Below are 230,686 nucleotides of genomic sequence, written 5' to 3' on the forward strand. Positions count from 1 at the left end.
CGTGAACTTCCGCCGAAAACTCTGCGCACACATCCCGCACCACAGGACTCCCGGCTGTCGATACGACGATGATTTCATCTGCCGCAGCTCGTACAGAGGCAAGAGAACGGCGCAGCTCCTCCGCTTCGTCCTTGACAATATAGCATGCAGATACCCTCATGCAGCCCCCCCTCTCTCTGCTTTCATTATAAGCGATAGAAACGTTTTTGGCAAAAAAAGAACCCCTCCCCGAGGGGAGGGATTCCTGAATTCCGTATAAATCGCCGCAGCGAATTAGCGGAGGAGCGAGAGGACAGCAGAGCTGTTCTGGTTCGCCTGTGCGAGCATCGACTGAGCAGCCTGGAGAAGAACGTTGTTCTTCGTGTACTCCGTCATCTCCTTTGCCATATCCGCATCGCGAATCGTGGACTCGGAGTTCTGGACATTCTCGGACGCCGTCGTGAGGTTCGAAGCCGTGTAGCGGAGACGTGTCTGAACAGCACCGATGTTGGCCTGCTCGTCGAGCGCCTTCTGGAGAGCGGAGTCAATCGAGTTGATCGCAGCGTTTGCCTTATCCTGCGTCTGGACGCTGATGACAGAGCCATCTGTGCCCTTCATGCCGAGTGCGAGCGAACGCATATCCGTCATGCTGACCTTGATCGCCTGGTTCGACTTCACACCCGTCTGGAGAACGAGAGCATTGTCCTCGGACTTGTTCTCTGCGCGGATGCGCTCGTTAAAGCTGTCGAGCGCCGTGTTCGCCGTCTTGCGGAGAGCACCCGTGTTGTCCGTGATGCCGATCGTGAACGCCGAGACCTGGAACGTCGTACCGGCACCAGCAGCACTGAGCGAGAGTGCCGTCTTGTTGTCCGCTGTGTAGACGCTGTTGCCGGCCTTGTCGAGACCGATCCACGCGCCATTCGTCGTGCCGCCGACAAGCTCCGACCCCTTCACGGAATCCGTGCCGTTGAACGCCGTCTTGCCGATAATGTCCGCAAGAGTGCTCGAGCCGACTGAGAAGGTCGTCGTGTAGGTCTTGCCCTGACGGACATAGGAGACTGTGACGTTATCCGTCGACTGGATGTTGAGGCTTTCGTTCTGACGGCTCTGGAGTGCCGTCAGCGCAGAACCCCATGCCGCAGCCGTGCTCAGTGCGCTGTTCGTCAGCGTCGTGCAGGTTGCCGTGCCGATGCTGTTGCGCGAGCCATCAACGAGGTACTTGCCATTGTATGTAGCAAGCGCATTGTCGTCGATCTGATCAACCATCTGGTTGATCTCTTTCTGGATCGTGCGGCGATCCTCGTCCGTGTTCGTGTCGTTCGCAGCATTAATGGCCTTTTCCTTCAGGGTCTTGAGGATCTCGACCGTGCTTGCGACAGCGCCCTCGGCCGTCTTCATCATGCTGTTGCCGTTCTGCGTGTTCTGCTTATCCTGATCGAGCGAACGGATCTGGACACGCATACGCTCGGAGATGGCATAGCCCGATGCATCGTCGCCGGCATCGTTGATCTTCATGCCTGAGGAGACCTTCTGCAGGCTCTTCGCAAGAGCCGACTGGTTCTTGTTCAGGATGTTGAGCGTGTTGACCGCCGACATGTTGTTCTTAACTACCATTGCCATGTGAAAATTCCTCCCTGGTGTGTTCCCGGCTATGCCGGAATCTTAACTTTTATGTGCGGACATCCATGCCCGCTGTATAATAAGCAAGTGACGCGTCTATCCTGGATGGCTGCTAGCTGGCCATCCATGGCAGCCGCACCGCTTGCGTATTACCCTGTTACATATAATATATCGTCCAAACGGGGACGTTCTTAAGTGGTTTTCATAAAATAGTTTACTTTTTTTCTGCCGTCTTGTCAAGAGGCAGAAGAAAAGCATTTTATCTTAAGGAATCACGAATAAACGCAGCCCCATCATCTTGACGCATCTTCTTTGCCCGCACTTCGGCAGGAAATCCTCCGCAGAGCATCACGCTGCGTCCGGTTCTCCCCCTTGTTCAGACGAAACATCTGCGCCAATCCAAGGGACTTTTATTGGGCCCCTCTTAATGCCGCCGATTGAGATAGGCACCCACAGGGCTGCCCTCGCCCGTATCGTAGCTGTGCACAGCCGCATTGCGGCGGCGCGAGCGGTTCAGCCACGCGCGCGCCTTGTACTGGATCTGCATCTCGAGCGGACGGAGCTCCGCGTCGAGTGCGGCAAAATCCGTACTGTCCCGATAGGGATCCGACGGGAGCGCCTGCAGCATCTCGATGACCTGCCCGCGCTGATCGACGAGGGCGAGGAAGGTATCGACCTCCTCCTCATCGATGAACTTCATGAGTTCATGTGTCAGCATACGGTACTTTTCCCAGAGGGAACGCGCCTCTTCGTAGACGTTATCCGGCATAGACGCCGCTCCCCTCTGTTCCCTGCCGGCCCTTTTCTTCCCGTGCCTTTTTCATCGCCTGTGCCCACGCATCGCGAAGCTCGGTGATGATGTCCGTTGCCTCCTTGATCGCGTCGAAATTGTCATCGAGATTTCCTTCGACCAGGCGGTCGTACGCATAGTTGTAGAGCGGCATGAGCTGATGCGAGATCTCGTAGTCCATATTGAGGGTGACGCGGAACTCGGAGATGATGTTCTGTGCCTTCTGCAGCGAGGTGTTTGCCGCCTCATAGTTCTTTTCGGCGAGCGCGTCGGCCCCCTCCTTGATGAACTTCAGGCAGCCGTTGTAAAGCATGAGCGTCAGCGCCTCGGGCGTTGCCGTCATGATCTGCTGCTTCTTATAGGCCTCCGCGGCACTGTTGACCATGTGGGAATCCTCCTAGCATCACTGTCTGGAGAAGAAGCCAAACTGCGAGGAGAGCTTCGAGATTGCTTCCTCCATCGCATTGTACTTCTTGTAGAGCTGATTCTCAAAGGAGCTCATGAGCTGCTTGAAATCGCTCATCTGCTTCTCGTAGTTTTCGATGAGCTTGCCGAGCTCACTGCGGTCGGACTTGTCCGCCGTAATGCCCGCATGGCTCTTGAGCGACTCCATGCGCTTGCCGAGGCGCTCGGCAAGGCGTGTAGCGACACCGTTGTCGCCGTAGTTGTCGTCGTCATCCGTATGGGAGAAGATCTGGTTGACCGCATCCGGCTCCGCTGCGATCGCCGTGCGAAGCTTGTTCTCATCGAGTTTCAGATGTCCGCTCTGATCCTTCGACGTGATGCCGATTGCCGCGAGGTGGTTGTAGCGTCCCGGTGCAGAGCCGACACGATTGGTCACGGCATCGCGCATATCGCTGATGATCGAACGGAGGTAGCCGTCGCGGTAGAGCAGCCCCGACTTGGCACGCTCGTTCCACTTGTCGACCTGTTCACGCGACATCCCGGCCTCCTGCTCCTTCGTCAGAACGCCGTAGTCCGGATACTTATTGTTGTTGTAACGTCCGTGGAGATCATCGAGCAGCTTGTTGTAGTCCTCGACGAACTTCTTGACGTTCTCGACGAGTTTGTCCTGATCCTGTGCGATCGTAACCTGTGCGGGCGTCCCTACAGGCGTTGCCTTCTTAAAGGTGTAGGTGACGCCGTTGACCTGCAGCTTATTGTCCTGCAGATTCGTGTAGGTGCGGCCGTCGACCTTGACGCTCGCATTCGCGCCCGCTGCCTCAAGCTTGGCCGTCGTGCCCGAAATCGTAAATGAAAGCGGTGCGCTGATCGCCCCGCCGCTGACCTGCCCGAGCTTCAAGTTGTTGAGCAGTGCCGTCGTGTACGTTGCCGAGGGTGCCCCCGTATCCACGGAAAGGCTGACCTTATTGTCACTGCCCGACTTCGTGTTCACGATGGAAAATGCATCGGATACGGCATCGTAGCTCGCCGTAATGCTGAGCGCTGACTTCTTGCCGTCGCTGCCAATAAAGCGTGCATTGTTGATGCGCTTCGCGAGATCGTTGAGCGTAAGGTTCTTTGTGAATACCTCCTCCGCCGTAAACTTGATCTCCGTCGTGCCCGTCCCGTTTGAAAGTTTAAAGCTGAGCGCCGTATCGGTGCTCGTCATGCCTGCCGGCATTGTGCCGCCCGCAAAGGCAACATCCTTCAGTGCGACGCTCGTGGGAGCTGCCGTGTTCGTACGCGCCACCTTCTGCCCCGAGGCAGTCATCAGATAGGCGTTCGACGCTGCCTGCGTGACCTCCACGGTATGCGACATCACGCCGGCATTTGCATTTGCCGTTGCCGTCACAGCATCTGAGAGGGAGCTCGTCGCCGTCATCGGCTTCGTCCGCGAGCTTAGGCGCATGTCAGACATACTGCTGCGGAATGTATTCACCGCGCTGTAGACATCAGCAAAGGCCTCTTTGCGCCACTCCGTCTCGACTTCCTTCTTATAGATACGGTCATACTTCTTCTGTTCGGACATCATGCCGACCTTGACCAGTGACTCCACATCAATCCCCGAACCCGAAAGTCCGTAAATGCCTCTTGCTCCTGCCATAATTTCCTCCTTATCGCCTTACGCCGTCTTATCCAGGAATGCGCCGAGCCAGTCACGCACCTTGATCATGTGCTCGACCAGAGATTCCGCCGGAATCTCGCGCAAGAGCTCGCCCGTCTTCTTGTCCAGCATGCGTACCGACATAATGTTGATCTCTTTGTGATACTGAAAATTGAGGTTCACGTCGATGCGCCGCATGATCTCGTTGAGCTGCTTCGTAATATACGCCGCCTGCTCCTCGTTGATGGGCTTTTTCTTTTCATGGGCAGCGGCGGCATCGGCTTCCTTCCGTGCCTTCTCTGCAGCCGCTGCAGCTGCATTGGGCGGCGCTGCCGCCTCCGTTTTCCCGTCTCCCGGCAGGGGACTCTGCGCTGCTGCGCCGTCCTGCATGCTGCTGACAGCGACCGCCGCCAACATGTAATCCTGAACACTACCTACGGCCATAAGGCATCCCTCCATGTGCTACGGGGTGCACATCCCGCGCACCCGTCTGTCCTTCCTTGGGACATGTTATTTTTGATATATCTTTATGATGAACGCGTGGGCAGCGCTTCGAGATCAATCATCTGCGGTGCTGCGGCACGCTGGTTCTCCTCCTGAATGGCACGATAAATCTCACCGCGGTAAATTTTGACACTGCGCGGCGCATCAATGGCAATGCGCACATTGTCGCCCTGAACCTCCACAATGTTGATGACGATATTATCGCCGATCATGATCTGCTGTCTGGGTTTCCGTGTGAGTACGAGCATTACTTTTCCTCCTGATCCTGTGGGAAGAGCCGATGCTTCGTCGTATACGGGCTGCGGTCAAGCACGATCTGTTTTCCCTTGCGGGTTCTGGCATTGATGACAATTGGGGCGATGAGATTCGCCGTCAGGTCACGGATGTTGCTGCCCGAAAGCGTCAGCACTGCGTAGATCAACACATCATCCGGCGAGTTGAGTGCAAGCTCGCGCTCCACATCATCGTCAATCGTGACCTCATAGTCTGGGAAGAACGAGTGCGGCATCGCCATCAAGAAGGCAAGATCCGGTGTCTTCACCGACTGAAGAAATGAGTATGGGCTGTCGTCCCCATAGGGAATGATGAGGAACTCGTGCTCCTTTTCAAACGCGGGAATGCCTGCTGCAAAATGGATGACGGCATCCTCAGCGACCTCAATCTCACCGAAACGGCTGGTCATAATCTTCATCGTCAGAGACTCCTGTTACGCAAGTATATCATATTTTCCTTCGCTGACCCACGCGCGGATGCTGCCCTTCTGCTGCAGATAGATCTCGATATTGCCGCGGTTGTACTCGACGCGCGCACGGCTCGTGACATTCCAGTGCGGCGTCGTGCGCCCGACGGCCGGCTCGCCGGCGACCTCGCCGACGGTGAAATGCACCTCAGGATCAGGGATTGCCTGTGCGACAAGCACGCGGTTCTGGTCAGCGATACTCATCATATCGCGGTAAATCTGCTCGATGGCTACCTGACGTCCCGGTTTTGGCCCATCCTCGGCAAGCGACCACGCCATCTGCGTGTGCTTCGAGGTCCCCTCCTGAACCCCTTCAAAGCCCCGCTCCATATTCTCGCGGGCAAAATCCGAATCGCTGGTGTAGCCATAGCTATGCCGGCTCGGATAGCTGTCAATGAAAAGCTTCGGCTGGGTCGAGCCACGATTGGAGCGTGCCGTCTGCGTCTCCTGGTCATACTGCGGCTGCTGAATGCCGGAGTCCAGTGTATTCTTCTGCGACTGTATCCCGATCATCGGGAGTGTATGACGCACATTGAGGTAGAGCATCAAGGGCATCCTTTCCCATCACTGCTTCGGTTCAGCGGCTCTTACCGCAGGTAATCCACAAGCGAAAGCGGCAAAATACGCGCACCCATCGAGAGCGACATGCTCATGATCGTCTGCTGCTGCATCATCTTCATCGCAAGTTCGGCCACATCCGCCGAGGAGACGTTTGTGATGTCACGCGTGATGTTTTCCTTATGATCCGTGAGGACCTCCGTCATGTTCTTGTAGAGCTGTGTGCGTGCCCCCGTCTCCGTATGCGCCTGCAGGGTCACCTGATTTGCCGTGTCCGCCAGCGTGATGCCGTCCGAGCTGAGCCAATGGGGATCGGCGGCATTGGTCTTGGCATAGACCGTCAGCATATTGTTGAGCATTGCCGTCCCCGACGGCTCGTTACCCGAGTTCTTATCATCAAAGAGGTCGCGGCCAAAGACATCCAGCCCCGTCTTGTTGACGGTATCTGCCGTCGGCTCGGTCGAGCCGTTCTGCTTGACCATCGAGATGTAGCGGAAATCGCCGTTGTAGGAAGCGATCTGCTGGCGCACCGTCGAGAACTTCAGCGTCACGCCTGCGACTGCCGTCGTATCTGACCAGTTTGCACCAAGACCGGGGGCAGCGGCAGGATCGTCGATGATCTCCCCCGTATTCTTAAAGTTATTCTTAATGAAGTTCGTGCCTGTGGTGATATTGCCGACACGATCCGCTGCCGACACCGTCGAGCGCCCCTGCGTGATGACGTCCTTGTATCCTTCCTGCACAAACTGTTTCGTGTAGATATCCCCCGTCAGCGTATTGAGGTAGTACGTCTTGCCGTCACTGCCGTCAAGCGAGAGCATCTGGTGCAGGAAATCTGCACTGTTTCCGTTGCTCGCATCATTGAAGAAAGCCGCCTGGCGGTCGTCCAGTGTCTTGGCGAGGCCGCGGCTGAGCGGCTTTTTCTCGTCAGACAGGGAGAACGGCTGACGAAGATCTGCCTGTCCGGAGAATACATAACGGTCACCGAGCTGTGTGTTGCCGAGCGAGACGATCTGTTGAATCTGTGCTTTCATCTCACGGGCAATCGCGGGCCAGTCGCCGCTGTGCTCGTCCTTATCGTCGTTCGCTCCCTGAATGGTCTTTGCCTTGAACGTCTTCTGAATGTCTTCCATCGAACTAAGCGCTGTCTGGGTTGTGTTCATCCATGAGATACCCGCCTTGACACTCTCCTGATAGCGGTCGTTCTCACCCTCGGAAACATTGTAGCGCAGGTAACGGGAGTAGTCCACGGAATTGTCCGAAGGGCGGTGAAGTTTTTTTCCGTCGCCCTGCTCCATGAGCTTTGCTTTCGTGTAGTCCAGCTCATTCAGGTCTTTCTGATAGCGCTGCACACTGTAATTACTGCTGATGCGAATCATCGTCTATCCTCCCTTACCTTCCCACAACGCCCGTGCTGTTGATGAGGCGGTCCAGGATCTCATCCATCGACGTGAGGACACGTGAGCATGCTCCATACCCCGTCTGGAACTTGAGCATATTCGAAAGCTCTTCGTTCCAGTCAACCCCTGCCGTGGACTGACGCCACTGGGTGATCTGCACCATGAGGTCATCCTGCTGCTTCATCTTCTTGTTGAGGTTCTCGGCATCTGCGCCGAGCTTATTCATAACGCCGTTATAATACTGGTTGATGGAGACGGTTCCAACGGCGCGCTCGCACTCATTCGCCGGCAGGCCGATAAGCTTTGCCACATTGATCGTATTTCCCTGATCCATGTTGAAGAACTTGCTCAGCTCAACGGCCATCGTCCCATCTGCCGTGCCGTTCATATTGGCGAATGTATAGGTGTACGTAATGGTGCCGGGAGAGACCGTCGGCAGCGCCTTGCCGATGGGGTTCGTCGGTGAGATCGGGGCCGGGTTCTGAATCTGGCGTGCGGCGACAAGGTTCTGTCCCCCCTGCGCCGTCAGCTCATCGCTGACCTTGAGCGCTTTGATGATCTGCATGGAGCGCATCTCATGGATGTCGGCGGCGTTGCTCGTATCGACTGCCGTCACTGTCGCCCCTGTGGCAGTCGCCGTGCGCGTCACGCCCTGTGCCGTCGCCGTCATCCAGCGGTCACCCGTCGTCGGATCGACGTGCCACACATAACGCTCGCCCGTATAATTGTTCCCCGTTGCATCGCTGTGAAATGCATTGCGTCCGAAGAAATTCGTCCATGTCGTCGCATCGTTATCAATGCCGGCACCGAGCTTATGCACATCATTGAATGTCGTCATGAGTGTCGCCGAGATGTCGGCAAGATTGTCGATGTACTTCTTGTCCTGAACGATCGTATCCTGCAGAGCCTTCAATACGCCGCCCTGCGGAACATACCCCATGCCGCCCGCCTCCTTGATGCGGAGCGTGTAGTCATTGATGCCGTAGCGCTCGTTGTTGATCGGCGGACTCATCTCAATGGTAAGATTGTTGTCGCGCTGCACAAGCGTCATGCCGTTCGAGACGACGGTGTACTGTCCGGTTGCATCCTCATAGACGTTGACATTCGTGATCTCCGAGAGCTTGTCTACGAGAAGATCGCGCTGGTCGCGCAGGTCGTTTGCCTTGCCGCCGTTCGTTTCCGCAAGCATGATGTTTTTGTTGAGGACGGCAATCTTCTCCGTGATGCTGTTTGCCTTATTTACCTGAATCCGCATCTCGTCGTACTGTGCGTTGATCTGATCCTGCAGCTGGCGTGCCCCCGTCTTGATGCGGTCCACGAGGTTGTTGCCCTTCTGCACGACCGCCGTACGGGACGCGGCATCACTCGCATAGTCGGAGAGGTTGACCCATGCGCTGTAGAACTGCTTCATCGCGTCGAGGACGCCGGTCTCCTTGGCATCGTTGAAGACCGCCTCTGCCTTGTCGTAGTTCGTCTTGTAGGTCTTGTAGAGGGTCTGTGTCGAGCTTTCCGACCAGAACTGCTTGTCTGCATAAATATTGCGCGCACGGTTGAGCGCCACAACATCGACGCCGCCGCCGACATAAACGCCGCCATAGAGAGACGGGCGTTCCTGATAGTTGGTTGCCGCCGAGTCAACACGCTGACGCGAGTACCCCTCCGTCGAAGCATTCGTAATGTTGTGTCCGGTCGTATCGAGCGAGAGCTGATTGTTCTGGATGCCCCGCACCATGGTATTAAGACCGGCAAATGTTGACCGCATATTCCCTCACTCTTTCCCTGACACTGTCCTGTTATCCATTTATACATCTGCATCAAACATCGCAATCTCGCGCCGCACGCCGGCACCGGGTCCCGCCACAGGCTGAGAATGCCCGTATGTATCGTCCGCCGCCGTACCGGAGATCACGTTGAGCTGATAGCTGATAAAGTCCGCGCTCTGCCGAAGCAGCCGATCCGCCGAACGCACCCGCTCACGCAGTGCTTCGTGACGCGTCCGAACGGCGTGCAGCGCACGTACAGCAGCAAAACGTTCCCGTGGATTCGGCTCACGTGCAATGACGGCAGAGAGATCCTCCGCCCGCACCGTTTTCAAGTATTCCGTCTGACGCCGTGCAAGTGCACGTACGGCGGAGAGGCTTTTCTCCGCAGCCGCCGTCGGCGCTCCGATCCCCGCGCCGAAGGCGCTGTGCTGGAGCGCGGCGACAAGCGCATCATAGGAGGCGAGTGCCTCCTCCGCGGCAGAAAGCTGCTCCTTTAGGAGCACGAGTGCCGCGCGGGTCTCATTCGTCATTGCCGTTCACGCCTTATAGTCCAGATTCTTGCGCAGATGCCGCACCTGCTCCGTGCCGCCGCTCCCGTACACGGGATCGACCACGGCGCCGCCGATGCGTCCGAGCTGGCGGTTCACTGCCATGAGTGCCCCCTCGATGAGAAGGGCATTCCCATCGCGCAGTTCCTTCGTCTCCGCGACGACTTTGCTCAGCCTGCGACTTGCCGCAAGCACACTGCGATGTACGGCATCGCTCGGAGCGAGGAGCGCCAGCTCCTCCATATTCGTCTCGGCGCTCACGCCCGGCGTCCCCTTTGCAATGTTGGCGAGATGTGCGAGCCGATCCGTTTCAAGCCGCTCCACCGCACGCGCGAGGAAATCCTCCTCGGCGGTCAGTTTTTCGAGTGCCTCCATGTCGAGTGCGACGAGAATCTTGCGTTTCTTTTCCTGCACGGCACGGATCTTCTCATACTGACGCGAGAGCTCCTCGATCGTCGCCGTAAATGCATTCCACATAAGCTGCTCCATCAATAGCGCATGGCGAGCATTTTGGCCGCGATCTCCGCCGAGGCCGGTGCATAGCAGCCGTTCTCGACACGTGCGGAGACCTCCGCAACGCGCTCCTTGCGGACATCGCTCATGCCGCGCAGCTGCTGCAGGATATCGCCAAAGCTCTGTGCCTCACCCGAAAGCTCGAGTGCATCCGGTGCCTGCACGGCTCCCGCCGCATCCACACGGCGCGTTCCCGCTGCCGGTGCACCGGCGTAGAGTCTGCTCACTGCTGCAATTGTCTGATTTCTGATTAACATATCGTTCACCACCTGTGTATCTCCGAACCGATCGCTGCGCGGCCTTCGCGTTCCCGCTGCGAAATGGGTTCAGAATCCTTTCACCTTCTTTATCGAAAAAAAAAGATACGTACTTAAGATTTTTTTCTTAAGTACGTATCGGGGATTCTTACTTCCCGCCGAGGGTCACATAGCCGCGGCGGCCGCTGCCGCCTTCCGATGTGGTGCGCATGCCCGAGGCACTCTGCTTGCTGACAGCTGCCTTCAGCTCATCACGCATCTCCTTCTGGCACTTATCGCAGTACTGCCCCTTCTGGATGGGCGAGCCACATTTTTCACACGGGTAAAAGAGCTCCACATTGCTCGAAAGAAACCGTCCTTCCCGGATCATTCGGCGGATGACAGGCTCCTGTACGCCTGTTGCCTCAACAATCTCTGGGATCTGACTCTTCGGATGGTCACGCACGTAGTCGATGATCTCCTTCTCCCACTTCTCTTCCTTCTCGCGGCAGTCCGCGCAGATGCGGGAGTTATTGATTGAAACGAACACCTTCCCGCAGCTCGAGCAGTTCTTCATCTTTCCTGCCATCGGTCAAACTCTCCTCTCAAAACAGCGGATCGGCATATCGTAGATCCTATCTCATCTTCACATGTCATATTCTACAACAGTATGAGAGAAAAATCAACAAACAAAGATTCGGCTTTCTACTTTGTCATCTTCCGTGCAAACATGCCGCCCTCGGGCGTCAGAATGCGGCAGCTGTTCAGCACCACCGCGAGCGTCGCTGTATTGTGGATCGCGGCCGCCGCGAGCGGGCTGATCGCGCCGAGTGCGCCGAGCAGCATCGCCGACGAGTTGACGAGCAGCGTCGCCTTGAAATTCTGATGCACGAGATGCATCGTCCGCCGTCCGAGGCGCAGCGCCTCCACGAGGCGGATTGGATCCTCTCCGTGAATTGTCACCGCCGAGGACTCGGCCGCAATATCCGTCTGGCGTCCGCCGAGGGAAACGCCGACATCGGCGAAGGCGAGCGCGGGCGCATCGTTAATGCCGTCGCCGACCATCATCACTGTCCCGCGCTGCTTCAGCTCATTCACATAGCGCGACTTGTCCTCGGGCAGAATCTCCGCATGATAGGAGTCCACATCCATATCGCGCGCCACCTCTGCCGCGACCGCCTTAGAATCGCCCGTCAGCATGACGATCTCATCCACACCGCAGCGGCGCAGCTGATTCAGCGTCTTCTTCATCTTTGGACGGATGGGATCCTCAATCCCGATCACGCCGATGAGGCGCGTGTCGCGCGCAACAAAGAGCACATTTTTGCCGGATGTCGACGCGGCGAGATCCTCCGGATCCGTCACGCCGTTCTCCTGCAGGAAACGGCGGCTGCCGACGCGGATCGTTCCGCCCGTAAAGTCCTCAAAATCCGGCACCTCAGCGAGCATTCCGCGCGCCACGATGGTCTTAGAGGAGCGGTGCTGCGGTGCCTGCCACGCCTTTTCCTCCACATACTTCTGGATTGCCACGGCGAGCGGATGCACGGAGTGCTCCTCAGCGGATGCCGCGAGCAGAATCATCTCCTTCTCCGTCACCCCTGACGCCGTACGGATAAACGTGATCTCTGGGATGCCGACCGTCAGCGTGCCCGTCTTGTCGAGCACGACCGTATCCGTGCGTGCCAGCGCCTCGATGTAGTTGCCGCCCTTGACGAGGATCCCGCGCTTGGCCGCCGCCGCAATCGCCGCTGACATCGCCGTCGCCGTCGAGAGCTTCAGCCCGCAGGAGAAGTCGATGAAGAGCAGGTTCAGCACACGTCCCCAGTCGCGCGTCGCCCCGTAGACAATCGCCGCCCCGAGGAAGGACACGGGCACGAGATAGTTCGCCATCTGATCGGCAAAATTCTGCACGGGTGCGCGGCGCGTCTGCGCCTCCTCGACGAGGTGGACGATGTGTGCAAGCGACGTATCGCTGCCCACCTTCTCCACGGCGATCACAAGCTCGCCTGCCTCGACCACGCTGCCCGCGTAGACCGGAGTGCCCTCCTTCTTCATCGCAGGGGCAGACTCGCCCGTCACGGACGCCTGCGTCACCGCCGCATTGCCGCGCAGAACGCGTCCGTCGATGACGATTTTCTCTCCCGCGTGTACGGCGATCGTATCACCGGGGCGTACCTCCTCCACGGGCACCTTGCGTTCCACCTCGCCATTCGGCGTCTGCTCCACGAGCCAGACATCGCGTTGGCCGAGGGACAGGAGCCCTGAGATGTGCGAGCGCGCCTTTTCCGCCGCGTAGCTCGTCAGCATCTCCGCCCCGTTGCTGAGCGCGAGGAGCATGAGGCTCGACTCGGGTTTCCCCGCGAGCACCGAGGCGATCACCGCCGTCGTCGTGAGCGTATCCGCATTCGGCTGCCGATCCTCGATCAGACCGCCGATGCCCGTCTTGATGAAATTGCGCGAAATCGCGAGCACGAGCAGCGAGCGCAATACCTTCACCGAGGCAAAGAGCTCGGGTGCACCGCGCCGCAGCAGCTCCATCGCCGCAAAGCTCGCGAGTGAGATCACTGCATCGCGGCGGAACTCCGCCAGCCGCTCCGTCGGCGTCACTGCCTTCTCTGCCGCCGCGCGCACGGCACGCTCTGCCGCTGTGAGGACGCGCGCCGTCGGGAGCGTCCCCACATGCCAGAGATCCACGCATTTCTCATGGGCGGATACCGCCACCACTGCAGGGAAGCGGCGCAGGCGCGCTGCGAGCTGCTGTGCATCCTCGCGCGGCAATGCCGCCGAGAGACGGATCCGCTTGTGCATCACTCGTGTCATACCTTCCATCCCCTCATCAGCGACAGCGCCCACCAGAGCATCTGCGAGCCCGAGGGCGTATTATTGGAAATCACCAGCTGACGTATGCCGCGCATAATGAAAATCCCGGCGACAAGCGAACTCAGATCGAGGGCTCCGCCCGTATTCCGCTGGATCCATGCACTGAGCGACTCCACCGAGCGGCGCACGCTCTTCGCGAGCGTCGCAGGCGGCTGCACCTTGCCCTCGGCAAAAATCGCGCACAGCCCCTCCGCCAAAACGAGGACATGCGCCTCATCCTCGGGCGCATAGATGAGCAGAATGCTGCCTGACACGGTATTCGTGCGCACGGCACGGATGAACGGCAGGCGCAGGAGGCGATCCTCCAGCACCTGGGCAAAGGCTTCCGTCAGATACGGCGTACGATAGCGGCGCCGTCCCGGCGAGGCGTGGACACAGGAAAAGGCCGCCGTCGGCACCGCGCAGGAAACCGGCATGGCAGACGGCGCCTCCGTGCGCGCCAGCACGTGCGGATGTGTTCCATGTGAGCGCTCCGATGCGGCGAACAGTCCGCCGCCCAGTCCATGCAGGATATTGCCCTCAGCAGGGCGCCCTCCTGTGCCGAGAATCATCTGACGCGCCATATTCGCCAGTGATGCGCCGAGCATCAGTCCGGACAGATACGTCATGATGCCCGCCTCCTCGCATGCGTGCGCATATAGTCCTCCACGCGGCGCAGCTCTGCATTCGCACGCAGACGCTCCGGCTCATACGTGATGAGAATCGATCCTGTTGCAATATTCGTATCCACACACTCGATCTCGGCGAGTGCGTTCAGCCGCTCATGCACCTGCTGTTCGAGTGAAGCATTGTTCACGAGCTGCTTGCTGTAGAGACGCACGCGTCCCGGCATATAGGAAGCGACATCCGTCGAGCGGATGAACATATCCATCGCCGAGTGCGGAATCGCATTCTTGATCGTATCGAAAATACTCATTGAAACCCCCTTCTCTTTATCCATATTTGTCGAAAAAGGGCTGCGCGCAGAGATGCGCAGCAGCCCCCGTGGCGTGGAAAACTTACTTCTCCGATGCAGCCTGTGCCGCGATCAGATCCTCGAGCTCCTCCTTCTGACGCTGGAGCTCAGCGAGCGAGAGATCCGCCGTGCCGGCCTCGAGTGCCGCCAGCTGCTGCGTGCGCTCCTGCATGAAACGATAGCCAAAGATACCGGCAACAGCACCAACTGCAAGGCCAATCCAAAAATCCGTCTTCGAGAACATCGTGTCTCCTCCTTTTCCATATCGCTTTCCCGCGTCTGCTGAGACCTCCTCTGCAGCCCGTCGAAAGCTCCTCTATCCTCCTTGGCGCCTTGTCCCGCCATAGGGCAAGCATCTCACGAATCCATAAGAAATGAATCCGAATAAAGAAAGACCGCCCGCTGGCAGCCTTGACGGATTCCTCCGTGAGACGATGATAATTCCTGCGCCGTGAGGTATGACGAAGTCGCCATCCTCTCTGGAATCATCTTGTTGTTCTCAGTATATGTGAGAATGATGTATCTGTCAATAGGTCTTATATAATCAGGAATAACTATTGAAATCACTTTTTCTTCATGTCATAATATGTGTAAATGCTGTAACAATTCAAAGGAGTTCGTCATGAAACATTATCCTCGCCGTCTGCCCCGCCTCCTCATCGCAGTGCTCTCCCTCGTCCTCCTCTATGCTGTCCTCACCCATCTCCCGGCGGGCGAGGACGGTGACCCGCCGACCTATAAGGCAGAAATCCTCCACGTGGAGAGCGCGGCGGGCGGCACGACCTCCTTTGCCCCCGACAGTGCCGCCTACGAGGTGCGCATCCGACTAGACTCAGGCCCTGCGGCGGGAACGGAGGAGACCATCCTCCATCACACCTTCAACAATCCTGCCTTTGACATCCACCCAGACGAGGGGGAGCGCATCCTCGTCCGCCCAACAGGTGAGAGCTATGCCATCGTCGACTACGACCGCCTCCCCGCCATGCTCCTCCTCCTCGCCCTCTTTGCCGCCCTCCTCATCTGCTTCGGCGGCATAACGGGCGCAAAGGCACTCCTCGTCCTCCTCTTCGCCGTCATTCTCATCGCAAAGGGACTCATTTCCTTTATCCTCTATGCACCCTCGCACATCATCCTCGCAACGCTCCTCATCGGCAGCATCATCACCCTCGCCACCCAGCTCATCATCAGCGGGCGAAACGTCAAGGCGGCAGGCGCCATCATCGGCACCATCGGCGGCATCTTCGTCGCGGGCATCCTCGCCGTCATCGCCATCCACGGCACCTACCTCACAGGCATCGCCGAGGAACAGGCAGGCATGCTCAAGGCACTCTACCTGCAGGCGGTGGACTTCCGCGAGCTGCTCTTTGCGGGCATCGTCCTCGGTGCGCTCGGTGCCGTCATGGACGTCGCCGTCTCCATCGCCTCCGCCCAGTACGAAATGAAGCAGCTCGCCCCCAAGACGAAATTCGACGCTCTTGTCTCCTCGGGCATGAGCGTCGGCCGCGACGTCATGGGCACCATGGCGAACACCCTCGTCCTCGCCTACATTGGCGGTGCGCTCCCGCTCATCCTCCTCATCTCCGCGCAGCCCGATCTCCCGCTCCGCCATGTGCTCAACCTCAACATGATCGCCACCGAGATCGTCCGCTCCCTCGTCGGCAGTATCGGCCTCCTCTGTGCCATCCCCATCACCGCCTACACCACCGCCTTCCTCATCACCATTCGCCCACGGCGCAAAAAAAGAGCAGAGGTATAGCTCCGCCCTCTCGTTTGATACAGCACTACCGCACCGCGTGCACAGCATCCCGTACGACCTGTGCCATATAGTCGATCTTCGCATCCGTCAGCCCGGGGTAGACGCCGAGCCAGAACGTGTCGTTCATAATGCGGTCAGTCGCCGCGAGTGTCCCCGCCACACGGTAGCCCTCGCCCGAGGCGCGCATGGCGTCAAAACAGGGGTGCTTCGTCAGATTCCCCGCGAAGAGCATGCGCGTCTGGATGCCCCGTCCCTCGATGTACGGCACGACCTTGGCGCGGTCCACGCCGTCACGGCAGGTCAGCAAAAAGCCGAACCAGCTGGGATCTGCATGCGCCGTTGCCTCCGGCAGGACAAAGGCATCGCCCAGATCGGCGAGTGCCGCGCGGAGCCGCGCAAAGTTATGCCGGCGACGCGCGACAAAGGACGGCAGTTTTTTCAGCTGGGCGACACCGACGGCCGCCTGCATATCCGTCGCCTTGAGGTTGTAGCCGAAATGCGAGTAGACGTATTTGTGATCGTAGCCGCGCGGCAGCGCGCCGTACTGCCCGTCAAAGCGATGCCCGCAGCGGTTGTCCTGCCCCGACGCACAGACGCAGTCGCGTCCCCAGTCGCGCAGGGATCGTACAATGCGGTGGAGGAGCGGATCATTCGTATAGACCGCGCCGCCCTCGCCCATCGTCATGTGATGCGGCGGATAGAAGCTCGACGTACCGATATCGCCGATCGTGCCCGTATAGCGCGTCTCTCCGTCGATCGTATACTGCGAGCCGAGCGCGTCACAATTGTCCTCAACGAGCCAGAGTCCGTGCTTTTGGCAGAACGCCTTGACCGCCGCCAGATCAAACGGATTGCCAAGCGTATGCGCGATCATGACCGCCTTCGTCCGCGCGGAGAGCGCTCCCTCGAGGAGCGACACATCCACATTGTACGTCGGCAGACTCACATCGACAAAGACGGGCACCGCACCGTACTGGATGATCGGCGCGACCGTCGTCGGAAAGCCCGCCGCCACCGTGATGACCTCATCGCCGCGCCCGACGGCACGCGCTCCGAGGAGCGGCGACGTGAGTGTCATAAAGGCGAGCAGATTCGCCGACGAGCCTGAGTTCACGAGCGAGCAGTGTTTCACCCCGAGATAGGCCGCCAGCCCACGCTCGAACTCCTCCGTATAGTGCCCCGCCGTCAGCCAGAACTCCAGTGCACTCGCGACGAGATTCTCCATCTCCTCATGATCGTAGACGCGCGCCGCGTACGGCAGACGATCCCCCGGATAGAAATCCTCCTTTGGTGCATGATACTTCTCACAGTACGCCCGTACAAGCGCGAGAATCTCCCCGCGCATCTCCTGCTCACTCATTCGATTTCTCTCCCTGCTCTATGATCTCCTGCGAAAATGCCTCGATCTGCGCCTCGGTCATAGCGCGCATATCCGCGCCCGCTTCCCATGCCTTTGCCCATTCCACTGTTTTCTCCACGGCCTCGGCGATATGCCAGCGCGGTTTCCACCCGAGTTCACTCTTTATTTTCGAGCAGTCGAGTTTCAAAAAATGAGCCTCATGTGGGCCGCCATCTGCATGTGCCTCCCACCGTACGCCCGCGCCCCACATCCGGCAAAAGAGATCGGCGAGCGCTCCCGTCGTCACGCAGTCTGCATCGTCGGGACCGACATTCCATGCCCCGACCAGCGCGACATCCTCCGCCTGCCGTGCCGCGAGCATCAGATACACGGAGAGCGGCTCTAAGACATGCTGATAGGGGCGTGTCGAATGCGGATTGCGGATGTCGATCACCTGCCCGCACACAGCGGCACGGATGCAGTCAGGGATGATGCGGTCGGGCGCAAAGTCGCCGCCCCCGATCACGTTGCCCGCGCGCGCCGTCGAAAGCCGCACCCTGCCGTCCGCGAAAAAGCTCTGCCGATAGCTATGGGCGGCAATCTCCGCACAGCTCTTGCTCGCCGAATACGGATCATAGCCCAAGAGCGGCTCATTCTCGCGGTAACCCCACGGCCACTCCTTATTCTCATAGACCTTATCCGTCGTCACAACGAGGGCAGACTGCACCGTAGCGGACGTGCGGATGCACTCAAGCACATGGACCGTCCCCATCACATTCGCCGCGAACGTCTCCACGGGCTGACGGTAGCTCGTCCGCACAATCGGCTGCGCTGCGAGGTGAAAGACGACCTCCGGCCGCGCCGCAGCAAACGCGCGTCCGAGTGCATCGGCATCGCGCACATCGCCGCGCAGATCGCGCAGCTCCTTCAAAGCGCCAAGCCGACGGAGCGCCTCTCGTCCGCCCTCTGTTGGTGCATCGAGTGCAAAGCCCGTCACCTCTGCTCCTGCCCGGAGGAGCAGGAGGGCAAGCCACATGCCCTTAAAGCCCGTATGTCCCGTGAGGAGGACACGCTTTCCCCGATAAAAGTTTAGATTTTTCATATCCTACTCCCACTAGCGTGATTACATGATTATTATAACAAGAATTCACAAAAAAAACACTGCCTATGATCACTCATAGGCAGTATTTTCATTGATCTATGGTATCTCAGCTGCTCAGCTTCTCCAGCCGTGAGAGGTCGACTTCTTCGACGGGCTCCTCGGCAGACGCCTCGGGCTCAGGCGGCTCAGGCACCGGCTGCGGTGCGTGGTCGACGATCTCGAGGTGGCGGTAACGGGTCATGCCCGTACCGGCCGGGATGAGTTTGCCGATGATGACGTTTTCCTTGAGGCCGACGAGCGGGTCGATCTTCCCCTTGATCGCGGCGTCGGTGAGGACGCGCGTGGTCTCCTGGAAGGACGCCGCCGAGAGGAAGGAATCCGTGGCGAGCGATGCCTTCGTGATGCCGAGCAGGATGGGCTTTGCCACAGCGGGCTCGCCGTCCTCCTCGATCGCCTTGGTGTTCGCCGCCTCGAATGCGTTGATCTCGATGTACTCGCCCGGGAGGAAGTCGGTCGTTCCGGCCTCCTCGATCTTGACCTTGTGCAGCATCTGCCGTACCATGACCTCGATGTGCTTGTCGTTGATCTCAACGCCCTGCGATTTGTAGACCTTCTGTACCTCGTAGACGAGGTAGCGCTGGGTCGCCTGCAGGCCGCAGACGCGCAGGATGTCGTGCGGGTTCACGGAGCCCTCGGTAATCTTATCACCGGGCTTCATGACCATGCCGTCACGCGCGGCCATGCGCGCACCGAACGGCACAGAGTACTCGCGCGGCACGCCGCCCTCGGGCGTGATCGTGACTGTGCGCATCCCCTTGCCCGTATCGTCGATGGCGACGACACCTTCGTTCTCTGCGATGATGGCGTTGTGCTTGGGCTTGCGTGCCTCGAAGAGCTCCTCGACGCGCGGAAGACCCTGTGTGATGTCGTCACCTGCGACACCGCCCGAGTGGAAGGTACGCATGGTGAGCTGTGTGCCCGGCTCGCCGATGGACTGTGCGGCAATGATGCCGACCGCCTCGCCGATCTCGACCTCCGCCTGGTTGGCGAGGTCGCGGCCGTAGCACTTCATGCAGACGCCGAACTGCGACTTGCATGTGAGGACGCTGCGGATGGAAACGCGTTTTCGGACGCCCTCGATACGTTTGGCAAGTGCCTCATCGACGGAGTCGTTGATGTGGGCAATGGTTTCACCCGTCGCCTCATCCACGATGTCCTCGGCGAGCACGCGGCCGACGATGCGGTCGGCGAGCGACTCGATGACGCCCGCGCCCTCCATGATGGCCTCGACTTCGATGCCGCGCACATTGTTGTTGCGGATGTGGATCTCGTGGAGCTCGGAGGAGAGGATCGCCTCGACCATTTTGTCAGTGAGGATCACGCCCTCCTCTGCGAGAACGGTGCCGTCGTCGAGGACAGCCTCACGCACGACTTCCTTTCCGCTGAGCTCGCGCACGATGGCAGCGTGTGCCTTCTTGCGCTTTCTCGCATCCGGCTCGCCGAGTGTGATGCTCTCCGTAACCATGGCGTTGCTGACCGCCCCCTCCGCGTTGACGGAGGAACCGCGCACCATGATCTCGCGGATGTCGCGTTCGCCGATGGTCTCGAGGACCTCGTCGTCGAGCGTCGTATCCTGTGGGTAGAGGATCTCCTTCGTCTCGGGGTCGTAGATCGCCGCCGCAAGGAGGCGTCCCATGAGGCTGTCGACGAGGAGTTCGAGTGCGTCAAACGCAGACTCTGCCATGCGCGCACGCACCTGCAGGAGGTTGATCGCAGAGACGTCACAGTCCTCCTCGCGGACGATGACATCCTGTGCCACGTCGACGAGACGGCGCGTGAGGTAGCCCGAGTCCGCTGTACGGAGTGCCGTATCGGCAAGACCCTTGCGCGCACCATGCGAGGAGATGAAGTAGTCGGAAACGGATAGTCCCTCACGGAAGTTCGCCGTGATCGGCAGGTCGATGATCTTACCCGATGGGTCAGCCATCAGTCCGCGCATACCCGCGAGCTGACGCATCTGCTGCTTGTTGCCTCGGGCGCCCGAGTCCGCCATCATAAAGATGGGGTTAAAGGGATCCATGTTGTCCATCATGGCGTCCGCGACGTCGTCCGTCGCCTGTGTCCAGAGCTGGACGACCTTCTTGTAGCGCTCGTCCTCGGTGATGAGACCACGCGAGAACTGACGCTCAACCTTGTTGACCTTCGCCTGCGTGTCCGCGATGATTTCCTTTTTCTTCGGCGGCACGATGACGTCGGAGACGGCGACCGTCATGCCTGCAATGCAGGCGTAGTGGTAGCCGAGGTTCTTCACGTTATCGATGACCTCAGCGGTCTTGGTCGCGCCGAAATGATCGTAGCAGTTCGCGACGAGTTTGCCGAGCTCCTTCTTGTTCATGAGGACGCCGAGGCGCCACTCGCCGGTCTCCGCATCCTGCGCGTAGTGGCGCAGCTCCTCGGGCAGGATCTCGTTGAAGATGAGGCGGCCGAGCGAGCTGCGGACGAGGCCGTAGCCCGCGATCTGCACGCGGATCTCCGCCTGCAGGTCGAGCACCTTTTCCTGATACGCGAGGAGTGCCTCGGCGATGCCGGTGAACACCTTGCCCTCGCCCTTCGCTCCGGGTCTCAGCTTCGTGAGATAGTACGAGCCGAGCACCATGTCCTGCGAGGGGACGATGATGGGCTTGCCGTCCTTCGGCGCGAGGATGTGGTTTGCGGCGAGCATGAGGACGCGTGCCTCCGTCTGCGCCTCCGCCGAGAGCGGCAGATGGATGGCCATCTGGTCGCCGTCAAAGTCCGCGTTGTACGCCGTACACGCGAGCGGATGCAGCTTCAGGGCACGCCCCTCGGTGAGCACCGGCTCAAAGGCCTGGATACCCAGACGGTGCAGTGTCGGTGCACGGTTGAGGAGCACGGGATGCTCCTTGATGACATCCTCGAGCACGTCCCAGACCTCGGGGCGTGCGCGCTCGACCATGCGCTTTGCCGACTTGATGTTGTGGGCAGCGCCGTCCGCCTGCAGTTTTTTCATGACAAAGGGCTTGAAGAGCTCGAGCGCCATCTCCTTCGGCAGGCCGCACTGATGGAGCTTCAGCTCCGGGCCGACGACGATAACGGAGCGTCCCGAGTAGTCGACACGCTTGCCGAGGAGGTTCTGACGGAAGCGCCCTTGCTTGCCCTTGAGCATATCCGAGAGCGACTTCAGCGCACGGTTGCCGGGGCCTGTGACGGGGCGGCCGCGGCGGCCGTTGTCGATGAGCGCGTCCACGGCCTCCTGCAGCATGCGCTTCTCGTTGCGCACGATGATGTCGGGCGCACCGAGGTCGAGCAGACGGCGCAGGCGGTTGTTGCGGTTGATGACGCGGCGGTAGAGGTCGTTGAGATCAGAGGTCGCGAAGCGTCCGCCGTCGAGCTGCACCATGGGGCGCAGGTCAGGCGGAATGACGGGCACGACGTCCATGATCATCCACGAAGGCTGATTGCCGGACTTGCGGAATGCCTCGACCACCTCAAGGCGGCGGATGGCACGCACCTTCTTCTGTCCGGAGGTCGTCCGCACGTCGTTTTTCAGCTGTGCACTCATCTGCTCAAGATCCAGCTCCTCAAGGAGCTCCTTGATCGCCTCCGCGCCCATGCCGACGCGAAAGGTATTGCCGTACTTTTCGAGTGCATCGTGATACTCGCGCTCGGAGAGCAGTTCCTTTTTCTTGAGATCGGTTTCGCCCGCATCGAGGACGATGTAGTAGGCGAAGTAGAGCACCTTCTCAAGCGAGCGCGGGGAGACATCGAGGATGAGTCCCATGCGGCTCGGAATGCCCTTGAAGTACCAGATATGGGAGACGGGTGCGGCGAGCTCGATGTGTCCCATGCGCTCGCGGCGCACCTTTGCGCGCGTCACCTCGACGCCGCAGCGATCGCAGACGACGCCCTTGTAGCGGATGCGCTTGTACTTTCCGCAGTGGCACTCCCAGTCGCGCGTCGGTCCAAAGATGCGCTCGCAGAAGAGGCCGTCACGCTCGGGCTTCAAGGTGCGGTAGTTGATGGTCTCCGGCTTTTTCACCTCGCCGTGCGACCATGCACGAATTTTATCGGGAGAAGCGAGTCCAATCCGCATCGAGTCAAAATTGTTTACATCCAGCAACAGCTGCCACTCCCTTCCTTATAGATCGTCCTCATGAGGATTGTCGATGTCGTCCAGTCCGCCATGGAGAATCGCATCCATGTCGTCCGCCGCGAGATCCTCGTCGGTGCCGAGGTCAGCGATGAGATCCTCATCCGCAGACTCCTCAGCCTCCACGTTCTCCTCGTAGTCATCCGCAGGAGGCGGTGCGGCACCGTTCTCGTCCACGCCCTCCACATCGAGATCGAGAGAACGTGCCTTTTCGTTGATGTCCTCGTCCTCCTCGTCGCGGATCGCGATTTCCTTCGCGTCCTCATTGAGTACCTTGATGTCGAGGCCGATCGCCTGCAGCTCCTTGATGAGCACCTTGAACGACTCGGGTACGCCCGGCTCGGGGATGTTGTCCCCCTTGACGATGGATTCGTATGCCTTGACACGGCCGACCACGTCGTCGGACTTCACCGTCAGGATCTCCTGCAGGGTGTACGCCGCGCCGTATGCCTCGAGTGCCCAGACCTCCATCTCGCCGAAACGCTGTCCGCCGAACTGCGCCTTGCCGCCGAGCGGCTGCTGCGTGACGAGCGAGTACGGCCCCGTGGAGCGCGCATGAATCTTGTCGTCAACCAGATGATGCAGCTTCAGCATGTAGACGCAGCCGACCGTGACGCGGTTCTCGAACGGCTCGCCCGTGCGGCCGTCGTAGAGCACGGTCTTGCCGTCGGAGGGAAGTCTCGCCGCGCGGATCGTGCCGAATACGTCGTCGTCGCCCGCGCCGTCAAAGACCGGGGTCGCGATGTGGATTCCGGCCACGTCGGGCACGGGCATCCCGTTTTTATCGAAATCATAGCCCGCCGCGCGGAGATCGCCCTCCACCGTCGGATCGCCGTCCTTGATGCGCTGTCCGAGGACGCGGCACGCCATGCCGAGATGCGTCTCCAAGACCTGACCGATGTTCATACGCGACGGAACGCCGAGCGGGTTCAGCACGATATCGACCGGCGTGCCGTCCGGCAGGAACGGCATGTCCTCCTGGCGCATGATGCGCGAGACGACACCCTTGTTCCCGTGACGGCCGGACATCTTGTCGCCGACCGAGATCTTGCGCTTCTGTGCAATATAGACGCGCACGAGGCGGTTGACGCCGGGCGGCAGTTCATCGTTGTTCTCACGGGTAAAGATCTTCACGTCGATGATCTTGCCCGCCTCGCCGTGCGGCACGCGCAGCGAGGTATCGCGCACCTCGCGTGCTTTCTCGCCGAAGATCGCGCGCAGCAGGCGCTCCTCTGCCGTCAGCTCCGTCTCGCCCTTGGGGGTGACCTTGCCGACGAGGATATCGCCGGGGCGCACGTCCGCACCAATGGAGATGATGCCGTCCTCGTCGAGATCCTTGAGCGCTTCCTCCGCCACATTCGGGATGTCGCGCGTGATCTCCTCGGGGCCGAGCTTCGTGTCGCGCGCATCGCACTCATACTCCTCGATGTGGATCGAGGTGTAGAGATCGCGCTTGACGAGATTCTCGCTGAGGAGGATGGCGTCCTCGTAGTTGTAGCCCTCCCACGGCATATAGGCAACAATAATATTGTAGCCAAGGGCGAGCTCGCCGTTGTCCGTCGAGGGGCCGTCGGCGATGGGCTGCCCCTCCGTCACGCGGTCGCCCGCGTAGACGAGCGGCTTCTGGTTGATGCAGGTCGCCTGGTTCGAGCGGATGAACTTCTGCAGTTTATAGGTATCAAATGCGCCCTCGTCCGAGCGGACGGTGATCGCATCTGCTGTAACGTCCGTGACCTCGCCGGCGTGCTTTGCGAGCACCATAACGCCCGAGTCGCACGCCGCCTTGTACTCCATGCCCGTACCGACGAGCGGCGCCTGCGTCCGCAGGAGCGGCACCGCCTGACGCTGCATGTTCGCACCCATGAGGGCACGGTTCGCATCGTCGTTTTCGAGGAACGGGATCATCGCCGTTGCGATGGAGAAGACCTGGCGCGGCGACACGTCCATATAGTCCACACGCTCGCGCGGATGCAGTCCCGTCTCCTCGTGGAAACGTGCCGTCACGCGCTCGTTGACAAAGTACTCATTCGCATCGAGCGGCTCATTCGCCTGCGCGATGATGAGATCGTCCTCCTCGTCCGCCGTGAGGTAGCGCACATCCTCCGTCACGCGGTGATGTTCCTTGTCCACGCGGCGATACGGCGTCTCCATAAAGCCGAAACGGTTCACACGCGCATAGTTGGCGAGCGATCCGATGAGACCGATGTTCGGACCTTCCGGCGACTCGACCGGGCACATGCGGCCGTAGTGCGAGTTGTGAACGTCGCGCACCTCGAAGCCCGCGCGCTCGCGCGAGAGACCGCCGGGGCCGAGTGCCGAGAGGCGGCGCTTATGCGTCAGCTCGGAGAGAGGGTTGTGCTGATCCATGAACTGCGAGAGCTGCGAGGAGCCGAAGAACTCCTTTACCGCCGCCACGACGGGGCGGATATTGATGAGCCCCTGCGGCGTGATGCTCTCCGTCTCCTGGATCGACATGCGCTCGCGCACGACGCGCTCCATGCGCGAGAGGCCGATGCGGAACTGGTTCTGCAGCAGCTCGCCCACGGCACGCACGCGGCGGTTGCCGAGATGGTCGATGTCGTCCGTATTGCCAAAGCTGTCCATGAGGCCGAGGAGGTAGCTGATCGCCGCCATGATGTCCTCGCGCGTCACCGTGCGGTACTGATAGTCGCGCGTCGGTGCGCAGAGCATCCGATAGATATCGCCGTCGGGCTTCTGTACCTGAAATGCGATGAGCTCGCCGTCGCCGAAGAGCGCCGTCTCGCGCTCCTCGCTGACCGCATCCACCATCGCAGGCGTGATCGGCTCGCCCTTCGGGAAGACGATCTCGCCCGTCTCCACGTCCACAACGGGCTCGGCGAGCACCTTGCCCAACAGGCGGCGGCGCCAGCCGAGCTTCTTCGTCAGCTTGTAGCGGCCGACCGTCGCGAGGTCGTAGCGGCGCGGGTCAAAGAACAGCGTCTCGAGAAGCTGACGCGCATTGTCCTCGTTCGCGGGCTCACCCGGACGCAGACGGCGGTAGATCTCGATGACCGCGCGGCTGCGCGTCTTGACTTCGTCCGTATCGCGCTCGATCGTTGCGAGCATGCGCGGATCGTCGCCGAAGAGCGCACGAATCTCCGCGTCCGTCTCGTAGCCGAGGGCGCGGATGAGATAGGTCACGGGCATCTTGCGCGTACGATCGATACGCACGGAGACGATGTCGTTTGCATCCGTCTCCAGCTCGATCCACGCGCCGCGATTCGGGATCATCGTCGCGTTGTAGAGCTCCTTGCCCGTCGTATCGATTTCCACACCGTAGTACGTACCGGGCGAGCGGACGAGCTGACTGACGATGACGCGCTCTGCGCCGTTGATGATGAACGTCCCCGTATCCGTCATGAGCGGAAAATCGCCCATGAAGACCTCCTGCTCCTTGATCTCGCCCGTCTCGCGGTTCACGAGGCGCACGTTGACGCGCAGGGGCGCGGCGTACGTCACATCGCGCTCCTTGCACTCGTCGAGATCGTACTTCGGCTCACCGAGCGCAAACGACTCAAAGGAAAGGATGAGATTCCCGGAGAAATCCTGAATGGGCGAGATGTCGCGGAAAATCTCCGCAAGCCCCACCTCGAGAAACCACCGATAGCTCTCGCGCTGGATGTCAAGAAGATGCGGCATCTCCATCACTTCTTTGATCCGCGCGTAGCTGTAGCGGGTTCGACGGCCGACCGACACAGGATTGAACATGAACGCTGTCACCCTTTCGCTGGAATATCCTCTGGCATCTGAGCGCCGCTCTCAGAATTGAACAGACACAAAAAGAACAAGGCAGCCATGTGAGTACCTTGCTCTCTTGTCCTTTCTAACCGCACAGCATACTGCGCGGCGTCCTCCCCTGAAAAAAGGCGCACAAATCCCATACTTACGTCAATAGGTCATTGTATGATACTACATCGGAGATACCGTGTCAAGGGGGGGATTTTTCTATTTTTGCATTTTCCGGTAGGAGCACAGGCAATAGCGTACCGACACGACCTCCATCAAACAGCGAAGTCATTGACAAAGCGGCGCGTCTATGCTACGTTTAATCGGTATCAACGAAGAGAGGCTACAAATGATACAGCTAAAGAATATTGTCAAAACATACGCAGGCGATGTGCACGCTCTGCGCGGTATCGATCTCTCGATTGAGCGCGGCAGCATCTATGGCATCATTGGGCTGTCAGGCGCAGGAAAATCGACGCTCATCCGCTGCATCAATATGCTTGAGCGCCCGACGAGCGGCGCTGTCCTCGTGGACGGACGCGATCTCATGCAGGTCTCGGAGAGCGAACTGCGCGAGGAGCGGCGGCACATCGGCATGATTTTTCAGCACTTTAATCTGCTGTCCTCTGCGACGGTCTACGACAACGTGGCATTCCCGCTGCGGCTCGCAGGGAAGTCTGCCGAGGAGCTCCGCCCCAAGGTGACGGAGCTGCTCACGCTGGTCGGGCTCGGCGACAAGGCAAATGCCTACCCGAGCCATCTCTCGGGTGGGCAGAAGCAGCGCGTCGGCATCGCGCGCGCACTCGCAGGAGATCCGAAGGTACTGCTCTGTGACGAGGCAACCTCGGCACTCGACCCGCAGACAACGAAGTCCATCCTCGCGCTCATCCGCGACATCAACCGCCGTATGGGACTGACCGTCGTCGTCATCACGCATGAAATGCAGGTCATCAAGGATATCTGTGACCGCGTTGCCGTCCTCGACGGCGGCATCATCGCCGAGGAGGGCGATGTGGTGGACGTGTTCACCGCACCGCAGCAGCCGATCACGAAGGAGTTCATCAGCGTGCTCCTATCGAACGAACTGCCGACGGCATTTCGCGGAAATTCCATCGAAGAAGCGCCGAGCGAGGGGAGCTATATGCTCCTGCGCCTTACATTCCTCGGCGAGCGCGCGGACGATCCCGTGCTCGCGGAGATGATCCGCCGCTTCCCAACCATTGAGGTGACGATGCTCTTCGGTACACTCGACCAGATCAAGGAGCTGCCGTTCGGGCGTATGATCATCGGGATGCGCGGCGCACCGGAGGAGATACAGCGCGCCATCGACTATCTCTCGGAACAGCATTTGAAACAGGAGGTGATCGGCTATGTCCGCCGAAATGATTCCCCTGCTGACTAAGGCACTCGGAGAGACCGTCTATATGGTCGCGGTCAGTATGGTCATCTCGAGTGCGCTCGGCATCCCGCTCGGCGTGCTCCTGCACGTGACAGCGCGGGGCGAGATCCTCGATGCGCCGGCGGTGAACCGCTCGATCGGCGCGGTGGTCAACGCGATCCGCTCCATCCCGTTCATCATCCTGATGGTGGCAATCATCCCGCTGACCCGTCTCATCGTCGGCTCGGCGATCGGCACGACGGCGGCGATGGTGCCGCTCGTCATCGCCTCGGTCCCGTTCATCGGACGGCAGGTGGAGACCTCGCTGCGCGAGGTGCCGCACGGTCTCATCGAAGCGGCGCTCTCCATGGGGGCGACGCCGCTGCAGATTGTGACGCGCGTGCTCCTGCCGGAGTCCATGCCCGGCATCGTCAGCCAGCTCACGACGGTCGTCATCGCACTCGTCGGCGAGTCCGCCATGGCCGGTGCGATCGGCGGCGGCGGTCTTGGTGATCTCGCGATCCGCTACGGCTATCAGCGGTTCCGTCCCGACATCATGCTCGCGACCGTCATCATTCTCATCGTTCTCGTCCAGCTCGTACAGTTTGCGGGCAACACCCTCGCTGCGCGGCTGAATAAGAGATAAATTCTTAGAGATAAATTTTTCAAGGAGGTACTTTATGAAAAAACTGCTTGCTCTTGTGCTTGCCGTCACTGCATTTGCCCTCGCCGGCTGCGGCGGCAGCGCAGACAAACCCGCCGACAACGCCAAGGCGGAGAAGGTCGTCAAGGTCGGTGCATCGCCTGTTCCCCACGCGGAGATCCTCGAGGCGATCCGCCCCGAGCTCGAAAAGGAAGGCGTAAAGCTCGAAATCGTCGAGTTCAACGACTATGTTCAGCCGAACATCGCCACGAACGATAAGGAGATCGACGCGAACTTCTTCCAGCACGAGCCATACCTGAAGAATTTTGTTGAGGAACACCCCGAGCTGAAGCTCGTGAACGTTCTCGGTGTCCACATCGAGCCGATGGGCGTCTACTCGCACAAGATCAAGAAGCTCGACGAGCTGAAGGACGGCGCATCCGTCTCCATCCCGAGCGATCCGACGAACGGCGGCCGTGCGCTGCTGCTCCTCGCGCGTGCGAACCTCATCAAGCTGAAGGACGGTGCCGGTACGACGGCGACGGTGCAGGACATCGTCGACAACCCGAAGCACCTCAAGATCCAGGAGATCGAGGCGCCGCAGCTGCCGCGCACGCTGGATGACGTTGATATCTCCGTCATCAACACGAACTGGGCAATGCAGGCGGATCTCGTGCCGACGCGCGACGCCCTCATCATGGAGGACAAAACCTCGCCGTACGTCAACATCCTCGTCGTCCGCCAGGGCGATGAGAACCGCCCCGAGATTCAGGCGCTCGTCAAGGCGCTCCACTCCGAGACGGTCAAGAACTTCATCAACGATAAGTACAAGGGCGCAATTGTCCCCGCGTTCTGACGGCAACGCAAAAGAGCGCTGTACGATACCAAATATCGTACAGCGCTTTTTTCATCCATTTTCACGGTGTCGCAGGCGTCTCCGCACTCACCGCACCGCGGCGAATCATGTCGCCGACACGCAGATCATAGGAGAGCGCCATCTTGTGCAGGGTCTCCGCCCGTGCGAAGTCCTCGGGCGTCCCGCCGTTGAGCCCCTTGACGAAACTCTCATACGCGCCGATGAACGCCTCCGTCGCCGCCTTGCGCTGTGTGGCGAGGTACTGCGCGCCGTTCGGAACGTCCACAGCATCCAGCTCCTTTTGGTACTTTTTGAGGAGGGGGATCATGTCGTCCTGCAGGAGATGGGTCAGTGACTTGCGGTAGACCGTCGTATACGTGCTGCGCTCCGTCTCGGTCAGATTGCGGAACTCCCGCTGTTTCGAGCGGAAAACGCCGTTATAGCGGTCGACAATCGGGCGCGTCGCGTCGATGTAGCGCCCGAGGTTGCTCGCCGCCGCCTTCTGCACTGCCTCGAGATAGGAACGATAGTTCACGATGCGCACGACCTGCCAGCCCGTATCGCCGCGCTCCATGCGCAGCTGCAGGGGGAACTCTAGGTCGGTCCCCTCGTCGCGCACGGTAATGTTCGCCATTGCGGTGCTCCCGTCCCGCACAACGCTGTCGATGTGCAGGAGGGTCGTGTCGCGCAGGTGGCTGCACTCCATGAGATACTCAAAGTCGATGCCGAGCTGGCGTCCCTTCAGCGGGTCTACGCCCTCAGGGGTCGGCCACGTCCCGCTCCCGACCGCCGTCAAAATGCTCTGCGCCATCCCGCCTGCGACGCTGTCCTTGATGCTCTCGTAGAACTTTCCCGATTTATTTCGTTCTTTTTCCTTCAGATGTGTATCGCCCGAAAAGAGGACGTAGGTGAGATCGTCATATCCCGCCGCCGTTACAGCATTGATATTCACGCGCCGCTGAAACGCCTCCGCATCATGCGCGGTGAGCGCTGCCGCCGCCTGCTCGAGAGCGTAGGCGGGACGCTGTATGTAGTAGCCGAGATACCACGCGAGGACGGCGATCGCCAGGACGATCACCCCTGCTGCCGCGCGAAACTTACGCTGACTCGCCCTGCGTCGGCGTGCGAGGCGCACGCGCCACGCAAACTCATCCAGCGGCATTGCCACACCTCCCTTTGCACGAATTCGAATGATGCTATTATAGCATGGAATACGTCCCCCGTTCAATCAGTGAAAATTACTCTCTACGAAAAAGACTGCCGTACGAGGTTCATCGCCCTTCGTACAGCAGTCCGCCATCCTTCTTTATCTCCCCAGCACCTCATCCATCGACTGCTTCATCCGCGTGATCGCCGTGTCAAGATCGTCGCGCCCGATGTTCAGCGGCGGATTGAAGTAAAGTACGTCACCGAGCGGGCGCAGGAGCAGCCCGTGCCGGAGCGCACGGCGATAGATCGCATAGCCAAGGCGCCGCCCTCCGTCAAAGGGCCGTTTCTCCGCGCGGTCCTCGACAAGTTCGAGCGCATGGATCAGCCCGATGTGACGGATCTCACCGACGTTCGGATGCGCACCGAACGTCTCCGTCATGCGCGCAGTCAGCCACGCCGCCGTGTTCTCCGCCCGCTCCAAAATATTCTCCTCATCGAGAATGTCGAGCACGGCGAGCGCTGCACTGCAGCCGAGCGGATTCCCCGCGTACGTATGACTGTGCATGAACGCCTTGCCCTCGCTCCAGTCGGCATAGAATGCCTCGTAGATCTTCTCCTTCACAACGGTGATAGACATGGGCATATAGCCTCCCGTCAGCCCCTTCGAGAGGCACATGAGATCGGGCGTAATCCCCGCACGCTCACACGCAAAGAGCCGTCCCGTGCGTCCGAACCCCGTCGCAATCTCGTCGGCGATGAGGAGAACATCGTATTCGTCACAGAGGGCGCGCAGCTTCCTGAGATATTCCTCGGGATAGATGCGCATCCCCGCACTCCCCTGCAGGAGCGGCTCGACGATCATCGCCGCCGTCTCGTGCCCGTGCGCGGCAAAGGCACGCTCTGCATGCTCAAAGCACGCACAGGAGCAGGTGCCGCGCGTCTCCCCATAGGGACAGCGGTAGCAGTCGGGCGCCTCGATATGGATGTTGTCCATCATCATCGGCTTGTACATCTCGGCAAAGAGATCCATGCTCCCCACCGAGAGCGCGCCGATCGTCTCGCCGTGATAGCTCTCCGAGAGGCACATGAAGCGAATTTTTTTCGTGCGCCCCGTCTGCTGGCAGTATTGGAAGGACATCTTGAGCGCCGCCTCGACCGCAGAGGAACCATTGTCGTTGAAGTGGAACTTCGTCAGTCCCTCGGGCACAAGCGCCGTCAGACGCTCGGCAAGTTCGATCGCGCCGCGGTGTGAGAAATTTGCAAAGATCACGTGCTCGAGGCGGTCGAGCTGCGCCTTGATGTGTGCGTTGATCTTCTCGTTGGAATGCCCCAGGAGATTTGCCCACCAAGAGCTCACAATATCGAGGTAGGACTTGCCGTGTACATCGCAGAGCCATGGCCCCTTTGCGTGGTCAATGACCATCGGCGGCAGCTCCTCATAGTCCTTCATCTGCGCGCACGGATGCCAAATCCGGCGCAGGTCGCGCTCCTCAATTGTCGGCATAAAAATGACCCCTCCTACGAAAGCACTGATACACGCAGTGCTTTCCTAAACACACATTACACACAAAGCACGAAGTTTTTCCTTTCGTGCGGCAGCTTCCTCTACAGAGTTCCTATGCCCCCAGCACCTCATCCATCGACGCCTTCATCCATGCGATGGCAGTGCTGAGGTCATCACGTCCGATGTTCAGCGGCGGATTGAAGTAAAGCACGTCGCCGAGCGGGCGCAGGAGCAGCCCGTACCGGAGGGCATGGCGATAGATCGTGTAGCCAAGGCGGCGACTGGGATCAAAGGGACGCTTTGCCTCGCGATCCTCGACCAGCTCAACCGCATGAATCAGCCCGATGTGGCGGATCTCACCGACGTTCGGATGCGCACCGAACGTCTCCGTCATGCGCGCAGTCAGCCACGATGCTGTCTCCTCCGCCCGCTCCAGAACATTCTCCTCATCGAGAATGTCGAGCACGGCGAGCGCCGCGCTGCAGCCGAGCGGATTGCCCGCATACGTGTGACCTTGCATGAACGCCTTGCCCTCGCTCCAGTCTGCATAGAACGCGTCGTAGATCTTTTCCTTGACGACGGTGATCGCGGTAGGCATATAGCCGCTTGTCAGCCCCTTTGAGAGGCACATGAGATCGGGCGTGATGCCCGCACGCTCACACGCAAAGAGCCGTCCCGTGCACCCGAATCCCGTCGCAATCTCGTCAGCGATGAGGAGGACATCGTATGCGTCGCAGAGGCCGCGCAGCTTTCTGAGATATTCCTCGGGGTAGATGCGCATCCCCGCGCACCCCTGCAGGAGCGGCTCGACGATCATCGCCGCCGTCTCGTGTCCGTGTGCGGCAAAGGCACGCTCCGCATGCTCAAAACACGCGCAGGAGCAGGTATCGCGCGTCTCCCCATAGGGGCAGCGATAGCAGTCGGGTGCCTCGATATGGATAGTGTCCATCATCATCGTCTTGTACATCTCGGCAAAGAGATCCACGCCCCCCACGGAGAGCGCACCGATTGTCCCTCCGTGATACCCTTCAGAAAGGCACATAAACCGCGTCTTTTTCGTACGCCCTGTCTGCTGACAGTACTGAAACGCCATCTTGAGCGCCGCCTCTACAGCGGCCGAGCCGTTATCGTTGAAATTGAACTTCGTCAGTCCCTCGGGCACGAGCATCGCCAGCCGCTCTGCAAGCTCAATCGCGGGACGATGGGAGAAATTCGCAAAGACGACGTGCTCGAGCCGCCTCAGCTGCGCCGTAATCCGCGCATCGATCTTCTCGTTCGTATGTCCGAGGAGATTCGCCCACCACGAACTGATAATATCGAGATAGCCCTTGCCGTGCACATCGTAGAGCCATGCCCCCTTTGCGTGATCGATCACCATCGGCGGCAGCTGCTCATAGTCCTTCATCTGCGCGCACGGGTGCCAGATATGGCGCAGGTCACGCTCCTCAATCGTCGGCATAAAAGCTCTCCTCCTGCGGAATCACGGATAAAACAGCCCCTCGGATTGGCGTAGATTTTCCGCCGAAATGCGGGAAAAAGAGGCGTCAAGAGCCGCAGGCTGAATTGATCAGTGCTTCCCAAAACACACATTACTCATACAGCGCGGCAAGCGCATCCGCCCTCATCGGCAGTTCCGCCGCGCCGTGCGGCACACACGCCAAGACACGCGCTCCCGTGATCTCCTCGACCATCCGCACATTGTCCTCCTGCATCAGACCGCCCTGCCAATTGTTGAAGATAAAGCCCCGCAGGGGAATGCCGCGCGCATAGAGATGCTCTGCCGTCAGCACAGCGGCATTGATCGTTCCGAGCCCTGCATCAGCAACGACGAGGGCAGAGAGCCCCAGCCGCACGGCAAGATCGTCAAGGACGACGTGCTCATCGCCGTCCCAGCGCAGCGGGCAGATAATGCCGCCGCTCCCCTCCACCGTCAGATAGTCCGTGCGCTCCTTTGCGCGGCGGTAGTCCTGCGCCACCTTTGCAAAATCCATCGGGCGGTGCTCGATCTGCGCTGCGAGATGCGGTGAGACCGCATCGCGATAGACATAGGAGACAGTGACATCCGCCGCATCGAGCTCCGCGACACGCGCCACATGGAGCGCATCACCCGGCAGGAGCGTACCGTCCGCGGCGACCTCCGCGCCCGAGAGTGCCGCCTTATAGTAGCCCGCCGCAAATCCCGCGTCACGGAGACACTTCACAATCAGCCCCGTGACATACGTCTTGCCGATGTCCGTCCCCGTTCCCGTGACAAATAACGCCTTACCCACGTATGATGCGCCTCCCGTCAGCCATCCATGCGATTCGCATGCACGGCTGCCCCCTGCACGGCAGCCGTGCTCCGCGTCTGCGTCTCCTGCGTCTCACGAATCCAGAGCCCCGCCTTGTAGAGGCGAATCCCGACGTACGCCGCCGTGACGCAGAGCAGGAAGTCCGGCAGAACCTGCAGCACGCCGCAGTACCAGACCGCCACCCAGAAACCGATCGGCGCGTCGATAATGTAGTTCGATATGAAGTAGAAATACGGGATGCCGAGGGCATAGAGCACCACCATGCCTGCTGCACACGCGGCAAGTGCACGCCGGAACGTTGGCACGCCGCGGCGCGCCAGCGCGCCCGTCACCCAGCCCTGCAGGATGAACCCGACGAGATAGCCGAACGTCGGCTGAAGCACGTAGGCAGGGCCGCCGCCCGAGGCGAACACGGGAATCCCCACGAGCCCCATAAGTACATACGTGCCGATGGCGAGCGCACCGAGCCGCGCACCGAGCATCAGCCCCGCGAGCAGGGTAAAGAGGAACTGCAGCGTGTAGACATCCGTACCCACAGGGATGCGCACGAACGTCCCGACCGTAATAAGCGCGATAAACAGCCCGCATAGGATTACTTCACGTAACTTCATAATCTTCAGATACCTCCGTAAAAACTGATAGACTCATAGACTTGCTTTATCTTACTCGCTATTTTATTCATTGTCAACCTGAATATTGTGCATTGGTTTACTAAGATTGTATATCAATTACAGAGAGAAAGAGGGACTGCTGACGAAGCTGCAAGCTTCGCATAGCAGTCCCTAATGTGCCCCTTCCACCGCTTGCGCGGTCCCCCTTGCTGACCTGTCCAAGAAGCAAGTCCACAGGACGAAGCTGATTGGGTAATAGGTCGTATGGGAAAACGTCCCAAGAACACGAGCGACAGCGATGTGTGATTGGCTGACGTTGACCGCTCCCCGTGATAACGGGGAAGGCTTGGGATAAAAAACGCCATAGCAGCTTCTCCCGTTTACGGAGGGGCGAGCGTAGCGAGCCGACGGGGGGCGTGGAACAGTTCCACGTTGCCCCTTCCACGGAGCGGGCGACTCCCTTACTGTTTCGTCACCTTCACGCGATCCATCTCCGTGCCGTCGGACAGGAAACACGCGATCTCAAGCCGATCATCCCGGACCTCCATCGTGAGATAGTTATCCGTCTCCGGCTGCGGAAGCGTCACCTCGTCAAAGGCATGGTCGATCCAGAGATTTGGATAGCGCACATTCCCCGCAACACCCGTGAGGATGTAGAGTGGTCCCTTCTGCTCCGGCGTTTTGACAAACGCGTAGATATGCCCGCGATTGCGATAGGTATGCAGATGCGCTGTGAAAACAACATCGATGAGCAGCTCGTCAAAGACGGGCATCCACACCCGGCCGATCTGCTCATCAATACCCTCACTGCGCTCAGGGCGTCCCTGAATACGGTACTGCAATACATCCTTATGCATGAGGACGATATTCCACTTCTTGCGGTGTGCCTTCAGATCGCGGCGGATCCACGCGAGCTGCTCCTCGACCAGCCCGCTCTTAAAGCCGTCGATCTCCTTCTGCTGCGTGCAGAGCACAACATAGTGCACGTCTCCGTAGTCAAAGGAATAGTAATACCGCTCAAATTCTTTACTCCCGTTGCGCGGGGTCTGAAAGTAGTTCAGATATGCGGCAGGGAGGCGCGTCTGCCACTGGCGGTCGTAGGTCTCGTGATTCCCCATAACAGGCACCATTGGGATCACATGGGCCATCTCATCTATGCCCTTAAAGAACTCTGTCCACTGAAACCGATCCTCGCCATTGTCAACGAGATCACCAAGGCAGGCAAAAAGTGCCGTATCCGTATTGCGTGCCCACGCGAGATGCGCCATCTGCTGCCAGTCCGCATAGTCACTTGATTGGCTGTCAGGAAAGATCAGCATCTTATACGATGCATCAGCAGCAGGAGTGCAGAGGTCCTGCCAGCCTGTTGCTCCGTCATTTGCCGTAATGCGATAGCTATACTTCGCTCCCGGCATCAGCTTGTCGATCTCCGCCGTATACTGATGTACCATCACATCATCATCGGAAAAGCCCGTATCGTTCACAGGGATGCGCCGTATCTCCTCCGCGTTCTCCGCCCGTATCTCGACCATCTGATCCATCCCGTCTGCATCGGTCTCCCACATGAGGACACGGCTGCCCCCGGGATCCGAGGTGATGATCTGCCGCAGGCGTTCGATATAGAGAATATTGGGAAAGGGATGCAGACCCTTCCTGCGCAGCCACTCCATACCGGCAAGCTTCCAGAGCGCCGCACCGCCTGCAGCGGCTGTCCCCGCCGCTATCGCCGCCTTGATAAACGTACGGCGCGTAAACGTCTTTTTCCTTTCCATCAACTTCTTCCTCTCTCCTATATAAAGGAATCTCTGATACATCTAAGGAATCACACGAGCCTTACCCGCGCTCCGCCTGCATATAGCAGGATGCGCGTTCTCCCGCCGTGAGTGCATGACCGCCCGCTCGCAGGCGCAGATAGTGTGCCGCGTCCACACAGCTGATGCGTCCGCCGGGCAGATACGCGCCCGTGTCGCAGGCGATGATATTGTTCGGCAAAAAGAGCGGCACTGCTGCGCCGCCGCGCCGCAGCATCTGCGTCGGCGTATGTCCGACAACAACCAGCGTGCTGCCGTGATACCCCGCGAAAAACTTCTCACGAATCCAAAGCATATCCTCCCGGCAGTCCTCCGCCGCAGGATTCACACCCGCATGAACGAAGAGAATGTCCTCATCGGCATGCGATGTGCGGAAGGAAATTGGGCGTGACCGAACGAATGCCGTCAGCGATTCCGCCTCCGCCTTTGGCAGAGCGGCAAGCTGCTTTCTCGTGATCCTGCCGCCGTTCGCCAGCCAGAGATCGAAGTGCCCCATGATCGTGCGCCCCAGTCCATACGCATCAATATAGCTGAGCATCATCGCCTCGTGGTTGCCCATGAGTGCGTGGACATTGCGGTACTTCTCCACCTGCCGCTGCACGAACTGCAGGGCACGGACAGGCGCGGCGCCGCGGTCGATATAGTCGCCGAGAAAGACGAGCAGATCCCGCTCATCGTCAAACGCAATCTTCTTCCAGAGACGTTCGAGCCCGTCTGCCTCCCCGTGCACATCGCCGACAGCAAGAATCCGGCGAAACATCCGATCGCCCCCCTCCGCAATAAATATTTCTATTATATCGTAAGAACCCTGAAATCCGCATGAGAATATCCCGTATACAAAACGCTGTCTCCGCATAACATTGACAATCGTCCCATGGAGATATATGATAGTGCAGGATAAATTTGTTTATTTTCAGGCAGGAGGACGCACATGATAGAACGCTATACGCGGCCGGAAATGGGGCATCTCTGGTCGATTCAGAACGAGTGGCAGACCATTCTGAACGTCGAGATCGCTGCGTGTGAGGCAATGGCGGAACTGGGGGAAATCCCCGCCGCCGCCGTGGAGAACATCAAGGCAAAGGCGAAGTTTGACGTCGCGCGCATCAACGAGATCGAAAAGACCACCGACCACGACATCATTGCCTTCCTCACGAACCTCGAAGAGAACATCGGCGAGGACTCGAAATACATCCACAAGGGACTCACCTCGAGCGACGTGAAGGACACGGCATACTGCGTCATGATGCGCGACGCCGCCGCCATCATCCTCGACGATCTGCAGGAATTCCGCACCGTGCTCCGCCGCCGCGCGAACGAGTTCCGTCATACGCCGTGCATCGGACGTACACACGGCATCCACGCGGAGCCGATGACCTTCGGCCTGAAGCTCCTCCTCTGGAGTGCAGAGATCGAGCGCGACATCGAGCGTCTTACGCATGCCAAGAAAATCGTCTCCGTCGGCAAGCTCTCGGGCGCCGTCGGCACCTACTCCAACATCAACCCGCGCATCGAGGAGCTGACGTGCAAAAAACTGGGGCTGACGCCCGTCCGTCTGGCGACACAAGTCATCCAGCGTGACCGCCACGCCGAGTTCGTCACGACACTCGCCATCATTGCGAGCACCTTGGAAAAGATCGCCACCGAGATCCGCAACCTCCAGCGCACGGACATCCGTGAGGCAGAGGAGTTCTTCAAGGCGGGACAGAAGGGCTCGTCGGCGATGCCGCACAAGCGCAATCCGATCAACTGCGAGCGTGTCTCGGGCATGGCACGCCTCGTGCGCGGTAACGCCGTCGCGGCGATGGAGGACATCACCCTCTGGCATGAACGTGACATCTCGCATTCCTCCGTCGAGCGCGTCATCCTGCCCGACAGCACGATCAATGTGGACTACTGTCTGCACAAGCTGACCGGCATCGTGGACAAGCTCCTCGTCTACCCAGACGCCATGCTGCACAACATGAACCGCACGGGCGGTCTCATCTACAGCCAGCGCATCCTCACGGCACTCGTCAACAAGGGCATCCTGCGTCAGACTGCCTACGTCTGGGTGCAGCGCAACGCCATGAAGCGCTGGCTCGACAAGGAGGATTTCCGCACGAACGTCGAGAAGGACGCCGACATCTCCGCCCACCTCACGAAGGAGGAAATCGACGCGTGCTTTGACTACCAGTACTTCCTGCGCAACGTCGACGACATCTTTGCACGATTTGATCTCTAAGGAGAAGAAATAAGGGGGACTCATTATGTCAACCATCGTTATTACGGGAACGCAGTGGGGCGACGAGGGCAAAGGGAAAATCGTCGACTACCTCGCGAGCAAGGCAGACACCGTCGTCCGCTATCAAGGCGGCTGCAATGCGGGACACACCGTCGTCGCGGCAGGCGAAGAGTATAAACTCCGCCTCCTGCCCTCAGGCATCCTCTACAAAGGCACGCACAACATCATCGCGAACGGCGTCGCCTTTGACCCCGAAGTCTGTCTGCAGGAGATGGACGCCATGGCGGCGCGCGGCATCGACACATCGAACATTCGCATCTCCGACCGTGCGCACGTCGTCATGCCCTACCACCGACTGATGGACGGCATCGGCGACGCCCAGCGCGGCGCAGACAAGATCGGCACCACGGGACGCGGCATCGGCCCCTGCTACATGGACCGTGACGACCGCATCGGCATCCGCGTCTGTGACCTCATGGACGGCGCAGAGTTTGCCAAGAAGCTCAAGAAAAACCTCGACAACAAGAACGCAGAGCTCGCCGCTGTCTACCACCACGAGCCCCTTGACTATGACGAGGTGCTGAAGGAGTACCAGGGCTACGCAGAACGTCTGCGTCCGCTCGTCACCGACACCATCCCCCTCATCAACGAGGAGATCGCCGCGGGGCGCAAAATCCTCTTCGAGGGCGCACAGGCGACCATGCTGGACATCGACTACGGCACCTACCCCTACGTCACCGCCTCACACCCCATCTCGGGCGGCGTCACCATCGGCGCGGGGGTTGCGCCGAAGAAGATCGACAAGGTCGTCGGTGTTGTCAAGGCATACTGCACACGCGTCGGCGAGGGTCCCTTCCCCACAGAGCAGCTGAATCCCATCGGAGAGAAACTGCGCGAGGCGGGGCATGAGTTCGGCACCGTCACGGGGCGTCCGCGCCGCACCGGCTGGCTCGACGCCGTCGTCGTCCGCCACGCGGGGATGCTCTCGGGCATCGACTACATGGCGGTCACACGTCTCGACATCCTTGACGGCTTTGACGAGATCAAGATCTGCACGGGCTACAAGTACAGGGGAGAGCTCCTCAAGGGCGTTCCCGCAAGCCTCAACGTCCTCGCCGAGGTCGAGCCGGTCTATGAAGCCTTCCCGGGCTGGAAGACGGACATCTCCGGCATCCGCAGCTACGGCGACCTCCCCGAAAAGGCACGCAAATACCTCGAGCGCATGGCAGAGATCACGGACATTGCCCTCGGCGTCATCTCCGTCGGCCCCTCACGCGAGCAGACCATCATCCTCGCAAACGACTTGTTCTAAGAGAATACAAAAACGGCACGGTATGAATCATCTCATATCGTGCCGTTTGACTTATTCAGATGTCCACTGGAGGATACACACAGATGATAAATACTCAACCATCAGCAGCAGCATCAACTAATGCCAAAGAAATCCCCCCAGAAGAGCGAAATCATCTCACCCGTATGATCGATATCGCAATTACAGAAGCTGAGCAGGAATACCGCATGAACGGAATCCTGATGGATGCATCTCAGACACTTCTCTCCTTGCGAAACAACCATTTTGGATAAGCTATTTTTCTCATCTCTTGACGAGACAGGTACTTCTTTTACTGTGCTGACTCCACCTTATCCAGTTTCAGGGAGTATCCCATGATATCCCCGACTTCCTTTATCGTCCCATACACCGTGACATTCTGCCCCTTTTTCAATGCCAGAACAGCATCTTTTAGTTCCTTATTCTTAGCATCTACATCACAACGAATGTGAATCATCGTGTACTTTGCTGCTGTGCCATCAATGGTAATATACTTCACATCCGAATCAATATTACCGATATGTCCACCAATGATCTTTACTGCCTCTCCCTTATAATTTTGATTCGCAGAGGCAGCATTATCCTTTGCTTCACTGAGCAGCACATTGATATCCGCCTCTGCGTATTCCTTCTGTTTTTCTTGCTGCTGTGTGGTAGTGGTTGAATTCCCCTTATTCGCATGGTCTGACTTATCCTTTCCACCGCCACCGCAAGCACCAATCAAGCTGACGACGACAACAATACCGACCAACCCTAAGAGCGCCTTCTTGAACTTCCCCATAACAAACATCTCCTTTGCAACTTAAAGCATAGTGTTTCTCATCCATATCTATTAATTCCACCCCCCTTCATATTCCTGCTTAATATTAAAATATTTTTGAAGTTTTTCTACAAAAAGACAGGTCAACGGCATGAAACACAGCCGTTGACCTGTCTTTTATTTTTCGTTCTACTCCGCCACCGTAAACCCCGCCGCGCGGAAGAACTGCCGATACGCCTCCGCCTTTTTCTCGAGCTTCATCGGATAGGCACGCGAAGTGGACGGCAGACGCGTGACGAGGAGCTCACGACCGCCGCAGCGTGCGGACACGGTCTCGCCCGTCTTGACATCCTTGCCCTTCTTCTCCGCCGTGAGCAGATCAAAGAGGATCTCCGTCGCCTTGCCGCCCGTCGTGCAGATGCGGCGGCACTGTGGGATCTGCGCCAGAATCTCGGGCAGTTCCACCGTCTCCACGACCTTCAGATAGGCGTCGGACGCATTGCCGTGCGTGCGGATGGCGCGCCGCACGCCGGGACATGAGCCGATGCCGCGCTCCGTGAGAAACGCCTTGATGCGCTCCGCATCAAAAGCCTTCTCCCCCGGCACCTGAAAATGTGCCGCATCACCGAAGAACACGAGCCCATAGACGCGCCACATATCGTTCTGAAAGTTCGGGTAGTGGAATGCCATCGCCCGCTTTTCCTTTGCCGGCGGAAAGCTCCCCATCATCAGCACTGTCGCCTGCGGCGGCAGAAACGGCGGGAACGGCCGCAGCTCGATGTCCTGTTCATCCGCTGCGGTATTTTCTTGATTCGTTGTCTTTTTATTCCCCATTGTCCCCTCTTACAGCAGCCCCAATGCGTGCTGGACGACGAGCGACGTCACCGCCACTGCCGCCCAGCACACCATCCCGAGGGCAAGCGGCCGCGCCCCATTCTTTACGAGCGACGGGAGATCCGTGTTCAGCCCGATCGCACTCATCGCGAGCACAATCGCGAACTTTCCGAGCATCCCCAGCCCATGCGAGAGCTCTGCGGGGAGAATGCCCGTCGTATTGACAATGCACGCGACGATGAAGTAGAGCACGAACATCGGAAAGATGCGCCGAAGAGAGAACCCTGCGCCGCTCTTTTTCGCCCCGCGCATCACGAGCAGCGCGAAGAAGAGGCAGACCGGCACGATCATCAGCGTACGCGTCAGCTTCACAATCGTCGCATACGCGCCCGCATCGTGACTGTACGCGTAGCCCGCCGCGACCACGGACGACGTGTCGTTGATCGCCGTGCCCGCCCACATGCCGAAGCCCTGATCGGACATCCCCATCGTGTGCCCGAGGAACGGAAAGAGAAAGACCGCAATCACGTTAAAGAAGAAAATCGTCGCAATCGAGATCACCACATCCCGATCCTTTGCCCCGATCACAGGGGCAACCGCCGCAATCGCCGAGCCGCCGCAGATCGCCGTCCCCGCACCAACGAGCGCCGTCATGTCGCGATCAAGCCCCATCAAACGTCCCACGACAAGCGCCGCAAGGAACGCTGCCGCGAGCGTAAAGACCATCACATAGAGGGACTGCTCCCCCACCTCCACAACGTGAAAGAGATTCATCTCAAAGCCGAGCAGGATGATCGCATACTGGAGAATCTTCTTGCCCGTAAAGCGGATGCCGCTCTCCGTCTTCTCCGGACGCCGCTTTTTCGCGAACAGCATCCCGAGCAGAATGCCGAACACGGGTCCGCCCACGATGGGGAAATACAGCCCCAGCACGTAGGCCGGCACGGCAAACAGCATCGCATAGAGGATACCGTCCATGTACTCTCGTTTCATCGAAATCCTTCTTTCAAAACGCGCCTGCGGGATCATCCCCTACGCAAACAGCTCCGCCCACTCCGCCTCGCGAAAGCCCACCAAGACACGGTCCTTCGTGATGAGGAGCGGCCGCTTCACGAGCATCCCGTCCGAGGCGAGCGCGGCGTACTGCTGCTCCTCCGACATCTCCGGCAGCGTATCCTTCAGCCCGCGGTCGCGGTAGATCATCCCGCTCGTATTGAAGAACCGCTTCAGCGGCAGTCCGCTCTTCTTGTGCCACGCACGCAGCTCCTCTGCCGTCGGGTTCTGTGTCTTAATGTCGCGCATCGGTGCCGCACAGCCGTGCGCACGCAGGAATTTCTCCGCCTTTTGACACGTCGAACACTTCGGGTAGCCGATAAAAAGAACTTCCGTATCTGCCATATTGTTTCCTCCAGTTCCATTGACGAAATAACATATATCTTTATTCAGGAATCACTGATAAACTCAGCCACGCCATCTTGACGCATCTTTTTGCCTGCACTTCGGCAGAAAATCCTCCACAGAGCCCCTCTCTGCGTCCGGTTTTCCGCCTCGTACGGACAAAAAATCTGCGCCAATCCGAGGGACTTCATTTTATCAGTGGTTCCTTTATTATATCGTTACAAAAAAATTTTTCAATTTTTTCTTTTTGACCTATTGACTTTTTGACTTTTAGCGGTATAATAACAATCGAAAGGTGATTGAAGCACCTTCCCAAGAAAGAAAATGACATGACTGATGCAGATACCAAACAGTGCATCAGCCGACAAAACAATCTAAGGAGTTGATCATCATGTTTGGACTTGTACCTTTTGGCGGACATCGCGGGCTGGCTCGCAGCGAGCAGAACAATCCGTTTGCCCTCTTTGATTCCCTCTTTGACCATGACTTCCCCGCAGCGAACTGGGGCGCGTCCTCGTTCAAGGTAGACGTAAAGGACAGCGGCGACCACTACGAGCTCTCCGCCGACCTGCCAGGCGTGACGAAGGAGGACATCAACCTCCGCTACGAGAACGGCTATCTCACCATCGCCGCCGTGCATAACGAGAGCAAGGACGAGAAGGACGATAACGGCAACTACATCCGCCGCGAGCGTCATACGGGCGAAGTCAGCCGCTCGTTCTACATCGACGGCATCGATGACGTGAACATCCGCGCCGAGTTCAAGGACGGCGTCCTGCAGGTCAGCCTGCCGAAGGCGGCAGATGCGCCCGAGCGCAAGCAGATCGAGATCCACTGATCCCGTGCCTTTCTGTCATAGATAAGCAGAGCCACGCGAAAGAGTTACTTTCGCGTGGCTCTTTTTTTGCCGTTTTCACAATTATGTGTATGGATAGATGGCGAGATTGCCGTCCTTGTATTCGCCAACGTAGACATTCTTTAGTTCGTAGCCCGCATCGCGCAGGGCAGCGTTCAGCCACACGTGGTCTTTTTCGATGAGCTCAAGGATATCCTCATCGACCTGCCCGTCGAGGATGAGCGGATAGCGCGCATTTTCCTCACCATACTGGATGATGGTGAGCTGTCCATTCGGTTCAAGCACGGCACGCTTGACATCCTTGATGTAGTAGACGCCCGCCAGACGCAGTTTCAGTGTGAGATCATGCGCGAGGAGGCCCTGCCGCATGCACTCGTCCATGAGGATTTTGCCGCGCTCGATGAGGATGGCAGGTGTGCCGTCAACGATCTCCTTGACGCGGCGGTTGTTCGCCTTGATAAATTTCAGCAGGAGCACGAGGAGCGTCCACGCGACGAGCACGAGGAGGAAGTCAATCACAGAGATGGCACTGCTGTAGATAACACCGCCGATGATGCCGCCGAGCACGTAGTTCTGCACCTGATCGGTCGCGGACGTGGGGGCGAGGTTGCCCTTGCCGAGGAGGTTGATCTGCACGATGAGACAGAGCAGACCGAGAGCGAGTTTTGCGAGTACCAGTAAGTAGACGATCATCTCAGTCCTCCTTATCTACGATCTGTATATCCCGCCGCAGGAGGTGCGTGCGTTCATACTGAAACGACGTGAAGTCCGCATTGAAATGAATCACGTAGAACGTGCCCTCTACATCGACGAGCATGCCCTGCTTCAGATTGGTCGAGTTCACCTTGATATCACTAACAGGGACATCGAGATCCTTCCCGAGGCTCTGCACGAACTGTGCCATGCGTGAGGTCTGCTCGCGGTCGCTCTTCATGCGGTTGTAGTCGCCGTACTGCATGCCGCCGAGAAAGATCACCGCCAGAAACAGTAGGACGACAAGATCGCGATAGCGCGAGGAGAAGCTGCTGCGCAGATACTTGATGCTCACAACAAGCAGCGCAGCGAGCGCGAGGAACGAAATGACATACCACGCCGTATGGCTCGCCTGTCCAACTTGCTCAATATAGCTGTAGGTATAAAATGGCAACGAAACGCCCCCCTTCCATGTTCGTACAGGCTACTACGCCGAACGCTTTCTGTCAATGGGATTTTTAGCGGTGTATGGATTTGGCACGCAAGAGAAATGACAATCTTGCAAAAAAGACAAAATCCCTATAAAATATAGGTAGATCATTTGATCTGAGGTGATGCGCATGGATATGGAACAAAAGAAAATTCGATACCTTGAGAAGATCAAACAGCTTCGGTTGATGGATGACACGTTCTTTAACAGCTGCTTCGACGGGAATATTCCCTGTATGGAGGTCGTGCTTCGTGCTGTGCTGGGCAATGATCGCCTGCGTGTGACGGAAGTCATCACGCAGCAGAGTGTGCCGAATCTCTACGGACGTGCTGTACGATTTGACGCACTTGCAACCGATGGCGAGACCATTTACGATGTGGAGATACAGCGCAGCGACGAGGGGGCAAATCCCCGTCGAGCGAGGTTCAACAGCAGCATGATTGATTCGCGTGAGGTCAGCAAGGGAACACTCTTCCCCGATCTACCGGAAACCTACGTCATCTTTATCACTGAGCATGACGTTTGGAAACGTGGGAAACCGCTCTACACGGTGAGGCGAACATTCGAGGACACCGATGAGGTATTTAACGACGGCACACATATTCTCTACGTCAACGGAGAATGCCAGAGTGAAAGCCCGCTCGGACGTCTCATGCACGACTTCTTTTGCAGTGATCCGAACGATATGTACAGCGACGTGCTCGCCGAGCGCGTACGCTTTTTCAAAGAAGACGAAAAGGGGGTTGCCGCTATGTGCAATGTGATGAAAGAAATTTACGATGACGGATTTGCGAGCGGAGAGGCACAAGGAGAGGTTCGCGGTGAGGTTCGTGGTGAAATTCGCGGTGCAGAAACAGAACGCATAAAAAGCATCAAAAACCTCATTTCAAGCCTAGGCATCACCGCCGAGGCAGCGATGGACGCGCTGAAGATTGCTAAGACCGATCAGCCAAAGTATCTGGCACTCCTCTAAGGGGAAGTCTGCATCACTTTCAACGTACGCTTCTTCAAAAAGTGATGCACCGTCCGCCGAGCTGTTGTCCCCTCGTCCGCCCTGTCCATGTAAATAACATGGTATGGATAGCCCCATAGACATGGATATTCTGCAAAAATGACACAGGACAAGGGACAAAACTAGCTATTTCGTCCGCTGAGAAGGAGATCACAGACCTCTCGTAAAGACCTCAAAAGTGATGCACAAGGGAAAGCGAGGATGCTGCACGGCATCCTCGTTTTTTATGTCATAATCACCTATTTCTCTTACCTCAAAATCCATGTTCAAAATCTCGTGTGCCCAAAATGTGCCCAAAATCGTATTTTTCACCCAAAAATAGAGACAGAAAAGGCTTCGTGGAAATCTCCACGAAGCCTTATTTTTCAATGGCAGAGAGGGTGGGATTCGAACCCACGGTGGCTCATCACCACACTTGATTTCGAGTCAAGCACCTTCGACCACTCGGACACCTCTCCATGCCGCTGTGCGACAAGTCGCATTATATCATAGGAGCGAATGCATGGCAAGGAATTTTTCTGCATTATATGCCAGTTCGTGGATAACGCAAGAAAAATTGACACCGCCTGTGCATATTCCATACTTCCGCCGTCAGCTTCAACTTGCGCACGCGCCTCGGCAACAAGCTCGCTAAACGTTGTGAGGGCTAGGAGCTGACGATTCGTAAAGAGTTTGTCGAACGTATCCAAACCATAGTTCGTACACCAAATATTGCGGGGAGCATTTGCCAAGGGCTGGACAGGAACATCCGTCGGCTTGTGAACCGTTGCGGCATTTGTCTGCACCTCATCAGCGGGCAGATACGTTCGTCCATTCACCCCCTCGGCAACAATCCCCATCAAATCCGCGCCCATGCGCTCCGCTGTCGCCTCTGTCTTGATATACTCGGGCGTTGCCATCTCCCCACAGCAAAGGCAGCGAAACTTCGCGCCGCGCCCCATCTTCGGCGGCTCTGGTGCGCCCTTTCCCTGCCTTACCTCATAGCGAATATGCGTTCCCTCAATAATCGGCTGAATGTATGCCTCTTTTCCCTTTTTCTTCGACAGCTCAAAGCTGCTCGCGATCGGCATTTCGCAAGCACACGCAGGATTCGGACATTTCACAGTCCTTGTCCAGAGCCATGCGATAACGGTATGCTCCACGCCATCGGCATCCTTGACCTTCGGATAGAGGTGTCCAATCCTTTCAAACGCCCGCTGCTTCATCCACTCACCGTAGTAGCGTACGTCCTCGGCGAGGCCACGCGTGCCCGACCAGTCGTCCTCCGTGAGTTTGTTCCTCTGTGCCGCGGGGTTCACGGGCGGCTGCGCCCTGCAGTCATCATTCCGTTCAAAAAGACGAAAGAGGACGCTGTCGCCGCGCTCAAGAAGTTCTACCAAGGCCGGTGGCTGCTCCCCGATGCATTCAAGGACGCGAACCGCATCAAGGAGATCCAGTCGATGTACGTTCCGTTCTGGCTCTTTGATGCCGATGTCAACGCAAGTGCGACGTTCCGTGCGGAGACCGACTATGTGACGGAGACCTCGGCTGAGACCATCACGGAGACACGCATCTACGCCTGTCACCGCAGCGGCACAATGTCATTTCACGCCGCCCCCGCAGACGGCAGTCATCGTATAGACGACAACTATACGGAGAGTATCGAATCTTTTGACTTCAGCGCGCTCATCCCCTTTTCGCCCGCCTATCTTGCCGGGCATCTCGCGGACAAATATGATGTCGATGCCAAGGCCTCCGCGCCGCGCATTGATCGGCGCGTGTGCACGAGTGCGGTCAGCATCCTCGCGGACACGGTCAAGGGCTATCACCGCCGCAGTCTCGATGGCAATGCGCAGATCGCAAAGCGGGACGGCGCCGAGCGCTATGCAATGGTGCCCGTGTGGATTCTCACGACGTGCTACGAGAACCAGCCCTATACATTCATGATGAACGGGCAGACGGGCAAGGTCGTCGGCTCGCTGCCCATCGACCGTCGCAAGGCACTCCGCTATCCGCTCATCCCTGCGCTGATTGCGCTGCCGCTGCTCTACTACGCCATCAAGTACATCATCGGATAGGAGAGTGTCATAACAAAGCCAATACATCGTATCTCAGTCGCACTTCTCCTGCTCCTCATGGCAATATGTACTCTGCCAATATCGGCAAATGCCGCCCCAGCAGAGGGCAGTGCTCCTCTCCTCTCGGATGAGGCGGGTCTGCTCTCCGCGGATGAGGCGGCATCACTAAGCGCCGCGCTCGAGGAGCTCAGTGCGGCGCACGGGGCACGTATCGCCGTCTATACGCTGAGGGATCTCCACGGCAAAAGTGCGGCGCTGGCGGCAAACGAGATCAATGACCGCCTCGCACCCACGACAGAAAACGGTGCGATCGTCCTTCTCATTGCGCCGAAGGATCGCGACTGGCATATCTCCAGCAGCAGCAAAATGCGCACGCGCATCACCGACGGAAGGTGCATGGATGCACTGACCGAGGCGTTCCTCCCCGCTCTGCGCAAGAACCGCTATGCGGATGCGTTTACCGCCTACGCCAAGACGACGGACATGATGCTCACTCACTATGAGAAGGAGGGCACGCCCTACGGACCCGCGCACGGCGTTCAATGCGACGGCACTCGGTATCGCGGCTCTCCTCGCCCTCGTCATCTTCTGCCTCGTTCGCTGCTTCCTGATCCGCAAGATGAGCAACATCGCCGCGGCAGCAGCAGCGGATGCGTACCTCGATCACAAGAGCTTTCAGCTCACGCAGAGCGACGACAACTACATCACCTCGCGCGTCGTGCGCACGGCGAAGGCAAAAACCTCCTCGTCATCGACCTCCTCGGGCGGCGGCAGCCACGGCGGCACGGGCGGGAAGTACTGAGTGGCTTTATAAATGTGCCTGCTGATCTATCGGTGATGCCTTAACTCACAGACGCCCCCTAGCATGCGTGCCCGTTTTGTTCTATAATAGAACGCATCTCATTCGGCAGGGGGCATTTTGTGTGGCAACAACAAGGGTAAGGACCTATAACTATCTGATCTCGTGCGGGCATCTGTGCTCGGACATCAATCAGGGCGCGCTCGCGGCGGTGCTGCCGTTCCTGATCGCGGCCTATCACTACGACTATGCGACGGCGGCGACGCTCGTGCTGTTCTCAAATCTCGTCGGCTCGGTGGTGCAGCCGATCTTCGGGCAGCTCGCCGATCGACACAATCGTCCGTGGCTGATTCCGCTCGGGCTCCTCCTCGCCGGCGGCGGCATGGCACTCACGGGTGTGGTGACGACGTTCCCCGCTCTGTGCGCAGCAGTCGCGGTGAGCGGGACGGGCGCGGCGATGTTCCACCCGCAGGCGGCGCGGCTCGTGCATCACGCCTCGGCGGAGGGCGAGCGCGCGAAGAATATCAGCATCTTTTCTTTTGGCGGCAATCTTGGCTTTGCCCTCGGTCCTGTGGTCATGACCGCCGCCGTGACAACGTTCGGCCTCGTGGGAACGCTCGTCTTTCTCATCCCCGAGGTCATCATCTGCGCCGTCTTCCGCCATCATCTGCGTGGGCTCTACAAGCTGAACGCTGCACCGCAGGCGGCGGAGGAAAAGGCACGTCCGCAGGGCGTCAATCAGTGGAGCTCGTTCCTGCGTCTGACCGCCATTGTCTTCGGGCGTTCGATCATTTTCTTCGGCATCAATACCTTCCTCGCGCTGTACTGGATTCAGGCGCTCGGACAGACGGAGGCGATAGGCAACGCCGTGCTGAGCGTCTACTATGCAATCGGCGCGGCGTGCACGCTGCTCGGCGGGCGGCTCGCCGACCGCTATGGCTATCACCGCATGATCCGCATCGGAGCGGTGATTCTGCCGCCGTGCATCTTCCTCTTTACGCAGGTACACTCCCTCGTGCTCGCCGCCCTGCTCCTCCTGCCGATTGCGGCGTCACTCAGTCTCATCTACAGCCCGATGGTGGTGCTCGGTCAGCAGTACCTCCCGAACCGCGTGGGGCTCGCCTCAGGCGTGACGCTCGGGCTCGCGGTCAGTGTCGGCGGCGTCTTTACGCCCGTGCTCGGCCATATCGCAGATGGACAGGGACTCACGACGGCACTCCTCACCGTCGCCGCCATCGCCCTCATCCCCGCTGTGTTCGCCTTCCTCCTGCCGCCTGTGAAAAGGGGCGCATCCGCATGACCTACACGACACGCTATTCCTCGCCGCTCGGCAAAATTATCCTCGTGAGCAACGGTACGGCACTGACGGAGCTGGACTTTGCAGAGGATGTCTCCGCCGCATCAGCGACGCGCACGCAAAAAGACCTCCCCGTGTTCGAGGAGGTCTCTCGTTGGCTCGATGTGTACTTTGCGGGGCGTGATCCCGGTGCTCTGCCGCCGCTCGCGCCGCACGGCACGGCATTTCAGCAGGCGGTATGGAAGATCCTGCGCAGGATTCCCTACGGCACGACGACGACATACGGCAGGATTGCCGCGCATATCGCCGCCGCACGCGGCGGGCGGATGTCGGCACAGGCCGTCGGCGGTGCGGTCGGGCGCAACCCGATCTCCATCCTCATTCCCTGTCACCGCGTGATCGGTGCAGATAGCAGCCTCACGGGCTATGCGGGGGGGCTCGACAAGAAGGAAGCACTGCTGCGGCTGGAGGGCGTACAGCTCCCTCCTACAGGTGTAGAAACTCTGCGGGGGTAAGGATGCGGGGCGTCGTCAAACCAGACGCCAAGAAGTCCTTATCCCCTGTCAACAGCACATCTACCTTGGCAGCATAGGCAGCCTGAAGGATTGATCGGTCTGCCGCATCACGAATCTGCTGTTCTGCCGGGATGATCTGTTCCGGCACGGCAACGAGTTCGATTGTCTCTTATGCAAGCTGCAAAAAGTGTTCCATGGCTGGTATCTTCTGCGGAAATTTCCGCGCAAAAATACGCTTCAATTCACTGACATTCTGATCGCAGAGGATCGCTGTATGCGGATATGTGACGGCTTTTACATAGGCACGATACGGTGTCCCATGTCCAAGGATTGCAGAAATTAGGACATTCGTATCAATCAGAATGCGCACGATTCACTCTGCGGCGTTCCTCTTCCACCAGTGCCATGACATCGTCCTCCGTCAGATCTGCTCCCACGCTGCCCATCTCGCGATGTATCGTCTGCATCGCATAGACGGCAGAGTTCACCAGCCGCACGGAGCCCTGCTCCACCACGAAGGTCACATGACTACCGTTTGTGACCCCGAGGATGTTGCGCACATCCTTGGGGATCGTCACTTGCCCCTTTGCCATGACCTTTGCATTGTCAATAAACGTATCTGATGAAACAGCCATTGCCACGGTGAACACCTCCTCAAAGTAGGAAAAGTAGGGATTCTTCCTTCATTATAGCAGAAAGCCCGCACCTCATCAATCAGGTCTTACTCCTCCTCCGCCTCTCTCTGTTCACGTGACGCCTTCGCCTGCTGGGCAATCGCGTCACAGACACAGCCGCCCGTGGGAATAGTGACGCCTCGCTTGCGTGCCTTGTGTGCCTCGTAGCGGCGTTTGCCCTCCTCGAAGGCGGCACGCGCCTCCTCGGTCTTGAGCTCGAGCGGCGGCACGGTCTTCGGGCGTGCGTTGCGGTCAAGCGCAACCATGGTAAAGTACGCTGAGAGCCCGAGCTGCGGATCGCTGCCCTCGTCAAGATCCTCGACGATGACGTTGACGGAGATCTCCATCGAGCTGTGTCCGACGTAGACGATATCTGCCGTCACGACGACGAGGTCGCCGATGCGGATCGGCAGGTGAAACTCGAGCTCATCGACACGTGCCGTGACGACGTTCGAGCGCGCGTAACGGCGCGCCGCCGCGTATGCCGCCGAGTCCATCAGCTTCATGATCTCGCCGCCGTGCACGTTCCCGTTCGGGTTCGCCTGGCTCGGCATCATGACCTCGCTGATGACGATGCGGCTGTCCTTCATTTTGCATTCACTCATATTTTGTTCCATCCCTTCCATAAATTACGTAGATCAGAGTGATTTTACCACACTTTACTGAAAAAAACCGTCGCATTGGAAACAAAAGATGATCGGCAAAAAGAGCCGCCCTTCAGATGAGCTGCACAACGAGCACGCCCCGCGGCACGTGCTGAAAACGATCGGGGAGAGCGCTCGCACGCGCAAAATACGCCTTGACACCCGCGTCTCCATCGGTGGTATAATCACCATAAGAATGGATTGGGAAACAGGAAAAGGGGGATTACGTTGTATCTGGAAAAAATCACGTCGCCTGCTGACATCAAGGGATATACGGCAGAGCAGCGCAGGGCGCTTGCACAGGAGATGCGCGAGGCGCTCCTAAAGCGTGCGAGCATTCACGGCGGCCACTTTGGCCCCGACTTCGGCGCGGTCGAGGCGATCATCGCCCTGCATACGGTGTTTGACTCACCGACGGACAAGATCGTCTACGATGTGTCGCATCAGTCCTACCCGCACAAGATGCTGACGGGGCGCGTCGAGGCGTATCTCGTGGAAAAGGAGTACGACGAAGTCTCGGGCTATACGAATCCCGAGGAGAGTCCGCACGACTTTTTCAACGTCGGGCACACGTCCACCTCGATCAGCCTCGCGACGGGTCTTGCCAAGGCGCGCGACCTCGCGGGACGCAGGGAGAACATCATCGCCTTCATCGGCGACGGCTCGATGTCGGGCGGCGAGGCACTCGAGGGGCTGAACGTCGCGGGCGAGATGCAGACGAACTTCATCATCGTCTTCAACGACAACGACCAGTCCATTGCCGAAAACCACGGCGGCATGTATAAGGAGTTCCGCCGCCTGCGCGAAACGAACGGAAGGGCGGAGAACAACCTCTTCCGCGCGATGGGCCTCGACTACCGCTACGTCGCCGACGGCAACGACTGCGAGGCACTGATTGATACGTTCCGCGAGGTAAAGGACAGCCAAACGCCCGTCGTCGTCCACATCCATACGCAGAAGGGCAAGGGCTACAAGTTCGCCGAGGAGGATCGCGAGACGTGGCACTACCGTATGCCTTTTGACATTGAAACGGGCGCGCTGAAGAACCCGTACACCGATCCCTTCCTTGCAGCGACGGTGGACTTCGTCAAGGCAGAGGCACAGAGGAATCCGAACTTCGTCTTCCTCGCGGCGGGTACGATGGGCGGCATCGGGCTCACGCCCGCCGACCGCGCGGCGCTCGGCACGCAGTACGTCGATGCGGGCATTGCCGAGGAGCAGGCCGTCGCGATGGCGTCGGGGCTCGCACGCGGCGGCGCACGCCCCATCTTCGGTACGTACAGCACGTTCTTCCAGCGCGTCTACGATCAGATGTCGCAGGATGTCGCGGTCAACAACAGCCCTGCCGTCTTCCTCTCGACCTACGCGTCGCTCTATGGGATGAACGATGTGACGCATCTCGGGTTCTTCGACATCCCGCTCTTTGCGAACATCCCGAACCTCGTCTTTCTCGCGCCTGCGGGACTCGAGGAGTACCTGGCGGTACTGCGTTGGGCGGTGACGCAGACGGCACATCCCGTCATGATCCGCGTGCCCGTCATGGGCTATGAGACGTCCCCCTACCCCGTGCGCACGGACTACAGCGCGCTCAACCGCTATCAGACCGTCACGGAGGGCGCGGAGGTCGCCATCATCGGAGCAGGCAGCTTCGCACAGATGGCGAGCGATGCCGCCGCCGAGCTCGCAAAGGAGGGCGTGCACGCGACGGTCATCAACCCGATCTTCCTCTCGGGGCTCGATACGGAGCTGCTCAACGGACTGAAAGCGAAGCACCGCCTCATCCTCACCCTCGAGGACGGTACGCTCGAGGGCGGCTTCGGGCAGAAGATCGCCGCATACTACGGCATGGATGAGCACATCCGCGTGCGCTGCTACGGCCTCTCGAAGGAGTTCCACGACCGCTACAATGCCGAGGAACTGGCGCGGGAACATCATCTCACCGCCGAGCAGATCGTGGCGGATACGCTGCGCACGCTGAAGAAGAAAGAGTAAAGGAGAATCCCATGAAAAATGTTCTGATCGTCTCGGGGCATACCGATTTGCAGGGCGACTCCTGCGTCAATAAAATCATCATGAAGGACATGGGCGAGCTGCTGCCCGATGCGGTGCTCGATGACCTCTCCGCGCTCTACCCCGACTACCGCATCGATGTCGCGGCAGAGCAGGCGAAACTCGTCACGGCGGGCGTCATCGTCCTGCAGTTCCCGATTTTCTGGTACAGCATGCCCTCCCTCCTCGCAAAGTGGATGGAGGATGTCTTTGTCCGCGGCTTCTCGCACGGCTCGACGGGCAAGGCACTCACAGGGAAGAAGCTCATCCTCTCCTTTACGACGGGCGCGCCCGAGACTGCGTACGGTGCAGACTTCCCCCTGGAGATGCTGACGGGACGCTTCCGTCAGACGGCAGGGCTGACGGGCATGATCTGCGAGGGCTATGTATATACGGGCGGTGTCTCCTACGCCGACCGCACGGATCCTGCGCGCGCCGCCGCCATGCAGGAGAAGGCTCACGCACACGCAAAGCGTCTCGCGGAGAAGATTGCAGACGTTTGACCGGACGAAACCGAACAAAAACGACTGCGGTACGAGGTGAAATTACCTTGTACCGCAGTCGTTTTTGTTGTACTGTATATTTTCCCAGTTCGTTTTTAGAATATATACTGCAATAGTGGCAGTGTATTTTAGTTCGCCATCACCTTCAGAAGGATAATGTATTTTCCATCAATACCGGGGATCACAGGCCTTTCACATCGGCCACAACGACCTTGAGTCCATTCATGATACGCAACCGCGAATTCACCCCTTTACCATCAAGCGCGCTGGCGAGTTCATCCTCCTCACCATAAGGCAGCAATACGACCACGCTCAATAAATGTTTTCCCCTGGATGCCCCCACATAAAAGAGTCTTCTTCCCTCGTCGGAGGAAAACGTTTGTGCATCGCCATCAATGAGAATGACGACATCCGATTCAAGGCCCTTAAATTTTCGCGCCGTTGTAAAGGATACGTGCTCCGTAGATATATCCTGCGCAATGACTTCGGACAGATGTGAATCTGCGTACTGGAGCTCTTTTGTCAGGGGAGATTGTTCCATCGTTTTCAACGTCAATATGGTGATTTGATTGGGGCGAAAACCTTGTTTCTCATAGTATCGTATGATTTTTCCAATTCCCGCAACATATGTGCTTTCTTCATTAAAGATAAACAGTTTCGGCTGCTCGCCCTCCAACGCCGAACTCTCGATACGCATTTGTATGGGATCACATGGAATGGGACAGATGGCGGTTTCTGCAATTCTCTTTGTATTTCTGCAATTCTTCGAAAGCTTAAGGCGACATTCAAAATGATGCAGCCAATCTAACTGATCCCTTTTCTGTACGAGTTGATTTTTATCAAAAAAGATATAACAACAACCACGATGCTTTTTGGCCAGCTCATACAACTGTGTATTCCACTCCGCAAAGTCCTGTCCTTCATCGATAATGATATGCCGATAAGGCCATCTGTCTGTCTTGCTTATTGACTCCAAGTACTGTCGTATGTCGCGGTCCGTTATATTACGTCTTAGCGATTGATATACCAGCATGTAAATCGTAACAAACGTCACATTCCGGAGTTCATCTCCATACATCTGCTCAAGATATTCTGACAAATACTTGTTGAAGACAAGGAACAGAACAGGTTCATTCCGTTCGTTCAGACTTCTTGCCTTCTCCACGGCAAGCATCGTCTTTCCTGTTCCCGCAGTCCCCTGAATGACAGCATAATCTACCTCATCCAGATAGTCAATCAGACGCGCTTGTTGCCGCGTCATACGAAAGAATATGCGTTCATTCTCAGCCGCCAATGTAGATGCACTAGGAATGGCATGGAACACTGGTGCCAGCCCCTTTAGAATTATCTCTCCATATGCCTTGCTCGGGGTATGGATGCGCATATTATAATGGGCACAAACATCCCGAAGGGATGCCATGGGATTGCTGAGATTCTCACGCGTCAGGATCATACGTTCATGATAGGTCGGTGGAAATTTACCGTGGATCTGCTCCTTGGTAACTGAGGTAAACCAGACTGCCGGCTGCACGCACACCTCCTTCCCGATCCGTTTTTCCTTGAGCAGAGGGATAATAAGATTGAATTTAGTTTTATTCGCTTGGACCAGCGGGCGCACCTCATGCTGCTCGTGTGACTTTCGGTTTTCTTGGATGATTTTATTGTCCTCGCAATGGATCGCTCCTGCCTTTACTTCGATCACAAGGATGCCATATTGCGGCAAATAGACAATAAAGTCTGCCTCCCCCCAAAGTGTTTGACCAAATGGCTTACTCTGCCAAGCAATGGAGTGAAAGACAAGGCAATCTGAAGGCAACCTCTGCTGCAACGCCTCATATACTTCCTGTTCTCCAACACTGCCATTAAAATCTTCATCCGTCTCAACTTGCGGTATCATGCGTGCCATGTAAATCAACCTTTCAGATTTCTGGTCATCGCCCGAAGATTCTCTTCTCGCAGAAGCTGGACACACCAATGATCCTGCCCGAGGCTCTTGGTGTCTTCATTGGAAATCCGTTCCGGAAAAACCATTGTGCGTGACTGCTCCCACAAGAATAGTCCACCATAGCTGTGCACGCCCACTTCGACCTGAAAATTGACTTTCGTCGGTAGTGGGATTCCCTGTTTCTCATAATTCGAAAGATCGAGCGTGAGTAACTTTCCCAGTTCACGCCAGCCTGTAACGCCCATATCAGCGGGTGTATTTCCTCCTATAATGCTGACCTTGATGGGTGTATTCGTATCCGTGTGTGGCTTTTCGACGGCAGATCCTACAGATGCCACCGCCGTTCCCGCAGGCGATATCAATGCATCGCAAACCCATTCATCTTTTCCCAAAAAATATTGCTCAATAATCGCCCATCGACGCTCTGTTGTGAGTGACTTGGTCATAAATCCATTCATAATCCTAATGGCATTCTCGTGACGCTGATTGATATCCTCCAAAATAGTATTACGATATTTCGTCTCCGGCATAGAGAGCTGCAGTAGTTTCCCTGGATCATTTATGCGCACAAAAATCTGCGGATTTCTGCCTCCCTCAACTTCATAGCTGGCAAGATCAAAGATTTGAAGGACAGAGGCCAAGAACTGGTTATTATTCGGCTTACGCATACGCGGCTTTTCCTGCCCCGTGGACAGAATCGGAATATATACCACAAAGTCCTGCCCGTTAATATTAGGCCGCGCAGTCTGCAGATATCCCTCCAACTTTCTCCCGATAGAAGTTGCCTTCCCACCTGATATCATATAGCCTACTTCATTCCCTGTTTGGCTTTTTCCAGATGTGTCTTTTTTTCGCTTGATAAGAAACTTCCAATCACCTTTGGGCGGATCCCATGCAGAACCTGATTCCGTCTCACCAACGAATAATTCCAATAGCAGCCGTATATACTCATCCGGCTGCCTACGTCCATAATACCGATTAAACACGGTCTTAAATTCCTGGAAGGAGAACATTCGCGCTCCGTACTCTCGTTTTAATTCGCTAAAACTATCTTGCAAGCACTTTGCGATCATCGCCATACTCTCCTGTGCCTTCTCATAGCCATTGGTATAATGAATGACTAGACGGAGATGCGGGCAAAACACGACATCGTGAAATACATCACCAAATAGTTCGCCATTAAAAAATTTATATTTGAACTGAGCAAACGTCATTGTGTCAAACCCCTGTTCCCACAGTCGGTTTAACTCGACTTCATAAATACCTCCTGTCCGTGATACAGCAATGGGATTATTTCTATGAAGCCCCTCGTTCCTCGGATAAACATCGTTTACCCTTTCGCAATAGTTTCCATATTGACGCAGAAAATCTTCCTCTACCTCCGGCGGAATAGAGATGTACTGCATTGTGAGCATCACCCGCGGACGCATAGTAATAACCTTAAAGCGATACTTTCTATACAGGTCTGTACTAAGCAACATAAGCCCTGTTTTAACCGCATTGTCTATATCTTTGCTGTCAAATAGAAAATCGAATTCATCCGCTGCGATGAGCAGGTTTCGTGTTCTCTTTCCCGATGCATTCCTCGACTGTGCGTAAAGCGTATAGAGCTTCTTCATCATGGACTTCAACTGGTACTGTCGAAGGCTTGACATCCCCCAGAGTCTACGAACACTTTTCATATCCCCAACAGCAAAATCAATGCTCGCATGCCCCTGGGGAAGTTTGCGCGCTGCACGGCCAATTTCCTGAACATAATCCGCCAAAGTGCCAGTCGGTGCATAGTGATAAACGTTAAGAATATCAGGTATATTGACACCCATCCCAAACGCCTTCGTAGCAAGCATGACAATGGATTCTCCACAAAGGAACGATTCGTATGCTGCTTGCTTTTCCTTGCTCTCCATACCACCATAGTATCTGGTGGTACGCTTCGACGCAAACTCATGTCGTACAGTCAATTTCTGATAAACTTCATCGATCTGTCTAGTATACGGGAAATAGACAATAGTTTTTTCGCCGCGTGACACAAAGTCTGCAATTCGTTTTGCGACAATATCGGCTTTAGCTTCGCTGTCTGTGTCCTTGGTCAAGCGGCGTATCGAAAAATCGATATTGTCGCGTACAACATAGCCTAGATACATGTGCCTCTGCTCGCAGTTCAAGTTAAGGCTTTCCTGAAGGTCGTCGATAACATCATTATCTCCGCCGTATACAGCAGTCGCCGTCAGGCAAACAACGGGGAATTGCATCTGCGCACTATGCTGCCATTGATTCTGGCGAACCCCGGTAATATAACTGCCGAGGAACCAATAATCCACACGAAAGTCTCTCCCCCACGAGGTAACTAAATGTGCCTCATCCACGATCATAAGGCCAATGTGCCGTTCGCCAAATAAATCCTGAATACTATGTGCAAGGAGAAGTTCGAGGGATAAATAGACAATCGAATATGTACCATCCTTGATGCCACTCAGACGTTTCTGACGCTCCTCGTAGGTAATGTTGGAATTGATAAAGGTTGCATAATAAATCCCTTTTTCTTCCAACTCACGCACCTGATCTGCCATCAGTACGACAAGGGGTGAAATCACAATGGTCACATAGGGTTCACTCTGCTCCGAAAGATAAATTGCCGGAACCTGAAAGAGAACAGACTTCCCTGCCCCCGTTGGTGCGGTCACAATAATATCCGAATATGCCCTTCCAATTTGTGCTTTCTCGCACTGATCCAATATATCAGAAACGATAATTCCCTGCGATACATCCTCAGTCTCTGTATAATTCTCCGGATCTAATGGATCTTTATAAAATTTTATCGATCTAAATGTGCTCCCTGCTCCCCAGTACTTTTGAAACGTCGGTAGATAACGATCCGCCTCTTGGCTGCGCTCACCTTCTGCTTCTCCCACAAAGCAGACATGATAAACGCCCCCTAGCGTATTCATTGCCCGAATGCACTTCAACTGGCCATCTGTCATACCAACAACCCGATACGTCCGATTCTCTAACTCTCCTCTCTGCAGCCGCTCAGCATAATGTGGCAACTCCATTCGTGTAATACGAACGGCATCATCGGGCACATTGCTCGGCTCTAAAGCATTTTTTGTATCCACCATCCCATAAAATCCAACTTCTTTGACATCCTCACGCCCCATATCTGACGTAGAATGGCAATGAATGAAGCTGCACAACGATTCTCTCGTGTCTCCAGGGCAGTCGACATAAAGATGAAATAAAGGGAGTTCTTCTTGGTCGATTTTGTCATCCTGCAAAGCGGAATAATCCCTTTCCCCCAAGGGAAGCGGATATGAATTGTCAAAAACATCATTGTAGACGACAACGATATGATCCGGCACACTAAATTTATGCAGCGTTTGTCGCATAACTATGAGTTCCTCATAGTAGATCCAAACACTTTGCGTCAAAGTAAAGAATGAACGAGTCAGTTCATCAGACTCACTCAAAAATTCTTCAGCACTTGGGTAATGCGCGTGTACACCTCTGATCATATGGGGGAGGAATAGAACTTTTCTTGGGAACTCCAACACAGCCAAATACTCAAAGTTCTGTTTTATTTTATTACATTTTAATATATTAAGTCTACACAAGAAAAATTGCATTTCGATATAGAACCCAGTCCATTTCAGCTCCTTATGCCATCACCATTTTTGTATGCTGCCAGCAGAAAATTATGCCATCGTTACGGCGATAAGAGTTATTGAAAAGCCCCTCCATTTATAGTATAATATCTGTATTATTGGTTCACGTGTGCCTCCACATCGTGCGGCACAGAGGATATGGTCATCTATCTATTCGGATGGGAGAGGTTTTATATGACGCAGGAGACAGTAACCATCGAGAACAAGACGGGCATTCACGCGCGTCCCGCATCGGTTTTCGTTCAGACGGCGACGAAGTTCAAGTCCAAGATCCAGATCGAGGCAAAGGGCAAGAAGGTCGATGCCAAGAGCATTCTCATGCTGATGAGCATGGGGCTCGTGCAGGGCACGCAGATGAATATCATCGCCGAGGGTGAGGATGAGGCAGATGCCGTGAAGGCTCTTGCCGATCTCGTCAACTCGAAGTTCGGCGAGGAGTAAGACCATACGGAGGACGCCCGAGGGTACATATTCCTCGCGGCGTTTTTTCATCAGTCACCACAGAAAAATTTTCACTGTGCAGATTCCCATGGGGAAAGGGGATTGTTATGGCAGAAACCATCCGTGGAAAAGGCGTCATCTCCGGCATCGCTGTCGGACAGGTCCTGCTCGCGGGGCAGAACCTTGACGGCTACCTTGCCGCCTATAAACCAGGTACGGTGGACGAGGAGCAGGCAAAGGCGAATGAGGCAATCTCCGCCGTCACTGAGGTGCTGCTCTCAACCATCGACCGTCTGCGCAAAGAGGAGCAGACGGAGCAGGCCGCCATTCTCGAGGCGCACCGCATGATGGTGCAGGACCCCATGATGGCGGAGAACATCGCCGCCAAGATCGCGGCGACGGGCAGCGCACCGCAGGGCATCCTCGACGCGGCGAACGAGCAGGCACAGCTCTTTGAGCAGATGGAGGACGAGTACTTCGCCGCGCGCGCGGTCGATCTGCGCGACGTGGGCAAGCGCATCGCGAAATACGTCCTCGGCGTCAAGGAGCCGGAGATCGGCTCCAGTCAGGTCATCCTCGTCGGCGAGGAGATCGAGCCGTCCGTCGTCGCAGGCATGCCCACCGAGCAGATCGCGGGCGTCATCCTCGGCTCGGGCAGCGCGACGAGCCACGTCGTCATCATCGCAAAGGCACGCGCCATCCCGACCGTCCTCGGCATCGGCGACAAGATCGACCTCATCCATGACGGCGACGAGGTCATCCTCGACGGCAGCCGCGGCGACATCGTCATCCGCCCGACGGAGGAGGAGCGCTCCCTCTACGAGACGAAGATCGAGGAGCAGAAAAAACTCGCGGCGCACTACGCCGCGCTCAAGGATCTCCCCGCCGTCACAAAGGACGGCGTGCGCGTCGAGCTGACGGCAAACATCGGCACGCACATGGACGTGGACAACGCACTGACCTACGGTGCGGAGGGCGTCGGGCTGTTCCGCTCCGAGTTCATCTTCATGGGCTCGACAACGATCCCGACGGAGGAGGATCAGTTCAAGGCATACCGCGCTGCGGTCGAGAAATGCGGCGGCAACATCTGCGTCATACGCACGATGGACATCGGCGGCGACAAGCCCCTGCCCTATCTCAACATCGACCCGGAGGAGAACCCATTCCTCGGCTATCGCGCCCTGCGCATCAGCCTCGACCGGCACGACCTCTTTCTCCCGCAGATCAAGGCGATCCTGCGCGCCGGCCTCTACGGCAAGGCGGCGATGATGGTGCCGATGGTCATCAGCGTCAGCGAGATCCAGCGCGTGCAGAAGCTCGTCGAGCAGGCCAAGGTTGAGCTCGCCCACGAGGGCAAGGAGTACTCCGACGACGTACAGGTCGGCATCATGGTCGAGACCCCTGCCGCCGCTGTCGTCTCCTCACTCCTCGCACCGTACGTGGACTTCTTCAGCATCGGAACGAATGATCTCATTCAGTACACCCTCGCGGTCGACCGCGGCAACGCGCAGATCGCCCATCTCTACAACCCGTTCAATCCCGCCGTCCTGCGTCTCATCAAGCGCACAATCGAGAGTGCGCGCGAAGCGGGCATCTGGGTGGGCATGTGCGGCGAGATGGCAAGCGACCCGTACGCCGCCGTCCTCCTCCTCGGCATGGGCATCTCGGAGCTCTCCATGAGCGCGCCGTCCATTCCGCGCGTCAAGGAGATGATCCGCTCCGTCACCATGGAACAGGCAAAGCAGCTCCTCGACGATGTGATGAAGATGGAGCACGGCGTCGATATCCGCGCCTACATGCACAAGACGCTCGAGGCATCGGACGCCAGCGCGAAAATCTGAGGAATCGCTGATCCGTGATTCTCTGAAAATCTATGCAGACTAGGGGCTGTTGACGAAGTGACAAACTTCGTATCACAGCCCCTGTTTTGTGCCCCTTCCACCGCTCTCGCGGTCCCCCTTCCCCGTGATAGCGGGAAGGCTTTGGATAACGGCATAGCAGCTTCCCCCGCTTGCGGGGGAAGTGGCGAACGCAGTGAGCCGATGGGGGCAGCCCCATTTTCCATGTGGAGGACATAATGACCCTATCCATCGACAGCACCGCCTGTGTCTCCTGCGGCATGTGCGCGGAGCGGCTGCCCGACCTCTTCGTGATCGATCGCACGCTGCGCTGCGCCCGCCTCCTGCGTCAGCCCGCCCTGATGGAGGAGGACGATGCCCTCGAGGCGGCGGAGGACTGCCCGACGGGGGCGATAGTTTTTTGTACGAAAGCCGTCTCTTTGTGATAAAATAAGAATATCATTTTGTGTCAGGGACAAAGGGGGATATATCATGACAGAGGTAACGAAATCACCGTTCGGCACGATGCCGGATGGGCGCGCGATCGAGCTCTATACACTGCGGAACGCACGCGGGACAACCGTCGCCGTCACGACCTATGGGGCGCGGCTCGTCTCGTTTGCGCGCAAGGTGAACGGCACACCGATCGACATCGTACTCGGCTATCGGAGCGGCGCGGACTACCTGCGCGACACAACGTCGATGGGCGGCGTCGTCGGACGACACGCCAACCGCATCGCGGACGGGCGCGTCACGATCGGCGGGCATACCTACCAGCTCGAGCAGAACTCGGGCTCGCACAAGCAGAACCACATTCACGGCGGAACGCACGGCCTGCACTACCATCTCTGGGCGGCAGAGCCCGTCGCAGATGGCGTGGCCCTCACGGCGATCAGCCCCGAGGGAGAGGGCGGCTACCCCGGCAACCTCGAGGCGACTGTGACCTACCGCCTCACCGACGACGACGCGCTCATCCTCTCCTACCGCGCCGTGAGCGACGCAGACACCGTCTGCAACCTCACGAACCATGCCTACTTTAACCTCGACGGCACAGCCGCCCCCTCCGTCATGGAGCACACGGCGGAAATCTTCGCCGATGAATTTACATGGGCGGACGCCGAGTCCCTGCCCGACGGGCGCATCCTCCCCGTCGCGGACACGCCGATGGACTTCCGTGCGCCGCATCGCATCGGCGAGCGCATCGACGCGGACTACGACGAGCTCCGCATGGCCGGCGGCTACGACCACAACTGGGTGCTGCGCGGCGATCCCGCCCCCGCGCCCTATGCCCACCTCAAAAAGGCGGCGCGCGTCACGAGCGCACAGACGGGGCTCGCCCTCGACTGCTGGACGACCCAGCCGGGGCTGCAGTTCTACACGGCAAACGCCCTCGGCAAGTCGCCCCTCGTCGGCAAGGGCGGTGCTCCCTACACACGGCGCAGTGCGTTCTGCCTTGAGACACAGTTCTTCCCGAACGCATTCGCGCATCCGCATTTCCCACAGCCCATCCTGCGTGAGGGCAAGGTCTGGACGGCGGAGACCGTCTACCGCCTGAGTGAGCTCTGAGCGGGCATATTTCATCGTGAGACTGCTGCGCACCTTCTGCGCAGCAGTTTTTTGTCCACATCATTCCATATCCATAGAAATCCTTTATGCTGTACGAGGTTTTTTCAATCATTTATTTATACAAAATTGCTAGACTTTTGCAGGTGTGGGCGCTAAAATAGGAGCAAGAGTTGTGCTTTCGTCACAAAAGTTAAGGGAGGATTGTAAATGAACATTCACGAGTACCAATCCAAGCAGGTTCTGCGCGAATTCGGCGTCAATGTCCCGAAGGGACTGCCGGCGTTTACCGTTGATGAGGCGGTTGCGAACGCGGAGAAGCTCAGTACCCCCGTCATCGTCGTCAAGGCGCAGATCCACGCAGGTGGACGCGGCAAGGCAGGCGGCGTCAAGATCGCAAAGAACAAGGATGAGGTCCGCGCCTACGCACAGGAGCTCCTCGGCAAGACGCTCGTCACCCACCAGACCGGCCCCGAGGGCAAGGTCGTGAACCGTCTCCTCATCGAGGAAGGCTCGAAGATCAAAAAGGAATACTACCTCTCGTTCGTCGTTGACCGCCAGACGGCGAGCATCGTCATGATGGGCTCCGAGGAGGGAGGCGTGGAGATCGAGAAGGTCGCCGCCGAGTCCCCCGAGAAGATCATCAAGGAGTACATCGACCCCGTCATCGGGCTTGCTCCGTTCCAGGCGACGCGCATGGCGTACGCCATCAACATCCCCGGCCCCGCGGTCCGCAAGGCGGCGGCACTCATGCAGGGACTCTACGCTGCATTCATCGGCAAGGACTGCTCGCAGGTCGAGATCAACCCGCTCGTCGTCACCGAGGACGACGATGTGATCGCGCTCGATGCGAAGCTCAACTTTGACGACAGTGCCCTCTTCCGTCACCCCGACATCGCGGAGCTGCGCGACGAGACCGAGGAGGATCCGAAGGAGCGCGAGGCAGCGGCCGCAGGGCTCAACTACGTCAACCTCGGCGGCGACGTCGCGTGCATGGTCAACGGCGCAGGCCTCGCCATGGCGACCGTCGACATCATCAAGCACTACGGCGGCGAGCCTGCGAACTTCCTCGATGTCGGCGGCGACTCCGAGCCCGAGAAGATCGCCAAGGCATTCAACATCATGCTCGAGGGCGGCCAGGCCAAGGGCATTTTCGTCAACATCTTCGGCGGCATCAACCGCTGTGACAACATCGCCAACGGCATCATCGAGGCGGCCAAGATCATCTCGAAGGACGGGAAATCCCTCCCGGTTCCCGTTGTCGTCCGCCTCGAGGGCACTAAGGTCGAGGAGGGACGCGAGATCCTCAAGAATACGCCGATCGGCAACGTATTCCCCGCACCCACGATGGAGGGCGGTGCAGAGCAGATCGTGAAACTCGTCGCACAGGCGAAGGCGTGAGAGAGGGAGGTATACGATATGTCAGTCATGATCGATAAGGACACCAAAGTCATCGTCCAGGGCATTACGGGCAAAGCGGCCATGTTCCACACCCAGCAGATGCTCGACTACGGCACAAAGATCGTCGCAGGCGTCACCCCCGGCAAGGCAGGCCAGGAGGTGCACGGCGTCCCCGTCTTCAACACCGTCGCCGACGCCGTCAAGGCAACGGGCGCAACGGCATCTGTCATCTACGTCCCCGCGCGCTTTGCGGCGGACTCCATCCTCGAGGCGGTTGACGCAGAGCTCGACCTCGTCGTCTGCATCACCGAGCACATCCCCGTGCTCGACATGGTGAAGGTACGCCGCTACATGCAGGGCAAAAAGACCCGCCTCGTCGGGCCGAACTGCCCCGGCCTCCTCACCTCTCAGCAGTCGAAGCTCGGCATCACGCCGGGCACCGTCAGCAAGCCCGGCCACGTCGGCCTCATCTCGCGCTCCGGCACCCTCACCTACGAGGCGGCGTTCCAGCTCACGAACGCGGGCATCGGCCAGACGACCACCGTCGGCATCGGCGGCGACCCCGTCAAGGGCACGGACTTCATCGACGCACTCCAGCTCTTTAAGGACGACCCCGACACCTACGCCGTCCTCATCATCGGCGAGATCGGCGGCACAGCCGAGGAGGACGCGGCGAAGTGGATCAAGGAGAACATGCCGAACAAGCCTGTCTCCGCCTTTATCGCAGGACGTCAGGCGCCTCCGGGCAAGCGCATGGGCCATGCCGGCGCCATCATCTCCGGCGGCAAGGGCACGGCAGCGGATAAGGTCGCAGCGCTCAACGCGGCAGGCATTCCCGTCGCGGACACCGTCGCCCACATCGGCGAGACCATGGTCAAACTCCTCAAGGAAAAGGGCCTCTACGACAAGTGCCACACCTGCTAAGCAGCAGAAAAGCAGCGAATCCCCCGCACACGATGTGCGGGGGATTTTTGCGTGCAGTCTATGGCATAAACGCACGATCTATATCTCTGCCACCATAGATGACGCGAAGGATGGTAACTTTTTCCTGCGCTGTGTCTACCGTGTAGAATACCTCGAAATGATCCACGGGCATGATGCGGACTTGCGGATATCCCGCAAAGTGTTTCGGGTATGCGCGAAATCGCATCGGCAGCTCTGCAAGACTGAGAATCTGTTTCCTGATCCGCGCAAGCTGTGTATATGCGTTCTCCGGTGCTCGCAAAGTATCCGAAATATATCGAAAGAGATTTCTAAGATCTGCCGCCGCCTGAGATGAAACATCAACCCGATACTGCATGATGTCCCTCCATCATCTCCGCAAACACTTCCTCCGCTGGACGGACTCTGCCTGCCGCAAGGTCTTCTAAGCCCTTTTTCAGTTCGCACTCGAGCTCTGCCTCACTGAGATCGGCACGATGGAGCGGCCGTGTTGCCTCCTGTTCCTTCACAGAGAACGGCAGCCCACGATGGATGAGGCACTGACGCAGGAATACATTGACGGCGGTGGAGAGATCGAGCCCGAGATTCTGGAAGAGTGCCATCGACTGCGCCTTGACGTCAGCATCAATACGGATCTGTGCGGATACGGTTGCCATAGGATCACCTCCTTTTTACATTCGATACACTTATTATATCGTTTTTGCGATACAACGTAAACAATTTTTCAAAAACACATCGTCCATCGTGTGGTGCAGAAAGAACGCACGCGGCTGATGACAGCAAGCGGTCCATGTACCATTGTCGCCCGCCTTCACCACATCGGACGAGGGGTGCAGACACAGCAGCACCGCGCAGCCGCGCCGCAGCAGCCACGTATCTCCTTATCAGTGCTTCCTCTACTATGGAACCGCTGATAAATTCGGCACGACCATCTTGACGCACCTTTTTCGCCCGCACTTCGGCGGAAAATCCTCCACAGAGACCCACTCTGCGTCCGGTTTTCCACCTCGTTCGGACAAAAAATCTACGCCAATCTGGCATACCTCATTTTATCAGCGATTCCTATATCTATTTTGATGGAAAGCACACGAAGGACAATCACAGGACAATGATTTCCTTCGTCAGGGACTTGTTCACGCCTCACATCTCCTCCGCGCGTGCGATGCGCTGCAGGATGGTCTGTGCGTATTCCTTCGCACGGCGAAATTCCTCCGTGGACAGAATGAGCAGCACGTAGTCATCCGTGCCGACGTCCATCCCCGCGAGAAGCGTATCCGTCCACTGCGCGTTTACCTCCTCACACCACGCAGGGACGCCGTATTCTGCGCTGAGTGACGCCGGCAGTGAGAGCTCTCGTCCTGCGGCGAGCTCCTCCAGTGCCGCAGCGAAGTCCTCCTTCGCAGTTCTCGTATCCAGCGCGGCGGCCTGCCCGCAGGAGATCATCTCATCCGAGAGCTCATACCACGCATCATTCCACGCGTCGCTCTCCTCGGTATGCGTCGGCAGCTCCACACGGCGGCAGAACGCCCCCGCGCGTTCTGCCCCGAGCAGCATCTCCGCCAGTGCCGTAAACGCCGCCTTTTGCTCCGCGCTGCTCGCCTCGTGCACCTCCTGATACCGCTCTTTGGGCGGCAGCGTCCCGCGCTGCACAAACGCCCGCATGATCACAGCGGCCTCCTCGTCACGCAGATCAGCGATCCCATAGGTTTCCCCATCGATCGTGAGAGAGAGATTCACCGTACCGTGCACACGCCCGCGCGTCGCCTTCATGCGCGTACATCCCTCAATCGCCTGCGGCGGGTATAACTCCACGTACATATTGACACCGTCCCGCATCGCCGCGAGATGATTTTCGATGGCAACAATATGGAATCCGGATCTGTTGTATATACTGCTCTTCAGCCGCCACGTCTCGTAAGTATGAAAGATTTTTTCCTGCATCCACTGATAAAGTCCCATGGCATATCTCCTGTTGCACCATAATGGATGTTCCTCGGTGCCCCAATCGTAAGTGCACAAATGCACGAAAAGACACGGATAACGCGTCCGTGTCTTTTCGCGTATTCTCATATCAGCCCCGCGCGACTTCCTGTACGATCGCGAGAGTGAGCTCCGCCGCATCATAGAGATCCTGTACGAGGATGCTCTCCTCCTTCGTGTGGCAGTCCGTCATGCCGACGCCAAGAACGGTGGTCGGCACGCCGTAGGCGTTGAAGTTGTTCGCATCCGAGCCGCCGCCCTCCTCCTCGAGCACAACGGGAAAATGGCACTTCTCCGCCGCGCGCCGCAGGTAGCGGATGGGCAGTGCATCGGCGGGCAGCTCATACGGATCATAGTCCTTCTTGATCTCGATCTCGGCGCGGCAGCCCGTCCCCTCAAGCGCGCCGTGGACGGCGTCCACCATGCGCTGTGTGAGGGCGTCGAGCTTCCCCTTGTCGCGGCTGCGCGTCTCGAAATTCAGCGTGCAGAATTCTGCGACGACATTCGTCGCTGTGCCGCCCACGATCTTGCCGACGTTGCAGGTTGTCTCCTCGTCGATGCGCCCCTGCGGGACGGCGGTGAGCACGCGCCCCGCCGCCGTGATCGCGTTTTCCCCCGCCTCGGGGTCGATACCGGCGTGCGCCGCCTTGCCGATGATGCGCACCGCCAGCTGGTTCTTGCCCGGTGCCTTAAACGCCGCTGTCCCCGCGTGCCCGTGGGTATCGAGCGTATAGCCAAAATCCGCGTGGAGCAGCGCCGTATCGAGACAGCGCGACCCGTTGACCCCGCCCTCCTCGGCGACGGTAAAGACGATCTGCAGGTCGCCGTGCGGGAGGTTCTGCTCCTTGAGACAGCGCAGGGTCTCGAGAATGGCAGCGACGCCTGCCTTGTCGTCCGCACCGAGAATGGTCGTGCCGTCGGAGCGGATCACGCCGTCCTCGACGATCGGCTTTATATTGGCACACGGCTCCACACAGTCCATGTGTGCCGTGAGCATCACGGTCGGCGCATCCGTCGCCGTTCCCTTAAAATTCGCGACAATATTGCCGCAGCTGCCGCCGAGGAACTTTCCCGCAGCATCCTCGTGAATCTCCGCCGCGCCGAGCTCACGCAGGCGCGCCGTGAGGAGATCGCCGATCTCGCGCTCATCGAGCGTCGAGCAGCGGATGGAGACGAGATGCAGGAAATCGTCCAAGACTCTTTGTTGATCGATCATGAGATGCCTACTTTCCGAGGAAGAGCACAATCATAAAGGTGATGGTCGCGAGCAGCATCGGGAGCGCGTTGCGCTTTGACAGCTCCATCGGGCTGACCTTTGCAAGGCCTGCGCAGACGAGTGCCGCGCCTGCCACCGGCGACATGGAGCGTCCGATCGAGCCGGCCATCTGGGCGAGCGAGCCGAGATCGATGATCGTCATGCCGAACGTCTCCGCATGCGGGGTAATTGCACCGTTGAACGCGAGTGCCGCCGCGTCGCCCGAGCCGGAGATCACCGCAATGATGAAGGGACCGAACGCCCCCGCGATCTTTGCGACGGACTCAGAGCCCTTCATCGCCTCGATCAGGGCGTCCGTCAGCCCCATGGCGGTCATGCCGGCGGTAAAGACGGCGGCGGAGACGATGAGACCGATCACACCGCCATACGCCTCCCCCATGCCGTCGAAGAACTTCCGCGTGATCTCCTGCGGATTGGCACGCGTGACGACGAGGGCGAGCACCGTGCCGACGATCATGGCCGTCGGCACATCAGTGAGCGGCAGGACGGCGATCTGCTTGCTGCCGAGCACGAGCAGGACGAGCGGTACGAGCGGCACGAGTGCGTAGATCGGATTGACCTTAAAATTCTTGCCACCCTCCTCCCGCTCGAGGCGGAGATGGTATGCTTCGCGGCGCGCGTCGTCGGGGCCCTCCCCGCGCAGAACCGCAATCGCCGTCAGGGTCACGACGGCGACGATGGAGGCGATGATCGCCGCCGGCACCTGCGCCATGATGACCGTCATGAGGTCGGTCTGTGCGAGATCGGCGACGAAGATATTGTGCGCCTGCCCCGGGCTGATTGCACTGCCCCACGTCCCTGCGAGAACTGCGGCCGCCGCCATCGCGGGGTGGACCCCCGCCGCCATGAGCGTTGGGATGAGGATGCTGCCGACCGCCGCCGAGCAGCCCGCCGCGCTCGGGATGGCGATATTGATCCACCACGTGAGCAGGGTCGCGAGCGGGATCAGGATCAACTTGCTCCGCGTGATGACCCCCGAGATGGACTCGACGAGATGTCGGTCACAGGTCGTGATCTTCATGACGAACGAGAACCCCATCACCGTACAGATGACGGGGACGAGCGAGCCGTGCACCATCGTCTTGCTGAACGTCGTCACGGCATTTCCCATAACGCCGCCGATAAAGCACATAAGAAAGCCTGCGGCAAGCAGCACCATGCGCGTCTCGTACTTTTTGATAATGGCGGCAAACGCGAGAATAACGATAATCCCTCCGGCAATAGCCAATAAGAAAACCTCCTTCGATAAGACAGCAAAAAACTACCATAGAAAAATTACTATCTATAAGTAATTTCGCCGAAATAATAGAAAAACCTCTGCTTCCCCTAATTAAATCAAAGTTAAGGAATCGCTATTCCGCGATGCCGGGGCGTGTCATCTGGCGCGGCGAGAGGATGTGTGAGAGCTCCTTCTTCGTGAGAATGCCGCGGTCGAGGATGATCTCACGGATGGGCCTTCCTGTCGTATACGCCTCCTTCGCGAGCTCAGCGGATTTCTCATAGCCGATGTGCGGCAGGAGCGCGGTGACGATGCCGACGCTGTTGTCGAGCCATTTCTGGCACTGCTCGACGTTCGGCTCGAGGCCGATGAGGAGCTTGTCGACAAACGTATTGACGGCACGCGTGATGTAGTTCAGCGAGTTGAACATATTGAACGCCATGACCGGCTCCATCACGTTCAGCTCGAACTGGCCGTTCTCTACACCGAACGTCACGGCGAGATCGCCTGCGATGACCTGATAGCACGCCTGATCGAGAACCTCGGCAATGACGGGGTTGACCTTGCCGGGCATGATCGAGGAGCCGGGCTGGCGCATCGGCAGATGCAGCTCGTTCAGCCCGCAGCGCGGTCCCGATGCCATGAGACGGAAGTCGTTCGCCATCTTGATGAGGACGAGCGCGGCATTCTTGAGCGCCGAGGAGAAATCGGCGAACGCATCTGTGTTGTTTGTCGCATCGATGATATTCTGCGACGTACGGTATGTCTCCCCCGTGATCTCCGATAGACGCTTGGCGACCGCCTTGATGTACGCGGGTTCCGCGTTCAGCCCCGTGCCGACGGCTGTGCCGCCCATGTTGATCGTGTGGATCGCGCGCTTGACAATGCGCGTGCGCTTCATGCAGCGGCGCACAGCGGAGGCATAGGCACCCATCTCCTGACCGAGCGTGATGGGGACAGCGTCCTGCAGATGCGTGCGCCCCATCTTGAGGATACCGCGATAGGCGACAGCCTTCTTTTCCAGTTCGGCCGCAAGACGGTCGAGCGCGGCGAGGAAATCGTCCCCCTTCTTTGAGAGACAAACCTTGATGCCTGTAGGGAAGGAATCGTTTGTCGACTGCGCCATGTTCGCATGGTTGTTCGGCGAGATGATGTCGTAGCATCCCTTCGCCTCACCGCGCAGTTCAAGCGCACGGTTGCAGAGCACCTCGTTCATGTTCATGTTGACCGATGTGCCCGCACCGCCCTGAATCGGGTCAACGGGGAACTGGTCGATCAGTCCGCCTGCGATGATCTCATCTGCCGCCTGCACAAGCACATCGCCGATCTCGTGCGGCAGACGTCCCGTATCCATATTCGCGAGAGCCGCCGCCTTTTTCACCTTCGCAAGAGCAATGATGAAATCGGGGTCGAGCTTCTGCCCCGTGATGTTGAAGTTCTCCACGGCACGCATCGTCTGTACGCCGTAGTAGACCTCGTCCGGTACCTCCAGCTCGCCGAGAAAATCGTGTTCTTTTCGCATCGTGATCTCTCCTTTTTACATCCGTACATAGATTATCAACAATTGTATACAGTATACCATAAAAAAGAAAAATAGATAGAGGTGCAGGAAAATAAAAATATCCTATGCTTTAGGAAGCAATAATCCATTCCATGCCCTGCGGCGCACACGATTTACGCCCCTTCTGCCATGGATAACATCAACCATACAGCAGGAGCGAGACCGTTTATGTCGAATTGTCAAAAAAGACGTAAGGAAGAGCAGCGTTTCCTTTTAGGAGGTTCGATATCATGCCATTTGCGATTGTACGCAACGATATCACAAAGATGCAGGTGGACGCCATTGTCAATTCTGCCAACCCCCGCGCCATTGTGGGCGGCGGTGTGGATCGCGCCATCCATCAGGCGGCGGGAGCGGAACTCCTAGCCGCGCGCAGGAAGATCGGCAATATTGCCGCGGGTACGGCTGCTGTTACGCCTGCGTACCTTCTCCATGCCCGTTATGTCATCCATACGGTGGGGCCGGTCTGGCAGGACGGCAGTCATGGGGAACGCGAACTTCTCAGCCGTGCGTATCAAAACTCCCTTCGGCTGGCGGCAGAACGCGACTGCTCCTCCATTGCTTTCCCTCTCCTGTCCGCGGGCGTGTTCGGCTGTCCTTCTGAGATCGCGATTGCTGCAGCAGTGCAGGCCATTCGTGATTTCCTGCAGGAACATGACATGGACGTCTATCTGGTGGTGTTCGACCGAAAGAGCTTTAAGATCTCAGACACGCTCTTTGACGACGTGCAGAGCTATCTCGACGAAAGATATGTCGCGGAACTGCTGGATGAGGAATATCGCGGCGATGACCGCGACCGTCGGATCACGGTCTGTCACGAGACGGCATATTTGGATGCTGCGGAGGCCTGCGTGAGAGAAGCTGCGCCGACGCCTGCGGCGGAGGATGCTGATGCGGGCGCCGGTTCGTTGGAGAATTTACTGGACGAAATCGACGATACATTCTCTGAGACGCTTCTTCGGCTCATTGACCGCAAGGGGAAGAGTGATCCGGAGATATACAAACGGGCGAATGTGGATCGCAGGCATTTCTCGAAGATCCGCAACAATCCCGCCTACCAGCCCAGCAAGAATACAGCCCTGACCCTCGCTGTGGCGTTGGAACTCGATCTCGAGGAAACGCGTGATTTTATCGGACGCGCGGGATATGCGCTCTCCCGCAGCTCCAAGATGGATGTCATTGTGGAGTATTTTATTGAGCGGAAGGAGTACGATATCTTCACCATCAACGAGACACTCTTTGCGTTTCAACAGCCCTTGCTTGGCTGCTGAGGGATGCTCGGGTAAATTTAGTGTTTCTCTAGATGTCGCCTGACAGGCGACCTTGCGCCTCCGTATCTTTGCTAGAATGTAGTCAGATAAAAGAAGGAGGCGCTTATCATGAAAAAGGGGTTAACGGAGATCGTGTTCATTCTGGATCGGAGCGGTTCGATGGGTGGCTTGGAGGCGGACACCATCGGCGGGTTCAACGGGCTCATCAAAAAGCAGCGCAAGGAGAGCGGGGAGGCTCTTGTCTCCACCGTGCTGTTCGACGATGTGTGCGAGGTGCTCCATGACCGCGTGCCGATGGAGCAGGTGGAGGAAATGACCGCGGACACCTACTTTGTCCGGGGGTGTACGGCGCTCCTTGATGCCGTGGGCGGTGCGATCCATCACATCGGCAACATTCACAAATACGCCCGCGACGAGGACCGGCCAGAGAAGACGCTCTTTATCATCACCACGGACGGCATGGAGAATGCCAGCCACCGTTATACCTATGACAAGGTGAAGCAGATGGTCGAGCGACAAAAGGCAAAATACGGCTGGGAGTTCCTCTTCCTCGGGGCGAACATGGACGCCATCGCGGCGGCGAGCGATATCGGCATCTGCGCGGATCGTGCGGTCACCTACCAAAGTGACCAGCAGGGGACAGCGCTCAACTACGAGGTCTTGCAGGAAGCCATACACCACGTGCGGACCTGTGCCGCGCCGCTGACGGGCACGTGGAAAGACCGCATTGATGCGGACATGCGTCACAGAGAAAAACGCTGGAGCCTTTGAGTGAATGCCTTCGGGCAGAAATAAGGGGCATTGTACGAAGTTCTGGCTTCGTACGACGCCCCGTTTTTCATGTGTATGTGATGATTTCTGGGCCTATCCTGCAGCGGAAAAGTTTGCTGAATAGACTCATGAACGCCTCTGTATTCCTTATCGAGAGTATGTTGATTCTCTAATTTGGCTTTGATACAATATTGTCGATTACATTTTATCAGCCATTCCCTAGAAAATTTCAAATTCAGGAGGTGCTTGTATGGACCAAATAAAACAGTTCATTATGGACAACCATATTCAAATGGTAAAGGATAAGGATCCTTTACTCAAGAATGGATTTTCTCCCTACAAGTGGCCAGCTCCTGTCATCCAACAACCAAACCATTTGAAGGAATACGTTCAGTTGCTCGGCATCTTTGATGCCGTGATACGAGAGGTCGCTGTGGTAGAGTATCCTTGTATGTTTGGCCCCCCTTCGATATGGGAAAACGCATGGTCATTTGAGCTTTGCAATCCGATCGTTCTGATAACCACACACGGAAAGTTCGAAATCGAGTATGCTGAATCAAGTTCTGTTCGCATATCCAAAGACTGCATTCCGGAAAAATTTTACTGCAGCACCGAGGAGTTAGCTCGCTTTCATCTGCAAGACCTATTGTCCCATTTGATTGGCGAAAAAATAACGGGCATCACGGTACATGAGCAGACCTTCAATGCAGCAGACTTTGATTTTACAGGATCCTGCGGGATTGATCTTCCAGACGATTTGCCTTCGTATATCAAGGAAATGCAGCTTCGTCTCGAAAGTGGACGCCTGCTCTCGTTCTCCAGTGATTTTGACTGGGGAATCATCTCCCTGATATAGCAGAGAATGGGCTCTCCTCCTCCCATTCGCCAGCAGGCCCTTTTTCTACGCCTCCACAACCCCCATGAACTTGTCGAAGAACGCCTTGAGCTTCTCAATGACACCCGCCTTCTTTGCGGCGCGTCCGCCGCCAAAACGGCGTACGGGCGGGAGGATAGCGTCGAGGGCGGTGCCTGTGGTCTTGAGCCGTCCGTCGCGGAACGTTCTCGCGACGAATTTCTCCGTCTCGGCGGGTTTCAGGCTCTCCTCCGCCACAATGGAGGCGAGTTCCTTTTCCTTCTCCTCCGCGACGTATTTGCGCCAGTCCTCCATCACCTTGGTATCCGTATTGACGGTCGCGAGGAAGCCGTCGATCAGCTCCTTCTTGCTCCTGAGCTCGGGGCTCGATCCGACGGCGCGGTCAATCGCGCCGATGATGCTCTTATCCGCGCCGTTCGACGCGTGATACTTCTCCACGAGCATGAGGATGTAGTCGATGTTAATATCCACCTGACGAATGAGCTCCAGCTCGAACACGACATCGTCGTTGATGTTCTCCTTCTCCGCATTCCCCTGCCCCGTCAGCAGACGGTGTATATCGAGATAGACGCTCTGGTAGTCCTGCAGATCGCGCGGCGGCAGCAGAGGATCGTCCTCCGCAAAGTCGTCAAACGCCGTGAGGATATTCCGCAGGCGCAGGATGCTGCCGAAGATCCGCACAAAGTCTTTCTGTGCCGCCTCGCCTAATACCTGCTCACCGACGGCGAACTTCGCACGCAGCTCTGCAATCAGCTCCGCATAGCCCTTGTGGTGCTGCCCCTTTTCATCGTCATAGCCATCGTAGTAGTCGCGGAAACCGCGCAGGAGCACGACACTCTCGGCATTCTCATCACCAAAGAGCGAGATCGCATCGTCCGTCGCCTTCGCGAGATTGCGGAACGCGACAATATTGCCGAATGTTTTGACGGAGTTCAGGATCCGATTCGTCCGCGAGAACGCCTGAATCAGCCCGTGGTATTTCAGATTCTTGTCCACCCAGAGCGTATTGAGCGTCGTCGCGTCAAAGCCCGTGAGGAACATATTCACCACGATGAGGAGATCGATCTCGCGCTTCTTCATCCGCTGCGAGAGATCCTTGTAGTAGTTCTGGAACGAATCCCCGTCCGTCGAGAAATTCGTGTGAAAGTGCGCGTTGTAGTCCGCAATCGCATGTTCAAGAAAGTCGCGGCTCGTCGGGTTGAGGCTCGCCGTATCAAAGTCCTCATCGGGCAGCGCATCCTCGGGATCGTCCTCGTTCGCCGCATAGCTAAAGATGGTCGCAATCGTGAGGTCGCGCCCCGCCGCGCTCAGCTGGCGGCGAAACTCCTCATAGTACGCCATGCAGGCGGGAATCGACGCGACGGCAAACATCGAGTTAAAGCCGAGCACACGCTGCCCCTTCAGCGAATACGCCTTGCTCCGCATCGTCTTCTGATCGAAATGCGCGAGGATATACTTCGTCACCTCACGAATGCGCTCAGGCGCAGCGAGCGCCTTTTCCCGATCAATCGCGCGCACCTCCTTGTCATCGACCGCCTCCTTGCTCTTGATCGTATTGATATAGTCGATGCGGAACGGCAGGACATTCCCGTCATTGATCGCATTCACAATCGTATAGGTGTGCAGCTTGTCCCCGAAGAGCTGCGGCGTTGTCCGCGCCGAGGGACGCCCCGCACCTGCCGCATTCGGTGCAAAGATCGGCGTCCCCGTGAAGCCGAAGACGTGATACTTCTTGAACGCCTTGGTGATCGCCGTGTGCATCTCACCGAACTGCGAGCGGTGGCACTCATCGAAAATCAACACCACATGTTTTCCATAGATCGGGTGGGTCCTGTTCTGCCGGATAAAATTCGACAGCTTCTGGATCGTCGTCACCACAATGCGTGCGCCATCGTCCGCCAGCTGGCGCGCGAGCACCGCCGTCGATGTATTGCCGTTCGCCGCCCCCTTCTCGAAGCGGTCGTACTCCTTCATCGTCTGGTAGTCGAGATCCTTGCGGTCGACCACGAAGAGCACCTTCTCGATCTCAGGCATCGCCGCAGCGAGCTGCGCTGTCTTGAACGAGGTCAGCGTCTTGCCCGAGCCCGTCGTGTGCCAGATATAGCCGCCGCCCTCGATGCGCCCCCACGTCTTGTAGTTCGACGAAATCTTGACCCGGGCGAGAATCCGCTCCGTCGCCGCGATCTGATACGGGCGCATGATCATCAGCACTTCTTCCGTCGTGAAAATGCAGTAGCGCGTCAGGAGCGCGAGCAGCGTGTGGCGTGCGAGGAACGTCCGCCCGAAATCCATCAGATCGGTGATGAGACGGTTGCCCGCATCCGCCCAGTAGGACGTAAACTCAAAGCTGTTGCTCGTCTTTTTGCTCGCCTTGCGCCCCGCCGCATCCATCTCACGGATATGGCTCTCGCGCGTCGTATTGGAATAGTACTTCGTATTCGTCCCGTTCGAGATCACAAAAATCTGGACGTATTCATAGAGCCCTGTGCCCGCCCAGAACGAATCCCGCTGATAGCGTTTGATCTGGTTGAACGCCTGACGGATCTCCACGCCGCGCCGTTTCAGCTCCAGATGCACGAGCGGCAGCCCGTTCACGAGGATCGTCACGTCATAGCGATTCGTGTGTGCCGCCGCATGCTCCCCCGCGTCCGCACCGCCCTCCACCGCATACTGATGGATCACCTGCAGACGGTTGTTGTGGATATGTTCCTTGTCAATCAGACGTATATTTTTCGTCGTGCCATCGTCACGTCTCAGGTTCTGTATATAGTCCGTCTGGATACGGCGCGTCTTCGCTGCGATACCGTCACTCGCGGGTGCGATGGACGTTTTGAAGAACCGTTCCCACTCCGCATCTGTAAAGTCATAGCCATTCAGCGCCGCGAGCTGCGTGCGGAGATTGGCGATCAGCTCCGCCTCATCGTGAATAGGGAGATATGCATAGCCCTCCTCCTCCAGCAGACGGATGAGCGCCCGCTCCAGTGCCGCCTCCGACTGGTACGAGCCGTACGGCGCACGCTCCTCCCGCACATACTGCGCGAGTACCGTACTCTCCTCCGCACTCGCGATGAGATTGTAGTACATGATGTTCTCCAATCAGACGAAACTAACACGAACCTCTTTGCCGAGCGCCCGTGCAATCTTATCCAGTGTCATCAGTGACGGTATCGCCTGCCCCTTTTCAATGCGGCTGATATTCGACTGACGGACGCCAGAGCGATCTGCCAGCTCCTTTTGTGTCAAATCCTGTTCCATGCGCGAGCTAATCAAAAGCTCGGTTAATGCGAACTCCAAACGTGTACGCTCATGCTCCGCACGAAATGCAGGATCTTTCATCTGCTCCGCAGTATAACGATCCAGATCATCCATGACGATGCTCCTCCCTCTGCTGATAAAGTGCACGGTACTCCTTCGCCCGTTCAATTTCTCTCGGCGGTGTTTTCTGCGTCTTCTTCACAAATCCATGCGTTAAAATGATTCGGTTTCCTATATAAAAAAAATATAGCACACGCGTGATGTCACTCCCGAACCGCGTGCGAAGCTCAAAGATGCCGTCCCCCAACGGCTTGGAATACGGTTCGCGCAAATAGTGGCCGTGTATCTGCAAATGCTTGAGGTTGTCGAGGACTTTATTCCGCATCTTGACATCAAGAGCATCAAGAAAATCCACGACAGGACGACGACCTGCATCCGTTGAGAAAAATATGATCTCAAACACAATCATCATCTCCTCCAAGTTGATTATATTCCTCCAAAGGAATATAATCAAGCAAACATAGCAGACGATTATCTGAGGTGGTAAATTTCGTCCGAACCACACGCTGATGGACAGAAGAAACCCGATTCTTACTTCCCACGCTGCGGCAGGGGAGGCTATGGAACTACGCCCCCTTGCGCGGGAAGGTGAGGAGCTTGTCGCGATAGTATTCGTACTGCTTTTTGCGGGCGGCGATCTCGGCGGGCAGCCCCTGCGTGAGGTCATGGCAGAGTGCATCGAACCGGTCGAGGATGGAGACGATTTTTGCCTGCGTTTCGAGGGGCGGGATGGGGAAGGAAAAAATCTTTAGTTTCCCAGTTGTAATAATTGGCATTCCGCCGCTCTGATTCGCATTCTTCTTACACCATTCTGCGAATACATGAAAATAATAAAATGCAAATTTTACATCAAGTACATCCTCAAATTCCTTCTTTATTGCAAAATTTGTCATTTGCTGATTGGATAAAGATGGAGTCATAAGTAGAGCATATTCTCCGATTGTCGCGGTCGTTGACATTAAAAGTGATTTTGTTGGGTATAGATTTCCCTTTACGCCAGAAGAATGTATATGTTGGATTGCGTCATAAAGTATTCTCCCCTGTGTACGAATGTCCTCCAATCGATACCAAGGGATTGTCCCATTTTCCCAATAAGTATCTTCTTTTTTTGAAGGAGTATATCCATTTTGAATATGGAATATGTCTCCTACCATATAATGCGGAGTCTCAGCAATAGAAGAAGCTGTATCATCCACATCGTCTCGCGAAAAGTTCAAAAGACTGTCACGATAGAAAGAATACTGCTTTTTTCGCAACTGAAGCTCCGCTGTTAGCTCCGCTGTTAGCTCTGTAAAATTGTCCAACATTTTCACGATTTCATTTTGGATGGCAAGTGGCGGGACGGGGATTGCGTAATTCATCACTGCCTTTTTATCACCACGTGGCATTTTTGCGCCTTTTGCATATTTCATATCGTACATAAAAAACTGTTCCGATGACAATATGTAAAAAAGATACTGTGGCGAGACATACATTTTATCAACAATACGTATCGTCAGTACATCTCCATTCGTTCCTCCATTACAGTCTGCCAACCAAGCCTTTTTTAGGTAGGGTCTTATATTTCCGATAAGAATATCCTCTTGACGAAAGGAAATCACAAAATCAACCTCAGGTAGTGTTACGGACATTTCACGTCCTTCTGTATTTTGTCGCAAATGTTCAACACCGACATAATTGCGGGTGTCAATATCACTGATCTTAATACGGTCTTTTACGTAATGTGCAATCTCTCCCAGTTTCTTATACTCCACCCCATCGGGACATAGTTCCTTGATCATCTCACTCAGTCGGCTCATCCTGCTGTTCCCTCCTCTCCCTCGATCTCGGCGACGATGCGGTCGATCTCCGTGCGCAGGACTGCCTCGCGCGCGACGATCTCACGGAGCTCGGCGTTGAGCTGTGTGATGTCGATGATCTCGCGCGTATCCTCCGGCTCGACGTAGGTGCTGACGGAGAGGTTATAGTCCTCGGCGGCAATGTCCGCGCCCGTGACGACGTGGACGGTATGGGGGACATCTACGCGACCTGTATAGAGCTTTAGGATGTTCTCGATGTTCTCCGGTGTGAGTTTGTTGCTGTTCGTGACCTTGACACATTCCTTCGATGCGTCGACGAAGACGGTCTGCGTATCCGCCTTGGACTTCTTGAGTACCATGATGCAGGTCGCGATCGTCGTCCCGAAGAAGAGGTTTTCCGGCAGCTGGATCACGGCATCGACGTAGTTGCTGTCCACGAGGTACTGACGGATTTTCTTCTCTGCGCCGCTGCGGTACATGATGCCCGGGAAGCAGACAATCGCTGCCGTGCCGCTCGCCGCAAGCCACGCAAGGGAGTGCAGGATAAAGGCGAAGTCCGACTTGCTCGTCGGGGCAAGGACGCCCGCAGGCGCATAGCGCGGGTCATTGATGAGCAGGGGGTTGTCTTTCCCCGCCCATTTCTTTGAGTACGGCGGGTTGGAGACGATCGCCTCGAACGGCTCATCGTCCCAGTGGTGGGGGTTGATGAGTGTGTCCCCGTGCGCAATGTCGAAGTCGTCAAAGTTGATATCGTGCAGGAACATGTTGATGCGGCAGAGGTTGTACGCGGTGATGTTCTCGTCCTGTCCGTAGAATCCGTTGCGGACGTTCTCCCTGCCGATGACCTTGGCGAATTTCAGCAGGAGTGAGCCGCTGCCGCAGGCAGGGTCATAGACTTTGTTCACCTGCGTTTTCCCAATGACGGTGAGGCGCGTGAGGAGCTCGGAGACCTCCTGCGGGGTGTAGTACTCGCCGCCGCTCTTACCCGCGTTCGAGGCATACATCCGCATGAGGTATTCGTACGCGTCGCCAAATGCGTCGATGGTGTTGTCCTGATAGTGTCCGAGGCGCATCGCGCCGACGCCGCTGAGGAGTTTCGTCAGCTTGGCGTTGCGCTCCTTGACGGTCGCGCCGAGCTTGCTGCTGTTCACGTCGAATTCGTCAAAGAGTCCCGTGAGGTCGTCCTGACTGGGCGTGCCCGTCGCCGAGCTCTCGATGTGACGAAAGACCTGCTCGAGTGTCTCGTTGAGGCTTTCATTGGTCTCCGCCCGTGCGAGGACGTTCTGAAAGAGCTCGCTCGGCGGGATGAAGAAGCCGAGGATCTGGACGATGTTGTCCTTCTCTGCCATTGCCTCATCATCGGGCAGGGCGGCATAGTCAAAAGCTGTGTCCCCCGCCTCGCGCTCCTCTGCGTTGAGGTAGTCGGTCAGTTTCTCTGAGATATAGCGGTAGAAGAGCGTGCCGAGGACGTACTGTTTGAAGTCCCAGCCGTCCACACTGCCGCGCAGGTCGTTCGCGATCTGCCAGATGGCGCGGTGCAACTCCGCCCGCTCTACTTCTTTCTTGTTGTCCATGGTCTTTCCTCCGTCGACAGAATCGCGTCGTTATAAGTGAGGGCATCCGCCCGTATCATGATCCATTTTCGCGAAATGCTTTTTTATACAGATCAATGAGCTTCTCAGTTCCGGCATATCATCGGCAATGATCTCCTAAATCAACCGCAGGTTCACGCCCTCGTAGTCGTGGACGATGCGATTTCGCAAGCCGTAGATTTGCGCCCATGCCACCTGCGCGTTCTCCTGCTTGAATGACTGGCCCAGCCTCGCCGTCAATTCTCCGATCTGACCGAGATTGAACACACAGGCCTCAACGAGCATATCGTTCGCGCGAAATTCCTCATAGGACATGCCTTCGCAGTATGCACATATCTTGTCGGTATAACGGAGCATTTTGTCAATGATGATCTTATCGCGCATAAATCTGAATCCCCGTTTGTCGAATTTCCTCAGCGAGGCGAGACTTCGGCTCGATATGAGTGATATCGAACACATCCATGTCCTTATCATCCAGTGCCTCACGCAGATCCTCAACAAGCCCCATGAATTGCAGCCCTCGGAGATTGCTGTCAACGAGCAAGTCCACATCGCTGTTTTTCGTCGCCGTCCCCTTGCCGTAGGAGCCAAAGAGTATCGCCTGCCGAATCTGATGCTCTGCCAGAATCGGCTGCAGGCGTTGTTTTATCTCGTCACACGTAAATATTGTCTCTGACATGTCAAGTCCTCCGATGCCCCAATAGCAACAATATCTTTTTTATCATTCGCCACGGATGAATCGTTGTCCTGCTTTTATGCAGGAACATACGTGGAGTTTGTATTTGGTGTTTCACAGACATCGAGATGTCGCTCATGGCGCCCGCTCCGTCACGCTAACGCATGCCCCTCTCCCGCTGCGGCGGGGGCTTAGCGCAGCGGGAGAAGCGCAAAAAAACTGCCGCACGAGGATGTCTCGTACGGCAGTTTATCTTCGTTGATGGAATTATTTGATCCGATACGCCGCGGCGTACATGACGGGGAGGACGAGGAGGGTCAGGACGGTGGCGACGATGAGGCCGCCCGCGATAGCGACGGCCATCGGCCCCCAGAAGATGCTGCGCATGAGCGGCAGCATGCCGAGGATGGCGGCGGCTGCCGTGAGCATGATGGGGCGGAATCGCAGAACGGCGGAGTCGATGATAGCGTCCATGGGCTTCTCGCCTGCCTCCTCATGTTTCTTGATCTGGTCGATGAGGATGACGGAGTTGCGGATGATCATGCCAAAGAGGGCGAGGACGCCGAGGTAGGCGACGAAGCCCATCGCGGAGTCCGTGAGGAGCATGGCAATGACGACGCCGATGAGGCCGAGCGGTGCGGTGAGGAGGGTGAGTGCCATCTTGCCCATGCTGCCGACTTGGAACATGAGCAGGGTCATGATGATGAAGATCATGGCGGGGACGGGTTTTACGAGGTAGTTCATGGAGTCGTCAGCGTCCGCGAGCGCGCCCGACGGGACGATGGTGGTGCCGGCGGGGAGGTTCTCGCGCAGTTCCTCGGTCGCATCGTAGATGCGCAGGGCGGCGTCGTTGCCCTCGCCCTGTGTGACGTCCGCCTCGACCATGATGGACGGGAGGAGGTTATGCCGCTTGATGAGCCCATCCTCCGCCTCGTAGGAGAGGCGCGCGATCTGGTCGAGCGGGATGCTCCCGCTGCGCGTGGGGATGGGGAGTGCACCGAGCTGTCCGAGGTCTGTGCGGTCTGCCTCGGTGAGCCGCAGGACGATGCCGAGGGTGCGGTCGCCCGTGTAGAACTCCGCTGCCTGTGCGCCTGAGATTTCGGTGTAGAGCATCTGCTTGACATCCTTGGCGCTGAGTCCGTAGCGTTTCAGCTTGTCCTTGTCGAGGTCGACGCGGATTCCCTTTGCCTTTTCGGTCCAGTCGAGATGGACGTTGTCGGTCGCAGGGTCGGCGGCCGCAATGGCGCTGACCTGCTCGGCGACGCGGCGCACCTCGTCGGTGGTCGGTGCCGAGACGCGCAGCATGACGGGGTAGTCCGCCGGCGGGCCGGTCTGGATGTACTGTGTCGCGACGCGCGCGCCCGTCAGCTCGTCGTCGGCGGCGTCACGGATGATGGCAGCGAGTGCCTCGCGCTCCTCCGTGCCCTTTGCTGTGATGACGAACTGGGCGCGGTTCTCCGCGTCCGCCTTCGGGTTGACGGTGAGGACGAAGCGCGGTGTAGACTGTCCGATGTAGGCGACGTAGTTCTCGATTTTGTCGCTGTTTTCGTCCAGTATGGCGGTGAGGCGATCCGCCTCTGCCTGTGTGGACGCGAGCGAGGAGCCCTGCTGGAGGGTGAGGCTGACGAGCAGTTCGGGGCGCAGCGAGGGCGGGAAAAAGGTCTGTTTGATGTGCGGGAAGGCGGCAAGGCTCACGAAGAAGACAAGGGCCGTGCTGACGAGGACGACGGCACGATGTGCGAGGAAGAAGGTGAGCACGCGCCGAAAGAACCGATAGAACGGCGTTGCGTACGGGTCGTGCTCCGCGTTCCCCTCGATGCGAATGAGATGGTAGCCGAAGAGCGGCGCGACCATGATGGAGACGATCCAGCTAAGGAGGAGTGCGATGCCGATGACGGGGAAGAGGGCGGCGCAGAACTCGCTCGCCATGCCCTTGGAGAAGGCGACGGGGATGAAGCCCGCGCAGGTGATGAGGGTGCCTGTGAGCATGGGTTTTGCCGTCTGGGTAAAGGCGTGGCAGGCGGCGTCAAAGCGGCTCTTGCCGCGCTCGAGCTGGACGCTCATCATCTCGACGGCGATGATGGCGTCGTCGACGAGCAGTCCGAGGGCGATGATGAGTGCGCCGAGGGAGACCTTGTGCAGGTCGATGCCGAGGGCGTACATGCAGACGAATGTGCCTGCGAGGACGAGTGGGATGCAGCACGCGACAACGAGCCCGGTGCGCAGTCCGAGCGAGAGGAAGCTGACGGCGAGGACGATGACGATGGCGAGGGCCAGTGTCTCGACAAAGTCGTGGATGGAGTGCTGTACGACGGCGGGCTGGTTCGATACCTCGTGCAGCTCCATGCCGAGCGGGAGGTCCTCTCGGAGCTGCGCGGTGAGTTTTTTGAGGTCCTCGCCGAGCGCGAGGATGTTGCCGCCGTCCTCCATGGAGACGGCGATGCCAACGGCGGGTGCGCCGTTATACTGCATTTTCGGATCGGCGGGGTCAATCGGGCGACGCGAGATGTCCGCAATGTCGCCGAGGCGGAATACGCGTCCGTCCGCCGCGATGGGGAGGGCGCGGATGTCATCGAGGCTGTCAAAGACGCCCGAGACGCGCAGGTTCACACTGCCATCCACGGTCTCAATCGAGCCACCCGGGAGGACGGTGTCCTGTGTGCGCAGGGCCTCCGTGATGGCCGTGGGCGGGATGCCGAGGGAGGCGAGGCGGTCGCGTGCGATCTCGACGTAGACACGCTCGCGCTGGACGCCGACCAGCTCGACTTTCTGTACGCTCGGGACGGAGAGGATGCGGCGGCGCACGTTCTCTGCGGCGGCGCGCAGCTCCTCGTCCGTGTAGTCCTCGCCCGTGACGGCGTAGATGGAGCCGTATACGTCGTCAAAGCGGTCGTTGTAGAATGGACCGATGACGCCGTCCGGCAGCTCACTCTTTACATCCTCGCCGAAGTTGCGCACGTCGCGCCACGTCGGGCGGATGAGCTTTGCGTCGACGTCGTCGCGCAGGTCGACGTAGATGATGGTCTGTCCTGCACGCGTCTCGCTCGTGATCTCCTTTAGTCCCGGGGTGTCTTGGAACCGCCGCTCGAGTTTGTCCGTGACCTGCTCCTGCATATCCTCTGCTGTCGCGCCGGGCCATACGGCGGTGATGACCATCTGGCGGATGATGAAGGAGGGATCCTCCATGCGTCCGAGGGACTCGTAGGCAAGGATGCCGCCGACGGCAAAGACGATGATGAAGTACCAGACGATGGAGCGGTGGCGCAGAGAGAGCTCGGTGAGGTTTCTCATTTCGTGCGCACCTTCTCTCCGTCATGGAGACGGTGGACACCCGCCGTCACGACGACGGCGTTCTGCGGGAGCCCTGTGACGACGACGTCCCGCTCGCGGAATGCGGTCACGGTGACAGAGTGAAGGTGTACGACGCCGTCCTCGACGACGTAGACCTGTGCCTCGTCACCCGTCTGATGGATGGCAGAGAGCGGGAGAACCGCGCCGCTCTCCGCCGGTGTGCCGAGGCGTACGCGTGCCGTCATGCCAAGCGGCAGGTCGGCGGGCGCGTCCGCGAGGGCAATGCGCACGGTGTACGTGCCGCCTGTTCGATCGGCAATGGGCGCGATCTCGCGCACGGTGCCCGTGAGTGCTGTCTGGTTCGCCCAGAGGGAGACGGCGGCGGGCATGCCGAGGGAGACCTCGGCGAGGCGACTCTCGGGGACGGCGATCTCGATCTCGCGCTCACCGTCCTGTGTGAGGGTCATGACGGTCTGCCCTGCGGCGACGACCTGCCCCTCCTCGGCGAGGATGCCCGAGATCACGCCGTCTGCACCCGCGATGAGGTTCGTATAGCCGAGCGCGTTGCTGCTCTGCGCGTTCTGCGCGAGTGCCTGACGGTACGCTGCCTCGGCGGCGTTCTCGTTCGTACGGTACTGGTCGAGCATGGCGGCGGAGACTGCCTGCGCGGCGTAGAGCTCCTCGTAGCGCGCGCGGTTGGCGCGGGCGAGGTCGAGCTGTGCGCGCGCCGAGGCGACGCCTGCGCTCGTCGCATTCACCTGCTGCTGCGCGTCGCGTGCGTTGATGACCATGAGCACGTCGCCCGCATGGACGTGCGCGCCCATGCTCACGTTGCGCGAGAGCACCTGCCCGCTGACCTGAAAGGCGAGCTTGGTCTCGTAGCGTGCGCGCACGGTGCCGCTGTAGTCCGCCGTCGTCGCGCCTGCTGCATCGACGGACATCGTGCGCACGACGGGGGGCGGCGGCTCCTTTGCTGTATCATTTCCGCAGCCCGCGAGCAGGCTGAGTGCCGCCGCAAGCACGAGTGCGGTATATTGTTTCTGCATAACGTTCTCCCTTTCGAATCCCATTCTGCTCAAATTTTACCATTGTAGAGGCATAGAGTAAAGAAAGAAATATGCGCAGAAAAAGAACTGCCGCGCGGGCTTTGCGCCCGTGAGGCAGTCCTATGCGTGCACGTCAACGACGCAGGAGAGCCGTGGGGGGGCGTTCCCCTTTTTGTCCTCCGCAGCAGTGTCGTCGTCGCTTTTTTTCTTCTTTTTTGACTCTTTATCCTCTGACATCTGTTTGATCGTCAGCATGAAACTCCGTCCGCGTGCTGTGCGGATGAGGTCGGAGGCGTTCGCGCAGGACTTCGTATGCAGGACACCGCACGCGATCGCGTCGGCGTCGTCCAGCGCGGCGAACACACCTCCGTCGGGGCGCGGCTTCTGCAAGGGGAACGGAATGCCGTCGTGCAGGAGGATCTGGTGAAAGAACAGATTGATCGCCTCGTCCGTCGAGAGCCCCAGTGCATGGCAGATCTCATCGACCTCCGCCCGGACGGCGGCGTCGACGCGAACCTGCATCAGCTCTGTCTCTGCCATGAACTCCCCCCCTTTTTCAGGAAGCATGGATCACCACTAATAATGTAAAATTGTAACATGATTTTAAGATATGTGCAAGATTGAAAGCGCTGTGCACCTGATAGTTACTTTCATATTCATTGCATTTTTTATCTCATTGCAGTATAATAGGACGCGTAAGGATTTCGATGGGGGCGCAGTCCGGAGGAACATGGAGCCGAATGGATCTGTGCGCGGGCCGTCTGCCCCATGGATACGACAAGGAGGAATCCACGATGAATCAGCAACAGCTCACCCGCATGGAGCACGATAAGGGCTTTATCGCCGCACTCGATCAGAGCGGCGGCTCGACGCCGAAGGCGCTGAAGGCATACGGCATCGACGAGAGTGCCTACCACGGCGACGAGGAGATGTTTACGCGCGTTCACGAGATGCGTACACGCATCATCAAGAGCCCCGCATTCGACAAGAGCAAGATCCTTGCCGCCATTCTCTTTGAGAACACGATGGACCGCAAGATCGACGGGCTCTACACGGCCGACTATCTCTGGGAGAAGAAGGGCATCATCCCCATCCTGAAGGTGGACAAGGGGCTCGCCGAGGAGGCGGACGGCGTTCAGCTCATGAAGCCCATCCCGGGGCTCGGCGCACTCCTCGACCGTGCAAATGAACGTCATATCTTTGGGACGAAGATGCGCTCCGTGATCAAGGAGGCAAATCCCGGCGGCATCCGCGCCATCATCGACCAGCAGTTTGCGTTCGGTGAGGACATCATCGCGAAGGGGCTCGTCCCCATCCTCGAGCCCGAGGTCGATATCCACTGCCCCGATAAGGCAATGGCAGAGGAGATCATGCTCGGCGTCATCAAGGAGCATCTCACCAAGCTCTCCGCTGGCGCAAAGCTCATGTTCAAGTTCACCATCCCGAGCGTCGACGATCTCTACGCCGAGATCATGAAGGATCCGCACGTTGTCCGCATCGTCGCGCTCAGCGGCGGCTACTCGCAGAGCGAGGCGAATGAGAAGCTCGCACGCAATCACGGCCTCATCGCCAGCTTCTCGCGTGCACTCGCGCAGGATCTGCGCGCGAGCCAGAGCGACGCGGAGTTCGACGCTGTACTGGAAAAGGCAGTCGACGGGATTTACGCTGCGTCGATTACCTGAGAGCGCACGATCTACGGCGAAACAAGCGGGACATACGGCATCCATGGGCTTTTCCGTCCAATGGATCCCGTGTGTCCTGTTTTTTTCATCGTATTTTCCCGTAAGCGATATTTTTTCCAACAAGTTATTAGAATATATGATATAATGATAGGAGTGTATTTCATGATCAGGCGTGCGGATGTCGCCGCACGCTCTCTAGGAGGGCTTTCCCCTTGTATCTTGAACAGATCCACAGCCCATCGGACATCAAGGGCTATACCCCCGCGCAGCGGTGTGCGCTCGCAGCGGAGATGCGCGCGGCGCTCATCACACGAGCCAGCAGTGTCGGCGGGCACATTGGGCCGAACCTCGGCGTGATCGAGGTGACCATCGCCCTGCACACGGTGTTTGACGCGCCGACGGACAAGATCATCTACGATGTGTCGCATCAGTGCTATCCGCACAAGATGCTGACGGGACGTGCCGCCGCCTACCTCGATCCCACGCACTACGGCGAGGTGTCGGGCTTTACGAATACGGAGGAGAGCCCGTACGACCACTTTAACATCGGGCACACCTCGACCTCGATCAGTCTCGCAACGGGGCTCGCGAAGGCACGTGATCTCGCGGGACGCAGCGAGAATGTCGTTGCCTTCATCGGCGACGGTGCGCTCTCAGGCGGCGAGGCGCTTGAGGGGCTGAACGTCGCGGGCGAGATGCGGTCGAACCTCATCATCATCCTCAACGACAACGACTGGTCGATCTCAGAGAATCACGGCGGCATGTACGAGATGCTCCGCCGTCTGCGCGAGACGAACGGCACAGCGGCGGACAATCTTTTCCGCGCGATGGGCCTCGACTACCGCTACATCGCGGATGGGAACGATACCGAGGCGCTGATCGCTGCGTTCGCTGCGGTAAAGGACAGCCAAAAGCCCGTCGTCATTCACATCCACACGCAGAAGGGCAAGGGGCTCTCCTTTGCCGAGGATGATCCCGAGGACTGGCATCGTCATGCGCCGTTCCACACGGAGAGCGGCGCGGTCAAACATCCGTCTGCGCCCGATCCGTGTCTTGCTGCAACGGTCGATTTTGTCCTGGCCGAGGCAAAGCGAAATCCGAACTTTGTCTATCTCTCGGCGGGCATCGTCGGCGGCATCGGGCTCACGCCCGCTGAGCGTGCGGAACTCGGTGCGCAGTACGTCGATGTGGGCATCGCCGAGGAGCACGCCGTCGCGATGGCGTCGGGGCTCGCACGCGGCGGGGCGCGCCCCGTCTTTGGCACATACAGCACGTTCTATCAGCGCACGTACGATCAGATGGCGCAGGACGTCTGCATCAACCGCAGCCCTGCGGTCTTTCTCGTGACGGGGGCGTCGCTCTATCGCTCGACCGATGTGACGCATCTCGGGTTCTATGACATCTCGATTTTCTCCCATGTTCCGAACCTTGTCTTTCTCGCACCGACGAGCATTGAGGAGCACCTCGCTGTCCTGCGCTGGGCCATCGCTCAGACGGAGCATCCCGTCATGATCCGCACGCCGCTCGGCGGCTATGCGGAGAGCCCCTATCCCGTCCGCGCGGACTACAGCGCGCTCCATCGCTCCATCGTCGTCACGGAGGGCGCGGAGGTCGCACTCATCGGCGTGGGGAACTTTGCCGCGCTCGCTGCGGCGGCGGCAGAGGAGCTCGCACGCGACGGCATCCATGTCACCGTCGTGAACCCGCTCTATCTCTCGGGGCTGGACGAGGCGCTCCTCACGCGTCTCAAGGAAAAGCACCGCCTCATCGTCACCGTCGAGGACGGTATCCTGGACGGCGGTTTTGGGGAAAAGATCGCGGCGTTCTACGGCGCGGACAGGGATGTCGAGGTGAAGAGCTACGGCCTGCCGAAGGCCTTCTTCAACCGCTACGACCCAGCCGCCCTCGCGCGTGCACATCATCTCACCGCCCCGCAGATCGCGGCGGACGTGCGCGTGAGGCTAAGATCTTGATTCTGCCGCTGTTTGGGTATAATAAGGGTACGCAGAAACGATGTGAGACCATCTGCACAGAAAAAGCCCCCGCAATTGCCGTTGCGGGGGTTCTCTTATTTGACACGAGGAAAGAGTTCAAGAAACCTCAGGCTGATTGCCGTTACTCTCCGTCCAGCCATTTGCAGACATAGTGGGTGACTATGCCCGCCATAACGGAAAGTAGAAACGATGAAAAAAATTCGCTTGCATTTTCCTTCCGCGCGGGTTATAATAGCCCCTGTCAGTCATGGGGACGTAGCTCAGCTGGGAGAGCACCAGGTTCGCAATCTGGGGGTCGAGAGTTCAATCCTCTTCGTCTCCACCATCTTTGATCACAAAAGGCATCCACGCGGATGCCTCATTTTTGTATAAGGAGTAAAAATATGTTCCGTCCGATGCGCCGCAAACGCCAAGAGCTCACAAAGGAAATGACCGAGGAAATCCTGCACCGCAATACAGCGGGCGTTCTCGCCCTCGCGGGTGATGAGGAGTTCCCGTACGCCGTCCCCATCAGCTACGTCTACGACGGCACGCACATCTACTTTCACACGGCGGTGACGGGACACAAGGTCGATGCCCTCCAGCAGAACCCGAACGTCTCCTTCGCCGTCATTGACCGCGACGAGATCATCCCCGAAAAATACACTACGGCATATCGCAGTGTCGTCGTATTCGGACGCATCCGCTTCATCGAGGACGACGCGGAAAAACGGGAGACCGCACGCACACTCGCCCTCAAGTATGCTCCGCACAACACGGAGGAGCAGCATACACGCGAAATCGACGGCGCATGGAAACGATTCCACATGCTCGAAATGACCATCGTCCATATCACAGGCAAGCAGGGCAAAGAACTCGTCGGAAAAGAATAACGAACAGCAAAAAGAGCAGCCGCATGACGACTGCTCTTTTTCTATGAAAAACTTTATCCCTCAACATTCAGCACGATGAGCTTTTCCTCCGTCAGCTCGCGGATGGCATAGGCGGGACCCTCGCGGCCGACGCCGCTGTCCTTGACGCCGCCGTAGGGCATGTTGTCCATGCGGAAGGTCGCGCCGTCACCGATGATGACGCCGCCGACCTCGAGGTTCTCGGCGCAGTAGTTCGCGACGGCGAGCGAGCGCGTAAAGACGCCCGCCTGCAGGCCATAGCGCGTGTCGTTCGCCATGCGTACGGCCTCCTCGATCGTGTCGTAGGGGATGATGCTGAACACGGGGGCAAACGTCTCCTCGGAGACGACCTTCATCGCCGGGGTGACATCGGTGAGCACGGTCGGCGCATAGAACGCACCGCGCCGTGTGCCGCCCGTGAGGATGCGCGCACCTGCCGCCTCTGCCTCGCGCACCCACGCCTCGATGCGCTCCGCCTCGCGCACAGAGATCATCGGGCCGATCTGCGTGTGTACGTCCATGAGGTCGCCGCTGCGGAAATCCTCCGCCGCCGTGACCGCCGCGCGGCAAAACTCCTCGCAGATGCTGCGTGCGACATAGACGCGCTGACAGGAGATACAGACCTGTCCCGCGTTCACAAACGCATGCCGCGCGCAGTGCTCCGCGACCCATGCCACGTCGTCAACATCCTCGTGGACGATGTTCGCCGAGTTCGAGCCAAGCTCGAGCGAGATGCGGCGGAATCCGACGGCCTCGTGGAGGGCCTTGCCGACGGGGACACTCCCCGTAAAGGAAAACATGCGGATGCGTTCGTCCGCCGTGAGGAGATCGCCGATTTTGCCGCCTGCGCCGTAGACGAGGTTGAGACAGCCGGCGGGCAGCCCCGCCTCGACGAATACGTCGCAGAGGAGCGACGCCGTGAGCGGCGTGGCGGAGGCGGGTTTGTAGACGACCGTGTTGCCCGCCGCGAGTGCCGGCCCGATCTTGTGTGCGGCGAGATTGACGGGGAAGTTAAACGGCGTGATGGCACAGACCACGCCGAGCGGGCGGCGGATGGTGAACGCCATCCGATTCCCGCAGCCGGGCGCCCCCGCGAGCGGCACCGTCTGCCCGCGCAGGCGCTTTGCCTCCTCGGCCGAGAGGATGAGCGTCTGATAGGAGCGGTCGATCTCGCCGCGTGCGTCGCGGATGGGCTTGCCCGCCTCTGCCGAGAGCGCCTCGGCGAACGCCTCGCGCCGCTCGCGCATGAGATTTGCCGCACGCATGATGATCTCGTAGCGTTCGTACGGGCTAAGCTCCACCGTGTGGAAGGCGCGCTCCGCCGCGTCCACCGCCGCGCGCACCTCCTTTTCCCCCGCCGTACAGATCTCCGCAATCACCTCGCCGGTCGCCTTGTGATAGACGGGGAGCGTCCCCGCCCCCGTAACACGCGCGCCGTCAATGAGCATCTCGATCGTTTTCATCACTGCATCCTCCTTGTCGTCTTATCTTTCTATCAATTATAAGCGCCCCCTGAGAAAGTCGCAAGTACATTATCAGCGCACCCAATATGTCCGCACAATTTTTCATTGACAGTATGGATAAAATTTTATATTCTAAGGATAAGTTTCATTCTCATTTATTTTGTTATTACTCTAAAAACAAGAAAGGACGTCTCCTTGCGCCCCAAAGATCTGCTTAGCTCCCCATTGACGCTCTCCCTTCTGCTCGCACTCGTCGCTGTCTGCGCCATCTCGGCGGGCAGTGTTGCCGTGCCGCTCCACGATACGATCGACATTATTGTGGCCAAGCTCATGGGGAGCACGCCCGCTGCCGATCCCGCCATGACGGATATTATCTGGACGCTGCGCGTGCCGCGCGTTTTACTGGCGATGACGGCAGGGGCGGGTCTCGCGCTCGCGGGGGTTGTCATGCAGGCGAGTGTTCAAAATCCGCTCGCCGAGCCGTTCATCCTCGGCATTGCCTCGGGTGCGTCCGTCGGGGCGACGCTCGCCATCCTGATCGGCTCAGCGGCGATCCCGTTCGGTGTGCCGGGCTGCGCCTTCCTCGGTGCGATTCTCGCAACGCTCGCCGTGCTCATGCTGGCGGGCATTCATCGACGCGTCTCAACGGTAAAGCTCGTGCTCGCAGGTGCAGCAATCAGTGCGCTCTGCGTGGCGGCGACGAATTTCATCGTCTACATGTCCGCCGATGCGGAGGGCATGCAGTCTGCCGCGTTCTGGACGATGGGCAGTCTCGCGGACGCAAAATGGCATAGTCTCTTCCTGCCCGTCCTCATCGTCACTGCACTCGCGGTCTATTTTCTCTCCCAACTGCGCACGCTCGATGTGCTCCTGCTCGGCGAGGAACTGGCGGTGACGCTCGGCATCGACGCGAGCGCAAAACGGCGTCTTTATATGGGGCTGCTCGCGCTGCTGACGGGCGTTCTCGTCGCGACGTGCGGCATCATCGGCTTTGTCGGGCTTGTCGTCCCGCATCTCGTGCGCTCCTTTACGGGGGCATCCCACCGCCGTCTGCTCCCTGCCGCCCTGCTGTTCGGTGCGATCTTCCTCGTCGTCGCCGATCTGCTTGCGCGCACCCTACTGCCGGCAGGCGACCTGCCCATCGGCATCATTACGGCACTCATCGGCGCCCCTCTCTTTATGAAGCTCCTCTTCGGCAGTGGCGGGAATTTCGGAGGATCACGATGAAAAACATCCACATCGAGCATCTTCATTTCCATATCGGTGAAAAGGCCATCCTGCACGACATCACCGCCGATCTTCCCGCCGACCGCTTCGTCGCTCTCCTCGGCCCAAACGGCTGCGGCAAGTCCACCCTGCTCAAGCATCTCTACCGCGTCCACCGCATACAGGAAGGACAGATCCTGATGGACGGCACGCCCATCGCGGAGATTCCGCTGCGCGCAGCGGCACAGGAGATCGGTGTCATGGGGCAGTTCCACAGTGTTGATTTTGACTTCACGGTCGAAGAGATCGCCCTCATGGGACGTGCCCCCTATAAGGAGAGCTTTGAGGAGGACACGGCGGCAGACCGTGCGCTTGTCCATGCGGCACTTGAGCGCGTCGGCATGGCGGATGCGGCGCAGCGCAGTTTCAACGAGCTCTCGGGCGGTGAACAGCAGCGCGTCATGCTCGCGCGCTGTCTCGTACAGGAGCCCCAGCTGCTCATCCTTGACGAGCCGACGAATCATCTCGACATCAAGTATCAGCTGCATATCCTCGACCTAGTCAAGGGTCTCGGCATCGGCGTCATTGCCGCGCTCCACGATCTCAACCTCGCGGCGATGTATGCCGATCTCCTCGTCGTCATGAAAGCGGGGCGGATTGAGCGCATCGGAGCGCCGAGAGACATCATCACCGAGGAAATGCTCGCGCACATCTACAGCGTGCGCGCAAACATCGGCTATGATGCGGCGGGGCTGCCGCTCGTCGACTACCGCACGGAGCAGACGCTATGAGCGGGCTACAGGCAAGGGGCCGGACGCTCCGCCGCCTCTCTCGTATGCTGCGTCTCCTGCCCCTGATTGCCTGCAGCGTCCTCGTTCTCTCGCTCGCAGCAACCGATGGGCGCGGCACAGGCGCGCGGGAGATCCCCACCGCGCGCGGTATTTCCTGCACCACGACGGACAGCGACGGGCGAACGACGACGTTCCTCCTCCCCCATCCGCCGGAGCGCGTACTCATCTCCTATCCCGGTGCGACAGAGCTGCTCATCGACCTCGGACTGCAGGATCGCATCATCGGCACCATCGCCCCCTATGGTACGGAGCCGCCCGCCTACGCAGCGGCGTATGCGGCGCTGCCGATTCTCGCTGCGCCCTATGTACCGAGCCGTGAGGAGGTCGTAGCGCTCCGCCCCGATCTCCTCATCGGGTGGTCGCATCACTTCACCCCGGAGGCGCTGGGCGACGTATACGCCTATATCGACCGCGGCGTCGGAGCATACATCGTCCCCGCCACGGTGCGCAGGGGACATCCGACGCTGGAGGAGACGGTCTATCCGTTCATCGAAGATATGGGGCATATCTTCGGCGTGGAGGGTCGTGCGGCGGCATATACGAATGGCCTAAAGGAGCGTGTCGCTGCCGTAGAGATGCGGACACAGGCACGCGGGCGGCGATATACCGCCATGATTTTGCAGGCACACGGCAACAGTCTCTACAGCATGTACGGTCCTGCCTACATCATTGATGACATCGCACGCAAAGCAGGCGCCGACAACATCGTCGACCGTCAGATGCGCGCCGTCGGTCCCGAGCGCGTCCTGGGCTTTGCCCCCGATGTGATCATTTATGTCAATCCGAAGAACGTTCCCCCAGAGGAGGCGCGTGTGGAGCTGCGTGCCGATCCGAACCTCCAACACATGAAGGCGGTGCGCGAGAACCGCATCGTCATTGTCAATTTTTCCGATGTCAACAATGGAAACGGGCGCTGCATCACCGCGCTTGAAGATATAGAGGCAGGGCTGGACGCCCTCAGGGATGAATCAGAAAGGATAAAAAGATGAGGAAATCTATACTTAGCGGACTCGTCGCGGGTGCGCTCACTGTCGGCATGAGCTACGCTGCTCCCGTCCACGCTGAGGAGGCGGCAGACGGCGGTACACAGGCCTACCAGACCGAGGCCATCGTCGTCACCGCGGGCCGCAGCGAGACCGCCATCAGCGACGTGCCGGCAGACGTCACGCTGATCTCAAGACAGCAGATCGAGCGCGGCAACTACAAGAGCGTCTCCGATGCGCTGAAGGGTGCGAACATCAACGTCGTGCAGAAGGGCTTTGCCGCCTATCCCGTGATCAACGGGGACTCGCGCGTCCTCGTCATGGTCGACGGCAAGAAGGTCAACTGGGATCATCTCGTTGTCAGTGGGGACACGAACGCCGTCGACGTGGATCAGATCGCCATCGGCGACGTGGACCGCATCGAGATCGTACGCGGGCCGAACTCTTCGCTCTACGGTGAGCGCGCCGTCTCGGGCGTCATCAACATCATTACAAAGCGCCCAACGGCAGGGAAGCCCTCCGGCAGTTTCAACCTGCAGCTTGGCTCGTGGGGCGAAAAGCGCGCGGGGGTGAACGTCAGCGGCGGCGATGGGAAGAACAGCATCAAGGTCGGCATCGCACACGAACGCCGGAACGACTTCCAGTACAAGAATGCCTACGGCGAGAAACGCACCTTCCAGAACAGCGACATCAAGCGCACGGACTACAACGTCGGATTTGACCGCATCATTGGCAATGACCGCCTGCGCCTTGAGTTCAGCCGGCATGAGGCAGACGACGGCTATGGTGTTCTTCTGAGCAACCCACGAACAGGTGCATCCATGTATCGAGGACGCACGAACACCGTCGATACGGGCTATGGTGTCACCTATATGTTCGGCTCGGAGAAAGAGGGCGAGGGCACGTTCCTGCGCTTCTATCGGAACGAGTCAACATCGGATGGCGGATTTAACTCCCAGTACGATCACCACCTGCGCCGTAACTCCTTTGAGGGGCAAAAACTATGGATGCTCGGCGACAAGAACATGCTCATCGGCGGTTTCCTCTGGGCGCAGGAAAAAATCCACGAGATGAGCGGCTACGTCCCGATGGATGCATCTGCTGTCACAAAGGCGCTCTTCCTGGAGGACGATTGGCAGCTCGGACGCGGCTATGCGCTAAAGCTCGGCTCGCGCCTGGAGCATCACAACGACTTCGGCACGGATGTCACCTCGCACATCAGCCTCAACAAGAAGTTTGACCGAAAAACTCATGCCTATATCTCCTTCGGGCAGGCCGTCAACAATCCCTCGCTCAAGATGCGCTATGCAAGAACGCCCTACTGGATTGGGAATCCCGACCTCAAGCAGGAGCGCTCGCATACCTTTACCATCGGTGCGGATAGTCAGATCACGCGCAAGTGGAGCGTCTCGGGCAGCATCTACTGGAGCAAGGTAAAGGACGCACTCCGCTGGGTGCCAAATCCGATTCCCAGCAATCCCGGCCGCTACGTGAATATCCAGACCGAGGATCGCCGCGGGCTCGAACTCAGCACGCGTTACCGCGCTGACGACCGTTGGACCGTCCGTGCAGCATACAGCTATGCACATGTCGACTCCACCGATCCCGCCAAGGACTTTCTTCGGACGAATACACGCCCGAATGGCTACAACCTTGGGCTCTCCTACACGCAGGGCAAATGGGATGCGGATCTTGACCTCAACTATGTGACGGGGCGCAGCACGGTGCACTATACTGACTCTCGCTATCTGACGCTCGACCTCGGCGTGAACTATCATGTAACGAAGGATTTCAAGGTCTACTTGAAGGGTGTCAACCTCACCGATGAATCGTATGAATCCATGGGTGCAACACCGTCTATTTGGTCGCCTTTGGGCGGTTATGCGGCACCGAGTCGCCACTTCATCCTCGGCGGAACGTACAACTTCTGATTTGGGATCACACACAAAAACGGAGCAGGCAATCGTCTGCTCCGTTTTTGCTTCCCTATAACGAATCTATGTGCTATAATGAATCCAGCGACTGGTGAATGTCGGTTTACTCCCTTTGTGGGGATGATGTGCGTGACGCTTTTTGAAAGGCTGTCACTTTTGATTGCGGCAATAACGCTCGTAGGAACGGCGTGTCTCATCATGGAGATGCGCCGTTTTTGATTCTGCTGCATGAGCGCATTGCATTTCGCCCCTGCTTTCGGTAGAATGTGAACGAGGGAGGATCTATCATGCTGAAAAAATTATTCTTGCCGAGCCTCGTGCTCGTGCCGCTCCTGTTCCTACACCCGTACGGACAAGTTCAGGCAGAACAGCCCCTTCCCAAAACGACGTCAGTCCAGCCGGTTCCCGAGGATGCGGTCGGCCGCTCAAGATTTTCATCGGCGACAGAATACCTGAGATTCCGTGACCAGGGCTCCGCCCTCACGATGTCAGTACCGCTCATTAATGGTCCGTTTTATATCTATAGGCTCAAAGGCGGCATTACCCTATTTGTCAACGACAACTTTTTAAATGGCGATGTGCCGCTGCGCCTTACAGCGCTGCTCACGCATATGCCTGCTCCTGCAGGAAAGGCACAGACGACAGCCGAACCTTTCAAAGACGACGCTGACCGCACCATCCTCTCTTACCAGACATCGCCCCTCATGCGCAATGTCAAGATCCTCAGCAACGAAGCACTGAAACAGAATGGCTCTCCCGCACGGCGCCTGACGATGAGCGTATTCACACACGAGAGAGATACCATTGTCGAAATCCTGTGGATTGGCGATTCATCGGGAGCATGGCTCGTTCAATTTGACTGCAACGCTGATGATACGAATACGGTCGATCTCCTTCCTCGCCTCCTCTCCTCTGTGAGCGTCGGCGAAGATACAGAAAAATAACCCCCATCTATGGATACTGGATATCGAGAGGAGAACAATGATGGACTCCATCGAAAAACTTCGCACCATCCTCAGTGCCAGCCGCCGCGCGGTCTTCTTCGGCGGGGCGGGCATGTCCACGGAGTCGGGGATCCCCGACTTTCGCAGCGCAGGCGGGATATACAGCGAGACACTGCATCAGGAGTTCAGTCCCGAGCAGATGGCGTCGCACAGTTTCCTCATGGCGCATCCCGCTGAGTTCTTTGACTTCTATCGGCGGCGCTTTGTCTACCTCGCAGCGGAGCCGAATCCGGGGCACTATGCACTCGCAGAGCTCGAGCGACGCGGACATCTCGCGGCGGTGGTGACACAGAACATCGACGGGCTCCATCAGGCTGCTGGCTCCAAGATCGTCTACGAGCTGCACGGCTCGATCCGCCGTGCGCACTGCATGGACTGCGGATCACACTACACGCTCGACTACATCCTCCACCATCGCCCCATCCCGCACTGCAGCTGCGGGGGCATGGTTCGTCCCGATGTGGTCTTATACGAGGAGAGTCTCGACAATGACACCATCGAGGGCGCGGTCACTGTGATCCGCACGGCGGACACGCTCATCATCGGCGGCACGTCGCTCATTGTCTATCCCGCAGCGGGGCTGATCGACTACTTCCGCGGCGAACATCTCGTCCTCATCAACAAGAGCGAGACACGTGCAGACCGCCGTGCCGAGCTCGTCATCCGCGCGCCAATCGGCGAAGCGCTCCATGCGGCACTGCCCGAACCGCGCTGATCCGCCCCTGCACACAGCAATACAGACACAGAACGAGGTGCACCCATGTCCATCAAAACAATCTATGCACTGACCATCTGCGCCGTACTCCTGTTCATGCCGACCGTCTCGGCACAGACGGAAAACGTTGGCGATGAGGTGCTCTTTTTTACGGGCGAGGGCACAGAAGACGTTCCCCCGTCATGGGGACTGCGCGACAATGTGCTCAAGGATCGGGGGCATGCACTGTACATCAGCCTGCCGTTTGATGTAAGAAGACCTTTTCGCAGGTATAGAGATTCCGATGAATATTTTCTCACCAGCAAGAATGAACACATCGCTTTTGCCCTCTTCCACCGCCTCTACGAGCCTCCTTCGTCAAATGACGCCCCCCTCTCCCGCCCATCCCAAGAGGAGATCATCGAAAAAGCACTGGATCGCCTCACCGAAAATGATACAGCAAATTGGACCGTTTTGCGCCGTGAATCATTACGACTGGGCAGCACTCCTGTCAAACGTGTTTCCGTCATGTATCCCTATCTGTTTCAAAGCGGGGAGTGGCATATTTTTAAGATGGAATATCTCTTCGTTTGTACCGACACAGAGGATTGGGTTGTCATGTTTGAATACAGAGCCGATGACCGCGAGATCACTGATGATATGCTCGACGCCATGTTCTCATCCGTTCGTTGGCGCATGATCGATACAAAGTAAGCCTCGTCTACCCACGCCCCCGCCGCACATTCTGGAGCAATATCCCGCCCATGATGAGCACGAGGGCGAGGAGCGCCGCCCCCGTCATGCGCTCGCCGAGGGTAAGGGCGGAGACAACGAGTGAGAGCAGCGGCACGGCGTAGGCGAGATTCGCGACGGCGGCGGAGTTCGCTGCCTGCTGGAGCGCCATCGCCCACCAGAGATAGCCCACGGCATCGATGAAGATCCCGAGCCAGAGAAGCCCGCCCCACTGCATCCACGAGAGCGTGACCCACTCCTCCATGATGAGCGTCACGGGCAGCGAGCACAGCGCCGTCACGCCCCACGCCACGACCATCATCACGGTCTGATCGATGTTCCGCCGCTTGTTCAGCACGCAGAAAAGGCCATAGCAGACCGCCGCGAGGATACAGGCGATCATCCCCATGACAGCGTTGCCCTCCGCGTGCCCCTCGCTGCCGAGCGTGAGCGCCACGACCCCCGAGAACGAGAGGAAGAGGGCGGCGGCAGTGCGAACGGTGATCCGCTCCCCGAGGAGGAACGCCGCAAAGAGGACGATCATCATCGGCCAGAGGAAATTGAGGATGCACGCCTCCTGCGAGGTGAGCTGCGAAAGCCCGTAGTAGTAGAGCCCCGAGTAGAGGAAGATCCCGAGAAAGCCCAGCCCCGCCATCGCCGCATAACCGCGCACATCGTAGGCGCGGAACACGCGTCCGCCGTCACGCACGAGCTGCATGACGATGAGAAAGAGACTGCCCGCGAGGCTGCTCACAAAGAGTGCCTCATACGTCGGGATCGCCGTGAGGAGGCTCTTCACCAGTGCCGCCGTCGTCGACCACATGAGGACTGCGCTGACGGCATAGAAATAGACACGCCCCTGCATCATCACTGCTCCTTTACGTACGCAATCTGTGCTTTCCTACTTCTCCCTCTGCCCCTTTCATCCCTTCTTCTATTATGACAAAATATGTGAACTTCTCACAGGAAAGAAAAAAGGCTTCCGATCTCTCGGAAGCCTCTGCGTTTCAAATGGAGCTGATTATAGGACTTGAACCTACGACCTGCTCATTACGAATGAGCTGCTCTACCAACTGAGCTAAATCAGCATACCGCCTCACAGGCGATAGTGGAATTATACCCGAGCCGCGCGCTCCTGTCAACCCCGCAGCAAATATTTTTTCACAGTGGGAATCATCTGCGGCTAATCCCCGTTTCACTTCACTTTAAGGATTATTTGGAACAATACGAGGTAGTTTATGGACAGCATCTCGGGGCATCTCATGCCCATCAAGGAGTGAACTGCATGATCGGACATATTCTGCGCGCCCTCTGCTGCGCGCTGTTTCTCCTCACCGCTGCGAGTACGGCACTCGCCGCCCCGCAGACCATCGAGGCGGAGGGCGTCTACACCGTCGGTGACAACGACTCGCCAAAGATTGCCCGTGACGCTGCACGGCAGGAGGCGATGCGCTCTGCGACAGAGCAGGCGGGCGTCTACGTCGAGAGCTATACGGAGACGCAGAACCTCACCCTCACGAAGGATGAGGTGCGCATGGTCGCAGGCACGGTGCTGCGCGTCCTGCACGAGGACGTAACCCCCGAACTGCTCGGCGACGTATGGCGTTACCGCGTGCATCTCGTCTGCGAGGTCGACACGTCCAAGGTCGATCTCGCCGCCCTCGCCCAGAACAAGGCGGAGCTGGCACGCCTCCAGAAGGAACGCGACGAGCTGAAGCGGCAGAACGACGAGCTCCTCGCACGCTACGAGCAGGCACGCGGCACAGAAAAGGCGGAGATCGGCGCACAGCTCGAGGAGAGCTACAAGCTTGGCCGCATCTTTGACGACGCGGCATCCATGATCCAGCGCGGTGACGAGCAGCACGCCATCGCCGACCTCTCCCTCCTCATCGAGGATCCCGCCGTCACAGGGAATGCGCGTGCGTATGCGTTCTACCTGCGCGGGCGCGCCTACTACGAGCTCCGCAGCGACCGTCTCGCACTCAGTGACTTCGACGCGGCCGACCGCACACCGCACACGAACACGCCCTATCCCATCTGGCAGCTGCACCGCTACCGCGGACAGATCTACTTTGACATGGGACGCTACGACGATGCGGCCGCAGAGCTGCGCACTGCGTGGGACGCCTCCGACAAGACAGACGACGAGCTCTGGATGAAACTGCGCCGTGCCGAGCACAAGGCGGAGCAGGAGGCACGCCACGCCAAGCGCGGTGACGGCGGCGCGCGGGGCGGCATCGACTGGACGCGCGTCATCACCGAGGTCATCCGCGGCGCAATGCAGCAGGAACGTACAACAGAGTAACAGTGCACCGTAATCTTTCTTGACAGAGACTTTCATCTATCATATACTTTTTATAATGAAGGTTTTATGTAAAGGAGGATTCCCATGCTGCACCCATTTTTGCGGCGCGTATGCGCTGCCCTCACCCTCTGCACCCTGCTCACGGCGCCTGCCGTGCTTCTCATGGGCTGCGGCGAACACAAGGCGGAATCCCCCGCAGCTGCACAGCAGACACCTGCGCACAGCATAGACGAACGCAGGGCGGCACTCACCCCATACATGGAGGCGACGACCTCCTACAACAGCACGATGCTTACCCTGAGCCTTGCTGTCTCGACCACCATCAAAGATCTGCGGCAGGGAAAGCACCTGACGAGGATCACGCTCCCGCCGCTCTCAAAACTCCGCCGTGAGCTCGACGCGGCGCACGCTGCGCCCGGCGGCACGGGCGTCTATCCCGACGTCGATGCGGCGACAGAGGAACTGCGCAGCACGCTGGAGGAGCTCGCCCCGCTCGCCGACCAAATGGAGAACTACTACGCCGCCGGGGCGTACACGACGGACGGCTACGCGCAGGCAGACGAAATGACGGCACAGTTTCTCCCGCTCTATGACCGATTCATCTCAGCCTACGACCGGCTGGATGCCATCGTCACCGACCACTACAAGGAGATGCGGCTCGCCCAGATCGACGCGATGCACAGCGACGGCAGAGAGAACGCCGCCACCTTCCTCGAGCTGCGCACGAAGGCACGCGAGCTCGTGCGCATGCTGCGCAGCGGCGGACACGATCCGGAAGCCACCGAGGAAAAAATCCGTGAGATCAACACCCTCATCGAGAAACTCCCCGCCGGCACTGGCTACCTCGTGACCTACAAGAACGGCATCAACAGCCTCGTCACGGCCGTCCGTGCGTATAATGCGGGTCCTCCCGACCCGAACAAACTCAGCAACGTTGTCGAAGAGTTCAACCGTCTCGCCGCCACGGGCAACAACGTCGATGTGAATGCGCTCGACGCGAAAAAGAAATAGCGCACAACATAAATCTGCCCCTCCCAGTTCACGGCAGGAGGTTTTTGCGTGCCGATCAACATAATCTCGTCCCATACACGATTCCCCCATGACACACAACGAAGATCCACGGATGAAAGGCACGTAATGTTTGACAGAAATTATCACCTGGGTTATACTTGTTGTGACTATTTATCTTATATTCAGATATTTTCAAGAAGGAGGCTCCTCATGATCTGTTCCACGATCCGACGTACCCTCTCCATCCTCACCGCGTGCAGCCTGCTCGCCGCCCCTGCCGTACTATTCACGGGCTGCGGCAGCAGCAACGACAGCGCCGCATCACAGCAGACCACAGCAAGCAACGCACAGTCGCGCGAGACGGCACTCAACCCCTACCTCGAGGCAACGAACGACTACAACCACAACATCGTCACATTTAACTTTTCCATCGCCCCGTCCCTCGACAGTCTCCGCAAAGGAGAGCACAAGGAGCACATCTCCCTGCCGAATTTTGAAAATCTGAAAACCGCCCTTGAGGCGGCACGTTCCGACCCGAAAGTCGCAGGTGTCTACCCCGACATCGATGCAGCGGCAGATGACCTGCTCGCCGTCCTGAAGGATCTCGAGCCGCTCGCCGCAAAGCTGAAGGGCTACTACTCCGCCAAGACCTATATGACCGACAACTACGCGCAGTCGGACGAGATGGTCGCACAGTTCTTCCCGCTCTATGACAAATTCGACGCTGCCTACGACAAATTCGACGCCGTCGTCACCGACCGCTACAAGGAACTCCGCCTCGCCCAGATCGATGCTCTGCGCAGCGAGGGCAAGGAGAACGCAGCCGCCTTCCTCGAGCTGAACGGCAAGACACGAGAGCTCGTCGAGATGATCAGCGGCGAGCAGGTCGACAAGAACGCCGCCGAGGCGAAGATCGGCGAGATCAGTGCCCTCCTCGAAAAACTCCCCTCCGGCACTGGCTTTCTCTCCTCCTACAAGAACAAGGTCAACAGCTTCATCGGTCAGGTGCGTGAGTACACCGCCGGAAGCCCCGACCCGAAGAAGTTCAACAACGTCATCGAGGAGTTTAACAGCCTCTCCTCCACCAGCAGCAACGTCGACATCAACGAACTCGACGGAAAGAAGAAATAAAGGAAATACTTCCGAAACACGAATCCCCCGCAGACACTCTGCGGGGGATTTTCAGCAGGAACGAGGAACGCCACCATGACAAGAGCAGCAGGCCAAGAGTACATAACAACCGCCATCGGTATAAAGTACCGCGTGGAGAAATCATCGGACTTTGAGTACGCAGCAACCGCCATCGGCGAGGAATGCTTCCTCTTCGGCGTGGACGTATTTGCTCACGAATGGACGGACACACGCAAATGCATCCGTGTCCATGACCCGCTCTACGGGCAGCCCTACACCATGAACATATACGAAATCACCGTGGACGGCAGCGTTCACCGCTTCGCCGCCGGCGAATTCTCCAACAACGTGTGGGGCTTCTGGCTGCCAAAGGACCGCGCCCGCCCGGACGGACACGACAGCGCACGCATCCCGCCGGATGAGAGCAACGCGTCGCACACAAAGGGGCAAGAGGAAAGATCGTCATGAGATAAACACGATATGCGCCCCAGCAAATACGAACCAGCAAAAAAGCACCTACCATAACAGTAGGTGCCGACATTCAGTTTTGTGATGGGTCGCCCTGTCCCCTCATTTCAAGACGGGGACAAGGGCACGCATACGCAGACATACAAGGCCTCCACAATGAATGCCTCCCATCACGCGCACGAGCGCATCAAAGAAAACGGTCGTCCGCACAACTCGCGAGAGACTCCACTATTGTTGGCGGCACAGCCATTATGCATCACTGCAAAAACGAGCAGGGAAAGTGGAGCTGACCCTTGCTCATCCATTCTTTGACATGCTCAGAATAACATAATTCGCACATCCGAGCAACAACATTCGTCCCCTAGCATGGACGGATGCGACTACCAAGGAAATATTTGCAATGAGTAATTATGAAGATTGTTTTTCCTTCTGTGTGGAAAATGGACAGCGACTCCTTGAATTGAAAATCGTCTGTTCTCAGCGGCCCCCTGCAATTTGCGCCCAAGTATATCAGATGGGCAATAATGACTACAGGATATACTGGAACGTAGGGCTGACCTCTATCGACTACTTTCACAAAATAGTGGATTACTACTCCCCAAGAATGGGAGATGCTCTATCCAAAATGAAAATAAACAAAGCTGTCACAATGGCAGAACATGATAACGGTTTTATTCGCTACGTGAAGCAGTTTACTCCGGTAAACGAGAAGGTACTGAAAGAACACGATATGTCACTTATCAACGCCGTCATAAACGCAGATTGGGAATCACCTTTCGTTGATCGTATTATTGGGCTGGATGGGCATAGATACTATCTAAAAATTGATGGTCGTGTGCCCAGAGAATACGAGGTGAGCCCTATTATCCCTCCCAATATGTCAGAAATATTCCCTTTGATCAAATTTATTGTTGACGAAGTCGTCCAAATCAAAGAAAAAGACCGGATATTCTATATGCCAAGCGGAACGGTGCAATCCTCCATCACAGGAGAGAATCTGCAGCCACTGGATGTCCCGCCATGGATGAATAACGATAACTAAAAGGAACTCATCTCCTTTAGAGAAGAACGTTTCGCACATCCGAGCAACAGCATTTCTCTCCTAGCATGGACGGATGCGACGCACCTTCCCCGCGTCGAATTGCACAATCAAGTACCACGATGGGGGGCTTCACGCCATCCATCTTCCCGCTGATTCCTGCACCTATACGCCAATCCCCCCCTTGTATCACATCTGTATTTGATATATACTAAACATATCGATTGTGGGAAATCCCACCAATAGAGATGGAGGAAAAACATGCAAGCTGTAATCAAAGGTCGCTATCAGGCACATCTGGATGCAAAGAAGCGCCTGACATTGCGTGGTGCAAAATATGACTATTATGAAGTTCAGGAATACGATAACGGCATCATTCTTTTAGAGCCGCGTGAATTGATACGCCCAGCTGAAATATCGAAACGAACGCTTCAGATGATGGATGAATCGATTCGCAGTCTGAATGCAGGAAAAGTCTCTGAACCGATTGATCTCTCCGAGATTTGAGTATGGATTTTTCGATTCATATGGGCGTCCCTGAAATGCTTGACCTCTGGATGCGTCTGCACCAAGAGAGCAGCGATGGGCGTATTTCAAAAGCTGATGCCAACCTCTATAAAAAATGGGGCAAAGCCTTAAAACTTCTTTCTGGTGATCCGTTCTATCCGAGTCTCCATACACATGAAATTCCGGATTTAACCAGACGATACGGGCGAAAGGTCTGGCAGTCTTATCTGGAGAATCGAACCCGTCGCGCCATGCGAATGTATTGGGTATATGGGCCTGGGCAGAAAGATATCACCATCATCGGATTGGAGCCCCATCCAGAGGATAAGAAAAACGGTGCGTACGACAAGATCGCACTGTCAAGACTGGAACCACTCGAATAAAGAGTGATTCGCAGCAATATATGACTTTGAGCAGTTCAAAAAACGCCGGCTGTTTCTGAAATCCGTCGTTGACATATATGTGGTTGTGGCAGGTCTTGAAAACAAAATAGTGAATGAGTGCCGTGCGAATCAGTGAATCGAGTGGGTCCTCTGCGTTCATATACGTCTCAAGCGCAGACATCGCCGCATTCATATCCTGCACGCGTGTTCATACCGCTCCCCTCCCATACAAACGGAAATTTCTATGCCCATTATACCTTTTATATTTCCGTTGTTCAACAGAAACAGAAACACCGCTCCGATGGAGCGCTATATTTCGGCATCCAGCAGATCATTTTGTGTGGAACTCGCTCTCTCGATATGCTATCATAAAAGAAACGAATAAAAGGAGGTGAGCCGTATGGCGGGAGTTACTGTACCGGTTCATGCGCCTGTGATCGACTGGATTGTACAAAACATCCATGAAGATCAGGTCGCCCCTGATGTGCTCGACCAACTGAATGCATGGAAAACCGGAGAAAAGCAGCCCACGCTGAAACAGTTGGAAGCGATGAGCAAAAAAACACGCATTCCATTCGGCTACTTCCTTTTGCAAACGCCGCCAGAGGAGGATATTGCACTTGCCGAATATCGCACGGTTGGGGGAAAAAAACGTCAAAAGCCAAGCCGTGAGCTCATTGATATTCTGGATCAAATGACAGCAATTCAGGACTGGATGCGGGATGACCTCAAACGGGAACAAGTGGATGTTCTTCCCTTTGTCGGGAGTTGCAGCCTCCACGATTCCGTAACCGAGATTGCACAACGAATACGAGATGCCCTTGCACTCAGAACGAACTGGTACAGAAAAGGATCTTCCGCAGAGGCCAATTTCAATCGTATCCGAAATATGCTCACGCAGCACGGTGTTCTTGTATTTACAGGCGGCAAGATCGGAGCGAATACACATAGAACGCTTGATATAAGAGAGTTTCGTGCCTTTACGCTTGTCGATGCGTACGCACCGCTCATCTTTATAAACACAACAGACACAGCAAACGGGCGTCTCTTCTCTCTCCTGCACGAAACGGTTCATGTATGGCTCGGCGAAAACAGCCTGTTCAATAATTCCGAATGGACGGATGAGCGCGTGAGCCTACTCGAGCAAAAGTGCAATGCTGTTGCGGCAGAGCTTCTTGTCCCCGCAGCAGAATTTCCTAATGTATGGGAGTCGTCCATTCCTGTTGAAGATATGATAGAGCGGGTCGCGCGTCATTTCCGATGCAGCGAAGCCGTGATCCTGCGGCGCGCCTATGAGATGAAAAGAATACCACGGGATGTATATGTGCGTATGCTTGCATTGCAAAAAGAACAATGGGAGCAAATAAAAGCGCACAAGAAAAAGACCGGCGGCGGTGATTTTTACAAAACATTGCTCTCGAACCTCGATCACCGTTTTCTCGCCGCCCTTGAACGGAGCGTGATTCAGGGGAACACACAGGATACGGATGCCTACCGACTGACAGCGACCAATCGTAGAACCTACAGCGGCGCACTTGAGCGGATGGGAGGCGGTTGAGTTGAGCGAAAAATACCTCATCGATGCCAATAGTCTGATACGTCCTGCCCGCGCATACTATCCGTTTGATTTTGCCCCATCTTTTTGGCAGCAGCTGCGTCCAAAAATTTCACTGGATAAAATAGCCGTTCTGGATAAGGTACGGGATGAGCTTCTAAAGGGAACGGACGAACTCTCTGCGTGGATAAGAGACCTTCCAAACGAGTGTATTTTGTCGACGCAAGATACGCAGATCCTTCAAAAATACAGAGATGTTCTGAGCTTTATTCAGCAAAGCGATAAATATAGTGAGGCAGCGCTTCGTCGTTGGTCACAGTTGGATATTGCCGATCCGTGGCTGATTGCCGCCGCCAAAGTATATGGCTATACGCTCCTGAGTTTCGAGCAGTCGGCTGGGACAATACCGGAAGGAAGCCGTTCAAAGAATCCAAAACTTCCCGATGTTGCACGTCATTTCCAAGTACCATACACATCCTTATTTGATATGATGCGACAAGAACACTTTCGCCTATGACAATACCCCTGCACCGTTTCAGTGCAGGGGTATTTTGTGTCAATTTATGGTCAATAGCTTGGATACAGCCCGTCCCAGACGACGCGGCGGTAGTTCGTGCGGTCGGTGTCGCCCTCGGTGGAGATACAGAGGATGCGGGAGTCCTTCGTGAGGCCGATGGCGTCGCGCAGGTAGTCAAGGCTGCGGTTCTGCATGAGCTCGGCGACGAGTCCCGTGGTGACGGCGCCGCTCTCGCCCGAGACGACGCGCAGGTCGTCATCCAGCGGGTTGCCGAGAATGCGCATGCCCTTCGCCGCGACCCACTCGGGGACGGAGACGAAGTGATCGGCGTAGTCCCGCAGGATGTCCCATGCGAGGGGATTCGGCTCGCCGCACGAGAGCCCCGCCATGATGGAGTTGATCTCCCCCGTCACGATGTGCGATTCCCCGTCGTTCGCCGCCGCCGTCCGATAGATGCAGTCGGCGCGGTTCGGCTCGACGATGGTGATGACGGGACGCTCCGCCCCATAGTGCGCGGCAAAGTATCCCGTGATCGCCCCCGGCAGTGACCCGACACCTGCCTGCAAAAAGATATGCGTTGGCATCTCAGCGTACTGCTCCATTGCCTCATGGGCAAGCGTCGAATAGCCCTGCATGATCCACTGCGGCCGCTCCGTGTAGCCGCCGAACGCCGTGTCCTGCATGAGCACCCAACCCTTTTCCTGCGCCATCTGCGAGGCATAGCGCACGGTGTCGTCATAGTTGTAGGTGGTGAACGACGCCTCTGCGCCGAGTCCGCGTATGTTTGCCAGACGCTCGGGCGAGCCGCCCTTCGGCATAAAGACATGCGCAAAAATCCCGAACAGCTTCGCCGCCCACGCAATACCGCGCCCGTGGTTGCCGTCCGTCGCCGTGACGAGGGTGACGCCGCGCAGCCGCTCGCGGTTCTCCGGTGCGCGCAGGCGCTCATAGGTCATCTCCTCCTCAGGGATGCCCAGATACTGCGCGAGATAGCGCGCGACGGCGTAGCTCGTACCGAGCCCCTTGAACGCGTTCAGCCCGAACCGCTTGCTCTCATCCTTCACGGCGACACGCGCCAGTCCGAGCGACCGTGCGAGATGCCTGAGGTCGGCGAGCGGCGTCGGCTCGTACGTCGGCAGCGTCCGATGAAATGCCTCCACACGCGCCGCTGCCTCTGCGCTGTAGGGCGTGATATCTGCCTGCGGCGCTGCATCATGCGTGAGATGTGCCGCCTTGATTGATTCATTCATACGATTTTCTCCTCCGTCCGTTGAAGTAGTTCTGTATTTTCCTTATTATAACATATTTTTCCGCGCTGATGATACGAATCATGTTCGCCATATTTATTCTCTGTATTTAGAATATTATGCTTGACGTCTCATCTTAGTATCATATATAATGAGAAAGGTTCTTATTATTTATGCAAATTGATGCAGCAAACGTCACGGACACCATCCACGATGGGAAACATAGACGGGCGGTGCCGATTCGCATGATCCGAAAAGGAGGATTTTCCGATGAAGAAAACTCTGGTGTCCGCACTCGCAGCGGCTCTCGTCGTGGGAGCGGCAGGAACGACGTTCGCGGCGGCGAATCCGTTCAGTGATGTGCCGCGCGACCACTGGGCGTACGATGCCGTAACGCAGCTCGCCAATGACGGCGTGGTTGAGGGCTACGGCGACGGGACGTTCCGCGGCGACCGCAACATCACGCGCTACGAGATGGCACAGATGGTCGCCAAGGCGATGGCAAAGGGCGACCTATCCGCCTCCGACCGCGCACTCGTTGATCGCCTCGCCGCCGAGTTCGCCGACGAGCTGAACAATCTCGGCGTGCGCGTATCGAACCTCGAGCGCAACGCCGACATGGTGAAGTGGAACGGCAAAGTTGAGTATACCTACACGAGCGACCGCACGGAAGTATCGCGTACGCCCTCAGGAGCGACAAAAGTCAACGACAACAACCTGCTGTTCCGTCTTGAGCCGTCTGCCGAGATCAACAGCCACTGGCACGTCAATGCACGCCTCGATGCCTCGATAAAGGTGAACAAGGACGCGGGCGAAGAGGACAACGACAAGGTAACGCTCCAGCGTGCATGGGCAGAGGGCGTCTATGACAATTTCAACGTCAAGCTCGGTAAGCTGGAGCTGCTCTCGGCAGAGGCGTATGCCAAGCCGGGTGCGATCATCCTCGACCGTGAGTTCTCGGGCGCGGAGGTAAACTTTGGCAAGGATCTGCGTGTCAAGCTGCAGGCAGGACGCGTGGGCAGTGACGAGTTCCAGTATGACAAGGCGGCAAACTATCAGGGCGTGGAGCTCCAGTACAACGGACGCCTGACGGCAGGGCTCGGCTACTACCGCTTCAATGCGGAAGATTTCCAAGCGATGCTCAAGAACAACAAGAAGACGATGCAGATTTTCGGGGTGAACCTCGCCTATCGCTTCGACAAGAACAATTTCCTCTCGGGCGCCTACGCATACAGCAAGGATTTCATGATGGGGAATATGCCCGACAAATCCTATCAGATCGCATACGAGTATAAGGGTGCAGAGCCCGAGGATCGCGGCTCGTGGGGCGCATACGTCGCCTATCGCCAGATCGCAGGTGCCTCCTATGAACCGACGACGGATGGCGCGATGGAAGGGGTAAGAGGTGTCGAGATCGGTGCCGACTACACGCTGCTGCCGAACGTCGTGCTCTCCGCGAAGTACTTCCGCGGCAAGGATCTCTATGCACGCTATCTTGGCTCGGATAAGGACAGGGCATCGAAGCTCTTCGGCCGCGTCGAGTTCTTCTTCTGATTCCCCTATTTTCACACACAGATACCGCAGATTTCGGTCTGCGGTATTTTTGTACACATACATATTGTTGACGCACGCAAAAGCGTACGGTATAATGAACGCATGGAAAGGAGGAGCGTATATGACTGCGATCAACGCCACTGCGGCACGTCGGAATCTCTATCAGCTCATTTCTGAGGTAAACGAGAACCGCAGCCCTGTCATCATCACAAACACACGCGGTAAGAACGCGGTTCTGCTCTCCGAGGAGGACTGGAACGCTGTACAGGAAACGCTCTATCTGAACGCCATCCCCGGCATGACCGCGAGCATTCTCGCCGCTGACCACGAGCCGCTCGATGCCTGTGCGACGTATGACCCAGACGAGGCGTGGTGATGTACCTCATTAAGTTCAGCAAACAGGCGGAAAAGGATAAGCCGCGCCTCAAAGCTGCAGGACTTGAGACAAAGGCAAAGGCCCTGCTGAATCTCATGCAGGACAACCCATTCCAGAACCCGCCGCCCTACGAAAAACTCGTCGGCAATCTGAGCAGGAATCTTTCGCGGCGCATCAACATCCAACATCGACTGGTATATGCTGTGCTGGAAAACATCGAGGGCTATGCTGCGCCGACAGGAGAGCTCTACGATGGCATCATTCTCGTCAAACGGATGTGGACGCATTACGAATAGACAAAGGAGGAATCACCATGCAGATCACATACGAAGTCGAACGCAGCCGCAGCGCGGCGTATGACGGAGCCTCCTGCATCGGCTATGCCGTCATCGAGGAGAGGGGCGGCCGCTGGGTCATCCCGCACACGGAGGTCGATCCCGCCTATGGGGGGCAGGGCATCGCCCGCCGTCTGATCGAGGAGATCATCGCGGCGGCACGCCGTGAAGGCAGGAAGATCGTCCCCGTCTGCTCCTACGCCGCGAAGATGATGCTGCAGAGAAAGGACGCCTATCGGGACGTCCTAGAGTAGCACTGATAAATTCAGCACTACCATCTTGACACATCTTTTTTGTCCGCACTTCGGCGAAAAATCTACGCCAATTTGACGAACTTCATTTTATCAGCAACTCCCTAGAAAGTGATGTACCACATGAATAAAAAAGATCTTGTCGCGCAGATTTCTGCCGCGATGGAGGAGTTTCTCCGCGCACATCCCCGGGAGAGATTTTACGCGCTGGCGTTTGACTGCAATACAGAGTATGCGGAGTTTCTTGTCGGGATGAACACAGAGGAGGCGTTCCAAAAGACGCTGAGGGAATACCAAGAGGGTGGCGCGAGCGATCGCACGGATGCGTCTGCCGCCGCGAATCTGCGCTATAACCCCGGCGACTGGACGTATACGGATATCGCAGAGGCAGAACTGTTCGACGAGGATGAACTCATCGCGCGCTATCAGGACAACATGGAGAAGCAATGCGCCGATATGCGCCGACTGTGCGAGGAGATTTTAGCGGATTTCCGCCAAACAGATACGTTCCAAAACATACCGAAAACAGAGGATTTTGTCTCATACTGCATCGACCACGATGAGAATCCTGCCGATGCGTTGGCTCGCCCCCGCTGAATTGACGGACACTGTCCGCATCCGTACGCAAACATCTCTCCAGAATACTGGGACAGTTATCTCTTGACAACAATTATATAATGAGTGTAACAGTTCTCAATAGGAAGGGGATCGAATGCGAAAGGAACGTTTCAATATCACAGGCATGACCTGTTCGGCGTGCTCGGCGCGGGTCGAGCGCACGGTGGCGAAAATGGCAGGAACGGCGGATGTTTCCGTCAATCTCCTCACAAATAGTATGAGTCTCGCCTATGACGAGAATGTCACGAGCCCCGCCGCCATCATTGCGGCGGTGGAGGAGGCGGGCTACGGTGCGAGCGTCAAGGGCGGATCCGCTGCGCAGACGGCGCAGGCGGCGCAGACCGCTGCTGCACAGGCAGGAAACGCGCAGGACGATGCGGCGGGCAAGGCCATCCGTGCGATGCGCACGCGTCTCCTCATCTCCATCCTCTTTCTCGTGCCGACGGTCGCCATCTCGATGAGCCATACATTCGCGGCATGGGGGATCCCCTACGCGCCCGCTTTTATTGATATCTTCTGGGGCGCGGAGAATGCGCTGACCTTTGCACTCGTACAATTCCTGCTTATTTTACCGATCATGTATGTCAATCGTACATACTATGTCAACGGTTTTCGCAATCTCCTGCACGGGGCGCCGAACATGGACAGCCTCGTCGGCATCGGCTCGATGGCGTCCGCTCTCTTCGGCGCATTTGCGATGCTGCGCATGAGCTACGGTCTGGGGCACGGCGACCTCGCCCTCACCGCGGAGTATGGTACGAATCTCTACTTTGAGTCGGCGGGCATGATCGTCACCCTCATCACGGTCGGGAAATATCTGGAGGCGCGCGCCAAGGGGCAGACGACGGACGCTCTGCGCGCACTGATGAAGCTCGCACCGCAGGAGGCGACCGTTCTCCTCGACGGGGTGGAGCTGACCGTTCCCGTCAGTGCCCTCGCCGCGGGCGATACCATCGTCGTGCGTCCCGGCGCACGCATTCCCGTCGACGGCACGGTCACAGAGGGCACGACGAGCGTCGATGAGTCCGCCGTCACGGGGGAGTCGATGCCCGTCAGCAAGGCGGCAGGGGATACGGTTACCTCGGGCACACAGAACATCGAGGGGACAATTCGATTCACCGCGACGCGCGTCGGCGAGGATACGACCATCCGCCAGCTCATCCGTCTCGTGGACGAGGCGGGCGGGTCAAAGGCGCCGATCGCACGTCTGGCGGATCGCGTTGCCGGGGTATTCGTCCCCGTGGTCATCGCCATCGCGCTCCTCGCAGGCGGCATCTGGCTGATGATGGGTGCGAGCCTTGAGTTCGCGTTCTCCATCACGATCTCCATCCTCGTCATCTCCTGCCCGTGTGCGCTCGGGCTCGCGACCCCCGTCGCGATCATGGTCGGCACGGGGCGCGGGGCGGCGCACGGCATCCTTATCAAGTCGGGCACGGCACTTGAGACGGCGGGCGGCATCGACACCGTCCTCATGGACAAGACGGGGACGCTCACCGAGGGGCGTCCGCAGCTCACGAGCATCCGCCCCGTCGGCGTCACCGCGGACGAGCTGACGGCACTCGCCGCCGCCCTTGAGGCGGGCAGCGAGCACCCCATCGCGGCGGCGATCACGGCGTACGCGGCGGCGCAGGGGCAGAGCATCCCTGCCGCGGCGGATTTTCACGCCGTATTCGGAAAGGGCGTGCGCGCCCGCGTGGACGGTGCGGACTGCGCGGCGGGCAATGCGGCGCTCCTCACGGAGCTCGGCATCGCCCTGCCGCCCGCCATTGAAACGGTGCGTGCCGAGATGGCGTGGCGCGGTGAGACGGCACTCATCGTCGTCCGTGCGGGACAGATCGTTGGGCTCCTCGGTGTCCGCGACGCGGAAAAGCCGACGAGCGCGGCGGCGATCGCCCAGATGAAGGCGATGGGGCTCACCCCCGTCATGCTCACGGGCGACGACGCACGCACAGCGCGCACGATTGCCAATCAGCTCGGCATCACAGAGGTGATCGCCGGTGTCCTGCCAAAGGATAAGCAGGAGCACGTCAAGAGACTGCAGTCTGAGGGGCACCGTGTCGCCATGATCGGCGACGGTGTGAATGATGCGCCTGCCCTCGTGCAGGCAGATCTCGGCATCGCCATCGGCGCGGGCACGGATGTCGCCATCGAGAGTGCGGACGCCGTCCTCGTGCGGAGCGACCTCCTCGACGCGGTCAGTGCGATCCGCCTGTCGCGCAGTGTCATGCGCAACATCAAGGAGAACCTCTTCTGGGCGTTCTTCTACAACGTCATCGGCATCCCGCTCGCGGCGGGTGTGCTCTACCCCGCGTTCGGCATCAAGCTCTCGCCCATGATCGGGGCGGCGGCGATGAGCCTGTCGAGCATCTGCGTCGTGCTGAACGCCCTGCGCCTGCGCTTTTTCTCCATCACGAAGGAGACGGCAGAGCGCACGGAGAGCGCCCCCAGTGCACCGAGTATCGCCCCCATCGACAGCGACGGCATGCCGGACGCACCGTCCCCATCCATCACCAAAGCCGCGGCAGAACCTGCCGCTGACAGAAAGGAAGCAAGCATCATGGAAAAGACCATTCACGTCAAGGGCATGACCTGCCCGCACTGCGTCAAGCACGTCACGAAGGCACTCAGCGGCATGGACGGCGTCACGGACGTTGTCGTCAGCCTCGAGGCGGGCACGGCGAGCTTTAAGACGAGCCGCGACATCCCCGACAGCGAGTACGCCGCCGTCCTCGACGACGCGGGCTACGAACTGGGCTGATCGCATAGGACATACACAAGAAAATAAACGGTCATGCGGGAGTATCTCCTGCATGACCGTTTATTTTATGATGTTTTTTATATCCCTGCCTGCAAAAAAATACGAATAATCGTAACGATACCACCAGTTTCATCAATACGATAAAAGATACAATAATGATCCACCGGCATCTGACGTATTCCCCGTGATGCCCACGGCTCCCAGGCCACAGCTCGATAGCGCTGTGGAAACGTGTCGAGTGCACGGATCGCATATCGAATCCGCTCCGTCTGTGCCCGTGCAGTTTCTTCCACCATCAGCTCAAATGCAATATAGCGATAGATGGCACGTAAATCATCATAAGCGGCAGGAGAATACTGTACCCGATAGTGGCTCATGCGCCAAATTCCTGCCTCAATGCGGCATCTACTTCATCTGGCGACATTCCCCGCCCCGTCTCCAGTGACGCCATGCCCTTTGCAAGTGCCGCATCCAGAGCAGCACGGCTCATGCTGCCCATGGCAACGGGACGATGCGCCGACGTTCCCCATTGTTCCATCGATTCTGCCGGCGGATTCAACGCCATCGCATGTGACATCGCCTACACATCCTTTCCTAACGGAGCAAGGATCCATTTTGCACCGCCATATTCGTGTCTCTTTTCGCACCTCAACGAAAAAAATATATCCCTCCGAGGGACGATTCGATCAAGTTTCCCTTATTTCCTCCATTGTACCAGTTCTCTCTCCTCTTGACAATCATTTGTCTTGGCGCCCCGACATTTACAAATGGCGTGATTTATCTTACAATAAGAGAATCAAATGACAGTAATGGGCAAGGTGATAGGATTCATGGAGCAGGGTATCGGCGCGTCAAGGCGCGCAGTTTTTCTCGCGGGAGTGCATGACGGTGTACCGATTGCGCTCGGCTATTTCGTCGTGGCGTTTACGCTCGGGATTCTCGCCAAGACGGCGGGTCTGACGCCGTGGCAGGGCTTTCTCACGAGTTTTGTCAATCTCGCGTCAGCGGGCGAGTATGCGGGCTTTACGGTGATCGCGGCACAGGCGCCCTATCTAGAGATCGCGGTGCTGACCCTCGTCGCGAATGCGCGCTACTTCCTCATGTCCGCAGCGCTCACGCAGCGGTTTGCCCCCGATACCTCCCTCCTCCACCGCCTCGCCGTGAGTTTCGGTGTGTCCGATGAGATCTTCGGCATCACGGTGGCGCGCGGCGGCATGGTCAATCCCTACTACAACTATGGTGCCATGGCGATCGCCGTCCCCGCATGGGCGATCGGTACGTCGGCGGGCATCCTCGCAGGCGGTATTCTGCCCGCGGCGGCACTCTCCGCGCTCTCAGTCGCGCTCTATGGGATGTTCGTCTGGGTGATCCTCCCGCCCGCAAAGAAGAGCCGTCCCATCGCGGGGATGGTCGGTGTGAGCTTCGCGCTCTCGCTCGCGGCAACGTACGCCCCCATCACGTGTGAGCTCTCGGGCGGCACGCGCACGATCATTCTGACGCTGCTCATCGCGGGCGTCGGTGCGTGGCTGTTTCCCATCACGGAGCAGAAGGAGGATGCCGATGCGTGACGTATGGATCTACATCGCGGTCATGAGCATCGTGACCCTCGCCATCCGCCTCATCCCGCCGCTCGTCCTGCGCAGTGAGATCAAAAGCCGTTTCGTTCGCTCGTTCCTGTTCTACGTCCCCTACGTGACGCTCGCCGTCATGACCTTCCCCGCCATCGTGCTCGCGACGCGCACCCCTCTGGCGGGCGGCGCGGCGTTCGTCTTTGCCCTCTTTCTCGCGTGGAACGGCGCAAGTCTCTTTCGCTGTGCGGCGGGGGCGAGCATCATGGTCTTTGTGGTCGAGGGGGTTGTGATTGGATTTTAGAGATGCACGGCGCCCTTTGATGAAGAAATTTTATAAAATTTTATTTATTTTAAGAAATCATTGATAAAATGTTAGGGAAGCTGTATCAGGAGAAAGGAGGCGAGGGATGTCCATCGAGTTTGACTGCTGGTCCGGCATCATCATCGGCGGTGTACGCTACATCATCGTGGAAAAGATCTGCTACCGCGAGCAGAATGGGAGCGACACATGGACGGAGTACGGGCTCACCCTAGAGGAGGACAAGGACAGTGAGGCGCGCATGTGGCTGAGTATCAGCGAGGACGGCGCGGAGTGCACGCTCTCCACCCCCGTCGCGCGCGTCGTGCCGGCAAAATCCTACCGTCTGATCGACGCGGGGATCGAGGTCGTCACGAGCGCACTCGGTGATACGGAGGCCTCGTACGGCGATTGTGCGGCCTACGAGCAGTACGAGATTGACGACAATCAATACTTCTTCCTTGAGGACTGGGACGGGTCAAAATACGGATCGCGCGGGGTGAGAATCGATGCACATCTGATTCAAACCTTTGACCCAGGCCCCCAAAAGCGCCGTGGGTACCTGACCAAGAAACAAAAGGCCATCATAACGAAGGTACTCTCCAGCAGTGCCGTATGGGGTGTGACCATATTTCTCGTCGTCATCATGCTGGATGTTGACCTGGACATCAACTCCATCCACGACATACGCCGCACGTTCGGGTTCCCGTATGCACTTCATGAGCGCCTCTCGGACGCGCCATACTACACGGAGGAGCCGGCAGAGGGGGATGCTCAGGTCTACCGTGCCAGTATCGACAAGAACGCCGCTGCCCTCGATCTCATCGAGGGGCTGGGCGGGCATGTGGATGAGATCGCCGAAAGTGACACGGATGCGCCGCAGCAGCTGATTTTCCTCCGCGCGGAGACAGAGACGCTGCAGATCTCCGATGATGGCGAGGGGAAGGCGCGCATTGTCGTCTCACACGCGCCGCTGCCCGCGGATCGCGTGGCGTCGGTGACCGCCCGCACGCTCGGCCACTATGCCGAGACGGTGCGTGGATGGAGCGAGACCGGCCGCCGCGGTGTTGTCGAGCCCGGCCCGGAGGGGGGAACCCTGCCGCTCCCACGATCCATCTATGCACCGCCGCCGAAAAAGCCGCCTGCCGCCCCCGCCGCCCCTGCGTCCACAGCTGCGCCCTCTGATGCGGCAGCGGCACAGGACAAGTCATCTATCATGACACGCGCCGAATGGGTTGAGAAAATGCAGGCGGCGTCCGATGGGAGAGCGGTAAAGCCATCCCTGCATCTCGCACACTAGAGAATCGCTGATAATATGCAGTCCACTGACGATAGGAGAACCGCTATGATTGATCTGTCCACCCTCTTGCTCACCGCGTTCTATGCGCTCTTTGGCATCCTGCTGATGATCGTCTCCAATACGATCATGGATTTCTTCGTCCCCGGCGATTTCGCCGCTGAGATCAAGCGCGGCAACTGTGCCGTCGCATGGCTCTCCGCCGGCTCCTTCATCGGCATCGGGCAGATCCTGCGCGCCGTGATCCTCTCCCCCTCCTACGATGCTGTCCCGCCCGACTTCGTGCAGGGCGTCTTGCTCAGCATCGTCTACGCGGCGGTCGGCATCGTGTTCTTCGTTCTCGGCTTCTTCATCATCAAGATGTGGCATCGAAAGTACGCGCTCGCCGAGCAGATCATGCGCGGCAACACGGCAGCGGGCATCTTCCTCTTTGGCGTATTCGTCGGGCTCTCCCTCGTCATCAGCGGAGCAGTGCACTAAGGAGCGGACGCATGGAAAATATGGGACGCAAGGCTGCCATCCTCGCTGCTGCCGTCGCGGCCGTTGGCGCTCTTGGGGCAGGGTATTACTATCGTAATGACATTATATATAAAATATGTGACATCGTGCATCCCGAATGGAATGAGGGCGAGGCACGGCTCACGGATGATCTCGACCGCCGCTGCAGCCTCCTCAACAACGGCGACGGCACGGAGACCGTGCTCTACGACAACGATACGGCGGTGACTTTCCGACGCGACGAGGGCGGCGACCTCGTCTGGCTGTACGGCACAGCGAGCATGATCGCCCCTCTGGCGGCAAACTACTTCGCCTTTCACGGATTCTCCTACCCCGGCGGTCACATGGAGCTCGCACAGATGACCTACCGCATCGACGGGGCGCTCACACCGCTGCCCGAGGCCATCCCCGTACGGTCGGGCCGGCATCATCACACGACGGTCATCAATAGCGGCGGCGGTCGCGGAGGAAACAGCGACAACGACAACTATGAGCGGAACAAGAGCCGCCGCATCAAGGACATCAGCAAGCAGTCCGGCTTTGGACGGGCAGGCATCCGCTCCTCCTCGGGAGCATCATGATGCATTCAGCCACCTATATTGATCAGCTCGACCCTGCGATTTTCCCTTTTATTCAATACGCCGACTATCCAGATCGCTACCCCACGCATACAGTGCAGGCGTTCCCGGCATCATTCTATGAGGAGATGCGCATGGCATCGGCAGGGCTGTTCCGCGTCTTCTGCAAGGCCGCCGAGGTGCTCCAGCGTGCACCGAACGACTTCGCACGCGCGATGGATATCCCGCGCGAGATCCTTCCCTATCTGCACACGGTGAACGCCTTTCACCTGCCGACGTGGCTCTCGCGGTTCGACTTCGTCCTCGATGAGGCGCAGCAGCTGCACATGGTGGAGATCAACGCCGATACCCCGTGCTTCGTCATCGAGTCCTTCTACGCGAACGGTGTCGCCGCCGCATACGACGGACGGCGCGACCCGAACGAGGGGGCGGAGGCGCAGCTGCGCGGCTTTCTCACGGAGGTGCACAACCGTCTCTCCTCCCCCCTCGCCGATCTCGGACGGCGCGCGCTCACACGGAGGCCGTTCGTCTTCTCTGCGTTCGACGACTACCCCGAGGATCTCGGGACGACGCTCTACCTCATGCGGCTCATGCAGGAGGGTGTCCCCCACGGCGACATCCGCTTCCTCTCGTTCTATGATCTCGCGATCGACGCGCGCGGCATTCCACTGGACGACAACGCATACGCATCAGCGCTCTATCGTCTGCACCCGATGGAGATTCTCGTGGACGAGCGCACGGAGGACGATGCACCGCTCGGGACAATGTTCCTCGATCTCTACCGCGCAGGCAGTTTTGCCATGATGAATCCGCCCGAGGCGATTCTCCTGCAGAACAAGTCCTTTATGGCGCTCGTCTACGCGCTCGCACGCACGGGGCAGCTCTTGACGCCCGAGGAATGTGCACTGGTGGAGCGTTACCTCACGCCGTCCTATTTCGAGGACGATTTCGATGCGCTGCGGGACGGCACATACATCCGCAAGGAGATCTGGGGACGCGAGGGGAAGAACGTCCGCCTCGTCGAGAAGCGCGGCGGGCGCGAGGAGATGGTCTACGAGCGGCAGCCCGACAGCCCCGAGGAGATCATCTGCCGCGCGAGCAAGAAGGCAATGTATCAGGACTTCGTCCGTCAGCCGCGCTTTACGCATACAGTCGACTCGGGCAGCCTCACGGGCTGTCTGACGCTCTCGTGCTTCATGCTCTTCGGCACGCCGTCCGCCGTGGGCGCACGGTTCTCCCCCGAGGAGATCGCGGGGACGGAGGCTTTCTTCGTCCCATTGGTCATTGCATAGCAAAAGGGGAATAGGCAAATCGCCTATTCCCCTTTTCGATCATCTGTGCTATCATATAGATAACGGCTGATGAGGGTCGGTCTCCCGCAAGGGAGGTGATGTGCGTGACGCTTTACGAAAAGCTATCGCTTGTGCTCGCAGCGGCAACGCTGGTTAGCAGCATCATTTCTATTCTGCTCAATCTTTAGTTGACAGAAAAAAGAACCGCCCGCGGTTCGCAGCGGCTCCTTCTTCAAGTTGAAAAAACACTAGAGGAGAGACCGGCGCAACCACTCATCAGCCGCTCCTTTATGTCTCTATTATAGGTTTCGGCAAAGAAAAAGTCAACCGAGACCTTTTTCTAACGGAACATCTGTATTATATTGATAATAAGTGACTGACGCCCGTAGGTTTTCTCCTGCGAGGGAGGTGATGTGCATGAGTCTGTAGGAAGTACTTTCACTCGTGCTAGCGGCGGCAACGCTCGCAGTCAACATCATTATTCTTGCTTGTAAAATAGACAAGAAAAAAGAACCTTACGTAAGGTAACGAAGGCTCCTTCTTCAAGTACTGAAGATATAGGGAGAGACCGACGTTCCGACGCGTCAGCCACTCTTTTTCTATTTCTATTATATTCTCCCCACAAAATCCTGTCAAGTGCGCTCGCTGTGCCGTCCCACATAGCTCCCCGCGAGAAAGAGGATGAGAGAGGCGGTGATGCCGACAGAGATCGGATGCAGGCCGAGCGGTTTGATCCCGAGTGCCATCGCACCGCAGTAGATGACCGTGCCGCCCGCCATCGCAGCGAGTGCACCCGTGCGGTTGGCCCAGCGCGTAAAGAGCCCGAAGACGAGCACCCAGAAGAACGCCGTCTCAAGGCCCCCGAACGCGAACATATTGATGAGCCAGATGAGCGACGGCGGCGATACCGCCAGGAAAAAGACGATCACACCGAGCACGGCAGTGACCCCCATGGAGAGACGGCGCAGCCGCTCCTCGGGAACGTCCCTGCCGTGCTTCTGTGCGTGGTGGAGGTAGACGTCCTTCACCACGGCGGAGGACGCAACGATGAGTACGCCCGAGATGGTCGAGATGGAGGCGGCGAGCGGCCCGATGATCGCAAAGCCGAGCAGCTCCGGCGGCATGACGTGCGCCATGAGCTGCGGAATCACGCTGTCGACGCCCCCGAGCGCCTTTGCCTCCACGCCGAGCACGCCGCGCCCGAGCACGCCGACGAGGTTGACGGCGATATTCATAAAGGCGATGACCACCGTCCCGATGATCATGGCGCGGTGCATATCACGGCTGCTGCGATAGCTGATGCCGCGCACGACGGACTGCGGCAGGGCGATGGTGAGCGCCCCCACGAGCAGCCACTGCGAGACATAGAGCGAGATGGGCATGCGTCCCTCCGCCGTCGGGGTCAGCATCGCGGGATGCGCCGTGCGCAGATGTTCCAGAATCGCTGCGAACCCGCCGCCCGCCGCGAGGACGTAGTAGAACAGCAGGACGATGCCGAGCATCATCACGATCGCACAGCAGGTGTCGGTGAGGGCAACCGCGCGGAACCCGCCGATCGAGGTGTAGATGACTACCACGATACCAAAGAGCACGAGCCCCAGCTCGTAGGAGTAGCCCGTCACTGCGGCAAAGAGCTGCGCCCCGCCCACGAACTGTGCGACCATCGAGGCGGCGAAAAAGAGCACGATCACGAACGCCGCGACTGCCGCGAGCGCATCCGACCGATAGCGGTGACGGATGATGTCCACGATGGTGACCGCGTGAATCCGCCGGGCAAGCCGCGCGACGCGCGTCCCGAAGATACCGAGCACGAGGAATATCGTCATGGTCTGAATGACCGCCATGTAGATCCAGCCGAAGCCGATCTCATACGCCATGCCGGGACCGCCGACGAAGGAACTGACCGAGCTGTAGGTCGCAACCATCGTCATCGCGAGCACGAAGCCGCCAAGCGACTGCCCGCCGACGAAGTAGTTTGAGAGGAAGCCGCCCGCCGCACTCTGCCGCCGCACATAGAAGCCGAGCGCGAGCATCCCCGCCATAAAGCCGAGGAGCGGGAGAAGTACGAGGAGACTGCTGCTCATCGTCCCACCTCCTCTGTGCGCTCATCGAGGGGCATATCCTCCGCCGTGCGCGCGAGGTACACGGCGAGCACCGTCCCCACAAGCAGCACGCCGATGGACGAGGTGACTGCCCAGAGAGGGAAGCCCGCAACCTGCACATCGACCTCCGCGAGTCCAAATCCCAGCGCCGTCCAGAGTACGCCAAAGAGAATCCCTGCCGCAGCGGTACGCCTCGCCTCACGGGTGATGGCGTCCGCCGCTTTTTTTTCATCCTGCATGATGAACCTCCTATGAAATTCCTGCCGTCAAAGGCGCAGCGCTCTTTGCGGCCAAAACACCGCCTATCCTACCATATCCCGCGCCGCAATGCAACGGGGAGAATCATGGGCAAATCCGCTCGCTATTCCTATTATTTGTCATTATTTTCCGGCTTACTAGAAAAATATGATAAGCTCCTTGCTTTTCACCGCGCTGTGGTATAAAATTTTAATATCTATCAATATATCTCTTAGAAAGGAAGGAGTACGTTGGGAATCAAACAAAAGCTGCTTCTCATGGGAACGCTGATGGCGCTCCTCGTTGTGGCGATCTGCGGGATCGGCTACTACAAGGCGCAGACGGCACTGATGACGAGCATATCCGGCGAGATCGAGGCAAACCTCTCGCAGCAGGCGGCAAAGGTGGACGGCTGGCTCGCGCGGCGCGGGCAGATCGCCGAGAGCACGTGCAGCCTGCTCTCCATGTATGCGGATCGCCCCGAACTCTACGAGCAGAGCATGCTGAGTCTCGCCGCCAGTGACAAGGACGTGCTTGACGTATGCAACGGCACGGAGGACGGACGCTTCATCCGTTGGGCAGAGGGCGATGTCAGTGCGCTCGTCAACCCGCACAAGCGGCAGTGGTACAACGATGCCAAGGCAAAGGGAACACTCTTTTTCACCGAGGCGTATGAGGACATCTCCAATCACCAGATGGTCGTCTCCGCCGCTGCCCCATACAAGGGGGCAGACGGTGCGATCCGCGGCGCAGTCTGCGTCGACATCTCGCTCGCAACCCTTGACACACGCGTCAAGAATCTGAAGTACCACGGCGAGGGGCAGGGCATCATCGTCGAGCCGTCGGGGCTTATCATCGCCTCCAGTGAGGGGATGGCGATGCACAAGGTGGACGAGAATCCCGTCCTGAAGGAGAACTTCCCCGCAATGCTGCAGAACAAAGAGGGGTATTTTGCCACGGAAAAGGACGGCGAGGAGCAGATCATCGCCTATACGACCGTGCCCTCCTCCGGCTGGATCGTCGCCATCGCTGTTCCGGAGAGCGTCGCCTTCGCGCAGCTCACGAGCCTCAAGACGACATACGCCGTACTGAGCCTGCTCGGCATCCTGCTCGTTGCGGGGCTGATCTTCGCCCTCATGCGCTTTTCTGCGACCATCACGGGTGCGACCGCGCGTCTCAAGCACCATGTTGACGCGCTTGCGCAGGGCGACCTGCACCTTTCCGATCTGCCGGTCACCTCACAGGACGAGCTGGGACAGCTCGCGGCGAACTTCAACGCGATGATGAAGAGCATCCGTGATGTCATACGGCAGGTCGCGGGGACGGCAGAGCAGCTTGCCGCCGCCTCCGAGCAGCTGACGGCGGGGGCGCACCAGATGGCAGAGTCCGCCACGGAGATCGCGGGCACCGTTGCCAATGTCGCCGAGGGCACAGACGCGCAGCTGGAAAGCCTCGCGGGTGCCAAAAAGAACATCGGTATCGTCTCGGGCGACATCGAGCGCGTCACGGGGAAGGCAGAACGCGTCGCCGAAAACTCCGCCGAGACGTCGGATGCCGCACAGCGCGGCGAATCCCTTATGAACGAGGCAATGACGAAGATGACGGGCATTGAGCAGAGTGTCCTGCGCTCCGCCGAGGTCGTCGAGAAGCTTGGCGAGAGCTCCAAGCAGATCGGCGAAATCGTCGAGACCATCTCCGCCATCGCCGAGCAGACGAACCTCCTCGCCCTCAACGCCGCCATTGAGGCGGCACGCGCGGGCGAGACGGGACGCGGCTTTGCCGTTGTCGCCGAGGAGGTTCGCAAGCTCGCCGAGCAGTCGCGTGAGGCAGCCGACCAGATCAAGGAGCGCATCGAGAGCGTACAGACCGACACCGCACACGCAGTCGCCGCCATGCAGAGCGGCACGAGCGAGGTGCAGGCAGGGACGGATGCCATTCGCGCGGTCGGCACGCAGTTCGAGAGCATCATGCGCATGGTCGACGAGATCAAGGAGCAGATGGCGGACATCAATAAATCCATGCAGACCGTTGCGCGCGGCACGGAGCTGATCGTGCAGTCCGCGACCACCGTCAACGAGATCACGGAGAAGACGGCAGACCACATGCAGAGCATCTCCTCCGCGTCGCAGTCGCAGTCCGCGTCGAGCGAGGAGATCGCCTCGGCGTCGCAGTCGCTTGCCATGCTCGCGACCGATCTGCAGAACACCACGAACAAGTTCAAACTCTGACCGCCGCCGGCGAACACAGACAGGGGCTTCCGCATGAAGATGGAAACGTCTTCGTATGGAAGCCCCTTTTTATTACCGTTGAAATCCAGCAGAAGGCTTGCTTAAATTTAGAAAATACTATATGATACGACTTGTATCTATGCACGGCTGCATACATGGTATGCGCGCAAAAGTAGCGGGGAGGAAACCAAATTGGGTATCAAACAGAAGCTCATGCTGATGGGCATACTGATGGCGGCACTCGTCGTTGCCATCTGTGGCATTGGCTACTACAAGGCACAGGATGCGCTCACGGAGAGCACCTCGGGTGAGATCGAGGCGATTCTCGACGCAGAGGCAAAGGATCTCAACACATGGCTTGCACAGAAGGAGCAGCAGGCGGTGAGCACCGCGAACCTCCTTGCAGCGTACGACGGCAATCCCGTCGCGATGGATCGCGAGATGGTGAGCCTTGCCTCCAACGATCATGACGTTCTCGACCTCGCCTATGGTGCGGAGGACGGACGCTTCATCAGTTGGAACGACGGGGATATCTCCGCTACCGATCCGCGTGGGCGTGACTGGTACAAAGACGCGAAGGCGGCGGGCAAGCCGATCTTCACCGAGGTCTATCAGGATGCCATCTCGAAGAAGATGGTTGTCTCCGTCGGCGTTCCCTATAACGGCAAAAACGGTGCGTTCGCGGGCGCGGTCTGCTCCGACATCACACTCGACACACTGGGGGAGCGTGTCAAGGAGCTGAAGTATCACGGCGAGGGCGAGGGCATCATCATTGACCCGAGCGGGCTCATCATCGCGTCCAGTGAGGGGATGGCGATGCACAAGGCGGACGAGAACCCCGTCCTCAAGGAAAATCTGTCCAAGATGCGCGAGAAAAAGAATGGCTACTTTGCCACGGAGAAGGACGGTGAGGAGCAGATCATCGCCTACGCGACCATTCCCTCCTCCGGTTGGATCGTCGCCATCGCCGTGCCCGAGCGCGTCGCGTTTGTACAGCTTTCGAGCCTCAAGACGACCTACGCCGTCCTGAGCGTCCTCGGGATCCTCCTCGTCGTGGGGATCATCCTTGCGCTCCTGCGCTTTGCCGTAACGATCACGGGCGCGACCGAGCGTCTCATGCACCATGTCAGTGCGCTCGCCAAGGGCGACCTCACGCAGTCCGATCTGCCGGTCACCTCACAGGACGAGCTTGGACAGCTTGCGGCGAACTTCAACGCGATGATGAAGAACATCCGCGATGTCATACGGCAGGTCGCGGGAACGGCGGAGCAGCTTGCCGCCGCCTCCGAGCAGCTGACGGCGGGGGCGCACCAGATGGCAGAGTCCGCCACGGAGATCGCAGGTACCGTTGCCAATGTCGCCGAGGGCACGGACGCGCAGCTGGAAAGCCTCGCGGGAGCGAAGAAGAACATCGGCATCGTTTCGGGCGATATCGAGCAGGTTACGGGGAAGGCGGCGCACATCGCCGAAAGCTCCGCCGAGACGGCGGATGCCGCACAGCGCGGCGAATCCCTCATGAATGAGGCAATGACGAAGATGACGGGCATCGAGCAGAGCGTCCTGCGCTCCTCCGAGGTCGTCGAGAAGCTCGGCGAGAGCTCCAAGCAGATCGGCGAGATCGTCGAGACCATCTCCGCCATCGCCGAGCAGACGAACCTCCTCGCCCTCAACGCCGCCATTGAGGCGGCACGCGCGGGCGAGACAGGACGCGGCTTTGCCGTCGTCGCCGAGGAGGTTCGAAAGCTCGCCGAGCAGTCGCGCGAGGCGACCGACGAGATCAAGGAGCGCATCGCCAGTGTCCAGCATGACACGGCACAGGCGGTCAGTGCCATGCAGAGCGGTACCGGTGAGGTACAGGCAGGCGCGGCAGCCATTCACGAGGTCGGTGCGCAGTTCAAGGACATCCTGCGCATGGTCGACGAGATCAAGGAGCAGATGGCGGACATCAACAAATCCATGCAGACCGTCAAGAGCGGCACGGAGCTGATCGTGCAGTCCGCGACCATGGTCAACGAGATCACGGAGAAGACGGCGGATCACATGCAGAACATCTCCTCCGCGTCGCAGTCGCAGTCCGCGTCGAGCGAGGAGATCGCCTCGGCATCGCAGTCCCTCGCGACACTCGCCACCGACCTCCAGAATACGACGCAGAAGTTTAGATTCTAAATCCCACATGAAACAGGGGCTGTTGCACGAAGCTGCAAACTTCGTGCAACAGCCCTCTTTTCGTAAGAAACAATTGCTTTTCACTGGATTCACGGTATAATAACCACAGAACGACACCAGACAAACGGCGGTGTCTTTCCCCCGAAAGGGGGTGAGCAATAATGAGCGAGATTGGCGCGATCTTATTTCTTGTCGTGGCAACAGGCTACATTCTTGCGATAAACAAAAAGAAATAACCGCCCCTGCTTTGACCGGTGGAGCGGTTAGAAAAAGATAACCTATGATACTGGAAAAACACCGCCTGGGGCGTTCTTTCTATTGTTATTATAACAGACCCCGCACCTGCACGCAAGACAAATCTCACCGCAGAAAGGAAGCCCTATGACGGATATCATCGACCTGCACACCCACACCGTCGCGAGCATGCACGCATACAGCACCATCCGCGAGATGGCTGCAGCAGCAAAGGAGAAGGGGCTCGCCCTCCTCGGCATCTCCGATCACGCCCCCGCCATGCCCGGGACGTTCCATGAGATCTACTTTCACAACTTCAAGGTGATCGGTCACGCCTCGTACGGCGTCGAGATCATGATGGGCGCAGAGCTGAACGTCATGGATGAGACGGGGCGCGTCGATCTCCCCGAAAAGGTATTGAAAAAGCTTCACTACGGCATTGCGAGCCTGCATGATCTCGTGATCGCCCCTGGCAGCACGGCAGAGAATACGGCGGCGCTCGTCGGCGCAATGAAAAATCCCTACGTCAACATCATCGGTCACCCCGATAATCCCGCCTACCCTGTTGACTTTGACGCATTGGCGCGTGCTGCCGCAGCGGAGCACGTCCTCATCGAGATGAACAATTCCTCCCACGACCCGCATGGCAGCCGCCCCGGCAGTGACCGCCTCGCACGCGATCTGCTTGCCGCCTGTCGCCGTCACGGTGCACATATCCTCCTCGGGAGTGATGCGCACATCGACGCAGACGTCGGGGAGCACGGCTATACACACGCCATTCTCGATGAGATCGGATTCCCCACAGAGCTTGCGCTCAACGATGATCCCGCACGGCTGAAGGCATGGCTGATGGAGCGCCGTGCAAAAAATGGCGTGCAGGGCTTAAATTATTTTTCTTAATTGTTTCGATTTTATTGTAATTTATTTGTATTTATCGTTATTTATTGTTTTCATGGATAATGCACGCTTCCGCAGCAAAAAGCACCGACCAAGAATCTCTTGATCGGTGCTTTTTCGTCGCCTCTTACTCCTCGCTCTCCCCCCACGAGGTATCCGTGAAGAGATTGAGCGACTCTCCGGGCAGGGCGCGCTGCGCGGAAATCTCGAACGGAATCTTCTGCGTGCGCACGCACGCAATAGCGAACATATTGATCGCTGTCGACATATTCATCCCGACCGCACCGCAGAACTGCTCAAAGCTCTTTTTGAGCTCGGCATCCATGCGGATACTAATGCTGGTCTGTGCCATGTATGCCATCCCCTTTACAAGTTCACACTTTCTTCTAAGAATATCATATTTCGTGCGCCGTTGCAATAGGGAGAGCCGCACAGGCACGCAGTTTTCGCAGGAGATTTGCCTTGCTCTTGGAGAGTGCGCCCGCGCTCGTGCCAAGGAGCACCGCGATACGGCGCAGGGTGAGGTCGCGAAAGTAGTGGAGATCGAGCACCTCCTTCTCTCGCGCCGTGAGGCGGTGCATCGCGCGCGTGAGGATATCCTCGGCGAGGAGCCGCTCCTCCGCCCGCTCCATCGGACGGTCGGCGGCACACCCCCGCCACAGTTCCTGACCGTCCGCTTCCTCCGGCGGTGCACAGGTGCGCGCCCGCCGCCGCAGCTCACGGCGGAACTCCGCGATGAGCGCATGGTGGACGCGCGCCTTGACAAAGCCCGCAAACGGGACCCCCTGCTGTGCGTCGTAGTCATGTAGCGCCTCGAGAAAGGCGAGCGCCGCGACGTTCTCCGCCTCTGCCGCGAGTGATGTCCCGCGCAGATACGGCGCATACGCCTCCGCAACGATCAGCCCGCGGTAGCGCGCCGTCATCTCCGCCATGGCGCCCGCCTCACCGCGCACGGCGCGCATGATGACAGCGTCTTCCTCCGCCTTCGTTAGGGGCGCGTACCTTTGTTTTCCATCGAATACCATTTGATACTCCTCCTTCAAACATTTGTTTCGTTATCTGGAGTATATCAGCTCGATGAACGCCCTGCAAAAGCATCATCCCTGTGATGGCAGAAAAAAACCGCAGATTTCTCTGCGGCAGATATTTTTTCGATGGGTTTTTTCGCCCATGCAGCATACGCAAAATTTTCTTACGGCAGTTCAGGCGCCGCGAGCGACGCAAGGGATGCACTGATGACGTTCTCGTCGACCTGCTGGATGCAGGAGATGATGTAGTCACGGTTCTCCATGTGGAACGGGATGAGGTGGTGCAGCCGCAGGACGCGCGTGCCATCGGGCAGGCGCTTGTGCAGGAGGATCGTACTCTCCGCATCCGCGTGGAGGAGGAGGCTCTGCAGATGCGCTGTGCTGTAAAAGCGCTGATAGAGCGGCAGCTCGGCGGGGAGCACCATCGCCTTGCCGTAGCGGTCGAGCAACTCCTCAAATGGATCAAATTTGTTGAGATAGCTCGGCTCGGTGACGGAGCAGTACACCTGCGTAAGCCGACGCCGATTGAGGTCGAGAAGGTCGACGCGGTCGTAGAGCTCGATGATCTGGTTCATCGCCTCCTGTGTGGAGCCTGCCTCGGCACTGAAGCGCGAGATATTCACAGTCGCCATAAGGAAGACGGCGCGCGTGTCGTCCGCGTCGCGTGCGATGAGCCGCAGGCGGACACTGTTAAAGGAGTTGCGCGTGACGAAATCCGTATAGACCTCGCGCTCCGTGCGGTCCGCCTCCTCGATCATGCGCGCGATCATGCGCCGGTTCTGCTCGAGGCGGCGCTCGTAGTGCGGTGTGTCGACACTCCCATCGTCGAGCTCGATGCTCTTCATGAACAGGCGGAACATGTGGTTCTGATAGAGGTACTTGAACGAGCCGTCGCAGTCCTCGAGAATGGCGAGCGCGAGCGAGTCGCCGATCTCAGGAGAGCCACGCCGCTCAAGCGGTGTGTTCGAGAGCACGTTGATTGCGCCGACGCGTGCGTAGTAGCTGCCGAGACGGAACGGCTCCACCTTGACCCGCGCCGTGGGTCCATGGCAGTAGGCAATCGCCTCCGCAAACGGAATCGGCGGGCTGAAGAGATAGCCCTGCACCTTTTCGCAGCCGATTTCCCGTAGGAACTCGAACTGCGCCTCGGTCTCGACGCCCTCGGCGAGCGTGTGCATCCCGAGCTCCTTTGCCATGTTGACGATGGAGCGGATGACAATCGCCGACTTCGGATTGGTCTCGAAGGAGCGCAGGAAGTTCATGTCGATCTTGAGCACGTCAAAGACATAGTCCTTGATGTTGTTCAATGAGGAGTAGCCGCTGCCGAAGTCATCCATCCAGACCTCGTAGCCCAGCGCACGGAAGCGCGCAATCTCGCCCTGCAGGAACGTCTCATCGTCGCCCTGCACGCCCTCCGTGACCTCGATGTTGAGCATCTGCCGTGCCACGCCATGGCGCAGGCGGACATCCTCGACCGCCTGCACCATATCCATCAGGCGAAAATCCGCCCGAGAGAGGTTCACCGAGACACGCAGAAGACTCCAATCCGGTATATCACGCTGAATCTGTACGATGGACGCACAGACCTGATCAATGATGCAGAGGTCAAGCTGCGGCGAGAGATGCGCGTCCTCCAGCACAGGGACGAACACGCCCGGCGAGATGACACCGTAGACGGGATCATGCCAGCGCGCGAGTGCCTCGAATCCGCAGATCTCACGCGTCATCGTACGGATCTCGGGCTGGTAGTAGACCATGATGTGCCCGCCCATAATTGCCTTGGAAAAATTGCGGACGATGTAGCTGCGGAAGTTGAGCTCCTCCTCCATCGAGGGGTCGAACACCGCCCACACGAGATCATAGGTGTTCTTGATGGTGTTGCAGGCGATCTTGGCGCGATCCACGATGCGCGCGACATCCGTCACATCTGCATCGGGGCGGTAGATGCCCGCCTTTAGCTCGAGCGGAAGATGCGTATCGTAGATGCGGACGTGATCGTGGATGAACTGCACCTGTCGATCCGGCTGCTCGATCGGCGTCGCCACGACGAAGTGATCGTCATTGAACCGTGAGAGCAGATCCCCCGGAAACGTCTCCCGCAGGAGATCCGCGATATAGCGCAGGAAACGGTTGCCCTGCTGAAAGCTGTAGCGCTGGTTAAAGCTCTTAAAATTTTCAATATCAAAATAAATGAACGTAAGCGGCCGCGTCATCGGATCCTGCAGATGGAGCGATGCGTGTCGCATGAACTGCATCATATTGAGAAGGCCGGTCACAGGGCAGGCCTCTTTTTTACTATAGTTTTCCAGTAATGTTGTCCCCATACTCCCCTCACCTACCCCTCTAAGGAATCACGGTCACCCCCACGTCGTCTTTCCCCATTTTCTGTGCAGCAGTCGCTGCCCGGCTGCGGCGATATTCCCGGTATGATGCCACAGCCGAACGGGAAAGTCTGGATCTGTGATTTCTCAGAGCGAGATACGCGCGAATTCCTCGAGCATGTCACGCAGGCTCATGCCGCTCGTGCCGCTGAGCACGCCCGAGCGCTCCCCCGGAGCCTGCTTCATCTTGGCGACGATGGCGTCAAAGAGATCGTCCTCGATCGAGCCCGGCACCAGCTGCTCCCAGTTTGCGGCATCGTACGGGCGCTCCTTGACAGCGTTCTCGGGGCGACCCGTCACCTCGAGCTCTGAGATGAACATGATCTCGCGCCGCTCGGGGCTGATGTAGTAGTGCTCCAAAAAATACTTGTTCGGGCGCACCTTGCCATCCTCGGCAACGGGGCCGCCCGTCGTGTTTTCCACGAGACGCACCCACGCCTCGATCATGCGCTCCCTGCCGCTGTTCGGACGCAGCACCCAACGTGAGTTTTTGGAGTCCAGATAGTAGGTAAAGCCGTTGTCCACAAAAAGGGTCTTGTATCGCGCCTTCTTCTCGCGTTTTTCCTCTTCTTTCTTCGCGTCACGCGCCGCCTTCTGCGCCGCCTTGGCGTCCGCTGCGGAGCGCTTCGCCGCGAGGCGCGCAGACAGCCCCATCGGCGCATTCGCCGTCTCTGCCGTCGCCGTGCCCTGCGCCTGCGCCGCCACAGCCTGTGCCTCCTCTGGCGCGGCGGCACTCACGCCGCTGCCGACGGCAAACGCCATCAGCGTCCCGAGCGCGATTCCCTTCCAATATTTCGTCATTCGTCGTCCCGCCCTTCCTGTCATCATTCATCATCGTGTCCGCCGTGCCCGTCCCCACGGGCAGCGTACATGGTGCATCAGCTTATTTATGTCATTCTAATTATTTTCGACACGAACTGCATAAACCCTTTATAAAAAAGGCAGGATTTTTTAGGGAAGCACTGATAAATTCAGCACCGCCATCTTAGAGCATCTTTTTTGCCCGCTCAATGCCTGCAAATCCTCCACATAGCTTTGGCTATGCGTCCGGTTTGCCTCCTCAATCGGACGAAAAAATCTACGCCAATCTGACGGACTTCATTTTATCAGCGATTCCCTAGAAGTACGGGTATTTTATCACACCTCAATATAAAAAGATACTGCTGCACGATATTTTCCAACTTCGTACAGCAGTCACACTATAAAATTGGTCGGCGCGTCGGTGCTCCTCCACCGCGCGGATAGGCGGCGGGCGTCTGCCGCTCCTTGGTCACCGTGAGAATCACGCGCACATCGTCGAGCCCCGGCAGATGCACGGGACGCGCCATAACGCGGCCGCCGCCGAGCACCTCCGCCGCGCGCCGCGCCTCCTTTTGCTCCGCGGCATAGGCGCGCCCCTTCAGCGCGAGCAGGGTGCCGCCGACGCGCACGAACGGCAGCGTATACTCGAGGAGAACGGGCAGCCGTGCCACGGCGCGGCTCACCGCGATATCGTACGCCGCACGGTGCTCCGCCGTATGTGCCGCCTCCTCCGCGCGCGCGTGGATGCAGCGCACATTCTGGAGCCCCATCGCCGCCGTCACCTCCGTGAGAAAGCGCACGCGCTTGTTGAGCGAGTCGAGGAGCGTCACCGTGAGATGCGGCGCATAGACCGCGAGCGGGATGCCGGGGAGTCCCGCACCTGTCCCCACATCGATCAGCGTCCGTGCCCCATCAAAGCGTGCGGCGTCGTACGCCGTCAGGCTGTCGATGATATGCTTGACCGCGACATCCTCGGGCGCGGTGAGTGCCGTGAGATTCATGCGCGTATTCCAGTCGAGGAGCATTTCATGGTAGACCGAAAACTGCCCAATCTGCTCCGCCGTCAGCGGGATGCCCGCCTCGGCCACGCGCGCCGCCAGGATCTCCTCAAACGCTGTCATACTGCCCCCTTTCTGCTCTCAGCCGCGAATCAGCAGCACCGACACATCGTTCACATTCGTCCCCGTCGGTCCCGTCACAATCAGCCCGCCCACATCGTTCAGCGCGGGATAGGCATCGTTCTCCGCGAGCGCCTCCGCCGCACTCCGCCGCTCCCGCGCGAGTGCCGCCGCCGTGCCGCCGTCCACGTAGCCGCCCGCTGCATCCGTCGGGCCGTCCGTCCCGTCACTCCCGACGCTGAACACCGCCACGTTCGGGATGCCGGCAATACCGTCCGCCGCCGCGAGCGCGATCTCCTGATTGCGGCCGCCGCGCCCCATGCCCTTCAGCTGTACCACCGTCTCACCGCCCGCGATATAGGCAAACGAGCCCGCGTGCGCGTGCGTACGGGCAATCGCCGCGAGGAAGCGCCCCGCCTCACGCGCCTCACAGTCGAGCTGATCGGTCAGGAGGATGGGGGTATAGCCGCGCCGCTCGGCCGCCTCGGCCGCCGCCGCGCACAGCTCGCGCACGCTGCCCGTGATGTGCGTCGTCACATTCGGCAGCTCCGACGGCAGCGGCGTATCGAGCAGCTTTGTTGCAGCATCAGATAGACGGATGCCATACTTCTTCACGACAGCGTGTGCATCCTCTGCCGTCGATGTATCGGGATATGCGGGGCCCGATGCGATCATATCGAGCGGATCGCCGAGAATGTCGCTCAGTACAATCGTAAAGACCTGTGCGGGCGCACAGTGCTCTGCAAACCGCCCGCCCTTCACGGCACTCATCCGCTTGCGCAGCGTATTCACCGCCACGATGTCCGCGCCCGAGGCGAGCAGCTGCTCCGTCAGATCCTTCAGCTCCTCCGCCGGGATCAGCGGCTTTTCAAAGAGCGCACTCCCGCCGCCCGAGAGGAGGAAGAGCACCGTATCCTCCGCCGTGAGCCCCTCGGTCAGGTCAAGCGCCTCCTGCGTTGCCGCAAACGAATTCGCATCCGGCACGGGATGTCCCGCCTCATGACAGGCAATGTTTGGTATATCGCCCTTGACATGTCCATACTTTGTAATGACAATACCGCGGTCAATACGACTGCCAAGCTCATCCGATGCCGCATGCGCCATCTGCCACGCCGCCTTGCCGACCGCGACCAGCACAATGCGCCCCGTGCCAAATGTATGCCCGCGCAGAGCCTTCTCCACCGCCGCATCCGGCAAAATCGCCGCCAATGATTCCTGTATGATGCCATCCGCATCGCTGCGCAGATTCATAATCATCGCTCCTTTTCTTCTTTTTTCTATTATATCACACGGTTCAAGAGGTGCCCTGCCTCTTGTCAATCAGCGGATCAGCTGTTATAATATAGACAAAAGGAACGCCTCAGGCGGCACCTTTCCGAATTGGTTTCAGTTAAACATGAAGAATAACCGCTCCACTTCTCAGGGCAGGGCGGTTATTTCTTTTGGGTTATCGCGAGAATGTAGCCTGTTGCCACGACGAGAAACACAATCGCGCCAATCTCAGACATTTCGCTCACCCCCTCTCGGGGGAAAAATGCCGCCGCGAGATAACTCTCGCCCAAGGACGTTCCTCATTCATTATAGTGGACGCCCACACGAAAAGTCAAACATATTATCGAAAAGCCTGTTTGGAGAACGCTCCTCCAAACAGGCTTTTATCATCGGAACACTCTCAGTTCACGACGTTCTCGGGCTTCCCTTCGATAAACGACCTCACATTGTCCGCCGTCGTCTGCATAATGCGCTCACGCGCCTCCTTCGTCGCCCACGAGATATGCGGCGTGATGATGCAGTTCGGCGCATGGAGGAGCGGGTTGTCCGCCTTGATCGGCTCGGTCGATACCACATCGAGCGCAGCATACGCGACCTTGCCTCTCGCGAGCGCCGCTGCGAGATCCGCCTCGACGATGAGCTGCCCGCGCCCGTTGTTGACGAGGATGACGCCGTCCTTCATCTTCGCGATACGGTCCGCGTTGATGAGTGCCTCCGTCTCCGGCGTGAGCGGGCAATGGAGAAAGATAAAGTCCGCTTCGCGCAGCAGCGTATCGAGCGGCACATAGTCCGCGAGCGCTCGTCCCTCCGCGCGCTCCGTGCGGCTGTAGGCGAGCACGCGGACGTTCATCGCGCGCAGGATGCGTGCGACGGCCTGACCGATGCGCCCAAATCCAACGATGCCCGCCGTCTTGCCGCTGACCTCGATCAGCGGACGCTGCCAATAGCAGAAGTCGATGCTCCGCGTCCAGTCCCCCGCATGCACGGAGTGATCGTGAAGTCCGACCTGCGAGCACGCCTCGAGGAGGAGCGCTATCGCATACTGCGCCACATTGTCCGTACCATAGACGGGCACATTCATGACAGGAATATTCTTCTTGCGTGCATACGCCGTGTCCACGACATTGTAGCCCGTCGCAAGCACAGCAATCGCCTTGAGGTTTGGACAGGCGTCGATGACCGCGCGTGTGAGCGGGGTCTTGTTCGTCACGGCGATCTCCGCATCACCGATGCGCTCCGCGATCAGCGGCGTCTCCGTGAGCGCCGTGCGGTCATAGACCGTCACCGCCCCCAGCGCCTCCAGCGGCGCCCAGCTGATGTCCCCCGGGTTCTCTGCATATCCGTCGAGCACAACAATCTTCATGACATTTCCTCCTCGACTGTCCTCCGAATCAATCCTTTTATCGCTTTTTCTATTTTACACGAATTTTCTCTCATGGGGAAGAAAATATTTGATTGACAATCGTCCGCCTTCCGTCTATCATCGTGACGACTTAGGGATTCACTGATGCGTTCAGCACCAATCCAAGAGACTTCATTTTATCAGCAATTCCTCAGGGAATCTCGGAGGATATAGGCCACACGTTCATGCCTCGGCATTTCACAACAGGAGGAAACGATGACGCGCGAACCACCAAAACACGGCGAGATCTGGCGCCACTTCAAAGGGAAGCTCTACCGCATTGAGACTGTGGCTGAGCACACGGAAACGGGCGAAATGCTCGTCATCTATCAGGCACTCTACGGGACATACGGCATCTACGCGCGCCCGCTCGCGATGTTCCTGAGCGAGGTGGACCGCATGAAATACCCCGGTGCCGCACAGAGGTATCGGTTTGAGCGAATCAATACGGCACACGACACATAACGCCGTGTGTATTTTACCCGCGCCCGACAGCAGGTATGCGCCACTTTATCGCGAATTACACCAAATCATACAGATACGAGCATGACAGGAATCATGCCAAGGAAGAACTGAACTGATTGAGAATGGAGAAAAATCTATGGATCAGGCAACACTGACGCTCATCGTCCTCGCCGCTGCGGCGGTGCTCTTTGCGACCGAGGTCATTCCGCTCGCCGTCACAGCGATGAGTGCGGCAATCGTCCTCGGGCTCCTCGGTGTGCTGACGCCGACACAAGTCTTTGCCGGGCTGTCGAACCCCACCGTCGTCCTCTTTGCGGGCATGTTCATCATCGGTGCAGCGATGTTCCAGACGGGACTCGCACAGCAGATCGGCATCGCCGTCGTCAGGCGCTCGGGCACAAACGAGCGCGCGCTGATGGCCGCCCTCATGCTCATCACAATCATCCTCTCGTCGGTCTCCTCGAACACGGCGACCGTCGCGTGTCTGATGCCCGTCGTCATCCAGATCTGCCGCACGGCACAGATCCCCGTCTCGCCGCAGCTTATGGCGCTCGCCATCGCCGCGAACGTCGGCGGCACGATCACGATGATCGGCACACCGCCGAATATCCTCATGAGTGCGACCCTTGAGACGGCGCATCTGCGCCCCTTTGGCTTCTTCGAATTCGCATGGATCGGCATCCCGCTCTCCCTCACGGGCATGATCTACATGCTCACGATCGGCCGCCATCTCTGTCCGCGTCACCTCGCACTGGAGAGTGCCTCCGAGGAGTCGGAGGAGGAGAAAAGCGATCCGCGCAAAATGGTCATCTGCGCCATCATCCTCATCGCCGTCGTCCTCGCCATGGTACTCGAAAAGAGCATCGGCGTCGACATGGAGACCATCGCCATCATCGGCGCACTCGCCTGTGTCCTGACGGGCTGCCTGACAGAAAAACAGGCGTATCGCGGCATCGACTGGACAACGATCTTCCTCTTTGCGGGGATGCTCCCGCTCGCCAATGCCATGGAGAGCAGCGGCGCGGGGCAGCTCATCGCGAATGTTGTCGTCGGGCTCATGGGCGATGCCCCCTCGCCGATGCTCATCATCACGGCGATGTTCATCCTCTCGTGCGGGCTGACCCAGTTCATGTCCAACACGGCGGCGGCGGCACTCCTCGCCCCCATCGCCATCTCCATCGCGCAGACCATCGGCGCGGAGCCGTACCCGATCGTTATGGCCATCGGCATCGCCGCCTCCTGCGCGTTCACCACACCGGTCGCGACCCCGCCGAACACGCTCGTCCTTGCCGCGGGACAGTTCCGCTTCATGGACTACGTCAAAATCGGCCTCCCGCTCGTCCTCCTCTCCCTCATCGTCTGCGTCGTCATCATCCCCCTCGTCTGGCCGTTCTGACACGCCAAAATTGCATAGAAAAAGCTGCCGCACGAAGTATCTCCTCGTGCAGCAGCTTTTTCTATGTTCCTCTATTCATCCTTCAACAGGCGCAATTCCTTAAAAATCTAGAACGAATATGTTGTACCAAAGGTGTAGGTTCTCTCGTTTGCCGCTTCACCTGCATAGTATTTGCGGTTAAAGAGGTTCTCAATGCCGAACTGCATTTTAACGTTCTCATTGAGCTTGTAATTGAGATACAAATTGGTTACGAAGTAACTGTCTTCCGAGCCATACTCTCCCGTAACGCTGTCCGCGCCCTGACGCGCGGCAATGTACTGGGCATCGAGTACGCCGTTAAATTTATTACGATTATATTCGATACCAAACCGCATCATGTGTTTTGGCAGATCCCAGTCACGCTCGGTCTTGCCGCCACTCGTATACTCACCGGACTCAAAGGTATAGTTAAAATACGCACGCCAGTCACGATGAAAACGGTGTTTCAGTTCAAACTCCGCCCCCTTGACCATCGCTTCGTTCAGATTATAGTAGGCACGCACGTTATTCCTCTTTGCAATCGCAATCTTGTCCTCCGTGTCCACGCGGAACAGCGTCAGTCCATAGGAGGTATTCCTACCGATCTTCTGCTTGACTCCCAGCTCAAGTGTACGGGAGATCTCCGGGGTCAGATCCGGGTTCGCCTGGATAGAGCTCGCACTGTTTCCCGCACGGCGATAGAGCCGATAGATCGACGGGGGATTAAAGGATTTTCCATAGCTTACATAGAGCATTGTATCCTTTTGCGGCTCATAGCTAACGGCAAACTTCGGACTCCACGCATGGAACGATGTGTCCTCGTAGTCCCTGCGTGCGGCTCTAATGTAGGAGTACCCGTCCTTCTTGTCGAAGCGGTCATAGCGTATACCGAGCTGAAGTTTCCAGCGTGCATCCAGTGCCAGCTCATCCTGCAAAAAGAGTGCCGACGACATCACAGAACCGCCGCTCTGCTGATACGGTGCGCCATAGGTCGAGCCCCAATCCTTCCAATGGAGGAGATCGAATCTGCGATAGCGCATTTTATCCTTCATCCACGAGAATCCGGCAAGCAGTGTATTGTTGCCAAGCGTCCACTTTTTCTGCAGATCCGCATTATAGTTCTTGGCCGGATACTCCGCACGGTCGCCGGCACCCGTCCAGTCAATATCCGTTGCTCCATCAGCACTGGAGTATCCATCCTTCCAAGTATTGCTGTAGCCAATTCCTGCCTTGAAACCGTTCTTTGTATCCTCATAGCGCAGTTTGTGAATATCCTGCTCCCGCTGGCCATAGTAGCCAAGAAAATCACCGGGCGAAGCACTGATATAGTTTCCGTTTGGCAGAAGGACAGTGCCTGAGAAAACAGGGAGCCCGGCGGCATCCCTGAAATAGGTGATGGGATCATGATAGGAGTACTGATACGAGGCATGCAGATAGGTGTAGCCAAGTGAGCGGTTCTTGTCAAACGCATAGTTCAGATCGACGAAGGTATTCTCACTGTCCTTCTTCTTTGCCCCACGGCTGCCTATAATATAGTCGCCATCAGACAGCCTCCTGAAGGAGCCGGTCGCATCGGGCGTATAACTTCCACTGTCTTCCTCCGCCGTTACGGCATGACCGACCCACCCGTCCGACGTACGCTTCTCATAGCCGACGCGGAAGGAAATATTCTTATCACCACCTGTGACCTGAAGTCCGCGCTGCCATGTATTGTTGCTGCCTCTCTGAAGATCGACCTGTCCATGGATCTGAGGTTTTGTCGCCTCTGATGCAGTCGGCTTCTTCGTGATGATATTGATGATGCCCGCGACGGCATGTCCACCATAGAGCGACGATCCGGCGCCACGAACGATCTCAATGCGATCAATATTGGTCAGTGGGATGGAGTCCCAATTGACACCTCCGTCAAAGGCAGTGTTCAGCATCTGCCCATTATACATGACGAGGATATCTGCGCCCGAAAATCCGCGTAGCATGACACCATCCTTGACTTCGGCTGTTGGTGCAACGTAAATGCCCGCCTCACGTGTCAGGGCATCGCGCAGACTAAACGCATGCCTTTTTTCAAGATCCTTCGCGGTGATGACCGTCACGTTAGCAGGGATTTTCATGCGTGGCTCTGCGATACGAGTCGCCGTCACAACGGTTTCGCCAAGGGTATGTTCATCTGGTGATGCGTGCACGTCCGCCGCGCCCTCCTGCGCCGCTGCCGGCACCGTCCATGCTGCGCTCAGTGTCGCCAATGCGACCGCAAGTGCCAAATTCCGTCGTGTCATTTCCATTCCCCCAAAATCACACAGATGACCGTGTACGCCCGCAAAAAAAGCCTGCCGTCCTGTCCATCGCAGGATGCAGTGGCGCGCGCCATGAGCGCACCGGCGTACGAGATTCGGTAGGTCTTCCGGCTCTGCTTCATCGTTGCCCTGCCTTCCCGGTTTCCCAGTGACATCATAGGGCATCCTCAGCATTACGGCGGCGGGACCGCATCGGCATTGCACCGATTTCCCTGTTACGCCCCGAGGGGCACCGAACCTGCTTATTTATATTTGCTATCGTAGTATACCGTAGGCATATCGCAGTGTCAATTACTTTTCACAGATTTCATTCGCGTACGCCGCGATCCCGTCCAGCCTCGTCAGGTGCACGGTTCAGCGTTCGATCTGCTGCGGATTCATTCGCACATACACAGGCTTTTCACGCTTTTCGCAATATGATATAATGAGAATCAAATTATATGATGCATCGCTGAACAGGAGGGTACTGCATGGCTGACCGCATTATTGCGCAGGCGGATCTTTCCGGGATATGGAACTGTCTGCGGGAGCTCGGTGAGTACATCGACACAACCAATTCCAACGTCATCACCGTCGGCAAGAATGTCGACGCGCTGCAGCAGGATTTCGATGCGCTGACGGCGGATTTCCACGCCTTCGTGCAGGCGCACCGCCTCACCGCGCGCGCCCAGCTCGCGGAGACTCGTCTCGTCAAGCTGCGGCAGGAGCTCGAGCAAAAGTACGGGCACTACGCCGAGATCCGACGCACGACGAAGGGCATCCTGCAGGCGAACGATCTCGCCATCGTGCGGCAGGAGACGGTGCGTGCGGCGGGCGAGGAGCTGATGCTGCGCGCACCCGAGTACTGGCTCGCGCCCGCGCTTGTCGCCCTCTCCGCCTGGATCAGCGACCACGAGGAGATCGCCGTGCGCGCGCTCCGCGAGGCACTGCGCCGTGACGAGGAGAAGACGGCGCTCTTCTTTGCCCTCGTCTGCCGCCGTGCGGGACGCGGTGCCCCTGCCCTGCACTGGGCGCAGCACTATCTCATGCGTCAGGATGAGACGGCACTCGACCGCAAGGCGATCCTCATCGTCGATGCGTATGCGAGCGGGCTCCTAGGCGTGGACACGGAGGGGCTGATTGCGCAGCAGCTCGACGCATGGCTCGCCCGCCTCTCCGAGCAGCCGGGCTTTGTCGAGGCGCAGGAGGGCCGCTGGAAGGAGGCGCTCTCCCTCATGAAGCCCGAGACGCCCGCCGCGTTCCACTATCCCTATCTCGAGGAGCACAGCCCGACCGTCGCCGATCTGAAGTCCACACTCGCCGGCGCGGAGCTGCACGGCAAATTTTACGCGCACGTCCAGCAAATCGTCATGCAGAACCCGCCCATGCGCACGCTGGTGCAGGAGCTCGACCGCGTCCTCACGAGCCTCGTGACGGATTTCGACGCGGCGGAGCAGCCCCTGCGCGAAGCGGTGACGTTCGAGCAGCTCGTCGCGGATGAGGGCGGCGACGAGACGCGCGCAAAGAAGGAAATGCAGCTCAAGCAGGAGGCGTTTGAGGAGCGGCGCGACTTTATGCAGCTCCTGACCGACGCCGCCATGAACCCGAAGGAGGCGCAGGCGAACGTCGCGACGCAGAAGATGGCGCTCGCCATATCCAAGGACTGGATGCTCTCCGCCTATCGCGACCACATCGCGGAGAACCGCGCCGCCGTGCCGCACAGCATTGCGCTGCGCATCGGAGAGTTCGAGGGGGAGACGGAAAACGGCGAGAACGAGGAGGAGCTCCTGCGGCAGTTCGCCGCGTGGAACGACGCCATGCGCGACCGCGAGCTGGCAAAGCTGCGTCTGACCGGGAAGCAGGAGCTCTGCAAGTGGGCGGGCATCGTCCCCATCGTCCTCGGGTTCTATCTCGGCGGTGCGGTCGGGCTCGTCATCGGCGCGGTCATCGGCGTGCTCATCTACCTGAACTACCGCAGCGCAAAGCGCGCCCTCGAAGCGCAGCGCGAGGAGCTGCAGGAGCACTTTGCCGAGCAGGGCAAAACAGGGGCGGAGATCGTGCGCGGCCTCCTCGCCGAGGTCGTGGACTACCGCGAGGCATACCGCGCGCTCGACGCCGAGAGCCAAAAGACGCTGGATTACCTCATGGCACTGGACGTTTCCGCCTTCCGCACCGTCCGCGAGGGCGGCCGCAGGATGCAGATATAGGAGGCATACGATGAACGAGCAAAATCCGTTTGCTGCGATCCCCACAAGCGATGCGGCAGCGCACGGCGCAGCAACCCCCGCCGCGCAGGACGCACGAAGCCCGCAGGAGAGGCGCGCCCGCGGCGAGTCCGAGGTGCTCGCGGCGGGGCTGCCCGCGTGGAACCTCGAGCCGCCGACCGCGCCCGTGCGCAGGAGACGCGCATGATCGCCCCGCCGCGCACCTACGCCCAGTGGGCGGCGCTCCTAACGACATTCGCTGCGGGGACGGCGGACGAGGAGGCAGTGCACGCCATGCGCGCGGGGACGCTCGTGTGGCAGTCGGGCGTCGCCGAGCGGTTCACCCAGCGGCTGCTCGATGCCCTGAACACGCGCATCCAGAAGGACGGCGACACATTTTCGCGCGACCTCGCGCGCGCGTCCGCCGAGCAGGATACCATCGCGGCACTCCTCGCCCAGCGGCGCAGATTTCGCACGCTCTATGCGGCGGCCGATCTCCCCGCCCTCCCCGCCGCGACGCGCAAAGAGACCATTGCTGCCGTACAGACGGCGGCCGACCGCACGCAGGAGTCCCTTGAGGCCTCCGCAAAGACAGACCGCACGGGGCGCATGAGCGCACTCGTGCGCAGCCACAGGGTAAACGTACTGGAAACGGAGGCGTTCTCATGACCGCACGACAGACGTGCAAGGAGCTGCTCGCGCGCTACGGCATCGCACGGATCCCCTTTATCACGCTCCACACCGTCGAGCGCGCCCGCGCGCTGACACTGCTCAAAGAGGTCGCAGAGGAGCTCTCCCTACCCTTTTGCATCCATACCCTGTCCAAGGGCGTCTACGACCTCGCCACGGACAAGGTGCTCAGCGACGACAAGTCCGTCTATGGCGCGCTCGACTTCATCGGCGAGCAGATGAAGCACCGCGCGAACACGACCCTCGTTCTGACCGAGACGCCCGACCTCTCGACCGACACGAACGACGCGCGGCAGCTCCTCGACCTCGTGACCCTCGCGAACGAGACGGGCGGGCAGATCATCGTGCTCACCACCGCCCCCATCTGGAACCGCCTCCAGCGCCTCGGGCTGCGTCTCGAGCTCCCGCTGCCCGACGAGGACGAGATGGAGCAGATCGTGCGCGGCTACATCGACGACTACCGCGGCGAGATCACGATCGAGTGGACGGACGCCGACATCCGCGAGGCGGCCTCCATCCTCTGCGGCGTCACCGCCATCGAGGCAGAGAACGTCATGGCGGCGCTCATCGCGAAAAAATCCATCCGGCGGGAGGACATGGACGAGGTGCGCACGGCGAAGGATCGCCTCTTTTCCGACATCTCGGGACTGGAGAAGATCACCGTCGACGAGAGCGTCCGCGACGTGGGCGGGCTCACGGGACTGCGGAACTGGCTCGACGAGAAACGCCTCCTCTTTACCGCGGAGAAACGCAGCCTGCTGCGGGAAAAGGGACTCAAGTCCCCGCGCGGCATCCTGCTCGTCGGCGTGCCCGGCTGCGGCAAGTCCCTCTCGGCCAAGGCGATCTCCGCCAGCTGGAAACTCCCGCTCTACCGCCTCGACTTTGCGACCGTACAAGGCAGCTACGTCGGGCAGACCGAGCAGCAGCTGCAGAGCGCACTTCAGACGGCGGAGAACGTCGCGCCGTGCATCCTCTGGATCGACGAGATCGAAAAGGGACTCTCGGGCGCGGGCAGCTCGAACGACGGCGGCGTTTCCACGCGCATGGTCGGGCAGTTCCTCTTCTGGCTGCAGGAGTGCCGCAAGCCGGTCTTCGTCGTCGCGACGGCGAACGACGTCTCCATGCTCCCCTCGGAGCTCCTGCGGCGCGGGCGGTTCGACGAGCTCTTCTTCATCGACCTGCCGACCGCCGACGAGCGCCGCGACATCCTGCACCTCTACATGCGAAAGTATCTGGGGCTCGACTTCGCGGGCGCATTCGCCGACACCCTCGTCGCAATGACCGACGGCTTTACGGGCGCGGATCTCGAGTCCACCGTCCGCGACCTCGCCTACCGCGCCATCGCGAACCCCGCGTTCAGCCTGAGCGCAGAGAACCTGCGCAGCGCCTTTGAAAACGTCGTCCCGCTCTCCGCGACCGCGCCGGAAAAAATCGCCGCCATCCGCGACTGGGGACGCGAGCGTGCCGTCCCCGCGAGCGGACGCCCCATCGGCAGCGAGACCGAGCTCAAAAAATCCGCCGAGATGCGCACGCGCAAGGTACTGGTGTAACTCCCCCGACAGAAAGGAACGAACATGCCGCGACCACTACTCCACCGAAATCAGACGGAACAGACGCAGGAAAGCCGCCTGAGCCTGACCGCCGCCCCCCGAGAGACGCAGAGAGAGGCGCAGGAAAACGCCGTGCAGCTCGCGCGCCGTCTCAAAGAGCCGCGCTCCAAGGCGTACATCGACGCCATCCACAAGCTCGATGCGGGCGGCGCGACCATGAGCACGGCGGAGCGCGACGCCATCGTCGACGCCATCCGCGCGGAGTTTCCCGACATCGTCAACATCGCATCCATCCCCATCGGCATCGTCGCGCAGTGCTTTCTCGGCGCACCCTACGAGGTGCACACCATCAACATCACCGGGGGCATCATCATGCACTATAAGCGCGGCGAGCCCCTCCCCGAGGGCATGGAGGGCGCACGTTCGCTCGCCGCACACGGCGGCTACGAGTTCGTCGAGGTCTACAGCGACGGCACGTACCGCGCCATCAGCAGCAATGGCGCCGTCTCCGTCGTCCATCCGCACTGAGGAGCGGCGGGGTGCTGCCCCGCCATCGGGCGCGCTATGCACAGTGAAGGGGCGCATAGCAGCCCCCTCTCTCCTTGATAGCAATATTCAGAAACGTCAAAAGTGGGTGACCAAACGGAAATATTGTGGTATACTGTGGGCATGGAAAACGTCAACAGTATCCTTTCTTTGTCGATTTTTAAGGAGAATTGCCCATGAAACGCGAAGAAGTCGTCCATCATCTCGAAGCCTTCGACCCCGAGATCTACAACCTCCTGCAGGAAGAACGCCAGCGCCAGCGCTACACACTCTCGCTGATGCCGAACATGAACGCCATGTCGCCGTTCGCAAAGTATCTTGAGGGCAGTATCCTCACGAACAGCTTCTTTGACCGCAGCGACGAGACCCCGACCGGCGGCCTCCACCTCGAGGCCATCGTGCGCGACCGTGCAAAACAGCTCTTTCACAGCGACCACGCCATCGTCCGCCTCGGCAACATCGTCGCCGCCTCACGCGTCGTCTTTCAGGCGCTCCTCGCAGAGGGCGACATGGTACTCTCCCTCAACCTGCGCAAAAAGGATCACGTCGCGGGACTCTCCTACCGCTTTGAGAACTACGGCATCGAGCCCGGCACGCAGGAAATCGACTGGGGAGCAGTGCGCGCGCAGGCAGAGCGCGTCCGGCCGCGGCTCATCATCTTTTCCCCGGTCAGCTTCCCGCGCACGATCGACTACCAGATCCTCTATGAGATCGCACAGACCGTGGACGCCTACCTCTGGGTCGACATCAGCCAGAGCGTCGGCCTCGTCGCATCCAAACTCATCCCCTCGCCCGTCCCCCTCGCCGATGTCGTCACGTTCTCCACGCGCGACTCCCTGCGCGGGCCCGACGGCGCCGTCGTCCTCACGAAGGCGGAGCTCGCCTCGCGCATGGATGCCGCCGTCATCAACACGGGGCATGAGGCACTCCACATGAACCACCTCGCCGCGCTCGGCGTCGTCCTGCGCGAGGCAGCCAGCGAGCGCTACCGCAACTACGCCGAACAGGTCGTGCAGAACGCACAGGTGCTCGCGCGCACCCTCGCCGACCACGGCGCGTCCGTCCTCTGCGGCGGCACGGACACACACCTCGTCCTCGCCTCCACGGCGGCGGGCGTTGACATCGGCACGGCGGTCAAGGTCATCGGACAGATGGGCATCCGCGTCAAACTCGACACCATGCCCACGATGGATCCGGGACTCTTCCTCCACGCCCTGCGCCTCTCGACATCGAACCCGACGACCCGAGGAATGCGCGAGGAGGACATCGCCTACATCGGCTCCCTGCTCGCAAAGCCGCTCTCGACCGTCCTCACACCCGAGCAGATCGAGGCAACGCGCAAGGAAATCGTCGCCCTCGTCAAAGACGCCCCCCTCTTCGCCGACGAGTGGATGGGCGATTCTGAGAGCTAAGGAAATATTGATAAATTCTTTTGTCGCATGATTGGCCTCCGAAATATTATAATAGAGGGAAACAGCAGCACGACGAGAGAGGCAACATCATGGTGCAGCACCCCTTTACTGAAATGGAATGTCGATTGTTAGGGAAGAGCTGATAAAACAGGCCCGTGGATTAATGCAGATTTTTTCCTGTCAAGGAGACAAACCGGACGCATAGCAGAGGCTATGTGGAGGATTTGCCGACAAAAAAGGGGGGCAAAAGGATGCGCTAAGATGGCGGTGCTAAATTTATCTGTGCTTCCTTAATATGGAGGGATGAGATGATGTTCGGAAGACAATATTTCAAAAAGATAGGCATTGTGTTCTCTTTCTGCTTATTTATTAGTCCTATATGTGTTGCTCAACGTCCCGTGGAATACACAAGGAATCTCGGAGCTATTCCGATAAGTTGTTCTATATACAAGGAGCAGACGTCAATCAATGGTATCTGTGTAGGGGATTCTATGAAAAAACTGCTTGCTGCTTTTGGAAAGCCGTATCATACGTCACAATCAGACCATAGAATAGACCTTTCCTACAAGGGAGCAAGTATTCAATTGACCGCATGGGATTTGGATGATAATTATATCGTAACCTCAATTACCGTAGATGGGAGAGGCGACTTTAGTACAGCAGATGGTGTGCGTGTCGGAATGTCAGAAACTGTATTATCCAAAATATACGGCACAGCAGATGGTGTATCTACGGAAAGACATAAGGCCCCGAAGCTTTCTGAAAAAGATAATGAGGAGTATCGGAAACGTTTCGACAAAACGATATATGCATATAATGTAAACGAGTCTGTGACAATGTGGTTTACGGTAAAGAACGGTATGATAACCTCAATTAAAGTTCGTGCCAGTGAATAGTGATATACGCAAACGCTGCAGATAGGAATCACTGAAACATACGGTATGCCAAGATGGTCATGTCGAATTTATCAGTGCTTCTTCCTAAGTCTCTACACACACAGACAAAACGCGCCTCTCCGTCCATGTACGGAGGGGTGCGTTTTCGTTGTGCTATGCCTTTTTTTCGAGCATCTCCTGCATCTCCCCAAGGGTCTTCATCGGATCGGCATAGAGTGCATACCCCATCATGGATGAGGCCGCGAATTTGATGGCGAACGGATACTGCTGATGTGCAACAAGATTTGCCATTTGCTCAACCGCTGCTCTTAGCCTTGTCTTGTCCGGATCATGGTTCGCGATGAGAAAGATCAGCTCGATGTTCTCTTCGGATATCGTGATATGATGCTTTTTCTCCGCCATATCCGAAATCAGTCCAAGCTCGCATTTCTGCCGGAACACCTTCGCCATATCCGCACAGAACTGATGCATCGCTGCGCCGTCGACAAATGCCTGAACATCATTCAGATGAGCGACCAGCCCCGCCGAACCATCCAGCGCGTCATCTCCATACTTCATCTCGATCACAGCGAGCGTCGGTGCTCCCTCGTCCTTTCGGGCAGACACGGTCGACGGCCATTTCACAGCGACCATATCAAACCGCGCATTCGTCCCCTCTGCATCGCGATAGACATACTCCACATCAGCGATATAGTAATCCGTTGCATGCGAGATCGCGCCATGCCGATTATTCTCCCGTACGACGACCTGCTGGAACTCCCGCTCATACTTCCGATTCTCCGCGAACCAGACATCCATCGCATGCTTATACAGCGGGATATGTTTGACCGCCGTGCAGATCGAAGGATTTGCCGCCATCCCCGCATCATACTTCGTATCGAACGTGAGCGTATAGCCAATCGCGCTCCGGTCAATGCGGAAGAGGCTGCCGCCGCGATAGTAAATATTCGCCGCGTACTCCCCTCGAAACTCCAAATCAAGGGTGTCATCATGCTGCACGTACGTGAGCAGTTCGTGAAGCGGGCCACCCTTTTGAAAATCATTGAACATCTCTTCGCCCAATGCTCTTTGAACCATGCCCCTCACCTTTCTCTTCCATCAAAAGAATATTGCTTTGACAAGAATAAAACAATATTACTTTTCTTTCAAGTTCTGAAAAATATTTTTCTTTTTCTGGTTGACATTATCAATCAGAGTATATATAATCTAAATATGCTCACAGACAACTAAGGAATCACTGATAAAATGAGGTCTGCCAGATTGGCGTAGATTTTTTCGTCCGAACGAGGTGGAAAACCGGACGCAGAGTGGTGCTCTGTGGAGGATTTTCCGCCGAAGTGCGGGCAAAAAAGATGCGTCAAGATGGTTGTACCGAATTTATCAGTGCTTCCATAAATTCATTTCATCAAGCAAGAATATGTGAGGAGCGTTATCATGAAAAATATCCAGCTCTTACTGAACGACGATGAGTACGCCCATATTGCAGAGGCCGCGGAGAAGCAGGGCATTCCTGTCCTCGCGCACATCCGCGCGCTGCTCCTCGGCACGGAGGATGCGTTTGCGGCGACATACGCCGACACATTGCGCCGTGTCGAGGCACTGACGCCGGGGACAAAGTTCAGCCTAAAGGCCCTCTTCGGCACAGACTGGACAATGCCGCGCGGAACCAAACTGACCCTCGGCAGAGCGTTCTACGACATGGTCGACGGCGGCAAGGTCACCGCGGCCAAAGCACTCGGCAAGGACAGCTCAAACATCATGCAGTACGTGCGCGTGTAAAGGAACACGCACGGAATAAGAGAGAAAACGGAGGAACACATGAATCTCAAGGAAGCATTCCAGATGCAGAAGATCCTCAGCCGTCTGCTGGAGGAGGCTGCCTCATATCTGGACGATACGGACAACGTCATGACGGTGACGGAGAAGCATCTCCGCAGCAAGGTCGTCCCCGAGCAGGCGGACGAGGACGTGGACTGCAGCGAGAAGTTCTACATGGCGTACAATCCCATGACTGTGCTGCGCGCATGGCACGCCCTCATGGAGGAAAAGGAACGGCTCGGGCGCGCCATTACACAGGCAAAGACGACAATGACGCTGAACTTCGACACCGCCGCCGAGGAGAACAAGGCACGCCGCCGCTTCCTCAAGACGCTCGCGCACCTATCCGAGCAGCGTTCCACGAGCAGGATGAAACGCGGCGCCGGGAAGGGCTACGTCTTTAACAAGGACGGCAACCAGACCCCCTACTGCTACGACATCGAGGTAGTAAAAACGATCGACTACGATCGGAATGCCGTGCGCCGCATGCAGGAGGCACTTTCAAAAACGGCAGCGGATACGTCCCGTGCGCTTGACGAGGCGCTCCTCAATGTGCAGGTTGACTACACGCTGCAGCTCCCGATCACGATGCCTCCCCTCGGCGAAGACAGCGCCGAACGCCGCCTCATTGAACGCATCTTCGGCTGCGATGGCACCTCCCTCACGGAGATCATCGAGGCACTGGAAGGGAAGTAGCGAAAACAAGGGCGCCCCTTTCGGCTCGCTGCGCGCGCCACTTCCCCCGCAGCGACGGGGGAAGTGAATATCCCGCCATTTCAACCTCCCCTGCGCGAGCGGGGGAGGGGGACCGCGTAAGCGGTGGTAGGGGCGAAAACGGAAAAGATGCACCAAAATAGCGGCTGCTCCGGCAGGGGCAGGGATTCCACTCCCGGTTCAGGTGCAGATGAACAAAGAGGCTGCACACCCCCTCTGTGTGTATCCGCACACAGAGCCCAAAACATGGTATAGACACTCCCTGTGAGGAGAATTCAAATACCACCCCCGCGCCGCGCCTTGGCATCGGCGGACCATGCCGCAGGGCGGATGAACGCGGGGCTGGCGGGAGAGACCGCCACCACACTTCGCCGTGTAAAACGCAATGCCCGAAACACCCAACGGCGTCCCTGAACGCACAGGGTACGGATGCAGACTGCGCCGTACAGCACCCTGCCGCAGACACACGCCGCGTCAATGCCCCGTCCGCACGCACTTTCCCCAACACCAAAACACGCTTTCGCCCCCTGAATATATGTACGCTTTCGCCGCCTCCTGCGGGAGTGCGGCACAATGGGGAGCCCCCTGCCTCTGCCGGAGCAGCCGAAAGAATCAAAAAAGACGCCCACATAGGCGTCTTTTTTTGTGGAACGATTCTTTATCTGATGTGCCGCTGCCGATGCCGCACGGATCTCCCCTTCCATCGGCGTAGGTTGGCACAGAATGTATGGTCTCAAAGAATCTCCGCGCGGATATAGCCCTCGCGCACGCCGCCGTCGCTGCACGTGATGTCCTCGGCGGCAAAGGTTTCCGCGAGGACGCGGGCGATGATCATGCCGGGGACGATGTTGTGGAGGCGGTCGGGCGCGGCGCGCAGGAGGAGGGCGGTGTCGCGCTCCTCGAGCGGACGGCCGCTGCCGAGCATGGCAATCATCGGTGCGAGTGCTGCCGCAGCGATACATCGCTGTGGCTCCATCGGATAGAGGAGTGCATGGAGGCGGCTCGTGCTGCTGAGCACTCCGCCGAGCCCGACGAGATGCTGGGCGCGCAGGGCGCACACCGCAGGCATCTCCACGAGGATCTCCCACACATCCGCCTCGATCGCCGCACACTCCGCGGGCGTCGGAAAGAGCCCCGTCACATGGGCGCGCCGCAGGGCGAGCGAGCCGAGCGGCAGACTCCACCGTTCCTGCATCGTGCCCCCCGCAAAGGAGACGATCTCCGTGCTGCCGCCGCCGATGTCCGCCATGATGCCATCCGCATAGGGGATGCTCGCCGCCGCCCCGCGAAAGGCGTACGCCGCCTCCTCCGCGCCCGAGAGCACGCGGATGCGGACGCCCGTGCGCCGCTCGATCTCCGCGAGCACGGTAGCGCGGTTCGTCGCTGTGCGCAGCGCCGCCGTCGCAAAGGCATGGACGCGGCCGATGCCGAGGGCGTCGATGAGATCCACGAATCCGCCGAGGATCTTTATCGTCAGGTCAACGCCCTCGCGCGTGAGCCGCCCATCGTCGAGGCAGCCCGCAAGTCCCGCCGTGTGCTTGCGCTTCATGAGCATCGTAAACGTATCGCCCTCGATCTGATAGACCGCCATGCGGATGGTGTTCGAGCCGATGTCGATGATCGCGTGGAGCATCGTGCTACCTCTTGAGCCCGCTGCCCGGGATCGGCACAATCACGCGATAGTTGTCGGGCATCCCCTCGGCAAAGAACGCCCGCGCCCCCGCGAGCGCCGCCGCGGCCGTCAGCTCCGCATAGATACCGTGCTCCCCGAGCGCCTTTGCCGCCGTCAGGATCGCGCCGTCCTCCACGGCGATCGCGTCTCCCTGACTGCTGCGCAGCGCCCAGAGAATCGCCTCCATGCGCGGCGGCTCCTCCACGCGGATGGTCTCGGCGATCGTATGCCGATACGGCGTGCGCGGGAACCCGTGAAACGCATCGACGACGGGCGCGCACTTCGTGCTCTGCACACCGACGAAATGCGGCAGGCGGCCAATCTCCTCGAACCCCTGATAGAGCCCGAGCAGCATCGTCCCGTTTCCGATGGGGACGAAGATATAGTCGGGCACGGTGCCGCCGAGCTGGTCATAGATCTCATACGCCATGCTCTTGACCCCGTCGATAAAGAGCGGGTTGTAGATATGGGAGGCGTAGTAGGCATCGCCGAGCTCTTCCTGCGCCATCTCCATGGTATGTGCACGGCCATTCGGCACACGGACAATGTCCGCCCCATACGCCGCAATCTGCTTGACGCGCTCTGCCGACACATCGTCAGGGACGTAGACGCGGCACGCGATCCCCGCCGCCGCCGCATACGCCGCCACCGCCGCGCCCGCGTTGCCCGCCGTGTCCAGTGCCACCTTGTCGATGCCGATATGCGCCAGCTCCCCGATGAGCCGCTTTGCCCCGCGATCCTTGAACGATCCAGTTGGCTGACGATCCTCCATCTTGAAATAGAACCGCCGCCCGTCCATCATACGCGGCAGGAGGGGCGTGGGCACCTCGCCGAGCGTCACCCCATCATGGACATCCTTTGCATCCATCGCACTCTGGTACAGACGGAACAGGCCGCCGCACTCACATTGAAAAGAATGCGTCGCAACGGGATACTCCTTTTTGCATTGCTCACAGAAAAAGTGCATCGTAATCCTCCTATTCCTTCCCATCAGCAGGCGCAGCAGGTGCGCCCGCCGCATATATCGGCGGATCGACATCCTCGGTCAATGCATGCATCCCGAACATCGTCGTCAGTGTCTCGCGCGTGAACCCGTACGTAGACGCCGAGAAATCCTGCCGCGGGTCGTAGCGGTTGTTCGGCGCGCCGAGGAGCCCGCAGACTGTATCGTACATCATATCGTTGGTGAAGTACGCATCCTGCCGCCCCGTCAGTGTCGCCGTACGGCGGGGCATCGCGGCGCGGTATTCGGGCGATAGGTAGATGAACATGGGAATGCGCACCATATCGAACTTGAACACATCGGGATTGTGCGAGATCTGCAGATTCTCCCCATGATCGGAGAAGTAGACCATCGCGCGCAGGTTCAGATTCTTCTCCGCATAGGCAAAGATCTCCGCGAGAATATGATCCGTATAGAGAATGCTGTTCGCGTAGGACGGCGCACTCGTCGCCGTCGAGTCACCCGCCGCCGAGACAAATTTCGCCCACGTATCGGGGTAGCGGTTGTTGTAGTAGATATGACTGCCCATCAGGTGCAGAACAACGAAGTTATTTGCCTTTGGATCAATACGCGTCAGATACGGGAGCAAGCTCTCGTCATACTTTGTCGTGAAATTGTAGGAATCGTCCGTCCACTCCGCTACGTCCGCCGTCTTGGCGACCATCGTGATCGCACTGTCGAACTGCCCGTATCGCCCCTGATTGCTGAACCAATACGTCTTGTAGCCGATCTTCTTCGCCACATCGAGGATCGACGCCGACTCATAGAACTCCTTGTCGTTGTACTGACTCTTCTCCGTCAGCGCGCGCTCCAGCACGGGGACGGTCTGCGTCCACGAGGAGTAGACATTCTGATAGATCAGGAATCCGTCCCGGCTCGCCATACTCTCCAGCCACGGCGTATCCTCGTACGGGAAGCCCGGCGTATAGGCGTGCATATAGTCGCGCGACGCCGACTCACCGATGATAAAGATCACCGTCCCCGGCGCACGTGCGGCAAGCGTATTCTCCAGATCAATGATGAGCGACTCGTAGCGCTCGCCCTGATTTAGTCCATACGACTGCGTCTCCTCGACATACGAGGTCACGTCCTTGTATACCCCTGCAATCGAGCACTCGGGCACGAGGGCAAAGAGAACGCCTGCCGCGGCCACCATAACCGCGACGAGCGCGCCCATGCGCGAGCCCTCCGCGCTCGGATAGATATGGCGCGCGAGCACGAGGTAGCTGCGGTAGAGGAGATAGACAAAGAGGAGCAGCAGCACCCCGATGCCAAGCGCGGGCAGCGTCCCCACCGTCGACTCGATGTAGTCACCCGCCTCGTGCCAGTTCGTCAGATAGAGCGCCATCAGTGAGGCGGGACTGAGCGCGTGCCAGACCGTCATATAGTACGCGATCTGCGTCAGCGGGATGAGTGACATGAGAAAGCCGAGCACAGCGAGCAGTGCCGCCGTCACGCGCCGATGGCCGAGCCGCAGGAACGCCCCGCCGAGTGCGGCGAGCGCAATCATCTGCGCCGTCCCGATAAGAAAGTCAAAGTAGATCAGTGACTTGTACCAGTCCTGATGGTACGTCCACGCATAAAGCAGCGGGAACGTCAGACACCAGAGCAGCCCCGGCACCATCGCCCCGAGCATCCCGCGCGAAAAGAGTGAGACGCCCGTCCCATACTGCAGCAGCATAAGGACAACAAGGACAGGAATGAGCCCGGGGAGAAAATACTCCGCGCCCATGTCCTGTCCCATATTGATATAGGCGGCGACCATGACCAGAAAATAGATGCCCGCCGCCGCCGCATAGCGGATCCACTCATTGGTCCGCTCCACACTTAGCTTCATGAACGAATCCACTACTCCATAATAAAGATCTCAAGATCCTGCCGACCGAAGGACAGTGCCTCCGCGTGTGTATCAAAGGCAACGTCGATACGATAGCCGTTGATTGCATAGCCGATGTCCTCTGCCACAGCCTCGCCGTAGCCGGGGATAAAGACGTGTGTCCCGAGAGGGATCACGGACGGGTCAACGGCGATCACGCCGTGGCGCACGAGCGTCCCCGTCGCCGTATGGCTGCCGTTGCCGGGATCGTACGCACTGTACGCCGTCGCCGACACATAGACTGAGCGTCCACCGCCGCGGCTCACCTGTGGGGGGCGCTCCTCGACGATGCCGAGCGCCGCGGGGTCATAGTCCGCCCCGCCCGACAGCGCGTGGTAGGTCGCCTCGCCGCAGATCCCATCCACGGTGAGCTGATGCGCCGCCTGACAGCGCTCGATTGCCTCGCGTGTCATGGGGCCCGCGATCCCGTCCGCTGCCCCTGCAAGATAACCGCCCTGAATCAAAAGCTCCTGCACGTGCTTTACCGCACCGCCGCGCATCCCCTCCTTGACGAGGATATGTGCTGCCTCGGCGGGCATCTGCACCACCAGCGGTGCACAGACCGCCAGCGCCGTTCCCGCCGCGAGACTGCGGCGCAGCGTCCGCTGTGTCCGGCGCATCACGCGTCGACGGCCAAAGATATGTTTCACCGCGAAAAGGAGTTTTCGTATCTGTGTCATTCGGATGCTCCCTTCATTTCTCAACGCGCTGCAAGTCATTCCCCCATCGGCGGCACGCCTCATACGCTTCGATTGGCCGTATGGAATCCGTGCCCTCCACGCAGCGCATCCATTTCTTTTGATGGAAATATTTTACTATAAAGAAGGAAATCCGTCAAACCTGCGCCAACTCAATCGCAGGAGCACGCGCGATCAGCCCGTCCTCCGCCGCGTACCGATAGAAGCAGCGCAGCCCCTCCAGCGTCTCCGCGTCCAGCTGCCAGACCACGGCGTGACCGAGATACGCCGTCAGCTCCGCGCGCGTAAAGCGCCCATCCGCGAGCACCTCGCCGATCGCCGCGTCCTTTACGCGCTCCCAGTGGCGGAACGCCCCTGCGATGCGTCTATGCACCATACGGAGTGCCGCGGGATGCGCCGCCGCGAACGAACGCGCCGCCGCCCAAATCCCAAACACCATGCGCAGCCCCGTCAGACGCGTCCACTCGCGCGCGAGATCGTAGATATAGATCCCCTGCGGCGCATGATGATAGAGCTCCAGCGCATCATCGCCGATAAACATCGCCGCTGCCGCACCATCCGGCACGGGGTCGTCGGGCGTGAGCGACCGCACCTCATACGTCGGCGCAGCATCATAGAGGCGATGCAGAATGATCTTCAGCAGCACATGGGACGAGGCGGACTTGTCCGAAAGCACGACGCGCTGCACCCCGATCTCCTCCGCCGGCACACGACTGACGAGAAGCACGCTCCGCACATCGCCGTCCGAGGCGATGCACACATCGGGCAGAATGAGCAAATCATCGGCATGATGCGCGTATGTAATCGACGAGACCCCCGACACATCGAGATGCTTCGCCTCAAGACGGTCGTTCAGCTGTGCTGGCACCGCACGCAGGATATCCAGCCCCTCCGCCGCTCCATGCGCAAGCGCATACGTCAGCGGCAGCACATTGAGAAACGCAATATGACCCACGCGCGGCACCATGCGCAGCCCTCCTCTGAATCGAAGGAATCACTGATAAAATGAGGTATGCCAGATCGGCGTAGATTTTTTGTCCGATTGAGGCAGCAACCCGGACGCATAGCAGAGGCTATGTGGAGGATTGCTAACGAAAAGCGGGCGAAAAAGATGCGTCAAGATGGTCGTGCCGAATTTATCCGTGCTTCCTTAAGTTACACCTCTATTATAATCCCAATGCGCCAAAAAATACAGTATGTTGAAAATATATCTTTCCCATTTGTTTGGTCGTCTCTAGGAAAATACTGATAAAGGCGTTCCTCGGTTGCCTTCCCTCGTGCGCTTTTCTCTCATAAGCATAAGAAAAAATGCTGCTGTACGAAGTTTTCGCTCCGTACAGCAGCACCGCCATCACACCAACAGTTTCACATCGTGCTCGTCCAGAAATCTTTTCCACTCCTCCGACGGCTCACGGTCGGCGGCGAGGTAGGAGAGCGCACTGATGTCGCCGAAGTGCACCAGTGCCGTCTTGTCGAATTTGCTGTGGTCGGCCAGCAGGATCACGCTGCGCGCCTGCCGCATCATCACCTCTTTGACCTCGCTCTCGCTCTCGTTGGACTCCATCAGCCCCTTGGCGAGGTCGAGCGCCTTGCAGCTGATGATCGTATAGTCCGCATGATAGCCCGCCAGCATCCGCGTCGCCGCAGGCCCCGTCAGCGAGCAGGAACTCGCACGAAAGTTCCCGCCCGTGCAGATCATACGGAAATCACTCGAACGAAAATCGTACATCAGCCGAACGGAATTGGTGATGACGGTGATGTTCGCCTTCTTCACGAGGCGGCTCAGCAGCATCTGACAGGTCGTGCTGGAGTCCACCATAATGGTGTCCCCCTCGTGGATCAAGGGGTGCGCCGCATCGGCAATCCGCAGTTTGCTCTCCTGGTTCTGCCCGCTGCGCCGTACAAATGAAAGATCCTCACTCGTCGCCTCCGCGAGGACCGCGCCGCCATAGCTTCGATGCAGCAGTTTCTTTTGTTCCAGCTTCTCCAGATCACGGCGGACGGTCTCCTCCGTCACATGAAATGCCTCTGCCAGTTTTCCCACATACACCCTGCCGTCACGTGTCAGCATCTCCATCACGCGCTGCCGCCGCTCTACGCCCAGCATAGCAAACCTCCTCTATGGAATGAAAAATACCGATTCCTTCCGCGTGAGAAAGGAATCGGTATCGTTATGCGATGAAACGCCGGGCCAATACTACCGTGTCACGATCTCTGCGGGGATGTCCAAGATCTTCGCAACCTTCAGCAGCGTGTCAATGTGTCTGCCCGCGCCTGCCGCCATGTGATGCGTCGGTCCTGCCTCGCTCCAGCGATTGCAGAACTCACGCGCACCGCACGTGAAGCGCATGCGCATATTCGTATCGCCAAAGGTAAAGATCTCCCCCGACTCATTGACGCCCTCAGCGACAATAAATTTGAAATGACCGTCACCGTCCTGCGTAATGGCGAGATAGGTAATGGGCGTATCCGTCGGCGGATAGAACTGCGTCAGGTAGCCGCCGCCCGTCTTGCCATGGAACACCGGAACGATCTTCATCGTCGGTTTCTTTGCCTGCGAAATATCCGCATCACCGGAGCCGCTGTGTCCTATAATACAGATATCTTCGTTAAAGTCAATCGAATACATCTCCGAAAGCTGTCCCGTGCCGCAGATTGTCTTCATGATGCTCATCGCCATGGCGACCTTCATATCGCCCTCGACCGCGCACGCCGTGCCCTGCTTGATGAGCATGGAGAACGCGGGGATCAGCATGCTGTCGAGTTTTCCTGCCGCCCCCTGCGCATAGCCGTCATAGTGGGACGCAACCAGACCGAGCCGTTCCTCCTGTGCCCACTGCTCGAACGCGACCACATACTTTGCCATATCCCAGACCGTATCGACCGTCGCGCCGCCCGCGATGTCAAAGGTATCGAGGATCTCCTGTGCCTTGGCACGGATCACGGCATCATCGGCGACGTTGTCGGCAATCGCCCACATCTTTTCCCAGTCAAACTGCTTCGTGTAAAGGCCGAGGCGGCGATAGAGGTTCGACTCATCGATGTAGAGATCCATCATGCCGGGATAGGGACGGCCGATCTGCGCGATGTTCGTATCGCGGAAGCGGCGGCGTACCTGCGCCGCACGGCACCAATCCTCAATCTCGCGCTGCACCTCGGGGTCGCCGCCCTCGACCACGCCCGTGATGACGGCATGTCGCTTGCCGTAGCGGTTGAGATCGGCCGCCATCTCACCGACTGCCCCGCAGGCGTAGAGCGTGCCGAGCCATGTGGGGATGTCCGTATGCTGATAGTCCGGTGCCTTTTTCTTCTGCACGTTGACCAGAATCACCGGCACATCGAGATCCTTGACGGCGGGGAGCATATTGTAGGACGTCGCGTACGTCAGCAGCTGCAGGATGACGAGATCCACATCGGCCGCGCGGAACTTCTCGCCCGCCGCCTGCGACTCCTCCTTCGTCGTGACGAATCCGCCGTCGACGAGCTCCACCGTGTCGGGGAGCGTCTTCTTGAACGCCTCATACTGCCCCTTGAACTCCGGAACGAGCTCAGGGAACTGCGGCAGATATGCTCCGAGTGCAATGGAGAAAACGCCGACCTTTGCCTTTGTATTGACAAGCATATTCTGATTCTCCTTCATTTCGTATGAGAACTCGATGTTCATGCCAGGAAAAAGACCTGCTGCATCTTGGGCTGCGCCCCGGTCTCCGGGTCGAGCTCCATCACCATCACGTCCTTCATATACGCATTCCAACGGTCAACGACCTCGCTCTTGGCCTGATAGTCCTCGGCGTAGGCAACGCCCTTTTCACACTCGAAATAGCCGAACAGCTCATTCCCCGTGTTCCAAATCGTGTAGTTGCTGATGCCGGCATCCTTGAGCACCTGTTTCAGCTCCGGCCAGATGGCGTCATGCCGCCGCTTGTACTCGGCGAGCATGCCGTCCTTGACCGTTGCCTTCCACGCAAATCGCTCCACTTGATTCTCCTCGATTCTCAGTTTGTATGACCCGTCGTCCGTGCAGACGCCGCAGGATCAACGAGCCAGCCGTTCTCATCCACCTCGTCGCCGTAACGCTCGGCCGTGATCTCATCGAGTGTCTTGCCGCGGTCATCCGCGCCGAAGAAGGTCCCTGCCGCCCAGCTGATGACACAGAAGCCGACCATGAGGATCGCCGCCGTCTGGAAACCGAGAAGCTCCATGATGATCGGAACGGCAAAGCCCCAGATCGCCGCCGCAAAGCGCGTAACGAAGAAGGTGAACCCCTGCGCCGTCGCACGATAGCGCACCGGGAAGAGCTCGGAGCTCCAGAGCTGATAGAACTGCTGCTGCATGGAAAAGCCCCATACAATCGTAAAGAAGAAGAGCATCCACGTCTGCAGCATATCGGGCGGGAGCACCCAGACGAGCCAGCTGATGACGCCGAGCCCGGAGAATATGGCAAAGATCTTGCGGCGGTTGAAACGGTCTGCCGTATACATAAAGATCACCGTCGTCAGGATACAGACCGCGAAGTTCAGGCACGTGAGGAAAAGCCCCATCGCATTGCTGAGGTTGCCGACATGCTCATAGACATACGGCATGAAGAATCCATTCGTACTCGCGGCAAGGTTCCACATCGTATAGACGCCGCAGCACATGATGACCGTACGAAGCGAAGTGCCGCGCAGGATGTCGGCATAGGTCGCCTTTCTCTGGACGATCCCCTCAGCAGCAAGCTTCTCCGCATGCTCCTTGGCTGCCTTCCACTCGGCCGACTCGGGCATCTTGAGGCGCTGGTACCAGATCCACGCAGCGACGATGATGAGATGGGCAAAGATGAGGCGGTTCCCCAAAAGTCCGAACATCGAGTTCATGGGAATCGATGCGGCGAACACGACGACCGGACCGAGCATCCACGCAATCTGCGCCGAGCCGCAGTGTTTTGCGCGGTCCTTCGACGGCGCCTCCTCGGCGATAAACGTCCACGATGCCACGACATCCGCACCGACTGTGAGTCCGACGATGACATAGCCGAGCAGGAACATCGGATAGTTCGTCGCGAGGCAGATAATCGCAACGCCGATCATATAAATTAAGAGTGCCCAGTTATAGACGAACTTGCGTCCGTACTTATCACAGATCCTGCCTCCGATGAGTGCGCCGAGCGCCGCCCCGCCCGTGTTGGACGAGAGCGCCGCGAGCAGCCCCATCTGCACGCTGCTCATGCCGAGATAGTCGGCCCACATACTGAGCCCCGACGCGCCCGCCACAATCGACCCGGCGTCGATGTAGCTGATCAGACCTGCGATCAGCGTCTTTTTCCACGCGGACATGTGCATGTCCTGCTTTACCCCTAACATAGGAATCTCACCTTTCTATGATGCCGTAATGATGTCAGTCGAGCAAATCCATATTGAGCGCGATATGGAAATCCTTCGCGAGCTGGACAAAACCCTCACGCGGGATCGTCTGCTTCTTGCCGCCCATGGAGAGCACCTTGACGCAGATCGTGGCCGCCTTTTCCACGGTGTCCATCAGGCCGAACGCCTCGTCGAAATCATCGCCGCAGACGAAGAGTCCATGATGCGCCCAGACAACGACGCGGTACTTCTCCATCAGCTTGACGGACGCATCGGCGATCTCCTTGCCGCCCGGAACCATCCACGGCACGACGCCGATCCCCTCCGGGAAAATGACGGGATCCTCCGTCGCCATCTCCCAAAGCTCGCGCGTGAACGCCTTGTCCTCAAGCGGAAGGACGAAGGTCAGTGCGATGAGATTGGTCGGATGCGCATGGTAGATGATGCGGTTCGTTCCATTCGTCATCTCCTTTTTGAGCTCATGTGCCGCGAGATGCGTCGGCAGCTCACTGGTCGGACGCCCGCCGCCGACGAGCCCCCAGACGATGCCGTAGTTCTCGCCCGCCGCATCAACCTGGATGAGCGCGACATTCTCCTCCGGGGCGAGCGCGACGTTGCGCATATACTTGCCGCTGCCCGTCACGAGGAAATATTCCCCCGCAAGCCCCGGCACCGTATTGCCGATCGGCTGCCATGCGCGGACCTCGTGCAGCGAGTCCTTGACCGCCTCCACTTCCTCCGCCGGAACGCGATACGTCAGATTCCCGCCGTTCCGCTCATGCCACCCCTTTTGGAACGCATCAGCGGTCAGGCGCTGAAAGCGCTCCATAAACTCTGCGTTTTTTATCTCCATGTCGTCTTCCTCCTGCTCCGGCCGCGCCTGCGCCTTTACAGCACAGGCGAAACCTCGTTGACATCAAAGGATTTTGCCACCATCTGACGCGCCTCGGACAGATCCTCAAAGACCTTGTCCTTCAGCATCTGCGCCATCAGATTGCCGATCGCCGTCGCCTCCACAGGGCCCGCGCAGACCTCCTTGCCCGTCTGCCGCTGCAGCAGGCGGTTGAGGAACTGATCCTGACAGCCGCCGCCGACCACGTGAATGCGTTCGAACGTCCGCCCCGTCACCTCCTCGATCTCCGCCACCGTCTCGGCATAGCACTGGGCGAGACTGTTGTAGACGCAGTAGAGCAGCTCGCACTCCGTCTCGGGTGCCTCCTGCCCCGTCCGCCCGCAGTACTCCTGCAGCGCCGCCCGCATGCTCTGGGGGGCGAGGAAGGCCGCGTCGTTGACATCCACCGTCGAGGTAAAGTAACGGCCGATATGCGCGAGCTGGTACAGCTCCTCGAACGTGTAGTCGTGGCGGAACTCCTTGCGCAGATTCTGCATGATCCACATGCCCATGATATTTTTGAGGTAGCGATAGCGGTAGTGGTAGCCGCCCTCGTTCGTGAAATTGTGCCGCTGCGACACCTCCGAGCAGTCCGGGATCAGGCGCTCGATGCCCATCAGCGACCACGTCCCCGAGCTCAGATAGATGCTGTCATCCGACGTGCTCGGCACCGCCATGACCGCCGATCCCGTATCGTGCGTCGCGGGCAGAACCACCTCCGTCTGGAACCCGACCTCCTCCGCGATCTTTTCCGTGAGTGCACCCACGGGAGTCTTCGGCATGGCAATCGCCCCGAACATCTCCTTCGGGATGCCGAGCATATCCATCAGCTCGTAGTCCCAATCCTGCGTCTCTGCACTCACGAGCTGCGTCGTTGTCGCATTCGTGTACTCGTTCTTCATGACCCCCGTCAGGAGATAGTTCAGATAGTCGGGAATCATCAGAAAATGTTTTGCCGCCGACAGGATCTCGGGGCTTTCCTGCCGGATCGCCATAAGCTGATAGATCGAGTTGAAGATCTGCTTTTGAATCCCGTTGCGTGCGTAGAGCACCTGCTCCGAAATCGTCCGGTAGACCAGCGCATCCATGCCCTGCGTCCGCCCATCCCGATAGGCAACAGTATCGCCGAGCAGCCGTCCGGCCTCATCCAGCAGGACAAAATCCACCGCCCATGTGTCAATCCCGATGCTCTTTGGAATCCGATTCAGCGTGCGGCACCGCTTCAGCCCCTCGACCACCTCGTGAAAGAGATGATCCACATCCCAGCAGAGATGCCCGTTCCTTCCCACGAGACCGTTCTGAAAGCGATGAATCTCCTCGATGCGGATCTTCCCGTTCTCAATCCAGCCCAGAATGTGACGCCCGCTCGATGCACCAATATCAATCGCCAGATAATACGGATGCTCCATCGTCTCTTTCCTCCTATATCTTGTTTGTCCGTTTTATTGTCTTTATGTTGTTTTATCTTTGTTTTTTATATAATAAAACATAATATATCATAAGTCAATATAATATTTGATTGTTTTTATTTCTTTTGATCTTTGTTTTCTTTGGTTTTCTGTTTAACGCAATCGGATGGATACGGCAGAGGGATACGCACAGTCTGTTCCGCCGTATACAATATTCTTTCTCAGTCCATCGTGCTTTATCGAGAGAACCGTTGTATAATTGTCGTTGTATTCTTCTGTTTCTTCTGTCTCGTTTTCATCTTACGAAAGGAGCTTCTCATGCGGAAAAGAATCATCTCCCTGCGCCGCTTCTCCCTTGTCATCAGTGCAGCGTTCCTCTTTGGAATGCCTGCGGCATACGCGGCCTCAAACAACGCTCCTGCCTCCATCGCCGCCGCTGCACACAAGACAGCGGCATCCCCTGTCGTCGGCGTGCCTGCGGCACTCCCACAGAGCGCCGCACTCTCTCCTGCGGCAGCAGCACAACTGACCAAGCGCCTGGATGCAATGATCGGAGATACGGGCACGAAGGTGCCGGGACTTGGTGTTATCCTCTACCGCAACGGACAGGAGGTATACCGTCACTTTGCCGGCGGCCGCCGTTTTCTCCGCCAGAACCCAACCACAGCTGAGCCGATCACGCGCGATACACGCTTCCGTATCGCCTCCGTCTCCAAGCAGTTTACGGTATTCACACTGATGCAGCTTGCCGAAGCAGGAAAACTTAGCCTCGACGACGATGTAAGCCGCTACCTCGGCTTCTCTCTGAGAAATCCTGCCCACCCCAACACCCCGATTACAGTGCGGATGCTCGCGAGCCACACCTCATCGCTGCGCGACGGCAAAGTCTACAGCATCCCGCCATCGGTCAGCGTGCGCGAGTTCTTTACCCCCGAGGGCCGTTACTACGAAAACGGCGGTCACTTTGCCCCTGCAAATGAAGCTCCTGGACAGTATTTCTGCTATGCCAATATCAATTACGGACTGCTCGGCACCATCATTGAGAAAGTGACGGGCGAGCGCTTTGACCGCTACCAAAAGGAGCACATTCTAAAGCAGCTGGATACGGCAGCAGACTATGTGCCCGGCAATCTCACGAAGCGCGGCTTTGCAAAGCTCGGCACGATCTATCAAAAGAAGGACGAGAACGGCACCTGGAATGAAAATGGCCCCTGGTACGGCAAGGCGGATGACTATAACGGCCGCCAGCCGAAAGCGGAGTCCATCTACCTGCAAAATCCGTATGCAGAGGACATCCAAGGATGGTTCTCCCTCACAGGCTATGTGCCCGGCACGAATGCAACGATGCTCTCCCCGCAGGGCGGTCTGCGCATCTCCTATGAAGAGCTGACACACGGTTTGGAACTGCTGATGAACGGCGGAACCTATCGCGGGAAACAGATTCTCTCTCCTGCATCCATCCAAGAGATGCTGCGCCCCCAATGGCAGTATGATGCAGCGCAGAAAAACGGGAACACCGCCGGCGGCACACTGTTGTCCTATGGGCTTGGCGAACTGCAGATCGCAGGCGACAGCACGGCGCGTGTGAACCGCAGCCATGCGGTCGATCTTGTCGGGCACAACGGCGAGGCGTTTGGTCTGCTCTCCGGCGTATTCTTCCGCCCCGGAACGAAGGACGGCTTCGTCTACATCATGAACGGCGAAGCCGTCGCCGAGGACGACGACCCGCGCAGTGCAGGCACATTCAGCGGCAACTACATCTGGGAAGAGGAGATCATGGAGGCCCTGACCGAGGCTCTGCTCTCGAAAGATTAAAAGACCTCTGATAAACCAGTTCCTCGAATCGGCGTAGATTTTTCACCCAAACGAGATGGAAAACCGGACACCGTATACGAGCCTGTGTCAGTTGTTTCATCGAAGTACGAAAAGTTGTGCCAAAAAAAGCTTGAATTCCTTAGTCAATATACAAAGAAGCACTCTGCATGATGAAAACTCTCATCATGCAGAGTGCTTCTTTGTTCTTTATTTATCCTTTAATTCTGACTAGCCTTCTTCTTCTCACGCTCATTGACAATGTAGTTATAGATGAGGACGAAGATGAGCAGCCCGCCCCAGATGATCTGGCGATAGAAGTTCGAGATGCTCTCATACATATTGAGCCAGCTCGATATCATCTGAACGATTAGGATGGCAACGATGACCCCCTTCATGTTGCCCTTGCCGCCGTAGGGATCAACACCGCCAAGCACAGCGATCAGGATCGCCTCCATCAAATAGGACGCGCCGTAGTCCGCCTTTGCTGAGTTGAAGCGTCCGAGCATGATCAGCCCCGCAGCCGCGCTCAGAAGTCCGCTGACCATGTAATTGGCAAGATAGAGACGCATATTGTTAAAGCCGGAGAACGTCGATGCCTTTACGCTTGTCCCCAGCATGCGCAGCTTGTATCCAAGTGTCGTGCGCTCCATGACAAAGGCCGATACGAGTGCAAGAACGACGAAAATAATAAATGGTGTCGGAATCCCGAGAACCTTCGCTGACATCGTGCTCGCAATCTGTGGCGGCAACCCGCCAAGCGTACTGCCGTTCGTCAGCACAATCGCCGTTCCCATGAAGAGTGCCTGTGTACCGAGAGTTGCGAGTATTGGCGTGATGCCGACCGCTCCAATAAGAAAGCCATTGATGGCTCCACAGAGCATCCCGAAGAGAAGCGCTCCCACGCATGCGGCGAGGATGAGCAGAATCACCGTAGATTCCGGAGTCTCAGGCGTGATGAGTGTTGGCAGCACCTTTGCAACGAGCACGGCTGAGAGATTTGCCACGGCAACAACGCTGAGGTCAATCCCGGCCGTATAGAGCGTAAACGCCATGGCAATGGCGAGGAGGCCGAACTCCGGAAACTGTTTTCCCATGGACTGAAAATTTGACACACTCAGAAAGAGGGTTCCTTTGAGTACCGTACAAAAAGCAAAAACCACGAGAAACACGATCATCAGTCGCATGAGATTTTTATCTCTGCGGAAGACTTGACGCAAAACCTCCATTATGATTTCCCTCCTTCCGCATCCGATACATGGACGGTGAGCTTACGCTCATTTCTCCGTGCCTGCAGTGCGGAGATCGCCGTGCCGAGGATGATGACCGCGCCCGTAAATACCTTTTGCCATGTCGTAGAGATATCGAGGAGGATCAAACTATTGTCCATAACGGTGAGAAGTGCCATGCCGAGCATCGCGCCCCACACCGTCCCCTTGCCCCCCTCCATGCGGACACCACCCAGCACGCAGGCGGCAATGACGGTCAGCTCGAGTCCCTCGAGGTTATTCGGATGGACAGCAAGCAACATGGTCGAGCGAAGCACACCGATGAGCCCTGCCATGCAGCCCGAGAACGCATAGATGAATACGATGGTCTTAAAAACGTGAAAGCCTGCGCGCTGCGCTGCACGCTCGTCACCGCCGATCGCATAGATACCACGCCCGAGCATGGTGCGCTCGAGAATGAACCAACCGATGAAGATGAGCAAGACCATGAGAATGATGCCGACGGGCATATCTGATGTGAGCCCCGAGACTGGATTGGTCACGGAGAGCAGCTTCATTTGACCAAGCTCGTAGAGTGGCTGGCAGAGGGGGTACTCGCGCGACTTAAAGACCCCCTGCATAATGCCGAAGCAGATACTGCTCGTTCCGAGCGTCACGATGAGTGCGGGGAAGCGGAAACGCGCAATGATAAAGCCGTTGACAAGCCCAACGGCAAGGCCGATGAGCATCGCCGCAGCGAAGAACAGAATGGGGTTATCTGTCACATGCTCAAGCTGTGAACAGACAATGAACATCGCCATCGAGGCAATGGCCGGAAAGGAGACGTCCACGCCACCCGTGATGATGACGAACATCTCGCCGATGCAGAACATCGCCGGCACGGAGAACGCACGCAGCAGATCAACCGCATTGTTCCCCGTGAAAAACTGCCCGCTCTTCATCTGGATCAGGAGGCAGAGCAGCACCAGTACAATACCGACGTAGAACTCCGTCGATGTAAACATCCGCTTTTTCATGCGGCATCCCCTCCTTGATGGGCAAGATCTGCGAGTGTACTCTCGTCTAGATCCTGCGTCGATAATGTTGCAGCGAGCCGTCCCTGCCGCATCACCATGACGCGGTTGCAGTTCGTCAGGACCTCGGGCAGATCATCCGAGATGATAAGCACCGTGAGTCCCTCGCCCGCAAGCTTGCGCACGCGCTCGTAGATATCGAATTTGGCGCCGATATCCACACCAACCGTCGGTCCGTTGAGGATGAGTACATTCAAATCGATGGCGAGCCACTTTGCCAATACGCATTTCTGCTGATTGCCGCCCGATAGCGTGCCGACCGGCGCCTCCACGTCATGCAGCGCGATCGATAGCTCCTTCTCCCAGTAGTGCGCCATCTCCTCAATCTTCTTCTGATCCACCGCACCGAATACGTTTGCGTACTCGTCCCATTTCTTCGCCGAGATATTATCCGCGATCGACTGGCTCAAAAACAGTCCCTCGGTCACGCGGTCCGGCGGCAAATAGCCGATACCATTCTCTATAGCGTCGCTAATGGAATTAATTTCTATTTTTTTGCCATTTATTTTTATTTCTCCACTTTGCGGGTGATGGTAGCCGAAAAGCGCCTCCGCAAGCTCTGTCCGTCCGGATCCAAGAAGCCCTGTTATGCCAACAATTTCTCCTTTTTTCAAGGAAAAACTCACATCTCGAAACCCATGGTCGAGGCTGAGATGATTCACCTCGAGCACGGCAGGTGCTGCCTCGTCCTGATAGGAAAAGCGTTTGCTGACGATCTCACGTCCCGTCATATAATAAGTAAACTTATCCTGATCAAGTTCACGCGTGCTGCCCTCTGCAACATTTTTTCCACTGCGGAAGATTGTATAGCGTTCTGCAATCTCGAATACTTCGTCCAGTTTATGCGAAACAAAGAGGATGGCAATGCCACGTGACTGCAGGTCACGAATCAGGCGAAACAGCGTGTCCACTTCTTTTTTGGTAAGACCTGTTGTCGGCTCATCCATGATGATCAGCCGTGCATCATTGAGCAGTGCTCGGCTGATGGCGATCATCTGCCGCATGCCGAACGTCAGGTTCTCGACGAGCTCATCGAGGTCGACATCCAGATTGATTTTCGCGAGTGCTGCCTGTGCCGTCTGCCGCATCCGCGACTTGTTGACAATACTGCGACCAGAGGCAACCTCCATATTCAACGCAAGATTTTCTTGCACGGTAAGATTCGGGAAAAGGGATAAGTCCTGATAAATGACCTGGATGCCACTGTTAATCGCTGTCTGCGGCGTCATGTGATCGAACACCTCGCCGTCGATCTCGAGAGACCCTCCATCCGGTGTATAAAATCCCGAAATTACATTAATGATGGTTGACTTTCCGCAGCCATTCTCCCCTGCGAGGCAGTGTACCTCCCCTTTACGGATTGATAGATTGACCCCGTCCAGTGCCTTGACGCCGCCGAAGTATTTTTTAATCCCGGTTGCCTTCAATATGTAATCAGACATCCCCGGCTCCTCCTTCCAATATGGGCATATAGAGCAAAAGCGCAGAAGCCCGCCAGAGGGGACTGCCGCGCCTTCGCTGATAGTCTAGCTCATAGATTAGAAATTATAGTTGTCAACGTTGTCCTTGTTGATGGCGATCCAACCGGCGCCCATGAAGAGGTGCGGATTGTCAGGGCTGACCTGCAGATTATTGTAGGACTTCAGGCCGAGATCCATGCCCGCCTGTGGGGTCTTCCCCTCGAGGATCTGCCGTGCGAGAACGCACATTGCATAGCCGGCCTCAGCCGGATCCCAGAGCGTAATGTAGGAGAGTGAGCCGTCCTTGATCAGCGTACGGCACTCGTTCGGCATACCGGTGCCGACGACGAAGACCTTGCCTTTCAGACCGAGCTCGTTGATTGCACGCGCAATGCCCGGGGTATCCATCGAGCTGGTACCGACGAAGCCGTTGACCTCCGGATGAGACTTGATGACTTCCTTCGCAACCTGATATGCCTTCTCCGAATTGTTCTCCGACTCGACACGCTTCGGGTTATCGAGAAGTTTCAGATCCGGGTACTTTGCCATCTGCTGAGCGACTGCGCCGTTTGCCCACTCATTCTGCGAGGCGTTCGTCAGATGTGCGACCATCGTCGTATAGACGCCCTTGCCGCCCATCGCTTCCTGCAGCTTATCCATAATGAACGCACCATAGCCTGCATTGTTAAATGCCTCAAGATCGTAGTCCGAATTCTTGCACGTGGACCCCTCGTGTGTGATGACAACAATGCCCTTATCTCGTGCCTCCTGCAGCACGGGATCACATGCTGCAGGATCGACGGGGACAACGCAGAGTGCGTTGATGCCCTGGTTGATAACATCCTGGATGACCTGCACCTGCTGCGCTGCATCAGTTGCCGCCGGGCCCTTCTGATAGGCGTTGATGCCCGTGTCGGCAGCATACTGCTTCACACCCTCATCCATACGGGCAAACCAGCCGTTGGACGAGTCCTTGACGACGACGGCAATTTTCCAGTCCTTCTTCTCGCCCTGTGTCGCCACATCCGTGGTCTCGACGACACGCGCAACGGACTTGTCCGCCGTGCCGCCCTCCTGCTTTCCGCTGTCTCCGCCACAGCCGGCGAGCGACAGGCAGCAGGTGACGCCGAGTGCTACCGCCAAGAGTTTCTTTTTCACTGTCATGATGAAATCCTCCTCACCTTATTCCGGGGATGCCGAACGACACACCCCTTACATAACGCCTTTTTGCAGCAGCACGCAGCCATAGGGCTGACGCTCTCCCGTGGAGATTGTGACAAAAGACGTCTTCGCCTTATCGTAAAAGCTGAAGCGATCGATGAACCCAACACAGGACTCGCCCTCGGGCACGTGACGTTTCACCGCTGCGATAAAATCATCCCATACCTTGGGACGACCGATCTCCGCGCGCTTCTCCTCCATGACATCCATGATCTGCACCGGGTGTTTCTCATACTCCGTATCGAGCGGCATCAACGTCAGGATGGCATCCAGCATTTCCGCTGCACCAATGCCGTCCGCATTGATCGTGATCCCGTTGCGTGCCATCGACACCGCAGGATAAAAGTCGTCCGCGATGACGACAAGATCGCCGTGTCCCATATCTGCAAGAGCCTTCAGCAGATCCGGACTAATACATTTTGGAATACCCTTTAACATAATGTACGGCCTCCAATCCGATATATCCACAGCTGGCAGAAAGCAGCATCACTCGATGTTGCGGTGACGTGCCTCCATCGTCTGCGGTGTCTCATGCAGACGATCCACCAGCAGCATGACCATAAGATCAAATAACAGGAATAAGTGTTGCTCAAAGAGATTGCCCATCGGCTGCTTTGACGGAATCGTACGCGGGTCAGTGCCTTTGTATACCATTGCCGGTACAAAGAGCGACACTTCTGCCTCCGACGGAGTCCGTTCAGCGGGAGCCCCCGTAATGACAAGGCGCCGTGCACCGGTCTTTCCCGCCTGATCGAGAAGATAGTCGATATGTCCAATACAGCCGGAGCCATTGACGGCGATAAGGAGATCTCCCGTCGTCATTCCCGGAGTCGTATCGTCCCAGAGCCAATGCACTTCCTTACCAAGATGCATCAGTCGCATCGCGAAAGAACGTGCAGCAATTCCTTCACGCCCTGCGCCGATGACAAAGATACGCCCTGCTGCCGCGATCTCTGCAAGAGCGGCCTCGAGCTGTGTCTGATCCTGCGCCGCGAAAACGCTTTCATGCTCGCGAAGGATCTGGTGATAGAGGTCCTCGTATTCCTTCACATCGATCACACTCCTGTCCATTTCTCCGAGCCACGCAGGACGAGGTTTGTCGGCAGAAAGATCTCCTGTCGTCCGCACACATCGTCCGCGTTCTCTGCTCTCTCCTGAATCCGCCGTATCAGGAGATGCATCGCATCCTGCCCCATACGGTAGATGTCCCGATCGACGACGCTGAGCGCCGTGCCGCTGTAGTGCAGCATTTCGATCTCATCAAAGCCGATCAGGGAGACATCCACCCCCAGGCGCATCCCGTGCTCATGAAAGTAACGGAGACAGCCGAGCGACGTCATGTTGTTTGCCGCAAAGATGGCCGTCGGTGGATCGTCCTGTTCCATGAGCCCATGCATGGCAGCATAGGCACGCTCCCGATGAAAGTCCCCCTGCGCCACATAGCGCATATCTTGTGGGATATTCCACTTGGCGAGCGCCGCCAGATATCCCATCCACCGTTCATTGCCGGGGCGGGAACTCTCGGGCCCGCGGATCGTCGCGATGCGGCGATGCCCCTCCCGCAGGAGGCACTCCACCGCATCCATTGCGCCACGGAAATCCTCGGAAAAGACGCCGTCAAAACGTCCATTCTTCAGACTGCGGTCAATCAAAACGACGGGCACATGCTCCGCTTCAAGCGTGCAAAGCCACTCACACGTCTTCTCGTTTCCTGCATCCACAGGGATCACGAGAATCCCCGCAAGCCGTTCCGTACGCACCACATCAAAGAAGCGGTGCTCTTTTGCCACATTATCGTCCGTACCATACAGGAAAATATTGTAACCACTTTCATCTGCAGTATTTGTCACACCGCGCAGAAGCTGTGAGAAGAAGGGGTTCTCCACATCAGGAATCAAAAACCCAATGTTCCACGTACGCCCCGTGCTCAATTTACGTGCCAGTGCATTCGGCGTATAGTCCAGGGCGTTGATGGCGTGCATGACACGCCGCTTCGTCGTCTCCTTGACATGAGGGCTGCCGTTAAGCACACGTGAGACAGTCGCCGATGACACCTGGGCACGGCGTGCCACATCGTAAATATTTACGCGCATCGCCGCACCTCCTTCGAAGGACGACCCGAGCGAACGTCGGCACTGCCATCTCATCGTGCACAGGCAATCAATCCCCGTGTCCTACCTTGTAAGCGATTACATAAATATTGTATTTCTTTTCTTTGAAATTGTCAATATAATCTTATCCTTTGATGATGTCTCTCATTGTCCTCCCTGCTGTGCGAGAAAGGCCGCAAAAGTCGCTCGATCGGGATACGACATCTGCGTTCCCTTACGCGTCACGCTGAGTGCCGCAAACGCACTCGCCTTCCGAATGGCTGCCAGGGTATCTCCATCCTGCACATAGGAGCTGGAAAAGCATCCGATAAAGGCATCACCTGCCCCAGAGGTATCCGTCGCATCCACGTGGCACGCCGGAACGTAGTGCTTTTCCGTCTTGGTCATCCAAAGGACGCCGCGCTCCCCAAGGGTAACGATGACATTTTTCAGTCCCTTACCGAGGAGGAACGCCGCCGCATGCTCGACATCCTCCTGCGTCGCCGTCGGCATCTCGGTGAGGATGGCGAGCTCCGTCTCATTCGGCACGAAGAAATCGCAGGCACACACGCGGTCGATAGCAAGCTCCTTGGTCGCAGGTGCCGGGTTCAGCAGTACCGGAATTCCACTGCGCCGCCCGAACTCGATCGTATGATAGACCGTCTCGAGCGGGATCTCAAGCTGCAGGATAATCAGCCCGCACGACCTGATATCCGCTTCCGCCGCATCTACCTCCGCTGGCGTGAGGGCGTTATTCGCCCCTTTGATGATGAGGATGCTGTTCTGTCCATGCTGATCCACGAAGATGGGGGCAACGCCGCTCGACATTCCCTCCACTTTCTTAACGTGTGTCGTATCAACACCATAGGCCTTAAAATTTCGGATCGTATTATCCGCAAAGATATCCGTCCCAACCCGCGAGACCATCATAACATCTGCGCCGCACAGGGCGGCGGCAACCGCCTGATTGGCCCCTTTTCCGCCGCAGCCCAACGCGAAGTCCGGTGCCTCCAGCGTTTCACCCGGAGCGGGCATCCGCGTGATATAGGCCGTCAGATCGACCATATTAGATCCAACAACAGCGATTCTCATGGTCCTCAGCCCTCTCCGTTCACAATCTTTACGCCACTGCTCGTTCCGAGGCGTGTTGCCCCCGCAGCGACCATCGCCTCGGCATCCGCACGGCTGCGGACGCCGCCCGACGCCTTGACCCCCATTGAGGGACCAACGGCCTCGCGCATCAGCGCAACATCAGCCGCCGTCGCGCCGCCCGTGGAGAACCCCGTCGAGGTCTTGACAAAGTCCGCCCCCGCCTCCTGAGCGAGGCGGCATGCTGTGCGCTTCTCCTCGTCGGTCAGAAGGCACGTCTCGATAATGACTTTTGTAAGCGCTTTCTTTTTTGCTGCAGCGACGACGCCCACAATATCCGCGCGCACATAGTCATAGTCCCCATCCTTCAGGCGACCGACAGGGATCACCATATCCACCTCTTCTGCGCCATCGGCGATAGCCTGCTGTGCCTCGAACGCCTTCACTGCTGTCGGCGTCGCGCCCTGTGGAAAGCCGATGACAGTGCAGGTCTTGACCCCAGAGCCGCGTAGCTGCTCTGCCGCATAGGACACCCAGATTGGGCTGACACAAACGGAAGCGAAATGATGCTGTTTGGCCTCACTGAGCAACTGATCGATGCCGGCTTTTGTCGCATCCGTTTTCAGCAGCGTATGGTCAATCATCTTTGCAAAGTCCATAAGTCCCTCCTGCTAATATTAGGAATCTTCAATAACAAAATTCTAGCACTATTGGGGCAATTTGTAAAGAAACCGTTTGCATGATATGGAATGGATGCAAGAAACCACAAAGGATTTTCGATGCGCAAAAAAGCCACCGTGCGAAAGTCTCTTTTTCACACGGCAGCCATGCATGCTCATCCGTTGTACGTTAGTGCATCCCCGGCAGTATTCTCGACGGAGAGAGCCGCACGATAGCGCGCAATGAACTCCTGCGCGCCGCACACGCCTACCGCATCGGGGGCAAGCGTCTCTCCCTCTGCTGTTGCGAATACCTCCCGATCCAGAAAATCGGCGAGATCCTCTCCTCTCCCACGAAGCGCATAGACTGCCAGCACTGCCATCCCCCACGCACCGCCCTCTGCTGCTGTCTTCATTACCGTCACCGACACATCAAGCATATTGGCAAGTACCTGCTGCGCAATGTACGGCGTGCGAAACAAGCCTCCGTGGGCAATCATGCGTTCCATTCGGATGCCTTCCTCCTGCGTCAAGATATCAAATCCTATCCGCAATGGAGCAAACGCCGCATAGAGCTGTGTCAGTACAAAATTTGCCAGCGTGAATGCACTTTGCGGCGTGCGGACGAACAACGGTCTCCCCTTCTCCGTCCGCGTGAGATTTTCCCCCGAGAGGAAGCTATAGTTGAGGAGCCCACCTCCACTGGGGTCCGCCTGTTCCACCTGCTGAAATAACTTTTGATACAACGTATCCGCAGGAACGGAAGCCCCCAGTACAGTGGCAATCTCTGAAAAAATCCCGAACCATGCGTTGATATCCGAGGTACAATTATTGCTATGCACCATCGCCGTCGGCTTTCCGTGCGGCGTCATGACAATATCGACGTCCCGATAGACCTTTTGGAACGGTCGCTCCAACACATTCATCGAGAAAATGGATGTACCAACGGAGATATTGCCCGTCCGCTCACGAATGCTGTTCGTGGCGATCATCCCCGTTCCCGCATCGCCTTCCGGGGGGCACATGGGGCAGCCCGCCATAAGATTGCCGCTCTCATCCAGAAGCGCCGCCCCCTCCGGCGTGAGTTTACCCGCTGTCTGTCCTGCCGTACACACACGCGGTAAAATGTCAGCTAGATTTTTGGGAAGTGCCGCCGCTGCCGAAAGCCCGGAAAATATTTTCAGCATCCCCATATCGTACGTTCCTGTCGCGGGATCGATGGGGAACATCCCGGATGCATCGTCAATGCCCAGCACCTTTTGCCCGGACAGCTTCCAATGGATATAGCCGGAGAGCGTCGTCATATAGTCGACCTGCGCCACATGCGGCTCGCCGGACAGCAGTGCCTGATAGAGGTGCGCCACACTCCATCGTTCGGGAATGTTAAACGCGAGCGCGCGGGTAAGCTCCTTTGCGGCCTCTCCCGTCGTATTATTCCGCCACGTCCGAAAGGGAACAAGCAAATCGCCGGCCATATCGAAGGCGAGATACCCGTGCATCATTCCGCTAATCCCCATCGCAGCAACATGCTGAATGGATACTCTGCATCGCTCTTCCACACACTGTCGGAGATCTGTATATGCGCTGCGCAGGCCATGCCAAATCTCATCCTGATGATAAGACCAATACATTCCATCAAAATGATTCTCCCACGCATAGCTCCCTTGTGCAATCACATTGCATTTTGCGTCGATCAAAACGGCCTTGATCCGTGTTGAGCCCAACTCGATGCCCAAGAAGGCTTCACCATTACGTACAATTTCTGCTGCTGTCATATCCATTGACAGTGCCTCCTCATCTATGCAGGGTGCTCTGCTTCAAAATACGTCAAAGCACTTCCGTATGACACTTGTTCTTATCATTATCGTACGTCCCCTTTATCCATGTCAACTCCAAATACGTCTATATAAAAAGATTATGGAATCACTGATAACTTTGGCTCGATCATTGTTGCAACGTCCATGTGTTCCTCCTGTCGCTATGAAAAGATTTTTTGGCTCACCGTCCGCAGCACTTCTTATATTTTTTTCCACTCCCACAGGGGCAGGGATCGTTGCGTCCGACCTTCTCCTGCCCTGCGGCGAGTCCAAGCTCTGCCGCGACGCGCTCCAGCTCCTCCAAAAATGCCGTGCGCACGCTCTCATGGGGGAATTCCTGCGTCCGGAACTGCTCGCGCAGCTCCTCCACTGTCATCGTCCCGCGCGCGAGTGCTTCGCGCATCCGCGGGCCGATGCTCGCCGTCTGCCGCTGCGTGAAGTCATGCGGCATCAAGGCGGAAAGCTCGTCCGGCGTATGGCCGCGATTGGAAAACAGACGCGCGTGGTTGGTGTAGTCCACGCAAAGCGCGACAAATTCCTCGACCTCGCTGTCACGCTTCATGACAAGCCCCCACTCCTCCGCCGCGCCAAGAAGGAGATGAACATCGCCGTCGACACGCACGTCGAAAAAGACCTCCCAGAGTGCGCGCTCTCGCTCACCTAGGTACCAGTTCTTCGGCATCCGTTTCATCAGAAAGGCCGCGAGCTTTTTCTGCCACGGCGTCGCCTCGACGTACCGCCAATCCGCATAGTACAGCATCTCTTCCTGTGTCGCAGGCACATAGAGCGGCTTTCCCCGCTGCCGGTTGAGCATATCGGCATACCCCTCGTCCGTATCGAACAGGATACCGCTGATGATGCTGCGCTCCTGCGGCGTGTGCGGCGGTTCATCCGCAAAGCACTCGTCCAGCCCCATGATGTCATAGCCCTCATCCTCATGGCGTGCCAGCTCGGCAAACGTCCAGAACTGCTCCTCCGTAATCGCGCCACGCGGATGATACGCATGAATCAGCTTCCATGCCTCCGCCAGCGAAATCGTGCCATAGAGATTCGCCATCGCGCAGAAATAGTTGCGGAGCAGGTACGACTTGCGGTCGGGCAGACCTGCCGCACGGTACATCTTGTTCAGGCGTCTCCGGTCATACGTCTCGGGGAACTGAATGAACCGCTGTTGGTTTTCGTTTTCCATGGTACCTCCCTTGCGGATGGCAGAATATAGTTTTTACAACTTCTTTCACCTACATATTACGTTGCTTTTGCAGCACTGTCAAAGAAAATTCACAGGCAAACGATCCGCCGCACCGCGTTCCTGTCACCGCTGTTCTTCAGTTGAAAAAATGCCCCCCTCCCGCTATAATAAAAGGAGAATTCATCAGCAAAAAGGAGCGCTCACATGAACGAACTCACCCTCAAATACGGCTGCAACCCGAACCAAGTGCCCGCACGCGTCTTTGCCGACGGCGGACTGCCCTTTACCGTACTGAACGGACGGCCGGGCTACATCAATCTGCTCGACGCGCTGAACAGCTGGCAGCTCGTGCGCGAGCTGAAGGAGATGTCGGGGCTCCCCGCAGCGGCGTCCTTCAAGCACGTCAGTCCGGCAGGCGCGGCACTCGGTCTGCCGCTCAGCGAGACATTGGCGCGCGCGACGCATGCGGCGGAGCGCGAGCTCTCGCCCGTCGCCTGCGCCTATGTACGGGCGCGCGGCGCGGACCGCATGAGCTCCTACGGCGACTTTGCCGCCGTCTCCGATGTCTGCGACGAGAGTCTCGCAGAGTTCCTGCGCGGCGAGGTCTCCGACGGCATCATTGCGCCGGGCTACACGGAGAGGGCCTTGGAGATCCTAAAATCCAAGCGCAAGGGCAGCTATCTGGTCCTCCAAATGGATGAGAGCTACACGCCGCCCGCCATCGAGCGCAAGGACGTGTACGGCGTCACGTTTGAGCAGCAGCGCAACGATGTGAAGATTACGGAGGACTGTCTCACGGATCGCCCGACGGCGAACAAGGACATCCCCGCTGCGGCCCGCCGCGACCTCCTGCTCGCACTCATCACGCTGAAATACACGCAGTCGAACTCCGTCTGCTACACGATGGACGGACAGGCGATCGGCGTCGGCGCGGGACAGCAGTCGCGCGTCCACTGCACGCGCCTCGCGGGCAACAAGGCGGACATCTGGCAGCTGCGCCAGAGCCCGCAGGTGCTCGCACTCCCGTTCCGTGACGATGTGCGCCGCCCCGACCGCGACAATGCGATCGATGTCTATGTCGCGGGCGACGAGGACGACTACGCCCTGCTCGCGGCGGACTGGCAGCGGCTCTTTACCGAAAAACCCGCCCCCTTTACACGCGAGGAGAAGCGCGCCTACCTCCGCACGGTCACAGGCGTCGCACTTGGCTCGGATGCATTTTTCCCGTTCGGCGACAACGTGGAGCGTGCCCATCAGAGCGGCGTCTCCTACATCGCGCAGAGCGGCGGCTCGATCCGCGACGACAACGTCATCGCGACCTGCGACAAATACGGCATCGCCATGGCAATGACCCACATCCGCCTCTTCCATCACTGAGCAGGAATGCTCCACGGGACTGAAATACAGACGGGACTGCAGTACGAATTCGAAAATGTCGTACCGCAGTCCCGTTTGTCATGAGCAAATGGAATCGCTACACGTCGAATGCCTCAATCTGTTCCTGGATGGCGCGCACCGCCTCAGCGAGCTCACGCGCCACATCTGCCATGCCGTTGATATCGCTTGTCTGCTGCTGGATGCTTGCCGCCATTTCCTGCGTGCTCGCGGCACTGTTCTGCGCCCCGTCCGCGAGTGAGGAGACGAGCGGCGTAATCTCCTTGACGTTGGCAAAGATGGCCGACATCGACGACTCGAGTGCCGCTGTCGCGTGTTCGAGTCTCTCAATGGAGGCCGCGATGCTCATGTAGTTGCTGCGCGTCGAGCCGATTGCCTCCGTCTGCACCGTCACGGTGCGCTCCACATCCTGAATCCCCGCAACCGCGTTCTCCGAGTTGTGTGTCAGCTCCGCGATGATCTCCTTGATATCCTTGGTAAAGCTGCTCGACTGGTCGGCGAGCTTGCGGATCTCATCCGCAACCACGGCAAATCCGCGCCCCGTTTCTCCGGCACGTGCCGCCTCGATGGCAGCGTTCAGTGCGAGCAGGCGCGTCTGCTCGGCAATGGACTCGATCATCGTACTCGCCTCGCCGATCTTGCCGGCACTCTCGTTGTTTTCGTTGACGAGGCGCGTAATTGCCGCGATGTTGGCGTTTGCCTGCTCCGTTTCCTCCAGGAGGTCATGCACCACTGCCGTACCGTGCTCCTTTTCGTCGGCGACGCGCGCACTCACCTCTTTCAGATCGCGAAGCAGGTCCTCATTTTTCTGGAGGGAGTACTCGATCGACTGGATGTTGTCACTGATCGTCTGCGTATGCATTGCCTGATCCGTCGAGCCGTTCGCGATGTTTTCGATGGTGCGGCTCAGCTCCTCGCCGGCACTCAGTACATTCGTACTCGACGTACTGAGCGTCCCCGACATCGTGCCCAAGTCAGAGGCACGCTTTCCGAGGGCCGCGACCATCGTTTTGATCTGTGCGCCGAAGTCGTTCATCGTGCGTGAGAGGACACCCACCTCATCGGCGCTGCTGCTCTCCACGGGATGGATCTTGATCTTGCCTGCCTCGTTCTTCGAGAAGGCGCGTGCCATATCGATGACAGGGCGCGTCACGCCGCCGCTGACCTTACGTGCCAGTACCGCACAGAGAGCGAGGGCGATCACGATGCACAGGATGGAGAGCTGCAGCTCCTCATACATCGCTGCGCGGCTCTCATCGCTGCGCGCGGCGAGATAGGCGTCGATGTTGTCCACGTAGTTGCCCGTCGAGATCACCCAGTTCCACGGAGCGAATTTCAGCGAGTAGGCACGTTTCGGCGAGAGCTGCCCCGTCCCGACGTTCTCCGGCTTTTCCCACATGAAATTACTGTACCCGCTTCCGTCGTTCGCTGCTGCGATGAGATTGCGGATGACATAGTTGCCGTCGGGGTCACGGTCGTCTCTGCGATCCGTGCCCTCCTTGTTTTCCAAAAATGGATGCGCGATCAGCCGGCAGTCTGTGTCGTCAATCCAGAAGTATCCGCTGCCGTCCGCTCCATAGCGCAGCTTTTTCACACGGGCAATCGCCTCTGCCTTTGCCTCATCCTCCGTCAGCCGTCCGTCCCGGTACATATCGTAGGCGCTCTGCACCTCACTGCGTGCGAGCTCCGTCGCGACGCCGATCATATTGTCGTAGTCCGTGTACAGCATCGTACGGAATTGCTCCTGCGTATGGCGATCACGCATATCTGCCATGATGAGCAGCAGCGCGATGATGAGCACCGACAGCGCAATCACCGGCGCCATCAGCGCCAGCATAAATTTACTCCGCAAAGATTTCATTTTTACATCCCTTTCTCTCTCGTGCGTCCCTTATAATAGAAGTTCGCGCGCTGCGGCAAAAATCCTCTTTTTATAAAACTTTTGTTTTCTGTGGAGATTCACACAATAGGTCTCCTGGCGGGCACTTCTTTTCTCTTTCCCTTTTCCGCACGCTATGCTATAATAAAATATCGTTAGAAGATGGCGGAGAACGGTTATGAAAAAATATCAGATGTCCCTCCTGCTGATCCTATCCATCGCCGTGCTCACTGCTGCTGTGACCGCATCCGCGGCACTGCCGCCCGTCTCCGGCGCCCAGCTCATCCTAAAGCCCGTGCGCATGGAGCAGGGCAAAGACGTGCGCCGTTCCTACTATCAAGTCGGCACGGCGGAGATCAAGGCAACGCTCGCACAGATGGGCACGCAGATCCATTTCACCCTGTGGGAGGGCAAGCAGAACGTCTTTCACTTTAGTGCACCGGCATCGCGTCTGGGGCTCGGCTCTTCCGGAGCGTTTATGAGCGACGGGCATCTGTTTTTTTACTGCAACATCAACACACGTGCCGGCTGGCGTCCGCCGGGCGCTCCGCCCGCCTCAGGACGTGCGGTCATCGTCGGAAAATCGCCGGTGGACGGTGCCTGGCGCATCTGCGTCGACAGCAGCGACTACTACAATCCGATCCCCGACGATTTTCAGGTCTACATCGGATCCGTGCAGCACAGCGCAGATCATCCGTACATCGCGCTCGCATTCGGCCGCGAGCTCTATACTGACACAGGCAGGCCTGCCGTTCGATATCGGCTCGACTATCATGCGGACACAGATCAGTTTACATACGAAGAGGAATAAGCACGAGGAGGTGGTTGGTCGTGATCGAGGCGGCCAAAACATTCGAGGAGTATATTGAAAAGGAAAACATCACCGGTTTTGCCATCCGCGAGGTGGGCGACGACCGCGACACCACCGTCTTTGAGAGCGAGATCGAGGCAGGCGAGCGGCGACTGCCCATCGCCGTCATCATCGACAGCACCGCCTATGCGACCATCCGCGTCCGTCTTGCGCAGAACGCCGTCGACGACACGAACGCCATGCTGCTCACGGGCTGGCTCATGCGGCAGAACCAGGACAGCCGCCTCATCAAGTTCTACCTCACCTCCGATACCGCCATCCACGCCGACGTCGTCGTCCCGCATAACCCCGCGGCGTTTGACCCCGAGGTCATGACGAGCGTCCTGCGCGTCTTCATCCGCGACATCACGAAGCTCATGCCCGACCTCGCCATGCTCCTGCCCGAGGAGTGAGCGCGTTTGACAAACGCGGGAGAATCTGCTATCATAGCAATCACTGCGGGCGTAGTTCATCGGTAGAATGAAAGCTTCCCAAGCTTTAGAGGTGGGTTCGACTCCCATCGCCCGCTCCAGAGAAAATACAAGAGCCGTCATGCTGACGGCTCTTTTTTGCTGTGCGAAATGTACTCACATCCATGATCTCTCATTGGATCTCACATTCCTGCATCACGGTCTATGCCCCCCTGAACAGCATAAATCCCCCATTGCTGCGCAGCTATGGGGGCAGAACAATTTCGATTATGCGGCTTGCAATTTATGACGGGTTGTATTCCTTCGTGGTATTCCCCGTCACAATATAGTTGAGGATGGCGTTTATGATCGGCTTTGCATCGTAGTAAGATGGTCTGGTGCCGAACGTCTCATACTCCCATCCGTTTGCTGTGCGCGTAAAGCGATACGTTAAGACACCTGTATGCTCACGCTCAAAGGTACAGGCAACACCACCCGCATTTCCATCAAACCAGCGCGAGGTCGTATCCGCCATCACGCCAACGCCCTTGCCTTGATAAATGTAGATCGTCGCGGCATCTGCACGCGCCGGCCCACCTGCGATGACAAGTCCGATCAGAAGCGCAAGCATGACTGCGAATACATTCTTCCCGTTGCACATAGACATCACCATCCCTTTCTTACTGCGAAATATAAACGAACAAACCACAGGCCGCAAAAGCGGACACTGCCGCCTCACTCCTACCCGACGTCCCATCTGCACGGGGCAGATCAACTGTCTTCCGCCGTCAGACGCACCGTCATGATCAGGTTCCCTTTTGCATCAGTATCACCATGCATCTCCTGGATAATACGCCGTCCCAGTGCATGCGCCCATACTGTGTCATAGGTTCCATTGCCGACGAGCGGACTCTTCTTTGCCAACACGTTAAACTCATCGTGAGATACACCCATGGCGATCAGCAGCGAGGCAAGAGCACTTCCAACATAGGGAATAGTATTCGGTTTATTTCCGTCTGCCATGATGATGACCTTGGAAACAAAGCCTCTGTCATTGCAGAAAAACGAAACAACCGCGGCCTCTCCTTTTGCCCCGATGGATGAAAGGTACAGATCATAGCCGCTGTCTTTGGAAACTCGCCCAATGTGAGTCAGCTCGGTCAAACGATACGGACGGTCAAGTGCCGCAAGGACTGCATTTCCTTCGTTATAAAGTGCATATGCACTCATGTCGCAGATCTGCACGACTCTTGCATCGGCAGAGGATGCAAATAAAACCGCAGAACAAAATACAAACACGGCAGCGATTTTTTGCAGGATTTTCATGTTTGCCGACCTCCCTTACGCATACAATGTCCGATGGATGACAGTCCCCCGATGCAGTCAAGGACGAAAGATGGCAATGCGGCAGAACGGCTGATCATTCGGCAGGCTCATGACGCGAACATAAAAGCCCTCGCCGCTTCGTCCCATCATCGTTCTCAATGGGGTTGTCCAAATATCAACATAGGCCTTTTGCCCGTTGATGACGGGGGCAGCAGCCGTGCGCAGAGCCGGCATGTCCGCCGCGAGCAGCGCACTGACGAACGAGATGAGGATCTCATTTTCAACGAAGGCAGGCCCTGCACTGGTATCATCACTGACCTCGATCAGCAGAGCGTCAATGTTGCCCTCCGCATTGGTACTGAGGTAGATGCCGTTGTTTTTCTGTGGGAATTCCATAAAATACAGCATCCCGCGCTGATAGGCCGCGCTCAGTCCCGCGAAGCGCTGCAGCTTCCTGTCCGTCTCAGAATAAAACATATCAATACGATGCCGCTCATCTTCTTGATATTGCTGCAATAATTGACGAGCGAATATGTTGTGCATATAAGCAAAATACTCATACGGCGCCGGATACTTGACGACAACGCCGTCGCTGCGGCGCACCGGCAAGGGCAGGAACACTCACCATCCCGAAGAAGCATAATGCTGTCATAAAAATGATGGTGCGCAGGGCGCTCATCACCACATCCTCCTTATTTGATCTCTATTTTGTATTAAACAAAACATACCGACTATTCGCTTTTAATTTATTCGGCATTTCTCTTTTATTTTCCTTCTTTTGGTTTTAGAAAATGTGATCCAGAGTATAAGTAAACAGCGGATCAGGGGATATCGTATCCACGGCACCTCCTGATCCGCTGCTTGGGAATGTATCAACGAAATAAAATCAGCCGCACACCTCGATCTGGCACGCCCGCATCGCGTTGAGCGCGGTCGTGTGACTCTCGGGCGTGACACCCGCGCAGCAGGCGGCATCGACGCTGATGCGCTTTTCGGGACAGAACGCCTTCACGAGGAGGGCGTTCGAGATGACACAGATATCCGTGCAGAGCCCGACAAACTCGATCTCGTCGTAGTCCGCGAGGGCGGCGGGGAGTGCCGTCGCGCCGAACGTAGGCTTTTCGATCACGGCTGCTGCCGCATCGGCAAAGGGGCGGAGTGCCTCCACGATCGCCCAGCCCGCCGTACCGCGAATGCAGTGCGGGACGGGCAGATGCTCTCCCTCCTGCGTCGTGAGATAGTCCGCGCCGTGCGTATCCATAGTAAAGACGAGTGCCGTCCCCGCCGCACGCGCCGCCGTCAGCTTCTCCACCATGCGCGGCAGCATTTCCTGCGCCTCCGCCGTGCCGAGTGCGCCGTCCACGAAGTCGTTCTGCATATCCACAACGACGATTGCCTTCTTCATTGTATGTCCTCCATTTTCTGATACTCCCGCCGCTGTCGGCGCGCGGGAGTTTTTCTGTTCTCTCAGCTCTCTCAGTGCGCTCTCTGCTCCATCCTATAGCGCGCCTCCCATTCATCATAGATGGGACGGAGGCGGTCGTCGAGATAGGAGAGTGCCTGTGCGCGGATCGCGTCGGGGATGCCATAGTACGCCTCAGCGATCGCGCCCGTGATCGCAGCAATGGTGTCACTGTCACCGCCGAGCGAGATGGCCGTGCGGATAGCATCCTCAAAGGAGCATGACTCGAGGAAACACTCAATCGCCTGCGGTACAGTATGCTGGCAGGTCTCGTTAAAAATATAGTCCTCCCGAATCCCGTCAATGGTAAAGTCGAGCGCGTAGTAGTGCTCCACAATATGGGCGGCGATCTCCTGCTGCGTGCGCCCCGTCCGCGCCATATAGACAGCGACAGCAGTCGCCTCCGCGCCCTTGATCCCCTCGGGGTGGTTGTGCGTGACCTCCGTCACCGCCTTGGCGAGGGCGATGGCCTCCTCCATGCTGCGCGCGGCAAATCCCGCAGGACTGACGCGCATCGCCGCACCGTTGCCGAAGCTGTCGTAGGGCGCGGGGTTATCGGTGATGAACATCCACCAGTAGAACCGCCCGCCATAGCCGCAGTCGGGATAGTGCTGTCCGATGCTCCGCATCCAGTACACCGCATTCGCGCGCAGGCGTACATAGAAACCCTCCTCCGCGTCTGCCGCATCCGAGAGCCCTGCGGCATCTGCCGCAGGTGCGTCCGCCGTCTCCCGCTGCGTCTCCATGATCGCCTTCGCCACGGACAGCGTCATAATGCTGTCATCCGTCGCAAAACAGTCCTCCGCAAAAAGCTCAAAATCCTTGCTGCGATGATTGTCGAACTCAAACCGCGAGCCGACAATATCGCCAATGATCGCCCCCAGCATCGTATGGCCTCCTTAAAGGAATCACACAGGTTATTCTATTTCTTTTCCTTTTCTCACAGGAGCAATCTCGTTGTGCCATCTCCTGTGTGCGATGCTCGGCAGGAAGGCACAGCCCCCTGCTGAGAAAGCGTTCAGCACAGCGCTCTTACCGTACGCACAAAGCCGGCACAATCACCACACCGCCCCTGCCGTGTGCACCTCCCTATGCTCCATCGCGCTCTCTTCTTATTTTGTGCGTATTTTACTTCATTGCTTCTAATTATAACACAGGTAAAATACACGCGCCATTATCACAATTTTACAGCTTTATACAGATCGCGGAAAATCCGCAAAAAAGGGCGTTTCCCCCTTGCATTTTTTTTATTTTTCTCTACAATGTGGATACTGTCACACAAGGAAAACACAGATAGGGAGGGATGTTTTATGACGATGCTGCCGCGCCAGTACATGATGCTGTTTGGAATCACGATTACGGCGTTTATCTTCAACACCTCCGAATTCATGCCGATCGCACTGCTCATCGATATCTCCGAGTCGTTCTCCATGACGGAGGCAGCGACGGGACAGATGATCACGATCTATGCGTGGGTGGTGGCGCTGCTGTCGCTGCCGCTGATGCTGCTTACCTGCCGCATGGAGCTGAAGAAGCTGCTGCTCCTGATGGTGGCGCTCTTCGGCATCGGGCAGATGATCTCAGGGATCGCGACGAGCTATGAGATGCTGCTCGGGGCGCGTATTGTCGTCGCCTGCGCGCACTCGATTTTCTGGTCGATCGCCGCGCCGCTCGCGACGCGTCTCGTGACGCGTGAGCATCAGCCGGCGGCTCTCGGTATGATCGCGACGGGCAGCTCGGTCGCGACGATTGTCGGGCTCCCGCTCGGCCGCGTGATCGGGCTCGCCACAGGGTGGCGCATGACGTTCCTCCTGCTCGCCGTAGTCGCCGCTGCCGCGTTCGTCTATCTCGCGATTCTCCTGCCGCAGCGCACGCCGGGGGCGGGGGTCAGTGTCCGAGAGCTGCCGTCGCTCGTGCGTCAGCCTGCGCTGGCGTGCATCTACGTCATGACGGCGCTCTTTGCGACGGCGTATTTCACGATGTACAGCTACATCGAGCCGTTCCTGCATACGGTCGCAGAATTCTCGCCCAATCTGATCACGGTGGCACTCATGCTGCTCGGGGTGAGCGGCATCATCGCGAGCTTCGTATTCTCGCGGATGTACGGCAGGTGCCGTTTGGCTCTGCTGCGCTGGTGCCTGGTCGGGGTCGCCGTCATGCTCTTTCTCTGGCAGGCGGCAGCCATCTCCGTCGGCACGATGATCGTACTCACGATGGTGCTCGGCGTGCTCGCGACGCTCTACAATACGATGTTCCAGGCGGAGGTGCTCACCTCGGTCCCACGCGACGCATCGACGGTCGCGACGGCGATCTACTCGGGGATCTTCAACCTCGGCATCGGCAGCGGAACGTACATCGGCGGGCTGGCAGCGGGGGCTGACCACATCGCCCACATCGGCTACATCGCCGCGGCCATCGCACTCGTCGCCGCCCTGCTCTGCCGGAAAGTCTACTTGCCGGCGGTAAATATGCATCACAGGCATCTGCGGTGATCTGGGGAAGCACTGATAAAGCATACATAAGGGACATGACGCAGCAGCTTGAGCGACGCGGTATCCCTTTTTCCCATCACCTTATGGATGGAAATGTAATCTCTTATCACTGAGCAGCCTCTCGACAAGTCAGTCACTCTCATCGCTGCCGCTGCACTGGCAGCAGCTTCCCTGACAGGACAAAATCTGCGCCAATCTGACCAACTTCATTTTATCAGCGTTCCTAAATACACACAAAATCCCGCCGCATTCGGAACATACCGAACGCAGCGGGATTTTTATGTGGGAATCCAACGATTCCTTTATTCTGTTCTTTTCTTCCCACCCATGGTCATAAACAGGAAGAAGATCGAGAGGACGCAGGAGGCGAGGAGGCTGATGAAGCCGCCCGTCCAGCCGAAATGGTCAACGACGAAACCCATGTAGACGCCCGCGAACGCGGAGCCGACGATGTAGCCCATGAGGCCCGTAAGGCCGGTCGCGCCGCCCGTTGCGACACGCGGCACCATGTCCGCCGCCTGCAGTCCGATCATCATGACCGGCCCGTAGATGAGGAAGCCAATGGCAATCAGCGCGAGGTTGTCCACGAGGACATTGCCGGGCGGGTTGAACCAGTAGACGAGGATCGCGACGATGACGAACGTCATAAAGATCATCGTTGCGGGCGCACGCCGTCCGCGGAATACGCGGTCACTGAGGTAGCCGCTCACGAGCATGCCCGGGATGCCCGCCCACTCATAGAGGAAGTATGCCCAGCGCGAGCTCTCTTTGGAGAAGCCCTTGACCGCCGCGAGATACGTCGGCGCCCAGTCGACGACGCCGTAACGGATGAAATAGACGAAGATGTTCGCGATCGCCAGATACCAGAGCAGCTTGTTCTTGATGATGTACTTCATCAGAACTTCCTTTGCCGTCATCTGCTTTTCCATGACGGCACCGTGCTCCTTCGGGTAGTCGTGCTTGTACTCCTCGATGGGCGGCAGACCGCAGGACTGCGGCGTGTCACGCAGGAGGAAGAAGGTGATGAAGGCGAGGACGATGGAGATCAGCGCAGGGAAGAAGAAAATACTGTTCCATGTGCCAAAGAGTGCGATACCTGCCGTCGCCAGCGGTGCGATCAACCCGCCGCCGAGGTTATGCGAGACGTTCCACCACGACCACCACGCGCCGCGCTCGGTCTGGGAGAACCACGTCACCATGGACTTTGCATACGGCGGGTAGCCCATCCCCTGGAACCATCCGTTCATGAAGCTCAGGGCGCACATGATCGGAATGCTCGTCATGACCCCCGGCACAACGCCGAACACGAGCGTCACGAGCGCACTGAGCAGGAGGCCCAGCGTGGCAAAATACTTTGGATTCGAACGATCCGAGATGTTGCCCATGACGAACTTGCTCACGCCGTATGCAACCGAAAGCATGGTCAGGACGATACCAAGATCCGCCTTGGAGTAGCCGTAGTCCTGAATCATGTAGGGCATCGCGAGACTGAAGTTCTTGCGAATCAGATAGAAGGTCGCATACCCGATGAACGTCCCGAGAAAGACCTGCCGTCGGAGTGACTTGTACCGCTCGTCAATCTGGTCGGCGGGCAGCCGCTCAATGTGCGGTGCCGGTGAAAAAATTGACATATAAATCCATCCCCCTTGCAAATTTTATGCTGTCTGCAGTATAGCGAATGCGGCATTCCCCGACCATCGGCAAAGTTCTGTTTTTCCCTCGGATTTCTCCCCATTTTTCCATCAGAAATACAGAACCCCACATCAGAAAAAATCCGATGTGGGGTTCTATTGATATGTCTCGGCACGCTACTGCAAAAGCCCGTTCCGCAGGGCGAGCGTGACAAGCTCGCTGCGCCGGCTGCAGTGCAGTTTCTCGTAGATATGTTTCTTATGTGTGTCCACTGTCTTTACACTGAGATGCAGCCGCTCGGCAATCTCCGTGATCGTATACCCGTGGATCAGCTCGTCAAAGACCTCCCGCTCCCGCGCGGTGAGCACGCTGCGCGGATCATCCGCTGCCTCCTCTGCGGGGCGGAACATGATGTCCATGAGTGACTGCTGCGCGTTCGGGCTGAGGTAACGCCGCCCCTGCGAAAGTGCCTGCAGCGCATCGAACAGCTCGTTGTCCGCCGAGGTCTTGGGCAGATAGCCCATCGCCCCGTACTGCATCGCCTTGTAGATATACTCCTCATCCTCGTGCATGCTCAGCACGAGGATCTTCACCGCGGGGAAGCGCGCGCGGATCTCGCGGATGCAGGCGAGCCCGCCCATCCCCGGCATCGAGATGTCCATGATCACGAGGTCGATCGGCTGCACCGCCAGCAGCCGCAGTGCCTCCTCGCCGCTCTCCGCCTCTGCCGTCACCGTATAGGCGGACGTGTTTTTGAGCAGCAGCTTGATCCCCGCGCGGATCAGCAAATGGTCATCCACAATCATCAGATTCATCCGTCAGCCCCCTTCCGCGCAGCTCAATGCGATAGACCGTTGTCCACTCCGGCAGCTCTGCAGAGAGCTCCATCCGCCCCGCGAGCAGGCGCACGCGCTCGGCGATCCCGTAGATCCCCATGTGGTTCTCCCGCCGCGCCGCACGGATGCGCTCCTGTGTGATGCCGTCGCCATTGTCCTTGACATAGAGCACGATGCGCTCCTCTGCGCTCAGGCGAATCTGTGCCCGCGTCGCATGGGAATGCCGCACAATATTCGTCAGGCACTCCTGTACGATCCGATAGACCGCCAGACTCTCCACGTCGCCGGGCACCGCCTCGACCGCGCAGACGAGCTCGATGTCCACCGCGTGCTTGCGCCGATAGTCAGCGACCAGCTTCTCAAGTGCCGCCTCGATCCCCAGCTCATCCAGTGTCGGCGGGCGCAGCTCCACCGCGAGACTGCGCAGCCGCGCGAGCGTATCCGCCGTCTCGTCACGAATCGCGAGCAGCGCCTTCTGCATATTTTCATCATCCGTCTCGTTCGCGAGCGCACGCAGAGAGAAGAGCAGTGCCGTCAGCGTCTGCCCGCTCTCGTCGTGCAGCTCCATTGCAATCCGCTTGCGCTCCTCCTCCTGCGCCGTGATGATGTGCCGCAGGAGACGGCTGCGCTCCTGCGCCCCCTCGCGCAGATGCCGCTCCATATCGTTCATCGCATTCGCCAGACGCCCGATCTCATCCGTCACAGGGAACGTGATCGCACGCCCCGAGAAATGACCCTTGGAGATATGCTCCGCACGTTCCATCAGATGATGGAGCGGACGCGTCAGGATCTCCGACAGGCGAAAGATCAGCACCGCCGCGAGGAGCAGGATGACCAGCGTTATCCCGAGCATTTTCAGTACATTGGAGACCAACAGCTCCCGCAGTGCATCCTCGCTCACACCGACGCGAACCGCGCCGAGCGCACCGCCCTCGATCGGCCAGCGGATGTCCTGGATCTGCCCGAGGCTCGTGTCCACGCGCAGCACCTCCGGCTCTGTGCCGCCCACCCCGTGCAGCTCGCGCAGATGCAGCGGCATCCCTTTGGTAAAGGTATGCGCCATCACACGTCCGTCCGTGTCCAGCAGAAAGATATACGATACAAAGTCATTGTTGCGTTTCTCTGTGTGGATCAGCTCCTCGAGCGCGAAGAGATTGCCCGTCTGCAGCGCGTCGCTGCTGAGCTCCGCCACCTCTGCCGCCACGCTCAGCCCGCGCCGCTCCAGTGACGCACGCATGATGTCAGACAGCGTGACGAGCATGAGCGCACCCGAAAGAATGGCAAAGAGCAGCACAATCCCCATCACGATCACCGTCAGCTTGCCCGCAATGCGGAGTTTCGCAAAATACTGCATCAGATCCCCTCTTCCGGCGAGAACCGCGGATAGAGCTCCGGCTGCGGCGGCACGAAGCGGTCGATGAGCAGCTGCTCCATCGCCTCCTTTGCCTCCGGATCTCTGTCCAGATGCAGCAGGATCTCCTGCACTGCATCCGCCTCCCTCAGATCGCGCCGCGCCACCACAGGCCCCATCCCGCTCCCCGGCAGCACCTGTACGATCCGCACCTGCTCCAGCATCGCGGGCGCATACTCCCGGTAGTAGTCATATGTCAGGCTCGCAATCACGCCGCCGTCTACCAGACCGTCCGCCACCGCACGCAGTGAGTCATCATGGCTGTAGGTAAAATAGGAGGAGCGAAAGAAGGTCTCGGGATCTTCGCCCATTTTCCGCAGATATGCACGCAGCTCAAGATAGCCCGAGTAGCTCATCGGATCCACATAGACGAAATGCCGTCCGCGCAGCTCCGCGAGCGAGGTGACGCTGCTCGCACGCGGGACAATCACATACGAGAAATAGTAGTTCGTTCCGCCACGCTCCGGCATCGCCAAGAGGCGCACATCCTCCTTTTTCCCATACACCATATACGCACCGCTCGACAGGAACGCCACATCCGCATCCCCCTTCGCCAGCAGCTGATTGATCTCGGCGTAGCTGCGGCGGTGCAGGAGCAGCACCGGCCGCCCGAGCAGCCGCCCGAGACTGCGCACCATCTGACTTTGATAGCCCTCCGTGCGCGCGTGGTTCAGCACCGAGATCATCGCCACCCGCAGCGGCGGCTCCCGCATCTCCATCTTGTACCCCGGGATCGGCTCCACCTGCTCGAAGTCGATCTGCGTCCGCTGCTCGGCGCGGAGGTAGAAGAATGCACCGACCAACACCGCAAGCATCAGTCCCGTAAAAATATATCGCCGCTGCATGATGCACCTCCTTTGCCGTGTACAGTCTGAGAAACACTCTCTTTACTTTTCTCCTATTATAACATATTCCGCAGCAAGAGAAAAAACCTGTCCCACAGAGGGACAGGCATGTTGCATATACACATCACTTCATCACACGGTTGAGCAGCGTCTGGAAATCATTCACATGCTCGTAGATCACGCAGTCACTATGCAGTTTTTCAAACAGCTTCTTCGCACACGCTATTTTTGCCTCCTCAATCGGACGAAGCTGGAGCGAGGACAGCGTTCCCTTCGTCTCCGCGACGAAGTAGATGTGACGCACCTTCCCCTCGCGAAACACAATCGCCCAATCCGGCGCATAACTTCCGACCGGCGTCGGGATGGCGAACCCGCGCGGCAGTTTCGCATAGATCAGCACCTCGTTCCCGCCGTCGAGATCCTGGGCAAATCTCCTCTCCACATTGCCGTCCGTGAACACATAGTTCTGGATTGCCTTCTCCGCCTCGTATGCCTCGGTGTAGGGGCGCTTCTCCGTCGCAAAGATACTCGCATCGTAGCTGCCCTCGATCGTATTGTACTCGATGTGATCGACGATGCGTGTCGCCTTCTGCTCAAGGATGAGCCGCGTCACCGTACGGATAAACTCCTCAGGATTGCAGCGGTAGCCTGCAAACACCTCGGCCTTAATCCCCCGCAAAATCTCCGCGACCGTGCGCCGCGTGAGCGTCGTCCCCGCCGCAATGCGCCCGATGAGATCATACGTCACCGTTGACCCTTGGGCGCGTTTCAGCGTACTCGTCCGACTCTTGCCATAGCTAAAACTCGTACCATCCGCCACCATCGCCGCATCCAGATCCGTCTGCTGCCCGCCATAGGTAATCGTATACTGGAGACGGCTGACACGCAGCTCGGCATTGATATGGTCGATCGCCGCCCGTACGAGTTGTCGCGTGTCAAAGGAGACCGTATAGGCGTACTTGTGATTGATCCTCTTCCAGAGTGCCTGAAACTCCTTCCGATAAAACCGATCATTCAGCGGATTCTCCGGTGTCTTCGTCATCCCCGCATCCGAAATCATTGTGCGCAGCACACGCTCATCATAGATTGCCTGCACAAGGCGATGGACCCCCTCCGTCATGGGCATGAGAGCCTCAGGCAGAGGCGCGAGCGTCCCCGCCGCGTGCTCCGTACGGTACTTCTCCGTCACATGCCCCTCGACATCCACATAACCGTTCATACCGAGGTAGAAATACATCGCTCGCGCCTGCGTCTTATCAAGTGTGGCCGCTGTTCCATCCATCGACTTCACTGTCTTGCCGATGAAATACTCCTCCGTGACCGTCTTCGGACGATCGTACAGCTCCGCCTCCATCTGCTTCTGCAGATCGCCGACAAATCCCGCATAGCTCTCGCTCGCGATTACCGTCAGCACATTCACCTCATGCACCGCATCTCCCAGCACCGTCCGATCCATCCGCTGGCCCGTCTGATCGACCGCGAGGCGCAGACCTCTGCCGACCTCCTGCCGCTTTGCCGTCACACTCGCCGCGTGCTTCAGCGTACAGATCTGGAACACATTCGGATTGTCCCAGCCCTCGCGCAGCGCCGAGTGGGAGAAAATCACGCGCGTCGGCTCATCGAACGAGAGCAGCCGCTCCTTATCCTTCAGGATCAGATCGTACGCCGAGATGTCGTCCGACAGATCCGAGCCGCGCCTGAGACTGCTGTCCACCGCGCGTCCCGTCTTCTTGTCAATGCTGAAATACCCCGCGTGTACCTTCTCTACAGGCACATTGTCCAGATATTTCATATACGCAGGATCAAAAATATCGCGGTTTTCGTTCATCACCGCGCGGTACTCCTCCTCGAAGATCCGCCCGTACTCCCCAAGCACCGTATTTCCGTCTGCATCATACTGACGGTACTTCGCCACCTCGTCGATGAAGAACAACGAGAGCGTCTTGATCCCGCGTGCGAAAAGCCGCTGCTCCTTCTCAAAATGCGAGACAATCGTCTCACGGATCTGCACCCGTCGGAGATCCGCCTCCGATACATCCCCCTGCACATCTCCCGTATGGAGCGTTGTACCGTTCAGGAAAAGCACCGTCCCCGCAGCGGCATCGATGTGCTCTACCACATAGCCCTCGTACTGTGCCATTCCGCCCGAGAGATGGCAGAGATTGTCCCCCTTAGAAACAATGCGCAGCGTGCGCCGCACCCCGCCCTTTTGCGCCACCTCGAACTCGATCCGCGCACGCGGCGGCACCTTCGGCGAGAGTACAATCTCCGCGAGATAGAGATAGCGCCCCGTCCCCGGCAGATTCTTCACCTCGAACCCCTTCACCTCAATCTTCTTCACCAGACGCGCATTGTAGGCATCCACCGCGTCCAGCACATAGACGAGATTGTGCCGCTCCGCGTGCGTCGCCGAATAGTTCAGCGTAAAGAGGGGAGCGAACTGCGCGAGTGCCTTCTGGGTCACCGAGCCCTTCTTCCCCATCTTCTGCGGCTCATCGAGAATGAGGATTGGACGGTTCGCCGCAATCACATCGATCGGACGGCGCGAGCCGAACGCATCGCGCTTCGAGTAGATGATGCGCGCCTCCTTGTTCCCGCCGCGCCCCTCGACCGACTTCTCCTCGTTCAGCGAGGCGGCAAACGCCTGCGTATTGATGATCATCACCGAGAGTCCTGCATCGGCAGAGAACGCATCCAGCTGATTCAGATTCGCACTGCTGTAGACGAAGAACCGCGCCTTCTTCCCATAGTGCTCCATGAAATGCTCCGCCGTCATCTCGAAGGACTTCTTCACGCCCTCGCGGATCGCGATGCTCGGCACCACCACGATGAACTTGCTCCAGCCATAGCGGCGGTTCAGCTCAAACATCGTCTTGCTATAGACATACGTCTTGCCCGTGCCCGTCTCCATCTCCACATCGAGCGCACACGCACCGAGCGGCGCGGAGAGCGACTCCGACAGATGAAGATTGCGTACGCTCTGCACCCTGCGGATATTCGCGAGCAGCTGCTCCTTCGTCAGATGTAGCTTTTCATTCCGAAAGCCATCGTCCGATGCCGTGTCCACGTCCATAAACGACGCATCCCGATAGCCTTCCTCTGTACGGAGCAGATTGCCCTGCGCCGCACCCGTGCCCACATCGCGCCGATAGTCCGTATGCGCCTTATACGGCTGCCCCTCGAACACACGGACAACCGCCTCCACCGCCTCCGTCTGGTACGGCTGCACCGTAAAGTGAAACTTCATCAGCAATCACCCGTATTCTCATATTCTGTCAAACAGCGCTCCAGCTGCTGGACCAGGATGGGCAACTCCTCAAAAACAACCTCTGAAATAATATTCCAGTTCGTCCCATCATAATCATGCACAAGGCGATGCCTGAGCCCTGCAATCATCGTCCATGAGATTTCAGCATGGTTCGCCTTATACGCTGCGGACAAATAATAACAGTGCTCTCCCATATTGTATAACGGCGTTGTGACAAGCCATTGAAGCGGCAGCTGCGTCAGCAGCTCCTCTTTTTCAATGTCGTTTTTTCGGATATATTCCTGCAACTGAACAGCATAGTCATAGATCTTTTGAACCCTTTGCCGATCCGAATACTTCATGCCACCAAAACCTTTTCTTTCATAATCGTTTGATAGAAATTACTGTCCGGGTTGACCTCTGCGATTTCAAAAACATCCACGTTTTTCTTGAGCACCTCGCGCAGCTCCTCCGCCAAGGCAAAAATCATCGTTCGCCGAAACATTTCTCCACCAAAAACAAGAAAATCCAAATCGCTGTTCTCGTCCGCTTCCCCACGCGCGTACGAACCGAACAAATAAATTTCCTTCACACGGTATTTATCAGCAAGCGGTTTCACCGCTGCAGCAATCTGTTCCATGGTAAATACAGACGTTTGCATCATGACGCCTCCTACTCATAATGATTCACAACGCTTCCCGAGGGGTGTTACACTACAGCACCCGCCGCACCGTTGCGGGGCTGTACGCCGCAAAGAGCTGATCGAAGTTCGTCAGCGCAGAGTCGTCCGCCATCGAGGCATCACGGAACACCGCGTAGTAGGGCTTTCGCTTTGCGATTGCCGTCACCGCCAAATCCGTCACATCACGGTCAAAGCACGCGAGAAGGAAGCCGTCCGCAACGTTAAAGACGCGTTTCCCCGCGATCTCCTCCACCGTAATCGATGCCGAGAGCAGGATGCCGAGATCCAGCATCGTCTGAAAGAGCAGATCCTCCGGCGTGCGATCCGCCTTGACATTGTCCACCTGCGCGAAAAGTCCGTCCTGCGTCACCGCATCGGGTGCATAGTAGACCTCCGTCATATTGCTCGTATCGAGGCGCAGACAGCGGAACCCGAGGTCAACTCCTACCGCCTTCTCGCCCGCCTCAGCTGCGATCTTCGCCCCCGCACGGCGAATGCGCTCCTTGCCGATCTCGCAGATATTCCGATAGCCCGCTTTGTAGGCTGTGCCGCCCTCGTCCGTCGCCTCGGGCAGCTGCACCATAATGAACTTCCGATGACCACCGTCCTCGGCATTTAGCTGCATTACGGCATGGGCGGTTGTGGCAGAGCCAGAGAAGAAATCGAGAATAAGAGCGTCTTCATCCACATTTGCCACCCTAAGAATACGTTTTAATAGGCGAAGCGGTTTCGGGCCAGCAAAATATCCTTTGTCCTCAAATAGTCGTTTTACTTCCTGTCTACCTTCTTGATTGTGCCCAACATCCTCGTGTTGCCATATTGTCGTCGGGGTCATACCTTGCTGAACATCTGCAAGGTATCGCTTTATTCTTGGCGTATTCCCCCCATTTTCACCAAACCACACTCTTCCTTCTTCTATGAGTTTCTCCATGCGTTCTCTATTTGTAAACCAACATCTTCCATCTGTCGGACGAATTACTGTTCCGTTGGGCGTCGTAATAGGATAGTCGTATGTAGCACTGTATGTTTTTACGGTCATATTGTCTGCTGTCCATGGCCCTCTTGGATCATTGTCCGGATTTTTATAGCGTGCATTGGCTGTTTCAGAACGAGGCAATAATCCAATGGAAAAATTCGTTATATTCTTCGCATATACAACAATAAAGTCATGACTTGCAGAGAAATATTTTGCGTCATTTTTCGGTGAAAAAGCCCTTTCCCATATAACTGTTCCTACATAATTCTGCTCACCGAAAATCTCATTGCAAACCTTCTTGAGATTCTCCTGCTCACTGTCATCAATACTAATAAAAATAACCCCATCATCGGCAAGCAAAGACTTCGCCACGCGCAGACGCGGATAGATCATATTCAGCCAGTCCGTATGAAAACGTCCGTTGCTCACATTGTTCGCACGCAGATCATACTGCATCGCACCGTCCTCGTCGCGCCACCCGTTCGCCGCATGGAAATCCCCATCCGCCATCGCAAAATCATCATCGTACACAAAGGCATCATTCCCAGTATTGTACGGCGGATCGATATAGATCATCTTCACCTTGCCGAGGTACGTCTCCTGTAGCAGCTTCAGCACATCGAGATTATCCCCCTCGATGTAGAGGTTTTCGCTGTCGAACGCGCCCGCCGTACCGTCCCGCCCGACGCTGTCCTCCACGATGGGGCGCAGCGTCATCGCAATCGGCGCATTCGCCGCGAGGATCGCCTGCCGCTTGTCGGGCCATGTGAACGCATAGCGCTCCTCGCGTCCCTCCACGATCTCGCGGGACAGCTCCTGCCGCAGCACATCGAAGTCGATCACCTGCACGACCTTCCCATCCCGCATGACCTCTGTCAGCGCATTCGGGAACAACCGCCTAACCGCCTCCACATGCTCCGCCACGTTGTCCCTGCTGTGCATCTTCATCCGCTCCATCGCGCTATCTCCTATTCTGCTCACATCTCTGTTCACATCAAAATCACATTCTATTTACTATAACCTTAGTGCAAAGAAAGCCAAAACTCTCCTACCTTTGCAGAGATGAATTCTTTCTTATACATGCTCCGCTATGAATCAATTCGACCACGCAGCTGGGAAGGTAAAAATCGATCAATCTCTTCATTTGAATAGGTATATTCTTCACGCTCTTTTAGCCCTTTCATCGCCATCTTCACTGCATCATCTGTTGTTTGTGCCGCGTGAGCATATAGATTATCCAGCGTTTCCATAACACGAGAAAAATCTTCCTCTATTTCTTCACATGATTTTCTATGGATATGTATGTCCGCAATAATACGAAGCAATCTGTTTCGAATAACCAAAAATTCATTTGCAGACACTTTATTCCTATATCCAATAGATTTTAGATCAAAACTCTTATAATATGCTGTAATAGCCAACGTCACAAAGGACAAAAACATAGTTATGATTTTCGCACATAACTCCCCAAAAAAAATGGTGCTTACAATCCCACAGGATGTTGCAGATGCGAAAATGATATTGACCGTCTCAAGACAATTATATCGTTTGAAATATATATCTGCCTGTTTTTCCTGAATCTTATGCGTCCATACAACACTCGCATATTGCTGCCTGACTACATCAAGCAATACTTGATATTGCTCCAATAACATCATCTCCATTACATGATTGAGGATCGCTCAATCGGCAATCTTATGCAGGACCTTTCCAAGGCACTCCATACTACTGGAAGCATCTATGCTCGCAACACTCCCCGGTGCTGAAAGGCAAGTAATCTGTCTCTGTATCGTATTGTAGTGATTCAGCAATCTTTGCTCATAAGATCCTTGAGGATATTGACTCGTCTCACCTTCACTCATCCAATGCCAATCGCCAATTGCATCATAGACAAAGGCATCTATGACAATGCCTGAAAGATGATAGCTCTTAAAAAATGTATCCCGGATAGACCGAATGTGCTTACAAGTATCAATCAAAAGGCCTCTTGTATGCAAGTCATCATTTTTGAGACTCATCGCCTGCTGTTCTGCGATGGGGTTTGCCGATTTCCATCGTCCCCCCATATTGCTGTCCGGATATTTATATGTACGAATAAAGTCCCCAAAGCAATCCTGCTCCTCAAATGCAGGTAATAACTCAAACTTCATACCATCCGAAAAGTTAATTTTTACAACTTGTCCATCTGCTCGAATATCACTCAGTGAATAATGTTTTTCAATAGATTGTTTCACAGCCTGTAATAGACGTGATTGTCCATTCCATTTTGTTTTATCAAATCGGAAATATTCTTCTGGAGGCAACTCAAGCAAAATGTCTAGATCACTCGATTGTATTGCCGTCCCACGTCCATACGATCCGACATATCGACTGTGGGCAGTCTCGCTATCACTTTCCCAAAACACGCTATTAAACGCCTTTGTTACAGCTTTATATCGGCTACTAATGGTTGAACGCCATTCTTGATCAATTTTATGTTTAGTTACATGTATAGGCATATAGTCATCTCCCAAGGATTTTCAAAAGATTACATTAGGGTCTGCAGTACCCGCAGCTGCTGCACAAGTTCAAATTTTTTCTTTGGCTGTTTCTCCCGTCGGATCTTCGCCTCGAGCGCGGCGATCTGCTTTCCGATGCGCTCTCTGCGCCCCTGCGCCGCAACGCTCTCCCTGAGGGTCGATGTGTGTGCATCCCCGAGTGCCCCACCCGCAATCCGGCGGACGAGGTTCTCAAAGACGGCGTCCATCGAGAGCCCCTCAAGGCGCAGAGTGACCTCTCCCACAGCCATCCAGTCCGTGTAGTAGTAGCGCTTCACCCGCACGCCCGCGCTTTTTGCGTCGAGTGTTTCTTTGTATGCAAGAGCAAGGCGCATCCGATCCTCCCACACGAGGACAAAGAGGATGTGGTACGGGATCGCGCGGTCAATGAGGCGCAGTACCGCCTCGTCCATCTGTCCATCGTTCAGACGCAGCTCGAATACTTCGAGCTCCCGCACCTCCTTCCCTGCGGCGAGGTTCAGAATCTCCGGCGCAATCTTGTTGCGCCAGTGGATGGAGGCGATCTGCGCGCTGAATGCCTTTTTGAGCACAGGGCTCGGCTTGCATTTGTCATAGATGGTCTGTTTGGGGATTCTCCGATGGAGTTCCGTCGTGGACGGCAGTCCGAGCATATTCTCCCTCCGATCCTACCGCACGACGAGGAAGCAGATGAGCTCGAAGTCGTCGAGCCCCGCGATGTCGTTGTGCAGGGCGCTCGTCCCGCCTGCTGAGAAGAGGCTGTCGATGTCGCTCTCCTCCTTTACATCGATGATGGAGTGGATGGCATCGCTCAGCAGGGCAGAGACGGTGTGCATGTCGCGTCCGTCGTTGGTCTCGCGGTTGAACGGCTCGTATGCCGCGCGGATGGGCTCTTTTTTCCCGCGGCAGAGGAGGCGGATGTCGTCGAGGATCTTTTTCGGGTTCTGGTAGTCGCAGAGGATCGTCCCATCCTGCCCGATGTAGACCATGTAGAATGGGTGGATACGGTTGTGCGTGTCAACGCCCATGCTGCTGCGGATGTTCTTCAGGACGAAGATGACGCCCGCGCCGAGCTCGTCCGATGCAGGTACGACGGTGTGCAGGCCGCGCGGCTTCTTGTCCATGTCACCGTGGTCCTTTAGATATGCGAGCAGGTCGAGGCGGAATTCGTTGAGCCCGAGGTCCATGATGGAGATGCCGTCGTTCATGTCTTCGATGTCGACGACCTCCTCCTGCAGGCGTTTTAACTGCATTTTACGATACTCGAGGTCGCCCTTTTCCTCTGGGTTGATGAGGTCGTCGTCGCCCGTAGCGGTCATGATGCTGAGCCGCATGCGCGACTCGACGCGCGGCTTGAGGTTGATGTAGTCGTCGAGGGTCAGATCCGGCCAGAAGTTCACGAGCTGGATACACGCATTCCGACTGCCGATGCGGTCGATGCGCCCAAACCGCTGGATGATGCGCACGGGGTTCCAGTGGATGTCGTAGTTGACCATGTAGTCACAGTCCTGCAGGTTCTGCCCCTCGGAGATGCAGTCGGTTGCGATCAGGACGGTGATGTCCGCCGTGCTGCCCGGCATGAGTACGTCCCGCCCCTTCGAGAGGGGGGAGAAGCAGGTCAGTACGTTGTTGAGCGTTGCGCGAAAGCCCGCGATCGTTGTGCGCCCGTCGATGGAGCCGGTGATGAGTGCCGTGTCGCAACTGTATGTTTCCTTGAGATACGTGCTGACGTGCTCGTAGAGGTACTCCGCTGTATCAGAAAATGCCGAAAAGACGAGAACACGGCGGTTTCCCTCGTTGATGGGGTGCTCGATCTTGTCCGCGATGAGGCGCAGGAGTTCCTGCAGTTTCGTATCGTGTGCGGGGGTGATGTCCGCCACCATGTTCGTGAGGACGGCCAGTATTTCGCTGTCCTTTATCAGCTCTCTCCGCCATGATTTCCAGTCCATGTCTGCCAAGTCGATGGGTACTCTTTTCCCGACGGCAAAGAGCTCGGTGTTCTCGTCGTCCATGTCGAGGTCTGTTGTCTCCATCTCATACAGGGGGAGATCCGTATGGCCGGACTGCTCGAAGCGGTTGATCTCAGTGATCGCCGCATCGATGCCCGCCTTGATTTTACCAAGGGTCAGGCGGAATGAGTGGACGGAGCTCTCGAGGCGCTTGAGCAGGTTGATGCTCATGAGGCGCTGCATGCCGCGTTCGCGTCCTGTCTGTGTCAGGTTCTCTCCCTTGTTGTGGGTGAGGTCTTTGTATTTGTCCCGTCTGCTCGGGTGGATGTAGTCCGACGGCGTATAGATACAGAGTGTGAGCTGCATGAGCTGCTCGTAGATCTCATGGTAGTTGATCGCGTCCGCCAGATCTGTGAGCTGCGGGCGAAGGGAGATGGGTTTGAGGCGCGTGGGGAATTTGCCAATGGCGCTCGTGTCATAATATTTCTCGATGTGTCTGCGCGAGCGCGCGATGGTGACGCTGTCGAGCAGCTCGAAGAAGTCAAAGTCGAGTTTGCACAGCAGCGTGTCCGTCGTGCGTTCCCCGGGCTCCTCTTTGCTCCATGTGTTGAATGCGCTCTGCGCCTGCCGAAAGATGTCCTCGATGCTCCTCGATGTGTCGAGGCGCTCGTCGAGGTTGGCCGCGTGCCCCTCGTAGGCGAGGGCGAGCTGATTTTTTAGATCGGTAAATCGGTTGTTGACCGGCGTTGCAGAGAGCATGAGAACCTTGGTACGAACGCCGGCGCGGATGACGCGCTCCATCAGGCGCTGATAGCGGTTCTCCTGCGTGCGGCTGTGCGTTCCGATGCCGTTGCGGAAGTTGTGCGACTCGTCGATCACGATGAGGTCGTAGTTGCCCCAGTTCAGGCGATCCAGATCGAGCCCGTTCGACTGTCCGTGGCTGCGCGAGAGGTCCGTATGGAAGAGCACATCGTAGTTCAGACGATCCGCAGCAAGTGGGTTGTTGACGTAGTTGTCCTTGTAGGTGTTCCAGTTCTCTCCGAGTTTTTTCGGGCAGAGGACGAGGACGTTCTTGTTGCGGTTCTCATAGTATTTCATGACAGCAAGTGCGGTAAATGTCTTGCCGAGGCCGACGCTGTCCGCGAGGATGCACCCGTTGTATGCATCGAGTTTGTGGATGATGGCGAGGACGGCGTCGCGCTGGAAGTCGTAGAGCATGCTCCATATCTTGCTCTCTTTGAATCCCGTGGCCTCGTTCGGCAGCTCGTCCTCAGAGAGGTCGCCCAGGAACTCGCTGAATACGTGATAGAGCGTCGTGAAGTAGATCATCTCGGGCGCATGCTCGGCGTAGGCGGTGCTGATGTTCTCGATGACGGCATCCGTGACGTCCTGCATGCGCGCGGGGTCGTTCCAGAGCTCGTCGAAGGTGCGCATATACATCTGCGCTGCCTGCGGCTCGTCCATGCACTGGACGATGTTATAGGCATTGTTGCCGCGCTCGCAGCCAAGGTCCACGGTGGTAAAGCCGCTCATCGGGACATAGACGGTCTGTTTCTCGGCAGAGGAGACGGTCATGAAGCCCATCATCTGCTCGCCGCCGGTGTTGGATTTGAACCGCGCCTTTGCACGGATCCAGTCCGCGCACTCCTTCGCAATCGCGCGCTGCGTCATCTCGTTGCGCAGGCGCACCTCGAACTCGGTGCCGTAGAGGCTCGTCTCACGCGTGATACGCGGGATGTAGAACTCGCGCTTCTCCTTTGCCGCCTTTTCCCGAATGAATGTGGGCGAGGTGAAGAGGAAGCGGAACTCCTCCACGGACGCCAGCTGGTCGCTCAGCTCCTGATACGCATACATGGAGAAGCACGCCGCCGCAATGGACACTCTGCTGCCGCGCACAATCTCTGCCCGCAGATCGTCGCGCACCGTGTTTGTGATGTTATCGAATATCTTCACTCTGCTCCACCAAATCTTTCCCATAGAGATTGGCTAGATCAAACTTTCGTCCCTATTATAACATATTTCAAAGAAATCAAAAGATACGTCTTCAAAAGAGCCCGCCCCTGCGTTTGCAGAGACGGGCTCTTTGTCATGCGTTCCGATTACTGCCCCTTGGCAGGCACATCGACATTGCGCTCCCTGAGGTCGCGGTTCAGCGACTCCAAATGTGTGAGCACGGCGTCTGCGATGTTGACGTTCCGCTGCTCCTTCAGATATGCCTGATAGTGCGATGGGTTCTCGCCGCTCGCCGAGGTCAGCATCCCCGGCACGACCTTGCCGCCCTCATACTTGTACTGCGCATAGATGGTAAACGTGTGCGCATCGCCGTTCCACGTGCCGAGGTCCGCATCGTTGCTGGATCGATTGTCGTGCGGAATGGTGATGGTAAAGAGATACGGGTCCCCGCTCCGACTCGGGAAATTCACGGGATTCCAATACGATCCCTTTTTCGCGACATCGGCCGCCATCGGGAAATGCACCTGCACCGCTGCGCCCTCTGTCGCTGCGTAGACGTACATCGTGTAGCGCCCCTGCTCCTTTGCCATGACGAGGAAGCCGTCCTCATCGCGGCCGGATGCGCCGATCACATTCGTGGTGATTCCCTTCTCTTGGAGTGTCTTTTCGTAGGTGCTGAAATCCTTTGTTTGCGCCTGCGGTGCTGCGCTCTTTTCCGCAGGCTGCGGCTGCGTGCTCTTGGCGTTATCTGCCGGAGCCTGCGTTTGCGCGGCAGGTGCTGCTCCCATGACGGAATCCGCTGCCGTCAGCACGGGCGTGTTGCCCATGCGATACCACGTCCACCCGCCGACGCCAACGCCGACCAGCAGGAGAGCGATGCCGACAGCGCTCAGGACGACACTGTGTGCATTCTTTCGGACGAATCCGATCACCGCAACGACAATGCCGAGGATCACAATCCCCACCGCCGCAGCGGTTGCGATCTGGACATGCTGCGGGTGTGGCACACGGAACACCGCTTGGATCACGACATCCTGCCCGGAGAACGAGGGCTTCAGATCCCACGTCGCCGTCGTCCCGGAAACAATGCCGTTCGTACGCTCGAATGCCTCCGGAACAATGATCGCAAAGTCCATTTTCACCGAGTCCAGCACGGACTGCATCATGCTGCGCGAGAACTCGTCCGTCTCCTGATTCACGGGGTTGCTCTTCGCATCACCAGCAAAGAAGAGATCGAGATCGTACGTATCATAGAGGAATCCTGCGCGATGCCATACGCCATGATGCCCCTGCGTCGGCTGCCACGCCTTGGCTCCACCACCGACGAGCTGCTCCACGTTCTCATACGTCTGCGTCGCAACGAAGCCGTTGCTGCGATCCTGAATCTGCGCGCCCTCCTTCTGCGCCTCGGCGCGCTGCTCGCGGATCTTATCCATGGCGAACTCGTTCGTCGCCGTCCACTCCTGCGAGACTGCAATCGTCCCATCCGCGCGGAACTCTGCCCCCATCTTCATCTGGAAGCACCCGCCAAGCAGACTCACGAGGATAACGCCCAAAAGCGCCAATGTTCCCCTGCGTAACGTACACGAAAACATAACATTTCCTCCTAAAAACTCCAGCATACACCGCTCTAATGATTATAAATAACTTAGACTCAATTAGAATTATATCATAAATGTATTTTAAGGTACAATGGTTTTATTGCAAAAAGGTCACATTCATTTCAAAAGCCCGCCCCTGCTCCCTTGTGCAACAAGAAAGCAGAGACGGGCTCTTTTCATTGTGTTCTGTTACGCTGTCAGCATCTTCCCATGGAAGTCCTCGCGCGCCTCGGGGCTCATGGTCATGTAGTCCTTTGCTAGGGCACTGACCCGGGAACCGTAGGCGGGGTTCGGGAAGACGATGTACTGTGTGCCGAACTCCTCCTGCACAGCGTCGATAGCGGCATTCCGTGCGGCGCGGTTCATAACCTTCGTCCTGCACGGGAGGCAGCCCGCGTTGTCCGCCATCTAGGCGACGACATCGTAGTCTGCCATGACCCGATCAAAGCGCGGCCATTTGCCGCCCATCTTCCGCATCTCCATAAGGAGGACGTGCTCCGCACTCACGGAGAGAACGCCGTGTGTACGTCAAAGGGACGGCAGAGCGAGAATACTCGCTCCATCGTCCCTTTTTATCAGCGAAATCATATTCACTCTGCTGTCCGCAGCTCTACGATCAGCGGCACAATCTCGCCCCGCCGCACATCGACGATGCCTTTATCCGTCAGCTTGATATCGGGACTGACGGGGAGTGCAAGTGTCGCAAAAGACATGATGGCATTATCATGCCGATAGCCGTTTTCCGTGAGGGCGCGGCGAACGTGCGTGATCTGCTCTCCGAGGACGGGGAGCGGGCGGTCAGAGAGGATGCCCGCGATGGGGAGCGGTGCACACGCAGTGACGCTTCCGTCCCGCACCGCAGCAACCCCGCCCTGTGCCTCAATGACGGCGTTCGCCGCCGCCGTCATATCCGCCGCGGTCTGTCCGAGGACGAGCAGGTTGTGGCTGTCGTGCGCATAGGTGGTCGCCGCCGCGCCGCGCGTGAGCGCTGTCCCGCCGACGAGCGCCATGCCGCAGCCGCCATTTTTGCCGTGCCGCTCAAAGACACAGGCAAGGCTGTAGGGGCTGCTCTCCCAGTCGATCACGCCGCGGCGCACAGGCAGCTCTGCCCGCCCCTCCGCAACAAAGGTCGTATGCTCCTGCACCTCGAGGATGCGGCAGAGCACCGTCCCCTCCGCGATCGGCGCACGCAGGACGAAGTCCTCGGCACTGCGCGGTGCCAGATGCACGCTGCGGTAAAAATGCGCGGGGAACGACGTGTCCCGTTCCGGCTCCTCCCACGCCTCGCCGCGCGCAAAGACCTGCCGTCCCGCGCGCCAGACACGCTCGATCTCAAAGGCCCGCAGATCCGAGAGCACGACGAAGTCGGCGATGCGGCCGGGGGCGATTGCCCCCTTCTCCCGCAGCCCCATGTGCTGCGCGGGTGCATAGGTCGCCGCATAGACCGCCTCCTCGGGCGCAAGACCGAGCTCCATGCTTCGCCGGACGAGGTGGTCCAGCTGTCCGCGCCGTATGAAGTCGTCGGGCATCGTGTCGTCCGTGACGAGGGCAAACCGCCCCGACAGACGGTTCTCCATGAGGTAGTCGAGGAACTCCTTCTTCAGCGTCTTTTCCTGCAGCTGGATGAACATCCCGTTCGCCGCGCGCTGCGCGAGCCCCTCGAGCGACTGATCCGTATGATCGGAGCGGATGCCGCGGCAGAGGAGTTGCGCCAGCTCCCATCCGACGAAGCGCGGGCAGTGCCCCTCGATGGAGAAATCCGGCCGGCCGTGCTGAATCTGGCGGATCAGACGATTCGTCTTGGAGTGCGCATCCGCAATGACCTCGCGGCAGTTCATCACCTCGCCGAGGCAGATCACCTGATCCATGTGCATGAGCGCCTCGACATCATCATTCTCGATCGCGGCACCCGCCGTCTCGAGCGCGTCATTCGTCGACGGAACGGACGAGGGGATGGCGATGCGAACGTCGCAGGGGCCATCCTGGGCACTCTGCATCAGCGCGCGGATGCCCGCAAGACCGAATACATTTGCGATCTCATGCGGCTCCGCGATGAGCGTCGTCACACCGCTGCGCACCGCGCCGTTCATAAACATACGCGGCGCGCACATCGTACTTTCAATGTGCATATGGCAGTCGATCAGCCCAGGGATGACGTACTGCCCCGCAAGATCGACCGCACACCGCGGTGTCAGCGGCAGTTCGTCCATGCCGACATAGGCGAAGCGATCTCCGCTGACGGCAATATTGCCCGGAATGAATTTTTTGAGATAGCTGTTGTATATCTTTCCATCAGTCAGAAGGACGTCAATATCCATACCATACTCCTATTTTACCCCTGCAATGGCGTAGAAATAATACGCGAGCAGGAGGGCAAGCAGATAGTGTCCCTTGTGCAGCTCCGCCGTGCGCCCCATGGCAAGCTTGATAATGACGAACGAGATAAAGGCGACGGAGATGCCGTTCGCGATGTTGAACGTGAACGCGGTGAACGCAACGCAGAGAAATGCAGGGATATACTCGGCGATATCCGTATAGTCAAGATTGCGCATTCCCGCCATCATGCTGACGCCGACGTAGATAAGGACAGGCGCCGTCGCCGCTGCGGGAATCATCAGTGCGAGCGGCGTCACCGCGAGGATGAGGAGGAATGCGACGGCCGTCGTGCACGCCGTCAGTCCCGTGCGGCCGCCCGCCTCGACCCCCGCGCCGGACTCGAGATAGGTAATGAGCACGGGGATCGTAAAGAGCGAGCCGATCGTCGCGGCGATGGAGTCCACGTGAAAGACCTTGTCGAGCCCCGGCAGATCGCCATTTTTGTCGAGGAAACCTGCCTTGCCCCCGATGCCGATCGCCGTGCCGAAGCTCGAGAAGAAGTCCGGCAGGAAGAACGCAAAGAGGAACGGCAGATACGCGAGATTGAGCGCACCACCAAGGTCAAAGTTGAAGAAAATGGGGGCGATGCTGTCCGGTATACGGAAGATGCTCTCGGGGAGCTTGGTGACGCCCATGGGGATACCGATCACCGTTCCCGCGAGAATACTGATGAGCGCTCCACCGCGCACCTTACGTGCAGAGAGAACCAGCAGGATGATGAACGTGATCGCCGCGAGGAGGACAACCGGCTGTGTGAGATCGCCGAATGAGAGCGCGACCTTCTTCGCATTTGCTGCGAGCAGCTTTGCATTGCGCATCCCAATAACCGCGAGGAAGATGCCCACACCCGCACCGATCGAGATCTTTATGCCGCGCGGGATAGTCATGACAATAGCCTTGCGTATGCCAAGCACTGTCACGATGATAAAAAGCAATCCGCTCAAAAAAACGATCGCACTCGCCACACCAATCGGTACATTCTGCAGCTGCACCATCGTAATCGAAAAAATCGCGACACTGCCCATGCCGGGCGCGAGGGCAAATGGACGGTTCGTATACAGCCCCATCGCCATCGTCGCAGCGAAGATCATAAGCACCATGCCCGTGAGCATCGCACCCGTCGGAACGCCTGCCTCACCCATCATGTGCGGGACAACGGCGAGCACATAGCCCATCGTTGCAAATGTCGTGAGCCCTGCGATGACCTCCGTTGTCGCCGTTGTGTGATTCTCCTGCAGCCGAAACTGCCGCTCAAAGAATGAATTCATTGGACACGCCTCCCAAAGGCAATCATAAAAAATTGAAGACGCTTTATTATAAACCCGTTATCAAACTTTTCCAATAATAAAGACGAAAATATTTCCTGCGTCTCTAAAATCCCGCGTCCTTCTCAATATGAGGAGGATTATGATGTGTGCCGCCAACGAACGAGTGTCAGATACCAATGCAGAGGAATGAGCCCCGCAGTGAAGCTGATTAAATCTCTTGCAGTCCCAGCGACTTCAAGTATGCATACGTACCATCATAGTATTCCGGCCTGCGCGTTTCATCATCCGGATCACCCTCAGGAACGAAGATGACGAGGCCTTGCCGGGCCCGGGTGAGGAGGACGCGATAGGCATTCTTGAGATATTTTTTTCTATGCTCCTGATGAACACAGGACCAGCAGGAGCCTCGAAATCGGTAATAAGCAAACTTCCCTTTGACATAGCGAAAATCTCCATCCCACGCCAGCAGGGCATAGTCGACCTCCAGGCCCTGAACTTTGAATTCAGAGGCAGGAACCTCAAGGAAGCAGGAAGAATTCACATGCCCCTTCCTATTCAAAAACCACCCTACATGATCAATCTCAGGAGGGACCCAAATCCCAAGAGCCCTGATACGCTTGCCCTCTGATGACGCTAATAACCCACAGCGCTCCGTCCCGCGCACTTTGCTGCGCACCCACGCCTTTGCACGGGCAAGATCTCGCGTCAAAATGATGGGGTAGTTCAAGTGAAGTGCAGCATAGAGCTCTCGTGCTGCAGCTGCATCCTCATCGAGCAGTGCCTTAACGAAATCTGCAAGCCGCTCACTCCGAAAGGAGCGCAGCGATACGCCCAGATGCAGGGACGAGACAACTCGATACGCCCGATCCCCCAGCATCCGCTGAATGTCACTGCTCCCCACATACTCACTGTCTGTCATCCGATCCGATAGATGGATCTCCCAGTCCGGATATTGTTCACGCAGCGCATGCAGCCATTCCGCTATGCCGGCCTCCCCCGTATTGATCTCCTGCCCGCCGCCGATGAGACAGACGATCACAGCCCAATCCGCATGCCGGTCCATGACGCTGATGAGAAACTCCGGCTCCGATTGTTGAAAATCAGCCACGCCCTTTTTCCGCTTCATAAATTTCATCAGTGCATCAGCATCCCATGCACGCTGCGCCTCGTCAAAAATGGCAACTTTCTCGATGGGAGGGCGCAATGAGGACAATGCCTCATCACGGAATTTATGAATCACCTGGATAAAAGACTTCGTTTCTCGTCGCGCCTGCTCTTTGGTCACATTGTGCGTCGCTGCCCGATCACGTGCCAATGCCTCCTGCAGAACCGCAACGAGGGGGCCATTCCCCGAGAGAAATACGGCATGTTCATCCTCATTGAATTGATGACGCGCATTGGCAATATTAAGCCCCGCAAGTGTCTTTCCCGCCCCAGGAACTCCTGTGATAAAACAGATCGCCTTTTTGTGGCGTGCCTTGCATTCATCTATGATCTGATTGATCGCTGCCGTCGTCACAGTCAGATTTTCTGCCCCCGCATCACTGCGCGATATATCACGAACTGAATGCGCGCGGTAGAGTGCCTGTGCCGCCTCAATGATGGTCGGTGTCGGCGCATAGCGCGCATCCAGCCACGCATCCATGGGTAGAGGGGCGGCATGCATCTGCGACAGGACCTGCCGAAGCACGCCCCCGATGTTATGCCGATTGCAGCAGAGCACCTGTGCAATCCCATCTTCCATCAGAGCCAGTGTATTCGCCTGATCGGCCGCCTCCGTCGGCACAATGATCGGCACGATTGTGCGGTCCCGACTCGCCTCATGAAAATACTTGAGGTCAAGGGCATAATCCATCACTTGATCTTTTGTTGATTTTGCATACGTATCATCCCCGACCTTGAACTCCAGCAGGAAAATAATTCCCTGGATGATGAGCACGGCATCCACACGGTGTCCCATGCGCGGAATCGTGAATTCAAAGGCGATCTCTCCGTCCGGAAAAGAGGCAAGCTGCTCCTTTAAAACCCGGATCTCCGCACGCCATGCGCTCTTTTGAATATCCTCGGTCCGAAACGAATCCTCGATCATCAACCGCCCGAGGATATGATCTTCTTCTGCCATCAAAAAAGAAGAAATTGAACCCGAATAATATGCTCTTCCCATCATATCTCCCTATCGCAAATATAAGACGCATTCCCCCAGCAATGCCGAGGGCACCACTCACCGTACCTCCACCTGACACATCCGCATCGCAACGAGGGCGGTCGCGTGGCTTTCCGGGGTGACGCCGGCGCAGCAGGAGGCATCGACGGAGATGGGCTTCTCTGGGTAGAATGCCTTGAGGAGCAGCGCGTTGGATATGACACAGATATCGGTGCAGAGCCCGACCAGTTCGATTTCGTCATAGTTCGCAAGAAGCGCGGGCAGATCTGTCGCACCGAAGGCAGGCTTTTCGACGATCTGCGCCCCACGCACAAACGGCTGGAGAGCATCTGCAATCTGCCACCCTTCCGTGCCGCGGATGCAGTGCTCAACGGGCAGTTTCTGGCCCTCCTGCGTCTGGAGATAGTCCGCACCGTGGGGGGCGGCCATGGTAAAAACGAGCACCGTACCCCTCGCCTGCTCTGCCGTGAGCTTTGCCGCCATACGCGGCAGCATCGCCTGCGCCTCCGGCGTCCCAAGCGCGCCGTCGATAAAGTCATTCTGCATATCCACGACAACAAGGACCTTGCGCATAAGCTTCTCCTCCATTACTTTATTGATTTTCACAGATTATCGGTGTATGATAAAATCTATAGTATTTTTAAAGGACAAGGGCTACTCACATTATGAATATAAAAGATTTCCCACCGCCTCATATCCCATGCAAATTACCTCTTGATACCATCAGCAACAAACTTGCATGTGACAAGTCATTTATTTCTAACATCATACGAAAGGGAAGCAGACTATCAGAGTTTATAGGATATTTGCAAAATCTTCCCTCTCCACAAATACTAATTTCATCATTGACTCTGCAGGAGGCTGTATTATCCTCAAGAATCGAAGGGACTCTTGCAACCATAGCAGATGTTGTGACGGAAAATCGCAGCTCTGAGACAATGGCAAATGACATCATCGAGATCGAAAATTATTGCAAGGCCATTCATTATGGCCATTTGACTTTACGGGATCACGATGCATTAATCTCAAAAAATATGATATGCCAACTGCACATTTTGCTTCTTGACAACAATGTCCGAGGCGCTGATAAAACACCGGGGATTTTCAAAACTGAGCAAAATTTCATCCAAAATGATATATTGGGTAACTTCACCCCGCTTCCTCCTGTTCTAACTGATGAATATATGGATAATTTGATCGAATACATCCGTGCAGACAGTGAAATTTCAGAATTGGTGCAGGCGGCTGTCATGCATGCTCAATTTGAGATGATTCATCCATTTAAAGATGGAAATGGGCGTGTTGGTCGGCTTCTTATTCCGTTGCTTTTATTCTATAAGAGGGTTTTGCCTTTCCCCATTTTTTATATTAGTCGCTATTTCGCTGAAAATAATAATACCTATAAAAAATATCTTGCCGCCCTCTCGAGAGCTTCATCAAAAGAGGAGCAAATATCCGCATGGCGGGATTGGTTATATTTTTTCTTCGATGGTGTAGCTACAGAAAGCATACGTCATATTTCCACTTCAAGACAAATTATCGATCTCTATAAAGAAATGTCTGCCGCTGTAAACAAGACAGCAATGATTCCATTAGTTGATTTGCTCTTTGAGCAGCTAAAAATTTCTCCGCCTGCGGTAATCTCATCACTACGGCTCCCAGCCAGCAGTGTTTATAAGGTACTCGCCAATCTAACCGAAAAAAAATATCTAACCCGAACAGGCAGTGAACGAAAAAGCCTTTATGTCTTTACAAAAATTTTAGATATAGTCCAATAAGCTTTGCTAAGTCCACGAATTCATCTTTTCGTGGACTTAAGTTATGCTAAGTCTATAAATCCGACTTTTTGTGGACTTAGTTGACAAGGACTCTAAAAGAGCTCTTTCCCATGTACATTAAGACAACATCGACACTTCATTGCCGCACAGGTATATCTGAATATGCTCCCATTCTGCTCCATAGCATTTCACCAGACGCGGCGAAATCTCCCGTACCTCACACGGTATAGAGAGACCAATTAGATACTCCCGCATTAAAGAAAGCATTCTGTGCATCCATCAAAACGGACAGTTGTTCGAATGACTCTGCATAGAATGCTTTCTTTATTATCAAAGGACGAAGCAGCTGATCTCCTAATAAGTCAGATATATATGCTGTATGACTCCGGCACATATTTCTCATTCTTATCATCTGCGGATCATCTCAAGGATGGATGCCATCACCGCATCAAAAGAATCTTTTTTCAGCTGACATTCCCATACAACAGCTACTTTCCATCCATCCGCTTCAAGTTGCTGATAGTTTTCTGCATCTCTCTCAACATTTTTCATGATCTTGGCGTACCAGTAGTCTGTATTTGATGCGGGCCAAACAAATCGCGCACACTCGTGTTTATGCCAAAAGCAGCCGTTTACAAAAATTACAGTCTTATATTTCGGCAGAACAATATCCGGACAACCGGGAAGCCTCTTGTCATTCTTCCGAAAACGAAATCCCTGTGCAAATAAATATTTCCGCACCAGTATTTCGGGCTTTGTATTTGTACTGCGTATACGGGACATGTTTTTGCTCCGCACAGCCTTGCTGTGATTGTCTGCCATTTCAGGAATGCGCCCCGTCAATTTTATCCAGCTGCTCTGCCAGGCATTCAGCGACGGCGCGCGCCATAATCGGCGGAACAGCATTGCCGACCTGCTGATACTGCTGGTCTTTCGTTCCCGTAAAGACAAAACTGTCCGGAAATGTTTGAAGACGGGCTGCCTCACGAATACTCAGTGCACGATCCAGAACAGGATGAACCCACATGGACTTGCGGACGTTTACAACTGTTCCGCAGGGCTGATCGTAGTCCAGCCTAAGGTAAATCGTATTCTGTGTCCGAGATGGATCCGTGTAGGTATTTATCATCAGAGACTGATCAAGTGCATGAAAGTTTTCCCCTTGCTTCAGTGCCTTAAATCTGTCCATGGATGTCTTCCGTGTCCGAGTGATAATATGATTCCTAAGGAGATCAGAATCGCGCAGCTCATTGTTCAGGCCGCCTGTCTGCGATGCCGCAGATATTGGTCTCCCTGCGTCATCCAAAACATCAAATACAGGTGCAGTCTCCTCAAGATCTGAGATTGCATCCCGCACCGTTCGGTAGGAAGAAGGATCATACTGCGGCAGAGGAAACTGCACCTCATCAGGTATATCTTTTCGAAGCCCCATGATGACAAAGCGCATGCGCTTCTGCGGTGCGCCGTAGTCTGCAGCAGAAAGGACCCGTGCCTCGATCTTATACCCTAAAGCTCCAAGACTGTTGTCAAGCCGCTCTTTCAGATAATCATATACAGAAAAAGAGCGAATTTTGACCCGCAGGCCATCCTTCAGCGAATATTCGTCCACAACCAGGTTATTGGCAGCAATTTCGGCGGCCTGCTGGAGCATTCTCTGATACATGACCGCCGGAGCAATCCTGTCACGCAGTTCATCCTCCGTCAGCCTGCCTTCATAATATTCTCTGAGCGATATGAATGCCTGCCGCCCTGCCGCTTCAATGCGGCCACCCCCCATTTCTGCATAGCGCGAGACGGTTTTGAGCAGGTTCTTTTTATGTTTTTTCAGCGCAGCAGACAATTTTGTTGAACTTTTTGCTGCTTTATAAATAACATTCAGAAGCTGGTAGTCTTCCTTCGGCCACAAAAGCAATTGGACTGCAGCCGGATTTTGAATCAGCTCCGCCGCACCTGCAAACATATATTCCGAATCAAGCAGGCGGATGTAAGAGTCTTGGACCTTCAGCGCTGCAGACTCCAGCAAAGGGAGGTCCTGCTGCGACAAAAAAAACCGATGCACATCCGACTTCAGCATACTGACATTTTCCATAACGAACGCTTTGGGGCGGATCTCAAGAACTGCACGAATGTACTCTTTGACCAATGCATTGTTCTGACTGACGGCTGTGTTTTTCTGGCGGTTCGCATTGGAAAATCCCTGACAGGGCGGTCCTCCGATGACGACATCAATGGGTCCAAGCTCCTCCTGCAGAACGGCATAGTCTGCACACCGAACATCTCCATAAACAACCGTATTCGGGTGATTCCTTCGATAGGTTTCCTGCATCGCAGGATTATGCTCAAATGCAGCCTTTATGCAGTACCTGTGCGTCTGCTGGAACCCAAGGCTCAAGCCTCCTGCGCCGGCAAACAGATCCACAACGTTGTACATATTTTGCAGTCTCCGTCTATTCTTTGATGTTGAAGCCCTCTTCCGCAGCTGTATGCAGCAGCTCCACAAGGCGTTTGCTTTGATATGCGTTTGGTATTTTCGTCGGTATTTTTTCAGCAATGGAAAGAGCTGCTGTATCAACAGCGGTCACCATATTATTTTTAACAGCAAATTCACGCAGACGTGTCCACATGCTGCCGGAATGACTCACCACCTCCGTCTGCGCGCTGATCCCATTATCAACCTTTTGATCTTTATTGGCAGAGCGCTGTTCTGCTTTTTGCTCTTCGGGAGTAACAAGAAACGCCTCCAGTTCGTCCGGCAGGACATACTCAATTTTCTTGACCGCCTCCCAGCATGCCTTCTTCTTGCACCATTGGGTAACATTCGCCAATCCTCTTTCCGGTGATGTGATCTTAAGATGCACCAACTCTGCTAAAGATATCAGTGTCATCCCGACCGGAGCAGGAAGCTGCTGACGATTCCAAATAAGGGCCAGATTCAAGTCCGCACCAGAGAATTGTCTCTGCAGCAGAAAACGAAACAGGGCAGCGGTGTAGTACACGATATTCGCACGGTATCCGCCCTGATACCAGGGCTGCTTTGAGACAGAACTCTCAAGAAACTGAAACAGCAGAAGCAGCGCCGCCGTATTTTGAAAATACCGCTCATTAAACTGCGCATCATTTATTGTCCACTGCTCATCAATATATTCCGCAAAAGAGATGAAATTGGTCTGTGCTCCCTTGCTGACAATATCCGGATGTCCGCTCCATGTGTTTTGAACTTTTGCAAGATCTGTCTTCTTAATCAGCTGTTTTTTGGGATGCTGCAGCAGGAATTTATTTTTCTGTGCCTGAGTAAGCTTCATCTGCTCCTGCAGATACTGCCCTCTGGCTCTTTCATAAAACCACTTCGTCTCATACTGCGCGCCGCCGACAGCCGGCGCGAGAAGGCGGCGGGAAATCGCCTCCATTCTCCTATGAAACGGATGGGAGGCAAAAAAGTCCGCATCGCTGACTTTGTTTTGACTGTTGGAGGTTCTGGAGATGCTGCGGATCAAATCATCCGTCTCTTCCTGCGTTGAGCCGCCGACCTCGGTCAGCTTCATCTGAACATAGAGCTTATCCAGAGGCGCCTTGTCCTTATGCCGTGCATTAAAGACAGACGCTGTCGTCTGTCCGCCGTTGATGATTTGAAAGTCCTTGACTGCAGTAATAAGGCGTCCGTACTTCGTATCCTCAACAGTGACCTCCATTGCCGTCGCAGAAATGCCGTTGTTGAATGCAAAAAACATCTGCGGGCTGTTAAGAATAGTGCCTCGTATTTTTTTGTTGACCGCAACCTTAGTTGAAAGGAAGGAGCGTACATTCCCCTCGAGCAAACGAGCGCCGTATTCATCATAGATGTCTGCAAGCACATCGCCGGAGATCACACCCAAATAACTGCGATACTGGTCCGTCGCTGCAGAGCTCGCCTCCAGGCACGGAATGCCGTCAATGCCGTACTCCCTAAAGTCAATCTCAATGACTTGGCGGCCCTGATCAGAACAGCATACCCTATACAGACGGTCAATGTCCCAAATCTGCCCCTCCGTCGGGATCCCATCGTAAGGTTCAGTCTCGATGTTTTTAAGCGCACTGCTCATATCTGCATCGGTGAAGATGAAGAATCGATATTTTCGGATGTTCTTTTCATTCACCCGCAGAAAATCAATCAAATCAGAACACGGTGTGCTCATCTCGATCTCTTTATACAGATTCGTCTGAAATGCAGCTTTTAAAAAAAAGGCGAGCTGCCCAAAATCATGCGCTGCAGCTGCAGGCTTCAATCTCCGCTCAGTATCATTGCCGTTATAATCCACAAAGACCAGATTCACGGTCTGATCAAGTTCATTATACACATAGCCGTCAACTCTGCATTTATTGCGCCCATATTTTCCCGTATAAAAGGAGGGCGTAAAATCCGGCAAAACCTCCGCATCAATAAGATACTGCGCCATATGATCTGCAAAAGCCGCACTGGATCCTTCCCCAATGGCTGCCGCTGAGGCTTTTACTTCAGACAGAAACTCCTTTTTAAAGTCGAGCACATCCATGAAATACCCTCCTTATTTTTCCCAAGGCGCCAGACTTGGAAGATCCAGCTGATAGGAGATATTGACCACTTCTCTTGGCAGTCCGGCTCGTCTCATACGCGGAAAGTTCTCTGTGACGGCATAGTGCTGCTGTGCTGATACAAAAAAATGCTGCTGATCATATTCCTCTCTGTGAACATAGCCGGCCGCAGCAAGCTTTAAGAAAAGAGTTTCTGCAGCGCCGGGCGTACTCGCCGCCATCTTTTCCAACGCAGAAACCGTCTGATAAAGCGTAACCGCATCGTTGTGCTGAGGGACACAGGCGTCGATGCGAAAAACAACCAGCTCTCCTGCCATAGGATGATCGAGTTGTTCAACGGAGGATATGCTGACCCCTTGCGCTGCGGCGCCGACAGCCTTCACCTCATGCCATCCGTCGTCGCAGAAAAAATCTTGGTCAGCGCCGTCTGGCCCCGCCCACCCAGCAACGGCTTCCAGCATAGGACGCCCGTCCTCAATTACTTCTTTCAAAAACAGCAGCTCTCCGAGGAGGCCCTTTTGCGCATGAATGCCCAAAAGCTCGCTCTGTCTGCGCTCGAAGAGCCTGACCCACCCAGCGTATCTGCGCAGGACACGCTGCACAGCGTCTGCGGGCGATGCAGCATCACTGGAAAAGGCAATCATGTCCCCCGCCATTGTGATAAAGACATCCTCCTCGGCACGATTCAGCAAAGTGAAGGACAGCGCATACCGCCCGTCCCTTCGCTGCCTGCAGGCGGCCTCAATCGCACGGGAGGAAGGAAGCTCGCCTGCGGCGATATCGCTGACAGCAACGAGAGATTTCTGATTTTCTCCCGCATAGCGAACATGCCACTCAAGAGGATGCGGAAGCGGGATCTGCAGCGCACCTCCGTCATAGCAGTCGATGCGGTCCCAGCTCCCTCTCAGTTCTGCATCATAGCTTCCCATCAGTCCTGCTCCTCCTCATCAAACTCATCCGGTATGTCGGCCCACTTGCGCAGCTCCACAAGGTTTACTTTATATTTTGCCGTTGTCGTTTCATACTCTGCTCTCGGGAATCCGACGCCCAGAGCAAACAAGAACGCCGGAAGATCCGGACGCGGCGTTCCCTCATACTCTGCCTGCAGAACATGCAGCATCAGGATTGGAGGACGATCTTCGATCAGATATGCCCGATCGGGCACTTGTTTTTTTCGGTTCTCTTTTCGAAATTCATTTTGTACCGCAGCAATCTGTGCTTTGCTCAGACCAATGCGTGTCAATCCGCCTCGGCCGACACGGACTTTGGTGCCGCTGACACTCAGCATCCGCTGATCGGCAAGAATTTTTCGCTTTTCTGTACAATCCATGGGAAGAATCTCGCTGCCGCATGCCAATCCACCGGGATATGCCGCACCATCACCGCGGTTGACCAGGACGACATCCCAGCCTCCCTTCCATTCCTTCGCCGCAACGAACTCAGATAATGCATGTCCGTTATAGGAGAGATGCCATGGATTTGTCTCAAAGTTATCCAGCAGCCGCGCAATGACAGGGCCCGGAACATGCTGCCAGAAAAGATATCCCTGTGCTCGTTCCTCCCCCTCCACACGCTCTCCATTCTTTGCCAGATCCCGGACAAAGGCTTTAAATACGCGCTCATTCTCCTCGAGTATCTCAGGAGACGCCTTCAGCCTCGGCGTTTCCAGGATTTGGCCGGATACAGTGATGGGGCAGGTGATATCCCCGGCCGTGCGCATTTTGTTCCGTGCAGTGACAATGAGTGCCCCTGGATCCTGCCGCACCCTGAGGCCAAAGTCACGCGGTGTCTGATGCGCATTGCGCATTTTTTTGATCTCTTCTTTCAGCTCCGCTGACGCCCGCGTGATCTGGCCATACCAATCAATCATCTCCTCTGTCAGCCAGACCTTCACCAGATCATCATAGTGCGGACGATAGCCGAACCAGCGCCCCATCTGCAGCAGGGTATCATACATCCTCGTATTTCTGTGGAAGTATGTGACGCACAGTCCCTCTAAGGTCAACCCTCTGGACAGGCTGTTGCCGCCGACGGCAATCACGCGCAGGCCGTCTTTCTTGTGGTTGAAGTAATCGAGACTGGCCGCGCCTGTATTCATATTCACCTCCCGCACATCAATCGGTGCAATGGCTTTGTATAGATAAGACTTCAGCAGCTTCTCCCACGAGATGCCGACAGTATCCGACAACTTGTATTTATCCCACACCAGGTGAAGCTCGTGTATGGATGCAATCTCCTCCGCTTTATCAACATGCAGCTTTGCATAATTTCGAAGATCAGAGTTCACTTGACTGAGCCACATGGTCAAGAGATCAGCGATCTGTGCCTGAACAGAGCGGAATCGGCTCAGATGAACCATCATGGAACGGTGTTCGCCCCGATCGCCCCGCATATCACGGACGGCATTGACCAGCAAGAAGTAATTGCATGCCTCATAAAGGTCGGCCGGGAGCTTTGAAACAACAAATCCGCTCTTGTGTTTGGGCGGAAGGCATAGTTCCAGCTCTTCACGATCAATGCTCTCAATCATATGGCCGCAGGAATGCTCATCGTCATCGCCGCAGGAACGCTCATCGTCATCGCCGCAGGAACGCTCATCGTCATCGCCGAACATTCTGTCCGCACCTATGTAATGCGATGGTGCAGACAGGGCATAAATAAAATCTGAGGGGAAAAGATCCTCATCGATCTCGGGATCAATGAAAATATTAGCAAAGGGGGTCGCTGTAATCCCCAGATACGTTGTCTTGCTGAACAGCCCAAGCAGCTGACGGATGCAGTTGTTGATTGCCGTTGGATCATCATCCGAGTCTTTGGTATTGACCGAGGCATTATCCGCCTCATCGTCAATAAGCAGGAGCGGCAGGTCTATCTTCCCTCCATCATTCACGGTATTGTTTGCATCCAGCCAGCTGATCAAGTTGTCCAAAATCCGCTTATTCTTTTTCACAACAAGCAAAACTGGGCCGTTTACGCTTTCAATAATGCTGAGACTACAGCCGTGACGCGCGCCGCTGTCAAAATCCTTAGTCACCGAAGTAAAGGAAGCCACGCCCTTTTTTGTGCCGCTGGCACGGTGCCGACCAACACCGACCGCTGTATTTTTAGCGGTCGGATCCATAAAGCTGTCACTCCTGCGGCCGGAGAACTCCGCATCCAAGCGCTCCTGTGTCTGCTTTCTGAGATTTTCCTGCATGCCGGCCAAAACAATGATGACGCGGTATCCAACATCAGCCGCCTTGTTGCATATCGCCGTATAATTGGCCGTTTTCCCGGACTGTACATCCCCAAGCACAAGGCCGCGAACGGAAAAATACGGCTCCTCAGGATCACCGCATAAGTCCAGGATCTCATCAGATATTTTCCCGAGGTTTGCCGTCACGCGCGGATTCCATTTCTTCTCTTCCTCAAGATATTTTTTGTACCGTTCCCAGAAGAAGAAGTCTGTCTCTGCACGTCTGGCAGGAAGCCATGACTGATGTCCATTGGTTCTGTCATTGATAAATTCGCCTACATCCATTTCAACGACAATTTGGGATCGAAGCCGTGCCAGAATCTCCTGAAATTCTTGATCATCTACTGGCGGCAGAAAAGATCCCATTCTCGTACGAAATTCTGCTGCTGCTGCCATAAACTCCTCCTCTGTCGGAGGTTTTTCCTGATAGATGGAGTTAATACATATAGATATATTGCGTTCAAACAGCTCAACATTTTCTCTGCTCATCTCCTAAAATCTCCTCTCTGACCTCATGGCAGACATCTGGATATAGAGAAAATGGCTCTATTCCCGCCATTGTTTCCAACAGAGACAGTTTCCCATTTTTTTCTTCGCTCATCTCAAGCAGTGCCCTCAGGGCCTCACCCACTGCCGCAGGATCCTGCTCCTGATCATTATCTACCTTTTCATCGTTGTTCAGATCCACATACAACTGATTCAGTGGAATAGACTTCTCAATTTGCTGAAGCAGAGCAAGAAGCGGTTTTTTCAGACTTTCATGACAGCCAGTCAGCTGCTGAACCAGCGGGTGCTCTCGATTGATTTCATAGTATATGCCGCCGCTTGGACTTTTCAGCCGATTCCACACATGTACTGTTGTGTCAGAGATTTCTTTCTTCCCGCGAAAAGTCCATGTACGCCTGCTTTTTTCAGCAATGCGGTCAATAATGCTGCGCAGATTCTCCCGTACCTCTGCAGGAGGAAGTGCCGAGGATTTTTTAATGTCGAGCGCCCACAAATCATCGAGAGCATTGCTTAAATCAACTTGGATGCGTGCCAGCTTCGACATATCGCCCTGACGCATCATACGGAACCACGTCCCCCAAACCAGCAGACGCTTATTTCGGTATACATAAAAGCCCTGATGCCTGCGCAGGCCTTCTTTTCCGCCGAGAAGGCCGATTTCATCTGAAGTCATACGGGAAATGTGCGGCAGTATGTAAGGACGAACAAGAACTTTTTCCCCGCGGATAACGATGACCTCATCATCCATCGGACGTGTACTTTTGTCTTTTAGAAAAGGATCTGCCGGCAAAATACGTTCTCCGTTTATTTCAATCCGGAGCTTTCTGATTCCTGCCTCACCGCTCAAATACCTGTGATATACCAGTGCAAGATGGTCCCGGACAACATCCATTTTTCTCCCGAATGTTTGCTCGAACTGGATTTCTCCTGCCTGCAGGCGGTCTAGGTTCTGCCAGACAACCAGGGTTCCGGAGTCCTTCTCCAGCAGATGCTGAATCTCAGGAACTGTCTGGATCTCATCTTGATCCAGAAGAAGCAGTGACCAGTCACAAGCATTCGCGACATGGTCCAAATCCCAGCGTCGGCCAATTAGTGTTTCTCCCTGTTTAGAAATCACGGAAAGACATCGGCACTGTGACAGTGATGCCGTTTTCAGCCCCAGGCCAAATCTGCCGAGATCCGCCGTGCCCCTCCTGTCAACAGGATCCTTGCTTCCATACTGCATAGCGGTATTAAGCTCATCTTCATTCATGCCTGTGCCGTTGTCCAAGACCGCAATATACGCCTCTCCCAGGGGGAAGAAGAAAATTTCTGACCGTGATGCCGATGCAGCGATACTGTTGTCAATAATATCTGCAACTGCCGTCTCTAAAGAGTATCCGACTGCGCGTGTTGACTCCATCAGTATGGGGGCATACGGCGGCAATATTTTTTCCCTCATCACGTTCACCTCTGTTGGGCCTTTTAAAGGAGAAATCTCATTTATTTCTTGTATTATTCTATATCATTTTAATGAAAGGAGTCAACTTTCTTCTTTTATACAGAATCTCATCCAGATATCGCGTATCTCCTTTGCTGTCAGGAGATCTGTGCATTCAAACACGCTTTCCCCTCTGAACAGGCATGCATCTCACCGCATACCGAAACAGGACCGCGGTTTAAGTCTCCTTCAACTTAATCGCCCAATCTTCCCGCATATAAAGAGCATGCGACCTGCCGAACGCCGCCAGCTTCCATGCCGCGCGGCAATCCATGCGTTCTTTCATCCCTTTTCCCGCTGCCGCATCACCTGCGCGATGATGATAAGTGCGGGGAGCTCGATCAAGGGGCCAATGATGAGGGTGAGCAGGTGATCATGGAATGCCGCTGCCAAGTACAAGAGCCAGCAGAAAGCCGCATGAGAGCGTGGTAAATATGAGTGCTGCCCGATCATTGTCCGCAAAGACGGACCGCCTGCCAAAAGCAACATGACGAGGAGCATCTCTGCAAACAGAATCGAGTGCGCGAAAAAGGCTGCCCCTCTGCGGTGAGCATGGAGGCAGCGATAACGAAAAGAAAGACGAAATAGAGCAGTGCAGTCAGCGCTTGCTCGATAAGATGTCCGGCAATCACATTGAGCATCGTCACGCGCCCAAAGCTGTTCCCCGCCAGAGCAGCCGCAATGATGGGCAGCGGCTGAAATATCGCCGAAAATTTCCCGTTTCTCCATTCATTCATGCCTGCGGCCGCAGCGTCTTTCTGTCCACGCCGCGGAGGCATATCCCACGCTTTCACGCACGTGTACACCCCGCTCAGAGGCATCCGTTTCCATCACCGGCAATTTCATCGGAGAAGCATCTTCGATAACTCACTCCTGCACAGGCACAGGTAATCCCCGCCAGTCTCCGAGGCCGCCCGCAAAGAGCGAGGTCTCCTCATTATAGTAGTCGATGAAGCCGTCGACGAGCTCGTGGCCGCGCGTATCGCTGACCATGAAGGGCTGGTAGAAGTTCTTCTCCTCCTGCTCAAAGTTCGCCCACGTCATGAGATACGGGATATGATGACGCCGCGCGACGGCTGCCGCCGCACTCGTCCAATGCGGATCGTCATTGCCCGTGAGCGCGAGCCCGCCGCCGTTTTTATGAACGCCGACCTCGGTGAGCGCGGGGAGTTTGCCGTGCGCATCCGCCGCGGACACAACCAGCGCCGCCGCATGCTCGAGCCGCTTGAAAAAGACGGGCGTATCGTCGTCATCGTCGTAGAAGTCAAAGCCGAATACGTCCACATACGCATCGCCCGGATAGCGATCGAGATAGTCCTCCGCCGATGAGAACGGCGCGTTCGGCGCATAGACGTAGAGCGTATTGTGCACGCCGCGTACATCGCGCAGATAGTGGACCGTGTACTGCCAGAGCGCAGTGTAGTCCGCGCCGTCCGTCCCCGCTGCGCCCCACCAGAACCAGTCTCCGTTGTGCTCATGGAGCGGGCGAAAGAGCACGGGGATGCCGCGCCTCTGCATGCGCAGCAGAAAATCCGCGACCATATCGAGGTAGGCCGTATAGACCGGATGCAGATCGCCGCCCGGAACGGCGCAGTGCAGAACATGCCCCGAGAGATCGTCCGGCGAATAGCCCGAAAAGTCATAGCCGCCGTCTGCCTGCGGGCGCTTTGCCGCGCGCGCGAGGTTGGGGATGTGCATAGAGAGCGTCAGGATCGCGCCCTCGTTCGACGCCTCCGCCGCGATCCGCTCGAGTTTGTCCGCACAGCTCATGCCCGCTGCGCGCTCCGCATCGGTCAGCTCCAGCTCCTCGCCCGTCAGCGAGAGTGCATCGAGCCCGACGATCCCTGCGAGCACGCCCGTCATGTCCTTCGTATCGGAGTTCGTTCCGCTGTCGATGCGAAAAAATTTATGATGCGCGTCGTTCTGATGTCCGTAGATCGTGTACTGCAGGCGCCCGAGCGCCGTAAGATACGCATAGAGCTGCCGCGTCTCCGCCGTCGCCGCAGCATCGGCGAGATGCACCGTACGCGGAGCAGCGGCGCGGAGCGTCTCGAGGGCCGGTGCGTCGCGGCGCGCCTTTGCCGCGTCGGGCAGAACCGTCCGCGCCCGATAGACAGGATCCGCCGGATCGTCCACGGGATGTGCAGCGGCAGAAAGCGCCATGAGCCCGAACAGTGCCCCGATCAGGACACATGTGCGCATTGCCCCGGCAAAAGTGGAATATATCATCCGATTTCCTCCTTTGCAGATATTATAGCACAAAAAAACACCCGCCCCCGTAGGAGTGGGTGCCCTATGATCTCCGAATATCAGGTGTTCTTCGCAATGATCGCGCCAACGACAGCGCCTACGATGGCGGCCGTAGTCATGCTGCCCTGCGAGTAGCGCTTGCTGCCGCTCTTGCGCCGTCCACCCCATGCGAGCTGCTGAACATCATCGCGTCCGTCAAAGCTCGTGTACGACGCGCGCTCTGCCGGCACGCTGAGCGCGTGCGCGGATACCTCGGCCACGCCTGCGGCACCGTAGCTCATGGCGCCGACGATCGCGGCGATCGCAGTCCGCTTCATCATCTTTGTTGTCATCATGTGAAACACATCCTTTCAGACGGCGCTGCCGTCAACCTATCACGGTTTCTGGGGATAGAATACGATGCGCATATGGGAAATGGATATAAAATGAATTTAAGTTCTGTTAGGACTTACTGCTAATTTTTATGGCTGCATAAAATGACGAGAGAATCCCGCGTCAGCTTATCGCGTCGCCCGCGGGCAAAAATGGGTCGAGCAGATGTCCGTTGAGAGCAAGGCGAACGCCATAAATGCGTTCAGTATGACGAGAAAGGAACGCCTGCGTTTTGTTTGTTCCATGATCATCCCTTAATTCCTCCAATAAAATAACCGCCGGTCATATTTGCTGAATGCATTATATGACTGACGGTTATTTTTATGGATCAGAATTTGTGGGGTACCGTGATCGTATATGCGTGTCCTCCCAGCCTTGGCAGGACAGTCTATTTGTGCTGACGATACCACTGTGCCTTTCCTCGAAGCACGTCGCCGCCGCGCGTGCCGTCCTCCGCCCACGGGGCGAAGGCGGGGCTCTCCGCTGTACCGAGGTACTCGAGGTCCCAGCGCTCGCATGTCGTGCGCGGTCCATAGGGCGCATGAGCGCGCACGCCGTCCTCGTTGTCGGCGGCCTCGCCGTGCGTCAGGACGCGCTCCTTATCGATCGTCAGCCAGAGCCCGTCGGCGAGTGCCGTCATCGCCATCGCCAGTCCCTCGATCTGCGCGGCCGTCGGCGGCTCGCACCCGAGGTCGTCCGTCGTCGCACCGACGCAGCCGAGGAGGGCGATGCTGATGCTCCCGCTGTTGCGCCGATAGGTCGCGGCGAGCAGCGCATCGAGTGCGCCGTCCCCGATCACATAGATCGCGCCGTCCGCATCGATCTGGACGTGGTAGTTTTCGAAGAACTGCCCGTAGTGCCCCGCCGTCCAGTGCAGGTAGAGCTTCGTCTCGCGTGCGCAGCGCGCGGCGGCATAGGCGAGCGGCAGGCGGTACGCCGCCCCGAGGAGGCGCAGCTCACGGCAAGTCACGCGCCGCATGGCAGACGCAGGAAGCACCGTGCTCATCGCGTCCCCTCCTTTTCCCCGCGCATCATGACCGTGCGCCCGAGAAAGCCGATCAGCCCCGAGGCGATATTGCTCGTCAGCTCCGCGCTCCCATAGAACACGGAGAGAATCGCGACGACGACCAGCCCCGTCCCGACCATCCAGTCCACACGCGGCAAATTGTTTCGCATAAAAATTCTCCTTTCCTGTCTCACATTTACCTCTATCGAGAGTAGTTGCCGTGAGACGAGAAAAGGAGAGTGTAATTATATTGATCGTTTTCGGATCGACAGAGGAAAGGGCTCGCTCCCGCCCTCAGTCCTCGTACCAGAATGGGCGCAGGAGGCGCACCGCACAGTTCTCGCCCTCGTCGGGGCCCTTCTCGCGGCGCCCTTTCTGCACACGCAGGAACTGGCTGCCGATCTGTATCTGGTAGTCGATGATCTCACCGAGATAGGACTTGCGCGTCACGATGCCGTGCAGTGCATCCGTCGCCTCCGTCGGGGCAAAATCGATCTCGGAGGGACGGCTGGCGAGAGAGATCGCAGGCACGCTGCGCAGCTCCTCCGGCGGCACAAAGGAAGCATCCAGCGGGTGTCCCTCGATGACAGGCCGCCCGTCCTGCCACGATGCCTTCAGGAAGTTCGAGAGGCCGATGAAGCTGAAAACAAATTTATTGACCGGATGGTTATAGACGTTGAGCGGTGTATCGATCTGCTGCATGACACCATTTTTCATCACCAGGATGTAGTCCGAGAGCGCCATTGCCTCCGACTGATCATGCGTCACGTAGATGATCGAGAAGCCATACTTCATCTGCAGTTCTTTGATCTCAAAGCGCATCTCCTCACGCAGATGCGGGTCGAGACTCGAGAGCGGCTCATCGAGCAGCATAACATCGGGATTGATCGCAAGTGCTCGGGCAAGTGCCACGCGCTGTTTACCGCCGCCCGAGAGGAAGTCCGGGCTTCCTTCTGCTGCCGACAGGAGATTCGTCGCCTTCAGTGCCTCGGTGGTACGCTGGCGGATCTCCGTCTCGGGGAGCTTGCGGATACGCAGAGGAAACGCCACATTCTCATAGACCGACAGATGCGGCCAGACCGCAAATGCCTGAAACACCATGCCAAAGTTCCGCTTCTCAGGCGGCAAATAGTGATTTTTCTTCGGTGAGGAGAGCAGGCGGTCGCCGACCCACACTTCGCCCTCGGAAAGATCCTCGAATCCTGCCACCATGCGCAGCGTCGTTGTCTTTCCGCAGCCCGACGGACCAAGCATGGAGAAGCAGCTGCCCTTTTCGATCTCAAAATTGAGGTGATCGACGGCGGTGACGTCGCCGAATCGTTTGGTCACATCCACTAAACGCACATACGACATACCTTACACCCCCGCCTTTTTCGTGAAATGGTTGATGATTGTCTGACCGATGATGATGATGATGAGCGCGATGCCCGCCAGTGCCGCCGACATGACCGTCTCACCGTCCTCATTCAGCGTATAGATCGCGACACCGATGGTGCGCGTCGTCGGTGCATAGAGCATGATCGACACGGTCAGCTCACGCAGTGAGGGCAGGAAGATCAGGAAGAACGCGGCGAACATCCCCGGCCGCACAAGCGGCAGGACAACGTCGCGCAGCGACTGCCACATCGTCGCCCCGCAGGCACGCGACGCCTCGACGAGCGAGTCATGCACCTGCTCCAGCGCGGCGGAGTTTGCTTTGAGAGAAAACGCCATGTAGCGGGCGATGTAGGCGACCAGGATGATCCACACCGTATTGTAGAGGTTGATGCCGAACTGCCCGCTCCACGCGAGGATCACACCGAGCGCAATAACCGATCCGGGGACGGAGAACGGCAGCATTCCAAGGAACTCGAGAACGCCCTTGCCGCGCACCTTCATCTTAACGATGACGTAGGAGATCATGACGCCGGCAAACATGGTAATGACTGCCGCCGTGAAGCCGAGCGTCACACTGTTGAAGATCGCATCGCGCGTGACCTTGTAGTCGAACAGGATGAATTTGTAATTATCCAGCGACAGATTACTGAGCGCAAACGAAAGCCCATAGGTCTTGAGACTGCCGACCAGGAAAATGACGGCCGTCGGCAAGAGGATTGTAAAGGCGATGTACGCGAGGCAGAAGATGAGGAGCGGGTAGCGCAGGCCGCGCAGTTTCAGCTCCATAGGGCGGAAGCTCTTGCCGCCGATGATCTGATAATGTCCCGAGCCGAGGATCCTGCGCTGCAGCCAGATGATGAAAGCCGCCGTGACAACGAGCACCGTAGCGAGCACGGTTCCCGTACGGATCGCATCAAAACTGCCGCCGCTCTGATGGATGCGCTCATAGATCAGCGTCGGGATATTATAGATGCCGTTCTCGATGCCGAGGACGGCCACCGTGCCGAAATGCGCCATCGAATAGAGCATGATGAGAAGCGCCCCCGAGAGAATACTCGGCAAAACGAGCGGGATCGTGATCTTTCGCGTGATCGTAAAAAGCCCCGCGCCCGAGATGCGCGCCGACTCCTCGAGCGTCGGATCCATGCGCTCAAGGGCGCCGCACACCTGAATGAAGACGAACGGGAAAAGGTACATGATCTCCACGCCGCTGATCCCGTAGTAGGTGTAGATATTGAAGATGGGGCCCGAGAAACCGAAATGATCGATAAAGAATTGATTGATAAAGCCGGCATTCGGCGAGAGCAGCATCTTCCACGCGAGTGCACCGATAAAGGACGGCAGCATAAAGGGAACGAGGAACATTCCTTTCATGAAGGTCTTATGCGGCAAATCCGTCCGTGTGACGAGCCACGCGAAGAATGTCCCGACGATCGTGCTGCCCACTGTGGTGCAGGAGGCAATGATGAGGGAGTTGAGCAGTGCCTGATACGTCTCAGGCTCCTTGAGGATATCCAGCGCGCTCGAAAAGTTGAACGATCCGTCCACCCAGAATGCGTTGAAGAGAATCAGCAGAACCGGGAAGGCTACCACAATGACCAGAATGGCAATGGCAAGGAACAGGATCACCTGCGCCATACCAAAGCTCTGGGGACGACTCACAGCACTCATTTGCCCACCTCTTCTTTCAGCTGATCCGCACCAAACCAGAGCAGGCTGAGGAATTTCACCCGACACGGATCTCCGGCACGAAACATCAAATCATCGCTGATGGCACGATGTGTCTCAATACTCGTGCGCAGATGCGTCCCATCGATCTCGATCAGATAGTCCATCGTCGCACCGAGGAAGTTCGCGCGGCGCACGATCCCACTCAGCCCGTCTCCCGTACGAGAGAGCATGACATCCGACGGGCGGAACCCTGCTGCCCAATGATCGGCATCCCCCTCCGGCAGCTCAGCATCGATGCGCTGCGTG

209 protein-coding genes, 4 tRNA genes, 2 pseudogenes and 1 riboswitch (2 of these 216 running past the window's edge) are annotated in these 230,686 nt (G+C 57.4%); of the genes and pseudogenes, 79 read left to right on the forward strand and 136 right to left on the reverse strand.

Going from position 1 to position 230,686, the window contains the following annotated elements; all coding sequences use genetic code 11:
* The 19 genes from ADJ74_RS03025 to ADJ74_RS03115 form a co-directional block, all read right to left on the reverse strand.
* Positions 1–160 carry the beginning of a glycosyltransferase gene (locus ADJ74_RS03025; protein ID WP_050341771.1) on the reverse strand. The gene continues 3,758 nt to the left of window position 1, outside the view, so only the first 160 of its 3,918 coding nucleotides appear in the window; it begins with the start codon at positions 158–160; its stop codon lies off the left edge, out of view.
* A gap of 113 nt (positions 161–273) precedes the next feature.
* Positions 274–1,599, reverse strand: a complete 1,326-nt coding sequence (locus ADJ74_RS03030; RefSeq protein WP_050341773.1) for a flagellin — start codon at positions 1,597–1,599, stop codon at positions 274–276.
* Positions 1,600–2,023: 424 nt separating this feature from the next.
* On the reverse strand, positions 2,024–2,368 hold the full coding sequence (locus ADJ74_RS03035; protein ID WP_050341775.1) for a hypothetical protein: 345 nt from the start codon (positions 2,366–2,368) through the stop codon (positions 2,024–2,026).
* Entirely contained in the window at positions 2,358–2,774 is a 417-nt protein-coding gene (fliS, locus tag ADJ74_RS03040; RefSeq protein ID WP_050341776.1) for a flagellar export chaperone FliS, read from the reverse strand. The genes ADJ74_RS03035 and fliS overlap by 11 nt, the downstream gene beginning before the upstream one ends.
* Before the next feature lie 18 nt (positions 2,775–2,792).
* A complete protein-coding gene (gene fliD / locus ADJ74_RS03045) occupies positions 2,793–4,436 on the reverse strand; it encodes a flagellar filament capping protein FliD (protein WP_050341778.1) in 1,644 nt (547 codons plus the stop codon).
* Between the two features lie 18 nt (positions 4,437–4,454).
* Positions 4,455–4,880: a flagellar protein FlaG gene (locus tag ADJ74_RS03050; RefSeq protein WP_050341780.1), complete on the reverse strand. Its 426-nt coding sequence runs from the start codon at positions 4,878–4,880 to the stop codon at positions 4,455–4,457.
* An 83-nt stretch (positions 4,881–4,963) separates the two neighbouring features.
* On the reverse strand, positions 4,964–5,188 hold the full coding sequence (csrA, locus tag ADJ74_RS03055) for a carbon storage regulator CsrA (RefSeq protein WP_009753750.1): 225 nt from the start codon (positions 5,186–5,188) through the stop codon (positions 4,964–4,966).
* Entirely contained in the window at positions 5,188–5,631 is a 444-nt protein-coding gene (gene fliW, locus ADJ74_RS03060) for a flagellar assembly protein FliW (protein WP_050341782.1), read from the reverse strand. The genes csrA and fliW overlap by 1 nt, the downstream gene beginning before the upstream one ends.
* A 15-nt stretch (positions 5,632–5,646) precedes the next feature.
* The gene (locus ADJ74_RS03065) at positions 5,647–6,234 is read right to left on the reverse strand and encodes a DUF6470 family protein (protein WP_050341784.1); all 588 of its coding nucleotides are present in this window, start codon (positions 6,232–6,234) and stop codon (positions 5,647–5,649) included.
* A gap of 32 nt (positions 6,235–6,266) precedes the next feature.
* Positions 6,267–7,616 (reverse strand): flagellar hook-associated protein FlgL, encoded by a 1,350-nt coding sequence (gene flgL, locus ADJ74_RS03070; RefSeq protein WP_050341786.1) that lies wholly within the window; start codon positions 7,614–7,616, stop codon positions 6,267–6,269.
* 13 nt (positions 7,617–7,629) lie between these two features.
* Positions 7,630–9,399 carry a flagellar hook-associated protein FlgK gene (flgK, locus tag ADJ74_RS03075; RefSeq protein WP_050341789.1) on the reverse strand — a complete coding sequence of 590 codons (1,770 nt, stop codon included), beginning with the start codon at positions 9,397–9,399 and terminating at the stop codon, positions 7,630–7,632.
* 39 nt (positions 9,400–9,438) lie between these two features.
* Positions 9,439–9,930 (reverse strand): hypothetical protein, encoded by a 492-nt coding sequence (locus ADJ74_RS03080; protein WP_050341791.1) that lies wholly within the window; start codon positions 9,928–9,930, stop codon positions 9,439–9,441.
* Positions 9,931–9,936: 6 nt separating this feature from the next.
* On the reverse strand, positions 9,937–10,425 hold the full coding sequence (locus tag ADJ74_RS03085; RefSeq protein WP_050344181.1) for a flagellar protein FlgN: 489 nt from the start codon (positions 10,423–10,425) through the stop codon (positions 9,937–9,939).
* Between the two features lie 11 nt (positions 10,426–10,436).
* Positions 10,437–10,718 (reverse strand): flagellar biosynthesis anti-sigma factor FlgM, encoded by a 282-nt coding sequence (flgM, locus tag ADJ74_RS03090; RefSeq protein ID WP_050344183.1) that lies wholly within the window; start codon positions 10,716–10,718, stop codon positions 10,437–10,439.
* A 148-nt stretch (positions 10,719–10,866) separates the two neighbouring features.
* A complete protein-coding gene (locus ADJ74_RS03095) occupies positions 10,867–11,286 on the reverse strand; it encodes a flagellar protein (RefSeq protein WP_050341793.1) in 420 nt (139 codons plus the stop codon).
* Between the two features lie 116 nt (positions 11,287–11,402).
* Positions 11,403–13,526: a cation-translocating P-type ATPase gene (locus tag ADJ74_RS03100; protein WP_050341795.1), complete on the reverse strand. Its 2,124-nt coding sequence runs from the start codon at positions 13,524–13,526 to the stop codon at positions 11,403–11,405.
* Entirely contained in the window at positions 13,514–14,185 is a 672-nt protein-coding gene (locus ADJ74_RS03105; RefSeq protein WP_050341797.1) for an HMA2 domain-containing protein, read from the reverse strand. The genes ADJ74_RS03100 and ADJ74_RS03105 overlap by 13 nt, the downstream gene beginning before the upstream one ends.
* A complete protein-coding gene (locus ADJ74_RS03110) occupies positions 14,182–14,493 on the reverse strand; it encodes an HMA2 domain-containing protein (protein WP_050341799.1) in 312 nt (103 codons plus the stop codon). The genes ADJ74_RS03105 and ADJ74_RS03110 overlap by 4 nt, the downstream gene beginning before the upstream one ends.
* Positions 14,494–14,575: 82 nt before the next feature.
* Positions 14,576–14,776, reverse strand: coding sequence for a 50S ribosomal protein L9 (locus ADJ74_RS03115; protein ID WP_050341801.1), 201 nt, complete (start codon positions 14,774–14,776; stop codon positions 14,576–14,578).
* Positions 14,777–15,154: 378 nt separating this feature from the next.
* Between ADJ74_RS03115 and ADJ74_RS03120 the strand changes: the two genes are divergently transcribed.
* Positions 15,155–16,288 (forward strand): YibE/F family protein, encoded by a 1,134-nt coding sequence (locus ADJ74_RS03120; protein WP_050341803.1) that lies wholly within the window; start codon positions 15,155–15,157, stop codon positions 16,286–16,288.
* A gap of 25 nt (positions 16,289–16,313) precedes the next feature.
* Here the strand turns inward: ADJ74_RS03120 and rfbH are convergent, their stop codons facing one another.
* The 4 genes from rfbH to rpoB all read right to left on the reverse strand — a co-directional run bounded on the left by rfbH (position 16,314) and on the right by rpoB (position 26,626).
* Complete coding sequence (gene rfbH / locus ADJ74_RS03125) at positions 16,314–17,648, reverse strand: lipopolysaccharide biosynthesis protein RfbH (protein WP_050341804.1); 1,335 nt, start codon at positions 17,646–17,648, stop codon at positions 16,314–16,316.
* Positions 17,641–18,729 carry a CDP-glucose 4,6-dehydratase gene (gene rfbG, locus ADJ74_RS03130; RefSeq protein WP_050341806.1) on the reverse strand — a complete coding sequence of 363 codons (1,089 nt, stop codon included), beginning with the start codon at positions 18,727–18,729 and terminating at the stop codon, positions 17,641–17,643. Before rfbG ends, rfbH begins: the two co-directional genes overlap by 8 nt.
* 106 nt (positions 18,730–18,835) lie before the next feature.
* The gene (gene rpoC, locus ADJ74_RS03135; protein WP_172664537.1) at positions 18,836–22,840 is read right to left on the reverse strand and encodes a DNA-directed RNA polymerase subunit beta'; all 4,005 of its coding nucleotides are present in this window, start codon (positions 22,838–22,840) and stop codon (positions 18,836–18,838) included.
* Between the two features lie 45 nt (positions 22,841–22,885).
* On the reverse strand, positions 22,886–26,626 hold the full coding sequence (gene rpoB, locus ADJ74_RS03140) for a DNA-directed RNA polymerase subunit beta (protein ID WP_050341810.1): 3,741 nt from the start codon (positions 26,624–26,626) through the stop codon (positions 22,886–22,888).
* Between the two features lie 367 nt (positions 26,627–26,993).
* On the opposite strand from rpoB, the gene ADJ74_RS03145 reads away from it, so the two are divergent.
* Genes ADJ74_RS03145 through ADJ74_RS03155 form a run of 3 tightly spaced genes read left to right on the forward strand, consistent with a single transcriptional unit; the run spans position 26,994 to position 29,521 of the window.
* A complete protein-coding gene (locus ADJ74_RS03145) occupies positions 26,994–28,046 on the forward strand; it encodes a methionine ABC transporter ATP-binding protein (protein ID WP_050341812.1) in 1,053 nt (350 codons plus the stop codon).
* Positions 28,015–28,668: a methionine ABC transporter permease gene (locus ADJ74_RS03150; protein ID WP_050341814.1), complete on the forward strand. Its 654-nt coding sequence runs from the start codon at positions 28,015–28,017 to the stop codon at positions 28,666–28,668. The genes ADJ74_RS03145 and ADJ74_RS03150 overlap by 32 nt, the downstream gene beginning before the upstream one ends.
* Before the next feature lie 34 nt (positions 28,669–28,702).
* Positions 28,703–29,521: a MetQ/NlpA family ABC transporter substrate-binding protein gene (locus ADJ74_RS03155; RefSeq protein ID WP_050341816.1), complete on the forward strand. Its 819-nt coding sequence runs from the start codon at positions 28,703–28,705 to the stop codon at positions 29,519–29,521.
* Between the two features lie 61 nt (positions 29,522–29,582).
* Here ADJ74_RS03155 and ADJ74_RS03160 read toward each other — a convergent pair whose 3' ends face one another.
* The 7 genes from ADJ74_RS03160 to ADJ74_RS03190 form a co-directional block, all read right to left on the reverse strand.
* A complete protein-coding gene (locus ADJ74_RS03160) occupies positions 29,583–30,683 on the reverse strand; it encodes a DUF2939 domain-containing protein (protein ID WP_050341818.1) in 1,101 nt (366 codons plus the stop codon).
* Between the two features lie 144 nt (positions 30,684–30,827).
* Entirely contained in the window at positions 30,828–32,174 is a 1,347-nt protein-coding gene (gene bioA, locus ADJ74_RS03165) for an adenosylmethionine--8-amino-7-oxononanoate transaminase (RefSeq protein ID WP_050341820.1), read from the reverse strand.
* 112 nt (positions 32,175–32,286) lie between these two features.
* Positions 32,287–33,633, reverse strand: coding sequence for an adenosylmethionine--8-amino-7-oxononanoate transaminase (bioA, locus tag ADJ74_RS03170; RefSeq protein ID WP_050341822.1), 1,347 nt, complete (start codon positions 33,631–33,633; stop codon positions 32,287–32,289).
* Between the two features lie 130 nt (positions 33,634–33,763).
* Complete coding sequence (bioD, locus tag ADJ74_RS03175) at positions 33,764–34,444, reverse strand: dethiobiotin synthase (RefSeq protein WP_050341824.1); 681 nt, start codon at positions 34,442–34,444, stop codon at positions 33,764–33,766.
* 17 nt (positions 34,445–34,461) lie between these two features.
* Positions 34,462–35,076 (reverse strand): biotin transporter BioY, encoded by a 615-nt coding sequence (locus ADJ74_RS03180; RefSeq protein WP_050341827.1) that lies wholly within the window; start codon positions 35,074–35,076, stop codon positions 34,462–34,464.
* Between the two features lie 461 nt (positions 35,077–35,537).
* Complete coding sequence (locus tag ADJ74_RS03185; RefSeq protein ID WP_050341830.1) at positions 35,538–36,848, reverse strand: metallophosphoesterase; 1,311 nt, start codon at positions 36,846–36,848, stop codon at positions 35,538–35,540.
* A 61-nt stretch (positions 36,849–36,909) separates the two neighbouring features.
* The gene (locus ADJ74_RS03190; RefSeq protein WP_050341832.1) at positions 36,910–37,647 is read right to left on the reverse strand and encodes a metallophosphoesterase family protein; all 738 of its coding nucleotides are present in this window, start codon (positions 37,645–37,647) and stop codon (positions 36,910–36,912) included.
* 171 nt (positions 37,648–37,818) lie between these two features.
* Here ADJ74_RS03190 and purB point away from each other — a divergent pair, with 171 nt between their 5' ends.
* The 3 genes from purB to ADJ74_RS11220 all read left to right on the forward strand — a co-directional run bounded on the left by purB (position 37,819) and on the right by ADJ74_RS11220 (position 40,695).
* Positions 37,819–39,111, forward strand: a complete 1,293-nt coding sequence (gene purB / locus ADJ74_RS03195) for an adenylosuccinate lyase (protein WP_006690502.1) — start codon at positions 37,819–37,821, stop codon at positions 39,109–39,111.
* A gap of 25 nt (positions 39,112–39,136) precedes the next feature.
* Positions 39,137–40,423, forward strand: coding sequence for an adenylosuccinate synthase (locus ADJ74_RS03200; RefSeq protein WP_050341834.1), 1,287 nt, complete (start codon positions 39,137–39,139; stop codon positions 40,421–40,423).
* An 83-nt stretch (positions 40,424–40,506) separates the two neighbouring features.
* A complete protein-coding gene (locus ADJ74_RS11220) occupies positions 40,507–40,695 on the forward strand; it encodes a hypothetical protein (RefSeq protein ID WP_157040580.1) in 189 nt (62 codons plus the stop codon).
* Between the two features lie 38 nt (positions 40,696–40,733).
* On the opposite strand, the gene ADJ74_RS03205 is transcribed toward ADJ74_RS11220, so the two are convergent.
* The 4 genes from ADJ74_RS03205 to ADJ74_RS03220 all read right to left on the reverse strand — a co-directional run bounded on the left by ADJ74_RS03205 (position 40,734) and on the right by ADJ74_RS03220 (position 43,433).
* A complete protein-coding gene (locus tag ADJ74_RS03205; protein WP_050341836.1) occupies positions 40,734–41,222 on the reverse strand; it encodes a hypothetical protein in 489 nt (162 codons plus the stop codon).
* A 168-nt stretch (positions 41,223–41,390) separates the two neighbouring features.
* Complete coding sequence (locus ADJ74_RS03210; protein WP_050341838.1) at positions 41,391–42,035, reverse strand: DNA glycosylase; 645 nt, start codon at positions 42,033–42,035, stop codon at positions 41,391–41,393.
* 9 nt (positions 42,036–42,044) lie between these two features.
* On the reverse strand, positions 42,045–43,028 hold the full coding sequence (locus ADJ74_RS03215) for a YeiH family protein (RefSeq protein ID WP_040572538.1): 984 nt from the start codon (positions 43,026–43,028) through the stop codon (positions 42,045–42,047).
* A 39-nt stretch (positions 43,029–43,067) separates the two neighbouring features.
* Positions 43,068–43,433, reverse strand: coding sequence for an arsenate reductase family protein (locus ADJ74_RS03220; protein WP_009753687.1), 366 nt, complete (start codon positions 43,431–43,433; stop codon positions 43,068–43,070).
* Positions 43,434–43,824: 391 nt separating this feature from the next.
* On the opposite strand from ADJ74_RS03220, the gene ADJ74_RS03225 reads away from it, so the two are divergent.
* Complete coding sequence (locus ADJ74_RS03225) at positions 43,825–44,271, forward strand: Hsp20/alpha crystallin family protein (protein ID WP_050341840.1); 447 nt, start codon at positions 43,825–43,827, stop codon at positions 44,269–44,271.
* 81 nt (positions 44,272–44,352) lie between these two features.
* On the opposite strand, the gene ADJ74_RS03230 is transcribed toward ADJ74_RS03225, so the two are convergent.
* Positions 44,353–44,982, reverse strand: coding sequence for a DUF421 domain-containing protein (locus tag ADJ74_RS03230; protein WP_050341842.1), 630 nt, complete (start codon positions 44,980–44,982; stop codon positions 44,353–44,355).
* Between the two features lies 1 nt (position 44,983).
* Positions 44,984–45,436 (reverse strand): DUF3290 domain-containing protein, encoded by a 453-nt coding sequence (locus ADJ74_RS03235; RefSeq protein ID WP_050341844.1) that lies wholly within the window; start codon positions 45,434–45,436, stop codon positions 44,984–44,986.
* Between the two features lie 166 nt (positions 45,437–45,602).
* Here ADJ74_RS03235 and ADJ74_RS03240 point away from each other — a divergent pair, with 166 nt between their 5' ends.
* A complete protein-coding gene (locus ADJ74_RS03240; RefSeq protein ID WP_253271714.1) occupies positions 45,603–46,445 on the forward strand; it encodes an Rpn family recombination-promoting nuclease/putative transposase in 843 nt (280 codons plus the stop codon).
* A 408-nt stretch (positions 46,446–46,853) separates the two neighbouring features.
* On the opposite strand, the gene ADJ74_RS03245 is transcribed toward ADJ74_RS03240, so the two are convergent.
* A tRNA-Ser gene (locus ADJ74_RS03245) sits at positions 46,854–46,942 on the reverse strand.
* A 675-nt stretch (positions 46,943–47,617) separates the two neighbouring features.
* Here ADJ74_RS03245 and ADJ74_RS03250 point away from each other — a divergent pair.
* From ADJ74_RS03250 to ADJ74_RS03270, 5 genes and pseudogenes are all read left to right on the forward strand, one after another.
* Entirely contained in the window at positions 47,618–48,541 is a 924-nt protein-coding gene (locus tag ADJ74_RS03250; protein WP_050341847.1) for a hypothetical protein, read from the forward strand.
* A 57-nt stretch (positions 48,542–48,598) separates the two neighbouring features.
* Positions 48,599–48,961, forward strand: a pseudogene (locus tag ADJ74_RS11690) (TPM domain-containing protein); the annotation flags it as partial.
* 79 nt (positions 48,962–49,040) lie between these two features.
* The gene (locus ADJ74_RS11500; RefSeq protein WP_050341851.1) at positions 49,041–49,343 is read left to right on the forward strand and encodes a hypothetical protein; all 303 of its coding nucleotides are present in this window, start codon (positions 49,041–49,043) and stop codon (positions 49,341–49,343) included.
* A gap of 121 nt (positions 49,344–49,464) precedes the next feature.
* Positions 49,465–50,640: an MFS transporter gene (locus ADJ74_RS03265; protein ID WP_071844286.1), complete on the forward strand. Its 1,176-nt coding sequence runs from the start codon at positions 49,465–49,467 to the stop codon at positions 50,638–50,640.
* Entirely contained in the window at positions 50,637–51,152 is a 516-nt protein-coding gene (locus ADJ74_RS03270; protein WP_009753658.1) for a methylated-DNA--[protein]-cysteine S-methyltransferase, read from the forward strand. The genes ADJ74_RS03265 and ADJ74_RS03270 overlap by 4 nt, the downstream gene beginning before the upstream one ends.
* A 353-nt stretch (positions 51,153–51,505) precedes the next feature.
* Here ADJ74_RS03270 and ADJ74_RS03280 read toward each other — a convergent pair whose 3' ends face one another.
* The gene (locus ADJ74_RS03280; RefSeq protein WP_050344184.1) at positions 51,506–51,787 is read right to left on the reverse strand and encodes an AbrB/MazE/SpoVT family DNA-binding domain-containing protein; all 282 of its coding nucleotides are present in this window, start codon (positions 51,785–51,787) and stop codon (positions 51,506–51,508) included.
* Between the two features lie 86 nt (positions 51,788–51,873).
* Positions 51,874–52,431: an acyl-CoA thioesterase gene (locus tag ADJ74_RS03285; RefSeq protein WP_050344185.1), complete on the reverse strand. Its 558-nt coding sequence runs from the start codon at positions 52,429–52,431 to the stop codon at positions 51,874–51,876.
* 267 nt (positions 52,432–52,698) lie between these two features.
* On the opposite strand from ADJ74_RS03285, the gene ADJ74_RS03290 reads away from it, so the two are divergent.
* Positions 52,699–54,462: a 1-deoxy-D-xylulose-5-phosphate synthase gene (locus ADJ74_RS03290; protein WP_050341857.1), complete on the forward strand. Its 1,764-nt coding sequence runs from the start codon at positions 52,699–52,701 to the stop codon at positions 54,460–54,462.
* A gap of 11 nt (positions 54,463–54,473) precedes the next feature.
* Positions 54,474–55,022: an NAD(P)H-dependent oxidoreductase gene (locus ADJ74_RS03295; RefSeq protein WP_050341859.1), complete on the forward strand. Its 549-nt coding sequence runs from the start codon at positions 54,474–54,476 to the stop codon at positions 55,020–55,022.
* A gap of 181 nt (positions 55,023–55,203) precedes the next feature.
* Here the strand turns inward: ADJ74_RS03295 and ADJ74_RS03300 are convergent, their stop codons facing one another.
* Both ADJ74_RS03300 and ADJ74_RS03305 read right to left on the reverse strand, forming a co-directional pair.
* Entirely contained in the window at positions 55,204–56,928 is a 1,725-nt protein-coding gene (locus tag ADJ74_RS03300; protein ID WP_157040582.1) for a nuclease-related domain-containing DEAD/DEAH box helicase, read from the reverse strand.
* A 5-nt stretch (positions 56,929–56,933) separates the two neighbouring features.
* Entirely contained in the window at positions 56,934–60,353 is a 3,420-nt protein-coding gene (locus tag ADJ74_RS03305; protein ID WP_172664501.1) for a DEAD/DEAH box helicase, read from the reverse strand.
* A 450-nt stretch (positions 60,354–60,803) separates the two neighbouring features.
* Here ADJ74_RS03305 and ADJ74_RS03310 point away from each other — a divergent pair, with 450 nt between their 5' ends.
* The 6 genes from ADJ74_RS03310 (at position 60,804) to sucD (ending at position 66,796) form a co-directional block, all read left to right on the forward strand.
* The gene (locus ADJ74_RS03310; protein WP_039981290.1) at positions 60,804–61,070 is read left to right on the forward strand and encodes an HPr family phosphocarrier protein; all 267 of its coding nucleotides are present in this window, start codon (positions 60,804–60,806) and stop codon (positions 61,068–61,070) included.
* Between the two features lie 107 nt (positions 61,071–61,177).
* A complete protein-coding gene (gene ptsP, locus ADJ74_RS03315) occupies positions 61,178–62,911 on the forward strand; it encodes a phosphoenolpyruvate--protein phosphotransferase (protein WP_006690567.1) in 1,734 nt (577 codons plus the stop codon).
* A gap of 236 nt (positions 62,912–63,147) precedes the next feature.
* A complete protein-coding gene (locus ADJ74_RS03320; protein ID WP_039981288.1) occupies positions 63,148–63,354 on the forward strand; it encodes a ferredoxin in 207 nt (68 codons plus the stop codon).
* A gap of 46 nt (positions 63,355–63,400) precedes the next feature.
* On the forward strand, positions 63,401–64,474 hold the full coding sequence (locus tag ADJ74_RS03325; RefSeq protein WP_050341865.1) for an aldose epimerase family protein: 1,074 nt from the start codon (positions 63,401–63,403) through the stop codon (positions 64,472–64,474).
* A gap of 207 nt (positions 64,475–64,681) precedes the next feature.
* Complete coding sequence (gene sucC / locus ADJ74_RS03330) at positions 64,682–65,872, forward strand: ADP-forming succinate--CoA ligase subunit beta (protein ID WP_050341867.1); 1,191 nt, start codon at positions 64,682–64,684, stop codon at positions 65,870–65,872.
* 18 nt (positions 65,873–65,890) lie between these two features.
* A complete protein-coding gene (sucD, locus tag ADJ74_RS03335; RefSeq protein WP_050341869.1) occupies positions 65,891–66,796 on the forward strand; it encodes a succinate--CoA ligase subunit alpha in 906 nt (301 codons plus the stop codon).
* Positions 66,797–66,854: 58 nt separating this feature from the next.
* On the opposite strand, the gene ADJ74_RS03340 is transcribed toward sucD, so the two are convergent.
* The 6 genes from ADJ74_RS03340 to ADJ74_RS03365 all read right to left on the reverse strand — a co-directional run bounded on the left by ADJ74_RS03340 (position 66,855) and on the right by ADJ74_RS03365 (position 72,811).
* A complete protein-coding gene (locus ADJ74_RS03340; RefSeq protein ID WP_009753632.1) occupies positions 66,855–67,172 on the reverse strand; it encodes a type II toxin-antitoxin system RelE/ParE family toxin in 318 nt (105 codons plus the stop codon).
* On the reverse strand, positions 67,156–67,470 hold the full coding sequence (locus ADJ74_RS03345; protein ID WP_009753631.1) for a type II toxin-antitoxin system RelB/DinJ family antitoxin: 315 nt from the start codon (positions 67,468–67,470) through the stop codon (positions 67,156–67,158). Before ADJ74_RS03345 ends, ADJ74_RS03340 begins: the two co-directional genes overlap by 17 nt.
* Positions 67,471–67,954: 484 nt before the next feature.
* Positions 67,955–68,773, reverse strand: coding sequence for a DUF6630 family protein (locus ADJ74_RS03350; RefSeq protein ID WP_050341872.1), 819 nt, complete (start codon positions 68,771–68,773; stop codon positions 67,955–67,957).
* Positions 68,774–68,885: 112 nt separating this feature from the next.
* Positions 68,886–70,010 (reverse strand): M20/M25/M40 family metallo-hydrolase, encoded by a 1,125-nt coding sequence (locus ADJ74_RS03355; RefSeq protein WP_050341874.1) that lies wholly within the window; start codon positions 70,008–70,010, stop codon positions 68,886–68,888.
* Between the two features lie 7 nt (positions 70,011–70,017).
* The gene (gene dcuC, locus ADJ74_RS03360) at positions 70,018–71,298 is read right to left on the reverse strand and encodes a C4-dicarboxylate transporter DcuC (RefSeq protein WP_009753628.1); all 1,281 of its coding nucleotides are present in this window, start codon (positions 71,296–71,298) and stop codon (positions 70,018–70,020) included.
* A 124-nt stretch (positions 71,299–71,422) separates the two neighbouring features.
* Positions 71,423–72,811 (reverse strand): aspartate ammonia-lyase, encoded by a 1,389-nt coding sequence (locus ADJ74_RS03365; protein ID WP_050341876.1) that lies wholly within the window; start codon positions 72,809–72,811, stop codon positions 71,423–71,425.
* Between the two features lie 269 nt (positions 72,812–73,080).
* Here ADJ74_RS03365 and ADJ74_RS03370 point away from each other — a divergent pair, with 269 nt between their 5' ends.
* The 3 genes from ADJ74_RS03370 (at position 73,081) to ADJ74_RS03380 (ending at position 75,748) form a co-directional block, all read left to right on the forward strand.
* On the forward strand, positions 73,081–74,121 hold the full coding sequence (locus ADJ74_RS03370) for a macro domain-containing protein (protein WP_009753626.1): 1,041 nt from the start codon (positions 73,081–73,083) through the stop codon (positions 74,119–74,121).
* Positions 74,122–74,229: 108 nt separating this feature from the next.
* A complete protein-coding gene (locus ADJ74_RS03375) occupies positions 74,230–74,892 on the forward strand; it encodes a vWA domain-containing protein (protein ID WP_050341878.1) in 663 nt (220 codons plus the stop codon).
* A 250-nt stretch (positions 74,893–75,142) separates the two neighbouring features.
* Positions 75,143–75,748, forward strand: coding sequence for a hypothetical protein (locus ADJ74_RS03380; protein WP_050341880.1), 606 nt, complete (start codon positions 75,143–75,145; stop codon positions 75,746–75,748).
* 45 nt (positions 75,749–75,793) lie between these two features.
* Here the strand turns inward: ADJ74_RS03380 and ADJ74_RS03385 are convergent, their stop codons facing one another.
* The 10 genes from ADJ74_RS03385 to ADJ74_RS03430 form a co-directional block, all read right to left on the reverse strand.
* The gene (locus ADJ74_RS03385) at positions 75,794–78,850 is read right to left on the reverse strand and encodes a type I restriction endonuclease subunit R (protein WP_050344187.1); all 3,057 of its coding nucleotides are present in this window, start codon (positions 78,848–78,850) and stop codon (positions 75,794–75,796) included.
* 12 nt (positions 78,851–78,862) lie between these two features.
* A complete protein-coding gene (locus ADJ74_RS03390; RefSeq protein WP_050341882.1) occupies positions 78,863–79,135 on the reverse strand; it encodes a helix-turn-helix transcriptional regulator in 273 nt (90 codons plus the stop codon).
* Entirely contained in the window at positions 79,128–79,490 is a 363-nt protein-coding gene (locus tag ADJ74_RS03395; protein WP_050344189.1) for a type II toxin-antitoxin system RelE/ParE family toxin, read from the reverse strand. The genes ADJ74_RS03390 and ADJ74_RS03395 overlap by 8 nt, the downstream gene beginning before the upstream one ends.
* A 157-nt stretch (positions 79,491–79,647) precedes the next feature.
* Positions 79,648–80,880 (reverse strand): restriction endonuclease subunit S, encoded by a 1,233-nt coding sequence (locus ADJ74_RS03400; protein WP_050341883.1) that lies wholly within the window; start codon positions 80,878–80,880, stop codon positions 79,648–79,650.
* Positions 80,877–82,454 carry a type I restriction-modification system subunit M gene (locus ADJ74_RS03405; RefSeq protein WP_050341885.1) on the reverse strand — a complete coding sequence of 526 codons (1,578 nt, stop codon included), beginning with the start codon at positions 82,452–82,454 and terminating at the stop codon, positions 80,877–80,879. Before ADJ74_RS03405 ends, ADJ74_RS03400 begins: the two co-directional genes overlap by 4 nt.
* 135 nt (positions 82,455–82,589) lie before the next feature.
* A complete protein-coding gene (locus ADJ74_RS03410; RefSeq protein ID WP_050341887.1) occupies positions 82,590–82,856 on the reverse strand; it encodes a DUF86 domain-containing protein in 267 nt (88 codons plus the stop codon).
* A complete protein-coding gene (locus ADJ74_RS03415) occupies positions 82,846–83,151 on the reverse strand; it encodes a nucleotidyltransferase family protein (RefSeq protein WP_039981282.1) in 306 nt (101 codons plus the stop codon). Before ADJ74_RS03415 ends, ADJ74_RS03410 begins: the two co-directional genes overlap by 11 nt.
* Positions 83,152–83,415: 264 nt before the next feature.
* Positions 83,416–86,439: an efflux RND transporter permease subunit gene (locus ADJ74_RS03420; RefSeq protein ID WP_050341889.1), complete on the reverse strand. Its 3,024-nt coding sequence runs from the start codon at positions 86,437–86,439 to the stop codon at positions 83,416–83,418.
* Positions 86,436–87,485, reverse strand: coding sequence for an efflux RND transporter periplasmic adaptor subunit (locus ADJ74_RS03425; protein WP_172664502.1), 1,050 nt, complete (start codon positions 87,483–87,485; stop codon positions 86,436–86,438). The genes ADJ74_RS03420 and ADJ74_RS03425 overlap by 4 nt, the downstream gene beginning before the upstream one ends.
* A 120-nt stretch (positions 87,486–87,605) precedes the next feature.
* The gene (locus tag ADJ74_RS03430; protein ID WP_050341892.1) at positions 87,606–88,025 is read right to left on the reverse strand and encodes a type II toxin-antitoxin system RelB/DinJ family antitoxin; all 420 of its coding nucleotides are present in this window, start codon (positions 88,023–88,025) and stop codon (positions 87,606–87,608) included.
* A gap of 254 nt (positions 88,026–88,279) precedes the next feature.
* Here ADJ74_RS03430 and ADJ74_RS03435 point away from each other — a divergent pair, with 254 nt between their 5' ends.
* The 4 genes from ADJ74_RS03435 (at position 88,280) to ADJ74_RS03450 (ending at position 92,033) form a co-directional block, all read left to right on the forward strand.
* Entirely contained in the window at positions 88,280–89,167 is an 888-nt protein-coding gene (locus ADJ74_RS03435) for a fructose bisphosphate aldolase (RefSeq protein ID WP_050341894.1), read from the forward strand.
* 212 nt (positions 89,168–89,379) lie between these two features.
* Positions 89,380–91,140, forward strand: a complete 1,761-nt coding sequence (locus tag ADJ74_RS03440) for a 1-deoxy-D-xylulose-5-phosphate synthase (RefSeq protein WP_050341896.1) — start codon at positions 89,380–89,382, stop codon at positions 91,138–91,140.
* 270 nt (positions 91,141–91,410) lie between these two features.
* A tRNA-Ala gene (locus ADJ74_RS03445) sits at positions 91,411–91,486 on the forward strand.
* A gap of 28 nt (positions 91,487–91,514) precedes the next feature.
* Positions 91,515–92,033 carry a pyridoxamine 5'-phosphate oxidase family protein gene (locus tag ADJ74_RS03450; protein WP_371257531.1) on the forward strand — a complete coding sequence of 173 codons (519 nt, stop codon included), beginning with the start codon at positions 91,515–91,517 and terminating at the stop codon, positions 92,031–92,033.
* A 53-nt stretch (positions 92,034–92,086) separates the two neighbouring features.
* Here ADJ74_RS03450 and ADJ74_RS03455 read toward each other — a convergent pair whose 3' ends face one another.
* Complete coding sequence (locus ADJ74_RS03455; protein ID WP_050341900.1) at positions 92,087–93,514, reverse strand: aldehyde dehydrogenase family protein; 1,428 nt, start codon at positions 93,512–93,514, stop codon at positions 92,087–92,089.
* 195 nt (positions 93,515–93,709) lie between these two features.
* On the opposite strand from ADJ74_RS03455, the gene ADJ74_RS03460 reads away from it, so the two are divergent.
* The 7 genes from ADJ74_RS03460 (at position 93,710) to ADJ74_RS03490 (ending at position 100,900) form a co-directional block, all read left to right on the forward strand.
* A complete protein-coding gene (locus ADJ74_RS03460; protein WP_050341902.1) occupies positions 93,710–94,741 on the forward strand; it encodes an iron ABC transporter permease in 1,032 nt (343 codons plus the stop codon).
* Positions 94,738–95,511, forward strand: a complete 774-nt coding sequence (locus ADJ74_RS03465) for an ABC transporter ATP-binding protein (RefSeq protein WP_050341904.1) — start codon at positions 94,738–94,740, stop codon at positions 95,509–95,511. The genes ADJ74_RS03460 and ADJ74_RS03465 overlap by 4 nt, the downstream gene beginning before the upstream one ends.
* Positions 95,508–96,560 carry an ABC transporter substrate-binding protein gene (locus ADJ74_RS03470; protein ID WP_050341905.1) on the forward strand — a complete coding sequence of 351 codons (1,053 nt, stop codon included), beginning with the start codon at positions 95,508–95,510 and terminating at the stop codon, positions 96,558–96,560. The genes ADJ74_RS03465 and ADJ74_RS03470 overlap by 4 nt, the downstream gene beginning before the upstream one ends.
* Entirely contained in the window at positions 96,557–98,485 is a 1,929-nt protein-coding gene (locus ADJ74_RS03475) for a TonB-dependent siderophore receptor (RefSeq protein ID WP_050341908.1), read from the forward strand. The genes ADJ74_RS03470 and ADJ74_RS03475 overlap by 4 nt, the downstream gene beginning before the upstream one ends.
* A gap of 290 nt (positions 98,486–98,775) precedes the next feature.
* Positions 98,776–99,432 carry a hypothetical protein gene (locus tag ADJ74_RS03480; protein WP_050341910.1) on the forward strand — a complete coding sequence of 219 codons (657 nt, stop codon included), beginning with the start codon at positions 98,776–98,778 and terminating at the stop codon, positions 99,430–99,432.
* A gap of 40 nt (positions 99,433–99,472) precedes the next feature.
* Positions 99,473–100,207 carry an NAD-dependent protein deacylase gene (locus ADJ74_RS03485; RefSeq protein ID WP_050341913.1) on the forward strand — a complete coding sequence of 245 codons (735 nt, stop codon included), beginning with the start codon at positions 99,473–99,475 and terminating at the stop codon, positions 100,205–100,207.
* 45 nt (positions 100,208–100,252) lie between these two features.
* A complete protein-coding gene (locus ADJ74_RS03490; protein WP_050341915.1) occupies positions 100,253–100,900 on the forward strand; it encodes a hypothetical protein in 648 nt (215 codons plus the stop codon).
* Positions 100,901–100,907: 7 nt separating this feature from the next.
* Here ADJ74_RS03490 and ADJ74_RS03495 read toward each other — a convergent pair whose 3' ends face one another.
* The gene (locus ADJ74_RS03495) at positions 100,908–101,786 is read right to left on the reverse strand and encodes a DMT family transporter (RefSeq protein WP_050341916.1); all 879 of its coding nucleotides are present in this window, start codon (positions 101,784–101,786) and stop codon (positions 100,908–100,910) included.
* Between the two features lie 144 nt (positions 101,787–101,930).
* A tRNA-Thr gene (locus tag ADJ74_RS03500) sits at positions 101,931–102,006 on the reverse strand.
* Between the two features lie 197 nt (positions 102,007–102,203).
* On the opposite strand from ADJ74_RS03500, the gene ADJ74_RS03505 reads away from it, so the two are divergent.
* The 9 genes from ADJ74_RS03505 to ADJ74_RS03545 all read left to right on the forward strand — a co-directional run bounded on the left by ADJ74_RS03505 (position 102,204) and on the right by ADJ74_RS03545 (position 109,834).
* Positions 102,204–103,223 (forward strand): hypothetical protein, encoded by a 1,020-nt coding sequence (locus tag ADJ74_RS03505; RefSeq protein WP_050341918.1) that lies wholly within the window; start codon positions 102,204–102,206, stop codon positions 103,221–103,223.
* Between the two features lie 84 nt (positions 103,224–103,307).
* A complete protein-coding gene (locus ADJ74_RS03510; protein ID WP_050341920.1) occupies positions 103,308–104,234 on the forward strand; it encodes a DUF3829 domain-containing protein in 927 nt (308 codons plus the stop codon).
* 210 nt (positions 104,235–104,444) lie between these two features.
* Positions 104,445–105,365, forward strand: a complete 921-nt coding sequence (locus tag ADJ74_RS03515) for a DUF3829 domain-containing protein (protein WP_050341922.1) — start codon at positions 104,445–104,447, stop codon at positions 105,363–105,365.
* Positions 105,366–105,440: 75 nt separating this feature from the next.
* The gene (locus tag ADJ74_RS03520) at positions 105,441–105,833 is read left to right on the forward strand and encodes a hypothetical protein (protein WP_050341924.1); all 393 of its coding nucleotides are present in this window, start codon (positions 105,441–105,443) and stop codon (positions 105,831–105,833) included.
* A 400-nt stretch (positions 105,834–106,233) separates the two neighbouring features.
* Complete coding sequence (locus ADJ74_RS03525; RefSeq protein ID WP_253271716.1) at positions 106,234–106,875, forward strand: hypothetical protein; 642 nt, start codon at positions 106,234–106,236, stop codon at positions 106,873–106,875.
* 258 nt (positions 106,876–107,133) lie between these two features.
* Positions 107,134–107,379: a hypothetical protein gene (locus ADJ74_RS03530; RefSeq protein ID WP_050341926.1), complete on the forward strand. Its 246-nt coding sequence runs from the start codon at positions 107,134–107,136 to the stop codon at positions 107,377–107,379.
* Between the two features lie 2 nt (positions 107,380–107,381).
* Positions 107,382–107,762 (forward strand): hypothetical protein, encoded by a 381-nt coding sequence (locus ADJ74_RS03535; protein WP_050341928.1) that lies wholly within the window; start codon positions 107,382–107,384, stop codon positions 107,760–107,762.
* 400 nt (positions 107,763–108,162) lie between these two features.
* The gene (locus ADJ74_RS03540) at positions 108,163–109,320 is read left to right on the forward strand and encodes an ImmA/IrrE family metallo-endopeptidase (RefSeq protein ID WP_050341929.1); all 1,158 of its coding nucleotides are present in this window, start codon (positions 108,163–108,165) and stop codon (positions 109,318–109,320) included.
* Between the two features lies 1 nt (position 109,321).
* Positions 109,322–109,834: a DUF4411 family protein gene (locus tag ADJ74_RS03545; protein WP_253271717.1), complete on the forward strand. Its 513-nt coding sequence runs from the start codon at positions 109,322–109,324 to the stop codon at positions 109,832–109,834.
* Between the two features lie 50 nt (positions 109,835–109,884).
* Here the strand turns inward: ADJ74_RS03545 and dpaL are convergent, their stop codons facing one another.
* Positions 109,885–111,084, reverse strand: coding sequence for a diaminopropionate ammonia-lyase (dpaL, locus tag ADJ74_RS03550; protein WP_050341933.1), 1,200 nt, complete (start codon positions 111,082–111,084; stop codon positions 109,885–109,887).
* Between the two features lie 267 nt (positions 111,085–111,351).
* Between dpaL and ADJ74_RS03555 the strand changes: the two genes are divergently transcribed.
* The 6 genes from ADJ74_RS03555 to ADJ74_RS03580 all read left to right on the forward strand — a co-directional run bounded on the left by ADJ74_RS03555 (position 111,352) and on the right by ADJ74_RS03580 (position 116,973).
* Entirely contained in the window at positions 111,352–112,635 is a 1,284-nt protein-coding gene (locus tag ADJ74_RS03555) for an S-layer homology domain-containing protein (RefSeq protein WP_050341934.1), read from the forward strand.
* A 121-nt stretch (positions 112,636–112,756) separates the two neighbouring features.
* Positions 112,757–113,011: a type II toxin-antitoxin system Phd/YefM family antitoxin gene (locus ADJ74_RS03560; protein WP_050341936.1), complete on the forward strand. Its 255-nt coding sequence runs from the start codon at positions 112,757–112,759 to the stop codon at positions 113,009–113,011.
* Positions 113,011–113,307: a Txe/YoeB family addiction module toxin gene (locus tag ADJ74_RS03565; protein WP_050341938.1), complete on the forward strand. Its 297-nt coding sequence runs from the start codon at positions 113,011–113,013 to the stop codon at positions 113,305–113,307. The genes ADJ74_RS03560 and ADJ74_RS03565 overlap by 1 nt, the downstream gene beginning before the upstream one ends.
* Before the next feature lie 17 nt (positions 113,308–113,324).
* Positions 113,325–113,600: a GNAT family N-acetyltransferase gene (locus ADJ74_RS03570; RefSeq protein WP_050341939.1), complete on the forward strand. Its 276-nt coding sequence runs from the start codon at positions 113,325–113,327 to the stop codon at positions 113,598–113,600.
* Between the two features lie 120 nt (positions 113,601–113,720).
* Complete coding sequence (locus tag ADJ74_RS03575) at positions 113,721–114,194, forward strand: DUF4303 domain-containing protein (protein WP_253271718.1); 474 nt, start codon at positions 113,721–113,723, stop codon at positions 114,192–114,194.
* A 115-nt stretch (positions 114,195–114,309) separates the two neighbouring features.
* On the forward strand, positions 114,310–116,973 hold the full coding sequence (locus ADJ74_RS03580; protein ID WP_050341943.1) for a heavy metal translocating P-type ATPase: 2,664 nt from the start codon (positions 114,310–114,312) through the stop codon (positions 116,971–116,973).
* A 77-nt stretch (positions 116,974–117,050) separates the two neighbouring features.
* Here ADJ74_RS03580 and ADJ74_RS03585 read toward each other — a convergent pair whose 3' ends face one another.
* On the reverse strand, positions 117,051–117,350 hold the full coding sequence (locus tag ADJ74_RS03585; protein WP_050341945.1) for a type II toxin-antitoxin system RelE/ParE family toxin: 300 nt from the start codon (positions 117,348–117,350) through the stop codon (positions 117,051–117,053).
* Complete coding sequence (locus tag ADJ74_RS03590; RefSeq protein WP_050341947.1) at positions 117,347–117,550, reverse strand: hypothetical protein; 204 nt, start codon at positions 117,548–117,550, stop codon at positions 117,347–117,349. Before ADJ74_RS03590 ends, ADJ74_RS03585 begins: the two co-directional genes overlap by 4 nt.
* Before the next feature lie 253 nt (positions 117,551–117,803).
* Between ADJ74_RS03590 and ADJ74_RS03595 the strand changes: the two genes are divergently transcribed.
* The 6 genes from ADJ74_RS03595 to ADJ74_RS03620 all read left to right on the forward strand — a co-directional run bounded on the left by ADJ74_RS03595 (position 117,804) and on the right by ADJ74_RS03620 (position 122,507).
* Entirely contained in the window at positions 117,804–118,541 is a 738-nt protein-coding gene (locus tag ADJ74_RS03595; RefSeq protein WP_050344192.1) for an AzlC family ABC transporter permease, read from the forward strand.
* The gene (locus tag ADJ74_RS03600; RefSeq protein ID WP_050341949.1) at positions 118,534–118,845 is read left to right on the forward strand and encodes an AzlD domain-containing protein; all 312 of its coding nucleotides are present in this window, start codon (positions 118,534–118,536) and stop codon (positions 118,843–118,845) included. The genes ADJ74_RS03595 and ADJ74_RS03600 overlap by 8 nt, the downstream gene beginning before the upstream one ends.
* 106 nt (positions 118,846–118,951) lie before the next feature.
* Positions 118,952–120,142 carry a DUF4178 domain-containing protein gene (locus ADJ74_RS03605; protein WP_050341951.1) on the forward strand — a complete coding sequence of 397 codons (1,191 nt, stop codon included), beginning with the start codon at positions 118,952–118,954 and terminating at the stop codon, positions 120,140–120,142.
* Positions 120,143–120,187: 45 nt separating this feature from the next.
* A complete protein-coding gene (locus tag ADJ74_RS03610; RefSeq protein WP_050341953.1) occupies positions 120,188–120,619 on the forward strand; it encodes a DUF350 domain-containing protein in 432 nt (143 codons plus the stop codon).
* 11 nt (positions 120,620–120,630) lie between these two features.
* Positions 120,631–121,218: a hypothetical protein gene (locus ADJ74_RS03615; protein ID WP_006690636.1), complete on the forward strand. Its 588-nt coding sequence runs from the start codon at positions 120,631–120,633 to the stop codon at positions 121,216–121,218.
* The gene (locus ADJ74_RS03620) at positions 121,215–122,507 is read left to right on the forward strand and encodes a glutathionylspermidine synthase family protein (protein ID WP_050341955.1); all 1,293 of its coding nucleotides are present in this window, start codon (positions 121,215–121,217) and stop codon (positions 122,505–122,507) included. The genes ADJ74_RS03615 and ADJ74_RS03620 overlap by 4 nt, the downstream gene beginning before the upstream one ends.
* Positions 122,508–123,139: 632 nt before the next feature.
* Here ADJ74_RS03620 and panF read toward each other — a convergent pair.
* Together panF and ADJ74_RS03630 are read right to left on the reverse strand one after the other, a co-directional pair.
* A complete protein-coding gene (panF, locus tag ADJ74_RS03625; protein WP_050341957.1) occupies positions 123,140–124,591 on the reverse strand; it encodes a sodium/pantothenate symporter in 1,452 nt (483 codons plus the stop codon).
* Entirely contained in the window at positions 124,588–124,848 is a 261-nt protein-coding gene (locus ADJ74_RS03630; RefSeq protein ID WP_050341959.1) for a YhdT family protein, read from the reverse strand. Before ADJ74_RS03630 ends, panF begins: the two co-directional genes overlap by 4 nt.
* Before the next feature lie 249 nt (positions 124,849–125,097).
* Between ADJ74_RS03630 and ADJ74_RS03635 the strand changes: the two genes are divergently transcribed.
* From ADJ74_RS03635 to ADJ74_RS03645, 3 genes are all read left to right on the forward strand, one after another.
* Positions 125,098–127,074 carry a methyl-accepting chemotaxis protein gene (locus tag ADJ74_RS03635; protein ID WP_050341961.1) on the forward strand — a complete coding sequence of 659 codons (1,977 nt, stop codon included), beginning with the start codon at positions 125,098–125,100 and terminating at the stop codon, positions 127,072–127,074.
* Positions 127,075–127,266: 192 nt separating this feature from the next.
* Positions 127,267–129,240: a methyl-accepting chemotaxis protein gene (locus ADJ74_RS03640; protein WP_050341963.1), complete on the forward strand. Its 1,974-nt coding sequence runs from the start codon at positions 127,267–127,269 to the stop codon at positions 129,238–129,240.
* A gap of 381 nt (positions 129,241–129,621) precedes the next feature.
* Complete coding sequence (locus ADJ74_RS03645; RefSeq protein WP_050341964.1) at positions 129,622–130,374, forward strand: phosphatase; 753 nt, start codon at positions 129,622–129,624, stop codon at positions 130,372–130,374.
* A 124-nt stretch (positions 130,375–130,498) separates the two neighbouring features.
* On the opposite strand, the gene ADJ74_RS03650 is transcribed toward ADJ74_RS03645, so the two are convergent.
* From ADJ74_RS03650 to ADJ74_RS03680, 7 genes are all read right to left on the reverse strand, one after another.
* On the reverse strand, positions 130,499–130,723 hold the full coding sequence (locus ADJ74_RS03650) for a type II toxin-antitoxin system RelB/DinJ family antitoxin (RefSeq protein ID WP_050341965.1): 225 nt from the start codon (positions 130,721–130,723) through the stop codon (positions 130,499–130,501).
* 43 nt (positions 130,724–130,766) lie between these two features.
* Positions 130,767–131,396, reverse strand: a complete 630-nt coding sequence (locus ADJ74_RS03655; RefSeq protein ID WP_050341967.1) for a sigma-70 family RNA polymerase sigma factor — start codon at positions 131,394–131,396, stop codon at positions 130,767–130,769.
* Positions 131,397–131,563: 167 nt separating this feature from the next.
* Positions 131,564–133,723, reverse strand: a complete 2,160-nt coding sequence (locus ADJ74_RS03660) for a GGDEF domain-containing phosphodiesterase (protein WP_050341968.1) — start codon at positions 133,721–133,723, stop codon at positions 131,564–131,566.
* Positions 133,724–133,867: 144 nt separating this feature from the next.
* Complete coding sequence (locus ADJ74_RS03665; protein WP_050341970.1) at positions 133,868–134,581, reverse strand: hypothetical protein; 714 nt, start codon at positions 134,579–134,581, stop codon at positions 133,868–133,870.
* Between the two features lie 398 nt (positions 134,582–134,979).
* A complete protein-coding gene (rsmG, locus tag ADJ74_RS03670) occupies positions 134,980–135,702 on the reverse strand; it encodes a 16S rRNA (guanine(527)-N(7))-methyltransferase RsmG (RefSeq protein ID WP_050341972.1) in 723 nt (240 codons plus the stop codon).
* 18 nt (positions 135,703–135,720) lie between these two features.
* A complete protein-coding gene (locus ADJ74_RS03675; protein WP_050341974.1) occupies positions 135,721–136,956 on the reverse strand; it encodes a glycerate kinase in 1,236 nt (411 codons plus the stop codon).
* 415 nt (positions 136,957–137,371) lie between these two features.
* A complete protein-coding gene (locus ADJ74_RS03680; RefSeq protein ID WP_050341975.1) occupies positions 137,372–138,334 on the reverse strand; it encodes a D-2-hydroxyacid dehydrogenase in 963 nt (320 codons plus the stop codon).
* Between the two features lie 255 nt (positions 138,335–138,589).
* On the opposite strand from ADJ74_RS03680, the gene ADJ74_RS03685 reads away from it, so the two are divergent.
* Complete coding sequence (locus ADJ74_RS03685; protein ID WP_006690657.1) at positions 138,590–138,838, forward strand: DUF1653 domain-containing protein; 249 nt, start codon at positions 138,590–138,592, stop codon at positions 138,836–138,838.
* Positions 138,839–138,974: 136 nt separating this feature from the next.
* Positions 138,975–140,234 (forward strand): SLC13 family permease, encoded by a 1,260-nt coding sequence (locus ADJ74_RS03690; protein WP_050341978.1) that lies wholly within the window; start codon positions 138,975–138,977, stop codon positions 140,232–140,234.
* A 107-nt stretch (positions 140,235–140,341) separates the two neighbouring features.
* On the opposite strand, the gene ADJ74_RS03695 is transcribed toward ADJ74_RS03690, so the two are convergent.
* Positions 140,342–142,528 carry a TonB-dependent receptor gene (locus tag ADJ74_RS03695; RefSeq protein ID WP_253271719.1) on the reverse strand — a complete coding sequence of 729 codons (2,187 nt, stop codon included), beginning with the start codon at positions 142,526–142,528 and terminating at the stop codon, positions 140,342–140,344.
* The gene (locus ADJ74_RS11225) at positions 142,525–142,668 is read right to left on the reverse strand and encodes a hypothetical protein (protein ID WP_157040583.1); all 144 of its coding nucleotides are present in this window, start codon (positions 142,666–142,668) and stop codon (positions 142,525–142,527) included. The genes ADJ74_RS03695 and ADJ74_RS11225 overlap by 4 nt, the downstream gene beginning before the upstream one ends.
* A riboswitch (cobalamin riboswitch) is annotated at positions 142,626–142,798 on the reverse strand. Its footprint overlaps the gene before it by 43 nt.
* 218 nt (positions 142,799–143,016) lie before the next feature.
* Between ADJ74_RS11225 and ADJ74_RS03700 the strand changes: the two genes are divergently transcribed.
* The 8 genes and pseudogenes from ADJ74_RS03700 (at position 143,017) to ADJ74_RS03730 (ending at position 149,823) form a co-directional block, all read left to right on the forward strand.
* Positions 143,017–144,732, forward strand: coding sequence for a hypothetical protein (locus tag ADJ74_RS03700; protein ID WP_050341982.1), 1,716 nt, complete (start codon positions 143,017–143,019; stop codon positions 144,730–144,732).
* Between the two features lie 10 nt (positions 144,733–144,742).
* A complete protein-coding gene (locus ADJ74_RS03705; RefSeq protein ID WP_050341983.1) occupies positions 144,743–144,937 on the forward strand; it encodes a hypothetical protein in 195 nt (64 codons plus the stop codon).
* On the forward strand, positions 144,889–145,398 hold the full coding sequence (locus ADJ74_RS03710; protein WP_232294851.1) for a hypothetical protein: 510 nt from the start codon (positions 144,889–144,891) through the stop codon (positions 145,396–145,398). The genes ADJ74_RS03705 and ADJ74_RS03710 overlap by 49 nt, the downstream gene beginning before the upstream one ends.
* The gene (locus tag ADJ74_RS03715; RefSeq protein ID WP_050341987.1) at positions 145,395–146,969 is read left to right on the forward strand and encodes an AAA family ATPase; all 1,575 of its coding nucleotides are present in this window, start codon (positions 145,395–145,397) and stop codon (positions 146,967–146,969) included. The genes ADJ74_RS03710 and ADJ74_RS03715 overlap by 4 nt, the downstream gene beginning before the upstream one ends.
* A gap of 24 nt (positions 146,970–146,993) precedes the next feature.
* Positions 146,994–147,497: a hypothetical protein gene (locus ADJ74_RS03720; RefSeq protein WP_050341989.1), complete on the forward strand. Its 504-nt coding sequence runs from the start codon at positions 146,994–146,996 to the stop codon at positions 147,495–147,497.
* Between the two features lie 194 nt (positions 147,498–147,691).
* Positions 147,692–148,927, forward strand: a complete 1,236-nt coding sequence (locus tag ADJ74_RS03725; protein WP_050341991.1) for a serine hydroxymethyltransferase — start codon at positions 147,692–147,694, stop codon at positions 148,925–148,927.
* A 170-nt stretch (positions 148,928–149,097) separates the two neighbouring features.
* Positions 149,098–149,221: pseudogene (locus ADJ74_RS11695) on the forward strand (secretion protein HlyD); the annotation flags it as partial.
* A 197-nt stretch (positions 149,222–149,418) separates the two neighbouring features.
* Positions 149,419–149,823, forward strand: a complete 405-nt coding sequence (locus tag ADJ74_RS03730; protein WP_157040584.1) for a hypothetical protein — start codon at positions 149,419–149,421, stop codon at positions 149,821–149,823.
* 153 nt (positions 149,824–149,976) lie between these two features.
* On the opposite strand, the gene ADJ74_RS03735 is transcribed toward ADJ74_RS03730, so the two are convergent.
* Positions 149,977–150,900: a hypothetical protein gene (locus ADJ74_RS03735; protein WP_157040585.1), complete on the reverse strand. Its 924-nt coding sequence runs from the start codon at positions 150,898–150,900 to the stop codon at positions 149,977–149,979.
* Positions 150,901–151,257: 357 nt separating this feature from the next.
* Here ADJ74_RS03735 and ADJ74_RS03740 point away from each other — a divergent pair, with 357 nt between their 5' ends.
* Complete coding sequence (locus ADJ74_RS03740) at positions 151,258–151,602, forward strand: single-stranded DNA-binding protein (protein WP_040572557.1); 345 nt, start codon at positions 151,258–151,260, stop codon at positions 151,600–151,602.
* 39 nt (positions 151,603–151,641) lie between these two features.
* Positions 151,642–152,337 carry a hypothetical protein gene (locus tag ADJ74_RS03745; RefSeq protein ID WP_050341995.1) on the forward strand — a complete coding sequence of 232 codons (696 nt, stop codon included), beginning with the start codon at positions 151,642–151,644 and terminating at the stop codon, positions 152,335–152,337.
* 293 nt (positions 152,338–152,630) lie between these two features.
* Here the strand turns inward: ADJ74_RS03745 and ADJ74_RS11230 are convergent, their stop codons facing one another.
* The 12 genes from ADJ74_RS11230 to rhaB form a co-directional block, all read right to left on the reverse strand.
* Positions 152,631–153,092: a hypothetical protein gene (locus tag ADJ74_RS11230; RefSeq protein WP_157040586.1), complete on the reverse strand. Its 462-nt coding sequence runs from the start codon at positions 153,090–153,092 to the stop codon at positions 152,631–152,633.
* A complete protein-coding gene (locus ADJ74_RS03750; protein WP_050341997.1) occupies positions 153,089–153,988 on the reverse strand; it encodes a phosphatase in 900 nt (299 codons plus the stop codon). Before ADJ74_RS03750 ends, ADJ74_RS11230 begins: the two co-directional genes overlap by 4 nt.
* A gap of 4 nt (positions 153,989–153,992) precedes the next feature.
* Positions 153,993–154,994 carry a pyridoxal-phosphate dependent enzyme gene (locus ADJ74_RS03755; RefSeq protein ID WP_050341999.1) on the reverse strand — a complete coding sequence of 334 codons (1,002 nt, stop codon included), beginning with the start codon at positions 154,992–154,994 and terminating at the stop codon, positions 153,993–153,995.
* A gap of 10 nt (positions 154,995–155,004) precedes the next feature.
* The gene (locus ADJ74_RS03760; protein WP_050342001.1) at positions 155,005–156,867 is read right to left on the reverse strand and encodes a phosphoethanolamine transferase; all 1,863 of its coding nucleotides are present in this window, start codon (positions 156,865–156,867) and stop codon (positions 155,005–155,007) included.
* 11 nt (positions 156,868–156,878) lie between these two features.
* On the reverse strand, positions 156,879–157,586 hold the full coding sequence (locus ADJ74_RS03765; protein ID WP_039981239.1) for a peptidoglycan-binding protein: 708 nt from the start codon (positions 157,584–157,586) through the stop codon (positions 156,879–156,881).
* A 154-nt stretch (positions 157,587–157,740) separates the two neighbouring features.
* Positions 157,741–158,571, reverse strand: a complete 831-nt coding sequence (locus tag ADJ74_RS03770; RefSeq protein WP_050342004.1) for a menaquinone biosynthesis protein — start codon at positions 158,569–158,571, stop codon at positions 157,741–157,743.
* 384 nt (positions 158,572–158,955) lie between these two features.
* Positions 158,956–159,711, reverse strand: coding sequence for a DeoR/GlpR family DNA-binding transcription regulator (locus tag ADJ74_RS03775; protein ID WP_050342006.1), 756 nt, complete (start codon positions 159,709–159,711; stop codon positions 158,956–158,958).
* Positions 159,712–159,801: 90 nt separating this feature from the next.
* The gene (locus tag ADJ74_RS03780; protein ID WP_050344194.1) at positions 159,802–161,226 is read right to left on the reverse strand and encodes an arabinose isomerase; all 1,425 of its coding nucleotides are present in this window, start codon (positions 161,224–161,226) and stop codon (positions 159,802–159,804) included.
* Between the two features lie 38 nt (positions 161,227–161,264).
* On the reverse strand, positions 161,265–161,582 hold the full coding sequence (locus ADJ74_RS03785; protein WP_006690673.1) for an L-rhamnose mutarotase: 318 nt from the start codon (positions 161,580–161,582) through the stop codon (positions 161,265–161,267).
* Between the two features lie 17 nt (positions 161,583–161,599).
* Positions 161,600–162,919, reverse strand: a complete 1,320-nt coding sequence (locus tag ADJ74_RS03790) for an MFS transporter (protein WP_245870915.1) — start codon at positions 162,917–162,919, stop codon at positions 161,600–161,602.
* 61 nt (positions 162,920–162,980) lie between these two features.
* Positions 162,981–163,799, reverse strand: coding sequence for a rhamnulose-1-phosphate aldolase (gene rhaD / locus ADJ74_RS03795; protein ID WP_050342010.1), 819 nt, complete (start codon positions 163,797–163,799; stop codon positions 162,981–162,983).
* 35 nt (positions 163,800–163,834) lie between these two features.
* Positions 163,835–165,247: a rhamnulokinase gene (rhaB, locus tag ADJ74_RS03800; RefSeq protein WP_050342012.1), complete on the reverse strand. Its 1,413-nt coding sequence runs from the start codon at positions 165,245–165,247 to the stop codon at positions 163,835–163,837.
* Positions 165,248–165,565: 318 nt separating this feature from the next.
* Between rhaB and ADJ74_RS03805 the strand changes: the two genes are divergently transcribed.
* Positions 165,566–167,062 carry a serine hydrolase gene (locus ADJ74_RS03805; protein WP_050342015.1) on the forward strand — a complete coding sequence of 499 codons (1,497 nt, stop codon included), beginning with the start codon at positions 165,566–165,568 and terminating at the stop codon, positions 167,060–167,062.
* A gap of 218 nt (positions 167,063–167,280) precedes the next feature.
* Here ADJ74_RS03805 and ADJ74_RS03810 read toward each other — a convergent pair whose 3' ends face one another.
* The 11 genes from ADJ74_RS03810 to ADJ74_RS11510 all read right to left on the reverse strand — a co-directional run bounded on the left by ADJ74_RS03810 (position 167,281) and on the right by ADJ74_RS11510 (position 178,886).
* Positions 167,281–168,288, reverse strand: coding sequence for an ABC transporter permease (locus ADJ74_RS03810; protein WP_050342016.1), 1,008 nt, complete (start codon positions 168,286–168,288; stop codon positions 167,281–167,283).
* Positions 168,288–169,304 (reverse strand): ABC transporter permease, encoded by a 1,017-nt coding sequence (locus tag ADJ74_RS03815; protein ID WP_050342018.1) that lies wholly within the window; start codon positions 169,302–169,304, stop codon positions 168,288–168,290. The genes ADJ74_RS03810 and ADJ74_RS03815 overlap by 1 nt, the downstream gene beginning before the upstream one ends.
* Complete coding sequence (locus tag ADJ74_RS03820; RefSeq protein ID WP_050342021.1) at positions 169,301–170,803, reverse strand: sugar ABC transporter ATP-binding protein; 1,503 nt, start codon at positions 170,801–170,803, stop codon at positions 169,301–169,303. Before ADJ74_RS03820 ends, ADJ74_RS03815 begins: the two co-directional genes overlap by 4 nt.
* Positions 170,804–170,899: 96 nt before the next feature.
* The gene (locus ADJ74_RS03825) at positions 170,900–171,985 is read right to left on the reverse strand and encodes an autoinducer 2 ABC transporter substrate-binding protein (protein WP_050342023.1); all 1,086 of its coding nucleotides are present in this window, start codon (positions 171,983–171,985) and stop codon (positions 170,900–170,902) included.
* A gap of 48 nt (positions 171,986–172,033) precedes the next feature.
* Positions 172,034–172,480 (reverse strand): RbsD/FucU family protein, encoded by a 447-nt coding sequence (locus tag ADJ74_RS03830; protein WP_050342024.1) that lies wholly within the window; start codon positions 172,478–172,480, stop codon positions 172,034–172,036.
* A 48-nt stretch (positions 172,481–172,528) separates the two neighbouring features.
* Entirely contained in the window at positions 172,529–173,092 is a 564-nt protein-coding gene (locus ADJ74_RS03835) for an SIS domain-containing protein (RefSeq protein WP_084708992.1), read from the reverse strand.
* A 5-nt stretch (positions 173,093–173,097) separates the two neighbouring features.
* Positions 173,098–174,135: a LacI family DNA-binding transcriptional regulator gene (locus ADJ74_RS03840; RefSeq protein ID WP_050342028.1), complete on the reverse strand. Its 1,038-nt coding sequence runs from the start codon at positions 174,133–174,135 to the stop codon at positions 173,098–173,100.
* Positions 174,136–174,297: 162 nt separating this feature from the next.
* Positions 174,298–175,224 (reverse strand): ribokinase, encoded by a 927-nt coding sequence (gene rbsK / locus ADJ74_RS03845; protein ID WP_050342030.1) that lies wholly within the window; start codon positions 175,222–175,224, stop codon positions 174,298–174,300.
* Positions 175,225–175,229: 5 nt separating this feature from the next.
* Positions 175,230–175,880 carry a deoxyribose-phosphate aldolase gene (deoC, locus tag ADJ74_RS03850; RefSeq protein ID WP_050342032.1) on the reverse strand — a complete coding sequence of 217 codons (651 nt, stop codon included), beginning with the start codon at positions 175,878–175,880 and terminating at the stop codon, positions 175,230–175,232.
* 176 nt (positions 175,881–176,056) lie between these two features.
* Complete coding sequence (locus ADJ74_RS03855; RefSeq protein WP_050342034.1) at positions 176,057–177,661, reverse strand: xylulokinase; 1,605 nt, start codon at positions 177,659–177,661, stop codon at positions 176,057–176,059.
* Between the two features lie 217 nt (positions 177,662–177,878).
* Positions 177,879–178,886 (reverse strand): SEC-C metal-binding domain-containing protein, encoded by a 1,008-nt coding sequence (locus ADJ74_RS11510; RefSeq protein WP_050342035.1) that lies wholly within the window; start codon positions 178,884–178,886, stop codon positions 177,879–177,881.
* A gap of 204 nt (positions 178,887–179,090) precedes the next feature.
* Here ADJ74_RS11510 and ADJ74_RS03865 point away from each other — a divergent pair, with 204 nt between their 5' ends.
* Positions 179,091–180,263, forward strand: coding sequence for a phosphoribosylaminoimidazolecarboxamide formyltransferase (locus ADJ74_RS03865; protein ID WP_050342037.1), 1,173 nt, complete (start codon positions 179,091–179,093; stop codon positions 180,261–180,263).
* Between the two features lie 97 nt (positions 180,264–180,360).
* Here ADJ74_RS03865 and ADJ74_RS10860 read toward each other — a convergent pair whose 3' ends face one another.
* Entirely contained in the window at positions 180,361–182,118 is a 1,758-nt protein-coding gene (locus ADJ74_RS10860) for a methyl-accepting chemotaxis protein (RefSeq protein ID WP_253271720.1), read from the reverse strand.
* A 220-nt stretch (positions 182,119–182,338) separates the two neighbouring features.
* Between ADJ74_RS10860 and ADJ74_RS03875 the strand changes: the two genes are divergently transcribed.
* The 3 genes from ADJ74_RS03875 to ADJ74_RS03885 all read left to right on the forward strand — a co-directional run bounded on the left by ADJ74_RS03875 (position 182,339) and on the right by ADJ74_RS03885 (position 183,542).
* Entirely contained in the window at positions 182,339–182,971 is a 633-nt protein-coding gene (locus ADJ74_RS03875; protein ID WP_050342039.1) for a hypothetical protein, read from the forward strand.
* 20 nt (positions 182,972–182,991) lie between these two features.
* Positions 182,992–183,423 (forward strand): hypothetical protein, encoded by a 432-nt coding sequence (locus ADJ74_RS03880; protein ID WP_050342041.1) that lies wholly within the window; start codon positions 182,992–182,994, stop codon positions 183,421–183,423.
* A 45-nt stretch (positions 183,424–183,468) separates the two neighbouring features.
* Positions 183,469–183,542 (forward strand) — tRNA-Gly (locus ADJ74_RS03885).
* Positions 183,543–183,724: 182 nt separating this feature from the next.
* Here the strand turns inward: ADJ74_RS03885 and ADJ74_RS03890 are convergent.
* From ADJ74_RS03890 to ADJ74_RS03910, 5 genes are all read right to left on the reverse strand, one after another.
* Positions 183,725–184,081 carry a hypothetical protein gene (locus ADJ74_RS03890; RefSeq protein WP_050342043.1) on the reverse strand — a complete coding sequence of 119 codons (357 nt, stop codon included), beginning with the start codon at positions 184,079–184,081 and terminating at the stop codon, positions 183,725–183,727.
* 110 nt (positions 184,082–184,191) lie between these two features.
* Complete coding sequence (locus ADJ74_RS03895; protein ID WP_050342045.1) at positions 184,192–184,746, reverse strand: hypothetical protein; 555 nt, start codon at positions 184,744–184,746, stop codon at positions 184,192–184,194.
* 57 nt (positions 184,747–184,803) lie between these two features.
* A complete protein-coding gene (locus ADJ74_RS03900) occupies positions 184,804–185,223 on the reverse strand; it encodes a hypothetical protein (RefSeq protein ID WP_050342046.1) in 420 nt (139 codons plus the stop codon).
* A gap of 409 nt (positions 185,224–185,632) precedes the next feature.
* Positions 185,633–186,151 carry a cysteine hydrolase family protein gene (locus ADJ74_RS03905; protein WP_050342048.1) on the reverse strand — a complete coding sequence of 173 codons (519 nt, stop codon included), beginning with the start codon at positions 186,149–186,151 and terminating at the stop codon, positions 185,633–185,635.
* Between the two features lie 71 nt (positions 186,152–186,222).
* Positions 186,223–187,095 (reverse strand): ADP-ribosylglycohydrolase family protein, encoded by an 873-nt coding sequence (locus ADJ74_RS03910; RefSeq protein WP_050342050.1) that lies wholly within the window; start codon positions 187,093–187,095, stop codon positions 186,223–186,225.
* Positions 187,096–187,518: 423 nt separating this feature from the next.
* Between ADJ74_RS03910 and ADJ74_RS03915 the strand changes: the two genes are divergently transcribed.
* Positions 187,519–188,700, forward strand: a complete 1,182-nt coding sequence (locus ADJ74_RS03915; RefSeq protein ID WP_050342051.1) for an MFS transporter — start codon at positions 187,519–187,521, stop codon at positions 188,698–188,700.
* Between the two features lie 302 nt (positions 188,701–189,002).
* Here the strand turns inward: ADJ74_RS03915 and glpT are convergent, their stop codons facing one another.
* The 18 genes from glpT to ADJ74_RS04000 all read right to left on the reverse strand — a co-directional run bounded on the left by glpT (position 189,003) and on the right by ADJ74_RS04000 (position 212,729).
* The gene (gene glpT / locus ADJ74_RS03920) at positions 189,003–190,331 is read right to left on the reverse strand and encodes a glycerol-3-phosphate transporter (protein WP_050342054.1); all 1,329 of its coding nucleotides are present in this window, start codon (positions 190,329–190,331) and stop codon (positions 189,003–189,005) included.
* Positions 190,332–190,508: 177 nt separating this feature from the next.
* Positions 190,509–191,147, reverse strand: coding sequence for a response regulator transcription factor (locus ADJ74_RS03925; RefSeq protein ID WP_050342056.1), 639 nt, complete (start codon positions 191,145–191,147; stop codon positions 190,509–190,511).
* Entirely contained in the window at positions 191,125–192,522 is a 1,398-nt protein-coding gene (locus tag ADJ74_RS03930) for a histidine kinase (RefSeq protein ID WP_050342058.1), read from the reverse strand. The genes ADJ74_RS03925 and ADJ74_RS03930 overlap by 23 nt, the downstream gene beginning before the upstream one ends.
* Positions 192,522–193,424: a PhnD/SsuA/transferrin family substrate-binding protein gene (locus ADJ74_RS03935; RefSeq protein WP_050342060.1), complete on the reverse strand. Its 903-nt coding sequence runs from the start codon at positions 193,422–193,424 to the stop codon at positions 192,522–192,524. Before ADJ74_RS03935 ends, ADJ74_RS03930 begins: the two co-directional genes overlap by 1 nt.
* Before the next feature lie 124 nt (positions 193,425–193,548).
* The gene (locus ADJ74_RS03940) at positions 193,549–196,671 is read right to left on the reverse strand and encodes a type III restriction-modification system endonuclease (RefSeq protein ID WP_050344197.1); all 3,123 of its coding nucleotides are present in this window, start codon (positions 196,669–196,671) and stop codon (positions 193,549–193,551) included.
* The gene (locus ADJ74_RS03945; protein ID WP_050342062.1) at positions 196,671–197,033 is read right to left on the reverse strand and encodes a DUF86 domain-containing protein; all 363 of its coding nucleotides are present in this window, start codon (positions 197,031–197,033) and stop codon (positions 196,671–196,673) included. The genes ADJ74_RS03940 and ADJ74_RS03945 overlap by 1 nt, the downstream gene beginning before the upstream one ends.
* Positions 197,030–197,335: a nucleotidyltransferase family protein gene (locus ADJ74_RS03950; protein WP_039957294.1), complete on the reverse strand. Its 306-nt coding sequence runs from the start codon at positions 197,333–197,335 to the stop codon at positions 197,030–197,032. The genes ADJ74_RS03945 and ADJ74_RS03950 overlap by 4 nt, the downstream gene beginning before the upstream one ends.
* A 49-nt stretch (positions 197,336–197,384) precedes the next feature.
* Positions 197,385–199,286 (reverse strand): site-specific DNA-methyltransferase, encoded by a 1,902-nt coding sequence (locus ADJ74_RS03955; RefSeq protein ID WP_172664503.1) that lies wholly within the window; start codon positions 199,284–199,286, stop codon positions 197,385–197,387.
* 131 nt (positions 199,287–199,417) lie between these two features.
* On the reverse strand, positions 199,418–199,984 hold the full coding sequence (locus ADJ74_RS03960; RefSeq protein WP_253271721.1) for an SLATT domain-containing protein: 567 nt from the start codon (positions 199,982–199,984) through the stop codon (positions 199,418–199,420).
* A 27-nt stretch (positions 199,985–200,011) separates the two neighbouring features.
* Entirely contained in the window at positions 200,012–200,827 is an 816-nt protein-coding gene (locus ADJ74_RS03965; protein WP_050342067.1) for a nucleotidyltransferase domain-containing protein, read from the reverse strand.
* Between the two features lie 29 nt (positions 200,828–200,856).
* Entirely contained in the window at positions 200,857–201,498 is a 642-nt protein-coding gene (locus ADJ74_RS03970; RefSeq protein ID WP_050342069.1) for a DUF4391 domain-containing protein, read from the reverse strand.
* A gap of 15 nt (positions 201,499–201,513) precedes the next feature.
* On the reverse strand, positions 201,514–204,747 hold the full coding sequence (locus tag ADJ74_RS03975) for a helicase-related protein (protein WP_253271722.1): 3,234 nt from the start codon (positions 204,745–204,747) through the stop codon (positions 201,514–201,516).
* A gap of 146 nt (positions 204,748–204,893) precedes the next feature.
* Positions 204,894–206,342: a hypothetical protein gene (locus ADJ74_RS03980; RefSeq protein ID WP_157040587.1), complete on the reverse strand. Its 1,449-nt coding sequence runs from the start codon at positions 206,340–206,342 to the stop codon at positions 204,894–204,896.
* A 195-nt stretch (positions 206,343–206,537) separates the two neighbouring features.
* Positions 206,538–206,714 (reverse strand): hypothetical protein, encoded by a 177-nt coding sequence (locus ADJ74_RS11235; RefSeq protein WP_172664504.1) that lies wholly within the window; start codon positions 206,712–206,714, stop codon positions 206,538–206,540.
* 224 nt (positions 206,715–206,938) lie between these two features.
* Positions 206,939–208,666: an adenine deaminase C-terminal domain-containing protein gene (locus ADJ74_RS03985; protein WP_050342075.1), complete on the reverse strand. Its 1,728-nt coding sequence runs from the start codon at positions 208,664–208,666 to the stop codon at positions 206,939–206,941.
* A 9-nt stretch (positions 208,667–208,675) separates the two neighbouring features.
* The gene (locus tag ADJ74_RS03990) at positions 208,676–209,992 is read right to left on the reverse strand and encodes an NCS2 family permease (RefSeq protein WP_050342077.1); all 1,317 of its coding nucleotides are present in this window, start codon (positions 209,990–209,992) and stop codon (positions 208,676–208,678) included.
* Between the two features lie 208 nt (positions 209,993–210,200).
* Positions 210,201–212,156 carry a DUF2075 domain-containing protein gene (locus ADJ74_RS03995; RefSeq protein WP_050342078.1) on the reverse strand — a complete coding sequence of 652 codons (1,956 nt, stop codon included), beginning with the start codon at positions 212,154–212,156 and terminating at the stop codon, positions 210,201–210,203.
* Positions 212,157–212,213: 57 nt separating this feature from the next.
* Entirely contained in the window at positions 212,214–212,729 is a 516-nt protein-coding gene (locus ADJ74_RS04000) for a cysteine hydrolase family protein (protein ID WP_050342080.1), read from the reverse strand.
* Positions 212,730–212,821: 92 nt separating this feature from the next.
* Here ADJ74_RS04000 and ADJ74_RS04005 point away from each other — a divergent pair, with 92 nt between their 5' ends.
* Positions 212,822–213,934, forward strand: coding sequence for a Fic family protein (locus ADJ74_RS04005; RefSeq protein ID WP_071844288.1), 1,113 nt, complete (start codon positions 212,822–212,824; stop codon positions 213,932–213,934).
* A 408-nt stretch (positions 213,935–214,342) separates the two neighbouring features.
* On the opposite strand, the gene ADJ74_RS04010 is transcribed toward ADJ74_RS04005, so the two are convergent.
* From ADJ74_RS04010 to ADJ74_RS04075, 14 genes are all read right to left on the reverse strand, one after another.
* Positions 214,343–214,756 carry a very short patch repair endonuclease gene (locus ADJ74_RS04010; protein ID WP_050342084.1) on the reverse strand — a complete coding sequence of 138 codons (414 nt, stop codon included), beginning with the start codon at positions 214,754–214,756 and terminating at the stop codon, positions 214,343–214,345.
* Position 214,757: 1 nt separating this feature from the next.
* Entirely contained in the window at positions 214,758–216,365 is a 1,608-nt protein-coding gene (locus ADJ74_RS04015) for a DNA cytosine methyltransferase (protein ID WP_050342087.1), read from the reverse strand.
* 16 nt (positions 216,366–216,381) lie between these two features.
* Positions 216,382–218,463, reverse strand: coding sequence for an AIPR family protein (locus ADJ74_RS04020; RefSeq protein ID WP_050342089.1), 2,082 nt, complete (start codon positions 218,461–218,463; stop codon positions 216,382–216,384).
* 12 nt (positions 218,464–218,475) lie between these two features.
* Positions 218,476–219,411: a PD-(D/E)XK motif protein gene (locus ADJ74_RS04025; RefSeq protein ID WP_050342090.1), complete on the reverse strand. Its 936-nt coding sequence runs from the start codon at positions 219,409–219,411 to the stop codon at positions 218,476–218,478.
* On the reverse strand, positions 219,411–222,206 hold the full coding sequence (locus ADJ74_RS04030; protein WP_050342092.1) for a Z1 domain-containing protein: 2,796 nt from the start codon (positions 222,204–222,206) through the stop codon (positions 219,411–219,413). Before ADJ74_RS04030 ends, ADJ74_RS04025 begins: the two co-directional genes overlap by 1 nt.
* Complete coding sequence (locus tag ADJ74_RS04035; RefSeq protein WP_050342094.1) at positions 222,187–223,665, reverse strand: ATP-binding protein; 1,479 nt, start codon at positions 223,663–223,665, stop codon at positions 222,187–222,189. The genes ADJ74_RS04030 and ADJ74_RS04035 overlap by 20 nt, the downstream gene beginning before the upstream one ends.
* A 488-nt stretch (positions 223,666–224,153) precedes the next feature.
* Positions 224,154–224,498 (reverse strand): hypothetical protein, encoded by a 345-nt coding sequence (locus tag ADJ74_RS04040; protein WP_172664506.1) that lies wholly within the window; start codon positions 224,496–224,498, stop codon positions 224,154–224,156.
* A gap of 73 nt (positions 224,499–224,571) precedes the next feature.
* The gene (locus tag ADJ74_RS04045; RefSeq protein WP_050342098.1) at positions 224,572–225,933 is read right to left on the reverse strand and encodes a glycoside hydrolase family 26 protein; all 1,362 of its coding nucleotides are present in this window, start codon (positions 225,931–225,933) and stop codon (positions 224,572–224,574) included.
* 80 nt (positions 225,934–226,013) lie between these two features.
* Entirely contained in the window at positions 226,014–226,289 is a 276-nt protein-coding gene (locus tag ADJ74_RS04050) for a hypothetical protein (RefSeq protein WP_050342100.1), read from the reverse strand.
* Between the two features lie 425 nt (positions 226,290–226,714).
* Positions 226,715–227,332 carry an N-acetylmuramoyl-L-alanine amidase gene (locus tag ADJ74_RS04055; RefSeq protein WP_050342101.1) on the reverse strand — a complete coding sequence of 206 codons (618 nt, stop codon included), beginning with the start codon at positions 227,330–227,332 and terminating at the stop codon, positions 226,715–226,717.
* A complete protein-coding gene (locus ADJ74_RS11355) occupies positions 227,329–227,502 on the reverse strand; it encodes a hypothetical protein (RefSeq protein ID WP_050342103.1) in 174 nt (57 codons plus the stop codon). The genes ADJ74_RS04055 and ADJ74_RS11355 overlap by 4 nt, the downstream gene beginning before the upstream one ends.
* A 124-nt stretch (positions 227,503–227,626) precedes the next feature.
* Positions 227,627–228,685, reverse strand: coding sequence for an ABC transporter ATP-binding protein (locus ADJ74_RS04065; protein ID WP_050342105.1), 1,059 nt, complete (start codon positions 228,683–228,685; stop codon positions 227,627–227,629).
* Between the two features lie 3 nt (positions 228,686–228,688).
* Positions 228,689–230,380 carry an iron ABC transporter permease gene (locus tag ADJ74_RS04070; protein WP_050342107.1) on the reverse strand — a complete coding sequence of 564 codons (1,692 nt, stop codon included), beginning with the start codon at positions 230,378–230,380 and terminating at the stop codon, positions 228,689–228,691.
* Positions 230,377–230,686 carry the 3' end of an ABC transporter ATP-binding protein gene (locus tag ADJ74_RS04075; protein WP_050342109.1) on the reverse strand. It continues 782 nt past the right edge of the window, so 310 of the gene's 1,092 nt are visible here — the last part of the coding sequence; the start codon falls outside the window, past its right edge; its stop codon occupies positions 230,377–230,379. Before ADJ74_RS04075 ends, ADJ74_RS04070 begins: the two co-directional genes overlap by 4 nt.

This window comes from Selenomonas sp. oral taxon 478, assembly GCF_001189555.1.
GTDB lineage: Bacteria > Bacillota > Negativicutes > Selenomonadales > Selenomonadaceae > Centipeda > Centipeda felix.

Bases quoted from the DNA above. Each gene is read 5' to 3' on its own strand.
- ADJ74_RS03030 (WP_050341773.1), bottom strand. From the start codon at position 1,599: ATGGCAATGGTAGTTAAGAACAACATGTCGGCGGTCAACACGCTCAAC.
- ADJ74_RS03035 (WP_050341775.1), bottom strand. From the start codon at position 2,368: ATGCCGGATAACGTCTACGAAGAGGCGCGTTCCCTCTGGGAAAAGTAC.
- fliS (WP_050341776.1), bottom strand. From the start codon at position 2,774: ATGGTCAACAGTGCCGCGGAGGCCTATAAGAAGCAGCAGATCATGACG.
- fliD (WP_050341778.1), bottom strand. From the start codon at position 4,436: ATGGCAGGAGCAAGAGGCATTTACGGACTTTCGGGTTCGGGGATTGAT.
- ADJ74_RS03050 (WP_050341780.1), bottom strand. From the start codon at position 4,880: ATGGCCGTAGGTAGTGTTCAGGATTACATGTTGGCGGCGGTCGCTGTC.
- csrA (WP_009753750.1), bottom strand. From the start codon at position 5,188: ATGCTCGTACTCACACGGAAACCCAGACAGCAGATCATGATCGGCGAT.
- fliW (WP_050341782.1), bottom strand. From the start codon at position 5,631: ATGAAGATTATGACCAGCCGTTTCGGTGAGATTGAGGTCGCTGAGGAT.
- ADJ74_RS03065 (WP_050341784.1), bottom strand. From the start codon at position 6,234: ATGCCCTTGATGCTCTACCTCAATGTGCGTCATACACTCCCGATGATC.
- flgL (WP_050341786.1), bottom strand. From the start codon at position 7,616: ATGATTCGCATCAGCAGTAATTACAGTGTGCAGCGCTATCAGAAAGAC.
- flgK (WP_050341789.1), bottom strand. From the start codon at position 9,399: ATGCGGTCAACATTTGCCGGTCTTAATACCATGGTGCGGGGCATCCAG.
- ADJ74_RS03080 (WP_050341791.1), bottom strand. From the start codon at position 9,930: ATGACGAATGAGACCCGCGCGGCACTCGTGCTCCTAAAGGAGCAGCTT.
- ADJ74_RS03085 (WP_050344181.1), bottom strand. From the start codon at position 10,425: ATGTGGAATGCATTTACGGCGACGATCGAGGAGCTCTCGCGTCAGTAT.
- flgM (WP_050344183.1), bottom strand. From the start codon at position 10,718: ATGTTAATCAGAAATCAGACAATTGCAGCAGTGAGCAGACTCTACGCC.
- ADJ74_RS03095 (WP_050341793.1), bottom strand. From the start codon at position 11,286: ATGGCAGGAAAGATGAAGAACTGCTCGAGCTGCGGGAAGGTGTTCGTT.
- ADJ74_RS03100 (WP_050341795.1), bottom strand. From the start codon at position 13,526: ATGGAAGGTATGACACGAGTGATGCACAAGCGGATCCGTCTCTCGGCG.
- ADJ74_RS03105 (WP_050341797.1), bottom strand. From the start codon at position 14,185: ATGACGTATCTGTCCGGACTGATGCTCGGCGCATCACTGGCGAATATG.
- ADJ74_RS03110 (WP_050341799.1), bottom strand. From the start codon at position 14,493: ATGAGTATTTTCGATACGATCAAGAATGCGATTCCGCACTCGGCGATG.
- ADJ74_RS03115 (WP_050341801.1), bottom strand. From the start codon at position 14,776: ATGTTCTCGAAGACGGATTTTTGGATTGGCCTTGCAGTTGGTGCTGTT.
- ADJ74_RS03120 (WP_050341803.1), top strand. From the start codon at position 15,155: ATGAAACATTATCCTCGCCGTCTGCCCCGCCTCCTCATCGCAGTGCTC.
- rfbH (WP_050341804.1), bottom strand. From the start codon at position 17,648: ATGAGTGAGCAGGAGATGCGCGGGGAGATTCTCGCGCTTGTACGGGCG.
- rfbG (WP_050341806.1), bottom strand. From the start codon at position 18,729: ATGAAAAATCTAAACTTTTATCGGGGAAAGCGTGTCCTCCTCACGGGA.
- rpoC (WP_172664537.1), bottom strand. From the start codon at position 22,840: ATGCGGATTGGACTCGCTTCTCCCGATAAAATTCGTGCATGGTCGCAC.
- rpoB (WP_050341810.1), bottom strand. From the start codon at position 26,626: ATGTTCAATCCTGTGTCGGTCGGCCGTCGAACCCGCTACAGCTACGCG.
- ADJ74_RS03145 (WP_050341812.1), top strand. From the start codon at position 26,994: ATGATACAGCTAAAGAATATTGTCAAAACATACGCAGGCGATGTGCAC.
- ADJ74_RS03150 (WP_050341814.1), top strand. From the start codon at position 28,015: ATGTCCGCCGAAATGATTCCCCTGCTGACTAAGGCACTCGGAGAGACC.
- ADJ74_RS03155 (WP_050341816.1), top strand. From the start codon at position 28,703: ATGAAAAAACTGCTTGCTCTTGTGCTTGCCGTCACTGCATTTGCCCTC.
- ADJ74_RS03160 (WP_050341818.1), bottom strand. From the start codon at position 30,683: ATGCCGCTGGATGAGTTTGCGTGGCGCGTGCGCCTCGCACGCCGACGC.
- bioA (WP_050341820.1), bottom strand. From the start codon at position 32,174: ATGCCGACAATTGAGGAGCGCGACCTGCGCCGGATTTGGCATCCGTGC.
- bioA (WP_050341822.1), bottom strand. From the start codon at position 33,633: ATGCCGACGATTGAGGAGCGTGACCTGCGCCATATCTGGCACCCGTGC.
- ADJ74_RS03180 (WP_050341827.1), bottom strand. From the start codon at position 35,076: ATGAAGTTACGTGAAGTAATCCTATGCGGGCTGTTTATCGCGCTTATT.
- ADJ74_RS03185 (WP_050341830.1), bottom strand. From the start codon at position 36,848: ATGGAAAGGAAAAAGACGTTTACGCGCCGTACGTTTATCAAGGCGGCG.
- ADJ74_RS03190 (WP_050341832.1), bottom strand. From the start codon at position 37,647: ATGTTTCGCCGGATTCTTGCTGTCGGCGATGTGCACGGGGAGGCAGAC.
- purB (WP_006690502.1), top strand. From the start codon at position 37,819: ATGATAGAACGCTATACGCGGCCGGAAATGGGGCATCTCTGGTCGATT.
- ADJ74_RS03200 (WP_050341834.1), top strand. From the start codon at position 39,137: ATGTCAACCATCGTTATTACGGGAACGCAGTGGGGCGACGAGGGCAAA.
- ADJ74_RS11220 (WP_157040580.1), top strand. From the start codon at position 40,507: ATGATAAATACTCAACCATCAGCAGCAGCATCAACTAATGCCAAAGAA.
- ADJ74_RS03205 (WP_050341836.1), bottom strand. From the start codon at position 41,222: ATGGGGAAGTTCAAGAAGGCGCTCTTAGGGTTGGTCGGTATTGTTGTC.
- ADJ74_RS03210 (WP_050341838.1), bottom strand. From the start codon at position 42,035: ATGGGGAATAAAAAGACAACGAATCAAGAAAATACCGCAGCGGATGAA.
- ADJ74_RS03215 (WP_040572538.1), bottom strand. From the start codon at position 43,028: ATGAAACGAGAGTACATGGACGGTATCCTCTATGCGATGCTGTTTGCC.
- ADJ74_RS03220 (WP_009753687.1), bottom strand. From the start codon at position 43,433: ATGGCAGATACGGAAGTTCTTTTTATCGGCTACCCGAAGTGTTCGACG.
- ADJ74_RS03225 (WP_050341840.1), top strand. From the start codon at position 43,825: ATGTTTGGACTTGTACCTTTTGGCGGACATCGCGGGCTGGCTCGCAGC.
- ADJ74_RS03230 (WP_050341842.1), bottom strand. From the start codon at position 44,982: ATGATCGTCTACTTACTGGTACTCGCAAAACTCGCTCTCGGTCTGCTC.
- ADJ74_RS03240 (WP_253271714.1), top strand. From the start codon at position 45,603: ATGGATATGGAACAAAAGAAAATTCGATACCTTGAGAAGATCAAACAG.
- ADJ74_RS03250 (WP_050341847.1), top strand. From the start codon at position 47,618: ATGCTCCACGCCATCGGCATCCTTGACCTTCGGATAGAGGTGTCCAAT.
- ADJ74_RS11500 (WP_050341851.1), top strand. From the start codon at position 49,041: ATGAGAAGGAGGGCACGCCCTACGGACCCGCGCACGGCGTTCAATGCG.
- ADJ74_RS03270 (WP_009753658.1), top strand. From the start codon at position 50,637: ATGACCTACACGACACGCTATTCCTCGCCGCTCGGCAAAATTATCCTC.
- ADJ74_RS03280 (WP_050344184.1), bottom strand. From the start codon at position 51,787: ATGGCTGTTTCATCAGATACGTTTATTGACAATGCAAAGGTCATGGCA.
- ADJ74_RS03285 (WP_050344185.1), bottom strand. From the start codon at position 52,431: ATGAGTGAATGCAAAATGAAGGACAGCCGCATCGTCATCAGCGAGGTC.
- ADJ74_RS03295 (WP_050341859.1), top strand. From the start codon at position 54,474: ATGAAAAATGTTCTGATCGTCTCGGGGCATACCGATTTGCAGGGCGAC.
- ADJ74_RS03300 (WP_157040582.1), bottom strand. From the start codon at position 56,928: ATGGCACGCATGATACCGCAAGTTGAGACGGATGAAGATTTTAATGGC.
- ADJ74_RS03305 (WP_172664501.1), bottom strand. From the start codon at position 60,353: ATGCGACAAACGCTGCATAAATTTAGTGTGCCGGATCATATCGTTGTC.
- ADJ74_RS03310 (WP_039981290.1), top strand. From the start codon at position 60,804: ATGACGCAGGAGACAGTAACCATCGAGAACAAGACGGGCATTCACGCG.
- ptsP (WP_006690567.1), top strand. From the start codon at position 61,178: ATGGCAGAAACCATCCGTGGAAAAGGCGTCATCTCCGGCATCGCTGTC.
- ADJ74_RS03320 (WP_039981288.1), top strand. From the start codon at position 63,148: ATGACCCTATCCATCGACAGCACCGCCTGTGTCTCCTGCGGCATGTGC.
- ADJ74_RS03325 (WP_050341865.1), top strand. From the start codon at position 63,401: ATGACAGAGGTAACGAAATCACCGTTCGGCACGATGCCGGATGGGCGC.
- sucC (WP_050341867.1), top strand. From the start codon at position 64,682: ATGAACATTCACGAGTACCAATCCAAGCAGGTTCTGCGCGAATTCGGC.
- sucD (WP_050341869.1), top strand. From the start codon at position 65,891: ATGTCAGTCATGATCGATAAGGACACCAAAGTCATCGTCCAGGGCATT.
- ADJ74_RS03340 (WP_009753632.1), bottom strand. From the start codon at position 67,172: ATGCAGTATCGGGTTGATGTTTCATCTCAGGCGGCGGCAGATCTTAGA.
- ADJ74_RS03345 (WP_009753631.1), bottom strand. From the start codon at position 67,470: ATGGCAACCGTATCCGCACAGATCCGTATTGATGCTGACGTCAAGGCG.
- ADJ74_RS03350 (WP_050341872.1), bottom strand. From the start codon at position 68,773: ATGGGACTTTATCAGTGGATGCAGGAAAAAATCTTTCATACTTACGAG.
- ADJ74_RS03355 (WP_050341874.1), bottom strand. From the start codon at position 70,010: ATGATCGATCAACAAAGAGTCTTGGACGATTTCCTGCATCTCGTCTCC.
- ADJ74_RS03365 (WP_050341876.1), bottom strand. From the start codon at position 72,811: ATGCGAAAAGAACACGATTTTCTCGGCGAGCTGGAGGTACCGGACGAG.
- ADJ74_RS03370 (WP_009753626.1), top strand. From the start codon at position 73,081: ATGCCATTTGCGATTGTACGCAACGATATCACAAAGATGCAGGTGGAC.
- ADJ74_RS03375 (WP_050341878.1), top strand. From the start codon at position 74,230: ATGAAAAAGGGGTTAACGGAGATCGTGTTCATTCTGGATCGGAGCGGT.
- ADJ74_RS03380 (WP_050341880.1), top strand. From the start codon at position 75,143: ATGGACCAAATAAAACAGTTCATTATGGACAACCATATTCAAATGGTA.
- ADJ74_RS03385 (WP_050344187.1), bottom strand. From the start codon at position 78,850: ATGTACTACAATCTCATCGCGAGTGCGGAGGAGAGTACGGTACTCGCG.
- ADJ74_RS03390 (WP_050341882.1), bottom strand. From the start codon at position 79,135: ATGGATGATCTGGATCGTTATACTGCGGAGCAGATGAAAGATCCTGCA.
- ADJ74_RS03395 (WP_050344189.1), bottom strand. From the start codon at position 79,490: ATGATTGTGTTTGAGATCATATTTTTCTCAACGGATGCAGGTCGTCGT.
- ADJ74_RS03400 (WP_050341883.1), bottom strand. From the start codon at position 80,880: ATGAGCCGACTGAGTGAGATGATCAAGGAACTATGTCCCGATGGGGTG.
- ADJ74_RS03405 (WP_050341885.1), bottom strand. From the start codon at position 82,454: ATGGACAACAAGAAAGAAGTAGAGCGGGCGGAGTTGCACCGCGCCATC.
- ADJ74_RS03410 (WP_050341887.1), bottom strand. From the start codon at position 82,856: ATGCGCGATAAGATCATCATTGACAAAATGCTCCGTTATACCGACAAG.
- ADJ74_RS03415 (WP_039981282.1), bottom strand. From the start codon at position 83,151: ATGTCAGAGACAATATTTACGTGTGACGAGATAAAACAACGCCTGCAG.
- ADJ74_RS03420 (WP_050341889.1), bottom strand. From the start codon at position 86,439: ATGAGAAACCTCACCGAGCTCTCTCTGCGCCACCGCTCCATCGTCTGG.
- ADJ74_RS03425 (WP_172664502.1), bottom strand. From the start codon at position 87,485: ATGCAGAAACAATATACCGCACTCGTGCTTGCGGCGGCACTCAGCCTG.
- ADJ74_RS03430 (WP_050341892.1), bottom strand. From the start codon at position 88,025: ATGGCAGAGACAGAGCTGATGCAGGTTCGCGTCGACGCCGCCGTCCGG.
- ADJ74_RS03435 (WP_050341894.1), top strand. From the start codon at position 88,280: ATGAATCAGCAACAGCTCACCCGCATGGAGCACGATAAGGGCTTTATC.
- ADJ74_RS03450 (WP_371257531.1), top strand. From the start codon at position 91,515: ATGCCTCATTTTTGTATAAGGAGTAAAAATATGTTCCGTCCGATGCGC.
- ADJ74_RS03455 (WP_050341900.1), bottom strand. From the start codon at position 93,514: ATGAAAACGATCGAGATGCTCATTGACGGCGCGCGTGTTACGGGGGCG.
- ADJ74_RS03465 (WP_050341904.1), top strand. From the start codon at position 94,738: ATGAAAAACATCCACATCGAGCATCTTCATTTCCATATCGGTGAAAAG.
- ADJ74_RS03470 (WP_050341905.1), top strand. From the start codon at position 95,508: ATGAGCGGGCTACAGGCAAGGGGCCGGACGCTCCGCCGCCTCTCTCGT.
- ADJ74_RS03475 (WP_050341908.1), top strand. From the start codon at position 96,557: ATGAGGAAATCTATACTTAGCGGACTCGTCGCGGGTGCGCTCACTGTC.
- ADJ74_RS03480 (WP_050341910.1), top strand. From the start codon at position 98,776: ATGCTGAAAAAATTATTCTTGCCGAGCCTCGTGCTCGTGCCGCTCCTG.
- ADJ74_RS03485 (WP_050341913.1), top strand. From the start codon at position 99,473: ATGGACTCCATCGAAAAACTTCGCACCATCCTCAGTGCCAGCCGCCGC.
- ADJ74_RS03490 (WP_050341915.1), top strand. From the start codon at position 100,253: ATGTCCATCAAAACAATCTATGCACTGACCATCTGCGCCGTACTCCTG.
- ADJ74_RS03495 (WP_050341916.1), bottom strand. From the start codon at position 101,786: ATGATGCAGGGGCGTGTCTATTTCTATGCCGTCAGCGCAGTCCTCATG.
- ADJ74_RS03505 (WP_050341918.1), top strand. From the start codon at position 102,204: ATGATCGGACATATTCTGCGCGCCCTCTGCTGCGCGCTGTTTCTCCTC.
- ADJ74_RS03510 (WP_050341920.1), top strand. From the start codon at position 103,308: ATGCTGCACCCATTTTTGCGGCGCGTATGCGCTGCCCTCACCCTCTGC.
- ADJ74_RS03515 (WP_050341922.1), top strand. From the start codon at position 104,445: ATGATCTGTTCCACGATCCGACGTACCCTCTCCATCCTCACCGCGTGC.
- ADJ74_RS03520 (WP_050341924.1), top strand. From the start codon at position 105,441: ATGACAAGAGCAGCAGGCCAAGAGTACATAACAACCGCCATCGGTATA.
- ADJ74_RS03525 (WP_253271716.1), top strand. From the start codon at position 106,234: ATGAGTAATTATGAAGATTGTTTTTCCTTCTGTGTGGAAAATGGACAG.
- ADJ74_RS03530 (WP_050341926.1), top strand. From the start codon at position 107,134: ATGCAAGCTGTAATCAAAGGTCGCTATCAGGCACATCTGGATGCAAAG.
- ADJ74_RS03535 (WP_050341928.1), top strand. From the start codon at position 107,382: ATGGATTTTTCGATTCATATGGGCGTCCCTGAAATGCTTGACCTCTGG.
- ADJ74_RS03540 (WP_050341929.1), top strand. From the start codon at position 108,163: ATGGCGGGAGTTACTGTACCGGTTCATGCGCCTGTGATCGACTGGATT.
- dpaL (WP_050341933.1), bottom strand. From the start codon at position 111,084: ATGAATGAATCAATCAAGGCGGCACATCTCACGCATGATGCAGCGCCG.
- ADJ74_RS03555 (WP_050341934.1), top strand. From the start codon at position 111,352: ATGAAGAAAACTCTGGTGTCCGCACTCGCAGCGGCTCTCGTCGTGGGA.
- ADJ74_RS03560 (WP_050341936.1), top strand. From the start codon at position 112,757: ATGACTGCGATCAACGCCACTGCGGCACGTCGGAATCTCTATCAGCTC.
- ADJ74_RS03565 (WP_050341938.1), top strand. From the start codon at position 113,011: ATGTACCTCATTAAGTTCAGCAAACAGGCGGAAAAGGATAAGCCGCGC.
- ADJ74_RS03570 (WP_050341939.1), top strand. From the start codon at position 113,325: ATGCAGATCACATACGAAGTCGAACGCAGCCGCAGCGCGGCGTATGAC.
- ADJ74_RS03575 (WP_253271718.1), top strand. From the start codon at position 113,721: ATGAATAAAAAAGATCTTGTCGCGCAGATTTCTGCCGCGATGGAGGAG.
- ADJ74_RS03580 (WP_050341943.1), top strand. From the start codon at position 114,310: ATGCGAAAGGAACGTTTCAATATCACAGGCATGACCTGTTCGGCGTGC.
- ADJ74_RS03585 (WP_050341945.1), bottom strand. From the start codon at position 117,350: ATGAGCCACTATCGGGTACAGTATTCTCCTGCCGCTTATGATGATTTA.
- ADJ74_RS03590 (WP_050341947.1), bottom strand. From the start codon at position 117,550: ATGTCACATGCGATGGCGTTGAATCCGCCGGCAGAATCGATGGAACAA.
- ADJ74_RS03595 (WP_050344192.1), top strand. From the start codon at position 117,804: ATGGAGCAGGGTATCGGCGCGTCAAGGCGCGCAGTTTTTCTCGCGGGA.
- ADJ74_RS03600 (WP_050341949.1), top strand. From the start codon at position 118,534: ATGCGTGACGTATGGATCTACATCGCGGTCATGAGCATCGTGACCCTC.
- ADJ74_RS03605 (WP_050341951.1), top strand. From the start codon at position 118,952: ATGTCCATCGAGTTTGACTGCTGGTCCGGCATCATCATCGGCGGTGTA.
- ADJ74_RS03610 (WP_050341953.1), top strand. From the start codon at position 120,188: ATGATTGATCTGTCCACCCTCTTGCTCACCGCGTTCTATGCGCTCTTT.
- ADJ74_RS03615 (WP_006690636.1), top strand. From the start codon at position 120,631: ATGGAAAATATGGGACGCAAGGCTGCCATCCTCGCTGCTGCCGTCGCG.
- ADJ74_RS03620 (WP_050341955.1), top strand. From the start codon at position 121,215: ATGATGCATTCAGCCACCTATATTGATCAGCTCGACCCTGCGATTTTC.
- panF (WP_050341957.1), bottom strand. From the start codon at position 124,591: ATGAGCAGCAGTCTCCTCGTACTTCTCCCGCTCCTCGGCTTTATGGCG.
- ADJ74_RS03630 (WP_050341959.1), bottom strand. From the start codon at position 124,848: ATGCAGGATGAAAAAAAAGCGGCGGACGCCATCACCCGTGAGGCGAGG.
- ADJ74_RS03645 (WP_050341964.1), top strand. From the start codon at position 129,622: ATGACGGATATCATCGACCTGCACACCCACACCGTCGCGAGCATGCAC.
- ADJ74_RS03650 (WP_050341965.1), bottom strand. From the start codon at position 130,723: ATGGCACAGACCAGCATTAGTATCCGCATGGATGCCGAGCTCAAAAAG.
- ADJ74_RS03655 (WP_050341967.1), bottom strand. From the start codon at position 131,396: ATGGTATTCGATGGAAAACAAAGGTACGCGCCCCTAACGAAGGCGGAG.
- ADJ74_RS03660 (WP_050341968.1), bottom strand. From the start codon at position 133,723: ATGGGGACAACATTACTGGAAAACTATAGTAAAAAAGAGGCCTGCCCT.
- ADJ74_RS03665 (WP_050341970.1), bottom strand. From the start codon at position 134,581: ATGACGAAATATTGGAAGGGAATCGCGCTCGGGACGCTGATGGCGTTT.
- rsmG (WP_050341972.1), bottom strand. From the start codon at position 135,702: ATGACAGCGTTTGAGGAGATCCTGGCGGCGCGCGTGGCCGAGGCGGGC.
- ADJ74_RS03675 (WP_050341974.1), bottom strand. From the start codon at position 136,956: ATGATTATGAATCTGCGCAGCGATGCGGATGGCATCATACAGGAATCA.
- ADJ74_RS03680 (WP_050341975.1), bottom strand. From the start codon at position 138,334: ATGAAGATTGTTGTGCTCGACGGATATGCAGAGAACCCGGGGGACATC.
- ADJ74_RS03685 (WP_006690657.1), top strand. From the start codon at position 138,590: ATGACGCGCGAACCACCAAAACACGGCGAGATCTGGCGCCACTTCAAA.
- ADJ74_RS03690 (WP_050341978.1), top strand. From the start codon at position 138,975: ATGGATCAGGCAACACTGACGCTCATCGTCCTCGCCGCTGCGGCGGTG.
- ADJ74_RS03695 (WP_253271719.1), bottom strand. From the start codon at position 142,528: ATGACACGACGGAATTTGGCACTTGCGGTCGCATTGGCGACACTGAGC.
- ADJ74_RS11225 (WP_157040583.1), bottom strand. From the start codon at position 142,668: ATGAAGCAGAGCCGGAAGACCTACCGAATCTCGTACGCCGGTGCGCTC.
- ADJ74_RS03700 (WP_050341982.1), top strand. From the start codon at position 143,017: ATGGCTGACCGCATTATTGCGCAGGCGGATCTTTCCGGGATATGGAAC.
- ADJ74_RS03705 (WP_050341983.1), top strand. From the start codon at position 144,743: ATGAACGAGCAAAATCCGTTTGCTGCGATCCCCACAAGCGATGCGGCA.
- ADJ74_RS03715 (WP_050341987.1), top strand. From the start codon at position 145,395: ATGACCGCACGACAGACGTGCAAGGAGCTGCTCGCGCGCTACGGCATC.
- ADJ74_RS03720 (WP_050341989.1), top strand. From the start codon at position 146,994: ATGCCGCGACCACTACTCCACCGAAATCAGACGGAACAGACGCAGGAA.
- ADJ74_RS03725 (WP_050341991.1), top strand. From the start codon at position 147,692: ATGAAACGCGAAGAAGTCGTCCATCATCTCGAAGCCTTCGACCCCGAG.
- ADJ74_RS03730 (WP_157040584.1), top strand. From the start codon at position 149,419: ATGAAAAAACTGCTTGCTGCTTTTGGAAAGCCGTATCATACGTCACAA.
- ADJ74_RS03735 (WP_157040585.1), bottom strand. From the start codon at position 150,900: ATGGTTCAAAGAGCATTGGGCGAAGAGATGTTCAATGATTTTCAAAAG.
- ADJ74_RS03740 (WP_040572557.1), top strand. From the start codon at position 151,258: ATGAAAAATATCCAGCTCTTACTGAACGACGATGAGTACGCCCATATT.
- ADJ74_RS03745 (WP_050341995.1), top strand. From the start codon at position 151,642: ATGAATCTCAAGGAAGCATTCCAGATGCAGAAGATCCTCAGCCGTCTG.
- ADJ74_RS03750 (WP_050341997.1), bottom strand. From the start codon at position 153,988: ATGCTCCACGCGATCATCGACATCGGCTCGAACACCATCCGCATGGCG.
- ADJ74_RS03755 (WP_050341999.1), bottom strand. From the start codon at position 154,994: ATGCACTTTTTCTGTGAGCAATGCAAAAAGGAGTATCCCGTTGCGACG.
- ADJ74_RS03760 (WP_050342001.1), bottom strand. From the start codon at position 156,867: ATGAAGCTAAGTGTGGAGCGGACCAATGAGTGGATCCGCTATGCGGCG.
- ADJ74_RS03765 (WP_039981239.1), bottom strand. From the start codon at position 157,586: ATGACACAGATACGAAAACTCCTTTTCGCGGTGAAACATATCTTTGGC.
- ADJ74_RS03770 (WP_050342004.1), bottom strand. From the start codon at position 158,571: ATGGTGCCGCGCGTGGGTCATATTGCGTTTCTCAATGTGCTGCCGCTG.
- ADJ74_RS03775 (WP_050342006.1), bottom strand. From the start codon at position 159,711: ATGCTGGGCGTAGAGCGGCGGCAGCGCGTGATGGAGATGCTGACACGT.
- ADJ74_RS03780 (WP_050344194.1), bottom strand. From the start codon at position 161,226: ATGCTTGTCAATACAAAGGCAAAGGTCGGCGTTTTCTCCATTGCACTC.
- ADJ74_RS03790 (WP_245870915.1), bottom strand. From the start codon at position 162,919: ATGTCCGCGTGGAAAAAGACGCTGATCGCAGGTCTGATCAGCTACATC.
- rhaD (WP_050342010.1), bottom strand. From the start codon at position 163,799: ATGGAGATAAAAAACGCAGAGTTTATGGAGCGCTTTCAGCGCCTGACC.
- rhaB (WP_050342012.1), bottom strand. From the start codon at position 165,247: ATGGAGCATCCGTATTATCTGGCGATTGATATTGGTGCATCGAGCGGG.
- ADJ74_RS03805 (WP_050342015.1), top strand. From the start codon at position 165,566: ATGCGGAAAAGAATCATCTCCCTGCGCCGCTTCTCCCTTGTCATCAGT.
- ADJ74_RS03810 (WP_050342016.1), bottom strand. From the start codon at position 168,288: ATGGAGGTTTTGCGTCAAGTCTTCCGCAGAGATAAAAATCTCATGCGA.
- ADJ74_RS03815 (WP_050342018.1), bottom strand. From the start codon at position 169,304: ATGAAAAAGCGGATGTTTACATCGACGGAGTTCTACGTCGGTATTGTA.
- ADJ74_RS03820 (WP_050342021.1), bottom strand. From the start codon at position 170,803: ATGTCTGATTACATATTGAAGGCAACCGGGATTAAAAAATACTTCGGC.
- ADJ74_RS03825 (WP_050342023.1), bottom strand. From the start codon at position 171,985: ATGACAGTGAAAAAGAAACTCTTGGCGGTAGCACTCGGCGTCACCTGC.
- ADJ74_RS03830 (WP_050342024.1), bottom strand. From the start codon at position 172,480: ATGTTAAAGGGTATTCCAAAATGTATTAGTCCGGATCTGCTGAAGGCT.
- ADJ74_RS03840 (WP_050342028.1), bottom strand. From the start codon at position 174,135: ATGCGCGTAAATATTTACGATGTGGCACGCCGTGCCCAGGTGTCATCG.
- rbsK (WP_050342030.1), bottom strand. From the start codon at position 175,224: ATGAGAATCGCTGTTGTTGGATCTAATATGGTCGATCTGACGGCCTAT.
- deoC (WP_050342032.1), bottom strand. From the start codon at position 175,880: ATGGACTTTGCAAAGATGATTGACCATACGCTGCTGAAAACGGATGCG.
- ADJ74_RS03855 (WP_050342034.1), bottom strand. From the start codon at position 177,661: ATGGATATGACAGCAGCAGAAATTGTACGTAATGGTGAAGCCTTCTTG.
- ADJ74_RS11510 (WP_050342035.1), bottom strand. From the start codon at position 178,886: ATGGAAAACGAAAACCAACAGCGGTTCATTCAGTTCCCCGAGACGTAT.
- ADJ74_RS03865 (WP_050342037.1), top strand. From the start codon at position 179,091: ATGAACGAACTCACCCTCAAATACGGCTGCAACCCGAACCAAGTGCCC.
- ADJ74_RS10860 (WP_253271720.1), bottom strand. From the start codon at position 182,118: ATGCTGGCGCTGATGGCGCCGGTGATTGCGCTGTCGGTGCTCATCATC.
- ADJ74_RS03875 (WP_050342039.1), top strand. From the start codon at position 182,339: ATGAAAAAATATCAGATGTCCCTCCTGCTGATCCTATCCATCGCCGTG.
- ADJ74_RS03890 (WP_050342043.1), bottom strand. From the start codon at position 184,081: ATGTGCAACGGGAAGAATGTATTCGCAGTCATGCTTGCGCTTCTGATC.
- ADJ74_RS03895 (WP_050342045.1), bottom strand. From the start codon at position 184,746: ATGAAAATCCTGCAAAAAATCGCTGCCGTGTTTGTATTTTGTTCTGCG.
- ADJ74_RS03900 (WP_050342046.1), bottom strand. From the start codon at position 185,223: ATGTTTTATTCTGAGACGGACAGGAAGCTGCAGCGCTTCGCGGGACTG.
- ADJ74_RS03905 (WP_050342048.1), bottom strand. From the start codon at position 186,151: ATGAAGAAGGCAATCGTCGTTGTGGATATGCAGAACGACTTCGTGGAC.
- ADJ74_RS03910 (WP_050342050.1), bottom strand. From the start codon at position 187,095: ATGCTGGGGGCGATCATTGGCGATATTGTCGGCTCGCGGTTTGAGTTC.
- ADJ74_RS03915 (WP_050342051.1), top strand. From the start codon at position 187,519: ATGACGATGCTGCCGCGCCAGTACATGATGCTGTTTGGAATCACGATT.
- glpT (WP_050342054.1), bottom strand. From the start codon at position 190,331: ATGTCAATTTTTTCACCGGCACCGCACATTGAGCGGCTGCCCGCCGAC.
- ADJ74_RS03925 (WP_050342056.1), bottom strand. From the start codon at position 191,147: ATGAATCTGATGATTGTGGATGACCATTTGCTGATCCGCGCGGGGATC.
- ADJ74_RS03930 (WP_050342058.1), bottom strand. From the start codon at position 192,522: ATGCAGTATTTTGCGAAACTCCGCATTGCGGGCAAGCTGACGGTGATC.
- ADJ74_RS03935 (WP_050342060.1), bottom strand. From the start codon at position 193,424: ATGCAGCGGCGATATATTTTTACGGGACTGATGCTTGCGGTGTTGGTC.
- ADJ74_RS03940 (WP_050344197.1), bottom strand. From the start codon at position 196,671: ATGAAGTTTCACTTTACGGTGCAGCCGTACCAGACGGAGGCGGTGGAG.
- ADJ74_RS03945 (WP_050342062.1), bottom strand. From the start codon at position 197,033: ATGAAGTATTCGGATCGGCAAAGGGTTCAAAAGATCTATGACTATGCT.
- ADJ74_RS03950 (WP_039957294.1), bottom strand. From the start codon at position 197,335: ATGATGCAAACGTCTGTATTTACCATGGAACAGATTGCTGCAGCGGTG.
- ADJ74_RS03955 (WP_172664503.1), bottom strand. From the start codon at position 199,286: ATGGAGCGGATGAAGATGCACAGCAGGGACAACGTGGCGGAGCATGTG.
- ADJ74_RS03960 (WP_253271721.1), bottom strand. From the start codon at position 199,984: ATGTTATTGGAGCAATATCAAGTATTGCTTGATGTAGTCAGGCAGCAA.
- ADJ74_RS03965 (WP_050342067.1), bottom strand. From the start codon at position 200,827: ATGCCTATACATGTAACTAAACATAAAATTGATCAAGAATGGCGTTCA.
- ADJ74_RS03970 (WP_050342069.1), bottom strand. From the start codon at position 201,498: ATGCTCGGACTGCCGTCCACGACGGAACTCCATCGGAGAATCCCCAAA.
- ADJ74_RS03980 (WP_157040587.1), bottom strand. From the start codon at position 206,342: ATGTTTTCGTGTACGTTACGCAGGGGAACATTGGCGCTTTTGGGCGTT.
- ADJ74_RS11235 (WP_172664504.1), bottom strand. From the start codon at position 206,714: ATGAACCGCGCCGCACGGAATGCCGCTATCGACGCTGTGCAGGAGGAG.
- ADJ74_RS03985 (WP_050342075.1), bottom strand. From the start codon at position 208,666: ATGGATATTGACGTCCTTCTGACTGATGGAAAGATATACAACAGCTAT.
- ADJ74_RS03990 (WP_050342077.1), bottom strand. From the start codon at position 209,992: ATGAATTCATTCTTTGAGCGGCAGTTTCGGCTGCAGGAGAATCACACA.
- ADJ74_RS03995 (WP_050342078.1), bottom strand. From the start codon at position 212,156: ATGGGAAGAGCATATTATTCGGGTTCAATTTCTTCTTTTTTGATGGCA.
- ADJ74_RS04000 (WP_050342080.1), bottom strand. From the start codon at position 212,729: ATGCGCAAGGTCCTTGTTGTCGTGGATATGCAGAATGACTTTATCGAC.
- ADJ74_RS04005 (WP_071844288.1), top strand. From the start codon at position 212,822: ATGAATATAAAAGATTTCCCACCGCCTCATATCCCATGCAAATTACCT.
- ADJ74_RS04010 (WP_050342084.1), bottom strand. From the start codon at position 214,756: ATGGCAGACAATCACAGCAAGGCTGTGCGGAGCAAAAACATGTCCCGT.
- ADJ74_RS04015 (WP_050342087.1), bottom strand. From the start codon at position 216,365: ATGTACAACGTTGTGGATCTGTTTGCCGGCGCAGGAGGCTTGAGCCTT.
- ADJ74_RS04020 (WP_050342089.1), bottom strand. From the start codon at position 218,463: ATGGATGTGCTCGACTTTAAAAAGGAGTTTCTGTCTGAAGTAAAAGCC.
- ADJ74_RS04025 (WP_050342090.1), bottom strand. From the start codon at position 219,411: ATGGGAAGCTATGATGCAGAACTGAGAGGGAGCTGGGACCGCATCGAC.
- ADJ74_RS04030 (WP_050342092.1), bottom strand. From the start codon at position 222,206: ATGAGCAGAGAAAATGTTGAGCTGTTTGAACGCAATATATCTATATGT.
- ADJ74_RS04035 (WP_050342094.1), bottom strand. From the start codon at position 223,665: ATGAGGGAAAAAATATTGCCGCCGTATGCCCCCATACTGATGGAGTCA.
- ADJ74_RS04045 (WP_050342098.1), bottom strand. From the start codon at position 225,933: ATGATATATTCCACTTTTGCCGGGGCAATGCGCACATGTGTCCTGATC.
- ADJ74_RS04050 (WP_050342100.1), bottom strand. From the start codon at position 226,289: ATGATGACAACAAAGATGATGAAGCGGACTGCGATCGCCGCGATCGTC.
- ADJ74_RS04055 (WP_050342101.1), bottom strand. From the start codon at position 227,332: ATGAGCACGGTGCTTCCTGCGTCTGCCATGCGGCGCGTGACTTGCCGT.
- ADJ74_RS11355 (WP_050342103.1), bottom strand. From the start codon at position 227,502: ATGCGAAACAATTTGCCGCGTGTGGACTGGATGGTCGGGACGGGGCTG.
- ADJ74_RS04065 (WP_050342105.1), bottom strand. From the start codon at position 228,685: ATGTCGTATGTGCGTTTAGTGGATGTGACCAAACGATTCGGCGACGTC.
- ADJ74_RS04070 (WP_050342107.1), bottom strand. From the start codon at position 230,380: ATGAGTGCTGTGAGTCGTCCCCAGAGCTTTGGTATGGCGCAGGTGATC.